Genomic DNA, 230,686 nt, shown 5'->3' on the forward strand with positions numbered 1-230,686 from the left:
GAATTACACAGAGTATGTCGAGAAAGGGCAACTGCCTGGATAATGCCATAATGGAAAACTTTTTTGGTACGCTAAAGTCTGAAATGTTCTACCGCAAAAAATACCTGTCGGTGGAGGAACTGAAGGGCGATGTTGATGAGTATATTAATTATTATAACAATAAAAGGATAAGATTGAACTTAAATGGAATGAGCCCGGTTGAATACCGGGCACAAGTCTTAAATAATTAATAAGTTTGTCCAACTTTTTGGGGGCAGTCCACGCAGCGAGGACTATTAGCGAAAGCAGGACTGCATACCGCCAAGAACCACAAACCGCTCATTTCCTAATTCTATTCTGGCGAGAAACTTACAGATAGAATAAAAGGTTTTATGACCCGTGCAGACACAAACCACGGCGACAGGGTTTTATAGAAAATAAAGGTTTGTAGTACGGGGGACTCGAACCATGCCGCCAGGAATAAATTCTATAAGATTGCACGGCCAACCTTTAGTCGCTTAGCCTTAAGTAAATTAAACACTTTACGCAATACGCAGAACGCAAAACAGAACTTGTACCCTAACAGGCCTCTCTTTAAATTGCATATCAAAACTAATTTATATAAGTTTGCTAAAATTTATTAAACAATAATGGAAAGAAGAACCTTTAAAACCTTTGGTTTACTTGCAACAGCAACTTTGATAACTGCTTTCTCTGCATGCCAGAACAAAGACACTAAAACTACTGAAACTAAAAAAACAGAGGGTACTACTGCAGCGGTTTCTCCAACTGAGAAAATTGTATTTGTAAACTCCGACTCTTTACTTACAAAATATGAATACTTCAAAGATCTTAAAGTGAAATTTGAAGGAAAAACCAAAAATGCACAGGCAGATATGCAGGCTAAAGGTCAGGCTTTTCAAAGAGAAGTTGCTCAATACCAGCAATCGGCCTCTACTTTATCTGCCGATCAGCGCAAAAGTACTGAAGAGCGTTTAGCACGTAAACAACAAGAACTGCAAACCTACCAGCAAAATGCAGGTGGTGCTTTACAGAATGAGCAAGCTGCTGAAAACGAAAAGTTATATGATAAAGTAGCCGATTATTTAAAAGGTTATGCCAAACAAAAAGGATATAAAATGGTATTGACCTATTCGAAAGGCAACAGCGCCATTTTATTTGCCGATGAGAGTTTAGATGTAACTTCAGAGGTAATTAAGGGCTTAAATGCTGAATACAGCAAAAAATAAACGATAAAATATTTAAATCAGGATGCCCCGCTCAAAACGGGGCATTTTTTTTGTGCCGATTTTTTCGGATATTAGAAACTATGGAAAAACAGCATCAGGAATTTATGCAGATGGCCATCGATCTATCTGTACAGAATGTAAGCGAAAGCATTGGCGGGCCTTTTGGCGCTGTAGTGGTAAAAGACGGCAAGGTGATTGCCAAATCGGCTAATAAGGTCACTTCTACCAATGATCCGACTGCACATGCAGAGGTTTCGGCCATCAGGCTGGCCTGTACAGAATTGAATACTTTCGATTTAAGCGGCTGCGTAATTTACACCAGCTGTGAACCCTGCCCTATGTGTTTAGGAGCTATTTATTGGGCAAGGATCGATACCATTTACTATGCAAATACCAAGGCTGATGCTGAGAATATAGGTTTTAGTGATAAATTTATATATGAAGAATTAGATAAACCAATGGAAAAAAGGAGTCTTCAGGTTATCCAGCTGATGCGTGATGAAGCTTTATTGGCCTTTTCGCTATGGGAAACTTCTGCCATGCGGATCAACTACTAGTATACGGCCATAAAACAAATACTGGTTGTTAAGTGTCTGTTTTATGAAAACAAGGATGAATTACGAGGAAAAAATAAACAGCGAACTGGAATTCTGGAAGTTTAAGACCTTACAGAAACCCTCGCTCCTGAGCAAAGTAACTGGTAAAGTTCAGAAGAAAATAAATAGTTACATTCCGGATAAAGTACATAGTGCCATTACCACCGCAATAAAGCAGATGGTTAAGGCTGTTCTTTTTGGTTCTACATTTACAACATCGAAACCCATCACCGATTTAACTTTAATGCACCGTGAAGCATTGGTGAAACAAAAAATTGATAATTACAAAAAAACCGGAGCTGCGGAGGGTGGAATTACAGGTGCCGGTGGCTTTTTAATGAGCCTGGCGGATTTCCCCTTACTGCTGGGTATTAAAATGAAGATGCTTTTTGATATCGCTGCGGTTTACGGATACGATGTTAAAGATTATCGTGAGCGTTTATACATTTTACATATTTTTCAACTGGCCTTTTCGAGCAAGGAAGAAAGCCAGAATGTATTTTTTAAAATGCAGAACTGGGACGATAAAGCACACCAGTTACCCACCAACATTGATGAGTTTGATTGGCTCACTTTTCAGCAACAATACCGCGATTATATCGATTTAGCTAAACTGGCTCAACTACTTCCTTTTGTAGGCGCAGCAGTTGGTGCTGTAGCCAATTATAAATTGATTGAAAAACTGGGTAAAACAGCCATGATGAGTTATAGAATGAGGTATTTTAGTCTTCAGTCCATAGTCTTGAGTCATGAGTCAAGCAATGATTTCAGACTTGAAAAAGGAGATTAATGTTTATTCCAAAGTCTGTTGCTAAGAGTTAAACAGACTGTAGACTTCGGACTCAAGACTGAGGACTAACTAATCTTCTTCCTCAAACATCCCACCCAATAAATCATCGGTTTCACGCCGGTCTTTTTTAGTCGGACGGCCAGTTCCCCTATCGCGTTTCAGGCTTGGTGCATGGAACATCGATTTAAAGGCATGCGTTTCTTCAACAGGGGTTAAATCTTTATATTTAGTTAAGGCAGTTGGCGAATCTGTTCTGTTATATGAAAGTTCTACCACCTCAATAATTTTCCTCTCGATGCCTTTCGATACATGATAAACATCGCCAACTTTTACAATGGCCGAAGGTTTGATATTCTGTCCTTTCAACTTTACTCTTCCGGCTTTACAGGCATCTGTTGCAAGGCTCCTGGTTTTAAATAACCTGATCGCCCATAAATATTTATCTATCCTAAGTTTTTCTGTTTCTGTCATAAAGGTTCAAAAATACGCAATTCGGGTTAATTGTTTGAACTGACTAATCGGTTAAATGACATGTGTATTAGTTATATGAAGCATATTCCGGTAATTAACCCAATTTAAATACTTTATCAACCAGCCTTTATCCCTGCAGTTAATCAATTTAAACAATTAACGTGTTAACCAAAAGAACAAACAATTTAAACAATTAACCATTTAATAAGCAAAAATTGATTTATTTTGCGTAAAATTTAAAAACATCATGTATTCAGATTTAAAGAAATTAATTGAAGCCGCTTGGGAAGACAGAACCCTATTACAATATAGCAACTATTGCGAAGCCATCGAAACTGTAATTCAGGGTTTAGATAAAGGCGAAATCCGTGTTGCAGAACCAGTTTTAAACTCTTGGGGCATTAATGAATGGGTAAAAAAGGCGGTAATTTTATATTTCCCGATCCGTGAGATGAAAGAAATTAAAAATGGCCCTTTTGTTTACCATGATAAAATGGAATTAAAAACCGATTACAAGGCAACAGGTGTTCGCGTTGTACCTATGGCAAGTGCGCGTTACGGTTCGTTTTTGGCAAAAGGTGTAATCATGATGCCATCATATGTTAATATTGGCGCTTATGTTGATGAAGGTACCATGGTTGATACCTGGGCTACCGTTGGCTCTTGTGCACAGATTGGTAAACGTGTGCACTTAAGTGGTGGTGTAGGCATTGGCGGTGTTTTAGAACCTGTACAGGCTGCTCCGGTAATTATCGAAGATGATGCTTTCTTAGGTTCAAGGGCTATTGTGGTAGAAGGTGTTAAAGTAGAAAGAGAAGCAGTGCTTGGAGCCAATGTTGTATTAACTGCATCGACCAAAATTATTGATGTTACCGGCCCAACACCTGTTGAATATAAAGGCATTGTTCCAGCACGTTCAGTTGTAATTCCTGGAAGTTATACCAAAAAATTCCCTGCGGGCGAATTTCAGGTACCTTGTGCTTTAATTATCGGAAAACGTAAAGAAAGTACAGATAAGAAAACTTCACTTAATGATGCGTTAAGGGAAAATAATGTAGCAGTATAAATGGTTTAAGGTATAGGGCTTAAGGTGTAAGGCAACACCCAAAGCCTTAAACCTTTTACCTCAAACCTTACACCTCTAATGAAGATTGGATTCGATGGCAAACGTGCTGCCAACAATTTAACCGGATTGGGCAATTATAGCCGGTCTTTAATTGAGCATTTGGCATACCAGTTTCCGGAACACGAGTACATGGTTTATTCGCCAAAAGTAAAACAATCTAAACAGATCGATGCTTTTTTTAAAAAGGATAACATCGAACTTAAACTCCCTAAAAATGGTCCGTTTTTATGGAGAACCTTAAATATCCTTAAAGATTTAAATCAGGATGGTTGCCAGATTTTTCACGGCCTTAGTCACGAAATTCCAATGGCCATACAACATACCAGGATTAAATCAATTGTTACTATTCACGATCTGATTTTTCTTCGTTTCCCTCAGTACTATAAATTTATTGACCGGAAATTATACGAATGGAAAAGTAAATCGGCCTGTAAAAATGCCAATAAAATTATCGCCATCAGCGAAAAAACAAAAAAGGATATTATTGATTTATACGGAATCGATCCTGAAAAGATACAAGTGATTTATCAAAGCTGTGATGACAGCTTTAAAACCCCTTTTCCAAAAGAAACCCTAAGCCGCATCAAGGTAACCTATAAACTACCCGAAAAATATATCCTGAACGTTGGCACCATTGAGGAACGTAAAAATCTGAAATTGGCGGTACAGGCATTAAAAAATGTTGATGAGGAGTATAAACTTGTGGTGATAGGTAAACAAACGGGTTATTTTAAAACTGTAGAAAAGGAAATTGAAAAACTTGACTTAAAAGATCGCATCATATTCTTAAAAAACATTCCCTTTGCCGATCTGCCAGGCATTTACCAAATGGCCGGCGTTTTTGTTTATCCTTCATTTTATGAGGGTTTTGGCATCCCCATTATTGAGGCTTTGTATTCAGGCATTCCGGTGGTTGCAGCCACAGGCTCGTGCCTGGAAGAAGCCGGTGGACCAAACAGCTTATATGTTTCGCCAAACGATGCCGACGGACTGGCAAAATCCATCAATCAAATTCTGGAAAATCCTGAGCTCCAAAAAAAAATGAAGGAAAAAGGATTCGAATTTGTTCAAAAGTTTAACAGTTCTGTTGTTACAAAGCAGTTAATGGATTGTTATCTATCCCTTTGATAAGTAGCTTTTTCGTTAAGATTTTTTCAAGTTTATATAAGTCTAGCTTTTATAGCTGAAAAGCAAGGCCAATGCCCTATTAAATGTTAGTATTACCATTGCTGCAGGTCTTCGCGCATGCTTCATTACAGGCTTTACGCGAATTTCAGGTTTAAATTATGGCAACCTGTACTTAAAACATAAAAGAGGCCTGAATTTATTTAAAATTCAAGCCTCTTTGGTTCCTTTAATTAATTTTATATTTATTTAGCAGCAGTAACAGTTGGAGGATATTGCGCCAATATTTCTTTTACTCCAGTGTACAAACGTTGTTCTCTTTTATTAAAATTATCGAGGTTAAAACCTGATCCCTGTCCGTGCCAGAATAAAATCTTTTTAGCCGGATCGAGGAAATCGATGATAATGGTACCATCAATATATTGGTTTACATAGGTTCCGCCGCCCCAGAAAGGATTTCCCCAGCCGCCACGCCAGCCCCAACCCCAGCCACCATAGTAAGCCGGACCATAAACATCAGTTTTTTCTCTGGCTACCACAACCAGGTTAACCAATAGATCTGGTCGGTCTGATTTCGTAAATCCCTTTGCGTTCATTTCAGATTCAACTGCAGCCATTAACCTCCGCTTGTCTAAATTGTTAAGCTTAACCCTGGCTATGCCTTTATCGTAAAAATTGTAAGTTCTGTAACCGCTTAAATCAACATTTTTATCATAATCAGATGCGGTACGGAGTGTTGTACATCCTGCTAATGCCAATACCACTGTAAAAAGCATTAATAATTTTTGTGCTGTTTTCATTTTTTGTGCGCTCTTGTATAAATAACCTGACATAAATATAACGATATTGCAAATCAAATATTGAATCATTTAAATTTTTTACAATTAGATTGTTATTCGAAAAAGCAATCAATAGATATAAAATAATAACTCCCGGATGCCTGTGGCATCCGGGAGTTATCAATACTTCATTTAAGAATTAACTTAATTTACATCCCAGAAAATTTTGGTAGTAATTAAATCACCGCCAATGGCAGATGCAGCTGCCGAACGGTTGGCACCGTTTAAGGTTTGCTCATTAATCGGATAAATTAAACGTAACGGGATTTGTAATCCTGAAGGAACACTTTGTCCGGGAGGAGCAGTTTGTGCACTTGGCGGGCTTAATTTAGGAAAATCAAGACGCTTCCATTCAATCCACGCATCATACCCCCTGTTATAGAGCGCAATCCATTTTTGATTCCCAATAATTTCCTTATAATTATTAGTTGTTGATGCCGTTAAATAGGCAACATCAGGCCTCGCTAAATAGGTCGCAGCATCGGCATCGGTACCTCCCCAGTAAATAATAGAAGCCGTAATGCCTTTATTATAGTGATCTGCAGGGCTGCCAGTTACTGCAAACCCACGGGCGCCAGCTTCAGCAAGGGCAAACTCAACCTCAGAATAATCAAGCAATAATGCTTCAAAATCCAGTGCAATAACTTTATCGCTTATATTGGAAAAATTGGAAGCCGAATTTGTAAAGCCATAATCGCCACCAATATATACATTACCAACAGGTTTAAAGAAACCTGGTCTTCTTGGATCTGACAGTGTATTTAGCCGATCTACAAATGCTTTCGCTCCAACATAATCTTTCCTTTTTGTTCTGGCGGCGTTTATATTTTCAGAAACAGGATTGTTATTTGGCGTGCTGCTTAAATATTTAAACTTGGCATTATCGGCATTACTGGTAAAAACATTTGGCGCAGCAGCCTCAATAATTGTTTTTGCTTTTGCAGCGTCTTTATCAGCCAGAATTAATCCTAAACGAAGTTTTAAGGAGTTACCAAATTTCTTCCACAATACCATATTACCATCGTAAATAACATCTGCCCCGCCAGTGAAACCCGTACCTGTTGTATTAATTGCTGCCAGTGCCGCATCTAAACGAACAAGCAAATCAGCATAAATGGTGGCTGCATCGTCATATTGAGGCTGGGTGTTTGCTATATTTAATGCTTGTTTATATGGAACATTACCAAACGTATTTACCAGGGATGACCAGGCCATAATTTCCATAATCTCGATCTGGGCAGTTTCGTTTGCCTTTAATACCGGGGTAATAAATAGATCCTCGGCAACTAAACGTTTAGATTCTTTTAAATCCATTAATACATCCCGGTATATAGCTTGCCAAAAAGCCTGAGGCAAGGGCCTTGCAAGTAAATTATAGCGGGGTTCATCAAGATATTCGGTAGAGGTCCAGTATTGAACATAGAAGCGAAAAACATTTGTATTTACACTTGGTGAGGTTAATACATCCGAATAACTTTTTAATGCTGCGGTAAACAGGGTTGGGGCAGTTGCTGTTGGCGAGTTTTTCTGGTCGGTATTATAATCGCCCAAATTCTTTGCGCAGGAGCTAAAAAAAGCTACTGCAATCAAAATAATATATATTCTTTTCATGATTATGCTTAAATTAAAGTTTAAATTTGACATTAAAACCGATCGTTCTAACTGCTGGATATGATCCACTCTGATAACCAAGAAGATTACCTGAACTCAAACCGTCTTCAGGATCTGCATATGGTACATTTTTGTGAATAATCCATAAGTTACGCCCAAGAAGAGAAACATCAATCCCTTTAAACGGATGAATTTTCCGAATCCATTTTTCAGGCAGTGAGTAGGTTAAAGAAACTTCTCTTAATTTCACATAACTGGCATCATAAACTGTAGAGGCCCTGGGAGGGTTGTTAGGATAACCATAAGCAGAACCGCCCGAGGTTGAAACATCAATGCGTTTATCATTTGGAGTACCATCTTCCTTAACTCCAGGCAAAATAATTCCACCTCCATTTGCCAAAGTATTTCTTTTGGGATTACCCAAATCATTTAAGCCGGCCGTCTCCGGATACATACCGGTTCCTAAACCATACCATTGATCGAGTGAGAAAAGACTCCCGCCCTTACGGATATCAACTAAAAAGTTTAAGGCAACGTTTTTATAATGGAATGTGTTTCCAATACCGGCTAAAAAGTCGGGGTTCGGATCTCCGATAATCTCGGCCGAACTTGAGGTTGCTTTATAGTATCCGTTTGCTCCAACAACTGGCTGACCATTAATATAAATATAATTTGTACCCCTTATTACACCATAAGGCTGCCCTAGTGCTGCATTTAAGGTTACTCCGCCTGATAACGAAGCCAATTCGATATTACCTCCTGCCCCTTCATACAGAGACAGTACCTTATTCCGGTTAACGGTGAAGTTAACATTCATTCTCCATGAAAAATCTTTAGTCCTTATCGGAACGCCAAATAAAGATGCTTCAATACCTTTATTCTCAACTTCTCCTGCATTAACAAACAATTGGCTATACCCTGACGATGAACTAACAGTTACAGGAGTAATCTGATCTACCGTTCTTGTTTTGTATAAAGTAAGTTCAAAACCTAAACGTTCTTTAAAAAATGCGGCATCTAAACCTGCCTCTACACTTTTAGTACGCTCAGGCTTTAAATTTTGATTATTCTTAACATTATTTACAGAAAACAATGGAATAGATCCAAATGCAGTAGGTTTGGTATAGGTATCGTAAACACTTAAGGGAGGTGCATCCGCTCCTACTTCAGCATAATTTAACCTTACTTTACCATAAGATAACCAGGTTTGTTCTTTTAAAAGATTAGAAAAGGCAAAGCTACCGGCAACAGATGGATACCAAAAAACATTATTACCAACTGGCAATGTAGTTGACTGATCCCTGCGGATTGTTGCATCTAAAAACAAATAGTCTTTATACCCAAAGGTTGCACTTGCAAAATGACCATCAACAGCGCGTCGTGTGTATAATTCTTGGGGCGCTTCAATAGGGCTTACTGAATTAGATAGTGCGTAAAATTCAGGAACAACAAGACCGCCATTAGTTTGGGCACGGATAGAGGTTAATTTATCACGACGTAGGTTTGCCCCTAATAAACCTTTAAAGGATATATCTTCGGTAATGTTTTTATTAAAATTTAACAATAAATCATAGTTTGTTTCACCGTATGTACGATTGGTACGTGCATAAGAAGGTACAGCGGTACTTCCAACGGCAATCCGTTCCTGTTGCAGATCGTAAGTTCCATCATAAGAAATACGTCCTACCACATCAAACCAACTATTCACTTTGTAACTTAAACTAATGTTTCCAAAGTAATGATCGCGGGTATCATTTACATAATTTTTATACCTGTTAAAGTAAGGGTTATCTGCGTATATTGGATTGGTTGCTTTGGTATCAGACCAGTTCCAGCTTACATTTTTTCCATTTCTGAAGTATGCTTCTTTAAGTTCTGCAATGTCGACATTGGTTTGCCACCACTGGCGGAAGCCCTGATTAGGATTTAAACCGCTATAACCTGTACCATAACGCCCCATTCCATCTATTTTAGAATAGTTTGCAGAAGCACTGGCAACCAGATCTTTTGCGATTTCATACCCTGCTCCAAAATTAAACAGGTTTTTTGTAATCTTACTATTGGGTAAAACACCATTTTCATCATTACGTGTATATCCCATTTTGAAGGTTCCTCTTCCTCCTCCCCCATCTACACTAATGCTTTGATTGGAAACAACAGCGGTTTCGTAAAAAGTTTCCGGGCTATTTTCTCTGGCTACCCATGGTGTTTTCTTTTTATAGTTGGGAGAAAACGGATCTAATGAAGACCACTGATAAACCAATAAATTTGGATCAAATTTTGGTCCATAAGATGCATCCGCACTGAATTGAGGCGTCATCTCTTTACTTCCTGTTCCAAAAATATCACGGTACCAGAAACCAGGAACTGGAACCGGGTTGCCTACTCCATCAGTGGCAGGGCTACCATAACCAGCGCCATACTCCTTTTGATATTTAACAAAAGTACTTTTATCAATTTTGCCAAAACTTACCCCACTGTTGACGGTAATATTGGTCGAACCTTTTGCGCCCTTTTTGTAGTGATAATGATTACACCGTTGGCAGCCCTCGATCCGTACAATGCAGTAGCTGCAGAACCTTTTAATACAGTCATTGAAGCCACGTCATCCGGGTTAATATCAGCAGCAGCATTTCCGAAGTCGTAGCCAGCTCTGCCTGTTTGCTGGTTGGTTGTATTTGTATTTGCGTTACTTACAGGCACTCCATCAACAATAAATAGCGCCTGGTTATTACCACTAATGGATTTGAAACCACGGATAACCACATTTGTTGATCCCCCCATGGCATTACTGCGTTTAATATCGAGTCCTGCAACTTTTCCCCCTAATGAATTGACGAGATTATTGTCTCTGGTCCTGGTAATATCCTCAGCTTTTACTTCCTGGGCAGAATACGGTAGTTCGTTTTTCTTTCTTGTAATACCCAAGGCGGTTACCACTACCTGTGCTAATTCCTGTGCATCAGCAGCTAACGAAACACTTACCACATTTGATGAAGAAATCGGAACACTTTGACCCTTATATCCAATGAAGGTAAATTCAAGCGTCGTCGAGCTTGTGGGAACCCGGAGTGTAAACTTTCCATCTGCGTTTGTTACGGTACCGATTTTGCTTCCTTTAGCCATTACGCTTACACCCGGGAGGGGCAGTCCGTCTTCTTTTGAGACAACCGTGCCTGTTACTGTTTTGTCCTGAGCAAATGCCGAGACAGCAAAAAACAGCACAAAGCACAGGCTTTGCAATAGTTTTTTCATAAATATTTTGTTTAAGGTTAAATGATTAGTGCGGCTAATATAGAAAAATATCTACTTTTAAATAAATTTAGCATTACAAACGATGTACATATTCTAATACATACCGAATCTGTCATTATCAACTACCTTTGCATATGCTTAAAGAAGAAATAAATAAGGCTTTAGAAGTATTAAAATCAGGAGGGGTAATTTTATATCCTACTGATACCATTTGGGGGCTAGGCTGTGATGCAACAAACGAAGAGGCTGTTGATAAACTACTGAAAATTAAAAACAGGCCAGCCGAAAAAAGCTTAATTGTGTTACTGGATGTAGACAGCAAACTGCAGAGCTATGTTACTGAAATACCTGATGTGGCTTACGATCTGATCGAATATGCTGAAAGTCCACTGACGATCATTTTTTCAGGTGCCAAAAACCTGGCTCAAAATGTAATCAATGCGGATGGCAGCGTAGGCATCAGGATTGTTAAGCACGATTTTTGCACCCCTTTAATTCAGCGTTTCCGGAAGCCCATCGTATCAACCTCTGCAAACCTGAGCGGACAGCCTTCTCCAAAATTCTTCGATGATATTGATCCTGCTATTCTTGATGCAGTTGATTATGTAGTAGATTTTGAGCAGGAAAACCGGAGCAGCAGAAAACCGTCTACAATTATGAAACTTTCTCCAGGTGGACAGTTCGAATTTATCAGGAAGTAAGCCTCAATAGTTTTTACTAATTTCGCATCATTAAGTCATTCGTCACCTGGTTTATTTTTTGGGTCTTATATTAATAATAGGTACTTAAATAAATTCAGCATGATGAAACAATTTTTATGCAACAACACCTACAAAACCCCATATTTAAAACCTTATCAGCCATAGCAGATAAGAACAATACCGAAGCCTATGTAATAGGCGGTTTTGTGCGCGATTTATTTTTAAACCGCCCGTCAAAAGATATTGATGTGGTAGTGGTAGGTAGCGGAATCGAATATGCCGAAGCCGTAGGGCGGAAATTAAACACCAAAGTAGCTGTATTTAAGAATTTTGGAACTGCAAACATTAAATATCAGGATTTAGAGGTCGAGTTTGTAGGAGCCAGAAAAGAATCTTATCGGTCAGATTCGCGCAAACCCATTGTTGAAGACGGCACTTTAGAAGATGATCAGCTCCGCAGGGATTTTACCATCAATGCGTTGGCAATAAATTTAAATGCAGAGCATTTTGGCGAGCTTTTAGATCCTTTTGATGGCGTTAAAGATCTGGAAAATAAACTGATCCGTACCCCGCTCGATCCGGAAATTACTTTTTCTGACGACCCCCTGCGCATGATGCGGGCCATTCGTTTCGCTTCACAACTCAATTTCGATATCGATCCGGCTGCACTTCAAGCCATTAAAACACAGAAACAGCGTATTGGCATTGTATCTAAAGAACGGATTACTGATGAACTGAATAAAATCATATTATCTAAAAAACCGTCAGTAGGCTTTAAATACCTTTTCGATACGGGATTATTACATTTAATTTTCCCTCAAATGGCACAGCTTTATGGCGTGGAAATTATTAAGGGTAAGGGCCATAAAGATAATTTCTACCATACTTTAGAGGTACTGGATAATATTTGCGAAAATACTGATGATTTATGGTTGCGCTGGGCAGCTATTTTACACGACATTGCCAAACCGGCAACCAAACGTTTTGAAGAGGGCCATGGCTGGACTTTCCACGGGCATGAAGACCGCGGTGCGCGTATGGTACCGAAAATTTTTGCGCAATTAAAACTTCCCTTAAATGAAAAAATGAAGTATGTGCAAAAACTGGTACAGCTTCATTTGCGTCCGATTGTTTTGGCACAGGAAACCGTAACCGATTCAGCAGTTAGGCGATTGCTTTTTGATGCCGGCGAAGAAATAGAAAGCCTTATGTTACTCTGCAACGCCGATGTAACCACTAAAAATGAGTACAAAAAAACAAAATACAGAAACAATTTTGAGCTTGTAAAACAAAAGCTCAAAGATGTGGAAGAACGCGATAAAATCAGGAACTGGCAGCCACCAATTACAGGTAACGATATTATGGAGACTTTCGGCCTCGAAGCAGGAAAAGAAGTTGGTATGATTAAAAATGCCATTCGTGAAGCCATATTGGAGGGCGAAATCAAAAATGATTACCAGGAAGCATTCGATTTTATGCTCAATCAGGCAAAACAAATGGGATTAAATCCTGTTAATAAATAATTTAATTGCCCGAATTACGAACTTAGGATGCCTTTTATGGCATTTGATGTTTGTGGTAATTATAAATTAACTTTATTTTTACGGTTCCAAAATACAATAATGGCTATTTATAAATTTAGAATTACTTTCGAAGATTTTGATGATGTTGTAAGAGAGATCGACATTAAATCAAACCAAACATTTGAAGACCTGCACAAGGCTATCCACCGGTCTACAGGTTATAACGCCGAAAAATCTTCGTCTTTTTATGTAAGCACCGATAACTGGTTAAAAGGTGATGAAATTGCTTATTTACCTAGCGAGCGTAAAAAAGACCGTGTAGTTTTAATGGAAAATTCTAAATTGAGCGGTTTTATAGAAGATCCGCACCAAAAATTTTATTACACTTATAATTTCGACCGTCCTTACGATTTTCACGTTGAACTGGTAAAAATCATTTTGGATGCCGATCCTAATATCGAATACCCGTTTTTGGCCAAAAGCAGTGGCGACGCGCCAAAAATTATGGAGCAAAATAGTCCGCAGGCAGTTGATCCAAGGGGAGCTGCGGCGGCGGCAAGTGAATTTGATTTCCTTAACGAAATGGATTTTGTACCTGAAGATACCGACGAGCTTGAAGCAATGGGCGAAATGGGCATTAACGAAGAAGAAAGGGACGAAGAGGAAGAAAACGAAGAAGACGAATTTGGCGATGAGTTTTCAGACAATGATCACTACGATGAGGATGGTCATAAAGATGACTATTAATTCGTTTCTATTGTTAGGCTGACTGAAAGCTGTACAATAAAACGAACTTACTGAAAGTGATTTATTGCGGCCCCTGCTGAAGAAGTTATGATCAATATTGAGTCAGATGTACCTTACATCTGACTTTTTCTTTTAAAGTATCATATCAATGATAAAAAAACCATTTAAAAAAACCTTAATCTCTATTGTTGGTCCTACGGCAATAGGTAAAACAGTCCTGGCCATTCAGATTGCCAAGCATTTCGGCACAGAAATTATTTCTGCAGATTCGCGCCAGTTTTTTAAGGAAATGGCAATTGGCACGGCCAAACCCAACGCGGAAGAATTGGCTGCAGCAAAACATCATTTTATTGATTCACATGCCGTAACGCAACTGTTCAGTACAGGCGATTTTGAGGTAGAAGGCTTAAAAAAACTCGAAGAAATTTTCCGGGAGCACGATGTAGCCATTATGGTTGGCGGATCAGGCCTGTATGTAAATGCTTTAATTAACGGCTTGGATGAAATGCCAGATATCGATCTATCCATCAGGGAAAAACTGAACAGGCAATTTGAAGAAGAAGGCTTAGCCGTTATACAAAATCAACTGGCACATTTAGATCCCGAATATTTTGCAAAAGTAGATCAGCAGAACCCGCAAAGAATGATCAGGGGTCTGGAGGTTTTCCTCTCAACTGGGAAAAAGCTTTCCTCAATGCTATCGGCCACCAAAAAGGAAAGACCGTTTAATATCATCAAGATTGGCCTGAATACCGACAGGGCTGTTTTATACGACAGGATCAACAGAAGGGTTGATCAAATGATTGCAGAAGGCCTTCTGGATGAAGTGAAAGTACTTACCCCATTTAAACAGTATAATGCACTTAATACCGTTGGTTACAGCGAGCTTTTCGATTACCTGGACGGGAAATTATCATTGGAAGATGCCATTGCTGCTATTAAGCAAAATACCCGCCGTTTTGCAAAACGCCAGCTTACCTGGTTTAGGAGAGATTCGGAAATTAACTGGTTTGAGCCAGATGAAAAGGAGAAAATAATTCAGTTGATAAACGAAAAGCTGGAGTAATAAAAAAGCTATCTCATTTTAGTTTGTCATCCTGAGCCTGTCGAAGAACTCGTCAAAATGCTCATCTACGCATTTCGACAAGCTCAACAAGACATTCTCCGAAGTTGAATTTATGAGATAGCTTTTTTTTGAAGTAACTTCCTAATTAATTGGGAAATTTCACTCCTCTATATTGAGTAATATCAACCGTTGGAATAGTAGACCCGTATTTAGCATTAATCGCATCGATAAATACATTCGCTATTACTGCATTTCCACGTGGGGTTAAGTGAATCCCATCTAAAGAGAATGCGCCACCGCTAATAAATGCAGCATTAATACCTACCCCCTGAATATTCAAGCCCGTTTTAACCTGATTAAAATAAGCATAGGTATCTGCAATTGCCAAACCTTTGCTTGTGGCTAAAGATTTAATACTGCTGTTGTAGCTGTTTACATAGTCTTTCACTTTGATTACCTCATCTTTGTCCAATACCCACTTACTTTCTATTGGGTTTAGTGGATGTAAGCCATAAGGAATGGTGCCCTGACCAAACAAACCAGCAGACTGGAAAGGCAAACGGATGAGGTCCTCATCTGTAGCTACCCTTACTGCACCTGTTCCGGTTTGAATAAATACGGCCTGGGCAGCAGGGTTCGCTGCCTTAGCTGCTGCAAGTAATAAAGATGGCTTAACGGTATTAAAGTATGGAATGGCTGTTACATCAGGAATGGTAGCTACAATCCCTTTTTGTCCGCCAGCCGTTAAGGCATTTAATAAATTAGAGTATAAAGAAGCAAAGGTTACCTTATCGGTTAATACAGTGGTTGGATCACCGGTAACCGTAACTGCACCATTGGTTGCATAGCCTAAAACATCATTATTTCCTAACCAAAGTGAGAAAAACGTATGATTTCTACCTTGTATAAACTGAAAGTAATTGGTTTTACCCACTTGGGCATCAGCTAATAAACGCTCAAAATATGGATTGGCAGCACTAAAAGTAAGTGTTGGATCAAAAGATAAATCAACACGCATGCCTGGTATACCTAAATTTTGGATTTCGCCGTTGTATTTATCTAAATGCCTGGCTGCATCTCTATAGGCCAGTTTATCAGTTACCTGTGTCAAGGTTGGCGTGCCATTAACCAGTGCAGTTAAAGCAATATATCCTGAACCGTTTGAATGTTCATCTGTGAAAAACGGAGAAGTAAAAGTACCTCCGCCAACGCTGGCCATTTTAGCCGCAATTAAATTCGGATAGGCTACTTTTTGCCCTTCTAAATACAATCCACCATCAGCAAAGCCTGAGGTTAATGAATTACCCACAGCAATGTATTTGCTAAAATTAGCTTGCCCTGCGGTTGTACCTGCAGGTGTTTCAATTTCTGGTTTGCAGGCAGCCGTAAAAAGGATGGCAGCAGCTACGAAACTATTTAATATATATTTCTTCATTGTAATTTCTCCTACCATTTATAAGTTAACGAAATACCTGGTGCATACACCAAAGTTTTAAAAGTACCATCCAGGCCTGTTTCTATATTCTTTTGCTTGCGCGATCTTACATCTTCGAAAAAGAACGATGCATTAACTTCGAAATGACTTGTTGGTGTATAACCTAAACCCGCACTTAAAATATAACGGTCGGCGTCTGGTGCTTCAGGCGTTACATAACCATCCTGAACAGGAGAAAAAGCATAACCTACACCTGCCCTTAATGCTAACTTCTCTGAAGCCTGGTGGTTAATACCCAATTTAAATGAAGAACCATCATGATAATTACGCGCCGATTTGGTTTGCGAAGATCCATTAACAGGCTGAGCGTAATTGAATGTTAAATCCTGATAAACATGCCATTGTACCCAACTTGCATCAAATGCCAGGGCTGTACTTTTTGACAATGGGATTCCTACTCCCAAGCTTGTAGTGGCTGGCAAAGGCAATTCAGCGTTAAAAGTATTACCCGCAGGAAAAGATGATCTTAGTGAGCTTGGCACATCAAATTCGGCAGTACCGCCATCTAATTTGGTTACCACTTTCGATTTATGTACCAAAGCAAACGAGATATTGCTCAGGGTTTTTATATATAAACCGGCATTCCATCCGTAGCCCTTACCTGTACCATCCAATGTAACATGGCCTGAACGACCGTCAGGATAATTTACAGGAAGTGCGCGTTGAAGGTTTACATCGCCATGGTTATATACAAAACCAGCACCGATACCAATACGATCTGTTATTTTAATACTTAAAGTTGGCTGAAAATAAATGGCTTTCAGGTTTAATGAAGTGAGGGAATATTTACCAGACCAATCATTCCCCCAATCTACCAAACCACCAAAAGGTGTGTAAACACCTAAACCCAATTTCCATTTATTAGATTTTGGTCCCCAAACGGCATAAAACTCGAAAGGTGGTGCAATTTTATTTTTTACATTTTCTGTGATGTTCGATCCGCTTTGCTGAAAAGCTGATTTAAACAATAATGGGTTTACTCCTGCTGAAACTGAGTTTTTCTCTAAGAAAGTTACTGCACCAGGGTTGAAAAATACAGAAGCTTCATCTAAAGCCAATGCAGACCCTGCACCAGCCATACCAATTTGTTTCTGACCTTGTAAATTAACCTGGAAACCCTGCCCCAAAACCCAAAGTGGAGCAGAAAGTAATACGCTCAATAAAATTTTTTTCATTTATAAATGGTTATATAACAAATATATGTTATGCTAACATAGTAAACAAATATTTGTTTGTAAGAATTTTGATTGTCTTACGCTTGAGCGGTTGGTCCACCGAAGCCCATAGGAAAAGGTGGCTCTTCCTGCGTCTTGATGCGTCCATTTACATTTTCAAATTTTTGAATATTATCTTCTAAGGCTGATAATAAGCGCTTTGCATGTTCAGGAGTTAAAATAATTCTCGATTTTACCTTAGCCTTCGGAATGCCAGGCATTACACGGATAAAATCCAATACAAACTCTGTATTGGAGTGGGTAATGATTGCCAGATTAGAAAAAATCCCTTCAGCAATTTCTTCTGATAACTCTATATTTAACTGATTTTCGTTTTGTTGTTCTTCCATAATAGTTCAAAAATAAAAAATTCCGCTTTTTAATGACGGAATTTAAGACATAATGTTTGAAATAAAATAAAAAGCCCCGACAAATGCCGGGGCTTAAAGTTATTATTGGTTAAAAACCTAAGCTTCTACTTCTTCTTGTTTTGAAGCCAGTAATTTATCGTATTCTTCCTGAGAACCAACGATGATACGCTCGTAACCACGTACACCAGTACCTGAAGGGATTAAGTGACCAACGATCACGTTTTCTTTCAAGCCTAACATATTATCGCGTTTACCTGCAATCGCTGCCTCATTTAATACTTTCGTAGTTTCCTGGAACGAAGCCGCAGAAATGAACGATTTAGTACCTAATGATGCACGTGTAATACCTTGTAAGATAGAACTTGCAGTTGCTGGTCTTGCATCTCTAACCGTGATCTGTTTTAAATCTTTACGTTTCAATTGTGAATTTTCATCCCTTAATCTACGTAATGAAACAATCTGACCTGGTTTGAAATCGGTCGAGTCACCTGCGTCTTCAACAACTTTCTTGTCGTACATCGCATCGTTCTCTTCTGCAAAATCCCAACGGTCTACAGCATTATTCTCTAAGAAAATAGTATCACCCGGATCTTCAATGTGAACTTTCTGCATCATCTGGTGAACAATTACCTCAAAGTGCTTATCGTTAATTTTCACACCTTGCAAACGGTAAACCTCTTGAATACCATTTACCAGGTATTCCTGAACCGCTGCAGGACCTTTAATTGATAAGATATCTGCTGGTGAGATTGAACCATCTGATAAAGGCATACCTGCTTTTACAAAGTCGTTATCCTGTACAAGAATGTGTTTAGACAATGGAACCAGGTATTTTTTAACTTCACCATCTTTCGATTCGATTGTAATCTCACGGTTACCACGTTTAACACCACCTAAAGTTACCACACCATCAATCTCTGTTACTACAGCCGGGTTAGATGGATTACGTGCCTCGAATAACTCGGTTACACGAGGTAAACCACCTGTAATATCCCGGGTTTTACCAGTAGCACGAGGGATTTTAGCGATAATCTGACCAGTTTGGATAGTTTCACCTTCATCAACCGAAACGTGAGCACCTACCGGAATGTTATATCCTTTGATAAATTCACCTTTCTTATCAACAATCTGAACAGAAGGGTTTTTAGTTTTATCACGGGTATCGATAATCACTTTCTCACGGTGACCTGTTTGCTCATCAGATTCTTCACGGTAAGTTACACCTTCGATAATAGCATCGAATTGTGCTTTACCTGCAAATTCAGAGATGATAACAGCGTTATATGGATCCCATGAACAGATTTTATCACCTTTGGTAACTTTATCGCCTTCCTTAACAAATAAGAAAGCACCATAAGGAACGTTGTTGGTAACAATTACCCTACCGCTTCCTGGCTCAACGATTCTGAACTCACCTGAACGGCCTAATACAACCTGTACTTTTCCCTCTTCAGTTTCTGTATCTACAGTACGGATATTTTCGAACTCGATAACACCATCAAATTTAGCTACAATGTTAGATTCTGCTGCAATGTTTGATGCAGTACCACCCACGTGGAAAGTACGAAGTGTTAACTGTGTACCTGGCTCACCGATTGATTGTGCTGCAATTACACCAACTGCCTCACCTCTTTGAACACGTTTACCAGATGCCAGGTTACGGCCATAACACAATGCACAAACACCACGTTTAGACTCGCAGGTTAATACCGAACGGATCTCGATACCTTCAAGAGGTGATTCTTCAATGATTTTAGCTAAATCTTCATCGATATCCTGACCGGCAGAAACTAAAAGCTCGCCATTTAACGGATTGTAAACATCGTGTAACGAAGTACGACCTAAAATACGCTCATATAATGGTTCAACAATATCCTCATTATCTTTCAATGCGGTAGTGTACATACCTCTTAAAGTACCACAATCCTCATCGTTAACAATCATATCTTGCGCAACATCATGTAAACGACGGGTTAAGTAACCCGCATCCGCCGTTTTTAACGCCGTATCCGCCAAACCTTTACGGGCACCGTGGGTAGAGATAAAGTACTCTAATACCGATAATCCTTCTTTAAAGTTTGATAAGATCGGGTTTTCAATGATATCACCACCTGAACCAGATTTCTGAGGTTTCGCCATCAAACCACGCATACCGCAAAGCTGACGAATCTGCTCTTTAGATCCACGTGCTCCAGAATCAAGCATCATATACACGGAGTTGAAACCCTGGTTATCGCTCGATAACTGGTTCATTACGAATGTAGTTAACCTGTTATTGATACGGGTCCAGATATCGATAATCTGATTATAACGTTCGTTATTGGTAATGAAACCCATGTTATAGTTGTTTCTTACCTCTTCAACTTCGTTAGCAGCCTGCTCTAATAAAGTATGTTTTTCTACCGGAATATTTACGTCCTGTAAGTTGAACGATAAACCTCCCTGGAAAGCCATTTTGAAACCGAGTTCCTTGATATCATCCAGGAACTGAGAAGCACGGGCCATACCTGTCATTTTAACTACTTCACCGATAATATCCCTTAACGATTTCTTAGTTAATAATTCGTTGATATAACCAACTTCTTCCGGAACCAATTGGTTGAATAATACCCTTCCAACTGTAGTTTCAGTTAATTTATTGGCAATTGTGCCATCAGCTTGTTTTACATTTACCCTTACTTTGATAAATGCATGCAAGTCTAATTCTTTCTCGTTGTAAGCAATAATTACTTCTTCAGGAGAATAGAAAGCAGAATCCTGTCCTTTAACTACCCTTGTTTCATCTGTTCTGCGGCCTTTAGTAATGTAATAAAGACCCAAAACCATATCCTGAGATGGTACTGTAATAGGTGTACCGTTCGCAGGGTTTAAGATGTTGTGTGCAGCCAGCATTAATACCTGGGCTTCCAAAATTGCTGCGTTACCCAAAGGTAAGTGAACAGCCATCTGGTCACCGTCAAAATCGGCGTTGAATGCGGTACAAACTAATGGGTGTAACTGGATCGCTTTTCCTTCAATTAGTTTTGGCTGGAAAGCCTGAATACCCAATCTGTGAAGCGTAGGTGCACGGTTTAATAATACCGGGTGACCTTTTAATACGTTCTCCAGGATATCCCAAACTAAAGGATCTTTTCTATCTACAATTTTCTTAGCGGATTTAACTGTTTTTACCACACCACGCTCAATCATCTTACGGATGATGAATGGTTTGTAAAGCTCAGCAGCCATATCTTTAGGAATACCGCACTCGTGTAACTTAAGGCTTGGGCCTACAACAATTACCGAACGTGCCGAGTAATCCACACGTTTACCCAATAAGTTCTGACGGAAACGACCTTGTTTACCTTTCAAAATATCTGAAAGTGATTTTAAGGCACGGTTACCTTCAGTTTTTACCGCATTAACTTTACGTGAGTTATCGAATAACGAATCTACAGCTTCCTGTAACATACGTTTCTCGTTACGTAAAATTACCTCTGGTGCTTTAATCTCGATCAAACGTTTTAAACGGTTGTTACGGATAATTACGCGACGGTAAAGATCATTTAAATCTGAAGTAGCGAAACGGCCACCTTCTAATGGCACCAACGGACGCAATTCTGGTGGAATAACCGGAACAATTTTAACGATCATCCACTCAGGGCGATTCTCGATACGTGTATTTGCACTACGGAAAGCTTCAACAACCTGAAGACGTTTTAAAGCCTCATTTTTACGTTGCTGAGAAGTTTCGTTAGCAGCCTGGTGACGTAAGTCGTAAGATAAAGTATCTAAATCAATACGTTTTAATAAATCTTCTAATGCTTCAGCACCCATTTTGGCGATGAATTTATTAGGGTCTTTATCGTCTAAGTATTGGTTTTCTTTAGGTAATTTATCTAAGATATCTAAATATTCTTCCTCAGTTAAGAAGTCCATATAGTTGATACCTTCCTCGGCCATTAAACCCGACTGGATAACTACGTAACGCTCGTAATAAATAATTAAATCTAGTTTTTTAGTAGGTAAACCTAATAAATAACCGATTTTGTTTGGTAAAGACCGGAAATACCAGATATGTGCAACAGGAACCACCAAAGCGATGTGTCCCATACGCTCACGACGTACTTTCTTTTCTGTTACTTCAACACCACAACGATCACAAACTATACCTTTATAACGGATACGTTTGTATTTACCGCAATGACATTCGTAATCTTTTACCGGACCAAAAATACGCTCACAGAACAAACCATCACGTTCAGGTTTGTAAGTACGGTAGTTAATGGTTTCTGGTTTCAACACCTCACCGCTTGAACGCTCCAGAATAGTTTCCGGAGACGATAAGCTAATCGTGATTGATGTGAAATTGCTTTTTAATTTATTATCCTTTTTGTAAGACATACTTATGTAAGGTTAAAGGTTTAGGGTTTAGGGTTTAAGGCATAGGGTTCGAAAACCTTCCGCCTTATACCTTATGCCTTACGCCTTAATTAATCTAATGTAATATCTAAACCTAAACCGCGTAACTCATGTACCAATACGTTAAACGATTCTGGTACACCAGGTGTTGGTAGGTTTTCACCTTTAACAATGGCTTCGTAAGTTTTGGCCCTTCCGATTACATCATCCGATTTAACGGTTAAGATCTCCTGAAGAATATTAGCAGCACCAAATGCTTCCAATGCCCAAACCTCCATCTCACCAAAACGCTGACCACCGAACTGAGCTTTACCACCCAATGGTTGCTGTGTAATTAATGAGTATGGTCCGATTGAACGGGCGTGCATCTTATCATCAACCATGTGACCTAGTTTCAACATATAGATAATACCTACAGTTGTGGTCTGATCGAAACGCTCACCTGTTAAACCATTGTATAAGTAGGTTTTTCCTGAAGCCGGAACACCAGCTTTAGCAATCCATTCTTCAACCTCATCGTGCGAAGCACCATCAAAAATCGGGGTAGCAAATTTAATGCCCAATTCTTTACCGGCCCACGCCAATACGGTTTCGTAGATCTGACCAAGGTTCATACGTGAAGGTACACCCAGTGGGTTCAACACGATATCAACAGGGCTACCATCAGCTAAGAAAGGCATATCTTCATCACGTACAATACGTGCAACGATACCTTTGTTACCGTGGCGACCAGCCATTTTATCACCTACTTTTAACTTACGTTTTTTAGCAACATAAACTTTTGCCATCTGTACAATTCCCGATGGAAGCTCGTCACCTACACTAATCGCAAATTTATCGCGTTTGTAAGCACCAAGTTCTTCGTTAACGCGGATACCGTAGTTGTGAAGCAACATTTTAATCAGCTCGTTTTTATCATCATCAGTAGTCCATTTGTTAGGGCTAATGTGGTTATAATCAAGCTCTGCTAAAATTTTCTGAGTAAATTTAGCGCCTTTAGCTACCAATAATTCTTTGTAAATGTTATATACACCCTGCGATGTTTTTCCGTTTACAATGGCGAATAATTTGTCAACCAATTCGTTCTTTAACTTCTCAGTTGCAGTATTATAGCTCTTATCTAACTTCTCAATTGCCGATTTTTCTTCAGCTTTAGTCGTTTTCTTAGCGCGGCTGAATAATTTAGTATCAATTACAACACCCTGGATTGAAGGAGGAGTTTTTAAAGATGCATCTTTAACATCACCTGCTTTATCACCAAAGATTGCACGTAGTAATTTCTCTTCCGGTGAAGGATCAGATTCTCCTTTAGGAGTAATCTTACCGATTAAAATATCACCTTCTTTTACTTCAGCACCGATACGGATAATACCGTTTTCATCAAGGTCTTTAGTAGCCTCTTCAGAAACGTTAGGGATATCTGGTGTTAATTCCTCTTCTCCACGTTTTGTATCACGTACTTCTAATTCAAACTCTTCAATATGCAATGAAGTGAAAACGTCATCACGAACAATACGTTCGTTAATTACAATCGCATCCTCAAAGTTAAAACCTTGCCAAGGCATGAATGCCACTTTCAAGTTTCTACCTAAGGCCAATTCACCGTTTTCTGTTGCATAACCTTCGCAAAGTACCTGACCTTTGCTCACACGCTGGCCTTTCTTAACGATTGGCTTTAAGTTGATACAGGTATTCTGGTTGGTTTTTTTGAATTTAATTAAACGGTATGTTTTGCTATCACCTTCAAATGAAACTAAACGATCATCTTCGTTACGCTCGTATTTAATGGTAATTTCGTTTGCATCTACATATTCAACAACACCATCACCTTCTGCATTGATCAGTGTTCTTGAGTCGCGGGCAACGCGACCTTCTAAACCTGTACCAACAATTGGTGCTTCAGGACGTAACAATGGTACGGCCTGACGTTGCATGTTAGATCCCATCAACGCCCTGTTCGCATCATCATGTTCCAAGAAAGGAATTAACGAAGCAGCAATTGAAGTAATCTGGTTAGGAGCAACGTCCATCAAGTCTAATTTCTCAGGCTCAATAATCGGGAAGTCACCCTCGTAACGTGCTTTAACACGTGGCGTAGAGAACACCCCTTTGTCATCGTACTCAGCATTAGCCTGGGCAATGGTTTTACCATCCTCATCTTCTGCCGATAAATAGATAACGTCTGAATCTACTACTACTTTACCATCTTCAACGCGTTTGTATGGTGTTTCAATGAAACCTAAATTGTTGATTTTTGCATGCACACAAAGTGATGAAATCAAACCGATATTTGGTCCCTCTGGAGTTTCAATTGTACATAAACGACCGTAGTGCGTGTAGTGAACGTCACGTACCTCGAAACCAGCACGCTCGCGGGATAAACCACCCGGACCTAAAGCTGATAAACGGCGTTTGTGTGTAATCTCTGCTAATGGATTGGTTTGATCCATGAACTGAGATAACTGGTTTGTACCAAAGAAAGAGTTGATTACTGATGATAACGTACGTGCGTTGATCAGATCAGTTGGGGTAAACACCTCATTATCGCGGATGTTCATGCGTTCGCGGATGGTTCTGGCCATACGGGCTAAACCTACACCGAACTGTGCATACAACTGCTCACCTACTGTACGTACACGACGGTTAGATAAGTGATCGATATCATCTACCTCTTCTTTTGAGTTGATCAATTTGATCAGGTATTTCACAATTGCAATAATATCTGCTTTTGTTAATACTTTAACCTCATCAGGGGTATTCATCTTTAATTTACGGTTGATGCGGTAACGACCAACATCACCTAAATCATAACGTTTATCCGAGAAGAACAAACGGTCGATGATACCACGTGCAGTTTCCTCATCAGGTGGTTCTGCATTACGCAAAGCACGGTAGATGTTTTCAACTGCTTCTTTTTCTGAGTTTGATGTATCTTTTTGTAATGTATTATATATAATGGTATAATCAGCCTGACTTGCGCCATCTTCTTTTGATAGAATGATGCTTTTTACGCCAGCCTCAATAACCATATCAATGTGTTCGTCTTCTAAAACGGTTTCTCTTTCAAGAATCACTTCATTACGGTCGATAGAAACTACCTCACCAGTATCTTCATCAACAAAATCTTCCACCCATTTTTTCAATACCCTTGCAGCCAGTTTACGACCGATGTATTTCTTTAAACCCGATTTGCTAACTTTTACTTCGTCGGCCAGATCAAAAAGTTCTAAGATATCTTTATCAGAATCGTAACCGATAGCACGTAATAAAGTGGTAACCGGGAATTTTTTCTTACGATCGATATAAGCATACATTACGTTGTTAACGTCTGTAGCAAACTCGATCCATGAACCTTTGAAAGGAATAACACGCGCTGAATACAATTTGGTTCCGTTAGTGTGACGGCTCTGGCCGAAGAACACACCTGGAGAACGGTGTAGCTGAGAAACGATAACGCGCTCTGCACCGTTGATAACAAATGTACCTTTTGGTGTCATATACGGGATAGTACCTAAATACACATCCTGGATAATGGTTTCAAAATCTTCATGTTCTACATCATTACAAGAAAGCTTAAGCTTTGCTTTTAATGGAACATTGTAGGTTAATCCACGTTCAATACACTCGTGTATATCGTAACGTGGCGGATCAACAAAATAATCAAGGAACTCTAATACGAAGATGTTTCTTGAATCTGTTATTGGAAAGTTTTCAGCAAACACTTTGAACAAACCTTCGCTTGAGCGATCGTCTGATGTGGTATCTATCTGGAAAAATTCTCTGAATGATTGCAATTGCACATCCAGAAAATCCGGATAGTCTATAATGTGCTTACTTGTTGCAAAATTTACTCTTTGTTCGACTGTCTTTGCCAATGGACTAAAAGATTTTAGTTTAAGAATAAACTATTTGTTTGGTTTCGTTCTAACCATGCTCATTAACCAAACAAAATGAGATGTTTATAAACAGGTAAAGACACCGACATTTTCAGTCGGTGTCTACTACATTTTTAGCTTAGCTAAGTTAAGTGATTACTTAATCTCAACTACTGCTCCAGCTTCTTCTAATTGTTTTTTAAGAGCTTCTGCTTCGTCTTTAGCAACACCAGCTTTTAATTCTTTTGGTGCACCGTCAACTAAGTCTTTAGCTTCTTTCAAACCTAAACCAGTTAAGTCTTTAACAAGTTTTACAACTGCTAATTTCTGACCACCAGCTTCTTTTAAGATTACATCAAAAGATGTTTTTTCTGCAGCAGCAGCAGGTGCATCACCACCAGCAGCAGGACCAGCAACTACAGCAGCAGCTGCAGGCTCAATACCATACTCATCTTTTAAGATTTGAGCTAATTCATTAACTTCTTTAACTGTTAAGTTTACTAATTGCTCAGCAAACGCTTTTAAATCTGCCATTTTATTAAGATTTTAAAAATTTACGTAAAAATAATTTTGTTTAATTTGCGAACTTAAGGTGTCCGTTAACCTTCTCTTTCCTGAAGAGTTTTAACAATTCCTGCAATTTTGCTACCGCCTGATTGAAGCGCAGATAGAACATTTTTAGCTGGTGATTGTAATAATCCGATGATATCGCCAATAAGCTCTTCTCTTGATTTTAAGCTTACTAAACTATTCAACTGATCATCGCCAACATAAATTGATGAATCTATGAATGCTGCTTTAAGCACAGGTTTATCTCCGGTTTTTCTCAAAGTTTTGATCAACTTAGCCGGAGCATTAGCTGTTTTTGAGAATAATAATGATGATGAACCTTTTAAGCTTGCATATATCTCAGAAGCATCGCCTTCTAAACCTTCAATCGCTTTGCGGATTAAAGTGTTTTTTGCAACCTTCATTACGATATCGCTCTCAAAACATTTGCGACGGATGTTATTGATCTGCTCAACAGAAAGGCTTGAAGTATCAGCAATGTAAAAATTGCCATACTCTTGCATTTGTCCTTGTAGTTCTAAAACTACTTCGTTTTTTTCTTCTCTGTTCATGATTAGATCCCCGCTACTGATTTGGTTTCAATTGCAATCCCAGGACTCATTGTAGAAGACACGTGAATGCTCTTAAAATAAGTTCCTTTTGCAGCAGATGGTTTTAGTTTTGAAATCACCTGAATAATTTCAAGTGCGTTCTCATAAATTTTATCTGCCGGGAATGATACTTTTCCTATCGAGGCGTGTATGATACCCGTTTTGTCTACTTTAAAATCGATCTTACCTGCTTTAACCTCTGCTACAGCTTTACCAACTTCGTTGGTTACTGTACCAGATTTTGGGTTAGGCATTAAGTTCCTTGGACCTAAAACACGGCCCAATTTACCTACCTTAGCCATACAAGCTGGTGTAGTGATAATAATGTCTACATCGGTCCAACCACCTTCAATTTTAGCTACATACTCGTCTAAACCTACGAAGTCTGCGCCAGCTGCTTTTGCTTCTTCTTCCTTATCAGGAGTTACCAAAGCTAAAACTCGTACAGTTTTACCTGTTCCGTGTGGTAAAGTAGCAATACCACGTACCATTTGATTGGCTTTACGCGGATCTACTCCTAAAGATACATCAATATCAACTGAAGCATCGAATTTAGTAGTAGTGATTTCTTTTACCAAAGCAGCAGCATCCTTCAAAGTATAAGCTTTGCCAGCTTCTATTTTAGCATGCGCCTTTTTTTGATTTTTAGTTAATTTCGCCACTGTTGTAAACTGTTTTTTAATTAATTTTTCCAGGGTGCATCACCAGAAACGGTGATTCCCATACTACGTGCTGTACCAGCAACCATACTCATTGCCGACTCGATTGTAAATGCGTTTAAATCCGGCATTTTATCTTCAGCAATAACTTTGATTTGGTCCCAAGTCACTGAACCTACTTTTTTACGGTTAGGCTCAGCAGAACCACTCTGTAATTTAGTCGCGTCTTTCAACTGAATAGCTACAGGAGGGGTTTTGATGATGAAATCAAATGACTTATCAGCATAAACAGTAATTACAACCGGCAATACTTTACCTGCTTTATCTTGGGTACGAGCATTGTATTGTTTGCAAAACTCCATAATGTTCACCCCTTTAGCACCTAAGGCAGGTCCTACCGGTGGCGATGGATTTGCAGCTCCGCCTTTGATCTGTAATTTGATCATCGCACTGATTTCTTTTGCCATTTTGTGTTTTTTATTTATTTAAAACTCAATGTTAAATAGTGGAAGCATGTAACATTTTATTTCCTTAGGGCTCCTATAAAGCTTAAAGGACTGCAAAGATATGGATTAACTTACAGTAAAACAATAGTATTGACAAAAATTAATTATTATTATTTTTTATCGATCTGGTAAACTGCAATTATTGATGAAAGATAAGTTAAGGGCTTCTTTATATTAACGGGTATAGAGGGAGATATATTGTTTGAATAACATGGTCAAGACGAAAAAAAGCCCCAAAATAAATTCGGGGCTTGACATTATCTTAAAAAATAATTTCTTATTCCTTTTCTACTTGCATGTAGTTCAGCTCAAGCGGAGTTTTACGGCCAAAGATTTTAACCATTACTTTCAGTTTTTTCTTCTCTTCGTTTACCTCTTCGATAATACCCGAGAAACCGTTGAAAGGTCCGTCCATTACTTTGATGTTTTCGCCAACATAGTAAGGTACATTCATCGTTTCACCTTGCTCGCTCATTTCATCAACCACACCTAAAATACGGTTAACTTCTGCCTGGCGCATTGGGATCGGGTTACCTTCTTTATCTCCCAGGAAACCGATAACGCTATTAATCCCTTTGATAATATGCTCTAACTCTCCATCCAGTGTAGCTTCGATTAAAACATATCCCGGGTAAAAGTTACGCTCTTTGGCAATTTTTTTACCATCTTTCATTTGGTAATATTTTTCCATAGGGATTAACACCTGAGGAACCAAATGAGAGAAACCCAAACGGCTGATCTCAGCATCTATGTACTGCTTTACCTTCTTCTCTTTACCGCTAACAGCCCTTACAACGTACCACTTTAGATCGCTCATTCGTAAATATTAATTAGAAAGTGATTTATAAAAAGTATCTAACACAAATGTAGAACCTTTATCCATTGCAAAAATTACCAATGCAATAATTAAAGAAGCTACCAATACCAGAATAGCAGAGCTTTGCAGCTCGCCCCAGGTAGGCCAGGTAACCTTCTGGGTCATTTCATCGTACGATTCTTTTATAAACTCAACTACTTTAGCCATATTAAAATTATTGAATGACAGAATGAGTAAATGAGTGAATGATACTATCTGAAAGCAATCTTTCAAATTCAATCATTCACTCATTCAAATACTCAATCATTATATTAAGCACGGGAACAAGGATTCGAACCCTGATCAAAGGTTTTGGAGACCTCTATTCTACCGTTGAACTATTCCCGTGTATTTAAAAAAGAGCTAGCCTGAACCAGCTCTTTTTGTATTGTTGCAGCTTAAAAATTAAGCTAAGATTTCAGTTACCTGACCAGCACCTACTGTTCTACCACCTTCACGGATAGCGAAACGTAGACCTTTTTCCATTGCAATCGCGTTAATTAATTTAACAGTGATTGTAACGTTATCACCTGGCATAACCATTTCAGTTCCTTCAGCTAGTGAGATCTCACCAGTTACGTCTGTAGTACGGAAATAGAATTGAGGACGATATTTGTTGAAGAATGGAGTGTGACGACCACCTTCTGCTTTTGATAATACATAGATCTCAGCTTTGAAATCAGTGTGAGGAGTTACTGAACCTGGTTTACAGATTACCATACCACGACGGATATCAGTTTTCTCAATACCACGTAACAATAAACCTACGTTATCACCAGCTTCACCGTAATCTAAGATTTTACGGAACATCTCAACACCAGTTACTGTAGATTTCAAGTTCTCAGCACCCATACCTAAGATCTCAACTGGATCTCCAGAGTTGATTACACCACGCTCAATACGACCAGTAGCAACAGTACCACGACCAGTGATTGAGAATACGTCTTCAACAGGCATTAAGAATGGAAGATCAGTTAAACGTGGAGGAATTGGAATGTAGCTATCTACAGCATCCATTAATTCCATGATTTTACCAACCCATTTAGCATCACCGTTTAGTCCACCTAATGCTGAACCTTGGATTACTGGAATATCATCACCTGGGAATTCGTAGAAAGATAATAATTCACGAACTTCCATTTCAACTAGTTCTAATAATTCTGGATCATCAACCATATCCACTTTGTTCATGAATACAACCAATGAAGGTACACCAACCTGACGAGCTAACAAGATGTGCTCACGGGTTTGTGGCATTGGACCATCAGTAGCAGCAACAACGATAATTGCACCGTCCATTTGAGCAGCACCAGTAACCATGTTTTTCACGTAATCTGCGTGACCTGGACAGTCAACGTGTGCATAGTGACGGTTAGCTGTTGAATACTCAACGTGAGCTGTATTGATAGTGATACCTCTTTCTTTTTCCTCTGGAGCAGAGTCAATAGAATCGAATGAACGTGCCTCAGTTAAACCAGCATCAGCTAAAACTTTTGTAATAGCCGCTGTTAAAGTTGTTTTACCGTGATCCACGTGACCAATTGTACCGATGTTTAAGTGCGGTTTACTGCGGTCAAATTTTTCTTTTGCCATTTTATTTATAACTAATTAGTAGGTTAACTTTTTTATTATTTTTTATTTATTGTTTTGATGCAATGCAACACAAAAAACCTTGTCTACCCTGTATATTAAACAGATTTAACAAAGCTTTATTATTCTTGAGCCAAAGATGGGACTTGAACCCACGACCTCTTCCTTACCAAGGAAGTGCTCTACCGCTGAGCTACTTCGGCTTTTTAGTTTTCAGCTTTCAGCAAAACCACTAAACTGACAACCGTTAACTGCTCACTTTATTTTGGAGCGGAAGACGAGGTTCGAACTCGCGACCTATAGCTTGGAAGGCTATCGCTCTACCAACTGAGCTACTTCCGCTTTTAAAATTAGTGATTGATTGAATGAAGAATGAGAGATTTATTCCATCATTAAAACATTTGGTCATTCATTTAAAGTGTGGGGAGAGAAGGATTCGAACCTTCGAAGTCTTACGACAACAGAGTTACAGTCTGTCCCATTTGGCCGCTCTGGTATCTCCCCGTTTTTTACTTTAAAATGCTAACACTTTAACATAAAAAGAGCCTCCTATCGGAATCGAACCAATGACCTACTGATTACAAGTCAGTTGCTCTACCAGCTGAGCTAAGGAGGCTTTAAATTTTCTGCAATGATACGAAAAATCTTCATTTTTCATACTATTAACGTGTTTTTTTAAAACTTTTATCTTTTCACAGAACTAACCTTTTCTTCTAGGCTTAACACCGTTTCCGAAAGGGAATGCAAATATACACACTTATATTTCACTTCAAAATTATTTTGAAAAAAAATAATGAAGTTATTTTAGTCAACACGCAATATCCCCATGAAGGAGCTTAATAATCAATCGCTTAAAATCGAACATTTTTTTTCCTTTTTTTTCATCTATTACCCTGGTATACGTGATAACTATACGGAATCACAATAATCAATAGCAGATAATAAATGAATTAATTTCGTTAAAAGTTAAAATTTATGCGGCGAGGCCAGTTTTTTCCATGGAGATCTAATTAAAATATTCTCCCTGCAAGCCTCCCGACTACGTTTTACTCCGCTCGAGATGATGATACAAAAGGGATTTACGATCAAAACAAAAAAAGAGCGGTACATTACCTGTACCGCTCTGTTATCTTATAATGAATTGCTTTTATTAATAGTCAGCAGCTTCGCTTTCGCTTAAAATTGCCTTATGCTCACTTAATTTTGCACGCGTTTTATCTTTATGTTTAGTAATCTGTTTCCTTAACGACTCAATGGCCAGGTCTGTGGCTTCTTCAAATGATTTACATTGTTCTTTAGCAAAGAGGGTACCTCCCGGCACAATGAGTTTAATCTCACTGATCTTATTGGCCTCGTCCTCTACGTTCTCCAGCTTTAAATATACTTCGCCGCTAATAATCTGGTCAAAAAACTGATCAAGCTTATTTGCTTTCTTTTGTATAAAATCTAACAACTTACTGTCTGCACTGAAGTGGATTGATTGAACTCCGATTTTCATTTTTCCTCCTTTTTTTACGCCTTTGGATGGGCTTGTTTATAAATTGTTTTTAATCTTTCGATCGAGTTGTGCGTATAAACCTGGGTAGCCGCCAAGCTGGCATGGCCCAAAAGTTCTTTTATTGCATTTAAATCTGCTCCTGCATTTAACAGGCTCGTTGCGTAACTATGCCGCAGCACATGTGGACTTTTCTTTTCATTGGTTGATATATAGTTTAAGTATGAGGTAACAATACGGTATATCAGTTTAGGATATCCCGCTGCTCCCGTATTGGTAACGATTAATATAAGTAAATTGTTATTAAAATTTTGCATTTTTTTTAGCTCGATATAGGTATTTACCTGATTAATAAGCTGTTTATTTATGGGGATAATGCGCTCCTTATTTCTTTTGCCCAGCACTTTTATTGTTCCTGCATAAACATCGATATCACTATCCTTTAATTGCAACAGCTCTGTTAAACGCATTCCGGTTCCAAAAAGCAGCTCAATTACCAGGTGATCGCGCACAGAAGGAAAACTTTCATCGAAATAATGTTCAGAATCCAATAAATGATCCATTTTCTGTGCTTCCACAAAAACTGGTAGTCTTTTAGGTATTTTGGGTGCTTTGATCAAGGCGCTGGGGTTTTGATCAATTTTCCCCGAGCGGTGCAAAAACTTATAAAAACTTCTTAAAGTCGAGATTTTTCTGTTAATGGTATTCGCTGAATGCCCTTCTTCCATTAACTCTACCAGGTAATTACGCAGGTGGGTATGTTTAACTTCGGTAAAGCCCAGCGCTGACTTCTCGATAAATTTCTCAAACTGATCTAAATCGGTCTGATAAGAAGTAACGGTGTGCTGAGAATAGCGCTTCTCGTGAGTTAAATAGGTGATAAAACTTTTTAGCAACATTCAATATTTTTTGAGGGGCATTGGTATGAAGTTACAAATTGTTTTGATATAAAGAAATCATTAATTAATTGTTTATTGTAAAGTTTTCTGTAGCCCAAAAACAAAAAATCCCTTCCGATTTTTACATCGAAAGGGATTTAATGTTATATATCTTAAACAACTATGCAGTTGTATCTTGATTCATGTTCTGAATGTACACAGCATGTTTAATTTCAGTACGACGTGTTACCGATTTTTTCTCGTATGCCTGGCGGCTACGTAGCTCTCTCAATACACCAGTTTTTTCAAACTTTTTCTTGAAACGTTTAAGGGCTTTATCTAATGATTCGCCGTCTTTAATGTTGATAATGATCATAACGCTGAAATACCTCCTCTCGTGCTTTTTAAATTTTCCCGTGTTAGCGGGCTGCAAATGTAAGTAAAATATTGAAAACTAGAAAGATTTTATAAAAGAATTTTTATTTAAATCATTAGTTGAACTTATGTGTTGTTTAATTACATTTATATATACATTATAATATATGACAACAGGCAAAAAAATAGGCGCAATTATCGTGGTTATAGTCGTTATTTTACTGGTAGCAGTTTGCTATTACCGGTATTTCTTTGTTTTTGGCGAAGGTGTTAAGGCAGGAGAGCTAAACTATGTAGTGAAAAAAGGGTATATATTTAAAACCTACGAAGGCAAATTAATCCAGAGTGGAATAAAATCGCGGCAAACAGGTACGCTGCAGAACAACGAATTCGAATTTTCTATCGCTAACCGGGCAATCGCCGAAAAAATGATGGCCAACAGTGGTAAGTTTTTCGAATTACACTACAAAGAATATAAACACGCTCTACCATGGCGCGGATTTAGCGTTTATGTGGTAGATAGCATTTTAACTTCAAAAGATTTACCACAATAAACTGAAAGTCCAAAGACTAAAGCAAAAAGCAGCATATCACTCATCAAGAGTTGTACTAATCAAATTCAAATTAGCTTTGGCCTTTTAGCTTTAGTCTTTAAGCTTTTAATCTTTCTTAGGTACCTTAGCGCCTTCTTTTCTCGCTTCCGATAATCCGATGGCTACTGCCTGCTTTTGGGAAGTTACTTTTTTACCAGAGCCGCTCTTAAGCTTGCCCTCTTTCATTTCGTGCATGGTTTTTTCTACTTTTTCACCAGATTTTTTTGAATACTTGGCCATATTTTTAGTTCATTAGTGCAATGGTTCATTGGTCATTTGTAACTGTCAATTGCCAACTGAAAACTGTTTATTACTTTACTCATTAGTAAAAACATGGTATCAAGACGGGAAGTTTTAAAATTTTAAATAAAAAAATCCGGAGGTGGTTAAACCATCCGGATTACTCATAATATATTTGGTTTTTAATAAGATGTAAGGCGCAGGGTATAAAGTATAGGGTGATTGATATTTGCCTCAATATCTCCTAACCTTATGCCCTTTACCCCTGCAATATTTCTCTGGCAATTACAATTTTCTGGATTTCGGAAGTGCCCTCTCCTATTGTACATAATTTACTGTCGCGATAAAATTTCTCCACCGGAAAATCCTTGGTATAACCGTAACCACCAAATATCTGAACGGCATCTGTTGCTACCTTTACCGAAACCTCCGAAGCAAAATATTTTGCCATTGCTGCTTCCTTAGTCATAGGTAAATGCCTGTTCTTTAAATCTGCCGCCTGACGGATCAAAAGCTCTGCTGCTTCAATCTCTGTAGCCATATCAGCCAGTTTAAAACTAATGGCCTGATAATTAGAAATAGGCTGCCCAAATTGCTGCCTTTGTTTCGAGTAGGCTACTGCTGCATCAAAAGCACCTTTTGCAATTCCTAAGGCCAATGCGGCAATAGAAATTCTTCCGCCATCCAAAACCTTCATGGCCTGTTTAAAACCTTCGCCAACATTACCCAGTAAATTCGCTTTTGGTACGCGGCAATTATCAAAAATCATTTCTGTTGTTTCTGATGCCCGCATTCCTAATTTATTTTCTTTTTTACCTGCAGTAAAACCAGGCGTACCGCGCTCCACCACAATCGCCGAAATTCCTTTCGAGCTTCCCTGCTCTCCTGTCCTTACCATAACAACAGCAATATCGCCGCTTTTGCCATGTGTAATCCAGTTCTTTGAACCGTTTATAATATAATCGTCGCCGTCTTCAACCGCGGTTGTCATCATTCTTAAAGCATCCGAGCCAGTATTGGCCTCGGTTAAACCCCAGGCACCGATCCACTCTGCAGTTGCCAGTTTAGGTAACCATTTTTTCTTTTGCACTTCGTTGGCAAAAGTTAGGATATGGCCTGTACATAAAGAATTGTGAGCAGCTAATGATAAACCTACTGAACCACAAACACGGGCTACTTCTACAATGATATCAACATACTCTTGATAACCTAAACCCGAACCGCCATACTCTTCAGGCACCAATACACCCATTAAGCCTAATTCTCCGAACTGTTTAAACAATTCGACAGGAAAATGCTGTGCCTCATCCCATTCCATTATATACGGACGAATGTTCTTCTCTGCAAAATCGCGAACCATAGCCCTCACACTTTGCTGAGTTTCTGTTTCTGAAAAATCAAAGCTTACGCTCATTAATCTTATATTTTTAGTTAGTTAAAGGCAATTATAAACAATTATTTTATAGTTAGTTATGATTAAATATTTGCCTGATTACAGAATGAAATGGTATTTGGTTCAATAAGCTTATCGGTTACTTTTAAACCTTGAAAATTAAGTAAGAATTTTTTTTTGATTTTTTACAACTATACCGAATATTTTTAAAAATAGGTTTCAATTGAATAAGGATAAAATATTAACAGCTCAAATCTTTAAATATGATTTGTTTTTTTTAGGAAAGCAGGTTGGATGTGTTTAGGACAATACAATCCCACTGTCCGCTTTACTTCGTGCCCGCTTCCATTGGGTTTAGGTGGCGCGGCCAGTAGTCAGATTTGGGGCTTCAGGGTACAGAAACAACATACCTTTCGTTATGTGCAAGGATTGCAGCACTATCCTGCGTACCTAAACCTGATCGCAGCGAACACGGAGTGAAACGGAGTAAAGCGAAGAGCAGGGAGAAACTTTACTATGAAACACAGGTTCTGCTTTCCAAAACCAAAAATAAATATTCTTCTAAAAAGAAATATAAGGCGCAATTTTATCGATTACCTGTTGGTTTAGGATGATTACCTTTTTCAGATCGGATATATTTGAATAATTACCATGCTGTTTCCGGTATTGAATAATGGCATTGATCTGCTTATATGAAAGATAAGGATTCTTTCTTAAATCATCAAAAACCGCCGTATTGATATTGATTGTTTTTAAAGAAACATTACTGATCGAAATCTGGTCTTCAATTTCAGCATACCTGGCAGAGTCTAAGCCATAAACTTCCATTAACTGTTCTTTTTTGTAAAAACCGCCTAAACGCTCGCGGTATTTGACGATCCTTTTCGCAAAAACAGCACCAATTCCTTTTATTTCATCTAGTTCGGCAGAGTCTGCCTGGTTAATATCTACAATTATAGGGGCACTTTTAACATACACTTTCTTTTCGAAAGGGGTATATTTTCTTGAGGCATTTATACTCTCATCTGTTATTTTAACATAAGGTAAAATCCTTTTATACATCTCGGGAGAAATGGTGTACATCTTCTGAAGGTCCTCAGGTTTATAAAATTTACCTCCTTTAGTGGTATAATTAATAATGGCTTTTGCCTGTTTTGGTGATAAACCCAGCGCCTGCCAGCCATCGGCACCTAAGGTATTGGGATCAAAATTGAAAAGCCTGGCTGTTTTTTCGGGAGAAGAATTTTCAATCCGCTCGCGGAGATTATTCGCATATTTTTCATCTGCTACGGTTATTTTCTGGATCTGCACCAAAAGATCTGGAGCGTCTTTTTCTATGGGGCGGGCATAACCATATATAATGGGTATTGCCTTAAGTAATAATATAATCAATATCAGCAGCAACAATCCGTTGAACTCACCTTTACTAAAACCAAAATATTTATTCAGCCAAATTCTCATTGATACGATATGACATGTGTATTATAAATATAAATCTTATTTTTGGGATTGCAAAACTGAGCAGGTTTTGCCTATCAACAACCTAAGAATTTTATATGAAGATCATAACGACATCTGAATTTGCGAAAGCAACTAAGATAGATAAGCTAGGTGTACCAGGTTTGGCAGGTTTGCTGATGGAGATCATGAAGCTGAATGACATCAACGATGTATTCGCTCAAAACCAACACTTTAAGGGTTTAGAGTTTGTAGATAAAATATTGGAAACCATTGGTGTTTCTATAGAATTTGATGAAGACGATTTAAATAGCATCCCTAAAACAGGTCCCTTTATTGCTATTGCAAACCATCCTTATGGTGGTGTAGAAGGTCTGGCTTTAGTTAAACTCTTGTGTACAGTTAGGCCGGATGCCAAGGTGATGGTAAACTTTATTTTGAAAAAAATCCCTAACCTTGACGAATTTTTTGTTGCTGTAAATCCTTTCGAGAATGTACAGCATTCTTCAAGTATAAGCGGACTAAAAACTACTTTCGACTTACTTAGAAACGGAACACCAATAGGTATTTTCCCTGCCGGAGAGGTTTCTACCTTTAAATTAGATGCTCAACAGGTAACCGACCGGATGTGGCACCCGGTAGTTGGAAAACTTATTGCAAAGGCAAAAGTTCCGGTTGTACCTATTTATTTCCACGGCAATAACGGTGTTTTCTTTAATATTTTAAGTTTTATACACCCTACTCTCCGCACAGCAAAATTACCTTCCGAGTTTTTAAACAAACACGGCCGCACCATTAAGGTACGGATTGGTAAGCCAATTGCCGTTTCAGAAATTTCGCACATGAACAGCAGCAATAAGCTTATGGACTTCTTAAGGGCCCGTACTTATGCGCTCGGTATAGGTTTGGATACTGAAAAAAAACTGTTTAACCCGCTTAATCTGTTCAAAATTAAAAAGAAAGCTGCCGAAGTGATTGAAGAAACATCGCGCGTGCTGATTAAAGGGGAAGTAGAACGCCTGGAAGACTTTAAGGTATGGACGGAGAAAAACTATAAGGTGTATATTGTTCCTACGTTAAAAATCCCGAATATTTTAAGAGAAATTGGCCGTTTACGCGAAATCACTTTCCGTGAGGTAGGTGAAGGTACCAACAAAAAAATCGATCTCGACAACTACGATATTTACTATAACCACTTATTTATATGGGATAAAGATCTGGAAAACATTGTAGGTGCTTACCGTATTGGTAAAGGTGATGAGATTTTAGAAAGCATGGGCCGCCGTGGTTTCTACCTGTCTGAGCTCTTTAAAATGAAAGATCAGTTTTACCCCATGTTAAGGCAAGGGATTGAGCTGGGCAGGTCGTGGATCAGGAAAGAATACCAGGGCAAACCGCTTCCTCTATTCCTGCTTTGGAAAGGTATTTTAAAATACCTGATTGATAACCCACAATACCGTTACATGTTTGGTCCGGTAAGTATCAGCAACAATTTCTCAAAATTCAGTAAGGCTTTAATTGTTGATTACATTACGAAAAACCACTTCGATTATGAGATGGCGAAATATGTTAAGCCGAGAAATAAATTTAAAGCCGATTTATTACCTATAGCTACCGATACACTGGTTGACAGCAGTGAATCTTTTAAAGATTTAGACAGTATTATCGGGGATATTGAAAACTCACACATTAAAATTCCGGTGTTGTTAAGACAGTATATGAACCTGAATGCAAAGATTATCTCTTTCAATATAGACCCTAAATTTTCAGACTGTCTGGATGGTTTCTTAGTGGTAGATACACACAATATCCCACCTGAAATGTTGGAAAAACTTGGAAAAAACTTATAATTTAAGGCAATAAAAAACCCAGACATCCATCTGGGTTTTTATTATCAACTAACCTAAACTTTATAAATACTAACCAAATATTTATACCACAAAAATAGACTCGCCGTGTTAAATCGATATTAATGAAATGTTATTTATAGAATTTGTTAATACAAATGGAAAGGTGCCTCTAAGTCCTATTTTTTATTTAAAAAATTTCAAACTACCTGAATTCGCTTCGAATTAACACAATGTTAAGCTTGCCGAAATTGTTCACATAAACAAATTGTTGCTTTTACGTTAATTATAGGTAAATTTAATGTAATCAAATATCTTGTGGTTTGAAAAGAAAGATTTATACATATTGCTGGTGTTTATTTTTGCCGGCCTGTATAATGATGAATGTCGTTACAGCAAAGGCACAGAATTACTCATTTGATTTTTATGACGGCACTTTCAATTTCAGTATCGATTCTTCTATTGTTTTTCAAACCTCACAAAAAGCAACAGCATCCGAAACTGCAAAGTTTTATAGCTATGTATCGGCCGGTCATTATGCACCGTTAATTGCTGCATTAAAAAAATACCAGGAAAAGTACAGCCTCAACGATTGGATTTATTACCAGCTGATACGTAGAACGGCAGAAGAGATTAGTCCTAAAGCCAATAATTATTTCCTGTATACTTTGTACAAGTGGTTTTTACTGAGCAAGTGTGGTTACGATGCCCGATTGGCTGTAGGTAATGACCAGGTTATTTTTTATGTGAGGAATGACGAGGATATCAGCGATATTCCTTTTTTCATGATCGAAGATAAAAAGTTTGTTTGCTTAAATTATCACGATTATGGCAAACTGTTTAAACAGGCCAATACTTACAAACCAGTTAAAATTTTAATTCCGGAAGCTAAAAATTCATTCTCTTATAAGGTTACCCGGATGCCTGATTTTAAGCCCGAAAATTACCAGGAAAAAGATATCCAATTCAGTTACCACCAAAAAGTCCATCATTTTAAACTTAAAGTTAATGAAGATGTACAAACCATTTTCAAAAACTATCCTATAGTAGATTTCGAAAGTTATTTCAATATTCCTTTGAGCAGGGAAACATACAGCTCTCTTATTCCTACGCTAAAAGAAAACCTGAAACACATGGATCAGAAAAAAGGTGTTGATTACCTCATGAGGTTTACCCGTTATGGCTTTTTATATGAAGATGACAGTGAAAACTTCGGCAAGGAAAAACGCTTTTCGCCCGAGCAAACATTATTGAGTACCTATAGCGATTGCGATGACCGTGCAGCACTATTTTTTTACCTCGTAAAGGAAATATATAATCTGCCGATGGTTGCCTTGTTATACCCTAAACATTTAACCATTGCTGTACAATTCGACAAACCCATTGGTGAAGCAGTTACTTACAAAGGCAAGAAATATTCTTATTGTGAACCTACACCCCAGGCACAAAACTTAAAGATAGGACAAATTGCCACCAACCTTAAACACCTCAAGTACGAGGTGGTGTACGCTTACGAGCCTATTAAAAGATAAAAGACCTGCAAAATTAAATTAAAATTAAGATAGTGTTAATTATATATTATCTTATCAATAAAAAACACATTAACAGCTTATTTGCAGTATTTTTATCGCTAAAGAATAATCACATGGCCGCTATCATATATACCGTTATCAAAGAATTCTTTGTTGAAATTCATGGCCATCCGGTTAAGGCCCGCATCCTATCGCCAATTAACGACGATAAGACCTTTACCTTTCAGGTAAGCTCACATTTCAAAAATACCAGCGAACAGGAAGCCAATATACCAGCATCAACATTTACTTCCTATGCCAACGCCGAACGTCATTTGCTAGGCTATCTGGAAGCGTTTCAGAATACGCTGGATTTAGGCGGGGATGTTGCACCTGGAATTCATTTCTAGACATTTTATCTATCATCTTTTTCTAAATAAGTTCGAACTGAATAACCTCTTCTTGAATTTATCCCTCATCCTTTTGGCGTCTTTTAACAGGGCAGCCGGTTAAAACCATAGCTCCGATCAACATCAGACAATTCATATCGACTTTTTAAAACATACTTAACTGATTTAAAATAAGTTATTAAATATTCTATATGTTAACGAGACTCAAAATTGTTAACATAATGATAATATTAATTTAACTTTATGATTCTATATCTTTGAAAATACCCATTAATTTTAGATGAAAAAGAATAAATCCAAGTCGAAAAATCATTCGACAAGCAAAAAGTTACGTAAAGAATTAGAGTCAAAATTAACAACCGCCTTCAGTGAAGTGGCTGCTTCTTATGGAAAAGTAAAAAAGGCAGATAAAACGATCGAGAAATTTGCCAAACAGTTGGTTAAAAAGATAACATTCCCGGTGATAAATGATTCTATTGAACCGTTTATCAAGGAAGAGGAAAAAACCTCGCCCGCGTTAAAAGAAAAGGTTGCAAAACCCACTTTAGCTAAAACAGCTGTAAAGAAAGTGAAAGCGCCTGTAAAGGAAGAAGTTGAATAACACATAAAAAAGGTCCGGATGTAACATCCGGACCTTTTTTATTTTTTTAACTCAAGTGCTTATTTAACAGCGCCTGGAGTAGTGTATGGTAATGATTGAGGGTCGAAATGAGCCCAACCAGCAGCCCAGTTATCAGCACCAAAAGCACCTCTGTAAGCTACTGCTGTAAAACCAGATGTTAATTTAGCATTGGTAAATGAAGCACCGGTTGCTGCAGCAGAATTTGCTACTACTGTAAAGTTTGGTGTTCCAACTCTTGCACTTGAAACTAAATCAGCAGAATATTTGTAAGGATCAGATAAGATGCTTGAGGCTAAAGCCGCAGGATCAAAAGTATTAAATGCAGTAGCAGCTTGCAATAATGGACTGATTACTCCTAGAGCTGTTGCGTTAGAAGCTTTAATCTGATTTCCCTTGCCATTACTGTTGTAAATCAAATTGTTTGCAAATAATGATTTTCCGCTTGAAAGGTTGCTTGATGCATTTGCACCAGCAGAACCGGCTCCATCATCATAATACACTCCTTCAGTATAACCAACAATGATAGAATTAACTAAGCTCATTGCAGAATTACGACGGATTTGAGCGCCATGCTGGAAGTTAGCATTGATGCTGCTACCACCAGAACCTACAGGACCTAAGATAGTCATGTTAGAGAAAATAGCAGAAGTTTGAGGCGCTGCATTATCGCCGGCTGCGTTGTTATCTGATTCGAAACCATTTGATCCGGAAACGTCAGCAGTTACAGCCAAACGTTGTGCCAGACCAAATTGAACTTTACCTGAAAAACCATTATCAGTATCAAAGTCATCGTCCCAGCTATCGATAGCCAATAAGTGTGAACAGTTAACTGTTCCACCAAACCATTCAAAAGCATCGTCGCCTGAACGGTAAACCTCGATATAATCAATCTGCGTACCTGAACCAACTGAACCAAAAGTTAAACCGTTAATTTCGTTATCAGGACTTAAAGCAATACCAGCGTACTCGATTCGTACATATTTCATAACACCTGAGTTATCAGCATTATCAGTACCACCATGTTTACCTTTGTCAGTTGCATCAGAAATACCTTCAATTGGCACAGAAGTACCTAAGTTATTTTGTGCTTTACCCAACAGGATAACTCCACCCCAATCACCTTCTTTACGCGCACCAGCCGCAACGCTAGAGGTAAATACAATAGGTTTATCAACAGTGCCTGTTGCATTAATTTTAGCACCTCTTGTAATAACCAAAGCACCTTTGGTTGCTTTATCACCTTTGATAATTGTACCAGGCTGAATGGTTAAAGTAGCATTGTTGGTTACAAAAACATTACCTTTTAATAGGTAAATCTTATCTGAGCTCCATGTTGTGTTTGCTGTTACATCACCTGAAACTTCGACTGTGTTAGCAGCTACTGGCGGGTTAATATCTTCATCGACAGTGTTTTTTGAACAACTTGCCAAGAAAATCAATACGCTCATTGCGCAAAGTAATAATTGTTTTTTCATCTTTCCTTTTATCTTAACTTTTTATAAAATTATTATCCTATTGTAATTTGTAGATTAATCCAACTTTAAAATATCATTAACATCTTCCTATTTACTAAACATTACCCTAACATTAGAAAGTATAAGAGAACGATAGTGAATAGTTACTTCCAGGTTTATAGCTACTGATTGTTTCATCACCTTTTGAGCGGTCGTATTTTTTATCAAGGTCGTTATCATAGTATTGCGTAATGCGATTATTTAAGATATCTCCCGCATTAAATTTGATTTCGCCTCTGTTTTTAATCACTTTTAAGGCTAGCTGCAAATCGATAACATCCCTGGGTGCTTCCCATATTGCAGGGAAAAGCACTCCACCAGCAACATTAAGCCTTCGTCCAACCCTGTTATAGAGAACATTAAAGTTTAACTTATTGTCCAGGAAACTATGCTGTAAACCTGCATTGATAATATAGGGTGCCTGGCCAACCATTGGTCTTTTTACATCTTTTAGGTTTAAGCCAGTGTTATTCGTTTCTACCTTTGATTTGATAAGCGAAAGGTTGGTATAAAAGGTAGTATTCTTTAAGAAATCATTTTTAGCAATGAAATCGAGTGATTTACGAAATTCCAATTCCAGTCCATAAACATTAACCTGATCAGAATTGATATAGGTTATAATTCTTGAAGAACCACCATCACTATTGAAAGATTCGATGGCATTGTGGAATTTTTTATAGAATGCAGAAACTGAAATGATCTGTCCTGCCTGAGGATAAAATTCGAAACGGATATCGGCATTGTCGATTTTTGCCTCTTTTAAGCCTGGGTTACCTTGTTGTAAAGCCAAAAGTTCGTAATCATAAACCGATGCTGAAGCCAACTCCCTAAATTCTGGTCTGGCAAGTGTACGATAATAAGAAGCCCTTAGATTTATTTTTGGTGTTAGGCTATACGTATAATTTGCAGATGGTAAAAAGTCAACATAGTCATCATTAACAGAAGTTTGCGGTGTAGGCACTTTAGCATCTAAAACCACGTTGAATTGTTCAACCCTAAGTCCCCATACCAATCTCGATTTTTCACCCAATTTGTTATCCAGCATTAAATAACCGGCATTGGTCATCGAGTGCGCGTTGTAGCTATCGGCATCCAACGAAATATCATTTAAATAATAGGCACCACCATTGATTGCGTCTTTACCATACAAAGTGGAAAGTGATCTTCTCTGTACTTCATCTTTTAGCGAAGAGCTTTGGTTGGCCTGTAATCCGATAAACCTTGCATCAAAACTACGTTTGCGGTAAATAGAACTTAAACCGGCTTTGAAAGTTGAAGTTTGGCTAAACATTTTTACCGGTAAGGTATAGTTTAAACCTCCGCTAAAGTTATCTTCGTTCAATTTTGAAAATAACCTCGAATTTTCCTTATTAATATTGTCTGTTTGAGCAACATATACATACCCTTCTTTGCCTGCAAGGCTTGGATCTCTCTGATAAGAGATTTTCTTCTGATCTGGTTGATCATTCAAAATATTGGCATAACTTAACGACCAGTTGATTTTTGAATTATTCTCACCAAGTGGATGGGTACCCTCCAGGGTAGACTTGAATAGAGATTTTTGCATTAAATCAAATGCATAAAACTTGATATCTCTTCCCCTATCCTTATTATAACCTTGTCTGTCTAAATACTGGTCGTCATAAGTTCTGTTATAGATATTCTTTAAGGTAATCTTACTTTTACCGAAAGTATAAGCAAAATTGGCAATTGCGCCTAAATTGGTCGAGAATTTATAAGCATTATCATGATAATCGTAATTTACATAGTCACGGATAACATCGTTATAAATGGTTTGTGAATTCCTATAAGTTACTGAAAATAATGCACCAAACCTGTTATTGCTCTCCGTAAAGTCTTTAACCCTGCCTAGTGTAAACTGATAGTTTTGGGTAGGAAGAGCAGTGTTATTATAGGTTCTCCAGTTCGATGAGAGACTGTTCATTGCTGCAATATCATGTGCAGGCGTTAAGCCGGCAAGGATTTTATTACGCGATGGGAAATTAGCCGGTAATGCTTTATCCCCATTATCAAAACCAAAATAATCGCTGGCATTTCTTACACCGCTTTTAAAATCCTTAAAAGTTGAAGCCGTGTTATAACCAGCGCCAATACCAAAACTGATGAAATTGTTATCCGGAATATCTTTTGTCAAAATCTGGATGGCCCCACCGGTAAAATCGGCAGGTAAATCTGGTGTAGCCGTTTTACTTACAATCAGGTTATCAACCAGGTTAGAAGGAACAATATCAAATGAAAATGCTTTACGGTTGGGCTCGGTACTCGGTAAGGATGCACCATCTAGGGTTGCATTGTTATACCTATCGCTCAATCCCCTCACTACAACAAATTTGTTATCCTGAACAGTGGCACCACTTACCCTTTTTAGGATATCGGAAGTGTTTCTATCTGGCGATTTTTTAATCTGATCGCTGGAGATACCATCAGAAATTAAAGCACTGTTTTTTTGTTGCGCATATAAAGAGTTAACCGATTCTTGTTTAAAGTTTGCTTTTACTACTACTTCCTGCAAGTTTTGCCCGCCCGCTTCGTTAAGCACAATATTTAGACTGGTAACTGATGGTCCTTTTACCTCTACATCCGATACTTCTTTGGTTTGATATCCTACATAAGAAAATTCAAGCGTATATTTACCATTAGCCATGGCTTGTAAAATATACTTACCATCAACATCTGTTGACACACCTTTGGTGGTTCCTTTAATTTTAACTGTAACGCCAATTAAAGTTTCACCTGTTTTTTTATCAGTGATAGTTCCCGAAATTTTTCCGGTTTGCGCATACGAAAGTATGCTCAAAGTAAGAGCGAGCACAGTAAGTGCGGCTCTTCTAAAAGAGTTTAGTAATTCCAATTTGCCTTTATTTGATAAGGGCAAAACTATTACGACAATGTTAACAGCAGGTTAGGTGTTAATTAACATTCCTTTACCTTAAGGTTAACACAAGATTAACTGCTTTTTGAATTAATACCGGATACCTGCTTTTTTACAGATGAAGTGCAATAACCAGATTGGGCCGATTAACAGGAATTTAACATCATCTAAAAATGATGGTTTTTTGCCCTCTATTTTATGACCGATAAACTGACCGATCCAGGCTGCTATAAATATAGCTGCATAAATAAGGTAGGCCGTACTGCTGCCCAAACCAACCCCCTGTTCGATCTTTACGATTGCATAACTCATAATGGCTACTACCCAAATCATGAGAAAAAACAGAACGGGCGACAAGGTGAAATAATAGTATAAGCTAAAAGCCAAAAGGAACGACGCCCAGTTAAAGAACCCATTATAACTGCCCAAAAAACCAAGATGTGGAAAAGGGATCTGCCAGATGAGGCCTAACAAACTGAATACGATTAAAGGTACACAGATCCAGTGTACCAGTTTATTAGTTGGATTTTGGTGACTTTCGGCATACTTATCAAAAAGTACATCAACCGGTCGTTTTGGTTCGATCTGAATGGTCTGCTTGCTCATAAATGTAAAAATACAAAAAAAGCGATGGAATATCCATCGCTTTAGATTTTGTTTATTAAACCGTTCGTCATGCTGAATTTATTTCAGCATCCTTTCTATTACTAAGATCCTGAAACAAGTTCAGGATGACGATTCTGCGAATTGAATTCTCTATTTCGCAAAGGCTACAGAACGGGTTTCCCTGATTACAGTAACCTTAATCTGTCCCGGATAAGTCATTTCTGTCTGGATACGGGTCGAAATATCAGCAGCTAAAAGTTCTGCCTGTGCATCGGTAATGCGTTCGCTTTCTACAATTACACGTAGCTCTCTACCCGCCTGAATGGCAAAGGTTTTCTCTACCCCAGGATAAGAAAGTGCAAGTTCTTCAAGGTCTTTTAAACGTTTAATATAACTTTCAACTACTTCGCGGCGTGCACCCGGACGTGCGCCAGAAATGGCATCGCAAGCCTGTACAATCGGCGAAATCATCGAGGTCATCTCGATCTCGTCGTGGTGGGCACCAATTGCGTTGCAGATATCCGGATGTTCCTTATATTTTTCGGCAAGCTGCATCCCTAAAATTGCGTGTGGTAATTCAGGATTATCATCAGGCACCTTACCAATATCGTGTAGTAAACCTGCACGTTTCGCCATCTTAGCATTTAAGCCAAGTTCGGCGGCCATAGTAGCACAGAAATTAGCCACCTCACGCGAGTGATGCAATAAGTTCTGACCGTAAGATGAACGGTAACGCATACGGCCAACCATACGGATCAGTTCAGGATGTAAGCCATGGATACCTAAATCGATCACGGTTCGCTCACCGATCTCCACGATCTCATCTTCGATCTGTTTTTTGGTTTTGGCTACAATCTCCTCTATACGTGCCGGGTGGATACGTCCGTCGGTTACCAAACGGTGTAAGGCCAGACGGGCGATTTCCCTCCTTACCGGATCAAAGCCCGATAAAATGATTGCCTCCGGGGTATCATCTACAATAATCTCAATACCGGTAGCGGCTTCAAGCGCACGGATATTCCTACCCTCCCTACCAATTACACGACCTTTAATTTCGTCGCTTTCAATATGAAAAATAGAAACGGAGTTTTCGATGGCAGCCTCTGTAGCAGTACGCTGAATCGTCTGAATAACCACTTTTTTTGCTTCTTTACTGGCTGTTAATTTTGCTTCATCAACAATATCTTTAACCTGCATCATGGCCTGGGTACGGGCTTCCTGTTTCAGGTTTTCTACCAGTTGTTCTTTTGCTTCTTCAGCAGAAAGACCCGCAATGGTTTCCAATTGTTTCAGGTGCTGATTTTTTAATACTTCAACTTCTTCCTGTTTTTTAAGGGCAAGGTCAGTTTGCTTTTCAAGGTTCTGTTTCTGCCTGTCCAGTTCCTGTTCTTTTTTATTGAAGTTTTCCATGCGCTGATTCACCGATTGCTCTTTCTGTTTAATGGTATTTTCACGCTGGTTAATGGTGTTGTTTCTGGCACTAACTTCTTGTTCGTGCTCGGCCTTTAATTGCAAAAACTTCTCTTTTGCTTCTAAAAGTTTATTCTTTTTTAAAATTTCTGCATTATTTTCTGCATCCTTTAAAATCTTCTTAACCTTGTTCTGTGCAGCTATTTCCTGCTGCTTAAGCAAGTTGCGCAGGAGGAATCTTCCTACCACTACTCCAATAGCGATACCTGCTATTACGGCAAACACGTATCCTAATATTTCAACTATTTCCATTTTGTTTTTTAAGTAAAAAAAAACCGCAACTAATTTTTTAAAGTCTCATACATTTTAAACCTCAACTAAGCATAATTAGGGTTTAAGCCATTTTCAGGTGCAAAGCAAATGAAATACGCCCTCTTAACCCTATAGATATTGAAGTGTTAAGTTTTATAAAATTTGAAACTCAAAAACTAGCTGCGGCTATATTTTTGTGCTAATATATACAACTCCCGTCATCCTGAATTTATTTCAGGTTCTAAATTAAAACCCCTGAAACGGGTTCAGTGCGACGAAATGTTTAAAGAACGAACCTTTATTTTGAAAAGAAATTATTGAGTAAAATATCCAATTCTTCAACTTTATCGGCAACAGCAGTATCCTGGCTCTGTACTTTATTTTCAGTTCTCAATACAGCGGTTGCATAGTGCAATACTGCCATTGAGAGGAGATCCTGCTTATCTCTAACCGCATAATTATCCTGATAATCTTTTATGCGCTCATTGATCATTTTTGCCGCCCGTCTCACAATTTCTTCCTCTTCCATATTCACCTTTAGCGGATAGATACGGTCGGAAATGGTTATTTTAATCGAGATTTCTCCCATTTGTTTAGCTTAGTTTCTGATTTCCTGCATCATTATTTCTTTAATAATGCGATACTTTTATCAATCTCCCGCACAAAATCGTTAATTTTTTGCTTAATGTCAAGCGATTTTTCGCTTGCCCCCTCTATACTTTTGGCCAGTTTTGTAACCCTGAGTTTTTCATCAAGTTCTACATTTCTGCCCTTTGCAGTATCGAGTGCAACTTTTAACGATTGATTCTCAAGCTTTAATAAATCATTTTCTTCCTGTAGCGCATTACATAGCTCAATCACCTGAGCCGTTTTTTGTAATACCTTATCTAATTGATCTGCAACGGAAGTCATGAATTTATTTCTAAAAATACGAATTTATATTTTATTTCCTAATTTCTGCACCGGCCTGCGCTGTTAAATTCGCAATCAGCTTTTGCATGGTGTGGTCAATCTGCTTATCGGTAAGGGTCTGCTCTTCGTCCTGTAAAATAAAATTCAGTGCATAAGATTTCTTGCCTTCAGGTAATTTATCGCCAACGTATACATCGAATACCCCAACTTCTTTAATCAGTTTTTTATCGGTTTTGAATGCAATTCCTTTTAAGGTATCGAAACTAACTGACTGATCAATCAATAAGGAAAGATCGCGGCGTACTGCCGGGTATTTAGCAATTTCTTTGTTAACGATCTTGTTTTTCTTAACGATATCCAATAAAGTAGCCCAATCAAAATCAGCATAAAATACTTCAGCATTCACATCCGCCACTTTACGGTCGGCCTTAGAAACTGCCCCAAAGCTTACCAAAGTTTTATCTCCACGGAAATATTTAATCCCATAGGCAAAGTTTTCGTCAGTTAAAGTATCCGATTGATAACTTTCGATCCCCAAACGTGAAATAATGGCATCAACGGCCGATTTTAAGTTGTAAAAAGTAACCGCTTTAGCGTTATGGTTCCATTGCTCACTTTGTTTAGCACCAGAAATTAACAATAACAACCTGGGGCGTTCTACATATTTTTCGTTAATTAAGTGGTAGGTTTTACCAAATTCGTAAAATTTCACATCTGAATTCTTCCGGTTTTGGTTATAAGCAACGCTTTCTAAAGCTGGCATCAACAAACTCTGGCGCATTACATTCAGGTCACTGCTTAGCGGGTTTAAAATAAATACCGCCTCATCCAAATTTTTCGAATAAGCTGATTTGGTTAACGAATTACACATAATTTCTGCATAGCCGTTTGAAGTCAGCATATCTGCAATTACGTTATGCGTGTTTTCTTTCTCTGGTTTAATGCTGTAAGAAAGTGACGCATTTACTTTTGAAGGGATTTCGATGTTGTTATATCCATAAATACGCAGCACCTCTTCAGTAATGTCGCATTCTCGGGTAACATCAACTTTAAATGAAGGGACCCTTAAAGCCAGCGTATCATCAGAAGTGTTGGTTGCCGAAATACCTAAAGCGGTAATGATATGTTTGATTTCGGCCGAAGGGATATTCGCCCCTATTAGTTTGTTAATATTGGTATAACTTACCTCAAATTCGAAAGGTTTGATATGATTTGGGTAAATATCGGAGACAGAAGAAGAAATTTCTCCACCTGCCAATTCTTTAATCAGTAAGGCGGCATATTTTAAAGCTGTAACCGTAATTTCAGGATCGGTACCGCGCTCAAAACGGAAAGAAGCATCTGTTTTCAACCCATGTCTTTTCGACGTTTTACGGATAGAAACGGAATTAAAATAAGCACTTTCGAGGAAAATATTTTTAGTGGCACTATCTACACCTGATGATTTTCCACCAAAAACACCCGCAATACACATCGGTGCTTCGGCATTGCAAATCATCAAATCTTCAGCACTTAATTTACGTTCCACGTCATCCAGCGTTACAAAAGATGTACCCTCGGCAACTTTCTTAACAATTACTTTTCCGCCAGTAATTTTATCGGCATCAAAAGCATGTAACGGCTGACCTAAGCCATGAAGTACATAATTGGTAATGTCGACCACATTATTAATGGGACGTAAACCGATTACTTTTAATTTATCTTTTAACCACTCTGGCGATTCCTGTACGGTAACACCCGAAATGGTTAGGCTGCTGTAACGTGGGCAAGCAGTCAGATCTTCTACCTCTACCGGAATAACCAGGTTCTCGTTATCGGTTTTGAAAGCAGTAAGATCAGGCATTTCATATTCAGTTCTGAAATAAGCAGCCAAATCTCTGGCCACACCTAAATGTGAAGCTGCATCGGCACGGTTTGGTGTTAATCCGATTTCGAAAACAAAATCATCGTCCATTTTAAAATGGTCTTTTGCACGGATCCCCACTTCGGTATCGTCAGCTAAAACCATAATTCCATCATGCGATTTACCCAACCCGATTTCATCTTCGGCACAGATCATGCCCTGCGAAAGTTCTCCTCTGATTTTAGATTCTTTGATTTTAAAGGGCTCACCTTCTAAAGGATAAACGGTTGTACCCACTGTAGCCACAACCACTTTTTGTCCGGCAGCTACATTAGGCGCACCGCAAACAATCTGAAGATTTTCACTTCCGCCTACATTTACGGTAGTTACCCGCAAACGATCAGCATTGGGATGCTGCACACAGGTTAATACCTCGCCAATTACCAAACCCTCTAAGCCACCCACAACAGGCTGTACTTTTTCTACACTTTCTACCTCCAAACCTACATTGGTAAGGATTAAAGAAAGTTCCTGAGGTGTTTTGTCTATTTGTACAAATTGTTTTAACCAGTTATATGATATTTTCATCTATTAAGATTTGAGACTCCAGACAAGAGATTTGAGACTTATTAGCACAAAAAACCGATCTAAGAATTATAAAATGCAAAGATATTATTTAAAGGTCAAAGGAGAAAGCTAAACGCGTAATCTTGATACAATAAAATGACTAGTGGCCAATATTTAAATTAGAAAGAATTACTGCACAGGCACCAGCCCCTATTACCAACATAATAACAGAGGCAATAACCAATTTAAGGCCTGGTTTAACCGATTCATCTTTAGTTGCCTTTACGATGATCTGGATAATGCCAATTACAAATAACAATACGACAATTACCCAGTATATAATGAAAATTCCCATTGATTTATTATTGAAATTAACTGTTGACAAGCAATACGGCACAAGCTCCGAAACCGATTACCACCATAATTACTGAAATAATGAGCAGTTTTAACCCAGGTTTTACCGGCTCGTTCCTTGATGATTTAATGATAATCTGAATGATCCCTACCACAAAAAGCACGACAGCGGTAAGGCAATAAACAATCAATAATACGAATAAACCACCCATATCAGTTCATATTTAATTTTTCCCTGATCAGATCTATTTTATTATCGCGGTAAAAAATATTCATGGTTTCAAAAGGTACCATTTTATATTTATCACTCACAATGTGCACACATGATTTCTTAACTGCTCGCACGTCAAAATCAAGCGGATCCATAAAATTCATAATAATGATCCGAAATAAATTATCGTAGCTTAAACTATCCGATTTCACCCTAGGCAAACAGCACATCAGTTCGCCAAAGGTATCTTCAGCGCAATCTACCGAAACACCGGTACTAAACAAATTGAGCATGTGTTCTTTTAGTTTTTCATCATGTTCAAAAACAATGGTATTTTTTGAATTATTCAGCAAATCCTCCGGGTTGATCAAATGTGTCATCGGGATCACCTCATCGCCTATTTTTAAAGCATAAGCCATACAAAGTGCGTCGGGATTACAGGGAACAGGAATTAAATCCTGTGGAGTAAAGATTGGGTATTGCTCATAAATTTTTCTGCGCACTTCGGTCAGGGTAATCCTGCCCTGCTGATCGTTATAGTTATCATTTCTTCCGGCAACCTGGGTAGGCTGAAAGGTTACCCCACGCACGCATTTCTGCTTAAGTGCATAATCCAAAATATCGCCAATTTCATGGTCATTTAAGCCATTTTGTAATGTGACAACCAAAGTAGTAGATACATTAAATTGGTTTAAATGATCGATGGCTTTTCTCCTCACCTCGCTAAGGTCTTCCCCCCTAAGCCTGGTTAATACTTCCGGGCTGAAACTATCAAACTGCAGGTAAATTTCAAAATCGGGCATATAACTGGCCAGTTTCTCCACAAATTTAATGTCTTTTGCAATCCTGATCCCATTCGTATTTACCATTAAGTGTTTTATGGGTTTTGTTTTGGCGAGGTCTAAAATTTTAAAGAATTCGGGATGTACCGTTGGCTCCCCGCCAGAAAGCTGTACCACATCCGGCTCTCCCTCATTTGCCACTACAACATCCATCATCCGTTCTATTTCTGCCAGGGTTCTATGCCTACCATAACTTGGCGATGACATGGCATAACAGGTTGGACAGGCGAGATTACAACGATCAGTAACCTCTATCACTGTTAAACAGGAATGCTGCTCATGATCAGTACACAAACCACAATCGTAAGGGCAACCATAATGCACTTTGGTATTGAACTTAAGCGGCATTTCCGATTGCTTATTGTAATTTCTGATCTGTTTGTAATATTCTACATCATCGGCGATCATCACTTTACTGTCTCCGTGCGTTCTACAGTTTTTCAGCATAAACACTTTAGCATCCTGAAAAACAATTTTCGCATCGCAAAGCTGTAAACATTCGGGGCAAAGACTTTTGGTATAATCGTAATATATATAATCTCTTGTATTGGCCATAATGCTTACTCTTTAGCAGTTAACTTTTTTGAAATCCGGATGATGAATCGATAATAATAGATAAAAATAAACAATGCAGACCAATGAATGCTGCTTAAATTTAAAAATAATGAATGGTAAGGCTTAATAAATTCAATCAGGAAGCGGAATAGGAAATATAATACCATAAATAATTTAAAGCGATCGCCATTGATCAGTTCTTGATGCTTGATGCTGTTAAAAAGAACAATCAAAAGGATGAGGTAAATTATTTCATAAAGCATGATGGGATGCCGGAGTATACCATCACCTAAATCCATTCCTGTAAAAAGGCTGGTAGGAATACCATAGGTCGGCTCATCAACCCCCATAGAAAAACAACCAATACGACCAATGATAAGGGCTACCAAAATCGGGATAACGTAGATATCTCCAGAAGCGATATTCACACCAATTATCTTTTTAATTAATTCGACCCCGAATAAACCACCTAGCAAACCGCCCACAATGGTTTTGCTCTGGTAAAGAACCGAAAAACTAAGATGGCTGAGTACCTCAGGTGTTTCTAGCACAGCAATTACGCGCGAACCAATTAAAGCGCCAAGCATGGCGCCCAACATAATCCAAAGTCTGTTCTCGTCAGATATCGGATCTGCAATTCCCTTTTTATAATAATAATACAACCTTACACCAACTATAAATGCCAGGGTTTCGAAAATATAGTGGTAATGGTATTGGTTACCAAAAAGTTCGAATTGGAAAGGAAATGGAGATACAGATTTTAACGGCATCTCTTAAAAGAATAAACGGCAAAAAACAGGTAAATGATCTGAATAATATCTTTTATCCTTACTATCTGTTAGTACAGCAAATTTCTGCACCTTAAATCCTTTGTTTACAAAAATATAGTCGATCCTGTTTTTCAGGTCGCTGTTAAAATCAAAACCATTAAAAGTACCTGTGGGGCCGTATGGAGGCTCTGCAGAAATATCTTTTGCATCGATAAGAAAAGATTTGATTGTTGCGATTGCCTCGGTTTCAGGTGTTACGTTCAGATCGCCTGTAAATACAACAGGTAATGCCGGGGCAATCTGCTGGATTTTCTGTTTTAGCAGTTTAGCAGATTCAATTCTTGCTTTTACCCCAACATGATCGTAATGGGTATTAAAAACGATAAATTCTTTGTTGTTCAGCTTATCGTATAATTTTACCCAACTGCATACCCGGTTAAGCGCAGCATCCCATCCCTTTGACGGAACATCAGGAGTTTCCGACAACCAAAAGGTACCGCCATCTTTTTTTTCAAATCGATCTTTATCAAAATAAACGGCTGAAAATTCCCCTTTTCTTTTACCATCATCACGACCCACCCCTACCACATCGAAATTAGAATTTTCGAGCAAGGCATCGAATTGTTCAGGTAAGGCCTCCTGTACACAGAGAATATCGGCATCATGGAATTTGACCAAAGCTTTTACATTATCTTTTCGGTTAGGCCAGGCATTAACACCATCTGATGCTACATTTAATCGGATGTTATAGGTAATGATATTGACAGGGACAGCCTTTTTCTGAGCGAAAGCCATCATGGTTAATAAAAGAAAAACAGGGATAATTTTTAAAGTATTCATAAATATAATTCATCATTTAGTTAAATTGATGTGCTGATTGATCGGCTACATCTAAATTTGAGCTGCGATGATACTGTTTCAACGTTAATTGTACTTTAACATTCGAACATTTTTTAAATCAAATCTTCGTCTCTATAACTATAATAACGGTTATTGGCGAAGATAACATGATCTACTACGTAAAGGCTCAACAAATTTCCTGAGGCCACCATATCCCTGGTCAATTTATCGTCGCTCTCACTAGGCTTTAAACTTCCTGAAGGATGGTTATGTGCCAGCACAATATTTGCAGCATTGTTTTCCAAAGCTGTTTTAAAAATAATTTTCGGATCTGCTACTGTACCTGCCTGTCCGCCTTTACTGATTAAAAATTTACCGATTACCCGATTAGACCTGTTTAAGAGCAATATCCAGAATTCTTCGTGGTTGAGATTAGCGAAAGTTTGATGTAAATACCTGTAAACATCTTTAGAGGTATTTACATGAGTAATGGTCTCTTCGGCAGTTTCCTTTCTTCGCAATCCAAGCTCTAGAGCGGCAATAATGGTTATTGCTTTGGCCTCTCCGATACCTCTAAATCTTGAGAGCTCCAGAATAGAAGCTTTTCCCAGTTTTGTTAAATTGTTATCATAAAACGACAAAATCCTTTTACTTAAATCTACGGCGGTTTCACTTTTATTTCCCGAACCAATTAAAATAGCAATCAGTTCTGCATCTGTTAAATGCCTCCGGCCATGCAATAAAAGTTTTTCGCGTGGACGGTCTTCTTCCGCCCATAATTTTATACCCAGTTTCTGTTCGTAGCTTTCCATTTTTTTAACAAAAAAAAGGCATCTCAACCAAAAGTCGAGATGCCTTTACTAATATCGTAAAAAAATTGGCTTATTTTAAACCGTTAACGAATTTCGTTAATTTTGATTTGTTGTTTGCCGCTTTGTTTTTATGGATAACGTTCTTTTTAGCTAAACGATCTAACATAGAGATTACTTTAGGCAATAAATCAGATGCAGTTTTTTTATCTTCTGCAGCACGCAATCTTTTAATGAAAGTACGTGTAGTTTTTGCCTGATATCTGTTACGTAAACGTTTTGTTGCGTTTGCTCTAATTCTTTTTAATGAAGATTTATGATTTGCCATTTCTATTTAGCCTTTTATTTTTCTTTATTCGTTTCCTTTAATTCGGGTTGCAAATATAGGATTAATATTTTTAAAGTACAAAACACTTTTAACTTTTTTTCAATTAAATTCCAAGCCCATTTCCTAACTGCAAAAATACGTTAAAATTATTCATTAATAATACGTTAGCTCAACAGAATAAAATTGCTTTCCGGTTAAGGGGACTTTTTAATTTCTACCCATTATGATCTTTAAAATACTTTTTCGACAAGCCCGCCTGTCGAAATTGCTTTCTTTGTATTAAAAACACGAGGCTTCAGCAGACGCTGACCGGCATAATAATTATTTTTTATTGAATTTTGGACAGGCTTTAAGAAAACAGCCTTAAAAATACTATTTTTGGACAAAACGATTTTTGAGTGAAAAAACGAATAGCCATCTTTGCATCAGGTTCTGGTTCAAATGCCCAAAAACTGATGGAGCATTTTAAAAGGAGTAACGAAATTGAAATTTCTTTGGTGTTAACCAATAACGCTGAAGCCTATGTGTTACAAAGAGCTGATAATTTTGAAATCCCTACCCATATTTTCGATAAAAACGAATTTTATAAAACCGATGAGGTAGTGGACCTGCTTAAAAATCTCGACATTGATTTTATTGTACTGGCTGGCTTCCTTTGGCTGATCCCTAAAAACCTGATCCATGCCTATCCGGGAAGGATCGTCAATATCCATCCTGCAATCCTTCCTAAATTTGGAGGGAAAGGCATGTATGGCGACCATGTGCACAATGCGGTGATGGCCGCCGGCGAAACCGAGGGCGGAATCACAATCCATTATGTAAATGAAAATTACGATGAAGGGGAGTACATTTACCAGGCGCGCTACAGGATCGATAAGAGCGACAACCTGGAAATGGTAAAATTTAAAGGCCAACAGCTTGAACACCAGCACTACCCCCGCATTGTAGAAACGATTGTAAAAAAACTAAAAAAATAATCCGAAATTATAGCTTCTTCGTTTTTGGCACCAGCAGTAACAATACACTAACAATCACAAGAAATCCAATATTGAGTAAAGTTGCCCATTGATATGCAATAGGAAACTGCGAAGCCACAACCGGATGATGCAGTTTACCGAAAAAAACACCACCTACAATAGCAACTCCTATCGCCACTGAAACCTGCTGTAACGTTAAGTAAATACCCGACGAAGTTCCCATCTCATCTTCGGAAATGCCTTTTAATGAGATCGTCATCAATGAAGGTAAAATCGTACCGCAGCCTATCCCGTAAACAAACAATACCATGCCGATATATAACGGTGCTGGAACATTTAAATTAAAGAGGAATAAGTGAAAAACAAGTGCTATGATCATAATAATCGATCCTGTAAGCGAAATAAATTTACCATAACGGGCTACGAGCGGCGTAAAAAACACTGATGCCATTACATAACCTAATCCCTGGCAAACAAAGTACATCCCGGTGCGTGCAGAACTTATTCCCATCCCACTTTGCAAATTAACGGTGTTAATCAAAAAGTAAGAATCCTGAACAAGATAATAAAACAGGGAAATTAAAAGTCCCATCCTGAATTCGAAGTTTTTAAAAAGAGTTGTAACTATCAAAGGGCGATTTCCAGCCTTTTTCGTCAGGCGCTGGTAATTAATAAAAATAACCAAAAACACTAAATGAAAGGAACAGCATAGAAAGGCTCCAGATTGGCCAGCCCCACTCCCGGCCCTGTATCAGTGGGTAAATCAACGAGGTTAGCGTTAACATCAATAAAAGACTACCGACAAAATCGAATTTCCCGCCTGCTTTAACAGGCAGTTCCTTAAAGTATTTTAAACCCATTACAACAGCGGTCAGTCCGACAGGTACATTGATCAGAAAGATCAAACGCCAACTTTGCTGTATAATGCCCAGGTCAGGAATCAATCCACCCAAAAACTGACCAATAACAGAAGCGGTACCCGCAATACTACCATAAATCCCCAGCATCCTTATCCGTTCCTTTTGATCAGGAAATAAACCAGGGATAAAAGCAATCCCCTGCGGAACCATAAAAGCACCACTTATTCCCTGTACAAAACGTGCTGCATTTAATTGGATTGCCGACTGTGATAGACCACAGGATAAAGAAGCGATGGTAAAAATCAGCATTCCGGTCAAAAACACTTTTTTCCTTCCAAAATATTCGCCTGCACGCCCCCCTGTAATCAAAAATGAAGCATAACCTATAATATACATCACGATTACCAACTGCATATCGGCATTAGTGCCTTTTAAGCCGGTTTTTATGGACGGGAGCGATACATTAACGATAAACAGATCCAGAACGGATAAAAATATGGCCGAACAGGCGATCAGGAATGGGAGCCAATTGCTGTATTTTTTCATGCTTTTCTTATATTTAAGATCCAAAGAAAAAAAAGGCTTTATTGGCAATCAAGTAGTCATTTAAACAGTACCAGGTATGCAAAACAATACTAATAATGAACGTAAAGCAGTTAGAAATGAAGATTTATTTTTAAATGACTCTCCGTTGACTGGCGTATTTAAAATAATAGGCGGTAAATGGAAAATTATGCTCATTAAAGCCATTGCGGCCAAATGCCCAAAAAGATTTGGCGAACTTAAACGCGAAACGAATTTCTTAAGTCAGGGTACATTAACCACACAGCTGAAAGAAATGGAACGCGACAGACTTATTGAAAGACAGGCTTTTGCAGAATCCCCACCACGGGTCGAATATAAACTCACCGATTTAGGCAAAACCCTTCTTCCGGTAATAGATGTTTTGGAAGATTGGTATGCTAATTTCCAAATTAGCGGCAAGCATTAAAAAACACTAGTAAAACAATGATATACAACTACCTAGCATAAATTCAAGGTGTAGCTTCACGACCTGAAAATACTTATTTAGGATAAAAAATACCCGATAAATAAAATTATACAAATATTTTCATTTTTATTGGTTTCATCACCTAAATAAATCCCTCTGTTTTACTACCTTTGCGGCTCAAAATTTTCAGTAGAATGAGTCAACCCATTAAAATCAAAAACGCTTTAATCTCAGTATATTATAAAGATGGCTTGGAACCATTGGTAAAATTGTTGGCCGCGCAAGGTGTACAGTTATTTTCTACCGGTGGAACAGAACAATTTATTAAAGATTTGAATCTTCCGGTTACGGCAGTTGAAGATTTAACCGGTTATCCTTCTATTTTAGGCGGACGTGTTAAAACCTTACACCCTAAAGTATTTGGGGGGATTTTAAACCGTAGAGCCTTGGCCGGCGACCAGGCGCAGATTGCTGAATATGATATCCCCGAAATTGATTTGGTGATTGTTGATTTATATCCTTTTGAGGAAACCGTAAAAGCAGGCGGAACGCCAGAAGAGATTATCGAAAAAATCGATATCGGCGGTATTTCCCTGATCCGTGCTGCCGCTAAAAACTTTAACGATGTAGTGATTATTGCATCTAAAAATGATTATCCTACTTTACAGGCACAATTAGAAGCGCAAAATGGCGAAACTACTTTAGCGCAGCGTAAATCCTTCGCTAAAAAAGCCTTCCATACTTCTTCGCACTACGATACCGCAATTTTCAACTATTTCAACCAGGAAGAGCCGCTTGATGTTTTTAAACAAAGCGTAACTGAAGCCAAAACTTTACGTTACGGCGAGAATCCTCATCAGGGCGCTGTATTTTATGGTGATTTAGATGCCATGTTTACAAAATTGAACGGTAAAGAGCTTTCTTATAACAATTTGGTTGATGTAGATGCTGCTGTTGCTTTGATAGATGAATTTAACGATCCAACTTTCGCGATCTTAAAACACACCAATGCTTGTGGTATTGCTTCGCGCCCTACTGTTAAACAAGCCTGGATTGATGCTTTAGCATGCGATCCGGTTTCGGCTTTCGGTGGTGTATTGATTACCAACGTGGAGGTTGACCTGGAGACCGCAGAAGAAATTAACAACTTGTTTTTTGAAGTATTAATTGCACCTTCTTACCAACCAGAAGCAGTAGAATTGTTCAGCAAAAAGAAAAATCGCGTTATTTTACAGCGTAACGAGGTAGAACTGAGCAAAAAACAATTTAAAACCTTATTAAATGGTGTAATTGAGCAGGACAAAGATTTAATTATTGAAGGTCCGGAGCAAATGACAACCGTTACCGATAAAGCGCCAACTGCGCAAGAGCTGAAAGATTTGTTCTTCGCCAATAAAATCGTAAAACACACCAAATCGAACACCATTGTATTGGTTAAAGACGATGTATTGATTGCAAGTGGTGTTGGGCAAACTTCGCGCGTTGACGCCTTAAGGCAAGCGATTGAAAAAGCGGCTTCTTTTGGCTTCAGTGTAAAGGGTGCTGCCATGGCTTCTGACGCTTTCTTTCCTTTCCCAGACTGTGTAGAAATTGCTGCCGATGCCGGAATTACTGCAGTGCTGCAACCTGGTGGATCAATTAAAGATGCAGATTCTATTGCTAAAGCAAATGAAAAAGGCATTGCCATGGTAACTACCGGAGTAAGACATTTTAAACACTAGTTTTTTGAGCTGAAAGCTGAAAGACCAAAGCTTAAAGCTTATTACAGCAGCTTTAGTCTTTCAGCTTTCTCCTTTTAGCTTTTTTTCAAAATTTAATTGTCTTAAAAACAGTTTAATAACTGAAGAAAATAAAACTTAAAACAATAAAAAAGCTATTTTTACATTAGGAATAGTATAAATTTGATAAAATAAAGAAAACATACCTTACATGGGATTATTTAACTGGTTTACGCAAGAAGTTGCCATCGATTTAGGTACTGCGAATACCCTGATTATACATAACGACAAAGTAGTTGTAGATGAACCATCTATTGTTGCTTTCGATCGTACTACAAACAAAGTTATTGCTATTGGCCGTCAGGCCATGCAAATGGAGGGTAAAACCCACGATAATATTAAAACCGTTCGTCCGCTGAAAGATGGTGTAATTGCCGATTTCAATGCTGCAGAAGCCATGATTAAAGGAATGATCCGCATGCTTAACGGCGGTAAAGGATGGATGTTCCCTTCTTTACGTATGGTAATCTGTATCCCTTCTGGTATTACAGAGGTAGAAAAACGTGCCGTGCGCGACTCAGCTGAGATTGCAGGGGCTAAAGAAGTATACCTGATACACGAGCCCATGGCAGCTGCTGTAGGTATCGGTATCGATGTGGAGGAGCCGATGGGCAATATGATTATCGATATTGGTGGCGGTACCACCGAAATTGCAGTTATTGCCTTATCGGGTATTGTTTGCGATCAATCGATCCGCGTGGCAGGCGATAACTTCGATTCTGATATTGTAAACTACATCCGCCGTCAGCATAACATCATGATCGGCGACCGTACTGCAGAGAAAATAAAAATCGAAGTTGGTGCCGCTTTACCTGAATTACAGGATGCCCCGGCTGATTTCGCAGTTCAGGGCCGCGATTTAATGACGGGTGTGCCAAAACAGATCACCGTTTCTTATACTGAAATTGCACACTGTTTAGATAAATCGATTTCTAAAATTGAAGAGGCAATTTTAAAAGCATTAGAGATTACCCCTCCGGAGCTCTCTGCAGATATTTACCAAACCGGTATTTATTTAACTGGTGGTGGTGCGTTATTAAGAGGCTTAGATAAACGTGTGGCTGCTAAAACTAAATTGCCTGTCCACGTTGCAGAAGATCCACTTCGTGCGGTAGTACGCGGAACCGGAATTGCCCTTAAAAATATTGGCGGATATAAATTCTTAATGCAATAACATTCAGTTTGGAGTTTGGGGTTGTGAGCTTGGGGTTTCCACTCATACGCCAAACTGTTAACTCCCAACTCCGAACTTTTAACTCCAAACTCAAATGCGTAACCTTTGGATTTTCATCAGCAGATACAACGCATTTTTCCTTTTTATTATCTTTTTTACCGTTGGTATCTACCTAACAGTGAAGAATAATTCCTATCAGCGTAGCGTAACCTTAAACTCTACAAACCAAATTGTAGGCACGGCTTACGAGAGGTTAAATGTTTTTAAGCGCTATTTAAACCTTGGGATGGTTAACGATAGCCTTGCTGCCGAAAATGCCAAACTTAAAAGCCAGCTGCTAAGTTTAACCACAGTTGATACCGCTAAAGATGTTAAAGTTATTGATACGGTAACCAATCAGGATTATACCTATCTTGCAGCCAAAGTGATCAAAAATTCCATCACTTTGCGTAATAACGTCATGACAATTAACAAGGGCAGTATTGATGGCATTAAAAGTGGAATGGCCGTTATTGCTCCTCAAAAAGGTGTTGTAGGCTTTATCCGCGATGTTTCAGAACATTTAGCAACGATCCAATCGTTATTGCATAAAGACACAAAAATTAGTGTTACACTTAAAAAGAATAATGCTTTAGGATCGTTGGTTTGGGGCGACGGCAATTTTGATATCAAAAAAGCACTTATCAAAGAAGTACCCAACCACATTAAAATGTACGTTGGCGATACTGTAGTTACTTCGGGCTTTGCTTCATTTCCGAAGGGGATTTTAGTAGGAAGAATCAGCAAGCCAAACGTAGCCACCAATGATAATTTCTTATCGGGAGAAGTTAATTTATTTACTGATTTTAGCACATTACAATACGTATATGTAGTTAAATATAAAAAAGCTGAAGAGCAAAAAGCTTTAGAAAACGTCATTAAACCAAATGAATAGTAGAATCATAATCGTAAATGTAATCAGGTGGTTTTTGCTACTTTTTGTGCAGATATTCCTGCTCAAGAACATGGGCTTTTACGATCTTTCTACGCCATTTATCTACGTATTGTTTTTACTTCTTCTTCCATTCGGCATACCCAATATTTTATTATACCTATTGGCATTCGGAACAGGGTTAACCCTCGATGCCTTTTATGATACCATGGGCGTACATGCTACAGCCTGCGTGGTGCTCGCTTTTGTAAGAATATCTTTTATATCGATTAGTTTAAACCGCGACGCAATTGACGACCCAGAACCATCGTTAAGTTATATGGGCTTCCAATGGTTTTCACTATATGCTTTTCTCTGCGTTATTGCACATCATCTGGTGCTGTTCTTTTTAGAAACATTTAGGTTAACCGAAGTAGGTTATACCTTAATGAGATGCGGCTTAAGTTGTATCTTTACACTGCTTATTATTTTATTGGTAGAGTTTATATTCTATAGAAGAACATCTCGTTAATGGATCAGTTATTTAACCGGAAATATATCGTTCAGGGATTATTTATTGTAATCGCGCTGATTTTGCTGGGTAAGTTGTTTTATATCCAGATTATCAGCGATAAAGCCTTTATTTCAGCTGAAAGTAACGTATTAAAAAAGAAATACAAGTTCCCTGCCCGTGGGGCCATTCTCGATCGTAACATGAAAGTAATTGTGCAAAATGAACCCGTTTACGATTTAATGGTTATCCCAAACGAGGTTAAACCGTTTGATACCCTCGGATTGGCCAAGGCTCTGGAAATTACGGTTGAAGATGTACGTAAAAAGTTGAAAAAAGCAAGAGTACAATCTCCTTATCAATCTACATTTTTTGAAAGACAAATCTCAGTTCAATCCTATGCCCGCTTACAGGAAATCATGTATCGCTTCCCAGGTTTTTCGACGCAGGACAGAACGGTCAGACATTATCCTGATAGTATTGCTGGCCAGCTTTTCGGCTATGTTAAGGAAGTAAGCCCCGATGATATTGAAAAATCGGAAGGTTATTATAAACCAGGCGATTTTATTGGGAAGAGTGGTCTGGAGAGATCATATGAAGATTTTCTTCGCGGCAAAAAAGGTGTAGTAAATACGCTTTACGATGTGCATAATGTAGCACAAGGCAGTTATGCCAATGGAAAATATGACGTAAACGCCGTATCAGGAGAACGTTTAATTTCTTCTCTGGACATCAGGATTCAACGCCTTGGCGAAGAACTGATGAAAAATAAGGTAGGGGCAATTGTAGCTATCGAACCTGCAACAGGAGAAATCCTGGCTTTCGTGAGCAGTCCGGGATACGATCCAAACCAATTGGTAGGTAAAGATTGGGGGAAAAACTACATGAATTTAATTGCAAACCCCTACCGTCCGCAGCTTATACGGCCTATTGCCGGGCAGTATTCGCCGGGATCGTCGTTTAAGCCGGTTGATGCACTCGTTGCCTTGCAAGATGGAGCAATTGATCCAAATACCACATTTTTCTGTCCCGGTTATTACATGGCCGGAAACCATAAAGTAAAATGCGAACACGTAGATGGCACCATTAATATGCAACGGGGTATTGCCCGCTCCTGCAACACCTATTTTTGCCATGTTTTTCAGAGCATCATCACTAAAAACGGCATGAAAAACCAACGCCAAACCTACGCAAACTGGCATGCACAGATTGCTAAGTGGGGTTTTGGCGAAAAACTGGGCATCGATATGCCTTTCGAAAAAAAGGGTATATTTTATCCGGCCGAACATTATGATAAAATTTATGGTAAACGCTGGGGATACACCACTGTAATTTCGCAGGCTATCGGCCAGGGTGAAATTACCTCTACCCCATTGCAAATGGCCAATGTAATGGCTGCCATTGCCAACCGTGGTTATTATTTAAAACCACATTTAATTAAAGGGATCGGCGATAAAAATGTGGTGAAGAAAGAGTATGTGGTTAAAAATTATGTAGGTGTTGATGAGCAATATTTCCCTATTGTAATTAACGGGATGAGGGATGCGGTTAACAGCCCATGGGGAACGGCAAAAGAATCGCAAATACCCAATATTACCATGTGTGGCAAAACCGGAACGGTACAAAATCCACATGGCAAAAACCACTCGGTTTTTATCGGCTTTGCACCAATTGACAAACCTAAAATTGCCATTGCGGTGATTGTAGAAAATGGTGGCTATGGTGGATCTTACGCTGCACCGATATCGAGTTTTATCGTAGAAAAATATTTGACCGACAGCATTAAGCCACGTTCGAATGGCTATACGGTAAAAGCGTTCTCCGAAACCAATCTTTTACCTGCTTTGATTGATAAGACAAAAAAAGTTAAATTAACAAAATCAGACAGTTTAAACCTAAAAAAGGCAGATTCTCTTAAAAGGGTTAAAGACAGCTTAAAAATAAAACCGGCAATACTAAAGCAAACTCTTTCCAAAAAGCCCAAAGTAAGCCAACCTATTGTAAACCATAAACCTGTAACCAATAAATAAAGATGCAACAGCAGGGAAACCGTTTCTTTTTTAATGTAGACTGGATTACCGTTTTAATCTACATTGCTTTATGCGCAATTGGTTTTATCAATGTTTATGCATCTATCTACAACCCTGATAAAGCAACAGGTTTCGATTTTTCGAGCAGCTATGGCAAACAGTTAATTTACGTAATTACCGGGCTGATATTAGGCTTATCGATCTTATTGTTCGACGGAAGGTTATTTAACGTATTTGCACCTTTTATTTATGGCGCTACCTTATTTTTACTCGTTGTGGTATTGTTTGTAGGCCGAAATGTAGGTGGAAACCAGGCCTGGATCCCTATTGGTTCTTTTAGGCTGCAACCCTCAGAATTTGCCAAATTTGGTACCGCACTGCTTTTAGCGAGGTATGTGAGCACGTTTAATCCCAAATTCAGGGATTTTAAATCGATCGTCATTGCCGGACTTATTGTACTGGCCCCACTTTTACTCATCATGTTACAGCCCGATACAGGTTCGGCATTGGTGTTTCTTGCTTTTATGTTCCCTTTATACCGAGAGGGCTTATCGGGTTATTTTCTCTTAATTTTCTTAGGAATGATTGTATTGTTTGTTGCCGATTTCCTGGTGCCAACTTATGTATTAGTCCTTATTCTTACGACCATCGGCGGACTTTTCATTTATAATAACAGGAGAAAACAAAAAATCATTATTTCTACGGTACTCGTAACCATCATTGCGATTGCATACCTTTTTGTGGTTAAAATTGCTTACGAAAAAGTTTTAGCCCCCCATCAGCGCAGCCGTATCGAATTGATGCTGGGTCTTAAAGCCGATAACAAAGGGGCGGGTTATAATGTAATCCAATCGCAGATAGCCATTGGTTCGGGACAGGCAACCGGCCGGGGCTTTTTACAGGGCACGCAAACAAAATATGGTTATGTACCTGCGCAAAGCACCGATTTTATCTTCTCTACCATTGGCGAAGAATGGGGCTTTATGGGCTGCTCGATCGTAATCGGCTTATACCTATTCTTATTACTCAGGCTGATCAACCTGGCTGAAAGGCAACGATCTACTTTCTCCAGGGTTTATGGTTATAGTGTGGCCTGTATCCTGTTTTTCCACGTGTTTATCAATATCGGGATGACCATCGGGATCATTCCCGTAATCGGTATTCCATTACCATTTATCAGCTACGGTGGATCGTCATTATGGAGTTTCACCATTCTGTTGTTTATCTTTTTAAAACTGGATTCTAACCGGATGGGATTTATTTAGTCCTAAGTCAGGAGTCCTTAGCCTGGAGTCAATACCTCAACCGAGATGCGTCATCCTGAATAAATTTTAACCGGCATTACAAATGCCAATTTCATTCATCCTCGTTATAAAACGATGACGATCTCGTTAAACGCTTTAATCGTGTTCGCTTTTACCGGGTTGAGGTGGGCAATTCTGTGCTACTGCCCCGGGTTAATAAACCCGACAAAAACGGAAATACTTTTTGTAGCCAATGTGTTCGTCTTATTAACCTCTTTCCAAAAAGATTGTAGTGGCGGCGGGACTACAGTACCCATGAAAAACTGAACGTTCATTTCCCGATCAAGAAATGCTAATCTCATGCATCCTTATTACAAACAAACTATACATGACAGGATACTGAAACCTTCAGTATGACGAAAGCGAAGTAATACCCTTCGTAAAACCGCTAAGCATCTGTCGTTTACTGCTCCTTCACCCTACTTACTAAACCTTCTGTTCAGCAGCTCATAAAACTGATCAACGGTAGCCTGTTTATTGGCCCAGTTATTTTTCGCTGCATAATTGTGCTGCAGGTAACTATCTGCGGCCTCGAAACTGCTCATTTTATTAATAATATCAATGACTTCTGAATAGGCCAGATTATAACCGCCAAACAGGTCTTTAATGAAAAGTAATTTTTCATTCAGACTGATGGCCTGCTTCAGATCAGTAATTGGCGCTTTAACAGGCTCCTCGCCTTTTCCATTTGTTTTGGCGAGCAAATCGTTTAAACTTGGTGCAGGTTTAACCGCTGCAGGCTGCGGAGCTGGTTTTACTGGCACAGCTTCAGGTCTAAATAAAGGGCGCTCTTCTTCAACAGGTGGTGAAATAACAGGATCATCCAGTTTAATATCTTTCAGGGCTTCAATTGGTTGGCCTGGAGCTGAAACCGGTTCTTCATGTTCTACAACAGGTTCTTTAGTTATTATTTGTGATTCCTCTTCTTTATGTGGAATTAAAAAAGGTTCAGGCCCAATTTCGTCATCTTGCGCAGATAAATGCTCCGGTTGCACTGCTAAAGCTTCTTCTTTTTCATGTATTTTCTTTTTCCTGGCTAAAATCTCCTCCTCTTCTTTACTTAAAGGACGATCGAAAATTTCTTCTACAGATTTAGCTTCATAATCAAACTGGTCGTTTTCATCATGTGTATTCAATACAAATTCGAAAGTATGGTCATCCTGATCAGGTTTGAAAAAATCTTTCTTTAAAAGCGTCTCTGCTTTTTCTTCTTTAATAACTTCATCATCCAGCACTTCCTGTTCCGGTTTCACATCTACGCGTTCTTCCTCTTCTTGGGCCGTTACCACTTCTTCCAGTTCCTGCGGATCGAAACACTCTTCATCTTCTACATAATTTTTTTCAGCTTCTGGCAATATAATGGTATTCTGTTCGGCCAACAAGGCATGGTTTCCAGGTTCAGCCGGTTTATTTTCTATTGTAGCATTTAATTTTCTTACGATATTAACATGATCAGAAAGGAAATGGGCATTGGCCAGAAAGAGCTCAAGTTCCAAATCGTTTAATTGCTGAGGATTTTGGGCTAAGAACTGGTATTGCTCATTTAACTCTGTTAAAATACTGCCGATCTTTCTGAAAATATCTTGTTGGTTCATCATAAAATTAAAACGAATTTTTAGTCGATTTATGTTGATAACTATGTGTTCAAAAATAACACATAATTCTCATATATATTTTTATTCTGTAATATTAAAAAAGCCCAATTAAACAATTCTGCCTATTACAACAGAAATTTTATAAAGAATGTTTAAGTACTTAGCTAATCACTCAATATCTGATCGAATCGTTACCTTAGTGAAATGAAACTTAAATATGTCCTCGCTATTTCAAGCTTGATTTTAATCATCTCCTGTTCACATACCAAACAAAAAACTTTGCCAACCTTTACTATTCTATATGAAGCATTAAAATTAAAGGCAAACGAAAAAACCTCGTATTTTGAAAAGTTTGGCTATGGTTTTAGAACAGGCGATTCTGTTAGTCTAACCTACAAACATATTGGTCAAAACGACACCAGCTCATACCAAATAGTCGATTTGCCTACCTCTAAGGCATGTATATATGCAACAAATAATAGAAATGAGTTAAAATCAATCGTTAATGAAGCAAAATCGAAAGGTTTTGTACAAGAGATAAAGGATAAAGGCATAACAGGCTACAGGAATAACAGTCAAATTCTGTTTGTTACCGACACCGTTAAGCAAGGAAAAAAGATTTTTAGTTTGAATTTGATGCAATTAGGAATTAAAAAACTGTAAAATGAATTGGGAACTATTTAAGGAATGTGTGCGGTAACTGGATTGGATATGCTACAAAATAAATGATACAGATCTGAATAAGATATGATAGCCTCAATATCGAATTCTTTACATGATCAGATGCACAGCTTTAATAAAGCTATAGCCTATTTTCAAACTAAATTCAAGTATAAATAAAAACATCCTTAAAGATTCCTTCACTAAAACATTAGCGATATTCATTCGATCATGATTAAATCGTTAATTAATCATGTTGGTAACTAAGTAGTCAAAAATCATGCATAATTCTCATATTTGTTCGGTTTAAAATTATAGAACAGACATAGGGAATAAAAAAACAGGCATGTTATTTAGCGAACAAAATTTTAGAAGAAGGGGCGAATTTTCAGGAAGTATAGAAGTGGTATGCGGCTCTATGTTTTCGGGCAAAACCGAAGAACTGATCAGAAGGTTAAAAAGAGCCCAGATTGCTAAACTGAATGTCGAAATTTTTAAACCCCGTACCGATACACGCTACCACGAAAGCGCAGTGGTGTCTCACGATTTAAACTCAATTAACTCTACCCCTGTTGACAGTGCGTCGGCCATTTTATTACTGGGTACCACTACCCAGGTTGTAGGGATAGATGAGGCCCAGTTTTTTGATGATGAACTGCCAGATGTTTGCAATAAGCTTGCCCTTAAAGGCATACGCGTTATTGTAGCTGGCCTTGATATGGATTTTACGGGCAAACCCTTTGGCCCGATGCCAGCCTTAATGGCCATTGCCGAACACGTTACCAAAGTAAATGCCGTTTGCGTTTGCTGCGGAAACCCAGCCTTGTACAGTTACCGAACCGTTGCTGATGAAGCTACAGTTTTATTGGGCGAAAAAGAAAGTTACGAGCCACGTTGCAGGGCATGCTATAATCTGGATAAAAGATAACACCCATTCTTGATTAAACTGTATCTTTAAATATGATTTATTATTGATATGGATAAACAATGTAAAATCAATGCTTTTAGAGCTGGTTTAACCCAATTTGTCACCTTTGAAGAAGATGAATGGGAAATCTTAAGTCAACACCTGAGTTTTTTAACTTTAAAGAAAAAAGATCATTTTATAGTTGAAGGAAAAGTATGTGATTATATTGCTTTTATTGTCCATGGCTCGGCAAGGCATTATCATGTTAAAGACGGGCAGGAAATTACCGGTTACTTTTATTTTGAAAACGAGCTTGTAAGTGCTTATAAAAGCTTCTTAAAAAGGGTACCCAGTACCAATTTTATTCAGGCCCTGGAGAAAACCGAACTTGTGCTGATTGCTTATACCGATCTTCAGAAAATGTTAAACCATCCAATATTGGCGCTGAAAATGGAGCGGTTTGGGCGGCTCGTAGCAGAACATTACATTTGTTGTTATGAAGACAGGGTTACTGCCTTTATTACCCAAAGCCCCGAAGAGCGTTACACCATGCTTGAAAAAACGGCTAAAGACATTTTCCAGCGTGTTCCGCAACATTTTATTGCCAATTTTTTAGGTATTACCCCCGTTTCGCTTTCGCGCATCCGTAAACGCACACTCATTTTAAAGGATTAAATTTAAACCTTATCTTTTGTTAACGTTTTCATGGTTCTATGTAGCATAACTTTGAACCAATCAAAAAGACAAAAGATATGCATACTATACTTGGCGCCGGCGGACCAACAGCAAACGCACTGACCAGAGAATTAATCAATGCTAACGAAACCATTAGATTGGTTAGCCGCAAACCGATTTCTACAGATAAACCCAATGTAAGCTGGGTTAAGGCCGATTTATTAAATGAAGCTGAACTTTTGGCAGCAGCCGAGGGTTCAAAAGTGATATACCTGTGTGCCGGCTTGGTTTACGATGCCAAAATTTGGCAACAACAATGGCCTGTTATCATTCAAAATGTAATTAACTTAACCAAACGTACCGGTGCCAGACTAATTTTTTTCGATAATGTTTATATGTATGGCCTGGTAAAGGGTCCCATGACTGAAGATACACCTTACCAACCCTGTAGCCTGAAAGGCAAAGTAAGGGCAAAAGTAGCTCAGCAATTAATGGATGAGAGCAAAGCAGGCCACATTAACGTAACCATTGCCCGTGCGGCCGATTTTTATGGAACAGACTCCATGAACAGCTTTCTTGACATGATGGTTCTTGATAAATTTGCTAAAAAAGACAAAGCTCAATGGATAGGAGATCCGAATACACTACATAGTTTTACCTACATTGAAGATGCCGGAAAAGCTTTATTTCTGTTGGGACAAACACCCGATTCCGGGAATCAGATATGGCACCTGCCAACTGCTGCTCCTTTAAACGGGAAAGCTTTTATTGAAACGGCTGCAAAGATTTATGAAACCAAGCCTCAATATTTAACCATTAATAAACTGATGCTACGTTTAGTGGGCTTATTTAAAAAGGTAGTTGCCGGTACCGTAGAAATGTATTATCAGTATGATCATGATTATCATTTCGATTCTACCAAATTTGAAAATGCCTTCAACTTTAAACCAACCTCTTATTACGACGGTATTTTAAAATTATCTAAAACAATGTATAAAAAACAGAATTGACATGAATCAGCGTAAATTATAGTGCTAAGTATTTATCTTTAGCACGAATGATTCAAGATAATACCACGTATAAAAACAGTGTTAAAACCATATCGATTTTAGGTTGTGGTTGGTTTGGATTGGCTTTGGCCAAAAAACTGATAGGGTTAAATTATGTAGTTAAAGGTTCCACCACAAGTCAGGATAAGTTAGCGATACTTCAAGCTGAAAATATACAACCATTTTTAGTCAACTTTACAGCAGAAGCGATTGAAGCAGACCCGGCTTTTTTTGAGACCGATACCTTGTTTATCTGTATCCCTCCAAAGCGCAATTCTATTGAGCTTATTGATTATCCAAGTAAGATAAGTTCAATTTTGACCTCGGCAAAAGATAAATCGAAACATGTGGTATTAATCAGTTCGACGAGTGTTTATGCTGATGAAAACAAAACGGTAAATGAAGCCAGCAACCCCAATCCTGATACGGATTCAGGAAGGGTCGTTTTAGCTGCCGAAGTACTATTCAAGGAATTATTTCCAGAAAACTGCACAGTGATTCGCTTTGCGGGCTTAATTGGTCCTGATCGTAACCCTGGAAGGTTCTTTGCCGGAAAAAACAATATACCAAATGGTTTAGCGCCGGTAAACCTGATTCACCAAACAGATGCTGTAGGTGTTGCGGTAAAACTTTTAGAAAAACAGGCATTTGGCAGAACGTATAATGCCTGTTCGCCTAACCACCCTGCAAAAATGGAATTTTACACCAATGCAGCCAAAACCACAGGGCTTGCAGAGCCTGATTTTATTGCAGAAAAGAAGGATTGGAAAATTGTAGAGAGCTTAAATGTTCCAGAATTTCTGGGTTATGAGTTTGAGGTGGTGATTTAGAAATCTCTTCTCGCGTTCGTCACCCTGAATTTATTTCAGGGTCTATTTTGCAAGAAAGATGCTGACCACGAAGTAGCTACAAGGCAATAGAAAACACTATTTTTACTTGTAAAATAAATTCAGCATGACGATCGCATAAGTCAAAGAGGCTAAAAATCATCACCACGAATAAATAGTAATCGAATTAAGTTCAATAGATCTCTCGACTACGTTGTACTTCGCTCGAAATGACGAAAATCATTGTGAGGCCATTTAAATTATCTCAATAAACCAATAGCAAAACCATTTAACTCAACAAGCCTAACAGTTCTTTCTTTGTTAAATTCCGGAACAAACTCCCATCTGTTTGGATCAGATCTTTTACCAGGTCTTTTTTAGTTGCCTGTAGCTTCATAATTTTTTCTTCAATTGTTCCAGGGCAGATCAACCGTACAGCCATCACATTTTTATGCTGACCGATCCTATAGGCTCTATCTATAGCCTGGTTTTCAACAGCAGGGTTCCACCATGGGTCGACCAAATAAACATAATCGGCTTCGGTTAAATTTAATCCGGTACCGCCAGCTTTTAAACTGATCAGAAAAACCGGGATATCAGCATTTTGTTGGAAAGAGCTAACCACTTCTGCTCTTTTACGGGTTTGCCCGGTAAGGTATTCATATTTAATGCCATGTTTTTCCAATTGTTTTTTAATCAGATCGAGCATGGTTACAAATTGAGAAAAAACAAGAATTTTATGTTTTCCGGCCTTATTCACGATCTGCTCCATCAGCACATCAATTTTTGAAGAAGCCTGTAAATAAGATTTCCCATCAGCCAACAACTCGGCCGAGTTACAGATCTGCCTTAAGGTAGTAATACTTTTCAGTACGTGCATCGAGCTTTTAGGCAGTTCATCCTCCTGTTTGCCCAAAATAAAATCCTGAATTTCCTTTTTGTTCGCCTCGTACACTTCGCGTTGTTCTGCTCCCATTTCGCAATACAGTATTATTTCTGTTTTATCGGGGAGTTCTTTCGCCACCTGTTCCTTTGTTCTTCGGAGAATAAATGGTCTTATTTTTTTCTGAAGTTCTTCTGCCCTTCTACTGTCTTTAAACTGATCGATCGGGGTTGAATATAAATCGGCAAACTGCTGTTTACTGCCAAATAAACCTGGACAAGCAAATGACAGCTGCCCGTATAAATCAAAGGTATTATTCTCGATCGGTGTACCCGTTATTGCTACTTTATTTCTCGATTGCAGCATCCGAACCGCTTTATAACGCTGCGATTCGGGATTTTTGATCAATTGCGATTCATCTAAAAATATATAGTTAAAGCGATAATCTTTTAAGAAACGGATATCAGAAAGCAGCGTTCCGTAAGAGGTTAAAATGATCTCGTAATCATCGAAAGTATCGGTGGTTTTTGTCCTTTCGCCTGCATAAATCGTTTTCACCTTAATAGATGGGGCAAACTTCTCTACTTCAGCTTTCCAGTTAAAGATCAGCGATGCAGGAACCACCACCAGGTTGGTATTGTGCTTCACTTTTTCGCGTTGCGATAAAATAAAGGCTAAAATCTGTATGGTTTTACCCAAGCCCATATCATCAGCCAGGCATGCGCCGAAGTTAAAATCATCTAAAAAGTTAAGCCAGTTTAAACCGTCTTTCTGGTAATGGCGCAGGGTTGCCGTTAAATCTTTTGGCAATTCCACTTCATTAATGAAGCCAGTTCCTTCAAACTTCTGCTTATACAGTTTTAATTCGTTTTTTACATCGCCATCCAGTAAAGCGTCTTCATAAAGCTCGTTTATAGAAGCAAACTTAATTTTTGGTGTAAGGATGGCATCTTCGGTTACCTCGCCGGCACCGAAATAAGCTGCAAATTTCTCTATCCACTCTTGGGGCAGGATACCTTGGGTCCCATCATCTAGTGTTACAAACCTGCTTTTGTTCCTGATCGATTTATGGAGATGTTTTAGTGCAACCTGTTGCTTGCCAAACTTTACCTTTACTTTGGTTTCGAACCAATCGGTTCCACTTAATACCTCGATGTTAATTTTCGCCTGGAATTCACTCAATTTATTGTTTTTGAGCCTGTTGAAGCCTAAAATATGAATCCCTTTATTTCGCCATGTCTCAAAAGCATCTAGAAACCAGGCTTCTTCCAGGAACCGCTTGCGATGCAGGTAAAAAGAATCATTAGTTTCCTGATCATAAAAATAAGGATGCTGTTTCAAAACGTTCCCAATAAACTGCAGTTCGGCTTTTTCATCGCGGTGCAGGGTAAAGAGATTGCCCAGCTTATCCTGTGCCTGGATCTGCTTTTTAGACAGCACAGGGATTTCGAGGTTCCCATAGCGCATTACGGGCGTGATATGAATGTAATCTTCAGATTCTGAAAGATAAATCAGCTGCTCGTTTTCGAGATCAAAACCTTTTTCTTCAATTTGGCTTTTGGTGGCAGGTTTTAGATAAGAATAATCAACATGAATACTTCCTTCTAAAGGCACCAGGATAACTTTCTGAAAATCAGAATATTTGGTTTTGTGCAGAATTAACCTGTTGCTCTGTTTTTTAAAAAAACCAATTACACGAAGAAAATCGAGTCTGCCGATTAGATATAGTTGATTGTTAAGTTTAACGAAGTACTGATGCACCAATACCAGGTTATCCAATTCGTATGATTTTCCTTCAATAATCAATCGGCCGGTAATTTCATAATAATCATCGCGTTGGTTTACAGAAAGGCGCAGGTCTACGTCCAGCAGATGTACATCAACAGCCGTAATGGTTGTGGCTTGAATGACGCCCGATTGCTTACTATCCTGCAGATAAAATGGAATCTTTTGCGGATTTTTCACAATCGCTTTTAAAGCTTCGATTTCGCCTTCGCTTTGATCATGATTATAATTCTGTTGAAAAGTGGTAATTCCGCTAAAAAATTTCAGCAGTTGGTTATCTTCTGTTTTAAATATTAAATCGGCCGGATTAATTCCCTTTAAAGGATTTTTAACCTTACCACTTTTAGTGGTTTCGGCTTCGAATAATTCTACCGTTAAATTGTTGTAATAGCGGTGTTGACCAAAAACCAGGATCATTTTACCCCGGTCGTTTTTTACCCGAACTTTTGTTCTGGGTTTGCTTACCGGCAGCAAAAGTTCCTGCAGATCTTGCTGGATTTCTTTGTTAAATGGCTGAAGGGCATCCATCTTAGGCCGGATCGCTACCTGGCCGTCTTCATACCTAAGGTTAAACAAAAGGTCGAAATCCTCTTCTTTTTCCAGTCCGTAATCAACCGCAATTTTAGCAAGCTTTTGTTTCCGCAGGTTACTATCAAAAAAAATGAGCAGGTCCTGGCGCTGGAGGATATTGTATAAAACCCTGGCCTGGTGTTCGCATAACTTATGTTTTGGCGTAGCGCAACGGCAGGAAAGTTTTACCGAGTTTTCATTTTGCTGAACCTGGACAATTGGGAAAGGTAATCCGGAGGCCTCATCGCTAAAGGCGGCAAAATCAAGCTCAATCTGCTCAGGGAAAAGCTGATAAAAGCCCTTAACATCTGTATGGATCAATCCGCTTAAATGTTTGAGGATAACAATCTCACTCAGGTTTTTCAGATTAAAATCCTTTAAAATATAATCGTAAGGATTTTGCTCTGGTACTGGATGCACGGTTACCTGTTCACTCATTTAAACTAAAATAGCTAGGTGATAAAAGTAATCATTAATACGTTTTTGCTAAAACCTCTTTTTAGGTTTTTATACACAAAGGATAATTTATGCTCAGAAAATCGTCATGCTGAATTTATTTCAGCATCTATCAAGTCACTAAGACCCTGAAATAAATTCAGGGTGACGGATCGCGTTTATAAAAATTTTCTTACTACAGCGAATTACGCAGGTTCAGATAAAAAGGTACTTCTACTTTCTCAGTTTTGCCGTTAAGGATAAATTCTGCTGCTTGTGCGCCAAGTTTGCTAAAATCAGTTGATATGGTGGTTATCCCATCCAAAATGATCCTTTTTAAAGGTGTTTCGTTATAGGAAATTACACCAACATCTTTCCCGATCTTAAGTTTCTGGGCAATCAAGCGTTCAATCAGTATCACCAGGTCGTCTTCCATCAGGTTGATGTATACTTCACCCGGATTAATTTCTTCGTCTTTGATGTTATGGATTACCTTATGATCAAAAGCATACTGCTGGCAGAACCGGTAAAAGCCTGTGAGTATTTCGTGCGGAAAATAACTGTTTTTTGGAAAGATAATTTTCAGGGTGCGATAATGTGAAAGCCTGTCTAGAGCCTGTTCCAAAGCCGCGTAAATATCCTGAGCAAAATTCTCATAGGCCGCCGCATAATTGCCGGTTACCCCAGGTAAAAGTTTATCAACGATAACCAGTTTTTCTTTTGGGATGGTATTGATAATTTCATGTGCATTTTCGCCTCCTTCTAAAAAATGCGGGATGATTACAAAGTGTGAATAATCATCGCGCTTGGCAACAATCATTTTTTTAAACAGTGCGAAATCGTTGTTATAGATATAAAAATCAATAGCAGCACGCTCACCCAGGGTTTTGGTAAAAGAATCGTAAATAATCTTTTTGTGCGTACTGAGCTTATTAAAAAGCAGGCAAACCTTTAATTTGCGTGAAAAATCGGTATTGATAATGAAATAACCTTTGCCTGGTACGGAATCAACCACACCAAGTTTCCTCAGGTTGCGGTAACCTTTTTCGGCAGTATCTCTTGACATTTCCAGGCTGAAACTCAACTCATTAATAGATGGCAACAGACTATTCTTCAGAAGTTTACCACTTTCAATTGCGGCCAAAATGGCATTTGTTAATTGCTTGTATTTTGGTGTCGACGAATATTCGTCTACATTAATATAGGGGATTAAATCTTCTGGTTTCAAAACGGTTATATTGATATCGCAAATTCTAATATAAGGAAATTCCTAAAAATCTATTGTACGCTGTATGGCAGAATAGTATTTTAACTGGATCATATCTGTTGGGGCAGAGTTTTCGTTCCAGGCATCGTTTATAGCAAGTGCAGTACCAATGGCTGTGGCCTGCGAAACCGAAGAGGCATAAACCTCGATATCCGGAATAGCAATAGCCAACAGGTGCATATAAATTGCATTTTTACCGAAGCCGCCATCTACAAAAATTCGTTTCACACCCGGGTTCAAAATCAGCTTTAACGAATAAACCTGCTGTTTGATCAGGTCAAAAATTAATTGATGATAGGCTTCCTCTGCCGTTTGAAAGAGGTTAAGGTCGCGCGATGGAAATGCCGAACTCGTCGAAAACACCTGTTGCTCGAGCAAGTTTTCAGGAATTTTATTGGACAGCCTCAAAATGATAGAAGGATTAAACTTCAAATGTTTAAACAGATAAGCTGCACGATCGAAATGTTCGGCAATGCGTTTAAGCTGTACCTCGTGTTCATAACCTGCAAAAATACGCGAAGCCTTAACCGCTTTCCCCTTAAAGTGCATGTAACACAGGCAATCCTGCTTAAGTTCTTCGGCAGTTAAAGGTTCCTGGTTAAATGGGTTTAAACTGATGCACCAGGTGCCGGTTGAGATCAGTACAAATGGTGTATTAAAATTGGCCAGATAAGGAATCAGCGCTGCTGAACTATCGTGCAGGCCTACTCCAACCATCATGCTTTTACCTTCGAAATCGGTTTTGAGGCTCGAATCGGCAGGTGTAAAGGTTCCGAGCTTATTATCGATTTTTTCTGCTGACACCCAGCTGTGGTACTGGTTTTTATTAAAATCCCAAAGCTGGGTATGACAGCCAATGCTGGTAATATCGGCCATAGCCTTACCCGTAATCAGGTAGCTCAAATACTGAGGCAAATGCAGTGCCCACTTCACTTTTTTAAATATTTCGGGCTTTTCATTTTTCAATCGATACAATTGCATCCCCGAATTTAAACTACCCAAAATTGGTGAGGCTGTTTCTAACGAAATTTTCTCTTCTCCTCCATACTTTGCATAAAAAGCTTTTTTAAGTGCTTCAGGGTACTCTTTTAAGTAGTTATAAAGTGGTGTTAACGGATTACCGTTTTCATCCAGGTAAACAAAACTGGCGCCATAAGTAGAAAAATTTATGGCCTTAATATCGAACTCTTTCAGGTGCAAAACCTGATGTAGCGAATCATAAACGGATAAACGCAGACTTTCGAGGTTTTCGCAGGGTTCGCCATCCTCATCAACAGTTTCTACAAAACGTGCAGACCGCTCATAAACGATACCGTAGTTTTCGTCGATCAGGAACAGTTTTTTATTCGTTTTCCCAACATCGAATATGGCAATTACAGGTTTAAGCATTTCAATTCTCCTCTTTACAAACCTGTAGCAACGGTTTTTCCCCGGTAATTCACCAATTTATTGCGTACATCCAAATTGCGGTATAAACCGATTGGGGATAATGCAGCTCCGGCTCTTAAACGCGCTTCGGCAACCAGCGGCCTTAAATCGCTACGAAAAGTATGTTGCAAAATTTCCTGTGCCTTTACCACATCATTGTTGTTCTGGGCTTCGTTTAATGCTTTTCTATCAACCAATAGTGCTTGCGCATAAGCAATCATAATGGCTTCGACAGATTGCAGGAGGTCTTCAAGCGGATCTTTTACATTGTGCGAAGCATCTATCATCCATCCTAAATCTTTTGCATGGTTCATGCCCTTTGCATCCATACCTTCTACCAGCTCGTTAAAAATCAAAAACAATTGGTAAGGTTTAATACTTCCGGCAGTTAAATCATCGTCGCCATATTTAGAATCGTTAAAATGGAATCCACCTAATTTTCCTTCCATTAACAATAGCGCTACAATCTGTTCGATATTTGCATTAGGTAAATGGTGGCCCAAATCGACCAAAGTATAGGCTTTTTTACCCAATTTGCTGGCATACAATAATGATTGCCCCCAGTCGCCCACCGTTGTTGAATAAAAGTTAGGCTCGAAGGCTTTATACTCTACAAACATTTTCCAATCATCCGGCAAGGCAGCATAGATCTCCTGAAGGCTTTCTAAAGTATTTTCGAAGGCCTTACGGAAATTAAGCTGACCAGGGAAACAAGAACCATCAGCTAGCCAAACGGTTAAGGCATCAGATCCCAGTGCAATGCCATGTTTAATAACCTCAATATTATGCTCAATTGCCTGTTTACGAATGTCTTTATTTACATGCTGCAATGAGCCAAATTTATAGCTGTATGCAGAACCCGCCTGATCTTGAAAGGTATTGGAGTTCATGGCATCGAATTTTAAGCCGTAGCCAGATGCTAAAGTTTTTAAAGCCTCAGCATTTTGAGGAATATCCCAGGGGATGTGAAGTGAAATGGCTCCGCTTGCACCATTTAGCGCATGGAGCAAACCAACATCTTCAATTTTTTCTTCAATAGTTCGTGGCTCACCTCCGGTGATGGCAAAACGGCCAAAACGTGTTCCGCCTGTACCTAAGGCCCAGCTTGGAATGGCAATCTGAAAATCAACCAGTTTCTGAATTATGTTTTCTATATCAACATGTGCCCAATCTTCTTTTAAGAAAGAAAGCTTGCGCTGATGCGGAGTTAAAAGGGAGTCGTTGTGTTTTTCTATTTGGTTCTGCTCAATATTCATGAGGATATTTGGTTTATTAGGTTAATCGTTTTGGCGATACAATCGCCAAAACGATTAACCTCGTTATAAGCGAGGACGATTATCTTAATGTTTTAAAGTCATTATCGGTCTACGGTTGAACGCAGACCGATTAAACAACTTACTAAAACTGAATTTAAAACTATTTTGCCATGGTCTGTGTCCTCACAGACCATTTATCTTATCTTCTTTTCTATCTGTGGGGACATAGACCGAGGATTATAGACCATTTGCGCTATCTTACAAATGCCATGGCTACTCCGCCATCAACATTTAAAACATTTCCTGTTGATTTGTTCAGCAAACCACCCACAAAGGCAAAACAGGCATTGGCAATATCATCTGGTAATATAATCTGGTTTAACAAAGTACGTTTTGCATAATAAGCGGGCAGCTCTGCAACGGTAATACCATAGGCTTTTGCACGGCCTTCAGCCCAACCGCCTGCCCAGATATTGCTATCGCTGATTACAGCATCAGGGTTAACTACATTTACACGAATATTATCTGCCCCCAGTTCAGCAGCGTTTAACCTGCTCAAATGTAATTGTGCAGCTTTTGCACTGCCATAGCCGGCATTATTGGGTCCGCTTACCAAAGCATTCTTACTTACAATATTAATAATATCGCCGCCAATGTTTTGCTTTTGCATCGTATTTGTTGCAGCCTGCGTAATAAAGAACTGGCCTTTTACCAAAACATCATATAATAAATCCCAATCCTTTTCGGTATGATCGGCAATGGTTTTAGAAATGGATAATCCTGCATTGTTTACAATGATATCTACCCCTCCAAAAGCCAAAGCGGCCGAATTGAAAGCAGCTTTAATATCTTCTTCGCTGGTAACATTTAAAATTACGGTGCTGTAAGCATCTTTGCCGTAAAGTCCTTCAAATTCTTTCCCTGCTTCCTCCAATCGCCCGGCATTCATATCGTTTAGGATGACTACAGCACCTTCTGCTACAAACTTTTTAGCAATTGCTTTGCCTATCCCACCTGCACTACCTGTAATAAGGGCAATTTTACCGGTTAAAGGTTTTGGCTTAGGCATACGCTGTAATTTTGCCTCTTCCAGCAACCAATATTCGATATCAAAAGCTTCCTGGTGTGGTAATGACGTATATTCTGAAACGGCCTCAGCCCCCTTCATCACGTTAATGGCATTGATGTAGAATTCTGCAGCCACCCTGGCCGTTTGCTTATCTTTAGAAAAAGTAAACATTCCGATACCTGGATACAGGATAACCACCGGGTTGGTATCGCGTATGGCCGGGCTATTCGGATGCTTACAGGCTTCATAATACTCGGTATACATTGCCCTATACGCTTCGAAAGCAGGTTCTAATGCTTCTTTTAGTGCTTTAACATCAGATAAATCGGCATCGCTTGCCAATGATAAAACCAGGGGACTGATTTTAGTGCGTAAAAAGTGATCGGGACAGCTCGTTCCCATTGGCGCAAGGCGATCCAAATCATTAGAATTGATAAATTCCAGCACGCGGCTATCGTCAGTAAAATGACCGATCATATGTTGTCTGGAAGAGCACAAGCCACGTAAAACAGGTGCTATTGCAGCTGCTTGCTTTTTACGCTGATCTGCAGCTGCGCTTTCTATTTTCTGTCCGCCAAAAACCGGGCCTTTTTTACCATAATTCTGGTTCAGGTAACCTGAACAGATCTCGATCACTTCTAAGGTATTCAGGTAACTTTCGTAAGCGGTATTGCCCCAGGTAAACAAACCATGCGAGCCGAGCATAATACCACGGATACCCGGATTTTCATCCAGGCATTGTTTTAATTGTAAGCCCAGTTCGAAGCCCGGTTTTTTCCATTCCACCCATCCAATGCTACCCCCAAATAACTCTTCGGTAATTTTTTTACCATCTTTAGCTGCTGCAATGGCAATAGCGGCATCCGGATGCAGGTGATCGATATGCGCAAACGGCAGGAAACCGTGTAAAGGTGTATCGATTGATGGTGCTTTAGAACCTAAATCGAATATGCAATGGTTAAACAATTCGACCATTTCATCTTCATGCTCTGCCCCGCGGTAAATATTTTTCAGGCTGCGCAAACGATCAACATATAATGCTGCCAGGCCACTTTTCTTTAAGGTTCCTAAATCGCCACCTGATCCTTTCACCCACATTACTTCGGTTTCCAAACCGGTTAGGGGATCTTTTTCCAGTACTTTACATGAGGTATTTCCACCGCCATAATTGGTTAAGCGTAAATCGGCCCCCAACAAATTAGAGCGATAAATTAAGAGGGCAACTTCATCTCCAGCCAGTTTTGCGGCTTCCTCATCATCCCACAGATAGCTTACGTACTTATAACTTTTCGTATCGATTGACATTCTTATATTCTATTTAAATTTTTATTTGTTAAGCTTTTATTGAATTACCATAACCAACAATGAGTACCGAAACGATGATGGTTAAAATACCCGCCAAAACGGTAATCAAAGTTTTTCTTGATACACCTTTCCATTCTTTTAACACCAGGCCCCATACATTGGCAATTAATATGATAAAGGCCATGTGCAGAATCCACGAACTCGCACCATTGCCCATTTTGCTTTCGCCCATACCGTAAAAGAAGAATTGCAGGAACCAGGTTGTACCGGCCAGTGCAGAAAAAATATAGTTTTTTAAAAGGGGTGTTTTTGCATTGGTATAATCGTTAAATGTTTTGTTTCTTACATTCAACAGCATACACCAGATTAAGTTGGTGGTTAAACCTCCCCAAAGTACAATTACATAAGTAATATTGTTCTGAAACAAGAAATTACCCGTTTCTGCAGGATTTGCTGCTTTCCAGATAGCGTTCGCTGCATCGGCCATTGGTTTTCCGGCTTCGATACCAAAGTTGAAACAGGCGCTTAAAACACCTGACACAATTCCTACGAACAAACCTAGACCAAATTTGTATTCGGTTTTCACCTCCATGCCATGAGGATCGGTTACACCCGATTTCATCTCCTTCTCCTTCATCATACCCGCTTTACCACAGATGATAATACCAACTACACATACCAAAAGCCCCAGTAATACCATACGGCCCCAATCTGTTTGCAAAAACAGGGTAAAAGTATCTTTACCAGGCTGTGGGAAAAAATCAAAATAAATGGATGGTAAAATTGAACCCAAAACCATACAAAGCCCTAAAATAATACTGCTTCCTAATGATACACCCAGATAACGTACGCCCAAACCATAGGTTAAACCTCCGATACCCCACAGTACCCCAAAAAAATAGGTGAGCCATAAAATATTACCGTTGGTGCCCGAAATAATTGCCGTAAAATTTGGAATGGTTAAAAAAGCAGCAAGTGGCGGGACGATTAACCAAGAGAAGATGCCCCCTACTATCCAGTAACTTTCCCAGGCCCAGCCTTTAACTTTTTTGTATGGAATATAAAAACTGCCGGAGGCGAACCCACCGAAGAAATGAAAAATTACACCTAAGATTGCTTGCATGCGCTATTAATATATTTGGTTGCTCTAAAATAAAATATATGGCAACTTTAACTGTTATGCACTGTTATGGATGTTAAATAATCGGCCACCTGGAAGACAGAAGCAGATGGTACGGAGACGCGAGACAGGGGTCGGAAGTTATGAAGCAGAGAGCAAATTCCTGTCGTTTTTTACACCGTGTTTTCCCTTTCTCTCGTTATTTGGTTCTGTACTGATAGATTACTATCTGACACACATTCATGCACTCCAGCATACCAAATCACATAAAAACCTAAATATTTACCCTTATTTCAGATTAACAGACCTGAACCACTTCGATGCCAAGCAAGCTCGCCAGTTTGGTTAGTTTTGTCCCGATATGTCCAATGCCTACTGCACAATGGTGTGCAGGCCCCTGGGTATTCCAATCTTCAACAAATTTTCTTGCCCCGATAGGAAATCTGTACCTGCTGTTGGTATTTCCAATTTCGAGAATCGGTCCAGCTACAGATTCCCCTTCGGCAATCAGGAAAAAGATTTTTCCCTTGTTTTCGACAACAGAAAGCAAGGTTACCGCACCATGTTTTACCGACATTTCTACCGATAAGCCACTACCCACCTTACCATGGTATACCTGCAATGGCTTTACTTTTATTTTCCCTTCAGCAATGGCCAAATGCCCTGGCCCATCATGTCCCATTAATACTATATCATCTTTAAAATCTATGGCATAATACTCTGTAAATGAACCCCCGGTATCAAAACTATCCATAATTTTCATGGCCTGTGCATTTTTCACTTCGTATTCTCCTGCCACAGGGATTCCTCTTGCAGTAAGTAAAGAGTTGCCCAGAATAATGGAACTGATGGTATCGCCATTGGCATTACCTGTCCCTTTATGATAATAAGCCATCGATCCTAAATGGTAACGTGCTACCAATTTATCTAATGCCACTGCGGTTTTTGCTGCGCGGTTTAATTCGTAGGCCTCGCATGAGGGATCAATTTCAAAAACCGATTTAAATTCCTCGATTTTTGCCTTAATCTCATCTTCAGAAAGTTCGTCCCTCAGGGTTGTAAGCTCATCAGGCTCGATAATTTCGATATGGCTGCCAAAAACGGAGCATTGCAAGGTGATATCAGAATAAATGTCAAGCATGCCACTATAGTAGCTACCCATCAAACCGAGCGTATTGTGGCTCATGATGTGTGCAACCTTAGCCGCCTCTACCCATTCGCCAATTTCTTTCCAGGTTTCCGCGTCGTTCAATACGCCTGTAATCTGATGAAACTGAATTCCTGAACGTTTAAATACATTCGCAATTTCCGGAACCGGGCAGGCAGAACAATAAGCCAGCCACTCTCCGGTCATTTTGGTGCGATCATTCAGCTGGTTAAAACCGGTATAATCAATGGCTTCACTTGGCGAAAGATTTAAAATAATTACGGGAACCTTTGCTCTTCTTACCACGGGGAGAACTGTTGAGGACAAAGCATAGGTTGTTACATATAAGAAAATCACATCTACATCGCCTTTTTTAAAATCGTGTCCGGCATCAAAAGCTTTCTCAGCATTGTCTACCAAACCTACGTTTAAAACCGCTGCCCCATAGGTTTTCAGTTTATGCTCTACCTGTGTTAAATAGCCGGTCAGTCGCTGCTCTAAGCCGTCAAATTGTGGCCAGTATGTATCTAAACCTATGCCGAACAGCCCTATTCTAAATGGGTGATTAGTCATGATGATTATGAATGGTTTCTGTATTTAGATGGCGATAACAGCATTTTGCTCTTGAAAATTCTCGAAAAATAATACTCAGACTCAAATCCGTTCTGAAAAGCCACTTCGGCAATGCTCAGATCTGTTTCTTTTAACATTTTGCCTGCTTTCTGGATTTTAAGGTTCAACTGGTACTGCCCCGGAGACTTCCCGGTGATTTCTTTAAATGCTTTTCTAAACCAGGCATAACTTACGTTGTGTTTTGCGGCCAGTTCTTCCGGCGATATATTGGTATTCAGATTTTCGTGGATACTGTATTTGATGTTGTTGATCAGCTGTGTTTTCCTGCTGTTTGATTGTGCTTTAAGTAGCGCCGAAGCATAAACCAGCCCCAACAACTGTATGGTTAAACAAGCTGCCAGCTGGTTACTGCCCGCACCGCCAAACCTTATGGTATCAATGAGCTGGATAAAGATGTTGATAAATTCGGCATTAAAACCCATCTGGATCAGCGGACGCTCCGGATTAAAACATTCCTGTTTCATCAGGTGGCTGGCATAGCTACCCTCAAAACCTACCCAATATTCTGTCCAACCGATATTTGTGTCGGGCTTAAAGCGATGCCAAATCCCGGGGTAAAGGAAAAATAGTGTTCCAGGCTGGATATCGACCTTGCCTAATTTTTCAGCTTCGAATACACCTGTACCCGAAGCAATATAAACCAGCTGATATTCAGCAAGTACCCTACCCTTGTCCCATTCGAAAAAATAACCTTCGGGATGTTTTGAATCAGGATAAACTGTATTTACAGGATGAACGTAATGGCCAACATCAAGCACTTTTATGCCCCAATCTGGCTGCTCCTTCTGATCTGAGTGATCTGCATGAATATACTTGCGAAAAGTATCCATAATTTGGTTAGCGTTTTAAAACGACAACCTAAATTAATTAAAGCACCTTACAATTTAGACGGTTATGCTAAATAATATCAGAAAGTACATTTAAAATAACAGAATATACAACTTTGTTTTTAGTGTAACGATTGGATTCTCTGCACAATATCTTCAATTACGTCGGCAGACTTAAGGATTTTATAGTGTCCTACATCTTCAAAAGATTTTGCACTGATTGCAGGATATTTATCCAAAAATTCCTTAAGAAATGGATAAGGTGAAATGTGATCAGCAGGATCATAAGCCAAAAAATGATCTGCATCCGGACTTAACTCATACAGTTCAGTAAGGTTAAAGTGGCTAACCGGCACAGGAAATTCTTTGGCAAAGTTGCTAAAAAATATATCCTGGTCTTTAGCTCCGATGTTTACCGAATTTAGGCTCTGCTCAAAGTTCTCTTTCAGTCTGATTAACGGTGCAATGCTAATGAGCAGATGGGGAGTTAAACCAAGTGCCTGCAATGCAATTACATTGGCCATACCGCCGAGCGAATGTCCGATCAGGACATCAGGTTTTGCATAGTTTAAGGCAATAGATTTTACTGAATCGGCATATAACATCAGGTTGGAAAATTCGGAGACTGAACTTCCGTTTCCAGGTGCGTCAAAAGCAATGATCTCTAAGTCTTCTATTTTTTGAAGCTCAATAATCAGCTCATAAAAATCCAAGGCTTTTGAAGCCCAGCCATGCGTAAGTAACACTTTCCGGTTTCCATTTCCCCAGCTAAAACAGTTAATGGTTACATTGGCTTTGGTAAAATAGGTATCAAACACCTGCAGGCTAAACTGTTTTGATGCGGCAATAAGCTGCTCCTGATGAAGGCGCAATGGCATTTTAGGCGAATAAAAAATAAACTCACGCAATAAAGCTGCCTCAGGTGCTGCCTGTGTTAATTTAAGCTCGTTTACAATTTGCTTTAGCCTTTTCAATTCAAGCTAATTTGTGAATTAAACCAAATGTGATCTTAAATCAGCTGGCGAATAGTTAATCGATTTTAAAGTCTTGTCGTCTGATTTTCTGAATACCAAAAACAGTCCGTCGATTTCTTTATAATAAGATTCAGTCTGGTCTTTATCCAGGTAAAACTGAATGGTTTGTTCTGCTTCTTCTATGGTTTTACAGGCTTTACTCATATTAGAGCGGTGCACCTCGTCGAACAAAGTTTTAAATTTTCCGCCCAAACCAAACTCGTGGATAGCACCAGCCAAAACATATTGTAAATCACAAAGGGCATCTGCAACTTCTACCAGATCATTATTGTCTACTGCTTCCTGCAATTCTTTCAATTCTTCAGCTAAAAGCGAAATACGTAAATTGGCCCTTTGTTTGGAAGGAATAACCGGACTTTCTAAAATAGGATGTTTAAAAGTAGTATGAAATTCTGCAACCTGGCTTAGCGAATTAGTTTCTTGCATGGTGATTTTGATTTAATCTTTGGCAAACTTAAAAAAATCGGAAGAAATTCTGGGGAGAATTTATGAACATGATAAAAGGGTTAATTGGTTAACTGTTTAAATTGGTTAACTGCAAATTGCCAACTGGATTGCTAAATTGCGGCATTGCTAAATTGTTAACTTCAAATTGCCAACTAGAAACTGTTTAAAATGGTTAATCGGTTAACTGTTGAAACTGGTTAATTGAAAGACGAATCCCAACAATTGAACAATCTAACAATTCAACAATATTTAACTATTCCTCAATTACCCGGTTAACCGTTTTTCTTCCCTTCCCTCACCACTTTAAAAAACTCTTCTTTATAGGTTTCGCCAATAGGAATGGCCTGATCGTTAATATAAACGGTATTTCCATCTATCATTTTGATTTTTTCGATGGAGATAATATACGATTTGTGGATCCGGTAAAAAGGCGGCTGAGGCAGTTCAGTTTCCAGCTCCCGCAGTGCCTGGTAAGTCACAATTCTTTGGTGAGCGGTATACACCGAAACATAATTCTTCAATCCCTCTATGTAGAGAATATCGTTGTAATTCACCTTGATAAACTTGTTCTTGGTATCGCCTTTAATAAAAATAAAATCGTTTCCCTGGGTTTGGGGCTGCATAGCAACTTCCTGCGGTATGGGTGCCACAGGCATTAAAATTTGTTGCGCTTTGGTAGCTGCTTTATAAAAACGCTCATACGAGACCGGTTTTAACAAATAATCTACCACATCAAGATCAAAACCTTCCAAAGCATATTCGGGATAAGCAGTGGTTAAGATGACCTTACATTTGCCACCACAGATTTTTAAAAACTGGATCCCGGTTAATTCTGGCATCTGTATATCTAAAAAAACAAGGTCTACTTTTCCTTCCTGCACCAGGTTAAGTGCTTCAAAAGCATTGGTAGTGGTTCCAATCAAGGTTAAAAAAGGAGTTTTATTGATAAAGGCAGCAATAATATCTGAAGCATAAGATTCATCATCAACAGCAAGGCAACGGATCATAGGTAACGGTTATGGGTTAGCGTTTAGGAATAAGCATAATAAAGTATTTCAGCAATGCAAATTATCCATTAGAGATTTAAGATCAAAGTGCTTTTATAGGTATTACCATTATTAGAAATCAACAATTCATGTTTTTCGGGGTAAATTAAATCTAACCTGCGGTGTATATTAACCATACCTACACCGCTGGAGTGGTCTTTCTGTGCGTGACTGATTTTATTGCTTACCTCGAAACTTAACCGTTTGTTATGCACTTTAAGCTTAATACGCACTGGTTGGGCTTCATCATTCACCACACCATGTTTAAAAGCATTTTCAACAAATGGGATCAATATCAGCGAAGCTATTTTCTGGTCAGTAATCCCCTCTGTTATAAAATCGACATAAAACTTTGGTTCAAAACGCATTTTAAAAAGTGCTATATAACTCTCTAAATATTCTACTTCCTTGCTTAAACTTACTTTACCATCCGGACTGTCGTTCAAGGTATAACGCATCAGATCCGATAAACGCAAAACAGCATTGGCCAGCTGGTCGGAAACAGGAATGGCCAGGGAGTAAACATAATTTAAGGTATTGTACAGAAAGTGCGGATTGATCTGCGATTTCAAAAATGAAAGTTCTGCCTTAACCACTTCTTCCTTAAGTTTACGGTTCACCTGCTCCGATTTAAAACTCTGTTCAATACCATAAACCGCAGCGGGCACCACAATAAAAGCAATAGTCCAATAAATGTTATCTGATATATATTCCCAGGCGGTAACTCTACTGTCATAATTATGAAAACCAAACCATTTTAAATAAAGCACCTCCTCTATTAAATAACGGAGAGATATAAATACTGCCATTGTAAACAGAATACCACCGATTAGCTGTGGTATTTTATTTTTCTTTAAAAACCGCGGATACACCCATAGGTAACAGATATAAAATTCTATCAACTGGATAAAATTCATGGATACATTAAAGGCAATCTTGTTAAATGTAGTTCCTGATATTAAGACACCTCCATAGAAATAACCCAATATAAGTAACCAGCACACAATGTGAATAGAAATAATTTTAACTGTTTTCATGGCCTAAAACTATAGAAAGCTTTTTTAATCGCCTATTTTCTTATTCCAAACATGCAAATAATTATCCCAACCCCTGGCATTAGAGGATGAACACCTTTTATTACCTCAAAAAGCATTGGGATAATATTTTAAAGGGTTGGGATTATATAATTTTTAGCCTCATACAGCCTCTTCATCTTTGAAACGTCAATATAAAACAAACGATGATGAAGCTATTATTTAAATCTGCTCTTTTTGCCCTACTTATTTTTAACCTCCAAACTGCTTTTGCTCAAAACATTAAGGTATCAGGAACCATTACCGACAAAAGTAAAAAAGCACTCGATTATGCATCTGTAGCATTAATCCACTTACCCGATTCCGCTTCAGTTGCTTTACAAGTTACCAACCAACAAGGTTTATACGAGTTCAGCAACGTTAAATCAGGGAGGTATCTGATCAAAGCCTTAATGATGGGTTATGGAAAAAACCAATCTGAACCATTCGAGGTAAAAGATAGGGCTCTTAAGGTTCCGGTAATTATGCTGGCAGACCAAGCTCAAAACCTGAAAGAGGTAAACATTATATCTAAAATGCCGGTAATTGATCAAAAAGCAGACCGGGTAATCGTAAACGTAGAACAGATGAATACTGCAGGTGATAATGCCTTGGAAGTAATCAGCAGATCGCCAGGGGTAAAACTGGATAAGGACGACAACATCGTACTGAAAGGTAAGAATGGAATCAATGTAATGATCGATGGTAAGATGAGTTATATGACGGGCCTGGAATTAACCACTTACCTAAAATCATTGCCCGGATCAGTGTTGAGCAAAATAGAACTGATTTCCAACCCTCCATCTGCTTTCGATGCGGCGGGCACGGCTGGGATCATCAACATCAAACTCAAAAGAAATAAAATGCAGGGCTTTAACGGGAACATGAACCTGGGTGGAGGTTACGGTCGTTATGAAAAAGTTTATGCCGGAACCAACCTCAATTATAATATCGGAAAGCTTAGCACTTATATACGGTTAGATGCCGGACATTATAACTCATACAACAGGTTAACGTTAAACAGGACCATTGGCGCTGAACAATATAACCAGCTTAACTTCTGGCATCCGGTAACCAACAGCCTAAATTACGCTACCGGTGCCGATTATTTTATAAATGACAAACATACCTTGGGATTAATGGTGAAAGGATTTACCGCTCCTGAAGAAACAAAAGTAAACAGCAATTCGGTAAATTATAATGCGGCCGGCATAAAAATGGGGGCAACATCAATGTTCAATCCTCAAAGTAATACCGAAAAAAACCATGCCCTTAATCTAAACTACCGTTTTAAAACAGATACCTTGGGTGGAGAATTGGGTGTTGATGCAGATTATGTTCAATACGATAACAGCAAAGACGAAACCTTTACCAATACTTATCTCGATGCGGGCGATCACTTGATCGGCAATCCAATCGATTTACGCAACAAAGGCATGGGCAAGGTTTCTATCTATTCGATCAAGACCGATTATAGCATCAATTTTTCAAAAACATTAAAAATGGAAACCGGCTGGAAAAGCAGTTGGGTAAAATCGCAGAGCGATGTGCGTTTCGATTCGTTAAAAACGGAAGGCTGGGTTAATGATCCCCGCAGGACAAACGCCTTCCTATACAATGAAAATATCAATGCAGGCTATCTTTCCCTTGATAAAAGTTTTAAAACGATCCAGATTAAAGCGGGCTTACGAGCAGAACAAACCTTAGGTAATGGCAGTTCATCGGGCACAAATACCTTGATTGACCGAAAATACTGGAAGCTTTTCCCAACGCTTTTTGTTTCCTTAAAGCTCGACTCCAACAACCTTATAACAGCGGCATACCGGAAGAGCATTAACAGGCCATCATACAGTAGCTTAAACCCCTTTACCTTTTATTCTGACCCATATACAGCTTTACAGGGCAACCCGTTACTACAACCATCTTACGCCAATAGCTTTGAATTTAATTACTCCATCAAAAACTTCAGGGTACTTACCTTAAGTTATTCGGTAAGCGACGGTTCGATATGGGAAGTGGTTTATCAGAACAATAACACAAAAGAGAGTATCTCGAAACCAGAAAACCTGAACAGAACCACAAACTTTTACATGGCTACAGGCAACCCTTTCGATATAACCAAATGGTGGAACAACAGCACCGAAGTTTCGGTTGGTTATAACCGCACCGAATCAGCAGTACAGGGAAATGGTTATAATGCATTCTCATGGAATTGGTCGGTCATGATGGATAATACGATCACCCTGCCTAAAAACTATAGCCTGTCAACCTATGCTTATTACGATTCTCCTTCAGTTTCCGGTCTTTTCCACAGCTTGGGGAGTTATCAGCTAAATATTGGTGCTAAAAAATCATTCTGGAATAAAAATGCAACACTGGCCCTAAAAGTAAATGATATTTTTAATACGAGTAAATTTAGAGCCAACCTGGAATACAACAACATTAAAACCTACTGGCAGAACGAATGGGAAAGCCGTAGAATTAATTTAAGTTTCACCTATAAATTCGGGAATATGAAAATTAAAACCGCCCGCAGGAGGCAAACCGGAACAAGCGATGAGGAAAACAGGGTAGGCAAAAATTAAGATTAAAGGGAAAATGCAACCGGTTAATTGAGCTGGATTTATCACAAAAATTAACCGGTTAACCGTTTTTTATGGTTAATCCAGTTATAACACCAACAGCATCCAAACATTGCAGGCAAAATGCCCCGAATTACCCAATGGTGCAGCGAGTTTTTTAAAACCTGCCTTTTCGTACATGGCAATTGCGGTGGTAAGCTCCGGAAACGATTCTAAATAAACCTCATTATAACCAAAATGCTGTGCCGATTCTATACTTTTCTCCATAAGCATCTTGCCAATCCCCTTTCCTCGAGAGGATGCGGAAGTGTATAGCTTAACCAGCTCTACACAACCATCTGGCAAGCCTTCTGTTGGATAGATGCCACAGCCCCCAATAATAACCCCATCCTCTTCAGCCAGCCAATAAGCGGATTGGGGATGTTCAAAAACTTTAGAGAGCTCATCAGTCGTAGGATCGGTGTAAACAGTTCCAGGCCTGTCTATTTTAAATTCTCTTAAGACCGTCCTGATCATTAAAGCAGTAGCTGCATTATCTTGTGGAGTGATGTTCCGGATGGTAATAGCCATATCTTTTATTTTTTGTAAAGTTAATAACTTGAATCAATTGTTTAATCCGGTTAATAGTTATTGCTCTACAGTTGCCCAATTTTAAAGCAGCTTCTTCTAAAATAGATTTAGTATTTTGGCGTTATGAATAACATGAAAGAAAAACTATTGCTTTTACTCTTTACCATAAGCATTTTTGGCTGTGGAATAAACAGGCAGGCACAGCAGATAAAAGCCCTTGAAAACTGCACCTATAAAATTACCAGTGTACAACAGGTATCGATTGCAGGCACCGATGTTAAAAAGCTAATGGATCAGCAAAGCTTTAGCTTAACTAATTTACCAGGGATTGCCTTGGGCTTGTTAAGAAAAGATATACCTTTAAAAGCCAATCTGAATTTAGAAATAACCAACCCTTCCGGTAATCTAGCGGCAATAAACCAGTTCGAATACAAAATACTGGTTAACAATACCGACCTGGCTGAAGGCACGGTTAATCAAAATGTAAGCATTGGCCAAAATCAAACGGTTACTGTTCCGGTACAATTGGTCAGCAACATTTATGGATTGGTATCCAATGGAAATATTTTTAATGATATTATCAAGGCTGCTCAGAAGGGATCATCTTCAAAAGACGAAAAACTGGGGTTATTAACCATAAAAATAAAACCAACTTTTATGTTGGGCAATACACCGGTTAAATATCCAGGCTACATTACCATAAATAAAGATATCAGCAGTAAAATATTATTATAAATACCAGTCTAATAATAATTAGACTGTCTCATTAACAAAGAATGTCATCCTGAGCCTGTCGAAAGACCTTCGATAACACCATCAAGGGCGTTCCGACAGGCTTAACATTACAGTTTTTCATAGAAACTTATTTACAATACTCTCTTAATATCATTAGAAAGCTTCATTAAAATTTCTTGTGAGGCGTCATTACCATTCCTTTAAATCCGTTTGGATCCAACTTTTCATCCAATGCCCTTAGTTCTGTTACAGATAGTTTTGTCGGCATTACTGTTGTACTGGTACTCAAGCTGGCTGTTTTTGTTGCTGTAGTTACAAAACTTCCCGTTTTGGCATACAATAATGCATAAGATAATAAAGTCTCTGTTTCATCCCCCCATGCTTTGGTTAAATCTTCTGCTGATTCTTTATCAACCGTAAGGCCAGAGTAATAGCCACCAACGCCTAATTTGTTTTTGGTTTCAAATTCAGGGATATACATATCTACCTTGTCTATCCTGATCGGAAAGAAACCTACAGGTTTGCCGTAGGTTGTTCTCCCTATTAGCTTTACGTCCATTACCGGTTTTAAGCTATTAATGGTTAACTCACTGGCAGATGCAGTAGATCCTGTTACTATAAAATAAACCCTGTTTAAAGTTAAGCTACCTGATTTTGCAAATTTCTCTATATTATCGGCAGCTGTGGGCGAATAATTTAAATCAGCATAGGTGGCATATTTTCCATTTACACCTGTGGTAAAAGTCTGCAATTTACCCCCATCGTCTAACAACGGTTGGTGCGCCAAAACAGAAGCTTTACGCTGGGCCGTAGTGATCGTCTGTAAATAATTATTGTAATAAGAAGTAAACATGGTATTACCGGTTTCTCCTGCCGGTGCCATTAAATTAATCATATCGGTAGCAGTGGTTACATAACCGCCACCATTATAGCGTAAATCAACAATGAGTTCACTTACTCCCTGTGTAGCAAAGCCAGAAAAAACCGAACTAATTGCTGCAGAGGCATTATCAGTAAAACTATTAAATACGATGTAACCAACTTTCTTTGCACCAACAGTATAAACATTCGTAAACAATATTGGGTTAATGGTATAGAGGCTGCTGGTTATAACAGCTGTTTTTGCATTACCTGCAATATCATTAAAGGCTAAAGTAACCGCCGGATTTGTGCCAAAAATAGCGCTATTTAAAAAGTTAACAGCACCAGGATAGGTCAGATCTGTTCTTCCGTTCACACCGGTTATCCTGCAGCCACGTGTTAAGCCCTGCTGGGCAGCCGGCGAATTTGGATATACATATTTTACCCTTAGGTCTGTCTCGTTGTTATATTGGACAGAAAAACCGTAATCGTTGGCTGAACCATTCACACTGGCCTTTAGCATTCCGGTTTTACCTGTAGTAGCCGCTGTATAGTCGAAGAATGAATATTTAGGATCGCCGGGAGTACTCGTATATTCATATGGTTTTCCTGTTGACGGATTCAAGGAGTATTGCGTCATGGCATATAACTCAGCTTCATTCGAACTAAATCCACGTGGGTTAAACACGTCATAAGTTGGCAGCGAAGTATTCCAATAGTAAAGCTCCTTGCCATATAAAAAGATAGAATCTTTAGTCAGTTCATCCCGCGTTCCGCTAGGTGTCACAACTGGCGGGGTTTCAGGTCCCTCAGGCGTAGCATTGCTCTTTTTACAGCCAGTAATGGTCCCAAAGCTTAAAAAACCTAGTGCTACCAGGTAAATGAATTTCTTATTTCTCATAGAAATCAGGATAACGTTAGTGTATATACGTATTGAGCAATAGTTAAGTTGTTTGGAAATAAAACTTTTACCTACCAACAACTCAATTTAATTCAAAATATTGTGCTCTTAAGCGCATCAATTCATGAATTACGTAAATCTACCGATTAAATTACTTTCTGCTGAAATATTTATTAAATTTTAAAAAATAGGCTAAACCTATGCCAGGCTATTAGCCTTTTCACCCCCATAAATTGTCTCCTTTGCACCGCCTAAGTCAATCAATTCATCCCCAAATTTGTTATTATAAATGAACAAACAGGAACATTAAATATAAATGTACACCTAACGGTAAAGGAAATGGATTACACTAAAACTACAGGTTATGGAAAAAATAAAATTTAAAACCACCATTAACGCTACAAAAGAGAAAGTTTGGGATGTGCTTTTCGGTGTAAAAAGTTACCCGGAATGGACTGCTGTGTTTGCTGAAGGCTCCAGTGTAGAAACCGATTGGAAAAAAGGAAGCAAAGCGCTGTTTCACGATGGCAAGGGAGACGGAATGCTAGCCATTATCGAAGAAAATATCCCGAACCAATACTTGTCTATCAAGCACATTGGTGAAATAAAAGATGGTAAAGAAACACTCCATAACTGGGGCGAATCATTCGAGAATTATACGTTAACTGAAAAAGATGGCAAAACGGAACTTATAATCGACATGGAAATTATTGAAGAATGGCTTGATTATTTTGAAAAGACCTGGCCAAAAGCCCTCGATAAAGTAAAAGAAATGGCCGAAAAACGAACCGAATATCATGTTGAAACATAAATGAATACTACCCCAAACGTAAAAAGCCTTGCATTTCTGCAAGGCTTTTGTTTTTTAAGTGGTGCCACCTGGATTCGAACCAGGGACACAAGGATTTTCAGTCCTTTGCTCTACCGACTGAGCTATGGCACCCCCTTTTGGGATTGCAAATGTAGTGTTCTTTTTCTCAATTCCAAAAAGGATTTCGGTTTTTTTTCTTTCAAATACAACAATACAAAGCCATCTTTTTGAACAACAGAAAGATACGATAAAAAACGTTTGACGCAAGTATATAGATTCAGACTCAGATTAATTTTGTTTGGTAGAATTAGCACATTAAAAAGATGAAATGATCTTAAAATATATTTAACAACAGCGTTCATTTTTCTAGACTCTCTTTCAAAAATCTATCAAAAAGTTCTTTAATAGGTTTTTCATTTGAAATTTTCATTAATTTAAATTCTTCTATTATATCAGTTCTTTCAACAAAGGTTAGATTTTTATCATGTTTTTTATGATGAAATTGAACAAATCTTGTTTTATAAAGTTTACTACCCTTTTCCTTGTCTAAGGATGGCGCAAAGGAAAATTGTATTTCAGCTAAATTTTTATCAAAATAGCGGTAAACAGTATCTGTAGAATATTCGGATTTATCTAAAAAAACCTCTAATTCTTGTTTCTCTTTAATTGTGGTTTTATAGGGATGGCCTAGATTTAAGCTAAAAATCTTTAAATTATTGCTATCTAGATTCATAGCGATCATAAGGGAATCTCTTTCAAACTTAATTCCTTGAACCGAGGTCAAAGATTTATAACAAATCCCTGTTTTAGCCAAATTTTTAATTAAATAATAAGTATAAGATGTGTCTTTTGCGAGCAAAAGTTCATTTATAACCGTATCTCTTTTAGTATAATGTTTTTTTAGAATATAGGAAATTGATGGAATAGAGTATAATGTGCAATCTTTATAGTAGACAATATCATTAAATATAACACTGTTATTAACTGATCCATCAGATATATAATCCCTAAAGGTAGAACTGTATCTAATGAATTTGGGCTGTTCATAAAGTTTTACTTTTTCTGAACAACCAAAAATAAAGAGTATTATAATTACTAATAGTAAAAGTTTATTCATAAAGTTAATCACCTAAAAGATCATGTGTTCCCCAAGCTCTCGACGCCTTAAAATCTTCTGAAAAACGTGTTCGTAGAACCCCTTTATATGTGTATTCACGTTTATCTTTAAATGACAATTGCATTTTTCCATAAGCACCTTGTTCAATTACTGTTCCTTCAGCCCAATTTAGAATACAGCTTACCGATTGCCTCTCAATAGTCCCCTCTAACGATTGGCTAATATGCTTAATGGAACTCACTACCCAAGGAAGTCCTATGGGTTCGGGCGTCAACTTAATTTTTTCAAAACTCTTAAATTTTAAACTTTCCCCATTCACTTTATAGAAATACCAGGAAACCATATAATTCTTTTCTACAGCTGTAGAACTTTCTAAGGTAACCGATAATTCTGTAGCATCAGGTTCACCAAAAGAAACATTAGGCTCAGGTAGTTCATCTATATCAGGAGGAGTTGGTCCATCTCCTCCTGGTTGGTTTGGACATGTCTGATATAAAAAAGTTTCTGATATTACATAAAGAGGATTTCCATCACTATCGTACGCATAAACTGTCCAATACCAGTCAATACATCCATCCCCACTTCCGGGATTTGTTAACATTAATTTAGTATTTCTTGAAACTTGCGACGTAAATATTTTTTTAACGTGTGAGTTTACTATTCTTTTGGAGTTATCATAAAATTTCAGCAGTTCAACTCCAGTAATATCATTCTTTTGAAATTCTCTATCTTTGTCATAAATTAGTATTTGATTAAATTCATTTTTAGACATTCTAATTAATAAAAAGAGTCTATCATTTAAATCACCAAAATTATTATTTAGTTTAACCGGTGCTACAACTAAATATTCTTTTGCACCCAAGAAATAATCCTTCGCAACATCCCACTGTACAGAAAATTCCACTTTTTTGCTTTGACCATTTGTTCCTGTAAGCTCCGTGATCGAATTTTTATTAATCTTCAGATACCATTCCTTTGAAAGTTTGATAGCATTTTCTGAGTCAGAGTCCGAAACGGAATTTTTGCTACAAGAAAATATCAAACATATAAGTAGGCTTAAGGCGGTAACTAAACTTGAGAGGTTTATTTTTTTTCATAATTGTTTTTATATGAATGCAATATATAAAATTTGCTTAGCATCTATTATGCAAAAATTGGCTTGATTATACAATCAAACAATGCGTTAGTCTAAATTATTCTAAGAGATTATGAAAAGGGGAAACAAAAACACCATAAAACCAAAAAAGCCTCTCATTTCTGAAAGGCTTTTGGCAGTGGTGCCACCTGGATTCGAACCAGGGACACAAGGATTTTCAGTCCTTTGCTCTACCGACTGAGCTATGGCACCATCCGTTTGGGATTGCAAATGTAGCGTTCTTTTTTCAAAAGCAAAACTTTTTTTCGATTATTTCATTGTTAAGCTGATTATCAATTAATTAATTTTTTACACTTCCTTAATGAGGCCTTAATCCTTGCTTAGAATGAGTACAAACAAACAATTTTATTATTTTTTTTATGCATGCATAGTAATTTATTTGGATTAATATCCTATTTTAGCATTACAATCTAATATTGCATGGTAGCACAGATCCTTTTTCTAGTACTTACACTTGCAGCAATTGCGCTGTTTACAGTTAATCTGCGTAAAATAATTCGCAATATCCGCTTAGGCAAACCGGTAGATCGACGGGATCAGCCACAAAAAAGATTAATGACCATGCTCCGCGTGGCCTTCGGACAATCTAAAATGGTGGTGCGCCCTATCCCCGCCTTTCTGCACTTTTTTGTCTATATCGGTTTCATCATTATCAATATCGAGGTATTGGAAATCATGATTGATGGGTTATTCGGTACCCACCGTATTCTTAATGGTTTGGGCAGTTTATATAACTTTCTGATCGGATCTTTTGAAATTCTGGCTTTTACCGTTTGGATTTCCTGTGCCATTTTTCTTATCCGCAGGAACATTCTTAAGCTCAAACGCTTTAGTGGTGTAGAGATGAAAAGCTGGCCAAAATCAGATGCCAATTATATCCTGATTACCGAAATTTTATTAATGAGTGCTTTTCTGCTTATGAATGCAGCTGATGCAAAACTGCAGCTTTTAGGCGCAAGCCATTATGTTAATGCAGGTGCTTTTCCGGTAAGCCAGTATTTAATGAATATGCTTCCTTCAACAGAAAGTGCACTGGTAATTATAGAGCGGAGCTGCTGGTGGTTCCACATTATCGGAATCTTGGCCTTCTTAAATTACCTGCCATATTCAAAACATTTTCACATTCTTTTTGCCTTTCCAAATACTTATTTCTCCAATTTGGAGCCTAAAGGCGAATTTACCAATATGGCTTCTGTTACCAATGAAGTAAAAGCAATGCTCGATCCTTCGTATGTTCCGGCTGAAACTGAACCGGGTAAATTTGGGGCAAAAGATGTGACCGATTTAAGCTGGGTAAACCTGATGAATGCCTATACCTGTACCGAATGCGGGCGCTGCACTTCGGTATGTCCGGCAAATATTACAGGGAAACTGCTGTCTCCACGAAAAATTATGATGGATACCCGCGACCGCATTACAGAAGTAGGACAAAATATTGACAAACACGGTGCAGAACATCAGGACGGAAAAGCCTTGTTGGACGATTATATTACAAGGGAAGAAATTTGGGCGTGCACCAGTTGTAACGCTTGCACAGAGGCCTGCCCGGTTAATATCGATCCCTTACAGATCATTGTGGAACTACGCCGTTATGCAGTGATGGAAGAATCGCAGGCTCCGGGAAGCATTAATGCAATGCTGGGCAATATCGAAAACAACCAGGCTCCCTGGAAATATTCACCAGCTGACCGGTTTAATTGGGCACAAGAAGGTTAGCAATTGACAATTTTCAGTTAACATTGAATTAAATAATAATTACCAGGTCTCGATACTTGTTAATCGATACTTGATATTAAATAATAGACAAATGGAATTTAAAGTCCCTACAATGGCCGAATTAATGGCCGCAGGCGAAGAACCAGAAATATTATTTTGGGTTGGATGTGCAGGAAGCTACGATGAACGCGCACAGAAAATTACCCGCGACATTTGCAAAATCTTACATCATGTAGGTATAAAATATGCAGTACTGGGGACTGAAGAAAGTTGCACGGGCGACCCGGCTAAAAGAGCAGGGAACGAGTTTCTTTTCCAGATGCAGGCCATGACCAATATTGAAGTTTTGAATGCTTATAACATTAAAAAAATTGTAACCGGCTGCCCGCATTGTTTCAATACTATTAAGAATGAGTATCCTGGCTTAGGTGGTACTTACGAGGTCATCCACCATACACAACTCATTCAGGATTTAATTAATGAAGGCAAACTAAAAGCTGAAGGGGGCGAAAGCTTTAAAGGCAAGAAAATCACCTATCACGATCCTTGTTATTTAGGCCGTGGAAACGGAATTTATGAAGCACCAAGAAAAGCATTGGAAGTTTTAGATGCTCAACTGGTAGAAATGAAACGTTGCAAAAGCAATGGTTTATGCTGTGGTGCGGGCGGTGCACAGATGTTTAAAGAACCCGAAAAAGGAAATAAAGACATTAATGTAGAGCGTGTTGATGAAGCGCTGGAAACCAGCCCTCAATTTATTGCAGCGGGTTGCCCATTCTGCATGACGATGCTGAGCGATGGCATTAAACTAAAAGATAAAGAACAGGAAGTAAAAGTGCTGGATATTGCAGAAATTACGGCAAGAGCCAACGGACTCTAAACAACTTCTATAAGAAAGGCCTGGGTATATCTGATACTCAGGCCTTTCTATTTCATTCATATGCTATACCGCATCAGATAAAGAAGTAAAGGTAAAATCCCTTATCCTCAGCGGTGGTAAAAGATAATTCGCTTCAGATTCGGCACTTACTGTACGCTCTGCTATCCCGATTTCATCTAAATTATTCAGCATAATGATCGGACTTTCGTTGAAACGAAAATTTTTCACCGGAAATTTAATTTCGCCATTTTCGATATAAAAAGTACCGTCCCTGGTTAATCCGGTTAATAACAGTGTTTGTGGATCAACCGTACGGATATACCACAAACGGGTTACCAGAATTCCCTTTTCTGTTCCTTTAATTAATTCTTCCAGGCTTTTGGTTCCGCCCTGCATAATGGCACCACCCGGGAAGGGGATCGCTTTAATTCCGGTTTTTTGCGCCCAGTACCTAGAACTGTAAAGGTTTTTAACCACGCCTTTTTCTATCCAGTTTACTTTCTGTTGTGGCCGTCCATCTCCAGACCATGTTGATGTTGGGAGCTCCGGGTTCCAGGGGTCTGAATAAATATTTACCCTTTCGTCTACCAGCTGTTCTCCCAATTTTGTCTTACCTCCCGGTTTGCTCATAAAACTCCGCCCTTCATCGGCCTGCCTGGCATCCATCGAGAAGAATAAGTTCTCCAGCATCACCGCTACCGCAGTTGGCTCTAAAATAACGGTATATTTTCCTGGCTCAATGGCCTTTGCCGTTACCGACGACATTGCTTTTTTGGCGGCAATAGCCGTATCGGCTTTTGCATTTAGCTTGCTAAAATCAGTATATCCCCTGGTGGCATAACCAGAACCTTTACCATCATCGGTTCTTACGGTAATGTTAAAAGCAACATCGGTTGAGGTATTGTAGGCAAATAAACCCTTACTATTCATCATTGCAGCGCAGCCCACGCTGTTCGATAAAAACCCGGCAGCATTCAGTTTATTATCCATAGCCTCTTTTAAACTGGCCTGTACCGCATCTGCCCTATCTTTTGGCGGAACGGCCGCCGTGGCCGGAGAAAATGTAGGCGAATCGGCACCATATTCCTGTGGACCGAGAAAAGGCATAAATTCAGGATTTTCCGGTGCAAGCTGCGCAAGTTCTTCCGCCCTGCGAACCACTTTTTCCAAAGAAGCATCGTCAAATTCGTTTATGGTAGCGGTGCCCAGTTTTTTCCCAAAGGCCGAACTCACCACCAAACTGTTGGAACTGATTCCGCCACTGGTAGAAACCGAGTTTCTGGCATACCTTAAATTTCCGCTATCCGAGCAATTTAAGTTAACTTCACATTGTTCTGCTTTAGAGTAAGAAAGTACTTTGGTTAAAAGTGCCTTTGCTTCTGCTTTTGTTAAGATTGGCATAATTTCTATCAGATTTTTCTTGCGGTATTGATCACATTAACTTTATTGAAACGTGCAGTTGCCGATCCATGCGACACAGCACTTACCTGGCCCGGTTGCCCCTTGCCATCAAAAAACGAACCACCTAAACGGTAGTCGCTTTCATCGCAGATCGCTACACACGAATTCCAGAATTCCTGGGTATTGGCCTGATAGGCAACATCTTTAAGCATACCTATAATTTTCCCATCTTTTATTTCATAAAAAAGCTGCCCTCCGAACTGAAAATTATAACGTTGCTGGTCTATGGAGAATGAGCCATCACCCACGATATAAATCCCTTTCTCCACATTTTTAATCTGATCGGCAATACTGAGTTTAGCTTTACCCGGTTGCAAAGAAATGTTGGCCATGCGCTGAAACTGAACACTGCTCCAGTTATCGGCATAACAACAGCCCTGCGAACTTTTCAGTCCCAAAATATGCGCCTGGTCCCTGATGGCCTGATAGTTCACCAGTATCCCATCTTTAATGATATCCCATTTTCCACATTTAACACCTTCATCATCATAACCCACAGCCCCTAACGAACCTATTTCTGTTTTATCAGCGGTAATATTTACTTCCTTGCTGCCATAATTGAATTTCTTAGATTCCCACTTATCCAAAGTAAGAAAACTTGTACCTGCATAGTTCGCTTCATAACCCAATACCCGGTCAAGTTCAGTTGGGTGTCCGCAAGATTCGTGTATGGTAAGCCAAAGATGCGAAGGATCTAAAACCAGGTCGTATTTTCCAGGCTCTACTGTTTTGGCCTTCATTTTTTCGCCTACCTGCCTTGCGCCCTGTTTGGCATCCTCAAGCATATCGTACCGGCCTTTATAAAGCGTACCCGATGCGGTTTGTATTTTGTCCTGTGGCCTAGCATTGAGGTATTCGTAGCCCTTGCCTGTAGGTGCACTTAATGCACTTCTGGTTTCGAACTTGCCTGTCTCCTTGTTGATTTTGGTAATTAAAAAAGTAGGCCATATACGATGAATATCCTGATCGATATAAGAGCCATCGGTTGAGGCAAAATATTTTTGCTCATTAACGGCAAAAAGAACAGAGTTGATGTAATCTGCACCACCTTTCATTGCCGCATCATTAACCGACAGTAAAAGATCTACTTTTTCCTTTACGGGTACTTCGAATGCATTTTTTTCGATAGGAGCCTTCCAGCTTACTTCTCCATACCCCTTTTGTGGGGCCAGCTGTACAGGTTCGCGTAATAAACGGGCATTTTCTTTAGCAATGGTTACTGCCAGTTCTGCGGCCTTTGCAATGCTGTCTTTATCCATCTTATCCGTTGCAGCGAAACCCCAGCTTCCATTTGCAATTACCCTGATACCAATACCATACGATTCGGTATTCACAATATTCTGTACCTTATCTTCGCGGGTAACCACGTATTGGTTAAGGTACCGGCCTACACGTACATCGGTGTAGGTTGCCCCTTTTGACCGTGCTGCATTCAGGGCCACATCAGACATAATTTTCTTAGCTGCAGGATCTACATAAGTTAGCGCCTCTTCGGGAGAAATCTCTTTCCCGAAAACTGGAATTGCAGGAAGCATGGCCGCAGCAGCACCTACACCAGTTAAATAAATAAAGTTTCTACGTTTCAAGATGAGATGGTTTAAAATACGTCTTAAGATAGTAGTTTTAACCCAATCTCCAAAATTTTAGTCCATTATCACATTGAATCTGAAACACATACCTGCATAAAAAAATGCTGTTATTACGGCACCTTAACAAGCTGGGGCTGGGCACATATTTTTTCGAGGTTATCCCGGATCTGATTTAAATCTTCGGCCTCCATATTTTTTACTGGGATAATAATCTGCGTAGCCATAGAATCTACATCACCACCCCTATCCTTATAGGTCTGCACAATTACATCGTCGCCTTTGGTATGGATGTACAATTTACCCGAATTGGTAGTTCCATAATAATCCATATCTTTAAATTTAGCTAACTTAAACGCAAAATACTCTGTTTTACCGTTATTAAAATAACGCTTATAACGGCAAAAACCATTGTTGGTAACATTTAGTTCGTAGCGCTTTATCTGACCATTTTCCTGACTCGAATCGTAATGATCGGTAAATGTTTTATGAAGATAGCTGACATATTGTTCGATGGATTCGGGCTCCGAAAAAGCGCATAAAAACATACAAAAAGCCGAAAGAAGGGATATTTTCAAGCAAAGTGTAAACTTTTTCATCGGGTTAGCGTTTTTAATACAGCAAATTAATTAAAATCATAAATTTGTATATGAGTTTTTCTCCACAATCAAGAGTTTGGATATACCAAAGCAACCGCAAATTTACTTCTAACGAAGAAGATGAGATCCTGAACAAGTTAACGGCTTTTACCAATCAGTGGAAAGCGCATGGGAACGAATTGCTGGCAAAAGCAGAAATCCGTTATGGCTTTTTCATTATCCTTACCGTTGATGAAAATCAGGCCGGAGTAACCGGTTGCTCTATCGATAGTTCTGTAAGATTGATCAAAGAAATCGAACAGGAATATCATGTCGATCTTTTCAACCGCTTCAACATGGCCTATAAAGTAAATGACGAAGTTGTAGTAAACAGTAAAGAAGATTTCGAGACCCTGGTAAACATTAAACAGGTAACCCCCGAAACGATTGTATTCAACAACATGGTTCAAAATTTGGCTGAACTGGAAACCAAATGGGAAGTTCCGTTTCAAAATAGCTGGCATTCTACTGTTTTTGCCCATTTACTATAGGCATACTGTTTATTTCAGATCTTAAGTATTCTATTCGACCTGAGGGGCACATATACCCAACGTTCGGTGCCCTAAAAGAGATGGCAGAGATTTAGTCATTAAGTTTCTTCCCGGACGATGTCATTCGCAGCCTGAACTACTTCTCAAATAAGCCTTTTTTAGATCATTAAGGCGCCAGTACCGATATTTTTCATTACTAATCAAACAATTAGCGTCTAAAAAGCATTATATTGGTTAAATCAAATAATGTGTATGAAGCGCTGGCTCAAAATCTCTTTAAAAATTGTATCGGTTTTAGTTGTCCTGATTATATTAACCTGGCTGGCAGGTGCATTTTACATTAGCAAAAACAAGAAAGAAGTACTGGCTTCTATTCTTGCGCAACTGAATAAAAATTTAAATGGACAAATTACAGCCACCAGCATGGAACCTACGCTTCTAAAGAGCTTTCCAGGTGTTTCAGTATCGTTAAATGGTGTTTTATTGAGAGATAGTTTATGGGCGCAACACAAACACGACCTGTTAAAAGCACAGGATATCGATGTATCTCTAAATGTACTTTCGCTTATTGTAGGCAATATCAATATCAAACAGATTGCCATTAACAATGCAGCCATATACATCTATACCGATTCTACCGGATACAGCAATACCAGCATTTTTAAGAGCAAACCTAAAACCGAGAAAAAATCGTCTCCAAAATCGTCCGCGCTGGAAGTAGGCAAGATAGATTTCAACAAAGTGAGTTTAATACTCGACAACAAAAAGAGGTTTAAACTTTTCAACTTCGATATCGACCAGATCCAGGGCAGAATGGAATATCCGGATAGTGGATGGGTAGGAAAAATAAAATTAAAAACCCAGGTAAACAGTTTCGCGTTTAATACCCGTAAGGGTAGTTTTTTAAAAGACAAATCGCTTGAAGGGACCTTAAGGGCACATTACAGTCGTGACCTGGATGCCGTAATTTTATACCCTGAAATATTAAACATCGGTGGTCATCCTTTTAAAATTGGTGCAAAAATAGATCTTGCTAAATCTGCTTTTGCCATTAACATTGCTGTTGACAATGTTTTATTCAGGGATGTAGCCTTGCTCTTATCACCTAATATTTCGTCTAAACTGTTAAAATTTGGCATCGAAAAACCTATCGATATCCGTGGGAATATCATAGATGACGGATCAGGTAAATACGGAGATCCGCTGATAAAAGTTGGCATTAAGGTACGCGATAATATCGTATCCATTCCGGCAGGTAAATTAACAGCCTGTAATTTTGATGGGTCGTTTACTAACCGCGATACCGCCGGTGGCGTTATTGGCGATGAGAACTCTTCCATTAAATTCCATAAACTGACAGCTAAGTATTTCAATGCACCCCTTAAAATTGATACTTTTACAGTAAACAACCTATCGCGGCCAATCGCAACAGGATTGGTTACCTCGCAATTCCCTTTATCTAACCTAAACAATTCATTGGGTACGAACGATTTCGAATTTAAAAACGGAACCGCCAACCTCAGATTGTATTGTAAGGCCGATATCGATAATTTCAGGTTTACCAAGCCAGTAGTTTCGGGTAAAATACAGGTTGCTGATGCCGATATCCTTTACATTCCAAGAAAACTTCACCTGGTAAAAAGTGCTTTAAACATCAATTTTAACCAAAATGATTTATCTATTCAGAACGGACATTTCCAATTGGGAAAAAGTGAACTGAATGTAAACTGTAGCATTGCAAACTTTGCCAATTTGTATTATACCGCACCGGATAAAATATTGGTGAATTTAAGAATGTCGAGCCCACAGCTTTATTTAAAGGAATTTTTACCCTTTTTAGGACCAAGGTCGAGCAATAAACCTAAATCAAACGGGAATAAAAGGGTAGTTTCTAAAGAGCTGAGTAATGTGCTGGAACTTTCTAAAATGAACATCCGTTTAACAGTAGATAAAGCCATTTATAATAATTTTACCGCGAAAAACCTCGACGCAGATATTTCGTTGCGTGGTGGTGGTATATTCTTCAATAAAATCAGTGTAGCACATGCTGGCGGACAATTATCGTTAGACGGCAATATTATGCAGGAAGCGGCCTCTAACAGCTTTAAAATCAATTCGAAAATTAGCCATGTAAGCGTTAAAGATTTCTTTTATTCCTTTGATAATTTCGGACAGAATACCATTACCAACAGGAATTTAAAAGGCTATCTGTCTTCGCTGGTCAATATTTCGGGCAGGATATCACATACCGGAAAAATCCTTCCGCGATCCATAAACGGCAAAGTAGTATTTAACCTGAAAAATGCAGCTCTTGTTAATTTCGAACCCATGGTTAAAGTTGGAAAATTTGCCTTTGCAAACCGGAACTTATCCAATGTAGAGATCAAAAACCTGGATGGAACCCTCAACATCAGGGGCGATAAAGTCGAAATCAGTCCAATGCAGATTAATTCCAGTGCTTTAAACTTTAATGTTAAAGGCATCTATGCTTTGGGCAGTGGAACTAATGTAGCCATGGATATCCCCTTAAGAAATCCCAAAGGAGATGAAAACCTAACCAAAGAAGAGAAAAAACAAGCCAGAATGCGTGGCATCGTACTGCATTTAAAAGCTATTGACGATGAAAAAGGGGGCATTAAGATCAGGTGGAACAAAGATCATGATTAGTTTAGTCGGGAGTCTTGAGTCCCTAGTCATTAGTCGATAAATAGACTGGGGACTTTGAACTTAACACTAAAAATCTAACGGACCCAACCTGTTCATATTTCTTAAAATCAGGTATTGACGGTGCCTGATGTAAGGTGTGGCATTTTTTGGAGTCCATCTTAACGGATTTGGGAAGCAGGAAGCAATTAGGGCAGCCTGTTTTTTGGTTAATTTAGCACACGATATTCCGTAATACTCTTGTGAGGCTGCTTCGGCACCATAAATGCCATCGCCCATTTCGATTACGTTCAGATAAACCTCCAATATCCTTTCTTTGCTCCAGAAAAGTTCAATCAACAATGTAAAATAAGCTTCAAAACCTTTTCTCAACCACGATCTGCCAGGCCATAAAAAAACATTTTTTGCCGTTTGTTGTGAAATGGTACTTCCACCTTTTACTTTCTTTCCTTTGGCATTACTGGCAAAAGCCTTTTCAATAGCTTTCATATCAAAGCCGATATGCTTTAAGAAGAGCTGATCTTCAGCCGATACCGCCGCCCTTTTCATGTTATCAGAAATATCATCAAACTTTACCCATTTTTTTTCTGTTTTAAAGGGTTTTCCATCGGCCTTACGCTCAATGTTCCGTAAAATCATTAAAAGTGTAATTGGCGGATTAATGAAACGCAACGCAATTACCCAAAATACCGAAACCAGCAAAAAATATAAAAATACTTTGGTGGCGATATCGGTGACTTTTTTTAATAACGGACGTTTTACTTTACTTTTTGTTCTGGTTGTACGGGTTTTCGCCATGCGCCAAAGTTAATTAAAGTGATGGAAGATGGGAAATGCTAGAAGTGAGATTCTTGCTAAAATATTTTTTTAAGGATCAAAAATTAAATGAAATAACAACAAATAGTATAAAAATACCATTGTTTTGTATTTTAGGGTTTAATTATAACCAAATGAAAAAATTGCTTTATCTATTTTTAGCCCTCAGTTTATGGGGATGTAGTACAACCCGAAACATCAATAACCAACCCGAAAAATGGGTTAAACTTTTCAATGGGAAAGATATTAAAGACTGGAATGTTAAAATACACCATCATGATTACAATGTAAATTTCGGGAATACCTTCCGTGTAGAAGATGGCATTATCAAGGTACGTTACGATCAATATGGCGATTTTAACGATCAGTTTGGCCACCTCTATTATAAAACACCTTTTTCTTATTACCATCTCAAACTGAAATACCGCTTTGTTGGCGAGTTGCAAAAGGGTGCGCCAAGTTATACCCTGCGTAACAGCGGGCTAATGTTCCACTCGCAGGATCCCAAAACAATGCCCAAAGAACAAGACTGGCCAATTTCAGTTGAGATGCAGTTCTTAGGAGGTTTAAGCGATGGCAAACCGAGGCCAACAGGCAACATGTGTTCGCCGGGTACCGATATTTTTTATAAGGGCAAACTATATGATGGTCATTGTTTAGACTCTAAATCAAAAACATACGATGGCGACCAATGGGTATCGGCAGAACTGATTGTTCTGGGTGATTCGCTCGTTACGCATATTATCAACGGCGATACGGTTTTACAGTATAGTAAACCACAAATAGGTAATGGCGTAGCCAACCGCTACGACCCTAAAATTAAAATTGATGGTAAATTGCTTACAGAAGGGTTTGTTGCTTTGCAAAGCGAAGGCCAGCCGGTAGATTTTAAGGATATCGAGATCATGGAATTACCCCATCACACCAAGAAAAAATCAAAATAAACATTTTTCGATATCATACGTTACAAGATCATGAAAGTTGCATTAATTACGGGAGGAAGTAAAGGAATCGGCTTTGGTATTGCCGAGGCCCTTTTAAAAGATGGTTATAAAGTAGCCATTACCAGCAGAACCATTGCGAGCGCAAACCAGGCAGCTGCCGATCTGGTTGCTTTTGGTGATGTACTGGCCATTGAAGCCAATGTGGCAGATTTTAATTCTCAACAGGAAGCCATCAACCTGATTATCGGAAAATGGGGACAATTGGATGTACTGATCGCCAATGCGGGTGTTGGGCATTTCGCTCCGATCGACGAATTGAGTGTTGATTTATGGAAGGAAACCATCGATACCAATTTAACGGGTGTTTTTTATAGCATTAAGGCATCGGTTAACGAAATTAAAAAAAGCAAAGGACATATTTTTACGATCTCGAGTTTAGCAGGCACCAACTTTTTTGCAGGAGGCTCGGCCTATAATGCAAGTAAATTTGGATTAACAGGGTTTACCCAATCGGTAATGCTCGATTTGAGAAAATACGGCGTAAAAGTGAGTACCATTATGCCTGGCTCGGTAGCGAGCCATTTTAACGATCATCAGCCTGATAGTGAAACCGATGCCTGGAAAATCCAACCTGAAGATATGGGCAAACTCATCGTTGATTTATTGGCCATGCCAGCAAGAACATTACCAAGCAAGGTAGAAATCAGGCCAACCACGCCTAAGGGATAGGAAAGATCTGAGATTTGAGATAAAAAAAATAGCACGCGTTGCCAGGTCTCAAATCTCAGATCTAATTTCTCAGATCTAAATCATAAAAAAAGTCCTTTCAGAAAAACCGAAAGGACTTTTTTATGATTCTTTAAAGAATGCTTATTCAGCAACTACTTCGAAAGGAACCTGAACTTTAACTTCTTTGTGTAAGTTTAAGTTAGCCACATATTCGCCAACAAATTTAGGTTCAGTTTCGAAAGTGATACGACGGCGGTCTACATCAAAGCCTTGAGCTTTTAATGCCTCAGCAATCTGGATGGTGTTAACCGCTCCGAAGATTTTTCCGCTTTCGCCTGCTTTAGCACCGATTGAAAGTTTAACATCAGTTAAACGCTCAGCAACACCTTCAGCATCTTTCTTAATTTTATCTTGTTTAAAAGCAGCTTGCTTTAAATTTTCAGCCAAAACTTTTTTAGCTGAAGAAGTAGCCAATGCAGCAAATCCTTGAGGGATTAAATAGTTACGGCCAAAACCTGGCTTTACTGTAACTACATCATCTTTCTCACCAAGGCCTTTAATATCTTGTTTTAAAATAATTTCCATATCTCTAGCCTCCTATTTTAATTGATCAGCAACGAAAGGTAACAAACCGATATGACGGGCACGTTTAACGGCCTGAGCCACTTTACGTTGGAATTTCAACGAAGTACCAGTTAAACGGCGTGGTAATAATTTACCTTGATCGTTGATAAATTTCAACAAGAAGTTTGCATCCTTGTAATCGATGTATTTAATTCCGTTTTTCTTGAAACGGCAGTATTTTTTACGATTATCCTCTACTTTAGGGGCAGTTACGTATTGAATTTGTTCTCTTGCCATTACGCTGCAACCTCCTTAGTTTTTTTGTTAAAAGCACCACTACGCTTTTTCTCATTGTAAGCAATAGCGTGTTTGTCTAAACGGATAGTTAAGAAACGTAACACACGCTCATCGCGTTTTAATTCAAGCTCTAATTTTGCGATCAAATCTCCTGAAGCTTTGTATTCAGTTAAGTTGAAGAATCCGTTTGATTTTTTGTCAATTGGATACGCTAATTTTCTCAAACCCCAATTATCTTCTTGGATAATTTCGGCATTGTTATCAGTAAGAACTGCTTTAAATTTAGCTAATGCTTCTTTCGCAGCGTCTTCAGATAACAACGGGGTTAGAACGATAACAGTTTCGTACTGATTCATTGTTATTAATTAAGTTTTTATTTTTTTAATCCCGAGGTATATTACGGGGATGCAAAAGTAACAATATTTTTCTTAAAATCAAATGATTAGTAAGAAATAATAATAGAATATGGCATGATGCAAAATAGACAATGGAAGGGATGGTATTAGTCCATCCATCTTACCTCTTCCATCTTGCATAAAAAAAGGGAATTATCTTTTAAGATAATCCCCCTGTATCAATTAGCTGTTGTTGTTATTAATAAGTTTGTATCGTTTTAACATAAGACTCATCTTTAAATTTAACCATGAAGGTTAATTCTTTTGAGTCTGTTTTGCTAATGTTGAATTTTTTGGTTAATTGAGTTTTATCTTTAAAAACCTCATAATAAACCTCATCATTATATTCGTTGTAAACTTTCACTTCGATTGGGCTTTTATCTAAATTTTCGAGATTAAGCGTAACAATCTCATCTTTTAGCGTATAAACCGGTTTAAATACGTTAGAGATTTTAGGCTCAGAAACAGTAGTCTTACCATTTTTAATGGTCACAGTATATTTAGCCAGTTTTACATCAGACTCTATTTTAAGCACATATTTTCCGTCAGGAAGCGCGTTTAAATCATAAACTTTGCTTGAAGCAGCTGAAGCATGAATGTTTTCTTCGAACAATACTTCCTCATCTGATCCCACAAAAGATAAATTAACATCTTCTGCCTTACCTATAGAAAAACGGATAAATTTATTTTTTTCACTTTTTACATTTAGTGTAAAATTGTCATCGTTAGCGTGAACACCCGTAGCAGTAAAAAATAACGCTGCTATTAAACCGATTTTTAAGAACTTTTTCATAACCAAATATTTTATAAGAGTCAATCATTATATGATGATACTAAGGTAAGGAGCTATTTTGGATGTAGTGAGTTGCATATTTTCCACTTTCTATGCTATATTACCCCAACAATACCTGCTTTTGACAAAAAGCTATAATAAAGCATATTTTTTATGTATTTTGGTAAAATAATTTAGCATATATGAAACCAAGTTTCGAGGTTGTTGAACCTTCTTTTGGAAGTTCGTTCTATTATTCAAAGTATGTAGAAAATGCAAACAACATGGCACATCTATGGCATTACCATCCTGAAATTGAGATGGTGTTTGTTAATGGCGGGTCGGGGAAAAGGCAAATTGGAAGTCACGTTTCTTATTACACCGAAGGCGACCTGATCCTGATTGGCAGCAACCTCCCGCACTGCGGCTTTACCGATACCAACACCGGGAATAAAAACGAAACAGTGGTCCAGATGAAGCCCGATTTCCTGGGCAGCGTATTTCTGGGCCTGCAGGAGATAAGGGGCATACAGGAACTGTTTGATAAATCGAAGGCAGGAATCGCCTTTGGCAGCGAAACCATGCATGCAGTTGGCGACAGGATCGAGATGATGGACGACCAGCCACCTTTTGAAAGGCTTTTAACTTTACTCAGCGTATTAAAGGAACTTGAACATGCTAAAGATTACAACATCTTAAACGCCGATGGTTTTTCGATGGAAATGCAGGTACAGGATAATGACCGTATTAATATGATCTTTAACTACGTAAAAGACCATTTCCAGGAGCAGATCAGTTTGCAGCATGTGGCAGAAATGTCGAGCATGACGGTCCCTTCATTTTGCCGTTATTTTAAAAAAATCACCAAAAAAACCTTTACCTATTTTGTAAACGAATACCGTGTAGTACATGCCTCAAAACTCCTGGCCGAAAAACCCACCAGCATTGCCAATATTTCTTACGAAAGCGGTTTTAACAATTTCAGCCACTTTAATAAATTATTTAAGGAATTTACGGGCAAAAGTGCTTCTGAGTATAGAAATGAGTTAAAATCAGTGATTAAGTAACAGCTTATTTTTTCAGATAGTGAGTAAACTCTACATAATCAGATTGCTCTCTCCTTGGCCCCTCAACAATAAAAATAAAAGATTTTTTATCAATACTTATCAATCTGCAAGGATTTAAGAGTCCAGTATTAATCTCAAACCGGCTTTCTGAAATGATTTTATATGTATTATTTGAAATTTGATCAAAATATTGAATTGCAGCACCGTCTTTGTTAAAATGATAATACTCTCCCTTTGTAGTCGAGTAAGTTCTTTCATTTAATAACTTGCCTTTATAATCATAATTTTTTTCAACTAGCCTTTCATATTTCCAATCGCCAATAATTTTACTTTTGAAATCATCTATTGGCTCTTTTTTACAAGAAGATATGATTACTAATAAATATAAAAGGTAGTGAATGAGCGTTTGGCGTTTCATAAAAATATTTTCGCGAAGATAAATTTTAGCCAGATATAAATAGAAACATTCTAAAATTTAATTAAAAAATGTAGATGAATTAAATCGGTATTAATAATACATTAGAATAAGTTTTTAAAACATGAATAAGGTCCTCATATTAGTATTTTTAATATTTCCTAATCTGATCAGTTTTTCACTATATGCCCAATATGTAGAGATCAACCTGGTTAATTGCAAAATAAACGACAACGAGCAAAAGAAAATAGAGAAACTGATTGCTTATGAGCGCATGTTCTGTAATGAAATTTTTGAAACAAGGGAGAACATTACTGTTCCTGTTAAAATCAATCTCTATGGAAAATCAAAAGATTACCGCCTAGAGAAAAACAAGTATAATGCGCCATCATCAACCGGATTCTACATACCAGCAATAAACCAGGCTTTTATCATGAAAAGCGGCGATTTTATTCCTGTGGCACTGCACGAGGCCAGTCATAGTATTTTCCAGTTCAATTATCAAAAAGCACCAAAATGGTTAAATGAAGGGCTTGCTGAATTTTTCGAAACCTTAGATTTTGACAGTGAAGGCAACTTATACTCCTACCCACAGAGCAACAGGATTAAAAGCATAAAAGCAGGTTTATCTACTATGGATGCCGAGAGGTTAAAAACATTTTTCAAGATCTACGACGGCACTTTTTACCGCCATGGCATCGACGATAATTATAATACCGCCTATAGCATGATCTATTATTTCGTTAAAAACAAAAGAACAGCTGCATTAAAAAACATCATTAAACTCACTGCGCAGGGTTATGATACCGAAAAAGCGATAGAACTTACTTACGGCAGTTTTGATGCGTTTGAAGCCAGTTATAAACAGTTTTATAACCTGCACAATTAATCTGGTCAAAATTGCTTCACTTTTATACGATAATTACCTTTGTAATATTCTTTCATTTTAATCACTTCTTTTGATTTATCGGTCAGCCAGAAAATGGCATAACTGTCCTGGCTATAATTGATTTTAAGCAGCCAGCATTTAGCGGTTATATCTGCATTCAATTTCAAATTATCTTTGCCAACCACTTCATAACGGTGGTAAGTTGCAGATTTTTCGTTCGGATCAAAAAATGAAATATCAAACTGCTGGCCAACCTTTTTAATTGGCAATAATGGGTAGGTTTCTAAATCCAGCTCCCACGAAATGACCGGAATATCCAGTTTAACCGCACCTTTTTTGATTGCAGCATTATTTTTCACGGTATCAGATGGCTGCATTAAACCATTTTTATAATCGTAGGCAAAAACACCTCTGCGTTTATAATTGGCATAATGATAAATTGGAGTCATTGTTTTTCGGTCGCAGATATTCGTAATGGCAGCAAAAAGAGAATCGTTGTGAAACCATTTCCAGCCAAAATCTACCACTTCATTTTGATCTCTTTTTTTAAAAGTAATTGTTCTCTCCCATATATCTCCGATAGTCCGCTTCGTTTCAAGAGAATCGGTTATATAAACCAAATAACTGTTTTTTCCCTCTTTCAGGTTGCTCATCACCAGTTTATGGTTTTGTGCATTTATAGTATCAACCTGCGCCATCGAAGTACCTGCAGAAGACAACAATATCGCACCAATAAAAAATAATACCCTCATTTATAAATCTTTACAATTAGATTAATCTTATCATTAAATGTTACGCATTCTTTTTCGAATCATTTCAGTATTTCAACTTTTCCACATTCCAACTTTTCAATCTTACAACACCTAAATTTTTCCTATTTTCGTGCCGATGGAAAATTTTATTGTTTCTGCCCGTAAATACCGCCCAGCCACCTTCGAAACCGTAGTTGGCCAACAGCATATTACCGGTACGCTAAAAAATGCCATCAAAAATAACCAGCTTGCCCAGGCATTTCTATTTTGCGGACCGCGTGGAGTGGGTAAAACTACCTGTGCACGTATCCTGGCCAAAACCATTAACTGTACCAACCCTACAGCCGATATGGAAGCCTGTGGCCAATGCGACAATTGCCTTTCTTTCCAGAACGGACATTCTTTTAATGTACACGAATTGGATGCGGCCTCGAACAACTCTGTTGATGATATCCGTAGTTTAATTGAGCAGGTACGTATACCGCCTCAAGCCGGTAAATACAAGATTTACATTATTGATGAGGTTCACATGTTATCGCAAAGTGCATTTAATGCCTTTCTGAAAACCCTGGAAGAACCACCACCCTATGCCATTTTTATCCTGGCCACTACCGAGAAGCATAAAATCCTGCCCACTATTTTATCACGTTGTCAGATTTTTGATTTCAACCGTATCCAGGTAGAAGATATTGCCAGCCACTTATCAACCATCGCACAACGCGAAAATATTGCTTTCGAAAGTGATGGTTTACACATTATTGCTCAAAAGGCAGATGGAGGATTGCGTGATGCGCTTTCGATGTTCGATCAGATTGCCAGTTATGCCAATAAGAACATTACTTATAAAGCGGTAATCGATAACCTGAATATTTTAGATTACGATTACTTTTTTAAACTTACTTCTTACCTAACTGCTGCTGAAGTTAGCCAGACCTTGCTTTTGTTCGATGAAATTTTGAACAATGGTTTTGATGGCAACAACTTTATTAATGGTTTGGCCAGTCACTTCCGTAACCTATTGGTAGGTAAAGATGCGGCTACCATTAAATTATTAGAGGTGAGTGAAAACATCAAACAAAAGTATTTAGATCAATGCAGGCAAACAGAATTATCATTCCTGTTAACCGCACTCAATTTAGCCAATACCTGCGATTTAAACTACAAAAACTCTAAAAACCAGCGTTTACAGGTAGAATTGGCACTGATTAAAATGTGCCATATCCGGTCGGTCGTCAATTTAGCACAACAACCCTTAAGCCCTAATAACACAGCAACTGACGCAGATCAGGATAAAAAAAAAACTAATGTCGTAACTGAAGCAGTTGAAAGCCCAAAGCTCAATGTTGAAGTAGAAAACACTATGCAGGCTGCACCACCTGTTATTAATGCACCCGTTTCGCCTGGTATAACCGCAGAAGAAAAGCCAAAAGAGGCTCCAAAACTTAATAGTTCACAACCATCCGCTACTTCAATCAGCATCAATATTCCAAAAGCCAAGGCAGCAAGTATGCTGATCCCATCGCTGAATGATTTTGATCGCATTGCACAGGAAGAAGAAGATAATGGTCCGAAAAAAGCAACCGGCGAAGCCCGTGAAGTTTTTAGTTATGACCGGCTATTGGAAGTCTGGAACATATACACACAAAGACTTAAAGCAGCCGATAAAATCAATCTTTTTACCATTTTAAACAATTTTGCCCCCACCCTTCTACACCCTGAATTGATTGAGATTTCGGTTGAAAGTAAAACACAGGAGCATCTTATACAACAGGAATCTGTTGAGCTTTTAAACTTTTTACGAAACGAACTCCGCAACTTTGGCGTAGAGGTTACCTATAAACTGGTAGAACGTAAAGTAGAGAACAGATTATATGGCAACCGTGAAAAGTATGACTACCTGGTAAATAAAAACCCAAAACTGGACGAATTGAGAAGAAGGTTTAACTTGGATATTAATCCGTAAAAAATGAATTACGAAAAAAAACCTGGCACCAAAGTATTTTTAAAGGTAGGCTTATTGGCTGGCCTATTTTTTTGTCTTTTTTTTGGCATTGCGCTAACTTTTCTTTACGATTTACAAAAAGCATTAATTATGGGGCCAATTAGTGGGTTGGTATTCGGATTATTCATGGCCCTCATGTTGTATTTCTTTTCAAAGTCTAAAAAAGTAAGCGATCAGACAAAATTAGAAGGGGTTAATGAATCTGAGATTATGTATGCCGGCGCAGCCAATCACTTCGTAAAAAGAGAGGCTGTAGGTGGAAAATTATACCTGTTAAACGATCGTCTAATATTCAAGTCCCACAATTTAAATATCCAAAACCATACCCTTTCAATTAAGATTGACAATATAAATGAGCTAATATTTTTTAGCCCTTTAGGAATAGTTAAAAATGGTTTACAGATTAACTTAAAGGATGGCGCAATTGAAAAATTTGTAGTCAACAACAGAGATATCTGGAAACAGTATATTGAGCAATTGATAAAATAGGTTCCTGAACAATACAAAAAGCGGGATTACACTTTGTGTAATCCCACTTTTCCATTTATGATTGTTTCGTCAAATAACGACCTCTAATATAGAGATCTCCTGACTATTTTTGGGGCATATCGTTAATCGGATAACCTTCTTCGTCTAAATCATCGCGGTAATCTTCCTCAGTACGTGAAAGAATTTCATCCTCGGGATTAAGCAGTACACTTTCTCCATTGTCTACATGCATCCCCAGCTCCTCCAAATTATCTTCAGCAATTTCCTCATTGCGGGCATATTCGTCACCAACGTAAGGATTAGCCTCATCATAGGTAGAATCATCATCTCTTGCACCTGCCGCTACAGTTTCATAACCCATCGGATGGTCATATTCGCTGTCTGTTCCCCTTACATCAAGCTCATAGCTTTCCTTATTTTTATCATACGATAAATTTTCCTTATTAATTTCGCTATTTTCTGTGGTACTATGTATTTTATCTTTCGATCCTTTATTTTCGTTAATTGCCATGGTATAGGTCTCCTATAATTTATAATGTTATAACAAAGCAGTATAGATAAGGTTTTTCTATAGCAAAAGAATTCTCTTGCCATTTGGGTCTGCCCCAGGCTGCGCTAGGGTGAGGCTTTACACTACAAGTCCACGCCCGGTGTAAGAACCGGGCTGTAGGTTTGCTATCCCTCAAGGGGATAGTTTATTCACAGTAACTTCTCCATTTCAGGAGTTCGGGTTAGAAGCAAAACAGAGAAGTTTAAATTTTCCAGTGATTAGGTTTATCTATCCTTATTTATATATTAGCAGAAACCAAATCAATAATTATTAAAAACAAATGGGATTTTTTAACTTTTTAAAGAAGAAAAACGCAGGAATTGATAAAAAGAGTTTTCATTCAAAACAATTGCAGGACGAACTTTGCGCACTGGCTTTGTGGAAACTCGAGGAGAATAACCATAACCCTGAACATGCCCGAAATGAGCTCGAGAAGAAAGGGTTAAGTGACGAACAGATCTCCATAATTATGGAAAAAGCAGATTATTTTTTAAAAAATAAAAAAGCTGTTTATTCAGAAGGTATCAACGAAAAGGAATTTAACAGCGAAAGTTATCAAACTGAAATTTTGGATTTTGCTGAAGAAATATATTTTAATAATCAACACAACTATAAAACGGTATATGATCATTTATTAAAAAAGAAATTAAATGATCATCAGGCCAGTCAAACGATAACCAGATTAAAAAACCAGATAGAGTTAAGGGTTAACGATTTTCAGGAGCAACTTGATACAGGTGTCATTTCAGAGATAAAAATAGTGCCTAATTCTGAACACGTCAAAGGGAAAGTGAATGCAGATCAGATCGATCGGTATATTGCTTATGGAGCCTATCAGATGGAAAGAGGTGATCTTGAAAATGCATTGGAGCTTTTTAACAAAGCCCTTGAGCTCGATGAGAACGCAACCTTGGCTTATGCAAATAAAGGCACACTTTATTATAAAAAAGAAGAGTATGAAAAAGCGCAAGAGTTTTATAATAAGGCGCTTAGCATAGAGCCCAATCATGTAAAAATTTTAGAAAGCAAAATGGATCTGCTTTATGATATCATGAATGAAACCAATGAAGCTGATTTCATCGATACTGTAAAATTAATCTTGAAAAATGACCCTAAAAATCCAAATGCCTTAATATACATTGTTCAAATCTATTTAAAAGGAAACGATTTAGATAATGCTTTAAAGTCCCTGACAATATTATTTGAAGATTATTTTAGGGAAAATATCGTAATCCGATTGCTTTTGGATGTTTTTGCACGGTTACCAAAGGATAGAACTTTGACAGAATTTGAAAACATGAAACTACAGATACGTGTTAATGCCCATTATCAGTTAGAATACTGTAAAGGCCTACATTTAAAAGGTATCTATGCTTATGATGAGGCAATTAATGTGTTTGAAGAATTAAACAAACTACATGAATTTTCATGGAATTATTATCAAATAGGTATCATAAAGAACTTACAGGGAAAAACTGAAGAGTGCTTATCATTTTTAAAAAATACATTAAGGCTAGAACCTGATTTAAAAGATGACATGAAGCAATATCCTGAGCTTCAAAACCTGTGGACAGATCCTCAATTTGTGATGATAACAAAATAAACTCTAATCTTTATCTGTTTCTTTCCTATAGAAAAAAGAGTTGTCAACTTTCGTGCAAGGCGCCTATTAAAGTTGACAACTCATAAAAAAGCGTCCTGATTTTTACACCAGGACGCTAATATTTAAAATTTACAACTTAAATTCGCCTACAAAGAAGCCAAAGATGTATTTAATGTTTCACTTGGGCGCATGGCTTTGCTAGCCAGTTCATCATCAGGGTTATAGTAACCGCCAATGTTTTGTGGTTTGCCTTGCGCACCGATCAGTTCTTCGTTAATTTTGGTTTCATTTTCCAATAAGGTTTTAGCCAATGGTGCAAACCTGGCTTTCAGATCAGCATCCTTTGTTTGGGCTGCTAATGCCTCAGCCCAGTATAGGGCTAAATAGAAATGAGAACCCCGGTTATCGATTGTTCCCAGCTTTCTTCCTGGTGATTTATCTGTCGCTAAAAACTTAGCATTGGCTTCATCTAAAGCATCGGCTAATACCTGCGCTTTTGCATTGTTTTGAGTTTGAGCTAAATGCTCTAAAGAAGCCTGAAGTGCTAAAAATTCACCAAGCGAATCCCAGCGCAAATAACCTTCCTCGATAAACTGCTCAATATGTTTTGGCGCAGAACCACCGGCACCGGTTTCGAATAAACCACCACCGTTCATTAATGGAACAATAGAAAGCATTTTCGCTGAAGTTCCCAATTCTAAAATCGGGAATAAATCAGTTAAATAATCACGCAGTACGTTACCGGTAACCGAAATGGTGTCTAAACCTTTACGAATACGTTCCAAAGTAAATTTAGTCGCTTCAACCGGGGCTAAAATGCGGATATCTAAGCCTGTAGTATCGTAATCTTTTAAATAAGTATTTACTTTTGCAATGATTTCTCTATCATGTGCCCTTTTCTCATCTAACCAAAAAACCGCCGGGGTTTCTGATAAGCGCGCCCGGTTTACGGCTAGTTTTACCCAATCCTGAATCGGTGCATCTTTTGTCTGGCACATGCGGAAAATATCACCTTTTTCTACTTTTTGATCGAAAAACACTTTTCCATCAGCATCCGTAACCCGGATAACCCCTGTTCCGGTAGCCTGGAAAGTTTTATCGTGCGAACCATATTCTTCGGCTTTTTGTGCCATTAAGCCTACGTTAGGTACGGAACCTATTGTGGTTACATCAAAAGCACCATGCGCTTTACAATCGTCAATAGTAGCAGTATAAACACCGGCATAAGAACGGTCTGGAATTAAAGCAATGGTATCCTGAAGTTTACCTTCTTTGTTCCACATCTGGCCCGAAGTACGGATCATGGCTGGCATAGAAGCATCAACAATTACATCCGAAGGGACATGCAGGTTGGTAATGCCTTTATCAGAATTTACCATGGCCAAAGCAGGTCCATTTTCAATAGCCTGTGCCAAAGCAGCTTCAATTTCTGCCTGTTTAGGATTACCTGCAATTTTTGCATATACATCTCCCAAGCCATTTCTGGTATCAATGTTAAGCTCCTTGAAAAGATCAGCATATTTGGCAAAAACATCTGCGAAATAAACTTCAACAATGGCACCGAAAATAATGGGATCAGAAACTTTCATCATGGTTGCTTTTAAGTGTGCTGATAATAATACACCAGCTGCTTTAGCTTCAGCAATCTCTTTAGCTACGAAAGTTTTCAATGCCGACAAGCTCAATGCTGAACTATCAATAACCTCTCCGGCTTTTAACGGCGATAAACCTTTTAATTCGGTTACTGTACCATCCGCAGCTACAAATTCAATTTTAAACTGGCTGGCTTCAGCAACGGTGGTAGACTTTTCTGATCCATAAAAATCGCCTTCAGTCATGCTGGCCACTTTAGTTTTTGAATCTGCCGACCATTTACCCATTGAGTGCGGGTTTTGTTTTGCGTAATTTTTAACGGCCTTAGGTGCTCTGCGGTCGGAGTTACCTTCACGTAAAACCGGGTTAACAGCCGAACCTAAAACTTTTGCATATTTAGCTTTAATTGCTTTTTCTTCATCGCTCTGTGCATTCTCCGGATAATTGGGAATGGCATAACCCTGAGCCTGTAACTCGGTAATTGCACCTACCAACTGTGGGATAGAAGCAGAGATATTGGGTAATTTGATGATGTTTGCCTCTGGAGTAGTAGCCAATGCACCAAGCTCTGCCAAAGCATCACCAATTTTTTGGTCGTCTTTTAAATACTCAGGAAAGTTTGCCAAAATTCTTCCTGCTAAAGAAATATCTCTGGTTTCTACATCAATACCCGCTGATGCGGTAAAAGCTTGTACGATAGGTAAAAGTGAATAAGTAGCCAACATTGGCGCCTCATCGGTTTTGGTGTAGATAATTTTTGATGTATTTGACATGTTATATTGATTTTGCTTATTTATTTAATTACCCGATCGGTTCATGGCTTTGTAAACCAATCTTTTTAAAATCGGCTAAAGATAAAATAATCGAATGAATTAAGGAACATCGTAATGTTATTTATGGTTTGGATTGACAATTCATTTATTAAAAACTCATCATCTCCATTGTAATAAAAAGAGATAATGGAACATACTATTGTTTTTGGAGCGCAGGGCTATACGCTATATTTTAAGTTAGTCCTGCTCTCCGCTTTATCCCGATAAAATCGGGGATGCCCGCTCCGATCAAGGCTATATACTCAGGCCTCTGGCACGGAAAACTAACCTAGTAGCAGAAAAATACCCCAACTAAACCTGATCGAACGGATGCCATTTTTCATGGCAGGAAGAAAATAACCAATGAAATACTGTACCCTGCTTTCCAAAAAAATAATCGATTAACAATACATTCATTATCATTCTGATCCATTGCAACATTCCCGATAATTTTTGATTAGGCAGCTTCTTTGGCTAAACTTTTGTAGCGGGAAATGTATATATCTATCTTAAATATTTTAATTGAAATGACCGAAACTACCTTAGATCAACAGTTAAATGCACGTAAATTTGATGAAGCAAAAAGCTCGATGCAAAAAGGCGAAAAACTCTCCAAAAACTTACAAGATTATCAAAAATCATCCATTTTCGATAGCCTCATCCGCGAAAAACAGTATGAGATACTGAATATGATGGTAAAGGATAAAACCATCGAAACCGATATTTATGAATTCGATAATTTTGATAAAAGCATTTTCCAAAGCATTGTGCGCAACCTCGGTAATGATGAGGAAGACATCGCTTTCTTCGAAGAATTTATTGGCTATTTCGATAACCTGAACGATGAGGTAAATGCAAAAACCTTATTGGGTTACCTTTTCGAAAATGGTGTCAGTTTAGGCATCATCAAAGCTTGTATCGATGCCGGATGTACCACAAATTTCAAAAATAATGCAGAAGAAAATTACCTCCATCATGTAGTAAAAAGTAATTTTCGCCGATATAACCTTAATGATGAACAGACTGCCGATCTGCTTAAAGGTTATATCGATATCCTCATTAATGAAGGTATTGACGTAAATGAAGGCAATATTGTACAAGAAACACCTTTAATCATCGCTGTAAAGCTTAACAAGAAAAACTTAATTACACACCTGCTCGAAAATGGAGCAGATCCTAACCAGACCGACCGAGAGGATAACTCAGCCTTCTTTTATGCTGTAGCGCATTCGCAAAATGAAAACATTTATGATATGTTGCGCAATGCTGCCTCCCCCGAGTTTAACCAGCTGAATAAAAAAGGAGGAACACTATTGTTCGAATATGTACGCATGATGCCTAACAGTGAAAGTGGCATTAACTTTCTTAAAAAACTGCTCAACGATGGTGCCGATTTATACCAGCCCGCTACCTGGTACGGCGCAGATAAGACCCCATTGGATGTAATTGTTGAAAAACAAGCCAATATTTTAGAAGCAGTATTGGAAAGCGGACTGGTAGATATCAACAGAACGGATAACGGGGGGAATACCCTGTTGCACAAGGTTTGCGCCTATAATGTAAATTATGAACCAGAAAAGGCCAAGGAAAACTACCGTAAAGTAAAGCTCCTGATTGAAAACGGAGCCGATATTGCGATAAGCAACGATAAAGACCAAACAGCTTTAATGCTGGCATCGGATGATAACCTGAAAATAAAAACTGTTGAACTGCTAATGAAACAATCTTAAAATATGTCAATGTCATTTATAATTGCCTGCGAAAGCGGCAAGCGCAAAATAGCCGAACTTTTATTGGCCAATAACGAAGTAGAAGTAGGTTATACCGACGAGAAAGGAAGAACAGCTTTACATTATGCCGCGCATCATGGTTATTTGGATCTTGTAAAAATTTTAATCGGGCGTGGTGCAGATCTAAATTATGAGGATCATGATGGCGAGACACCTTTTTATTTCGCCTGCCTGCAAAAACAAAAGCAAACTGCACTTTACCTTTTAGACAAAGGTGCCAGGATAGACATTAAAGATCTGAAAGGAAATAGCCTGTTACATTTAACTGCACGGAACGGACAGATTGAAATATTGGAAAAATTGCTTGATGGCGGGCTCGATGTTAACAATGAAAATAACGAAGCAGAAACACCCTTGCTTGTTGCATCGGCCTGGAGAAACAAGGAGATTGTTCAAAAATTACTGGAATTTGGCGCCAATATTAGCACTACGAATAAACATGGCGATTCGCCATTAATTTTTGCGGTTAAAGCTAAAAATTTGCAACTGGTTGAGCTGCTCATTGATAAAGGTGCCGACATCAACCATGTTAACCACAATGGAGAATCTGCACTGTTGCTTGCCTGTTATGATGCCAACCGTATGCTCATCAAAACATTGGTAGAAAAAGGTGCGGATGTATTTGTATCTTCAAAAAATGGCCTATCTCCAATATGGTATGCCTGCGCCAATAACCAAAAAGAAATTGTCGATTTGTTTTTGGCCAATGGTGTTGATGTAAATTATGCCAAACCACTTTCGGGCAATGATGATTCCATGTATTCGTACCTCGAATGGGTAGAAACAGCCAATAACATTTCTATATCTGCCAGTTTCTCTTTCGATAATAATTACAGCTATGGCGGCGAAAGTATGTTGCATGTAGCGGCCAAAAGCGGTCATTTAAGCATGTTAAAGTTATTGCTGGAAAAAGGTGCCAATGTTGATATCCAGGATGAAAGCGGGAATACTGCTTTACACTATGCCGCTGCAAACGGAAAAAAAGATGTGGTTAAATTTTTACTCGAAAAATCTGCCGATCCCTCCATCGTAAACGTGAAAGAACAAAAGGCAATTGATTATTCAAATATTAAGGGCTTTAATGAAATTACCGAACTCTTGCTGAAATACGGCCCTGCGGCCAATTCGAATCCACAAACTACAAGCACTGTACCAAAAGAAAACACTGCGGAAGCTTCAAAAAATGATATGGCTAAAAAAAAACAGGCATTATTAGACTTAAAAGAGTTATTAGATGCCGGGATTTTATCGCAGGAAGAATTCGATGCAGAAAAAGCGAAGGTTTTGAAAGGCTGAGAATAATCCCGCAGTTGATCGTCATGAATAAGCAACTTGCAACGATTATTATATTGAAAAATATTGTCAAATAAATTTTTGTTATAAATTTACATCAACAGATTTTCCTGATCACAAAATATAAAACGGATCAGGAAAATCCGGCATTAACGCTCACACAAATGAAACGCAGTCCTAAAATCAGCCTCCTAATAAGTTCCATTCTCTTCCTTTCTATTGTTATATATGCCTGTTCTCCTAAATTGTATGTTGACGAAAATAAGCGTTATGAGGCCGGTACATTAACCGGTAAACAAATCGATTCGCTACATTTTTTCTTAAAACAAAACGAAAGGCTAGCTTTAAAAGACACCATCATTATTAAATACGATTTCAATAAAGATGACTGCTGGAAAGAGCTTAGCTACCAGAATGCAGAATTTCTGAACAATGTAAGATGGACCTTTCAAAAAAACATTCTCGAAAAAGCCGAAGCCAGGCCAAAAGTTGCCATTTACCAATACCGGGAAGAAGGTAAAAGTTTCAGCCCAATTAAATCAAAGGGCTTAGAAATAGAAACCGATCCGGGATTTCTTAAAAAATTATTATTCAAAGAGGTTACTTCTTGCGGAACCTCAGCAATTATTCTGCCTAACGGGAAGTTTCTGTTGGTAAAATCAGATCCGCAATTTTCTGCACTGATATTAAACGCTAATGATATCGAAAAGAAATTACAGGAAAACCTGGTTAAATAAATGCCAGGAAAAAATCAGGTTGCGTTAAAAACGATTTAACAAAATTTAACTAAAAAGTTAGGTGTAATATTGTAATTTAGTTTCGTTAACCGTTTCAAAATCAGCAATTGTAAATGTACGCTCAAAATCTTCTACCACACTATCGTGATCTTAAAAGCATCATCTTTCAATGGTCGGGCTTCGTTAACAATCCATAACTTAATTTTAAAAGAATAAGATACTTTCCTGTTAACCAAAGTATTGAACCAGGAAAAATGATATGCGCTCTCAAGGGAAGGTACTCCAGGGTACTTTCCTTTATTATTTTAGCCTTGTCACAATTATACGCGCACTAAAACTTATCCCAGTTTTTCAATGTTACGCTTTTAAAGACAAATTATTGATTAAAAACCAGTTAACATGAAAAACAAGATTTTTTATACATCAATGCTTTTTACTGCAATACTTTTTGGATGCCAATCCAATTCTAAATCACAAAAACAGGGAGAAGATACGACTATAAAAACTAAAACCGGGGCAGTAGATTTGCCTGCCCCTGACACCAATGCTTCTAAAAGTAAATTCAGCAAGGTAATTGGCTGGCCCGATGGAAAAACACCTATTGCCCCGGAAGGCTTTGTAGTAATCAAATTTGCCTCCAACATTAAAAGTCCGCGAAATATCTATATTACGCCTAATGGCGATGTACTCGTAGCACTTTCCAACTCAGAAAGAAGTACAGCAGAAAAAATTGCGAATACTGTAACGGGCAAGGCAAAATCAGAAGTACCTGGAAAAAGTGCCAATACTATTCTCCTTTACCGCGATGAGGATAAAGATGGCAAACCGGAAATGGTGACCACCTTTTTAAATGGGCTGAACCAGCCATTCGGCATGCTGATTATCGGTAATTCATTTTATGTAGCCAATACTGACGGCCTATGGCAATACCCTTATAAAACGGGCGACACCAAAATAACTGCAGCAGGTAAAAAGATCCTGGGTCTTCCGGCTGGTGGGTACAACAATCACTGGACAAGAAACCTGATCGCCAATACCGATAAAAGCAAAATTTACATAACTGTTGGATCTGGCAGTAATGTAGGTGAAAATGGAATGGAAAACGAGGTAAGAAGGGCCTGTATATTGGAAGTGAACCCGGATGGAAGCGGCGAAAAAATTTATGCCAGTGGTTTGCGAAATCCCGTTGGGATAGCTTGGGCTCCCTCAACCAATATGCTTTGGACAGCCGTTAACGAGCGCGATGGCCTTGGTGATGACCTGGTTCCAGATTATATTACCAGCGTTAAACAAGGTGCTTTTTACGGTTGGCCTTACTCCTATTACGGCCAAAATGAAGATCCTCGCTTAAAAGGTCAAAACCCCAAAATGGTTAAAGAAGCCATTGCTCCTGATGTGGCAGTTGGTGCACATACCGCATCTTTAGGGTTAGCTTTCTATAAAAGCAACAAGTTTCCACAAAAATACCAGGGAGGTGCATTTATTGGTCAACATGGCTCATGGAACCGGTCGGCGATTTCTGGCTATAAAGTAGCTTTTGTCCCCTTTAAAGATGGCAAACCAACAGGAAAACCTGAAGATTTTTTAACTGGTTTTATAGCCAATCAGGATAAGGCAGAAGTTTATGGTCGCCCGGTTGGGGTTACCCTTACACCAGATGGTGCCCTATTGGTTGCAGACGATGTTAGCGGTGTGATCTGGAAAGTAATAGCAAAATAATTTATAATTAGCCACAGATTAGCAGAATATGCAGTAAATTTATTCGCCGGTTTGTGGCTATATTACTAATCCCTTTTCTACCTTGAAATCGAACTTTACTATACTGTTTACCTTATTTTTTTTCACTGGCTTAGCGCAGACCCTTAAACCCGATTCTATCAAAAAACTCGAAGAAGTTACCATAAAAGGCTATTATAATCACCAAAGCTTACTTAGGTCAGTATCGGCTGTAAACCTGGTAGATAGTAGCTTAATAAAAAACCAACCCAGCAGTTCACTGGTGAGCATGTTAAATACCGTAACAGGGGTACGTATGGAAGAGCGTTCGCCAGGCAGCTATCGTTTATCGCTCCGTGGCAGTCTGCTTCGATCTCCTTTTGGCATTCGAAATATTAAAATTTACATTGATGATTTCCCCTTAACCGATGCAGGTGGAAATACTTACCTAAATGCTTTAGATGCTGCTTCGGTAGGTACAATGGAAATTTATAAGGGACCAGAAGCCAGCATTTTTGGTGCAAGTACAGGTGGTGCTATTTTGATTAATACACCTGGTATAAACCAAAATGAAATTAATATTTCAGCTATTGGGGGCTCCTACGGTCTCTTTCATCAAACTGCATCAATTAAACGGCTATATAAAAAGTATAGTTTCAGCTTTAGCGAAGGATACCAGAGAAGTGATGGATATCGACAAAACAGTGCTATGGATAGAAAATATTTTCAAACGTTACAACAATGGAATTATAATAATGCCGGTAGTTTAAAGGCTTTTATTTTTTACAGCGATTTAGGCTACCAAACACCAGGGGGATTAACAGCAGCACAATTAGATCAAAACCCTAAACTGGCCCGCCCGGCAACAGCAACATTACCCGGTGCCATTTCGCAGCAGGCAGCCATTTACAATAAAACTATTTTTGGGGGAATATCCAATTCCTACCAGATCAGCCAGGGGCTAAAGCACGTTATTGCTTTATTCACTTCTTATACCGATTTCAAGAACCCTTTTATTACCAATTACGAACAGCGATATGAAAGTACACTTGGATTAAGAACATTTTTGGAATATGCCCGGACAAAAAAAGACTTTAAATTTAATGCTCAGATTGGATTGGAACACTCTGCGACCAAAAGTCAGATTAAAAATTTTAATAACAAAGGTGGTGAAGCTACTGCAATGCAGGCTTCAGACCGCTTAAGAGCTGGCCAGGATTTTGCCTACTTAAGATTAAACTTCGATATCAACAATAAATTCCTGATCGAACTTGCTTCAAGTTTAAATTTCTACGGGTACAACTACGAAAGTTATTTCCCTATTGTTATTGCTTCAAAACAAAGAAAATTCGATACCCAGTTTATGCCAAAGGCAGCTGTATCTTATCTGATCACCTCTGATTTTTCGGCAAGGGCTTCGATCAGCAAAGGTTATTCGCCACCAACCATTGCCGAGGTAAGGTCGTCTGACAACAACATCAACAATAACCTACAGGCAGAATTGAGCTGGAACTATGAAGCCGGCTTGCGTTACAAAACCAAAAACAACCGTTTTTATACTAATGTAAATCTATTCAGTTACCATTTGAAGGATGCCATTGTGAGAAGATTAAATCAAAACGACACGGAGTATTTCACCAATGCTGGTGGAACCAAGCAGCGGGGAATTGAGTTGGAAACTGCCATCTGGGTCATCAGTAACAGCACGTCATTTTTAACAGGCTTACAATGGAAAAGCAGTTATACCTACAGTCATTTCAGGTTTGACGATTTTGTAAGCGGCTCATCTACTTACAGCGGGAATAAACTCACTGGCGTTCCAGAAAGTATTTTAGTAAATAGTTTGGAATTCAATTTCCCCAAAACCGTCTACTTTTTTATTCAACATAATTATACTTCAGCCATTCCCTTAAACGACGCCAATACTGTCTTTGCAAAGAGATACCACCTCGTTGAAAGCAAATTGGGGATGAGAAATTTAAGCATCAGCAAAACCCGTTTAGATGTATTTGCAGGCGTGAATAATCTTCTTAATGTGAACTACAGTTTGGGTAACGATTTAAATGCGGCAAATGGCAGGTATTTTAACCCCGCTGCCAAAATCAATTTTTACACTGGCCTATCTGTTAAATTATAATTTTAAACCACATCATATCAACTAGAGCCGTACATGATGTGGTTTATTTTTATTTAATAAGCTCTTTGCTTTTCGTTCCCCCTGATGATGAGGTCGCTAACTGCAATATCTACCGAATAACGCTTTTTCCCATCCTTACCATCGTACCTGTTTGCCTGTAACCTGCCTTCTACCGTTAAGCCAGTGCCCTTTTTAATCTGCGCCTCGGCAATTTCGGCTTTAGCATTCCAAAAAGTTAAATTAAACCATTGTACTCTTTTTACTTCCTCGCCTGCATCATTTCTATAGGTTTCGTTTATGGCCAGGTTAACTCTTGCTAATTTTTGACTTCCAAAAGTTTTAACCTCTGCGTCTGCTCCTGCAAATCCACTCAATACGACTTTGTTAATTGCACTTTCCATGATCTTTAAATTTTAAGTTTCTAAATGTTTAACGAACAGTCATCACCTCGACAACCGACAGAACAAAATTGCAAACCAGACCAAAAATTAGTCGGATTGTAAACATTTATAGTCGTTTATAAACGTTTATACACGGATAATATGCTTTTAAAGCTTCACTATGATGTTTTATATTTTTTTTATTCCACAGTTTATTTTATAAATTAGACCATCATCCCATAATAAAAAAGAAATTATTATGGAACGTTTATGTTTAGACTGCGGAGCCCTGATCAGAGGAAGGGCCGATAAAAAATATTGTGACGATTCTTGCCGTAACAATTACAACAACCGATTAAAGAGTAACGATAATCTCGTGATTAAAAGGGTAAATAATATACTAAAAAAGAATCGTGCCATCCTTGCTGCCCTTAATCCAAATGGTAAAACCAAAGTTACCAGTAAAAAGCTAATTTCGGCAGGGTTTAATTTTGAATACCATACCTATAGTTATGAAACCCAAAATGGGAATACCTATATTTTCTGTTATGAATACGGTTATCTGATTTTAAATGAAGACAGTTATCTGCTTGTAAAAAAAGAGGATAAGCTTTGGTTGGCCTAGTTCAAAATCCTTGGTGTGCATGATTAACATCTAAAATTTGATGAGGCTGGCATATGACTTTTTTATTCAAGAGGAGATGGTTAATTTTATCAACAAATGATAAACTATAACAACAAACTTTTTAAACCCGTAAAAAATACAGAAAACGGCGAAACATCAGATGAAACCATTTTTAGGTATCGGCAAACAGGAAATATCCTAACTGCTGAATACAAGGGCGGAAAAATTATTTTTGGCCACTTGATCGGCCTGGTTGATGAAAACGGCAACATCGAAATGCGTTATCACCAGGTAAATAATCAAGGTGAACTAATGACGGGAATCTGCAATTCAAAGCCAGAACAATTAGCCAATGGCAAAATTAGACTTCACGAAACCTGGCAGTGGACATCAGGAGATCAATCGAAAGGACAATCGATCATTGAAGAGCAATAAGCTTAATTACAAATAGATTTCCATCCCAATTTGCAAGCCCAATATGCCTCTAGAAGAAACTCTTATAAATCGAATATCATCTATATTACTGACCGCATCCAATTCAGTTTACGACCCGCTTAATTATCAAATAAATAACCTACAAATCGAAAATGAAAGTCAGGAATATGCGGCCTGTACATTTGAGCTAAATAGCCTAAAAATCAAACACCGCCTTTCTAAAATCACCCCAACCAAGACCGGGCAATTTGTAACCATATGGAAACGGAATGAAGCAGGAATTACTTCTCCGTTTACTGATCAGGATGAATTTGATCTATTGATTATATCTGTTAATAGTGCCCATAGATCTGGCCAGTTCATTTTTCCAAAAGTCATATTGGCACAACATAAAATTATTACGGCAAAAGGAATAGAAGGTAAAAGAGGTATTAGGGTTTATCCGCCCTGGGATACAGTAACAAATAAACAGGCAGAGAAAACCCAACAGTGGCAAGCACCTTATTTTCTTAATATAGACATCAACGGAAATACCGATCTTGCAAAAGCAAAGGAATTAATTGGCAACGGAATTAAATCAACCGGGTTTTAAAATTCGATTAAACTGAGCAAGTTTCGGGTGGTTTGCCGTCCCCTTCCAAACTACTTTTGGATCTACATTATTCAAGACCATGAAAGCACAAGAAGAAATCAATTTCAACCGGATAGCAAAGGCTATAAGTTATATTAAGGCTAATTTTAAAACACAGCCTGGTTTAGAAGAAATTGCAGAGAAAGTAAACTTAAGCCCCTTTCATTTCCAAAGATTATTTAGCGAATGGGCAGGCACTACCCCTAAACGTTTTTTGCAATACATTAGCATCGGCTATGCCAAAGAAATGTTGAAAGAAAACCAAAGTTTATTCGATACCGCATTGGAAACCGGATTATCAGGAACCAGCAGGTTACACGATCTTTTTGTAAACATTGAAGGCATGACACCTGGCGAATATAAAAATGGTGGCGAAAACCTTTACATCAACTATAGCTTTGCCGAAAGCCCGTTTGGAAACATTATTGTAGCCAGCACCTCTAAAGGAATCTGCCACATCGCCTTCTACGACGACGAAAACAGCGCTTTAGCCAATCTGCAACGCCAATTCCCGGCAGCCCGGTACCAGCAGATACTGGATAAAGAGCAACAAAATGCTTTATATATTTTCAGTCACGATTGGAGCAAATTACACCAGATTAAACTGCACTTAAAAGGGACTGATTTCCAGTTGAAGGTTTGGGAAGCCCTGTTAAAAATTCCTATGGGCAGATTAGCAACTTATGGTAGCATTGCAAAACAATTACAAAATCCAAATGCATCAAGGGCGGTAGGCACTGCAATTGGCGATAATCCAGTGGCCTTTCTTATTCCTTGCCACCGGGTAATACAATCAAGTGGTGCTTTGGGTGGCTATCATTGGGGAGTAAACAGAAAAACGGCCATGATTGGCTGGGAAGCAGCAAAAACCAACGTTTAAGCCTGCATGATCAAACACATCGATATTTCAACAGAAGAATTAAAAAAGCATTTTAAAAACAAAGATATTTGCTTTGGCGGAAATGCGAGATTGAAGATTTACGGACGACTTAAATGCAGATCGGGAAAGCGCATGAAGAAAGAAAACCGCGTATTTTTTCCTTCTGCAGAGGAAGCGCTTCAACACGGCTATCGTCCGTGTGGACATTGCTTAAAAACAGCATATCAACAATGGATTTATTCAACACCAAGATAGATATTAACCAAAATCTGCTCCCACATGGCGGAACAGTGAATTATTATGGCAAATTATTTCAGGTATCAGAAGCCGATCATTATTTTAATATGCTGATGAACACCATTGAATGGAAAAACGACGAAGCTTTTATTATGGGCAAACACATCGTCACCAAAAGAAAAGTTGCCTGGTATGGGGATGAAGCCTATTCTTACACCTACTCTAACAAATCTAAAATGGCCTTACCATGGACAAAGGAATTATTGGAGCTAAAAAAGATCTCGGAAGAGCAAACCGGCACTACATTTAATTCCTGTTTACTTAATTTATACCACAATGGTGATGAAGGCATGGCTTACCATAGCGACGACGAAAAAGCTTTAGCTAAAAATTCTGCCATCGCCTCGTTAAGTTTTGGAGCAGAGAGGAGGTTTCTTTTCAAACACAAAAAAACCAAAGAAACAGTTACCTTGTTTTTGGAGAACGGAAGTTTACTGGTGATGAAGGATGAAACACAAACGAACTGGTTGCACCGGTTGCCCCCTACCAAAAAGGTAAGTAAGCCACGTATAAACCTTACCTTTAGAACAATGGTGGTTTAGGTTATAGGACCGTCATTTCGAGCGGGGTATAAATACAGCCGAGAACCACATAGTACTCAGCGAAACTAAATCTACTTAGACAGATCTCTCCATTCCGTTCTCTCCAGTCGAGATGACGATCTTTGTCTTGGAATCTGTTAACAATAATGCTTTTTGCTCCGGAATGATAAAAGGCCTTCGACAAGCTCAGGCTGACAGTAATTTTAATTTGAGTTATTGGCCACTATAGTTCTGGCCAATAACTTCTTCAAAAAATCTTAATGCTTAAACTCCTTGATATCTACAATGCGGTCATCATCAGCATTTTTCTTCAAAAAAGAAGTCCCATGCTCATTTGGTACCCAGGTATAGTCTCTTTGGACATTTCCTACCAGGGTTTCAGGCTGACTGGTTAATGATGCTGGCAAAGGCAGGTTAAAGGTTTCTCCGGTTTTGGTATTTACCTGGTATAAGCCGTTAGCCGTTAGAAATGCCAATGTAGTTTTATCGCCCGAATACATAAAGAATTTCCCCTGGATCCGTTCCTCTTCTTTCTGGCGCTTAATCGGGTAAACCCTTGAGTTAATTGTAGTGATAAAAAAATCGTTGTTTACCAACAGATTGCTCCTGGTTAACTCTTCTAACCCGTTTGTATACTTTTTATCTTCGGCACCTTTTGATGGTTTGTTCAAACTCACCACTTCCGTATTTCCGCCATTAACATAAATAATATAAAATGGATCCATTTTATCTTTCCCATTAGCGCTCTGTACCAACACCGCTGTTTTTTGTGTATTGATAAAAGAAGCAAGCTTAAATTTCTTGGTTTCAGTATTCGGTGCATCATCAATCGTAATGGTTGTATCCTTAAAATTAATGGCAAAACGATCGGCAGAAGCTATTTTTCCGGAATCAGTTTTTACAATGGTTAATATGTCTTTTGTTGATTTTGGAAACACATTAAAATCATCACTCACCGCAAATGCGCGTGCTTTAAAAGTTTTCTCTGAAGGGCCTCCACAGCCAAATAAAACAACGGAAAGAAAAAGTGCATAAAGCGTAATTTTCATAGGTATAGCTATTTATTTTTTGCTAATTTATAATCTTTCTGGCTTTTCTGTTGTTAAAGTCACCAGAAAATTACCGCTTTTTGTTAAAAACTTAATCAGCACCAGTTCTAGCATATTTTAAAGGTACAGAGATCGCAGGGCAGGCCTTTCCATTAACCATTCCAATTCTTATCAATTGCGCATTTCTCCTTAAAATCTGTAGGAATAAAAGCTCATGGCCTACTAGCAACCCCTATGACTTCAAAGGGTCAGCCAAAACTAAGTTCTTCCATAAATTATCTTATTTTTGACCAACCCCACCATAATTGATTATGAAAGTTTTTGCAGAAACGGAGCGATTAATTTTACGCGAATTACTGCCACAAGATGCTGCAGGTATGTTTGAGATGGATGGTGATCCTGAAGTACACCTTTTTTTAGGTAATAAACCTGTTCAATCCATAGAACAAAGCAAAGCAGATATTGAGTTTATAAGAAATCAATATATCGAAAACGGAATCGGCAGATGGGCCGTGATGGAGAAATCGACCGGTAATTTTATGGGTTGGGCGGGGTTGAAACTGATTAAAGAACCGATCAATAATCATTATAACTATTACGATCTGGGGTACCGGTTCAGCAAGCGTTTTTGGGGCAAGGGCTATGCCACAGAAGCAGCCATAGCGGCAAGGGATTATGGATTTAATGAACTAAAATTGGATGAGATTATTGGTATTGCAGATACGAATAACCTGGGCTCTATTCATGTTCTGGAAAAAGTAGGCTTAAAACGGATCTCTATTTTCAATTACGGTGGCATAAAACATTATTGGATGAAGATTGAAAAATCAGTTTAGCTTTATCAAAAGCCGATTTCAGCTTTATTGGTTTAGTTTTTGATGTTAATAAGAAAATCACTAAATCTTATTGTCATGAAACACCTTATCTACTGTGGAATATTGATCTTGTTATTGAGTTCTTGTAAAGAGAAATTAGACCCGGCAAACTTTACCAATACCAGGTGGGAGCTAACAGAACTACCGGGTTTAACCTTGCCTGCATCAGCAAAAGCAACACTAAACTTTGCCGACAGTTTAAAAATAAGTGGAAAATCTTTTTGTAACGGCTATGGTGGCCGTGCAGAAATTGCAGATAATAAGATCACGGTTAAAAATGTTTTCGGAACAAAAATGTTCTGTCAGGAAACCGATGCAGCAGAACGCTCATTCCTGCATGCCTTAAACCAGGTAAATAGCGCTAAATTGGCCGACAATAAGCTTTACCTCCTTAATGGCGATAAAACATTACTGGTTTTCACAAAAACAAACTAGAATCTCACAATCAAAAAGGCTGAATAAAGTATTTTTGCTATTTTCGGCCCTTTGAGTTTAACGCAGGAATAATGCCATCGATAACAAAAGATCTGAAGTTCTTTTTCTCAACCATAAAGAATGCATTTAATTTATTTCAACAGAATGATCCTTTACGCCTGGCTGGAGCAACTGCCTTTTTCACCAATTTTGCCTTACCACCTATCCTCATTATCCTGATCAGACTTTTCGGTTTGTTTACCGATAGAAGATTATTGGCTACGCACCTATTCGAACGTTTGGCCAATATACTCGACAATGAAAGTATTTTACAGATCAGAACTACGTTAAGAAATATCAGGGGCATCGACCAGGCCTGGTACGTTACGCTGTTCAGTTTTATATTTTTTCTCTTTGTGGCCACCACTTTGTTCAACGTCATCAAAAACTCTTTGGAACAGATCTGGAATATTGGTCAGAAAGATAAAAAAGGCATTATCAGTACACTCAAATCAAGGGCAATATCGGTTACCATTATCCTGTTGGCTGGAATATTGTTTTTTATCGGGTTGTTAGCCGATAGTGTACAGGCTTATATTGGCGCTTACCTAAAAAATGGGGCACCCTCTATTGGTTTAATTTTAACCTCCGTAATCAATCAGCTGGTATTCGTGCTGATTGTAACCACCTGGTTTACTATCTTATTCAGGTACTTAACCAACGGCAGACCAACCTGGAGGGCAGCCATCTCTGGCGGATTGCTAACCGGATGCCTGTTTACTGCCGGTAAATATATTTTAAGGATTTTGTTACCTTTGAGCAATATCAGTAATATTTACGGATCAGCAGGATCAATTATCGTAATTATGCTGTTTGTATTCTACTCTTCGCTGATATTTTACTTCGGTGCATCTTTTATTAAAGCACTCAGCATTGGCAGATCCACTCCCATTATACCGAAAAACGGATCGTTTGCTTACGAGCTTACTGAAGTTGAACTGGAAAAGGAGGATTAAAAAGATAGGCAGATAAATTGAATTTATCTGCCTATTACGTAATTAACTTTACTAAACCAGAATCGTCATGCTGAACTTGTTTCAGCATCCTTCTTAATCAAAGACCCTGAAATAAATTCAGGGTGATGTAGTTTGAGTAAAATCGACTAATTACAAAATCCTGTAACCTAAGCCAATTGTAAATAAATTTAACTTAGTACCTGGATAACCAGCTTTATTGATTTTAGATAAACCCAGTTCGTAACGGGCATCAAAACTCAGCTTTTTAATGTCAAGTCCGGCACCAAACTGCCAGGCCAGCGCCTGATTTTTAAAATCGGCACGGAATACACTTCCTGCAGCCTGGCTGAAACTCTGGTTTTCGTCTAAAATCAATGAAAACATGGGGCCTGTGTTTAAGCGCACGCCAATACCCGCAGCACCGAATTTAGTTCCCACCAATAAAGGTACATCTAAACTTGTAAAACGCACTTTATTTACCTCACCTGTTGCATCGCTCACCAGATTTGCTTTTTTGCCCGAAATATACAGCTCCGGTTGGAAGTAAATGCCTGCAGCACCTACCCTCGCCCAAAGGCCACCATAAAAACCCGTCCGGTTTTCACTGCTAAACGTGTTATCACTATCAAATTTCGAAAAATTTGCACCAGCTTTAATCCCCAATTGGAAAGAAGGCAGCACCTGTGCACTTGCAAATAGGCCTACCATTAAAAATGCAACGGTTAAAGATAAAAATTTCATATACAGTTAATTTAGTTTGTGGCATTGTTAATGGCTTCCTGTTCTTTTAAAGCCTCAACATTGTTTTTATCGCCAAAGTTTTGTGTTTTACCTGCAAAGTAATCTAAAATTCCTGAAATAGTATCTAAGTTATCAGCTAAATTTTGATGTACATCAGGTAAATCTTTTTCAAGGCGCTTATCGCCCAGCTCGATATTATCTACTTCAATTTTTCCGATTTTCTGAATAAGTGCCTGCTGAGAGTTTTGCAGATCTTCCAATTCACGCACTATTTTTTCCATTAATTCAAACTTCTTTAAAGTATTCATAGGTTCTTATTTTTAAGTTCAACTATTCTGTATAAACCGTTTAGCACTTATTTTGTTTGATTTCACCTATTTTTTTAATGAGCTGATTTGGAAACCTCATAAATAACTAATAAATTAGTTTAAAATTATCCATTATGAAAATCCTGTTTGTATTCTTCGCATTCTTTGGTTTAAACCTTACACTTTTCGCCCAAAATGTGCCAGCGGTAGATAAGGAAAAGCTTTTCGATTTCTACCAATCGCAGCGTTATGCAGAGGCCGCCCAATACCTGAAAAGTGTTTATGCCAACAGTCAGGATGATTTTAAAACCCTAAGCCAGATCGGTTATTGTTTTTTAATGGCGGGTAACAACCTGGAAGCAGAAAATTCTTACAGCAAAGCCTATGTCCTGCAGCCCAAAAACCTCTCCATTCTTTTTAGTTTGGGCAGCATCAATACCAAAAGGGGAAATACCGAAAAAGCCAAAAAATATTATGGGGAAATTGTACAGATAGACAGTACCAATTTTAATGTGTACAAACTGTTAGCCAATCTTTATCCATTGCCAACAGATTCAATGAAACTCGTTTACCTCCTTAAAGCAAACCGGATTAATCCCTCGGAGGGTGATGTTGCTGCAGACCTGGCAGAAGTTCATGCTACATATCAGCAATATGAAAAGGCTTATGATGTACTCGACATAGCCATTAAGGCAGATAGCGACAACCTGATACTCCAAAGGGCGAAACTCCCGATCGCCAATCAGCTTAAAAAATATGCAGAGGTAATTGCCTCCGGCGAAAAGCTATTAAAAGACGGTGCTGATGCAGGGGTAATAAAAGATGTGGCTAAAGCCAACTATTATACCAAAAAATACCAAAAAGCCATCGATCTTTTTAAACTGCTTGAAGCGGCAGCGATGCAAAATGAAGCCACCCTGTATTATACCTCTCTCTGTTACCGGGCATTGAAAAATTATGCACAAGCTGCTGCTTACACCCAAAAAACGATCGATGAGGCCATTTCGCCAAATACTTCGAGTTATTATTCCTTATTAGGACTGATTTATGAAGAAAATAATCAATTGAGCCTGGCGAATGCCGCCTATAAAAAAGGGTTTCAATTTAAAGTCGTTCCGGCCTTGTACTATCGTATGGCCGTATTTTATGATACACGCTTAAAACAGGGGAAAAATGCACTTAAATATTATAACCTGTATTTAAAAAGCAAACCAAGCCCGACAGCGGATAAACAGGAAATCAAATTTACAAAAGACAGGATTGCACAGCTTAATCTGACGGATTAAACAAGGTCTTCGAAAACAGGCTTTACATTGTCCCAAAATTCATCGAGTGCCATTATCCTGGGTTTAAAAAAGGAAATCAGTTCTGGCCAATGCTGTTGGTTAAATATGCTTACTCCGCTAATGCTGGTGGAAATTAAAGAAACCGTTTTCCCGAAATCATCCGTTGAATCTTTGATCCAGTCCCAATCTTCGTTTAAGGTATTGGTAAACATAAGTTTAAATTCCTCAAACTGTTCAAATATGAGGTGCCTGATACCAGTATCAGGATGTGAAAGCTGGATGCTGATAAAAGCCTTTTTACCATCAACATCCATTTTAAAGAAGATATTCTTCACCCCGGTTTTATAATTGGTCCAGTTTACGGTAGAACCACTGGCTGAGGGAACGGGTTTCATGTATTGCCCGAAACTGATCCAAAACTGTTGACGTAACCTTGCCGATTCTTCTTTACTGTACATTTAATTTTAGCATTGAGCAGGATAAAAGGATCGTCATCTCGACTGGAGCAAAACGAAATGGAGAGATCTTTAAAGATAGATTTCTCGACTGCGTTGCACTCCGCTCGAAAAGACGAGCTCCATGCCCTTTTTACAAAGCTGCAATTATAAGCGATTAATATTTATATTCAAAATGATAGCTTCCGGAACCAATTTCTTCTTTTTTGCCGGTTTTGGGCAAAATAACAGTAGCGGTAGCATTGGCCGGAACGCTTACATCGAGCTTAAACACCCCATCAGCAATTGTCCACGATGATTTAACCATACCGTAAACGGTTTCCAGTTCTGCAGAGGCATTGGTCAGCTTCCCGCCCGGCCTTGGTGCAATTAAAATGGTTTTGTAGCCCGGTTCTGCGATTACTGGATTAATGCCTGCAATATTTTTATACATCCAGTCGCCAATTGCTCCATAGGCATAATGGTTAAAAGAGTTCATATCGGGTGTCTGGAAAGATCCATCCTGTTTAATTCCATCCCAACGTTCCCAAATAGTTGTCGCGCCCATTTTTACCGGATAAAGCCATGAAGGATAACTTTCCTGCATCAGCAGATCGTAGGCCACATCTTCATGTCCGAACCGGCTTAGTACATGGCAAAGGTAAGGGGTACCCAAAAAGCCTGTAGTAAGGTGGTTTCTGTAATCCCTGATGTTATCTACCAAACGTTGTGCAGCCTGTGCGCGCAGGTTTTCAGGCAGCATATCAAATTGTAAAGCTAAAACATAAGCTGTTTGGGTATTGGAAATCAATTTACCGTTCGCGGTCATATTTTCGGCCAGGTAAGCTGCCTTTATTTTGTTCAGCAAATCGCTGTATTGAGTCACATCATCTGTTTTACCTAAAACTTTCGCTGCATTAATAAGCAACTGGGTAGAATGTGCATAAAATGTTTGTGCAATCATGTACTTATCAGTCACCGCAGCACGGCCGTCGTTATCATCATTGGGGCGGTAAAACAGCCAATCGCCAAAATGGAAACCGGTATTCCAAAGGTTGTTTTTAGCCCTTGAAGATATGTAATCGACCCATTTTTTCATGCTGGCATACTGGTTTTCCAACAGGCCTTTATCACCATAAACCACATACATATCCCATGGAATAATGGTAGCTACATCGGCCCAACCTGCCGAACCTGAATCATTTTCAGTCAGTACATTCGGTATTACAAAAGGAACACTGCCGTTCGGAAGCTGATCTGCAGCAACGTCTTTTAACCATTTTGTAAAAAAACCCGCCACATCCATATTGTAGGCTGCTGTTGAAGCAAAAGCCTGGGCATCACCTGTCCAGCCCAAACGTTCATCCCGTTGAGGGCAATCGGTAGGTACATCAACAAAATTCCCTTTTTGCCCCCACGAAATGTTATGCTGCAATTGATTTAATAAAGGATTCGAAGTGTTAAATTTGCCACTTGTCTTCATGTCCGAATAAACTGCTACAGCAGTAAGATTTTCCAGTTTAAGCTCGCCAGGATAACCATCTACCTTTACATACCTGAAACCCTGAAAAGAAAAATGAGGCTCAAATACCTGCTCCGTTTCTCCTTTTAAGATATAGGTATTCTGTTGCCTTGCTGAGCGGAGGTTTGTAATATAAAAATTTCCTTCTTTGGTTAGCACTTCAGCATGGCTTATGGTAATTTTTGTACCAGCCGGGCCTTTTGCTTTCAGCATTACCCAACCTACCAGGTTCTGCCCAAAATCGACCACAGTTTCGCCCAAAGGTGTTTTAAATATTTTTAAGGCCTTAAATTCTTCGTGTTTACTTACCTGCGGACCACTCATGCCAACCAGTTTTTCTGGTCCGTTTGGCAATTCCTGTACAGCTTTCCAATTTGTGTTTTCTTTAAAGTTGGCATTATTCCAGCCACTTTGTTCCAACCTTGCATCATAAGTCTCGCCGTCATAGATATTGGAAGATCTTATCGCACCGTAACTGGTTTTCCAGCTGTTATCACTTACAATGGTTTCTTTGCTTCCATCGGTATATTCTATCTCGAACTGGAGTAATAAAGCTCTTGTATTGCCATAAAATTCTTTTTGGGAGTTGAAACCGATCCTTCCTTTATACCAACCATCGCCCAGTGAAACACCGATTACATTGGCCCCTTTTTTCAATGCGTTTTTCAGATCATAAACCTGGTATTGAAGGTGGTTTTTGTAACTGGTCCAACCCGGTGCGAAATAAGCATCACCTATGCGGCTGCCATTGATGCTGGCCTCGTACAAACCTTTTGCGGTAATATACATGGTTGCAGAACGGACTTCTTTTTTTAAGTTAAATTCTTTTCTGAATAACGGACTGGCGAGTGACGTGTCTTTTCCTTCTACCGCTATCCATTTCGCTTGCCAATCTTCAGGTTTTAAACCTGTTTGAAAATATTGTACCGGCGACCAGGCCGAGGTGTTACCGTGGTTATCTTTTATCCTTACCTGCCAGTAATACCTGGTTTTGGATGATAATTGGGGACCATCATAAGCCACCAGAACCGATTGGTCGTTGTTTACAGCACTTTTCCATAAAACTTTGTTAATTTTTGGCGAAGTACCCAACCTGATTTCGTAATTGCTTTGTTTGGTATTTTTTGCAGCTGAAATAATTTTCCAGCTAAACCTGGGTTTAGGATTATCAATACTAAAAGGATTAACCAAATGCTCAACAGTTAAATCTTTTATAAAGATTTTTTGAGCTGAAGCATTTATGGTAAATGAAAATAGTAACACAGCCGCAAATATTGCGCTAAATATGCCGGAGATTCTGTTCATAAATGGTTAGTATTAATTTTTTGAATATGCCGGAGATTCTGTTCATAAATGGTTAGTATTAATTTTTTGAATCTTAACACTACTATATTCCGCAATAAAATTGAACCAACCGTCCTGCACTGTTATGAAAATTAAACGTTGTCACAACGCCAATTAACACATAAAAAACTACAAAACAGAGCATTACACAAAAAAAGAGAAATAAAGTTATCGGTTCATTAATCGGGCCACGTACTTCCCGATAATATCGAATTCTAAATTTACGGTATCGCCAACATTAACCTCCTGTAAATTGGTGTGTTCGAAGGTGTAAGGAATGATAAATACAGAAAACTCATCAGTTGCAGAATTCACCACAGTTAAGCTGATCCCATTTACACAGGCCGAGCCTTTTTCTACAGTTACATTTCCGGCATTTGCATCGTATTTAAAGCGATATTCCCAGCTGCCATCCAGTTCTTCGCGTTTAATACAAACTGCGGTCTGGTCTACATGCCCCTGCACAATATGGCCATCTAAACGGGCATTCATCTGCATACAGCGTTCGAGGTTAATTTTACTGCCCACTTTTAAACCTCCTAAATTGGTTTTGTTTAGTGTTTCATCTATAGCGATAACGGTATGCGTTCCATCATTTAAAGCCACAACCGTTAAACATACACCATTATGGGCTACACTCTGGTCAATTTTGAGCTCATGGCTAATTGCCGAAGATATGGTAAAGTGAATATTGGTATGATCGTTTTTAATGGCAGTAACTTCGCCAAGTGTTTCTATAATTCCTGTGAACATTTTTTTCTTTGTTTTTGTTGGGGTATCATTCCTGCACAAAAGCCGTCATCTTGAATGCGTTGCATTTCGCTACCATTGATAGTTTTTAGTAAAACAAGTCGTCATCTCGACTGAAACGCAGTGAAATGGAGAGATCTGGCCAGACAGATTTAGCTTCGCTGAGCACTACGTCGTTCTCGGCTTCGCCTCACACAGCTCGAAATGACACACTTCATTATTATTTTAGCAAGAAAGATGCTTAAACAAGTTCAGCATGACGATCACAATCAGGATTCCCCTATTCTATTTTGTTAATATTTCAATCTATTTTTTCTCCAGCCCGAAGTATTTTTAAAGGCCTCATCGCTCAACCTTACATCCTTTTTTTGAAACAGTTTTGCAGCAATTACCGCGGCAACCAATGCTTCTGTTTCATCCTGAACCTTTAAGCTTTCTGCTTTAAAATATTTGCCTACAAAATGGGTATCAAAACTGCCACTTTTAAAGGCTTCGTGCTGCATTACAAATTTACCAAAACCCAGCGTAGTTTCTATCCCTGTAATATCATATTCTTCTATTGCCCTTACCATGCGTTCAATGGCTTCTTCCCTATCTTTACCATAAGTAATGAGCTTGGCAATCATAGGATCATAATAAATAGGGATTTCCATCCCCTGTTCAAAGCCATCGTCAACCCTTACACCATTCCCTTTGGGGGTATTGTAAGTTTGTAAAGTACCGATATCGGGCAGGAAATTATTGGCCGGATCTTCCGCATAAACCCTAAGTTCGATGGCATGCCCATTAATTTTTAAATCTTCCTGTTTAAAGCTCAATTTTTCTCCCGAAGCAATCTTAATCTGTTCTTTTACCAGGTCGACCCCGGTAATCAACTCGGTAACAGGATGTTCCACTTGTAAACGGGTATTCATTTCGAGAAAAAAGAAATCGAGGTTTTCATCGAGTATAAACTCTACAGTACCGGCTCCGGTGTAATTTACCGAACGGGCCACATCTACTGCACACTTACCCATGCGCTGCCTGATTTCTTCCGTTAAAACCGATGAAGGAGCCTCTTCCACTACTTTTTGGTGGCGCCGCTGTACAGAACACTCCCGTTCAAAAAGATGAACAATATTGCCATGCGTATCGCCCAAAACCTGTATTTCAATGTGCCTTGGCGAGGTAACATAACGTTCAATAAAAACAGCTCCGTCGCCAAAGGCCGATGTAGCCTCACTTACGGCAAGCTGCATCTGTTCTTCAAAATCTTCAACCCGCTCTACAATACGCATCCCCTTACCTCCTCCACCGGCGGCAGCTTTAATCAATATTGGAAAACCGACTTCGATAGCCCGCTGCCTGGCCTCATTTACGTTCTGAATCGCTTCTTCTGTGCCCGGCACCATGGGGATGTTATATTTTAACGCTGCTGCCTTTGCCGATAGTTTATTACCCATCGTTTCCATGGCTTGTGGCGAGGGGCCCACCAAAATTAACCCTGCATCGGCAACCAGTTGCGCAAAACCCGCATTTTCAGATAAGAAACCATAACCCGGATGGATGGCTTCGGCTCCTGTTAATTTACAGGCATCAATTATTTTCTCTCCTACCAGATAACTCTGGTTAGAAGGTGCCGGACCGATAAAAACAGCTTCATCGGCATAACGTACATGTAATGCATTGCGGTCTGCTTCAGAAAAAACCGCTACAGTTTTTATTCCCATTTCCCTTGCCGAGCGCATAATGCGTAAGGCAATTTCACCACGGTTAGCGATTAAAAGTTTGGAGATTGGAATTTGGAGTTTGGAGTTTTCGGGCATTTTGGTTAGATTTTATGTATATGCAGGTTGTACGTATAAAACTACTGATATCGGCATCCCGTCCCCGGACCTCCGACTATCTCTACAAATGTAATATTATTTCAATAGCCTGATCAATCATAGCAGGAGTTAGATCTAAATGGGTAACCAAACGCACGGTACTGGCACTGGTGGTGTTACAATGCAAGCCTTTTTCTTTTAGCTGGCGCACAATATTTTCGGCTGTCCCTTTTTCAACCTCAAATATTACAATATTGGTTTCGACAGGCATAATTGATTTTACATAAGCTGTGCGTGCAAGTGCAATGGCAATTGCTTTGGCATGTGCATGGTCGTCTTTTAACCGCTCTACATGATTATCGAGCGCATAAATACCTGCAGCAGCCAAAAATCCTGCCTGGCGCATACCTCCACCAAAAGCTTTCCTAATTTTCCGTGCCTTATGGATCATCTGTTTGGAACCTAATAACACCGAACCAACCGGCGCCCCCAAACCTTTAGATAAGCATACCGAAATACCATCAAAGTATTTGCCATACTCATTTGCATGATCGCCCGTTGCTACCAGTGCATTAAAAATACGTGCGCCATCCAGATGCAGTTTTAACCCCTTTATATTGCATAAGTGGTGAATCGGAGCAATCTGCGCTAAAGTATAACAGCTACCACCACCTTTATTAACGGTATTTTCTAAAACTACTAAACTCGAATTGGGATAGTGAACATTATCTTCATTGATTTCAGGCTCGATCAGCTCAGTGGTTAATATACCACGTTCGCCGTTCAATAATCTTACTGACGCGGCAGAATGGTAGGCAATGCCGCCGATTTCATAGCGATAAACATGTGCAGTCTGATCGCAGATCACCTCATCCATCGGCTGGGTAAAACACTTGATCGCAATTTGGTTGGTCATCGTTCCGGATGGACAAAATAATCCGGCTTCCATATTAAAAGTCGAAGCCAGTTTTGTCTCCAGTGCATGTACTGTTTCGTCTTCACCAAAAACATCATCGCCTACCTTTGCAGTCATCATGGCGTCCAACATCCCGGCGGTTGGTTTGGTTACGGTATCACTTCTGAAATCTAAAAATCTGCTGTTCATTTCGCTGTCGGATTGTAAAATATTCTTGATGTTTAAAAAAAAGACCAATGCCTTTTCGGGTATAATTTTAAGGTTTTTCGTCGATTTAACGCTCTATATAGTGTATTTTTTACACACTTAATTTTCGGTAACAACAAATTGTTAAAAAATTATTAAAAAAAAGGATACAAAATATAAGAGTTTTTATACTTTTATCGTGCTAAAACCAAAAATAAATAAAATGATAGTAATTGCAGACGGCGGATCTACCAAAACAAATTGGTGTTTGATTAACGAGGCCGGCAGAAAAATTTACTTTAACACCGAAGGTTACAATCCATATTTTTCCAAGGGAGAGTACATTGTAAAGTCTTTGAATGAGACTCTTCCAGACCACTTGGAAAGAGAAAAATTAACAGCAGTTTATTACTACGGTGCCGGCTGCTCTACCCCTGCAAATGTAAAAATTGTAGCTGATGCCATGCAACAGATTTTTACCAATGCAAAAATTTTTGTGGGTCATGATTTACTTGCCTCTTGCAGGGCACTTCTTGGAAACGAGCCAGGATTTGCTGCTATTTTAGGTACAGGTACCAACTCATGCCTTTATGATGGAAACGAAATTACCATGAATATAGATTCTTTGGGTTATTTCTTAGGTGATGAAGGCAGTGGTTCGTACATTGGCAAACGTATTTTAAGCGATTACATGAAAGGTTACATGCCAAAAGGCTTACGCGAAGCTTTTTACGATAACTACGCATTAACCAACGAAGATATTTTCGATAACATTTACAATAAGCCATTGCCAAACCGTTTCTGCGCAAGCTTCAGTAAATTTTTATACGATTTTAAAGATAATTACGAGGATTATGCTTTTGCAACCATCGATTATGCATTTACCGCATTTTTCGAAGCTCTAGTCATCCATTATCCTAATTACAAGGACCACAAATTAAACTGTGTGGGTTCTGTTGGTTACAGTTTCCGCGATATTTTAAGCATTGTAGCTGATCGTTATGAAATGGGGGTAGGCAAAATTATCCGCTCTCCTATAGATGACCTTGTACATTACCATTTAGAGTTAGCACCGAAGGTTTAGTCTTCAGTCCTAAGTTTCGAATCACTAGTCAATGATCCGGAATACAACAATACAAAAATCCCCGATTTGAATTTCAAACCGGGGATTTTTCTTTTTATAAATGACCATGTTGTTTTGGCCTTTCCGCTTTAATCTTAGTCTCAACCCGCTAAAACGAAATCTCCTTACCAAAAAGTTTTGCGTATTTACGCTTATCAAAACGGTACAAAGTAGCTGCCCGGTACGAAACACCTTTTTGTTTTTCGTCGAGTTCTTTTAACACACCAAAGCTTACAATCTTTTTTCTAAAGTTGCGCTTATCCAGTTTTTTACCCAAAACCAGTTCGTACACGTGCTGCAACTGTGTTAAGGTAAATTTCTCTGGCAAAAGTTCGAAAGCAATTGGCTGGTGTTTAATCCGCCGTTTTATTTTTTCTAAACCTTTATCGTATATTTTTTGGTGGTCGAAAGCAAGTTTAGGCAGATCGGTAATGGGCAACCAGTTGGCGCGCTTGGCGTAAGTACTGATGGGGCGCAGTTCTTTATCGCCACCTAAGCGGATCAAAGCATAATATGCCAAAGTAATTACCCTGCCCTGCGGGTGCCTGTGCGGATCGCCAAAAGCATAATACTGCTCCATATAAATACCGCGCAAACCCGTAAGTTCGTACAAAATGCGAGAGGCTGATTGATCTAAACTCTCATCAGGACCAACAATGTTACCGGGCAATGCCCACCAATCCTTAAACGGTTCTTCATTCCTTTCAATGAGCAGGATTTTGAGTTCCTTACCATCAAATCCAAACAAAACGCAATCTATCGAGAATACAGAATCTAAATGAGGTAAAATTTGTTCCAAAGTAAAATTTAGTTATTTTAAGCAGATAAAGGTATGACTTTCAATATTAAGTAAAAAAAATAAAATAAATTACTTAGTGTAAAAAATACACACTATATTCGTGTTATAAAGATGGAACCAAATATAAAAAATATAGCTGTACTAACTTCCGGAGGCGATGCCCCTGGAATGAATGCTGCAATCAGAGCTGTTGTCCGTACCGGAATTTACCATGGCATTAACATGTTTGGTGTAATGCAAGGTTACCAGGGTTTAATTACCGACAACATAAAACCAATGGACGCCCGTTCTGTAAGTAATATTTTACACTTGGGTGGTACCGTATTAAAAACTGCACGTTGTTTAGAGTTTAAAACAGACGAAGGTCAGCAGATTGCCTACAACAATTTAAAAAAGAATAATATTGATGGCCTGGTGGTAATCGGGGGTGACGGAACATTCACCGGGGCGAAACGCTTTTCAGAAACATTTGGTGTTAAGGTAATCGGTATACCGGGTACTATTGATAACGATTTGGCAGGATCTGATTTTACTTTGGGTTACGATACAGCCATTAACACCGTAATTGAGGCGATCGATAAAATCAGGGATACTGCCGATGCACACGATCGCTTGTTTTTTATCGAAGTAATGGGGCGCGATTCAGGCTGTATTGCTTTAAGAAGTTCGATTGCAAGTGGTGCTGAAGCAGTGCTTTTACCTGAAAAGGAAACCAGCGTAACCGAATTGATCGATAAGCTGGCTTTAGGCGCTGCCACCAAAAAAACATCGAGTATTGTGATCGTTGCCGAAGGGCATAAACAGGGTGGCGCTTATGATATCGCCAAAAAAGTAAAAGAAACTTTTGATCATTACGACACCAAAGTAACCATTCTTGGCCACCTGCAACGTGGAGGTAGTCCAAACAGTTTCGACAGAATTTTAGGCAGTCGCTTAGGTTTTGCGGCAGTAAATGCGTTAATTGCAGGCGAAACAGAGAAAATGGTAGGTTTAAAAGGAAATGAAATAAAATTGACCAGTATAAGAGAGGCTTTAACCGCTCATTCTTTTAAACTCGAACCCGATTTAATGGAAATGACAGAGGTACTTTCAATATAATATGATAGCAGTTGTTTATAGCGGATCGAAAACAGCATTCTGGAAATTAACCCAAAATGGACAGGTGGTATCACATTGTAACACTACCGGCTTAAACCCTTGCTTTGTCGATCCGAAAACGATTTTACAGATTTTAAATAAAAAGGTTGCCCTGGTTAACAACGCCGAAAACATCAAAAAGATTTACTTCTTTGCAGCCGGGGCATCATCGGCAGACAGAAAAGAGGAATTAGCCAAAACCCTTTCGTCATTTTTCAGATACAGCAAAATTGTTGTAGAAAATGATCTGTTTGGAGCAGCTAAAGCCGCCTGTTACAATAAACCCGGTATTGTTGGTATGTTGGGCAGTGGTGCACATTGCGCCTACTTCGACGGGAAAAAACCGTTAAACAACAACTTTGGATTAGGTTATATCCTCGGAGACGAAGGTTCTTCAAATTACTTTGGAAAAATACTCCTTAAAGAATTTTTAAGCCTTAAAATGCCAAAGGATATCGAAGCCAAATTTACATTAGCACACAATCTAGACCGCCCTCAGATATTAGAACGCATCTACAATAAACCGCAGGCAAATATATTTTTAACTTCATTTTTCGACTTCATTACCCATAACAGCAAACACGAATATATCCTTAAGCTGATTGATGAGGGTTTTGAAAAATACTTTGAAACCTATATTTTACCAACCGTTGAAAAACATAAAACACGTGAAGTGCATATTGTAGGCAAGGTAGCAGCCGAACTGGAAGACCGGTTAAGGTTTATAGCAGGTAAATATGACCTGGAAATAAAAAGCATCATTAAAGAACCAATACAAAATTTATTAAAACATTACACTAATTAACAAAAACAATGAGCAAAATTGGAATAAACGGCTTTGGCCGTATTGGCCGACTGGTTTTCAGAGCCGCATTAAAAAGAGGATTAGATATTGTAGCCATTAACGACTTAATTGATCCGGATTACATGGCATACATGTTAAAATATGATACTACACACGGTAAATTTGATGGTACTATTGAAGTTGTTGACGGTAACCTTGTGGTTAACGGCAAAACCATCCGTGTAACTTCAGAAAGAAACCCTGCTGATTTAAAGTGGGATGCTGTAGGTGTTGAAGTGGTAATCGAATCAACCGGCTTATTTTTAACCCGCGTTGATGCAGAGAAACACATCGCTGCCGGCGCTAAAAAAGTAGTTTTCTCTGCTCCTGCTAAAGATGGCGATATCCCAACTTACGTAATGGGTGTTAACCATCATAAATTAACAGCAGATCAAACTATCGTTTCAAACGCATCATGTACTACAAACTGTTTAGCACCAATTGCTAAAGTATTAAACGATAACTTCGGTATTGTTGAAGGTTTAATGAGCACCATCCATGCGGTAACTGCCACTCAAAAAACTGTTGATAGCCCATCGGCTAAAGACTGGAGAGGTGGCCGTGGTGGTTTCTCTAACATTATCCCTTCATCAACCGGTGCTGCCAAAGCTGTAGGTTTAGTTCTTCCTGAGTTAAAAGGAAAATTAACCGGTATGTCTTTCCGTGTTCCTGTTGCCGACGTTTCTGTTGTTGACTTAACTGCACGTTTAGAAAAACCAGCTACTTACGAGCAAGTTAAAGCCGCAATGAAAGCTGCTTCTGAAGGCGAATTAAAAGGTGTACTTGGTTACACTGAAGACGAAGTTGTTTCTTCTGACTTTATCGGCGATGACCACGCCTCTATTTTTGATGCCAAAGCAGGTATCTCACTGAACGATAATTTCGTTAAAGTGGTATCTTGGTACGATAATGAGTGGGGATATTCTACCGCATTAGCTAAATTCGTAGAATATTACGCAAGTTTATAATAAAAAAGCGCATAGAGCGCTTTTGACACGCATATATAAGGCAACATTATTCATTTAATGTTGCTTTTTTGTTTTAAACATATTTTTCGAGTATAAATCAGATTTTAATTTTAAGCCAAAAATTACTTTTTATTAAAATACCTACCCATAAAATACTTTTATATTCACAAACACAACAAAAACAAGGCTAAAAATCTCACCAACGTGATTTTATATCAAAAAATTAACAAGTTTTAACTATATCGTATTATAAATTGATAATATTTAACAATTATTTAACAAATTTTTGAGTTATCTTTGCAACATAGTCGTTTTAAACTCCTAAATCTTCCAGAAAAAGATCAGTAAATAAAAAATGACAAAAAAAATACTTAAATTTTTCTTAGTGTATTTTTTACACTATCAAATTTTTTACTATATTTGTAGTGTAATAAACGGAACGATGTTTTTTACGATTAAAAAAGATAAATCATTTTCTTGAAAAACCCCGGTTTAGATAGAAGATTAAAGACAAAGCCTGGCTCATAACAGGTTTATATTTGGTTAGAAAAAAGAGATACGTCTGGATGGAGTATCTCTTTTCTTGTTTTAAGGCAGATCCATATCCAACAATTAATTAGGTAAGCAACCAGCCCACCATTGATCTGCATCCCAGCCATGAAGCCTTTGGCAGCAAGATTAATAATTTTGATACATTAACAATCAGGTCGAGCTAAATTCGGCAAATAAAACTTCTTTGCTTTATATTTGTAAAAGGCCTTAGTTATTGTGAATTTTTAAACAGCAACAGTACATGAGTAAGTTTAGCAAGCCCTCAAATACCACATCTGATTATGAATTTCAGCGTCTCAATAAGCTCAGGCGTTACCACATTATTGATACGCCCCCCGAACTTCTTTTCGATCTGATTGCGGAAATTGCAAAGATTACTTTTAAAGCATCAGGATCATTTGTTTCATTTATTGATGATACGCAGGTATACCTTAAGGCCAACACCAGTCCCATACAGGCTTCCATAATCAAAAAAGAAGACAGCTTATGCACCGTTGCTGCCCAAACAGCGGAGATTACCCTGATTGAAGATGCCAGAACCTGCACTGAGGTTAAAGATAATCCTTATGTTAAAATGGATAATGGGATCAGATTTTATGCTTCAGCACCTATTACCACTATGGAGGGCTTTGTAATTGGAGCGGTTAGCGTAATGGATGATAAACCCAGGTTCGATATTGAAGAAGATCAATTAATGGTACTGAAATGGCTGGCCCGGATTACACTCGAAAAACTCGAATCGCGGCTGATTAACCGTATTTCGGTACGTGCTTATGATGACCGTTTGCACCGCCTCGCCCACGATATGAAAAACCCTGCAACATCATTGGTTGCGTACGGACAGCTTTTAGGCAAAGGCTTGCTTACCCAGGAAAAACTTGCTTCATTGGGCAGTAAAATTGAGCAAACCGGCAGGAACATTGAGCGCACGATGAATAATCTGCTAAATGAAGCCAAGAATGAAAATGCCTCCATAGATCTTAAATTTGAAACCACTAAAGTAAGGGACCTGCTAAATGCCGTTGCCGCAACATTTGATTTTGCCTTAAAACAAAAGAAACAAACACTTAAAATAAATTGCCAAACAGATGGGTATATCCAGGTAGATCAGGAACGCATTACCGATGTTTTAACAAACCTGTTGAGCAATGCTGTTAAATATTCGCAAATCGGGGCAGAAATAGAAATAAATTGCAGCACCGGAATAAACGATATTATTTTCGAATTTAAAGACAACGGTGTAGGCATGACCAACGAAGATATCAGTAAGCTATTTACCAAGTTTGCCAAACTATCATCAGTACCTACCGCAAAAGAACGCTCGAACGGTATTGGCCTTTATATTGTTAAAACATTGGTACAGTTGCATGGCGGCAAGGTTTGGGCCAGCAGCGCAGGTAAGGATTTAGGTAGTTCGTTTTTCGTTCTGTTACCCAAATTACAAAGTTTACCGGTAACTGATTAGAATGAAATACGACAATCGTCTTCTGCTTTTTATACGGTAAAATTTCTGCAAGACTACACTAATATCTTTTAATCTCCATACAACCTGTCATATCGTGAAATATTAAAAGCTCAATGTAAGAAGAAACGACGACATAGCTTTGGTATCTGTCAAGGGTAGCAGAACACAACTCAGTTATGTACTACAAGATTATGATTTAATGCACCTTATCAAATTTCTATTATTAATTCTTTATCATAACCATTATACTTTTCACTGATGTATCCGTGCGGATTACAGATTACTTCAGTTTCTCCAATTCTATACCTTGCCGGCGTATGGATATGCCCGTGTATCCAATAAGATGGCTGGTATTTTATAATGAGATCTTCAATATCTGAAGCGTACGCAGAAGATATGGGATCATTCTTATATAAAGAAGGAAGCGAACGTACACTTGGCGCATGATGTGTGACCACCACATTTTTAAACGCAATTGATCCTTCCAGGCTTTTCTGCAACCAGTTTTTAGAAATCTTATGAATTTTATAGGTATCAATTGTTCTTAACTTCGAATAGGTAGGATAACGCCTGATCAGCTTGTAATCGTTCATTTTACTTTGACAAATGATGCCGTATTCTACAGGATTGCCAAACAAGGAAAAATCTGTCCATAAAGTTGCCCCATGAAATCTTACTCCTCCAAATTCTACAAAATCATTCTCCAGCACATAAATATTTGAATCTTTAGCCTTGGCAACTATTTTATTGAGCGTCTTCGGATAAGTACCTTTATAATATTCGTGATTGCCTAATACATAAATGACGGGCTTATCAGAAATATTTTGCGTAAGCCAATCAATGCCTTTCGTACCCAGGTTAATATCGCCAGCTAAAATAATCAGGTCGGCATTTTGGAAACTGAGTTCAGAAATACCAAATTCCTGATGCAGATCACTTATTATCTGTATTTTCATTACCCTGTTTACTCTTTAAAGCTTTGTCTTTAGTGATTTAAAGACTTACATTCAATGTTAATTCTCTTCTGCGCATCTGTATCACCAAGCGATTTGGCTTTGCCCCAATCCATACAAGCACCACTTTTATCTCCAAGATTAAATTTTGTATTTCCCCTATTATAATATGCGAGGCCATTATCAGGTTCAATCTCTATAACACGGTTATAATCTTTTAATGCTTCCTCGTATTCTCCTGCATCATCTTTATTCGTTGCCCTGCTTAATAATGCATCAGTATAGTCAGAATCTATTTCTAAAGCCTCATCATAATCTCTTCTTCCAGCTTTGTAACTATGAAGCATCTCTTTACAGTACCCCCTGGCTTGCCAAGCCTCTTTCATTTTAGGTACTAATTTTATTGCTATTGAAAAATAGATTATTGCTTTACCAAAGTTTCTTTTATTAATCTCATCGAGGCCTTCTTCATAAAAATCAGCCGGAATTTTGGATTCAACATCAAGATAGTTTAAATCGCCTGGATCCGATAATGTACCATAACCGTTTAGCTTACAATCAAACTCATAACCTTTACAATATAAATCTATTGCCCAAAAAATGAGACCTTCTTCAGTGTAGGGCAAAGCCGTAGCTGTGCCCTTTAAAATCCAATGATCATCTTCTTGAACTGGGTTTTCGAATATAAAATCGTAATTATCAGCTAAAAAGATGCTTAACAAATTTAGTTTTCCGGGCTTATCGGAAATAAAATCCAAATCAAATTTTGCCAGGGCGTTATCTTTAAAACCATCGCTGAGCATTCTTTTGTAAACATTACTGGCAGCATACTTTTCTTCGGAATAGCCATTATTAAATTCTTTCCTATTAAAAAATCTTTCAACCATTTTCCCTTTCCTCCTAAATATAGTTTATTCTAAAGCCAGCTAAAGCACTTCAATCCCTAGTTGTTTATAAGGCGCTAAACCAGCATTATCGGGATCCGTTTCAGTAATGATTACATCTACATCGGTAACCGGGCAAACATAATAAGGCTCTACTGTATTTATTTTTTCGAGTGCCGAAAGTGCAATGGTTTTCTGCGCCTGACTGATCATAATATTGTTCAGCTGTGCATCTTCATATATAATGGAGGTAATGCCCATATTGTGGTGCAGGCTGCAGATTCCTAATATACAGATATCGGCGCGTACTTTTCTAAAAGTATCGATGGTTTCTTGCCCGATGGTGATGAATGCGGTTTTATGCAATCTTCCACCGGCAAATATGACTTCTGCACTGGGATGGTCTTCCAGAATATTGGCGACAGGAAAGCTATTGGTAATAATGGTAATCTTTAAATCTTTTGGCAATACTGCGGCGAGTGCAACTACCGAAGTACCACCATCAAAAAATACCACCTGTCCGTCTTTCAGAAACTGCAAAGCTTTTTTCGCAATGGCTTGTTTGTGCTGCTGGTTGTATTTTTCCCTGTCCCTGTAATGCTGTGGTATAGGGGAACGGGAAATTGCCCCGCCTCGAACTGCACGCAACAACCCCTGCGAATCGAGTTCTTTAATATCACGGCGCACTGTATCTTCTGATACATTCAACAATGTACTTAACTCATCAAGCCGTACTTTACTGTCTTTATCGAGGGTATTTATAATAACCTGAAGTCGCTCTTCTTTTACCATATTACTGCAATATACTGCAAATATAAGAATTTAATTTAGGTAAAATTTGCAACATATTGCAATATTAAATATTTTTGTTGCAAAAAAATAGCAAACAATGAAAAAGACAATTGGCATTGATATGGACGGCGTACTAGCCGATATTGAAGATCATATATTAAAGACTTATTATGCTGAAACCGGTATTTCGCTTACACGGGAAGACATTAAAGGCAAATCGGAAGACGAACTTTTTCCTGATCGGGCCATGATTATGAAAATCTGCAACAGGGAGGGATTTTTCAGGAACCTGCCTGTTATGGAAGGTGCTGTTGAAACCGTAAAACAACTTATGGATGATTACGAAATCTACATTGTTTCAGCTGCTATGGAATTTCCGCTATCGCTTTTCGAGAAACGAGAATGGCTGTCAGAGCATTTCCCTTTTATCAGCTGGAAGAACATTATCTTATGTGGCGACAAAAGTATTATAGATACAGATTATTTGATTGATGATCATTGCAAAAACCTCGATTCATGTAAGGGCAAGCCTTTAATGTTTACAGCTTTCCATAATGTAGAAAAAGATCATCACCAGCGGATCAACCATTGGAAAGAGGTACCGGCTTTACTGAAGGAGCTGGAGAAGGCAAAACTCACATTGGCACAATAGATATTACCAAAATAAAAAGGGTGCAGCCACTGGCTACACCCTCTATCTAAATTAACGCTCTCAACTAGAAGTTGATATAAGGCTCTCACCCCTTATGCCTACAATATTACGGCAGAAAAATTAAGATTTGATGAAGATTTTAATTTATTGAAGATTTTTGTTAATTTTTTTTGATCAATCACCACCACACCCGCCACAACTTCCACAAGAGCTCCCGCCTGACGAACCACATGAACTGTCACCACCCCCACCATCGCCACTGGCATAAGTAGCGTCACTTCGTTTGTAATTTACCAAAGGGATCAGACTTGAAGATAATACAGCCGAACCATATAAAAAATAATCCCAGCGCCAATCCTGTTCCTCTTTTATTATAGGCAAAATAATTTCTTTATATAGACCAGGTATTGTGCGACTAAAAAACTGCCGATTCAGTTTATACAAATAATTAATAGCAAAAAGAATTAGAAGCGTTAATAAAAGTGCCACCTGAAAAACAGGTTTATCCCTTAAAACGCCAGTTACCAACCGGATCAGAGGAAAAATTACCAGTACAGCAAAAACGATAAAATTCACGTAAAACAGTTTTGCAAATTCTCGGGATTGATTAAAGCATGATCTAAACTGATCCATACTTTTGGCTGTGTTTCTAAAAACTGGCTTTGTTCGTAATTGCCTTAGCAATTGGGTGTAAAAAAGATCGCCCTTTTCCTTTAAGGTAGAAATTACCTGGAGCTGTTCTCCAGAAAGATCCTGCATTTTGTCTGAAATACAAATTCTTTGATCTAAATCAACTCTTATCATGCCTACATGAATAAGTTCGCTAATACTTCCATTTATGACGTCATCCAATTTATGGTTTTTTAGATAAATGACTTCGAATGGTTTAAGATGATATACAAACGATTGACTATCAAAGCTGGCGGCAATTTCCTTAAACCTGCTCATTGTATAGAAATATAGAATTATACAAACTGGTAGAGTTAACCCCAACAAGCCCCAAATAAAATAAGGGTTATTAATATGGATATAGATTGGTCTTAGCAGATAATAAAATGGAAAGGAAAGTATTATAGTTCCAAGTACGCCAAACAATGTAAATAAACCAATCTTAAGTTTTGCTGGCTTAAGCTTCAAACCATCCAACATCGTATCATAAAGCCAGATGCTTTCTGGCTGTTTGCCAAAATGATCGGCATACAGTTTTTCTGTTCTTTCAGCAGCTTTTTTAAATTCATCAAATCGTGCTTTATCATGGGTAGATGGAATATGCTGAATATTTTTCCCTAATAAAACACAAAAATCAAAATAGGATTGGCTAAAAATAAGATGTTGGTGCCAAACTATATCAACAATGGCTGAAGGCGAAACCATTAACTCAGACTTAGCTGCCAGGAACATAAACTTTTTATACTCCACAATAGCTTTTTCGGTAAAATCCTTTGTCCAGCGATTTTCACTGGCCAACCTAACCGAAAAAGAATATCCACCTGCTGGATCATCGAGATTAAATTGCAAGACCTTATTCCACAACGTTTCGTTCATATCCAGTTTTCGTTATTTTCCAAACTTCGGCCTCTTTCCTATTTTTCTATTGGGAAGGAAGTAGCATAAAAAATAATCCTATCATTACTTCTATATCCTAAATATACCAGAAATAAGAATTTTATCAATGTACTAAGCCAAATCCTTTACCAACTTACTACGGATCCTGCTCAAAGTTTCGAGACGCATACCTAAATAACTGGCAATACAGCGTAATGGAACCTTAGATACGTCGAAGGAATTCAATTCCATAAATTTTTCATAGCGCCTTTCAGCTGAAGGGATACGGGCAAGGATAGACCGTTCTGAAGCAGCATAGTATTGGAGGCCAAGGATTTTCCGACCGATCACATTGGTTTCCTGATAGCTTGCATACAATCTGTTTATAAACAGACGTGACATGGGTACCAATTCAGAGTTTTCGAGGGCCTGCAAATATTCAATTGAAGGCCTGAAATTTTCACGGGGATGCTGGATTGCACCGATAAATTCATTTCCAAAACTGATCCAGGTGGTAATTTCCTTACCGCCATCCTTTATAAACCCTCTTACCAATCCATTTACCACAAAAAAAACGTCATCATTATTATCAATCGGTGAGAGAACGTATTTATTCTTTTTAACCAGGATGGGCTGGAGATTTTTTTCAATTTCCTGAATAAAACCCGGCGTTATCGGGCATAAACTGCTGAAATAATTTAATACAGCGTTAACTAAAAATACCTTGCGGGATTCGAGCATACACAAATAGGGATAGACTTTAGACCCTTAATTATAGCGCTTTTTAAGATAATATAAAAATAAAGTAGATTAATTAAGACAATTATGACATATAATGCCCTTTATGGCGTGTATTTTTTAATGTTTTGAACTGCAAATTGATTTATCCAGGTAAAAATTCTCAATTTGCCCTCATCAAATTGAGAAAAATACTGCCAGGCTTCATAAAATGTTTTTTCCAAAATTAATTTAGCTTTTTCTTCCTCTTCAACTGACCTAATGATATTACCATAAATAGCTGGCGCATACCGTTTATACAGTGCTTTAAATGCAGCAAAATCATGCGGTGTCTTTAATGCAGTAAAAAAGACTTCCTCGCCGGATAACCCAGCATCATGGCCAATATTTTGTTTTTGAAGGATAACCTTTTGGTATAACGGTTGCATGAGCGATTTGATATTATTGCTATAACACAGCAATTTTTCCTTTGTTTATGCAATGCCAGAAAATCAAACAACCGAACGGAGTATGAATAGCTATCTGTTAATATCAAAAAAAATGCAAGGATAAGGCGGGAGCTTTTTAGAACATTCATTCCGTTCATTTTTCTCCACAGGAAAGTAAACCCTGGCAATCCAGATTCTAAAATTAACTCTCAGTAAAAAAACAGAAATAAAAATGCAGGAATAGATGCAACCTGTTGATTAGAAGTAACACTTTGGTCTTCTGCTTTTTGCGGTCTGCAAGTAATAACCAATAGATATTTCATGCGAGCCATAATCATAGCTGCCTAATTTGTTCAAACTGTAATCATAGCCATAGCCTATCCTGAGATTTTCGCGTATGAAGAATTCAGTAATCAATCCAATGGCGCTCCTTGCCCTTAAATTGCTTTGTAATGCCGGCTTAGGATAAAATTTTATGGAAGTTCTATAGGCCGCGCCCAGCCAAAGCTTTTCTTTAATCATTAAAAAGGCATTAAGATCCAATGAGGTTGGCCCATTTAAATCATCTTTGATCAAAAAAGTAGGCTTGAGCATGAAATCATTGTTCATTGGGAATAACATCCCGGCCGTTAAATAGAAATGAGGCTCAGCAGTAATATTCAATAGATTATTGGTCCTAAAAGCAGGAAGGTATTGTGTAAGCAGGTTATTGGCCGAGAAACCAATAAAGAATTTTTCGTTCGAATAATGCACACCTGCCCTGATATCAGGTACGATACGGCTTTCGTACCCCATAGGAATTCTGTTATCGTTTGTTTCATTGGGATCTAAAAGGCTACCGTCTAATCCCATCTGCATTACCCCGAGTCCGATCCCAAAGGCGAGCACATTGGTTTCGGTACGATCGAGTTTAATGCGGTAAGCAAAATTACCCGATAAATTAAGTGAAGTTTGCGCACCGATTTTGTCTTTCGAAACCAAAAGGCCTAAACCGAGGCTTTCTTCCTTAACTGCTTCATCAACAGCTATGGAAAGCGTTTGCGGTGCCCCCTGTATGCCAGTCCACTGCGCCCTTACAAAAGCCTGCATATATAATTCTTCCTTATAACCTGCATAGGCCGGATTGATGAAAAGACCATTAAATACATATTGCCCAAACTGTGCATTTTGCTGGGCAAACAAACACAAGCAGATTAAATTAAATAATGTCGTTAAAATTATCTTTTTCATATCCTCACCTTTTAACTTTCATTTATCTGATCACAGTAACATAGCCTTTAAATTCCTGCCACTGCCCATTTGTAGCTTTTACCTTAAGTATATAGAAATACGTTCCGCCCACCAGCCCATTAGCTGCCCAGTCACTCAGATAGCCTTTTTTCTCATACACGGTACTTCCCCAGCGGTTAATAATGGTAAGCTGGTTTTCAATATAACGGTCAAGGTGTTCTATAGAAAAGGTCTCATTTTTTCCGTCACCATTTGGTGTAAATACATTCGGGATTTTAAGTCCGGTAATTTCCTTAGTATCAATAGAGGTATTGTTTGATGGGTCAGGATCGGGTTCATCGTGCGTAACGGTGGCACCATTTACCACACTTCCAGGTTTCGTAGCCCTTACGTTAATAATAAGTTCAACAAAACTGCCATTGGCCAGCGAAGGTATAACCCACGAAACCGTCCGGGTTTGCTCGTTATAACTCGCAGCCCCCACAACGTTAGGATCAACACTTACAAATGTGAGGTTCTCAGGAAGGTCATCTTTTACCTGTACATTGGTAGCCGTGCCCGTACCGTTGTTGCGTACCAATAAATTATACTTAAAAACTTCCATATTGATTACCTGCCTGCTCTCCGATCTTTTAAGAATAGAAATATCTGCTGAAACCACCTGCTCCATAACTACTTCCATCTCTTCTGAAAGTTCTGAACTACATCCCCCCAGGCTAAAAGTAATAACAGTATATTTTCCTGCGGTGCTTACTACATAATCCTGTTCGGTAGCGTCTAAAATGGCATTTCCATTTCTAAACCACTGATAAGAGGTTGCACCTGTACCATTAGCCCTGAGTTTAACAGTTATACCCGGTTTAAGGTTAAGCACATTGGGATTATTAGATTGCGCAAAGCATGCCGCCACTAGAAACAGCAGCATGCCAAACACAATTATCCCTAACCTGCTAAACATCATAAATGGTCAAATCTTAATATTTATGGTGCTACAGAAATAACTGCTTTGCCTGGTTTAACTGTAACAGTAATGTTTTTAGATGCTGTTGCAGTACAGCTTGTAGAGGGTACAATAGGTGTAGAACCAACCGCATATTTACCTTCAGCAGTAAACACATAAGCTTCTGGTGCAACACCAGCTTTTAGGGTAAATAATTCATTATTGGTACCCGAAACCGTTCCCAAGGTAGTAGGGTCACTTACTGCTACCCCACCTTTGGTTGCAGTCCATGTGTAAACCAAAGAAACGCCTGCTGGTAAGGTAAGTGCCGCATCTTTAGCTGCTGTAATTACTGTTGAAGCGGTTTGATCTGTACAGTAAACACTTCCGGGCGCATTTACTGTAATGGCCGGTGGCGGAAGTTTTTCAACAACAGTATTATCTGATGCATCACTCGGACAAAGATTTGCATCGGCCGGTATTACCTGAACCGAGTAAGTATGTGTTCCTGCTGTTAATGTTGCAGGTACGTTAAAAATGGCATCTGCAGCTGCAGCATAAGTTACCGGGCTTTGAGCAGTACCATCAACAGTCCAAATAATTTTATCGCCCGCTACGGGAGTATACCCGGTAAATGCCGGTGTAAGTTTTACGGTACCTGTACCACATAAATATACATTTGGCGTTTGTGCAATTGCACTGATCGGCAATAAGAACAGCAGGAATGCAAAGATCCTTAAATGGTTTTTTGTAGTTTTTTTTGTCATGACTTTAATTTGTTAGGGGTGAATGATTATTTCTTTTTTTAATTAATAGATACTGTTGGTTTGTGCGGCACAAGCTTTACCCTAAAACTGAAAGGAATGGTACGCTCGCAGCCATTTGCGTTTTTAATGGTTAAATTTCCCTGGTACACGGCAACCGGCGTATTAGAGGGTATATTGATGTTAATTTCGTTTGCGGGTAATGTTTGGTCTGTAACCGCCGGAAGCAGGTTCCCAGCCCATGAAATGCTGTAGCTAACAGGATTGAAAACAGGGTTAGTATAGGTGAGTTTTGTAGAACTTAAGCCTTCGCAGATTCCCGGATCAGGCCCAAGGATTAGGTTTGGCTGTGGATTTACAGCTAAATTAAAATCAACTTTTTTCCCACAGTAAGTAGCATCATCGGCAATAGTATAACTGATCACTACATTGCCTGCCCCAATTGCTGTAACCAAACCCGCAGCATCTACAGTTGCAATGCCCGCATCGCTGCTGCTCCAAGTTCCATTAGGGTAGGCATTGGTAAAGGTCGCGGTTGTTCCTCCGCACATGGTTGCAATACCAGCAATTGCAGGTACGGGTGCATATTGTTTTACCTTAACCTCTACAGCCTTTAAACCACCTGCATTTTTACAACCTGTTAGTGTGTTTACCGCTTCAACATAATAAGTTGTAGCGGCGGTAAGCCCAGGGGTGACATAATTTGTACCAACGGTAAATGGTGTACCACCAGAAGACGATGTGAACCAGTTATAAGTAAAGCCCGCATCGGGATTGGTAACCGCAAGTGTTGTTGAAGAACCACTACAGACCGTTGCGCCCGGAACAATAAGTGTTGGCAAAGGATTGACTTTTAACTTTACCCTCAAGCGTTCGGATGTAGCGGCGATACAGTAAGTTCTGCTTGCCTGAACATAATAATTATATTCGCCGGCAGCAAGGGTTGATGGTGGTGTATAGCTTAATCCTGTATTTAACAACGTACCGCCAGTTTCGGCATCATACCATTTATATTCGGTACAATCCTGAGGATTATTTACAGCAAAAGTGGTAGTTGTACCTTCGCAAACTGTCCTTATATCTTCCGCAGCAGGATCTACAAGTGTACGCGGATTTGCCAGTTTTCTTCTGATATCATAAATCCTTATCGAACCGAGCACACCAGCCAAGCCTCCTGTAGTAATTTCCAAGCGGTCGTAAACCTCAGTGATCGGAAAGGTTAATACATATTTATCTGTTGAGCCAGGGAAAAGCCTGAGATTTAGAAAAGTCCCGACATTATTAAATGGATCGCCTGCTTTTGCTCCATTCAGATAGGGCTGTATGGTAAATCCAGTAAGCAGGCTCAGATCAAGTAACCCACCCCCAGGCTTGCTTAATATAATACTCACAGAATCTTTAGGCTGAGAGGGCTTGTTAAATATTGCCGTAAGGAAAATTTTATTTAAAACAGATAATCCCACATCCATTAAAGCGTAACTGTCTTTATCATTGTCGATTGAATTAAAGGGATCTGTTACCTTTCCCGTAACATTTAATACCCCCCCAACAATGCTGGGCTGTACGCCCGATAATACATCAATTACCTCATCGCAATCTATTTTCTCGGTAGTTGCCTCCATGATATAGGCATGAAAAACCTTAGCTGACAATGCTACGGAGAGTAAATTGCCCGAAACCTTAACATAAATACCGTTATATACCTGATTGGGAGTAACTGTAATCTCCACCTCACCCGAACCGCTGATTACACCGGCGATATTGGTAGAGTTATAAATAGGATTCATGGTTGCAGTATACCCTGCATCGTGCCCAGGCCCAAGCAGGCCCAGCAATGGCCAATCGGCACCAATTGACTGCAAGTTTGTAAAACTTCCAATTTCTACCCCACTCAATACACTCAAAACCTCGGTAGGCAACGAGATTTTAACGGTAACGGGTGTATTGGCAGGAATTGATCTTGGGCCGGTGCCGCTACTATTGGTAAATTGTAGAAATTGGGTAGATGATGCCAAACCCGCCAAACCAAGTCCAACACCTAAGGTTGATGCATCTCTAACCTGTCCGTTAACCGCATTCGGCGCATCAGCGATAGTCCCCATAATTAGAGAACCACCCAATATTTTAAACCCATATTGGATCGAACCCTGAAAATCAGCGTAGGTACGTTTAGTATTTTCGCATTGTGCCGTAACCTGCGCATATAAATATGCAGGCATGCAGCAAAACACAAACACCAGGAAGGACAGACAAGAGCGCCTTTTCAATTCTTTTGGGATGTGACTTAAAACAGTTTGTTCGTTGACACAAAAGTATGCCGGACGATGGCCAAATTAGCCGTTCACTTTATTCATTAAACATATAAAGAATATGCAACAGCCTGTTTTATTGACATTTATCAACAAAACACAAATTTTAAGTTGTAAAATCAAATGCTTGGGTAGGTTGTACTATCTTTTGATTTTTGACAGAGAAAAATAATTTAGTAATACTGATTAGGGAATGATGTAACAACCAAAATGGTTATACATTTATTTAACAGAAAATACTTGCAGGGGAAAAGAGTTATCGTATCTTTGCACCCTCCCTGGAAGCTTCCACTCCAGGGTTTAAGAAAGCTTTCCAGCAATGGGAGGCTTTTCTTATTTAAAATCAGGCAAACAGTATATCCATAGCAAGCTCTTTTTGTACCAAACCTGGATAGTTTGTACCATTCTTTACCCCATAGGTGGTGATCATGGTTAAAAATAATGCCTTTCTTGTTCCGGTTTGCGATTGGAATACCTTGAGTTTGTTATCCAGCTCTTTTTGATACGACTTGCTGATTTCAAAAGGAGCAACCGAAAATTTCATTTCACAGATATTGATACAGGAATCGTTCCGGTCGATCAGTAGATCGATCTGTGCCCCCTGCTCTTCTTTGTTTTTAGGCAGATAACGCCACACCGAAATTTCAGCGTAAACATTTTCTATCCCTATTGCCTTTTTAATCTGCAAAATGTGTTTCATGCAGATGCTTTCGAAAGCATACCCACCCCAGCTTTTCCATGAGGTACCCGAATAAAATTTTAGCCAGGTACCGGCTCCTGTTGCTTTATTGCCATCGATAAATTTCAGGTAAAAAATAGAATACTCATCGGTAAGCTTATACAATGCATCTTTGGTGTTTTTACCGAAAGGAACATATGGTGTAATGAAACCCGACTCGGCCAGTTCTGCGAGCAGTTGCGTAGCATAGCCCCCGCTGCTTAACTTACAGGCATTAATAATTTCTGTACGGGTTAAGCCTTTACTTTTTTTGGCCAGGGCCCTCACAATATCGATGTGGTTTTCGGCTTTATCGAACAGGGAATAATACAGGTTCTTAAATTCTTCGAGCAGTAGGCCATCCTTGGTAAAAAACAACCGGTCTGTCACTTGTGCAACACTTTCGCCTGGCTCTATTTCTTTCAGGTATTGGGGAATGCCGCCCATGGCCATATAAACCTGTAGAAGCTGGTATTTATCGAGCTTTATTTTCCTCTGCTTAAGATAGGCTGCTGTTTCGCCAACGGTAAAGGGCAACAACCTGATCCTCCTGGTTACACGGTTATGCAGACCGCCGCGGTTATTGATTACTTTATTGATCATCCAGGAAGCTGCCGAACCGCAAATCACCACAACCAGTTTCTTTTCTTTGGAAGCCCAACTGTTCCAGAAGTTTTCGAAAGCAGGCAAAAACCCTGAACGCGGAGTATTGATCCACGGAAATTCATCAATAAAAATGATTGTTCTTTCCTTTTTCACCAAAGGCACAAGGTATTGACGAAGCACCTGAAAAGCGGCTATCCAACTTTTTGGTATGGCAAGTGGAAGTCCGCCTGCGGCCTGGGTAAGTGCCAAGGCAAAGTTTTCCAGCTGTTGGGTTAAAGTTGCATGATGGATGCCTGAAAATTCGAATGCCAGATCTTTACTAAAACCATTTCTGATCAGATAAGTTTTTCCAACCCGTCTGCGCCCATATACTGCAATGAGTTCAGGCTCGCCCGATTTTTCAATCTTCTCCAACAACAATCTTTCTTCTACTCTACCTACAACCTTTTCCATAAACCATTAATTTATAGCAATAAAGGTAATAAATTTATTATTTTTGGCGAAATATAAATACATATATCACGCCAAAACTATATCTTTTTAAGTATTTTTGGCGAAATATAAAAAACTATATCATGCCAAAACTATATTTTATAGCGAATTCTGGCGTGATATACGCCCGAAAATTATTTACTTTTGAAAACAACCATGGCTAAAGGTGGCAGATTAACCTCAATTGAATATACCTGGCCGTTATAACCTTCCAAGGCAGGTACAATATCGCCACGGTTATTGATACCGCCGCCATAATATACAATATCGTCGGTATTGAAAATTTCAGTCCACTTCGTTTTAAAAGGCACACCAATTCTATAGTGCTCGCGTACCACCGGCGTGAGGTTGATGGCAATTACCAACGTATCTTTTGCCTTTGGTCCTTTACGCATATACACAAAGACCGATTCGTTTGCATTATCAGCATCTATCCACTGGAAACCCTCGTAACTAAAATTGAAATGATACAGGGCAGGTTCTTTACGGTAAAGAAAATTTAAGGCTTTAACGGTTTCCTGCATGCCTTTATGCGGAGCGTACTGCAATAAATGCCAATCAAGCGATTGGGTAAAGTTCCACTCATTGGTTTGGCCAAATTCGTTCCCCATAAACAGCAGTTTTGCGCCGGGGTGGGTAAACATATAACCATAAAGTGCCCTTAAGTTCGCAAATTTCTGCCAATCATCGCCCGGCATTTTGTATAACATGGGCGATTTTCCATGCACCACTTCATCATGCGAAAAAGGCAGCATGAAATTTTCAGTAAAAGCATAAGTCATACTAAAACTTAATTGATGGTGATGGTGTTTGCGTCCGAGGGTATCTACTTTAAAATATTTCAGCGTATCGTTCATCCAGCCCATCATCCACTTCATGCCGAAACCGAGGCCACCATTATGCACCGGACGGGTTACGCCCGGGTAAGTGCTGCTTTCTTCGGCAATGGTCTGTACGCCTTCAAAATTACCATAAACCGCTACATTGAGGTCCTGAAGAAACTGGATGGCACCAATATTTTCACTTCCCCCATATTCGTTGGTTGCAGCATCAGCATCTTCCCTTGAAAAATTAAAATATAACATCGAGGCGACGGCATCAACCCTTAAACCATCAGCATGGTATTGATCCAGCCAAAATATGGCATTGCTGATAAGAAAAGAACGTACCTCGTTACGGTCATAGTTAAATATATACGATTTCCAATCAGGATGGAAACCTTTCCGCATATCGGCATGTTCGTACAGGTGGGTTCCGTCAAACTCATATAAACCATGCCTATCGCCCGGAAAATGGGAAGGTACCCAATCTAGTATCACTGCAATATTGGCCTTATGCAATTCATTGATCAGGTACATTAGGTCCTGCGGGGAGCCATAGCGCGAGCTTGCCCCAAAGTACCCTGTAATCTGGTATCCCCAGCTCGGGAAAAATGGAAATTCCATTACAGGCATCAGCTCTACATGTGTAAAACCCATTTCTTTAACATAAGGCACAAGCCTGCCGGCTACTTCCCTGCAGTTTAAAACACGCTCTGGATTATCCGGATCGCGTTCCCAGGAGCCCAAATGTATTTCGTAAACCGAAATCGGCTGATCTAAGGCATTTAATTTTGCCCTCTTATTGAGCCAGGCTTTATCTTTCCAGGTAAAATCAGTATCCCAAACAATACAGGCCGTTTGCGGTGGATGTTCCCATCTGCGTGCATAGGGATCGCCTTTCAGGTGTTCCGATCCGTCGAAACCCTGTACAAAATATTTATATACTTCGCCTTTGGCAATACCGGGAATAAAACCTTCCCAGATACCCGATTTATCCCAACGTTTGTACAACTGATGCGAACTGTTATCCCAGCTGTTAAAATTGCCCACTACACTTACCTTCGTAGCATTGGGTGCCCAAACAGAAAAATAAGCGCCGGCGGTGGCCTCAACAGTAATTAAATGGGAACCCATTTTTTCATACAGCCTAAAATGTTTTCCAACAAGAAAAAGATCAATGTCGTAATCGGTAAATAAACTGTGCACCCAAACGGATTTATTCTTATCGATTTTAGGTAGCGCTGCTTTTTTTGCAGGAACTTTTTTTGCTGACATAGGTATTTTTGGCTAGATAAATGAAGCCCCAAATACTAAACAGCATTTGGGGCTAATTGTTACAGACTCAGGATCTGAATTTCAGAGAAATTTTTATTGCACTTGAAATGCAGGATGTTTTGATCGTCAGTATAAAAATCTTTCACCTCTTTGTTATCGATGATGATTTTTTTAACCTGGAATTTTACGCCGATAATATTGCAAACATAAAACTCATAGTTAGGCGTATATAACCCCTCGTTACGCTGGTTTACCTTAATGGCCTGGTTATCGCCTTTAACGGTAAATTTCTTTTCGAGGTAAATATCCTGTTCATAGGCAAAGGTATCGCCATGATCTTCGTACATATACGAGTTCACCTCATAATCGCTATGATAAATGTTCAGGATTACTTCGGTAATGGATTTTTCATCAACATATTGCATCACCGGATACTCTGGCAAAACGGAACCTGCACGCACAAATATTGGCATGCTGTCTATCTTGGCATCAACGGTATATTCGTTACCCCCATTTAAAATTTCGTTGGTCCAGAAATTATACCAGGCACCTTTTGGCAGGTATACCCTTCTCGATATTGCACCCTGTTCCAAAACAGGGCAGATCAATAACTTATCGCCATAGCAAAATTCATCCTGACGGAAACTATTGCTGATATTTTCCTGTTCGAGCATAACCAATGGCCTTAAAATTGGAAAACCATAACGATGGTGCTCCCAAAAAACAGAATACAGGTAAGGCATTAAACGGTACCTTAATTCGATAAACTTGCGGTTAATATCTTCAAAAAACTGGCCAAAGCTCCAGGGTTCGCGCTCAGCTGTATCGCCTGCAGAGTGTGCCCTCATAAATGGTGAAAAAGTACCCAACTGGATCCAGCGGGCAAACAGTTCTCCGTCAGGCTCTCCACTAAACCCGCCAATATCGGTACCGCAGAACGGCACACCTGAAACGGATAAACGCTGGCACTGGATATTACCGATTTTCAAATGTTCCCAGGTTGCAATGTTATCGCCTGTCCATACGCTCGCATAACGCTGCATGCCCGAATATCCGGCCCTTGTAATGGTAAACGGACGTTTGTTACGCATCAGTTTTTTAAGCCCTTCATAAGTAGAACGCACCATCTGCATACCGTAAACATTGTGTGCTTTACGGTGTGAACCGCGGTAACCATCGTAATTATGGCGTACATCGTTAGGGAAAGTGCCCGAACCAAATACCGCAGGCTCATTCATATCATTCCAGAAACCTGCCACACCCATATCTACCAGCTCTTTGTACAGGTTCCCCCACCATGCACGTACTTTAGGGTTGGTAAAATCAGGAAACTGGCAACGGCCCGGCCAAACATGGCCTTCCATATAGTAATCGTCGCTCCGGCGACAGAAAAATCTTTTCTCTTTACCTTCTTTAAAAACCCAGTAATCGTCATCAACTTTAATTCCCGGGTCGATCATTACAACAGTCTTAAAACCATCATCAGAAAGCTCCTTGATCATCTTACGGGGATCAGGGAAATATTTTTTGTTCCAGGTAAAACAGCGATAACCATCCATATAATCGATATCGAGGTAAATGGCATCACAAGGAATTTTCCTTTCCCTGAACTGTTTTGCGATTTCCTTAACCTTCGATTCTGGATAATAGCTCCAACGGCATTGTTGATAACCTAAAGTCCATTTTGGAGGCATCGGGTGTGTTCCGGTTAATGTTGCATAACGTTTTACCACATCCATAATATGTGGTCCGTGGATATAGTAGTACTGCAGTTCGCCTCCATCGGCCCAGAAACTGGTTTTATTTACATCTTCTGCACCAAAATCAAAATATGATTTAAAGGTATTATCGAAAAATATACCGTAAGCAGCCTGGTTATGCAACCCCATGTAAAAAGGTATGGTACGGTAAAGCGGGTCCTGGTTCCAACCATATGAGTAGGCATCCGTGTTCCAGTTTTCGAAACGCCGGCCGCGAAGGTTAAAATTACCTGATTTATCACCTAAACCAAAGAAATTTTCTTCAGGGTGGCATTTTTTAGTGGCATAAATATAATAGCCCCCAAAATCTACGTTCTCTTCCCAGTGCATAGGGTTGGCTTCATCAACCATCATCATATTGGTGATGTTGTCATAAAAAGAGATATGGAAATTGGATTTTTCTATTTTGCAGGTTACGGCATGTGTAGAAACGGTATAATGATCGTCGTGTTCCTGCATCTTAAATACCGAAACTTTGTGGTCTACTTCAGGTACGGCATAAGAAAAATCATCCAGGAAAACACCATGCGGTGCCAAGCGTACCCTGATAATATCGTCGCTTACTACCCTTACTTCTACCCTTGCATCTCCATCAGAAAAATAAAAACGGTTGCCTTCCTTTTTTACTTTTTTTACTGCCCCAAGGTACTGTTTAACAATTGGTTTTACCGATATATCAACTGGATTGTTTAAATGCTGTATTTCCTGTTCCTTTTCGATCAGATCACCTGCCTCGTTAGGTTTGTCGTTTTGCGCTTCCATCCTTATTTATTCAAATTTTAATTCATGGCTCTTAAACAGGGATGTGCTTAAGAAAGTACTATAATACAAATATTTTATTAAAAGGGATCAAGCTTTTTTTCAAGGCCTGTTGATTAAAGTGTATTATTTACACTAAGAGCCTTAAATCAGAAATTTAATTAAAGAAGATTTAACAGTAGTGTTTGATAGCTGCAACCACAAACCAGGCATTTGAATAGCAAAAAAAGCCCCCTGTACATGATGTATACAGAGGGCTACTCAAAACTCAATATTTTGCTATGGATTAAAGGCTAATCCAACGTAATAAATTGCACCTGCTGATGGGTTTCCGTAAGAAGTGAAATAATATTTATTGAGCACATTAGAACCACCCAGTTTAATTACCGATTGTACCGAAGGTATCCTCAGGCTCATCTGCGCATCCAAAGAGCTGTATGCCGGCACCTGACCCGATGCAAAAGAAGAATTCCAGTAGAATTGATCCTGCCAGCGGTAAGCCAGGTTGAAACCGAAGTTTTTAATAATTTCTTTATTACCCAGGCCCAGGTTGTAGCGGATTTTAGGAGTATTGAAATCATTAATATAATTAGCTGGCAAATCACCAATCTGGTTGTAAGAAACGTTACCACTTACATTCCATTTGCCTACAAGGTAGTCAAGGCCTAAAGCTGCACCATAAGAAGTTACCTTGCCTGCAGCATTTACCGGAACACCAAATTTCACAAAGCTTCCATTAACATTCTGATAAACATCAACAGCGGTGATAAAATCTTTATAGATATTGTAATAGCCGTAAGCATCAACCAATAAATTAGGAAGCAGCAAGCCTTTATAACCCAACTCGTAAGATTGAACACTCTCCGGACGTACACCTCTCGAATCGAAATTATACTGTTGTAAAAGTGCCGGATTAGGTGTGCCGGTAGCGGCTGCCGAAGCCAAAAAGGCACGGTAACTTACATCAGTATAGGGTTTATTGGTATCAAGATGGTATTTATTGAACATAATTTCTGGTAAACCACCAATCAGCCTTTGCGAACCGCCACCTACTGAAAGATCAATATACTGGTTCTGTGTAGTTGGATTACGGTACCCGGTTTGGTAAGAAACCCTGATATTGTTGTTTTTTGCCACCGTGAATACCCCTGTTATCCTTGGGGTAAACCTGCCTTCAAAATTCTGACTTTTATCGTAACGGCCGGCAAAAGTAAACTTAACCTTATCATTAAAAAGTTTTTTACCAATCTGTGCGAACGCGCCATATTCTTTAATATCGATTGATTCGTTTAAATCATTGAATATGGTACCTGCCGAATTTAAGTCATATAAACGATAAGATGCGCCCACCTGAAATTCTACTACTTTATCGAAAAGATTGGTAAAATTGTACATTCCTTCGTAATGGTAGAGATTGGATTTATCATCGAATTTCGCACCATAAATACCTTTACTCGGATCAGAAGCACTGATGGTCGTGTTCATGATATTATTTTTTGCCATTTCGTACTGTGGACTTCCAGGTGCATAGCGGCCTTGATCAGCTGCACCTCTTGCTAAAGCGTGGGCTTGGGCATCGGTTTGTCCGGCAGCTCTTGCACCTACATAATTACCAATATACTGCGGGAACCAGGTTGTTGATGGTTTTGATAATTCATTAATATAACTACCCAGTATAGAAGAAATATAAGAATCGCCTGAACGCTCCTGCGTGGTATAGGCTTTTAGGAAAAAATCTTCGCCTTTTAATTCCAATTTGTATTGGCCGATATTAAAATTACGCAGCGAATAGCGATCAGACCCGGTATATACCGAAGTTCCTGTACCCCAATTGGCCTGTCCAACCAGCTGCACTGTATTGCTGATGTTATAATACAATGCTCCTGAAGCTTTTAGCGATTTAGTACTATAGTCTACCAGGTTTTCTTCATTATAACCTGTTCTTGAAACATTTTGATCAGGAATTAGTCCTGCTTTTAAACCGACATAAAATGGAAAATAGTTCTGAACCGCCGGACGTAAAGCTGCAGGTAAACTGGCCAAAAAGCCAGCCTGTTGTGCTGCATTTGGAATAGCTGCACCAAAAGCACCGTCCATCGTAGATTTAATGTTGGGAATTAAACCGCCCGAACCTGCATTTATACCCGAAATGGTTGCATTTTGAACACTCAGGGCCACATTACGCATATTCTGGCTTACCTCATCACCATAAACATTAATACCATCGTAATTTGGATCGCTGTTCCTATCACCAGATTTTGCCGTTCTTGCCACCCTATCAAAATTCGAATAGTTATTTCCATACCAGTCTTTGGCCTGTACAAAAGAAAATGCCGCTTTTACACCAAACTTATTGTTCCATGATTTTGCCATACGTACATCCAATTGGTTAAAAGGTTGCACGGTACTGTTATCGTCGTTAACATGGTTTACCCCTGTTTTATACTGAAAACTTGCGCCTGGGTACTTAAAAGGATCTTTTGATGTCATTAGCAAAGTACCGCTAATACCACCAGCACCATAAAGCGCTGATGAAGCACCTGGCAACAACTCTACATTATCAACATCAAGTTCGGTAATCCCCACAATGTTACCTACCGAGAAATTCAATCCAGGGGCCTGGTTATCCATTCCATCGATGTACTGATTAAAACGGGTATTACCATTTGAATTGAAACCACGTGTATTGATCGATTTGAAGGTTAAACTCTGCATACTGCTTTCCACACCTTTCATATTGTTAAGCGCATCATAAAATGATGGTGCAGCAATTTCCCTTATGGTAGCAGCGCTCATACGCTCAATGGATACAGGCGATTCCAGGATACGCTCCGGCGTACGTGAGGCCGAAACCACCACATCGCCACCCAGCACCACAGCTGTTTCCAACTCCAGGTTAATACCTGTTGTGCTACCTGTTACCTGCTGTTCTACCGTACCATACCCCACATAAGAAGCTACCAAAGTAAAAGGCACTTTTGCCGTTGTACTAAAACTGAAACTACCATTGGCTGTAGATGCTGTACCGCCCGGTTGACCTTTGATGGTTAAACTTACGCCTGCAAGGCCTTCTTTTGATTGCTTATCTTTTACGGTACCACTCACCGTAATGCCCTGTGCCTGTGCCACAATATTAACTGTACACATCAATAATAACACATAGAAGATCTGTGTAAAAATTCTGCTCATAAAGATTGTTAATTTGGTTACCTAACTAGTTAGTTATACTGTTTATTTGTATGATTAGTTACATAAACTTAAACTCTTTTTTTGAATTAAGCAAATTATGTTAGCATAATAATATCAATTCAAATTATAATTTTGATTGATATACAGTTTGTTGTATTTTGCATTAAACATAAACCGTCATTTTGCGCTATCTTAGCAAAAGACTTTGTTAACTAACCATTATGAATAAAATTAAGGCCTTATTTTGCGTCATCATACCGATAGCATTAGCTTTTTTATTTAATACCAAACTGGGAAATACACCACCACTGTTAAAATTTCTAAATCCTTTTATGGGTTTTTGGCAGAATGCCGAGAACAATCACTTTATATTCAACCATAAAGCAAAGATCAAAGGTGCGATAGATAAAATTGAAATTGTTTTCGACGACCGCATGATCCCTCATATTTTTGCACAGAACGATCACGATCTATATTTGGCTCAAGGTTATGTTACCGCCATGCACCGCCTTTGGCAAATGGATTTCCAGACCCGGTTTGCCGCCGGAAGAATTAGTGAAGTAGTGGGCCAAAAAGCCATTGAAGTTGACCGTTACCAGCGCCGCATGGGCATGGTTTATGGCGCAGAAAACTCATTAAAAGGCATGATGGCCGATCCAAAGGCTAAAGAAATGATTCTGGCCTATACCGAAGGAATTAACGCTTACATTAAAACACTTTCTAAAGCCAACTATCCATTAGAATATAAAATACTCGATTTCAAACCCGAAAACTGGACACCTATAAAATGTGCCTTACTCCTTAAACAGATGTCGGCCGTATTGGCTATGGGTTCTGACGAGTTTTATATGACCAATATCCTTAAAAAATTTGGCCCTGATATTACCAAAGATCTTTTTCCTGATTATCCTTTCCGTGAAGATCCGATTATCCCCGTGGGCACCAAATGGAACTTCACACCACTATCCGTACCTAAAACACCAGCAAGCTTTACTGAAGCCTTAACCGGTGAGGTAAAAACAAAAGAGAAAGTAGAAGGTATCGGCAGCAATAACTGGGCATTATCTGGTGCTAAAACAGCATCTGGATACCCCATTTTAGCAAACGACCCTCATTTGGATTTAACCCTCCCCTCTATTTGGTACCAGATCCAGTTACATGCACCCGGTGTTAATACATATGGTGTTTCTTTACCTGGTGCACCCGGTGTAATTATCGGTTTTAACCAGAAAATTGCCTGGGGAGTAACCAATGTTGCCGCTGATGTGCTGGATTTTTATCAGATCAGGTTTAAGGATTCGTCCCATAATCAATATTGGTACAACAACCAGTGGAAAGCAACTTCAAAGCGTTTAGAAACCATCAAAATCCGTGGAGGAAAAGACGAAGTGGATACGGTTTATTATACCCATCACGGCCCCGTGGTTTATTTCCAGAAGCCGAAATATGGCAGAGCAGATAATGTGCCTGTTGGCGATGCATTAAGGTGGATTGCACATGAACGATCAAATGAGCTCATGACTTTTTATTACCTTAACCGTGGTAAAAACTATAATGATTACCGCAAGGCTTTAACTTTTTATACCGCACCGGCACAGAACTTTGTTTTTGCCAGCGTAGATAATGATATCGCCATTACACCGAATGGTAAATTCCCTTTAAAATGGAAAGATCAGGGCAAGTTTATCCTGGATGGCACCGATCCGGCTTACGATTGGCATGGATGGATCCCAAATGCGCAGAACCCAACGGTTAAAAATCCACCACGCGGTTTTGTAAGCTCGGCCAACCAGTCTTCAACCGATCCGTCTTACCCTTATTATATCAATTGGGAGTTTGCACCATACGAACGCGGTAAACGCATCAATGACCGTTTAACCACAATGAAAAAGGCCACTTTAGACAGTATCCGTTTAATGCAGACCGATAATTACAGTATCCTTGCACAAAATCTCCTGCCTGCACTATTGCCCCAGTTAAATAATGAACAACTTAACGCCACCCAAAAGGAAGCATTATCTTACGTAAATAAATGGAACAAACGCTATGATGCCAATGAAATTGCAGCCAGTGTGTTCGAGATATGGGCAAACCGTTTAATTTATGATATATGGGGCGACGAATTTGAAGTAAAAGGAATTCCTATGCGTTTCCCATCACGCGACCGCACGGTCGAAATGATCCTGAAAGAACCGAATGCCCCATGGTATGATAATATTCATACAGCTAAAAAAGAAACACTTGCCGACCTCGTGAACGAATCTTTTAAATTTAGCTGTGATAGTCTGGAGAGACGTTTTGGCCCGATCAATAAAGATTGGAACTGGTCAAATGTAAAACAAAGCAATGTACCCCACCTGGCCAAAATACCAGGGCTTGGTTCCAAGATATTACAGATTGGAGGTGCAAAATCGACCATTAATGCCCTGGGCGAAAGTAACGGACCTTCTTGGAGAATGGTAATCGAACTGGGTAAAACTCCAAAAGGACATGGTGTTTATCCTGGCGGACAATCCGGTAATCCCGGAAGCAAGTTTTATGATAATATGATCGATACCTGGGCCAATGGCAAATTATACGATCTGTTTTATATGCAAAATCCCGACGATAAATCGGGCACAGTTATCTCCCGTTTAAAAATTTCTAAATAGGCTAAAATGGTTTTCATCGTTATATTAATAATCTGTTTTTTCTTACAAATGATTGCACCTTGGTGGGTAATCATCGTCATTTCATTTGCTACCTGTGGCATCATCGGTAAAACCGGAAAAATCGCCTTTTGGCAATCGTTCCTTGCCATTTTCTTATTGTGGATCGGTTATGCGCTGTTTAAAAGTTTACCGAATGATAACCTGCTTGCCGGCCGTGTAGCAGTAATGACCGGGATAAAACTTTGGTGGGTACTGCTTATCGTTACCGGATTTTTAAGCGGTTTGGTTGCCGGCATAAGCGGGTATTGCGGCTATCAGTTCAGAATGGCCATGCTAGCAAAAAAACTGACGGGAAAATAGCATAACGCTTCGTACTTTTGCAGCGTGAATTTAACAGCTGAGGATATATTTTATATAAAAAGTGCGGGTGAGTTTAACTCAATTGCCTTACCTATTTTTAAGTTACAGGCCCAAAACTGTAATGTATACCGCGAGTATATTTTCCATTTGGGTATTGATACCGATAAAATAACCGAAGTGGAGCAGATCCCGTTTCTACCAATCGGCTTTTTTAAAAGCCATCAGGTTTTAAGCAGCAACGATCCTGTTGAGGTAACTTTTAGCAGTTCGGGTACAACAGGCATGGTACAGAGCAGTCACCATGTAACTCATGCAAAACTTTATGAACAAAGTTATCTACAGGCATTTACCGAATTTTATGGCGCAGTTACCGATTATTGCTTTTTGGCCTTGTTACCTTCTTACCAACAGCGCTCGGGTTCATCGTTGATTTACATGGTTAACGACCTGATCGAAAAAAGCAAACATCCACAGAGCGGTTATTTTTTATATAATCATGACGAGTTATTGCAAACCTTGCTCGATTTAAAATCAAAAAAACAAAAAACTGTTTTGATTGGCGTTACTTATGCCCTGCTCGATTTTATAGAAAATTTCGATATCCATTTTCCTGAGCTTATTGTAATGGAAACCGGTGGTATGAAGGGGAAACGAAAAGAAATGGTCCGCGAAGAGCTTCATGAACAGCTAACGAAAGGTTTTGGTGTAAAAACCATCCATAGTGAATATGGGATGACAGAATTGCTTTCTCAGGCATATTCTTTGGGCGAAGGCATCTTCAATTGCCCCAACTGGATGAAAGTGGTGATCCGCGATACCAACGATCCGCTCAGTTTAATGCCAAACGGCAGAACCGGGGGCATTAATGTAATCGACCTGGCCAACATCAATTCTTGTTCGTTTATTGCTACGCAAGACCTGGGGAGAATCAATCCAGATCAGAGTTTTGAAGTATTGGGCAGGTTTGATAATGCCGATATCAGGGGTTGCAACCTTTTGGTTCAATAATCAGTTAACCTTATCCGAGCAGTTTGCGCAAAGGCCCGTAGCAATAAGGTTTAAATGCTCTACCTTAAAACCAGCAGGTACTTTTAATGCCGGGATTTTAACGGTATCCAGACAGTAGATCTTGTGACAGTTATCGCAGTTAAAATGCACATGCTCATCGTGATGCTCGTGCGCACTGCATCCATCTGAACAGATGGCATAATTGGCCGTTCCCTGCTGATCTAAAACTTTATGAATAATTCCTTTTTCTTCAAAAGCCTGCAATACACGGTATAAAGTAACACGATCGGCATCTTTACCCATCACCTGTTCTAAATATGGCTGTGAAGTTGCAGAATCACGCCCACTCAAAATCTCCAGCACCTGTAAACGCGGTGCGGTCCTTTTCAACCCGTTCTTAACCAAAAGTTTTTCGAAACGCTCTGTTTTATTTTCCATAGCAATACAAAAATAAGCAATTAATTAATGAGTTTGGCATTTTTGATGGTGATTGGTGGCGCATAGCTTGCATCTTTCTGTTCCAGTTTCAAAATGCCCTTTACATGTATCGGTTTTTCACTGTAAGCTGTAGGGCTTTCCATTTCGATCATAATCATTACCGGAACGCCATTCTGTCCACAAAAGTAACATTGATTAATCGGCAGTGTAGCCAACAGGAATTTTTGCTGTTTCTGTCCGCTTTTTATAGGGATCAGATAACCTGTAAGATCAAATTCACGGTTATCAAAACGTTTAATCAATTCAGAAAACATTGGGAAAAGTTCATTTTTTTCGGTTAGTTCGAATTTTACCGAACCAATTACATCCCAGTTTAGCGAACGCAGCTGATCGTTTGGATTATGCTTTTGTGTTTGCGCAAAAGCAACATTTCCAAAAAACAACAGCAAAATAAAATATAGTTTTTTCATTTTTTCACGGCATCTAATAGAAAAAAGACAGACCGGCTATCGCCCGAATCGTTGATTACAAATTTTCCCTTCATCGTAATCGGCTCTTCCGTCCAGGTAACCGGCTTCAGTGTTTTAACCTCGATCATTGAGGGGATGTCTCCCGTACCACAATAAGGACAGGAAGCAACAGGCACGATGGAAAACATAAACTCGGTAAAACTGTTGCCTACCTTGGTTGGGATAATAAAGCCGGGCAGCTCGATCACTTTGTTATTGATTGCTTTTAATTCAGGTGGAAAAATCGCTTTCCAAACCAGCGGTTTAACCTGTTTATCATACTTCAGGCCAATCAGGTTCCAGGTGGGGGTACGCATATCAGTATGGACATTTAACTGCGCAAATGACGAAAAAGCACTCATAACCAACAGTATAAACATATATTTTTTCATTACAGCTGTTTTGCATTTAAAAGAAAAAACTCGCTCCTGTCATCCCCAGAATCGTTGATGATAAAGATTCCTTTAAGTTTGATGGGTTTTTCAGTAATGGGAATAGCGGTTAACATTTTCACCTGTACCATTGAGGGTATATCTCCGGTACCACAGTATGGACAGGAGGCAATGGGCACAATAGAGAACATAAATTCGCTGAATTTCGAACCAACTTTTGTAGGGATAATATAACCGGGCAGTTCGATTACTTTATTGTTTAAAGCTTTTAATCCCGGTGGAAAAACACTTCCCCATTTGCCCGGTGCAAGCTCTGCATCGTACCTCAGGCCAATTATATTCCAGGTCGGCGTGCGCATGTCGGTATGTACCCGAACCTGCGCTGCCAATACCTGGACACCTAAACATAAAACAATCCAAAAAACTATTTTTTTCATTGCATTAACGGTCTTTCGTTAAAGTTGCTGCAATATCTACCTTATAAATCTGCATAGCCGGAATAAGCGAAGCCAAAGCTCCGATAAACAGGCCGGTACATATTAAATAAATTTCCTGCGGAACCGTAGTCAGGCCTGTTAATTTTGCCTGCGACGCTTCCTGGTAGGCCCCAATTAGCTCCAGTGCTGCATGTCCGATTAATAAACCGAAACAGGCCCCGATCAGCGTAACCGTTATGCCTTCCAGCATTACCAGAAAAAAGAGTTTCGATTTGGACGCACCTAGGCAGCGCATAATGGCAAGGTCGTATTTACGCTCTTTCATGGCATTATAGAGGCTGATGAAGATGCTTAAAGCGGCAATAGCCATAATAAACACCGCAAACCACTGTAAAGTATCAATCCCAACTCCGATCAATGAAAATAACCTTGCGCTTTCCATCGCCGGCGAAGCGGCCTGCATATTGGTACTCTGGTTTACCATCCTTGGAAAAAGAATGACCGACATGGGCGATTTATACTGGATCAATAATGCAGTAATCTGTTTATCATTAATTTCTTTGGCTTCAGTTGCCGGTGTATGGTGCGCTGCATGTTCAGGCTTTTCTTCGTGCATTTTGTAAACACTGCCAATATTGGTGAGGATCAGGTTATCCGTGATGTTTCCCTGGGGCTTTAAAATCCCTCTCACCGTATAAGCATGCTGTTTATGGATGTCGCCATTGCCTGTTAAGCCATGTGTTCCAAAAAAAGAGTCGCCGATTTTCAATTTAGATTCGGAAGCGACTGTGCTGCCAATGGTTACTTCTAAATCTTTCTGCCAGAAATTACCTTTGAGGATCGATAATGAATAAAGCTTCCTGAAAGAAGTATCTGTTCCCACAATGCGGTAGCCATTATAATTATCGCCCAGCGCCAACGGAACAGCCCGTTTAACCATTGGATTATGGGCCAGTTTGTAGGCATCATTGGCCGGTATATTCCCTGTTGGGTAATCGATATGATAAATGCTGCTCAATATCAGCTGTAGCGGACTTCCCTTGGCTCCCACCACCAGATCGATATCCCTGGCATTTTTTTCGAGCTTATTGCCGATCTGGTTATCGGCCAGCAGTAGAATAGACAAGATGCCCACGCCAAAGGCCACCAAAATAATGTTCAGTATAGTTGTCAGTTTGTTTCTGACGAGGTTTTTGCTGCTGATTTTAAATGTATTCATTAGAGTAGATAGGTTTTAGCAATGTGTTCGCGAACCCTTTGATCATGCGTGGCAATAATCAGTGCAGCACCATTGTCTTTAGCCTGGGTAGTGAGCATCTGGATGACCTGATTGGCATTTTCATCATCCAGGCTGGAGGTAGGTTCATCAGCAATCAGCAGATCGGGTTTGTTTACCAAAGCACGCGCTACCGAAACCCTTTGCAACTGCCCCTGGCTTAATTCATCGGGGTAATTTTTAGCCAGCCCGGCAATACCCAGGCCAGCTAAAAGCGAAAGGTTTCGTTCATGATCTACAGGCAAACCTGCCATTACCGCAGCAAGCTCCAGGTTATCGAGTACATCAAGGGAACGGATAAGATGCGGCCTTTGAAAAATGATGCCCACATGCCTCCCCCTAAACCTATCCAATTTCCGTGCAGGTAAAGTATATAAATCGGTTCCGTTGATTAAAACTTCACCTTCAGTTGGCTTTAAAAGGCCCGAAATAATGTTCAGAAGTGTACTCTTTCCACAGCCTGAAGCACCCAGCAAAAGCCATTGCTCCATATCGGCGATTTCCCAATACGGAAATTTCAACCTCCTCCCCTTATCGTAAACATGCGCTAACGAGCTGATCTTAATCATGATGTGCTGCTTTTTGCATTTTTTTAACAACTAGATTTTTTATAGCATAGCGCCTGTAAATTTCCATGCCGTCGTTTGTACCGTGCTTACAGGCTGGGTTTAGCATGGTGATAAACAACAGGGCTGGAATAAAAAGGATCTTATTATTTTTTAGCATAAGGCTATTTTTAGTGTTGATGGTTTACCGGCCAAGATTTAAGCATCTGCAGGTTTATGAAATGTGCAACGGCAATGATAAAGCCTCCCAATGGGATCAAAATAGGCTCCAGCAGCTCAATCCCGGAAAAGTGCCCTGTTGCAATAAAGGCAAAGCCTGCAATAAGCACTAAAATTGGTAAAATCCGGCGGTGCTGTTTCCGGTAAGCCGAACTAAGGCTCCATACACCGATAATCAATGAAATAACGATCATGGTAATTTCAACCGCTTCATTGGCCAGGAAACCCATTCCCCACATGGGCAGTACAGTAATTAAAAATGGCAATGCGGCACAATGTATGGCACAAAGCGTTGAGGCAGTAATTCCCAGCCGGTCGAGGTTGATTTTGTAGCTCCGTAATTTCATTGAAATAAATTTAGTGCCCAAATATAAAAGCAATTTAGTTGCATTTAAAATAATCAACGCTATATTTGCAACATAATTGCATTAAAATGATAAAGAAATTACCGGTAACCGTATTAAGCGGTTTTTTAGGCAGCGGCAAAACCACCTTGCTTAATGCCATATTGAGGAATAAACAAGACTTAAAAGTAGCGGTTATTGTAAACGACATGAGTGAGGTAAACATCGATGCTGCTTTGGTTAAAAACCAGCATGTTTTATCTAAAACCGATGAAAAACTGGTAGAAATGAGCAATGGATGCATCTGTTGTACCCTACGCGAAGACCTGATGGTTGAAGTAGAAAAGTTGGCTAGAGAAAACCGGTTCGACTACCTGCTGATTGAAAGCACCGGAATATCTGAACCCATCCCGGTAGCCCAAACTTTTTCTTTTACGGATGAAGCCTCGGGGATTGACCTGGGCAAGTTTAGCCAACTAGATACCATGGTTACTGTTGTAGATGCCTATAATTTTTACAGGGATTTTGGCTCGGCAGATAAGCTTGCAGACCGTAATATGGTTGATGATATAGCGGATAAACGCACTATTGTAAACCTCCTTACCGACCAGATCGAATTTGCCAACGTAATTTTATTGAACAAAACAGATCTGGTAAGTGATACCGATCTTAAAGTGCTAAGGGCTTTAATTGCAAAACTTAACCCGACGGCAAAAATTTATCAGACACTTTTTGGAGAAATAAATCCAGCTTTAATTTTAAATACGGGCCTATTCGATTTTGAATCGGCATCAGGTGGTGCCGGGTGGAAAAGGGAGCTGGAAGAAGTCCACCAGCCAGAAACCGAAGAATACGGCATAAGTTCAACTGTATTCTATTCAAAAAAACCTTTTCACCCTGAAAGATTATGGCATTACATCAATAAGGAATTTCCACAGAACATTATCCGTTCGAAGGGTATCTTCTATTTAGCTGCCATGCCGGAACAGGCCATTAATTTTTCGCAAGCTGGGGGTTCTTTACGCATCGACCTGGCAGGAATCTGGTGGGCAAGCATGCCCCAGCACGAACGTGAACAATACTTGGACTACCAGGAAAACCGTGCCGAAATTGAAGCCGGTTGGGATAAAGATTTTGGTGACCGTAAAAATGAGCTCGTTTTTATTGGACAGGAAATGAGCAGCGATGAATTAAAAAAATCACTTGAATATTGTCTGCTAACTGATACAGAAATAAAAAATTACAAAGTAAAAACCCACTTTAGCAATCCTTTTGAGCATGTTTTGCCTTAAAACAAAATAATAGTCGATGAAATGAACAAAATGGTAGTTTTTTGATGATACGCTTGGGTTTTATTTTGCTTAAATTTGATTTAACCAACAAACTCTAGCTTATCATGAATCCCTCAGAAGAATTAACTTTAGTTAAAACCCGCTTATATTGCCCGAAGTGTAAAAATTTCGAAACTTACAGGGTACCAAGAGGTTTTATTTTTAAAACACTTATGCCCTGGATTTCAGTTAAGAGATACAAGTGTTATAAGTGCTTTAATAAGTTTTACGTATTTAATTAAAAATCTATTAATTAACTGCTCATTTAAGGAGCTGTATCATAAAACAAGGCTGGCATCAATAACTGCTTCCGGCCCTGTTGTAAGTACGATACAGCTTTTTTTGTTTAAGAACTAAATACTCTATTAAAACTGTTAACATTATTTAAGTTCACTTAACTGCAGCCGCTTAAACACATATTCCTTATAACTCGCCCCTATTGGTAATATTTTTGTACCAATTTCAACATCATATGCTGTAAAAGCGGTTACCTTATTCAGGTTGACGATAAAGGAGCGGTGAATGCGCAAAAAAGTACTGTTCTGAAGTTCAGACTCCAGTTCGCCAATTTTGTATTTTGCTGTTACTTTCCTATCGTTACAGTGAATTACAATGTAATCTTTTAAACTCTCTATAAACCATACTTCATCCTTATTCAGGTTGTGAAACTTACCTCCTGTTTTAATATGGATAAACTGATGATTAACAGCGGGTATTGCTTCAGGTTTAAGTACGGGGCTTCTCAATCTTAAATAACGGTCGACAGCTTTAAAAAAACGGTCAAAAGTGATGGGTTTAAGTAGATAATCGATCAGATCGAGATCATAACCTTCAATTGCATATTCGCGGTAAGCCGTGGTAATAATCACGGCAGGTGGATTTTTTAAGGTTTTAAGAAAATCGATCCCGGTAATCTGTGGCATTTTTATGTCAAGGAACAAAAGGTCTACAGGTTTGGTTCTGAGCACCTCCAACGCTTTAATTGCATTGGAACAGGTGCCCACCACCTCAAAAGTATCAAGCTGCCTAATATGATTCTCTATCAATTGGATAGCCAGCGGCTCGTCGTCAACTAAAAGACACCTTACTTTCATAGCGCTTATCCTTTAAATATGTACTGTTATTTAGGTTTATATGCAGTAAAACTACAAAGATATTATCGTACGTAGTAGTGCTTAAATCATGTTCTTCAGGATAAAGCAACCGGAGCTGCCTGGTTATATTATTAATCCCGATCCTATTTTCTTCTTTCTCCCTTCCCGGCATAAAGCTATTTGAAACCGTAAAACGGAAGTGATTGTTTACCAGCTTTAAATCTATATTAATTACAGGTTGGCCGATATCTTCGCCGGCACCGTGTTTAAAGGCATTTTCGACCAGTGAAAGTAAAATTAACGGAGCAATAACCGTGTCGCGATCTATAGTGTGCCTAAAATTGACCACTAAACGCTCTCCATATCTTAATTTTTCGAGTTCTATGTAATTTTTTATCAGTGTAATTTCGGCGGATAGCGAAACATACCTCCCATTACACCGGTACAATACATGGTCGAGTATTTCAGATAACCGGGCAATAGATTTTGAGGTAACAGGCGAATTCATCAAAGAAAGCGAATAAATATTATTTAGTGTATTAAAAAGAAAATGCGGATTTAATTGTGCTTTCAAAGCCTTTAATTCTGTTTCGGCCCTCTCCTTTTCTAATGAGAATTTATGTTGCTGCGCAGCATACTGCTCTTTAATCAATTTTATAAAGGCAAAAATCCATGCTGCCGAAAAAGTTAAGGGAAAATAATGGGTAATGAGTTTTGGCACGTCCATGGCAATTTCCAGAACTGTTTCCTGGCCAAATGGTGCTGTTCTTAAAAAAGGTTCCAGCACATGCACCACCACTATTCTCGAACAGACACAGATGATATAACTTCCGATCAGGAAGTAAAACGTAACCAGGTAATAGGTTTTAGCGGTAATCAGTTTCGGAATGATTAAATAGGTTAGAAAATAAGAGGAAACAATGGTGAAGGATATATAGTAGGCATGCCGGATCAGAATTTTATGAAAATCGTGGTATTCATCAATATCGTAACGATTGAGAAACACAATTGAGGTAACAAGCCAAAAAATAATGTGGCTAAGAAACCGGTGTGCGGAACTGAACTTGGCTATCCTCTCAATTAATGGCATCAACGCAAATATACAATTCTTCGCTATCCGAAATTACAGTGTCGACCAAGACCCTAAAAACGCAGATGAATATAGCTTAAATGGCTACTAAAAGGCCCAGACACCAAAACAACCCTCTTTAGCTGTTAAGTTCATGTATATAACTACTATTCAATTTTGGCATCCCTGTACTCTTCATATTCGCAAGAAATTTAAATCCATTATGAATCAGATGAAGCAATTGTACCTTTTAATCCTGTTATTTTTAGCTATGCCCGGTTTTGCACAACAAACTGAGGTAATTATTACCGGAAGGGTTATAGATGATAAAACTTTAAAACCACTAGAAAATGCAGGGATTAAGCTTTTATCAGCAACAGATCAGAAACTTTTAAAAGCTACCCTCACCAATAATAAAGGTGAATTTGCATTATCTGCTCTGCCTGGAAGGTTTGACATTAAAATTGAGTTTATTGCTTACAAAACACAGCATTTAACCAATAAAGAAATAAAACAGAGCATTAAACTTGAAGATATCATACTTAAAGAAGATGTACAGCTGTTAAAGTCGGTTGATGTAACAGCAGAAAAAACCACTGTCGAATTAAGTTTAGATAAGAAAATATTTAATGTAGGTAAAGACCTGATTTCAAAAGGCGGCTCTGCCAACGACATTTTAAATAATGTACCTTCTGTAAATGTAGATGCCAATGGCGCCATAAGCCTGCGCGGAAATGGAAGCGTGCAAGTATTGATTAATGGAAAGCCATCTATGTTAACCAATAATAATGGTTTAGAACAGATACCAGCCAGCAATATTGAGAAAGTGGAGGTAATTACCAATCCATCATCAAGGTATGAGGCCCAGGGCGGTGGCGGAATTATTAATATTATATTAAAAAAGAACATGTTAAGTGGCTTTAATGGCTCGGCCCAGATCGGGGTTGGCGATCCGGCTAACTATAACAGTAATTTAAACCTGAGCTATAAAACCGAAAAAATCAACCTTTTCAGCAACATCGGTTATCGTTACAGGAACCTTTACGGATCGGAACAACGGTACCAAAGTGTTTTTAATAATGGGATACAAACCATATTAAGACAAAACAACAAGCAGGGAAGAAACGATGATCTTTATACTGTTTACCTGGGGATGGATTATTACCTCAATGCCAAAAACACCTTAACTGGAAGTTTTTATCATGATCTGCTGGTAAATAAAGATACCACCAATTACCATTACAATTACTACGATAAAAACAATATGCTGGACAGTACAATTAACCGCTCTGAGCATTACAGGGAACCACAAAAATTCAATCAGCTCGAACTGAATTATTCAAAAACCTTTGATAAAAAGGATCAAAAGTGGAATACGAATTTACAATATGTGTTCTGGAATGACGATGAAAATCAGGACATCAACCAACAAAAAACTTTTCCAACTTTAAATAGTGCTAGCCGCTTAACCTCAAGAGATATAGAAAGCAGTGATGCGCTATTTATCCAAAGCGACTTTACAGGCGCTTTCTCCGGCGATTCGAAATTCGAAGCCGGGATAAGGGCAAATATCAGGTCTATCAGAAGTGATTATTGGGCTAAGGCAGATGGTATACTACTTCCGGCCTACGATAATAAGCTCAAGTACAACGAGAATATTTACGGTGCCTATTTTCAATACGAAAACAAATTCAATAAATTCAATTACCTGCTAGGGCTCAGGGCCGAGCTTTCCGATATCGGCATTTCAGACCGTAAGGGTGATTTTGCAGCTTCAAAAAATTATATAGACCTATTCCCTACCGCAAACATTACCTACAAGTTGCAGAACAATACTGATTTGAGGCTAAGTTATAGCAGAAGAATAAACCGGCCACAGTTTTGGCAGTTAAATCCATTTTCAGGCTTATCAGATACCAGAAACTTAACGGTGGGCAACCCCGATCTGAATCCGATGTATACCAACTCATTCGAATTGGGCATACTGCAAAGATGGGGAAAACTCACCTTCAACCCGTCACTTTATTATAAACATGCCACCAATTATTTCGAGTTTATACTCAAGCAAGCCGTTAATGGTTTTGTGAACACCCCCGTTAATCTCGATTATGAAGACCGTTACGGACTGGAAGTTTCCACCACCTACAATCCACTATCGTGGTGGCGCATATCATGGGATTTTAATTATTACGCGTTTAAGCAGCAAGGGATCTTTGAAAATAAAACATATAGATCTGAAGACCATACCTGGTTTACCCGTATCAATTCCCGGATGAAGTTTCCTAAGAGTTTTTCAATCGAATACAGTTTTAACTACAGAGCTAAAAACACCGATATCCAATCGGTTAATAAAGCGCAGTACCGTGCCAATATTGCGCTCAGTAAAGATCTGTTTAAAGATAAGGTTTCAGTGACCTTAGCCGTAAATAATATTTTCGATTCGTTTATTGATAAGCAGGTCATCACAACAGATACGTATTATCTGGAATCGAATTTTAAAGGGATTGGAAGATTAACAACCGCAACGCTGGTTTACCGCTTTAACCGTAAAAAAGATGAAAAAGACAGGTTACCGAACCAGGAATAGTGTTAAAAGGTTTTTGTGAGCATACCGAAATACCTTATTTAACGTTTCGGTATCCCTGTTTTAAACTCAGACCCAATGATTAATTCTTTTTGCATTTTTCATTGGGCCTGAAAATATTATTCGGCAGTTAAAAGGAAATAGTTTTTCTTTCCTTTTTGCACAACAATAAATTTATCATTGATCAGGTTTGTGGTATTAAAAACCTGCGTAGCGTCAGCTACTTTTTCTTTATTAACCGAAACGCCACCACCCTGGATCAGTTTTTTGGTTTCACCTTTAGAAGAAAAAACAGCTGTTTTTTCTGCCAGCAAGGTAGCTGCATCGATACCTTCGGCCAGTTCAGATTTAGAAATGTTAAACTGCGGAATCCCCTCAAACATTTCCAATACCTGGCTTTCAGATAAAGTTTTTAAAAACTCCAACGATCCGTTGCCAAATAAAAATTCTGATGTTTTAATAGCGGTTTCCAAAGCTTCTACCGAATGGGTTTTGATGGTAATATCTTCAGCTAAAGCTTTTTGAAGGATACGCAGATGCGGTGCGGCATCGTGTTCCTTTTCCAAGGCTTCTATTTCTTCTTTATTTTTAAGGGTAAAAATGCGGATCCATTTTTTAACATCATCATCTGATGCATTTAACCAAAACTGGTAGAATTTATATGGAGAAGTTTTCTCCGGATCTAACCAAACTGCACCACTTTCGGTTTTACCAAATTTGGTTCCGTCTGCTTTTTTAATTAATTGTGTGGTAATGGCATAAGCTGTTCCGGCATCCTTTCTTCTGATCAGCTCCGTACCGGTAACAATATTACCCCATTGATCGGAACCACCCATCTGCACCAGGCAGTTTTCGTTTTTCCATAAATGATAGAAATCGTAGCCCTGGATTAACTGGTAACAGAATTCGGTAAAAGATAAGCCGGAATCGCCTTCTAAACGCCTTTTAACACTATCTTTTGCCATCATGTAGTTCACGGTAATGTGCTTACCCACATCCCTGATAAAGGTAAACAGGTTCATATCCTTAAACCAGTCGGCATTGTTAACCATTACAGCACCATTACCACCTTCTTCAAATTTTAAGAATTTGGCTAATTGCTTTTTCATCCCTTTCAGGTTATGCTCAATCATTTCAGGGGTCTGGAGATTACGCTCATCAGATTTTCCAGATGGATCGCCCACCATACCTGTAGCACCACCCACCAAAGCATAGGGCTTATGGCCGGCATTTTGAAAATGAATCAGTGTCATGATCTGGGTTAAGTGACCAACATGCAACGAATCAGCAGTAGGATCGAAACCGATATAACCAGAAGTCATACCCTCGTTTAACTTTTCCTCAGTATTCGGCATAATATCGTGCAGCATGCCACGCCATCTTAACTCTTCAACAAAATTCGTCATTGTACAAACACTTTAATAATGTGCGTGCAAAGATAAAATTTTAGCTTAGTTTAATGCAAATTAGTTGGTTTTGTAAATCAGTTACGGCAAATTGCACTTTGCACTGTCCTACCCTGGTTAATATTTTATCATTGGCTCTTTACAAGCCTATAAGAAAACATTACCTTGCGAGATGAACTTTTTATCCCATTATTATTTCGACCGGACAACTAATGATGCCAATGTGGTAATGGGAACGGTTTTGCCGGATCTGATTAAGAATGCCGTAAAAGAAGCCAATTTATATCCACAGAAGAATGAATTCCTGTTTAAAGGAAATCCAGACGAGGAAAACCTGCTTCTGGGTTGGAAAAGACATTTGGCTGTCGACCTGTTTTTTCATTCTTCTGATTTCTTCCTGGAAAAAACCACTGAACTTAAACAGCTCATTAAACCTATTGTAGAAAACACAGCCGTTCGCCCGTCATTTCTTGCCCATATCAGCCTGGAGCTTTTGTTAGACCATTTATTGGTTGAGCATAACTTAATCAGGGTTAATCATTTTTACGATAAGCTGAATACGGTAAAAAAAGAGTCGTTAAGTGATTTCCTTGAGCACTGTAAGCTCAAAAATCCTGAGGTATTCTTTAATTTTTTGGAGAGGTTTATCAGCAGTAAATACCTCTTGAGTTATCAGAAACTCGAAAACATCAGCTATGCCCTTAACAGGATCTGCATGCGTTTGTGGCCCGAGACATTAAGCGAGAGGCAATTAAATCTGCTTACATTAGAGCTGGCTATTTTCAAAGCTGTTTTGGAGAAAGATTACCTGGAGATTTTCAGAGAAATTGAGAAAAAACTGGTTTAATTATTTGATATTTGGCGAAAAACCAAACAACTAAATGAAAATTAAACTAATGTTCTCCTTACTGCTAGTCTTTTTGCAGTTCAATGCCTTTACCCAACAGCAGATTAACGTTATTAAAAAACCAACATGGAATATCAGAGCTTCTTACGATAGCAAATATGGTTCGAAGGTAGATTTATCGGGTAATGCCATTGCCATGATTGTGGATGTTCCCAATGCTGATTTCGCTGTAGTTACCATTGATGATAAATTAAGTCAGAAGTGGATAACCGAACTTTCGGGCTTTCCGATGGCAATAGGAAAATTCAAAAACAACATTATGGTTATTGCCGCTACAGATCACAGTTATTTCAAAAGTTTTTCCAACCAGTTCAAAGCATACCTTTTAGAAGAAAAAACAGGCAAACTGATCTCTGATAAGATCATCTATGATGGAAGCAAAGATTTTGTGGAGATGCCAGAATTCTTTTTTTCTGAAGATGGCACTTATTTTAAAATGGCAACAAGACTAACGTCGTTAAAGCGTAAGGTTCATATAGGCTTACCGATAGTGGGCTTTTTCACTGCACTTAAAATGGACAAAGACTTTAACGAATCTCAAAGTTATACCGTAATCGATTTTAATGATAGGCTAGAACAAATTCAAAAGATGGAACCTGATATGCCAGATGGAGATACCTGGAAGGCATCTTGTGGTGATGACGGAAGCTTTATTATCAGCACTGTGGATGCTTCGAAAGGAAAATGTAATGTGGCCATCTATTTAAGCAGCAGCCCAAGTCCGCTCAAAACTGTGAGCATTCCTGTTGATGCTTTTAATCAGGAGGATATTTCTTCCATTACTTTTGCAAGCAGTAAAAAACCATTAATCAACTACATTGGTATATTCTACAAAAATGCGAATAAAGAACGCTCTACTTTGATTGCAAGAATAGATTTTAATAGCGGGACCTTTACTTCTATTAAGGAAGTATTTGATAAGGCCCATCTTAAAGAGCTACAGAAATCTTTTGTGCCAGCCAATAAGAAATTCGACGATCTCGATTTTTCTGAAATTAAATACCTGAACATCAGACATATTTCAGAATACAACAATACCCTTATTGTTACTATTTCTCCAAAATACAGCGTTTCAAGCAGCCATGGTTCGTTTACATCAGAAGGCTCAGTACTGATGAATGGATATGATGCCCAGATGAAACCCCTTTATCACCAATTTCTACCCCGTACTTACTTAAGCCGTAATATGGGAGAAGGCTCTGACGTATCATTTAACCAAACAGAGAATACGCTTCGCATCTTGGCCAACCAATCAGATGGTGGTTCTATTGCTACCGTGTATGCTGAAATGGATCTAGGATCGGGTACAATAAACAAAATCAATATGATTCCAAAAGATGATATTAAAAGTTCTTATTATGCCAATACAGGGTCGATCAGCTGGCTAAATAATAGCTTTATTATTCCATTCGTAGAGCGTATGGGCATTTTTAGTAAGAAAGTAGATTTACAGCTTTTACAACTAAAATATTAATCACTCTCCTCCTTTTTCTATATTTGTCTTATGTCGCTAACTGCAATAAAAGAAGAAATGGATGCCCTGGTGGCCGAATTAAACCAACACAATTACAATTATTATGTGCTGGCCATGCCTACCATTGGTGATTATGAGTTTGATAAAAAGTTAAAGCACCTTGCCGAGCTCGAAAAGGCAAATCCTGATTTCGCCGATCCGAATTCGCCTACACAGCGTGTTGGTGGCGATATCACTAAAAATTTTGTTACTGTAAACCATAAATATCCCATGCTATCGTTGGGGAATACTTACAGTGAACAGGACCTCCGCGATTTTGACGAACGTATCCGTAAAGCCATTGGCGATAATTTCGAATATGTTTGCGAACTGAAATTTGATGGATTATCCATTAGTCTTACCTACGAAAACGGTAAACTTTTGCGTGCTGTTACCCGTGGTGATGGCACTAAAGGGGATGATGTAACCAATAATGTGAAAACCATTCATACCATCCCACACCAAATCAGATCGACTGTGGCACCGGAGCATTTTGAAATCCGTGGGGAAATTTTTATGCATAAAGCTGCTTTTTTACGATTAAACGCAGCCCGTGAAGAACTTGGTGAAATTCCTTATGCAAATCCCCGCAACTTTGCATCGGGCACCATAAAAATGCAGGACAGTAAAGAAGTGGCCAAAAGGCCCTTGGATGGGTTTATTTACTTTCTGTATACTGATAGAAATGAATTTAAAACCCATTGGGATAGCTTAAATGCGGTAAAAGAGTGGGGATTCCACGTTTGCGAGCATACCAAATTGGTTTCTGGCATAGATGCCGTTCTAGAATTTATCCACTACTGGGAAAGCGAACGTTTTAAATTAAGCTACGATATAGATGGTATCGTAATTAAAGTAAACAGTTATGCACAACAACAGGAATTGGGTTTTACTTCTAAATCACCACGCTGGGCCATCTCGTATAAATATAAAGCGGCCGAGGTAGAAACCGTTTTGGAAAAAGTAACGTACCAGGTAGGAAGAACCGGGGCAGTTACGCCAGTTGCCAATTTAAAACCCGTTTTATTGGCGGGTACCACCGTTAAACGTGCTACTTTACATAACGCAAATGAGATAGATCGTTTAGATTTACATGAAGGCGATACCGTTTATGTTGAAAAAGGTGGTGAAATTATCCCGAAAATCATTAAGGTAAACCTTGAGAAAAGGCTACCGGGATCAAACAAAGTGCATTACCTTCACCATTGCCCTGAATGCGGGACTGAACTGATCAGAAAAGAGGGTGAAGCTGTACACTATTGCCCTAATGATGAAGGTTGTCCGCCGCAGATTGTAGGTAAGATCCAACACTTTATTTCGCGCAAGGCCATGAATATCGATGGTCTTGGAGACGAAACGATCGAAACCTTTTACAAACATGGCCTTGTACGGCATATAAGCGATCTGTATACACTATATCAAAAATCGGATCAGCTCAAAACCTTAGATCGTTTTGGAGAGCGCTCGATCGAAAACATGCTCGCCGGAATTGAAAAATCGAAAGAAATGCCTTTCGAAAAAGTGCTATTTGGGCTAGGCATTCGTTATGTTGGCGAAACAGTTGCAAAAAAAACAGCTGCCGGCGTAAAAAATATCGACAATCTTTCGAGGGCTACCGTAGAGGAATTAATAGCAATTGATGAGATCGGGCAGCGCATTGCGGAAAGTATTGTTGAGTATTTTGGAAAATCTGAGCACTTAAAACAGATAGAATTATTAAAATTAGCAGGATTACAGTTTGAAATTGAAGAAAAAGTAATTACACTGGCGAGTGATAGACTTATTGGAAAAACATTCGTAATTTCGGGCGTTTTTGAAAACTTTAGTCGCGATGAGCTCAAAGATATAATTGAGGCCAATGGAGGTAAGATGCTGAGCGGTATTTCGGGCAAGTTGAATTACCTGGTAGCAGGCGATAATATGGGCCCATCGAAACTGGAAAAAGCGAATAAGCTAAACGTTCCGATCATCAGCGATGCAGAGCTTTTAGAAATGATAAAATAGGTAATTTACCACAAAGGCACTAAGAACACAAAGTGAATTGATTAAAAGCATCCCTATTGCTTAATAAATAAGAAACATTTTAAAGCATTAAGGGATGACGGAAGATGAAATTTCTAAATTAATTGTTAATGCTGCGTATCAAGTTCATGTTGAGCTGGGTCCAGGATTATTAGAATCAGCCTATGAGGCTTGCCTAGTTTATGAATTGGTTAATGCAGGTTGCAGCTTTCCAATCAAATAGATCTTCCTGTTTATTACAAGAGTATAAAACTTAATTGTAATTACAGAATAGATATTTTAGTTGAAAGAAAAGTTATTATTGAAGTGAAAGCAGTAAATATCCTTAAAGATGTTCACTTAGCGCAAACAATAACCTACTTAAAGCTCTCTAACTGTAAGTTAGGATTACTCATTAACTTTAATGAGGCAAAAATAAAAGATGGAATTAAGCGGGTTATAAACAGCTATTTATAACCCAAAATAAGAAAAAAACTTCGTGCCTTTGTGGCTTCGTGGTTGGAGAATAATAATTAAATATATAATGAACAAATTTCAGGGTACTGGTGTAGCATTGGTTACACCTTTCAACACAGATGGATCAGTTGATTATAACGGCTTAAAAAACCTGATTAATCATTTGGTAGATGGAGGGATAGATTACCTCGTTTCTTTAGGTACAACCGGCGAAACCGCTACAATGACCAAGGACGAGAAGAAGAAGGTGTGGGCCTATACTGCTGAAATTAATAACAATAGATTACCATTGGTTGCCGGCATAGGTGGCAATAATACTATAGCCGTAGCCGAAGAGATTAAATCTTTTGATGCTGCCGGTTACAGTGCAATTTTATCTGTCAGTCCTTATTACAACAAACCTACCCAGGAAGGAATTTACCAGCATTATAAGTATTTGGCTGAAATTTCTCCTTTAGATTTGATTTTATACAACGTACCAGGCCGTACAGGAAGCAATATGAGTCCGGAAACAACCTGCAGATTGGCCCATGATTTTAAAAACATCATTGCTACTAAAGAAGCATCAGGAAGTTTCGACCAGTTTAATCAGATTATGAGAGATAAACCTGCAGATTTTCTCTTAATATCCGGAGATGATCCGGTTACTTTGCCTATGATTGCTTTAGGCGCTGCAGGTATTATTTCAGTAATCGGAAACGCCTTACCTAAGCAGTTTTCAGATATGGTAAAACTTTGTTTAGCTGGCGATTATAAAGCGGCCCTGCCTGCTCATTTAAGCTTAATAGAGTTTACCCGTTTGGCTTTTGCCGAGGGTAATCCGGCAGGGATAAAAGCTGCATTAAAACATTTAGGTGTTTGTGGCGATACCGTAAGGTTGCCACTGGTTAAAGCTTCTTCGGCATTGGAACAATTAATTATTGCAGAAGTAGATAAATTAAGTGTAGTGGCTTAAATAGCCATCAACAATAACATTTCGGAACAGACTGTTTGATTTTGCTGCAAAATGCAAAAGAGAGAGCAGTCTGTTTTTTGTTTTTAATTGGCCTAGCACTAACCATAATGGGCTTTAAGGCAAAAAAGAGCTTCGAAAAATGGTTCGAGGCTCTTTTTATCTCATCAGGCAATCAACTTATTTCTTCTTTCCAGTAGCAGGTTATCCTGCCAGACGCCTTTTGCTTTACCAATTTTTTCCCGGTAGCCTACTACCCTGAAGCCAGCTTTTTCATGAATTTTTAATGAGGCCGAATTCTGAAGGAAAATTCCTGCCTGAAGCATCCAAATTCCTTTTTTTTCACTTTCAGCAATTAAAGCATTTAATAAGGAGGAGCCGATACCTTGCCCTTTGTAGCCTTGTTTAACGTACACTTCAATTTCTCCAACACCACCAACATCATAATTGGCTACTACCGGCAAAAGTGCACACCACCCAACAATTTCATTACCGCGGCGAACTACAAACCTGCAGGCTTTAAGATGCGATGAATCCCAATCTTTCCATGACATTTCTGGTGTTCTGAAACTTGCAGTTCCAGTAGCGATTCCTTCTTGATAGATAGCTTTAACTTCTTCCCAATCTGTTGAACGCATTATTTTCATCATAGTCTAAATCAATTTAGCTAGTATTACCCTTAAATTTTATGTTTTACTACTCTAAATTAACTAAACATGCACCATCTGGTAAATAATACAGAAACAAGTTTGTCCTGTATTATAAATCAACACAATAATGCAATAAAAAGGACCATTAGAATGCTTTTTTTGTAACAGGAACGTTAATTTCAGGCACTATTTATTCAGATTTTTTGAATATTCAATAGGACTCATGCCCACCCGCTTTTTAAAGGCATTGTAAAAGGCACTACGGGAAGAAAAACCTGCGCTGTAAGCCAGTGCTTCTAAAGTGAAATTTTGTATAATATCAGGATGACGGATCCTTTCTTTGATCCAGTTTATACGGTACTGATTAATATAATCGATAAAACTATTGTTGAAATAACTGTTTAAAACAATAGAAAGCTTATGGCTGCTCAAACCAACTTCTTTAGCAAGAGATTGGAGCCTGATATCTTTATGCCTGAATGATTGATTTTTATGAATATGAATTTCTATTTTTTTGCCCCACTCTTCTAACTCTTTATGGCGGTCTGCAAGTCCCAAAAAACTTTTCTTGATGGATAATAATGTTGAAGCCTTAACATTTAACAATGAAGCAACCAGGTTTAAAGGCAGACGGTCCAAATAACCAGGGTTGGTTTTAGCAAAATACAGATACCGCTCTTTTGCATTGCCTACACGGATAATATAGGCCCTTTGCTGTGCATCCCTATAATATTTCTCCAAAATCACCCTAAATATATAATTGAGGTTGAAATGATACTCAAAAAGGCGGTTGAGTTCATTGTTGTGTACGGCCAACAGTTCAGTATCCTCAACAGCAACAACATATTCCTGAGAATATCCCGATCCGTGAAGACCGGATATAGAGCTTACAAAATCATTCTCAACTGAAATATAAGTGGTTATCTTCTGTTTATTGTGTGTGGTACACCCCATTAAGGCGCCTTTAACAATGAGATAGATGTATTCGCATACCTCGTTCTCATTAAACAGTACCTGGTCTTTTTTTATCCGGAGCTTTAAGAGATGTTTCTCAAATTCTTCTTTTAATTTGGCGTCTACTGTATGCACCCTGTGAAGCAGATGCAGTAAATATTCCACATCCTTAGGTTCTGCTTTATGGTATTGAAAATATTCCGGCACCTTATACTTCTAATAATATTATCACTTAACACCAAATGATTGGCGCAATTAAGTATTCTGCTTACCTTGCCTTAACGCAAAGTTTGTAATGTATTATAAAATCAAAATTTTTGCTTAGTTTTTGAATCTAAGACTGATTCGAGCAAATAAAAAGAAAGCTAAGAAAACTTATACAATGAAGGCAATTTGTCTTATATATTTTACAGTAAAAAAGATATTATAAACAAATAATGAGAAGGAAAATTATTGGCACAAAAAAACCCCAGAATATATCCTGAGGCTATTTAATTATAATTATTTTGGTCGCTTATGCTTTATTTTTAGTTTCCTGAACTTCTAAACGGATGGCCTGAGCTAAATTTTTCAAATCCTGCATACCTTTACGTATACGGGTTCCAGCTGCGCTGTTACCTTTGTTATAAAATTTGTCTACATCAGCTTCTAAAGCTGCCACTAAACTTTTTACTTCTTCGAATTTTTTCATTTTTAATTACTCCTATGGTTCTTTAAGGTTTTAGTTTTAATTATCTACTCTAATTTAAAGGGTTTGATGAAATAAAAAAATTTTTATATCAATAAAAAACGGCCTCCTATGCCGTTTTTTTCCACATTATATGCTTTTATAAACATATTAGCTTAAAAAAAAACCACACCAAGTAGCTGAAATACAGATTTTTACAAAAACAACTGCAACAAAAAGCCCTTTAAACTGATTTAAAGGGCTTTATACTATTTTAATTGATCTTAAACAGTAGCAAAAAGATTCTCTTTGTAATATCCGTTTTCTAATTTTTCGGCTACTTCACTAAAAGCATCCAAAGTGCGCTGTACGTCTTCTAAAGTATGTACAGCAGTTGGAATTAACCTTAACTCGATCATTCCTTTCGGAATTACAGGGTATACTACTATAGAACAAAAAATACCATAGTTTTCGCGGAGATCGAAAGTTAATGCCGTTGCATCAGAAAGTTCTCCTTTTAAGAAAACAGGTGTAACTACCGAATCAGTAACACCTAAATCGAAACCGCGTTCGCGTAGACCTTTTTGTAAGGTCATGGCAATTTCCCAAAGCTTATCTTTTAATTCAGGTCGGCTTTTCAACAGTTCCAAACGCTTTAACAAACCGATTACCATTGGCATCGGTAAAGCTTTGGCAAAAGTTTGCGAACGCATGTTATATCTTAAGAAATTGGTAATTTCTTCAGTTGAAGCTACAAAAGCACCGATACCGGCCATTGATTTAGCGAATGTGCCAAAGTAAACATCGATACCATCTATACAATCCTGTGCCTCGTGGGTTCCTGCACCTGTTTTACCCATGGTACCAAAACCATGTGCGTCATCAACCAAAATCCTGAATTCGAATTCTTTCTTAAGGTCAACAAGTTCTTTTAATTTACCTTGCGCACCACTCATTCCGAAAACACCTTCGGTAATCAATAAAATACCACCGCCTGATTCCTGCGTTAATTTTGTGGCCCGTTCAAGCTGTTTGCGTGCGCTTTCGATATCGTTGTGTTTGTATACGAAACGTTTACCCATGTGCAGACGCAGGCCATCGATAATGCATGCATGTGATTCTGCATCATAAACAATTACATCGTTACGATCAACAAGTGTATCAATAATTGACACCATGCCCTGATAACCATAGTTTAATAAAAATGCATCGGGCTTACCAACAAAAGCAGCAAGTTCCTGCTCCAGTTGCTCATGGTATTTAGAGTTACCGCTCATCATACGCGCACCCATTGGGTAAGCCATACCATATTGAGCTGCAGCTTCTTCATCAGCTTTTCTAACTTCTGGATGATTGGCTAAGCCCAAATAGTTGTTTAAACTCCAAACCAAGTGCTCTTTTCCTTTAAATTGCATGTGTGGTGCAATTTCTCCCTCTAATTTTGGAAATGAGAAATACCCATGAGACCATTTTTGGTGTTGACCGATCGGCCCCATGTGTTTTGCTATTTTATCAAATATATCCAATGTATTACCTGTTTTTTTATTATAAAAATTTTGCGAATTTAAGCTTTATTCGTCTTAAAATCAACCTGCTTGAATATTTTAGGTCTCTATTAAACCTTTTAACACGCTAATTTTATGCCAAAAAAGCCCCGGGGCTAAACCGGGGCTTTAAATTTATTTTAGTCTGTTCTAATCAACGTTATCGTGAAGGAAAGAATTGTTCGGTCTGATCTCGGTACCACCATCCTGATCGTTGCTTAAAGTAAATCTGCTCACCTGCGATTCGGACGAATGCTGAACTTGCTGCAACTGCATTTGTTTACGTTTATAAGCAGGTTCATTTTCCAATTCCTGCAAGCCGTTAGTGGTGCGCAATTTCATGCTCAGATCTTTTAAACGTAAGATACGTTCTTTAGATTTTTTCAATTGCTCTTCCATCGATTCGTCACTTTTATTGTCGTCTAAACCCACAACCGGCATTTCGATTTCTGGTTGAGGTTCAGGCATTGGCTGCGCTTGTGCAACGGGTGTTTCGAATACAAAATTAGTTTCAGCCAATTTTACTTCGAATTCAAATCCAGTCTCCTTGGCTTCTTCTACCTGAGGCTCTTCCTCCATCAAAGTATGGCGAACCACATTATTTTCAGGCTCCTGAACTTTTTGAGGTTCAGATTTATTGAACATGCCGCCAAAAAGATCTGCTTGCGAAACCTCTTCTTTTGTTTTTAAAACGGGCTCGTAAGATGGCGCCGCTTTAGGTTTAATAAAAGAGTTTACCGGCTCTACAGGACGAACCAACGGAGCTTCTTCAGGTGTTAAAAGCGATATTTTCTTTTTATTTTTTTCTTCGTTTACGCGTTCTTCAGAGGTTTGGAAACCTGTAGCGATAATCGTTACAGAAAGTTTATCGCTTAAAGATTCGTCGGTACAGTTACCCCAGATCAAATCGGCTGATAAACCTGCCTTTTCCTGAATGTAATCGGTAATGATTGAAACCTCATCCATGGTTACTTCCCGCAAGCCAGAGCTAATGTTCAGCAGGATATAGCGGGCACCTTCAATTTCGTTATCTTTTAATAATGGCGAAGCTAAAGCGCCTTCCACAGCCTGAAGTGCACGATCATCGCCTTCGGCAGCAAAGCTACCCATAATGGCTACGCCGCTATCTTTCATTACGGTGCGTACATCTTTAAAATCGACGTTGATATAACCTGGAACAGTTATGATCTCTGCGATACCTTTTGCAGCCGTTGTTAAAATATCGTCGGCCTGACCAAATGCAGAACCCAGGGTTAGGTTTCCGAAAATTTCGCGCAGGCGATCGTTGGAGATCACCAGGTAAGAATCTACATATTTTTTTAACTCTTCCATTCCTTCGTCGGCCTGCAGCCTACGTCTTTTTCCTTCGAAAGAAAAAGGTGTAGTAATGATAGCCACCGTTAAAATATCAAGTTCTTTTGCAGCTTTTGCAATAATTGGCGAAGCACCTGTTCCGGTACCACCACCCATTCCTGCCGTAATAAAAAGCATTTTAGTGGTACTACCCAACATTGCCTTAATATCATCTATATTTTCTATTGCAGAGTTTTTACCAACTTCAGGAATAGAACCAGCTCCCATTCCTTCTGTTAAACTAGCGCCTAACTGTACCTTGTTAGGGATAGGGCTAGATTCCAAAGCCTGGGCATCTGTATTACAAATAATAAAATCCACACCAGTAATACCAGACAGGTACATATGGTTCACTGCGTTGCCGCCACCGCCTCCAACACCAATTACCTTGATGATTGAAGACTTATCTTTTAACATTTCGAACTGCATATCTTTATGAATCAGTTGTTTAAAAATTTTTAAATTCTGTTCATTACTCCATGTAATATTAACACTTTTTCAACAGACGTTTTCCACAACTGTTAATAATGTGGAAAACTCATCTTTTGTGGAAAAATAATTAACTTTTTAAGTAATCTTCATCGCTTACATTCATATCATCCTGAATGAAAGTTCTTGTTTTTGCCAGTAATTTATCGAACAGACCTGGTCCGCGTTTTTCTTTTTCTTTAGCTGCTTTTGGTTTCTCAACAAAAACACCAGGTTGTTTCATTTCTTCAATCAGCTCTTCTGCTTTCTGGATTCCTTTGATCAGCAAACCTACACTGGTTGCATACATCGGGCTTTTCAAATCGTCGTAAATGGCCTTAGGCATATCTTCGTATTTAGATAAATGCTCGTTAGGATAACCAATGCGGCAATCTAAACCGGTGACATATTCAACCGCCTGAGATAAGTGTTTTAATAAGGCACCACCACCGGTAATCACAATTCCACCGATCAGTTTTTTCTCATATCCGGAAGATTTGATCTCATAGTAAACATGCTCTATAATTTCTTCCATACGGGCCTGAATCACATAGGCCAGATTTTTAACCGAAATTTCTTTCGGTTCGCGACCCCGTAAGCCAGGAACGCAAATAATTTCATTTTCTTTATTCTCTTCAGCCAACGCCGAACCGAAACGCGTTTTCAATAACTCAGCCTGGTTGCGCATTACAGAACAACCTTCCCTGATATCTTCGGTAACACTATTGCCGCCAAACGGAATTACTGCGGTATGACGGATAATACCTTCGTGGAAAATGGCAATATCTGTAGTACCACCACCAATATCAACCAATGCAATACCAGCTTCCTTTTCTTCCTCGCTCAACACCGATTCAGATGAAGCCAATGGCTCAAGGATTAAATCCTGAGTCTGTAAACCTGCATTATTTACACATTTGATAATATTTTTTACTGCGGTAACCTGACCAGAAATAATATGGAAGTTGGCTTCAAGGCGAACCCCTGCCATACCAATCGGATCTTTGATTCCCGGCTCGTTATCGATGGTAAATTCTTGAGGTAATACATGGATAATTTCCTCACCCGGTGGCATTACCAGTTTAAACATATCATCGATCAGTTTATCGATGTCTTTTTTACCGATTTCGTTATTTAATTCTCTTCTTGTTAAAATTCCTCTGTGCTGTAAGCTCTTAATGTGCTGACCAGCAATACCCACATTTACCACCTGTATTTCTACGTTGGATTGTCCGCTTGCTACTTCAACTGCTTGAGCAATGCCCTGTACGGTTTTTTGAATGTTAGAAACCACTCCACGTGTTACACCTGCCGATTCTGCTTTGCCTATTCCTAAGATCTCTATCTTACCGTGCTGTGTTCTACGACCAACGATAACACAAATTTTTGTAGTACCGATATCCAATCCTACTACAATGGGCGACTGACTGGTAAATTTTGCCTTGTCCATATTCGTTAATTTTGCTGAGTTTTATACAATTTCTCCAGGGCTTTGATTTCTTTCTCTCTTGCCTCTCTCTGTTTTTTTAAATCTGCCTCAGATTTTGCCGGCTTTGGCTGTGTTGTTACCGTTTGCTTCGGTTTTTCTTTTTTGTCTGCCGGCTTTACTTCCTTAGGCTTGGTAACCTGTGTTGTTGCCGGCTTTTTTTCTTCTTTCTTAGCTGGTTCTGCTTTTTTAGGAGTTGCCTTTTTTACTTCGGTTTTATTTAACTCCTCTTTCTTAGCCTCTATCTTTTTAGGCTCGACCCTTTTAGGCGCTTCTTCTGGCTGATCGGCTTCGGGGCGATCGTCTATTATTGTACCGATGGTATTTCTGATCAGTGAATCGGTTACGTTCCGCTGTATCCTCAAACTATCAGCTGCCGAAAATGTTTTCGATTTTTTCCCTAAATCTGTCGAATCTCTTTTTTCGCAAACAATCTGGTTGGTATACTTAATATTGATGGTTTTATAAGTATCCCAGCCTACCTGCGGCATTGCTTTTTTATAGAACAGCAACAGGTTCTTCATTTTCTTTTCCAGCGAATCGGCATTACCCAAAATAATACGCTGGTTACCCACCCTGGGGATCAATGTGATGTCGTTTTTCTGATCAACCACAATCTGTTCGATCTGTGAATCCCAAAGTGTATCTTTTTTAATGTACTGTGCTGTTTTATACAGGTCTCTTGCCAATTGTGTATGTAAAGTATCAACACGGCTACCAAAAACTTCACCGATGTGACCGGTTGCCACCAGTACATTGGCTGTAAAATTTGATGATATCGGCATTTTCAGGCCATCATTATCAATATAAAAATCCTGTCCGTTCTCATTCAGGATACGAAGGATAGGTTGTCTTTGTTTTACCTCGATGTGCAATACACCATCCATATCTACATACACTTTGGCAAAGCCGATGTAAGGGTTCGATTGCAATTTTTGCTCAATTTTATGAATATTGATATTTTCGAGGTTGCGGCCCAAAAGCATTCCCTGATCTTCTTTTAAAATGGCGTCAACCTCTTCGCGTTCAATAAAATTATCTGCTCCGGGGATCAGTATTTTAACATCCGTACATTTAACTGTCTGCTTTTTCACATTAATAAAACTCAAAAGCACAACCACCCCTGCCAGGCTGATTAGCCAGGCAAAGCCAGTAAAAATTGCGCTCCAGTTTATTCGTTTAAGCATTATTTAATGTATTTTTTAATGGGTCAATAATGGTATCAATATCACCTGCACCTACCGTTAAAATTAATTCAGGTTTTGTGTCTTTAACATACTGAACCACAAAATCTTTTCCACATATTCTCTTATTACTCAAAGTGATTTTATCCAGCAAAAACTGTGAATTTATGCCTGTTAAAGGCAATTCTCTGGCCGGATAAATTTCGAGCAGTAACAGTTCATCGGCCGTGCTTAAAACTTTTGCAAATTCATCTGCAAAATCTCTTGTACGGGTAAACAGGTGCGGCTGAAAAATCACCGTTAACTTTTTATTAGGATACAATTGTCTTACGGCATCAAAGCAGGCTTTCAGCTCTTCAGGATGATGTGCATAATCATCGATATAGATCTGATCGCCATTATTTACAATATATTCGAAACGGCGCTTAACCCCTTTGAAGTTTGCAACGGCTTGTTTCACCTTATCTGCATCAATACCCAAAGTCAGGGCTATTGCAATGGCTACAGTGGTATTCTCTACATTATGCTTTCCTGGCAGTTGTAAACTGATATCTTTTATACTATGCGAGGCATCGGCATAATCGAACACAAACCTGGATCCTTCAACCCTCAGGTTCTGAGCTTTTGCTGTTGCCGTGAGGCTGGCCGCATAACTGATGCTGTTTTCCAAAGGCAATCCTTCATGTGCATACAATATGCCTTCTGCTTTTAGCTGCCCGGCGAATAGCCTGAATGATTCTTCGAGGTGGCTTTTATCACCATAAATATCCAGATGATCAGCATCCATCGATGTTACCACGGCAATATCCGGATGCAAAGTCAGGAAGGAACGGTCATATTCATCAGCCTCTACCACAACCACATTGTTATCGCCAAAAAGCACATTACTATTGTAATTAGTGGTTATACCACCTAAAAACGCCGTACAATCGTAACCGGTATCTTTTAAAATATGTGCTATAATTGACGAAGTGGTGGTTTTACCATGTGTACCGGCAACGGCAATACAAAACATACCCTTACTGATAATTCCCAATACCTCCGAACGCTTCTTAACACTAAAACCTTTATCAATGAAGTGATTTAAAACTTTAGAGTCTTTTGGTATAGCAGGGGTGTAAACCACTAAGGTATCATCTTCATTCTCTAAAAATGCGGATGGCAATGAATCAGCTTCATCCACATAGGTAATTAAAATACCTTCCTGTTCCAGTTTTTCGGTCAGCTTGGTCCTGGTCTTATCATAACCGCAAACCACCTGCCCACGTTTAGTAAAATAACGGGCAAGCGCGCTCATACCGATACCACCGATACCTACAAAGAAAACCCTGTTTATTTTACTTAATTCCATTTTTTTTAGCTAATAGTAGAAAGAATAAAGCCTAAAGCTGCCTTTCAACTGTTTTATTTTTTATTTCCTATTGCCTTAAGACTGCTTCGTAACTCGCAATGACGATCTGTCTTTGCTTTGGTCTTTCTGCTTTAGTCTTTAAGCTTATTTAATCAACTTCAATACTTCGCCTGCAATAATTTCATCGGCTTCAGGCAAAGCCATTTTACCTATGTTTTCAGAAAGCTTTTCGCTCTGTTCTTTGTTATTTAAAAGTTCAAGGGCTGCTTTTACCAAAGTATCTTCAGCAGAACGGTCATTAATTAACAATGCTGCTCCGTTTTTTACCAATGCCATTGCATTTTTGGTTTGATGATCTTCTGCTACATTTGGCGAAGGCACCAAAATCACCGGCTTCCTGATTAAACAGAGTTCGGCAATGGTTCCTGCTCCCGCTCTACTGATAATAACATCTGCAGCAGCATAAGCCAGGTCCATCTTATTCAAAAACTCAAGGATGCGAACGTTTGGATGATAATCAAGTCCCAATCTTTCGACAATACCCTGGTAGTAATATTTTCCTGTTTGCCAGATCACCTGCACATCTTGCGCAAGGATATCAGGCAAATGTTTTTCAATTGCTTTATTCAGCGTTCCGGCGCCTAAACTCCCCCCTGTAACCATAATGGTCTTTTTCAATGGATCGAGTTTTAGCAGCTCAGCCCCCTGAAAGTGTTTCCCCTGGATATCTACTACTTCCTTCCGAACAGGGTTTCCGGTTTTCAAAATCCTATCTGTAGGAAAAAACTGATCCATCCCGTCAAAAGCAACGCAAATTTTTGATGCTTTTTTACCCAACCATTTATTGGTTACGCCGGCATAAGAATTCTGCTCCTGGATGAGGTAAGGAATTCCTTTCAAAGAAGCCGCATACAACAAAGGCCCGGAGGCATAGCCACCTACTCCTACAACCGCATCGGGCTTAAACTCTTTAATAATCTGTATCGCCCTATTTACGCTACCGATAACCTTAAATGGAAGTGCTAAATTTTTTACAATCGAGCCGCGTTGCATTCCACTAATGTTTAAGCCAATAATCTTATATCCGGCCGCAGGAACCTTTTCCATTTCCATCCGGCCTGTTGCGCCCACAAATAAAATATCACAGGAAGGAACCAAGCGTTTGAGCGCATTGGCTATGGCTACGGCGGGAAAAATGTGCCCGCCGGTGCCACCACCTGATATGATAATTTTTGGGGAATTATTCATTTACTGTTTAATTAATTTTTTTAACCGCAAAGCGCGCAAGGTTTTCGCAAAGCGCACTAAGTTTATTTTAACATCTTTTCTTTAATCAGATTGCTTCGTCATACTTCCTCGCAATCACGATCTATCTATTTAAGCCATCGCCGGAATCTCTCCAACAATGATTTTATTATTTGTTTTTTCTTCTTTTGAAGTCAGTTTTGCATTTTCTTCCACATCACGGCTTACACTTAAAATAATGCCAAAAGCCACACTGGTAAAAATCATGGAAGTACCTCCCATACTCACCAGCGGAAGCGGAACCCCGGTAACCGGACCTAAACCAACTGCTACCGCCATATTGGCAAATGCCTGAATGGTAAGACTGAAACTTAGTCCTGCTGCAAGCAGTGCCCCAAAGGCCTTGGGCGCCCGCGTGACAATCTTAATACACCGGTATAAAAGTACCAGGTATAGTATCATGATTACAATTCCTCCCACAGTTCCCCATTCTTCAATAATAATGGCGAAAATAAAATCCGAATACGGGTGTGGCAGGAAATTGCGTTGTGTACTATTACCTGGTCCTTTACCAAAAACACCACCAGTAGCCAAAGCAATTTTTGCCTGGTCTGCCTGGAAAGTTTTATCTGAATGCTGCATTTCGGGATGCATAAACGAGTTTATACGCGACATGTAGGTTTTCCTTCTTGGACCTAAAAAGAAAACAAACATTAACAGGATAAAGCCCCCTGCACAAACTATGGCAATCTGCTTTATACTGATCCGTCCGATAATTAACAGCAAAATACTTACACCAAACAACATTAATGCTGTAGAGAGGTTGGCCAGCGCAATTAACACAAACACTACACAAACCGACCCCATAATTGGTATAAATGATTCTTTTACATCTTTAATATTCTCTTGTTTTTTGGTGAGCATCCGTGCCAAAAATGTAATCAACGCAAGCTTGGCCAAATCGGATGTTTGGAATGTCAGCCCGATTACCGGGATTTTAACCCAGCGTGATGCATCGTTTAAGTTGGTTCCGAAGATCAGCGTATAAAACAACAAAGGAATGGTTACAATCATGAGCACCTTCGAAATACCGGCATAATAGCGGTAATCGAGCAAGTGGGCAATATAAATCATACCTATACCCAGCAGTACAAAAATGAGGTGTTTGGTTAGCAAAAGCTTTTCAACAGCTTCGCCTTTTTTATATGCCAAAGTTCCAGTTGCACTATACACTGCCATTACTGATATAAGCGAAAGCAGGATGATGATCAACCAGATCCACCTGTCGCCTTTTGTTTTATTAAGTAGTGCCTGCAACATAATTGAGCCTCCTATTATAATTCTCTAACTGCCGCTTTAAACTGGTTACCGCGGTCTTCGTAATTTTTAAATAAATCAAAACTTGCGCAGGCTGGAGAGAGCAAAACTGTATCACCGCGCTTAGCCAGGTGAAATGCAATTTGAGCAGCCTCATCAGCCGAAAAAGTATTCACAATCACGTCTACATCATCTTCAAAAGCATCGTGAATACGCTTATTGTCCTTACCCAAACAAACGATAGCCTTAACCTTGCTTTTTACCAGGTCTTTAAGCATGCTGTAGTCGTTGCCTTTGTCAACACCGCCCATAATGAGCACAACATCACTGGTCATACTTTCCAGGGCATACCACGTGGAGTTAACATTGGTAGCTTTACTATCGTTGATAAAATCAATTCCAGAAATTTTGGCTACGTGCTCCAGGCGATGTTCAATGTTTTTGAAATTACCCATGCTTTCGCGGATAGAATCATTTCTTAATTCCAGAACTTTGGCTACAATGCCAGAAGCCATAGAATTATAAACGTTGTGCTTGCCCTGTAAGGCTAAATCTGAAATAGACATGGTTAGTTGATTAGTTGGTTCAGTAAGGATATGTATAGTTGTTTCTTCTAAATAAGCACCTGTTTCAACCGGCTTTACAATCGAAAAAGGATAGGTTTTGGCGAGGGGCTTAGTGATGGCCATAGCCTTTAGGCTTTCCTCATCATCTGCACAGTAAATGAAAACATCATCAGCTGTCTGGTTTTGGATAATGCGCATTTTTGATGCTGCATAGTTCTCCAGTTTATAATCGTACCGGTCTAAATGATCGGGTGTGATATTCAATAAAACCGCAATGTCTGCCTTAAATTCAAACATATCATCGAGCATGAAACTCGAAATTTCAAGCACATAATAATCATAGTGATCAGTAGCCACCTGAGCTGCAAAACTCTGCCCGATATTACCAGCCAAGCCTACATTTAAACCTGCATTTTTTAGAATGTGGTAGGTTAACAGGCTTGTTGTCGATTTTCCGTTAGAACCTGTAATGCAAATGGTTTTAGCCGTAGTATAACGTTTGGCAAACTCAATTTCCGAAATTACTGGAATGCCCTTTGCCACCAGTTTTTTTACAATTGGAGCGGTAGGCGGGATACCCGGACTCTTAATCACTTCAGTGGCATTTAGAATCAGCTCTTCTGTGTGTTTTTCGGATTCGAAAGGCACACCTAGTTTTTCAAGGGCAGCTTTATACTTATCTGCAATTACACCATAATCAGAAACAAATACTTCGAAACCTTTGGCCTGTGCCAGCTTTGCAGCTCCTACACCGCTTTCGCCGGCACCAAGAATAACCACACGGCCGTGCCCGGTCATTGCTGACTTAGTATTGCCTGATGTGATATTACTTGTGCTCATTGTTATTTTAGTATTAAGTAGTGAGTTTCAAGTTTCCTGACTGAAACATCACTTTTTATTTTTTACACTATTTATTATTTTCTTTTTTCTTCACTATTTCGGCATTTGGCCTCTTAAACCCTAACCCTCTACCTCAATTTCAATGTTACAATGGTCATAATCGCTAGCATGATTCCGATAATCCAGAAACGTGTTACAATTTTGGCTTCGTGATATCCCTTTTTCTGGTAATGGTGATGTAAAGGCGACATCAGGAAAATCCGGCGCCCCTCTCCAAACTTCTTTTTGGTGTATTTGAAGTAAGAAACCTGCATAATTACCGATACCAGTTCAACAAGGAATATTCCGCATAAAATCGGGATCAAAAGTTCTTTACGGATCATCAGTGCAAAAGCTGCAATAATCCCTCCTATGGCCAGACTTCCGGTATCGCCCATAAAAATCTGAGCGGGGTAAGAATTGTACCAAAGGAAACCAACGCATGCCCCAACAAATGCTCCGGCAAAAATCATTAGCTCTGCCGAGTTGGGGATGTACATAATGTTCAGATAATCGGCCATGATTGTGTTACCGGAAACATAGGCCAAAATACCCAGTGTAATACCAATTACGGCAGAAGTTCCTGTTGCAAGCCCATCAATACCATCGGTAATATTTGCCCCGTTTGAAACCGCAGTGATGATAAATACCGTAAAAGCCAAAAAGATAATAAAAGCATATTTCTGGTAATCGCCGCCTAAAAACTTCAGCACCTTGGCATAATCGAACTCATTGTTCTTATAAAAAGGCATATTGGTTTTCGTCGATTTTACATCCTGGGTATAATAAAAAGTTTCCCCTTTCTGACGCAATACCATTGGTACAGAAGACGTATTTTTCACATTATCCTGAACCGTTTCTCTTACTACAATATTTGGATGGAAATACATCGTAGTGCCAACAATGAGGCCTAATCCTACCTGACCAACCACTTTGAAACGACCGGCCAGACCTTCTTTATTTTTCTTGAAAACTTTGATATAATCATCCAGAAAGCCAATTGCTCCCATCCAGATCGTCGTAATCACCATCAGAATGACATAGATATTGGTAATATTGGCAAAAAGTAATGTGGGGATTAAAATGCCCAGCAAAATGATGATACCCCCCATAGTTGGTGTACCTTGTTTCTGCATCTGGCCTTCTAAGCCTAAATTTCTTACCGTTTCTCCCACCTGTTTTTTATGCAAAAAATCGATCAGCCTCCGGCCATATACCGTGGTAATGATCAGCGATAAAATGATAGAAACTGAAGCACGGAAGGTGATGTATTGAAACAACCTCAATCCGGGAATGTCGTAGTGCTTATGCAGGTATTCGAATAATAAATATAACATTAGCTGATTGGGTTTAATTGTTCAAGTAAAATCTCTTTATCATCAAAATGATTCTTAACGCCGTTTATTTCCTGGTATTTTTCGTGTCCTTTGCCTGCTATTAAAATAATATCGCCTGGCTGAGCCAGATGGCAGGCTGTTTTAATGGCTTCTTTCCTGTCTAAAATGGATAAGGTTTTACGCTTGTTGCTTGGCGATACGCCGGCTTCCATTTCGTTGATAATTGTTTGCGGATCTTCAGTACGCGGATTATCAGAAGTCAGAATTACTTTATCGCTCCAATCGCAGGCTACCTGCGCCATTACCGGACGTTTGGTTTTATCGCGGTCGCCACCACAGCCAATTACCGTAATTACCTGTTCGGTACCTTTGCGGATATTGGCAATGGTACTGAGCACATTCTGCACAGCATCGGGCGTATGCGCATAATCTACAATACCAATAATTTTATCGGGCGAGGTGATATAATCAAAACGGCCTTCAGCTCCCGATAAACTGCTTAAAAGTGTCAATACTTTTAATTTATCCTGCTCAAGCAAAACAGCTGTACCGTATACTGCAAGCAAATTATAGGCATTAAATGAACCAACCAGTTTAAAATATACATCCTCACCATCGATATCCAGGTGCAACCCACTGAACTGGTTTTCGATAATTTTAGCTTTAAAATCGGCCAATTGCTTAAGTGCATAGGTTTTTTTATATGCTTTGGTGTTCTGAAGCATCACCATGCCGTTTTTATCGTCAGTATTGGTCAATGCAAAGGCCGACTTAGGCAAACCATCAAAAAATGCCTTTTTAGCCTTCAGGTAATTGTCAAAAGTTTTATGAAAGTCTAAATGATCGTGTGTAATGTTCGAGAATACACCGCCTGCAAAAGTCAAACCTTCAATCCGATGTTGAGCTACCGCATGCGAACTCACCTCCATAAAGCAATAATCGCAACCGGCAATTACCATATCTCTTAAAAGCTGGTTAAGCGCAATTGGGTTCGGTGTGGTATGCGTAGCAGGTACAACGGTATCGTTAATGTAATTTTCGACCGTTGATATTAGTCCGGTTTTATAACCTAAGGCTTTAAACAACTTAAATAAAATGGTAGCAATGGTGGTTTTTCCGTTTGTACCGGTAATGCCAACCAGCTTTAACCCGGCAGAAGGATTGCCAAAATAATTGCCGGCCATAATACCCAAAGCCACCGATGTATTATCTACTTTAATGTAGCTTACTTCTGCATTTGGATTTTCAGGAAGGTTTTCGCAAACAATCACGGTAGCCCCTTGCGTAATGGTCTGATCGATAAACTGATGCCCATCGGCCAATGTACCCACTATTGCAAAGAAAACATCATCTTTACCTACCTTACGTGAATCGAAATTCAGCGCATTGATTTCCCTATCGGTTTTACCAACCAATTCTTTAATCGTTACACCGTAAAGTAAATCCTGTAATTGCATTTTTTATTCTTTTTAGTATTAAGTAATGAGTACCTAGTATCAAGATTTTAAATCTTTTACCTTACACCCTACACCTTAAACCTTTTTACCTTAATTCAATTCAATCTGTACACCTAATCCTTTGCCCACTTTTGTACCAGCAGCTATTGACTGACTGATTACTTTACCAGATCCCAAGACTTTCGTTTTTAATCCGGCATTTCCCAACAGGTAGAGTGCATCTTTTAGTCCCATTCCTGATACATTCGGCATCACACCTTTACGTTCGCTATTTTCCTGAAAAATAGTTCCTGCACTGGTATCTATTATATTGTAGTATTCAGATTTCGACGCAAAAAGTGGCTTAAATCCAAATGCTTTATATACTTTTTGTGTAGCCTTACTCTGCCCTGCTTTCGTTGGCGGAGTACCGGTATTCCCCACTAAACGTGTCGGCACATCGTTATACATCTGCATATCGCTGGCATAAATGCGATCGGCAATTTCCCTAAACACCGGACCTGAAACCAAAGCACCGTAATAAGCACCTTTAGGATCGTTAATTACTACGATTAGAGAATACTTAGGCTTATCGGCCGGAAAATACCCTACAAAAGAAGCCTGGTACTGTTTATTGGCTTTATAGCCTTTGTTCGCGTCGGCCACCTGGGCGGTACCGGTTTTACCTGCTATCGGGTATAAGGGATTATAAACAATCTGCTTTCCGCTCCCCTCGGTTACTACTCCTTCAAGCATTTTCTTAATCTTGCTTAACGTCACATCCGAACAGATTTTTTCGTTGATTACCCTGGCTTTAAATTGTTCAATCGGGTTACCCAGCCTTCTGATCTCTTTCACAAAAATTGGCGCTATCATTTTACCATTGTTGGCCACTGCATTATAAAGCGACAACATTTTCAATGGCGTTAACTGCATTTCATAACCATAAGCCATTTGCGGCAAAGTCATGTTCTTGTTCCAACTTTTATTTGTTTTTGGATTCTTTACTGCCGGCGTGGCCTCACCTGGGATTTGCAGTCTCATTTTTTCATTCAAATGCCAATCGTACAAATGATCGGTAAACTTCTTAGGATCTGCACCATATTTACTGTTAATCAGGTATGCAATTGCCGCGTTTGATGATTGTTCGAAGGCTTTTTTAACTGTTACCACACCAATGCTTCCGTGAGAATCTTTAATGGTATGCCCCGGAATTTTATAAGTACCCGTTCCAACCATGGTATTGGTATCAACCAATTTATCTTCCAGTAAAGCCATATATGAGGCCAATTTGAACGTCGAACCTGGATCCTGGTTACCCGCAATGGCGTAGTTAAATTTTTCTTTGTAAACACCTTCTTCTACTTTAGAGAAATTGGCTACTGCACGGATCTCGCCGGTTGCAACTTCCATTAAAATCACCGTACCATGATCGGCCTGCGATTTGATCAACTGTTTTTCCAGTGCACTTTGTGCCAAATCCTGCATATTCACATCAATGGTCGAAATAATATCAGCCCCGTCTTTTGGAGCCACTTCAGCCTCCTCATTCACCGGAATATATACTCCACCGGCAATGCGCTGCATCAGCCTTTTCCCGGTTTCACCATTAATGTATTCTTTATATGCACCTTCTAAGCCTACCCCATTAGCCACATTTTCGTTTTTATAACCAATTGTACGGGCAGCCAAAGCCTGAAAAGGAAGAATGCGTTTATTATGCTGTGTAATCACCAAACAACTCAAACCTTTTGCTGAAATCAAAGGAAAAGTCTTAACCACCTTTAAGTCCTGATATGAAACCCTCCTCTTAAGCAGCAAACTACGCACACTATCTTGTCTGGCTTTTCGCAAATAACGAGAATAATCTTTAGCACTCTTATCGCCAAAAGTCTGTGCCAGTTTCATGGCCAACGAATCGACTTTTGAATTGAAAAAATCATTATCCTGAATACTACCAGCAATCATATCCATACGCAATTCATATTCAGGTATCGAAGTCGCCAGCAAACTACCATCATTAGAATAAATATTCCCACGGGCAGCTTCCACATTTACATAGCGTGTAGAAAGGCTATCAGCCATAGCTTTCCATTTTTTTCCCTGTACAAACTGCACCTGACCGAGGCGTAAAAACACCGCAAAAGCAAAAAGCACAATTAAGCCAAATGCCAGATATACACGAAGCAAGATGTTTGCTCTAATATTCATCGCTTTTAACAATTATTTTTTTTGGTGGTTCAATCAGTTCTTTTATTCCCAGGGTATCAACCTTTTTAGCAACCTCCGTCAGTTTGCTTTTAAACATCAGTTCGGCTTTTAGCGATTTATACTCCCATCGTAATTCTTTTACTTCTTTATTCAATTTATCAATGCGGCGTACATTATTTACCGCAAAGTGGCTATTGGCAATGTAAACCATCCCCAGAAAAGCCAAAAAACACAGATAAGGCAAAGCATCGGTTGCCGCTTCCTTGCTTACTAACCCATCATTAAAAAGCTTGCTGATAAAGGAGTTACTATCCATCTTTTCTTCAGCAGTTTTCGGCTTTTTGGGCGCAGCTTTTAATTCCGGCTCAGGTCCAACTTCCTCTTCTTCTATCTCTTCTCTAAACCTGTTCATATTTTTTCTGCAATTCTTAGTTTCGCACTGCGGGCCCGATTGTTTTGCGCAATCTCCTCATCAGTGGCAATAATCGCTTTACGTGTAATTACATTAAATGGCTTCTGCTGGTTCCCGAAAAAATCTTTCTCCACCTCTCCCTGAAACTTTCCTTTTGCCATGAAGTTTTTAACCGGCCTGTCTTCCAAAGAATGATAAGACATCACCACCAAATGGCCGCCAGGCTTTAAAACTTCAGCCGCTTGCTGTAAAAAATCTTCGAGCACCTGAATTTCTGCATTCACTTCTATCCTAAGCGCCTGAAAAACCTGCGCCAGGTATTTATTTTCTTTACCTTTAGGAATATAGGCCGATATAGCCGATTTAAGGCTGTTAATATCAGTAAAAGGCTTTTCTAAACGCGCAGTAACAATGGCACGGGCCAAAGACTTCGCATTTTTTACCTCACCATAAATACCAAAAATTTTATGCAGCTTATCTTCAGTATAAGTATTCAGGATTTCAGCAGCAGTCAAATTGCGGTGCTGATCCATACGCATATCCAAATCGGCGTTATGACGGATTGAAAAACCACGTTCAGGCACATCAAACTGATGAGAAGAAACCCCCAGATCAGCCAGAATACCATCTACCTGCCTGAAACCTTTTAAACGCAGGTTGTTTTTCAAAAACCCGAAGTTCTGATCAATAAACACAAAACGATCATCAGCAGGAATATTAGCCTGCGCATCCGGATCCTGATCAAAAGCAATTAAGGTTCCTTTCGGCCCCAAATGCTTTAAAATCTCTCTCGAATGACCTCCGCCACCAAAAGTAACATCTACATAAACCCCGTCAGGCTTAATATTCAAGCCATCAATACAAGGCTGCAGCATTACAGGCACATGATAATTATTCGCCATCTGCACCTCCTTTCTTACCACCCATTACTTTTTGAGCCAGGTTAGCAAAATTGGCCGGTACATCATCAAAAATATCTTCGTAAGATTTTTTATCCCAAACTTCAATACGATCTAACTGACAGGCCAAAACCAGATCACTACCAATACCCGCATATTCAACCAATGATTTTGGCAACAATACACGGCCGGCAGCATCAAGCGAAAGCTCAGTTGCCCCACGCGTAAAAGCCCTTACAAAAGCCCTGTTTTCCTGATCGTAAATATTGAGTTTGGCAAGGTCGGCCACAACAGCGTCCCATACATTTTTAGGATAGATAACCAGATTTTTCTCAAAACCACGGTTAATTATGAGCCCATCATTCTCGGCATTAGGCAATTGTTTCTTAAGCGCAGCAGGCACCATAAGGCGACCTTTTGCGTCAAGTTTACAATCAAATTCTCCTAAAAGTTGGGTCATAGTGGTATCTACACTTTTTATCTAGTGTAAAAGTAAAGAGTTCTACCACTTTTTACCACTTTTTACCACAAAAAAGTTTTCCACATCTTTTTTGTTACGATAATGGCACTACAATATTATTAGAATAAGGCAATTAAAACAACCTAAAAAAGCTTTAACATTGATAATAAGGCGGTTAAAAGCAAATCACAACAAAGTGTCACGCTGGCCCATTTTTATTCCTAAATTTTAAGGTTTTAACTAAAAACCCTCATTTATTGGTATTAAAATACAATGGCGCCTCCCACTTTCAGCCTTTTTTATCCCTCGTTTAAAAGCCGGATTACACCTGTAATAAAATTCTTATACCGCAACATCACTTTTCAACCAGAGCTGACACACTATTCCTTTTATCCAAATAAATACTTTTCTAATCCAGGAAATTACACGACCCTACTCAACTTATTTAGACTCATTAAAAATAATTTGGATAAGCGGGATTAAAACTATTTCTTTGTAGCAAACAAATTCTGAAATACGTTCCCGGTTAAGGGGTATATCCGCTAAATGAAATCAGCAGACAATTCTAAAAAAATCAGTTGGGCAAAACATCAAAAGAGATGGTTCGGTAAATGGCACCTTTACCTTGGTATTATTGCAGGTGCGGTAGTGGCCTTTATAGGTTTAACAGGTAGCATTCTTGTTTTCCAGGATGAGATTGACCGCGCTTTAAACCCAAAGCTTTTCGAGGTAATTGCGCAAAAGCAAAAAATGCCCGTGGAAGAGATTGTACCGCTCATTAAAAAGAACTATCCGAAACTTAAAATCGACTACCTGATGCTGAACAACTTCAAAAATCCCAATGAAGCTTACAGCATTTTGGATTTAAAAAGCAATGAAGAAACTTTTATTAATCCGTATACAGGAAAAATAGGCGGCAAAAGAATACATACCAGTTCTTTTATCCATGTGGTTACCGAACTGCACCGTACATTACTGATCCCCGTTGTGGGGCGTTACATCTGTGGTTTGGCCTCCCTCTGTCTTTTGATCTTAACCATTTCAGGCCTGCGTTTATGGATCCCAAAGAAATGGAAACAGTTAAAATCAGCGCTTACGGTAAGGTTTAGCGGCTCTTTTAAAAGACAAAATTACGACTGGCATAATTCACTTGGTTTTTATTCCTCTCCCATTGTAGCAATACTAAGCCTTACCGGTTTTTCCATTACTTTTTCTACGCTTGTTATACCCCTGTTATTTGTACTTAGCGGAAAATCGCCACAAGGAGTTGCCCAGCTCTTAGGCGCAAAATCTGCATGGCATGCACAGGCTGTGCCTCTTCCGCTTAAACAGGTTGTTGCCGCGGTTAAAGAAAAAATGCCAGATGCCCATATTGGTGGAATAGCGTTTCCGGCAGACAAAACAGGAACATACCGGTTAGATGTTTTGAGCGGAAGCTTACCTAAACAAGGGAAACGGGAAATGTTAGTGGTTGATCAATACACCGGCAAAGTATTGCTGAACAGTCGCAAGGATTTCCCAAATGTTGGTAATGCCTACCTTAGCTGGTTAACCCCTATCCATTACGGTAGTTTCGGGGGCAGACCTACGCAGTTTATTGCCATTGTTGCAGGTTTAATGCCACTGGCACTTTTTATTACCGGATTTGCCATCTGGTGGCCTCGCTATAAAAAACAGAAAAGGGGTAAAAAGCAAAAAACAAATGAAGAAGCTTTGGATGGGATATCGGCAACTGTGATAGATGAAAAGGAATCAAAACCAACGAAAATTAAAACCGCGCTCCCTAAACCGGGCAGATATTTTGTTATTAATTTTATATCGGGATTAAAATATGCTTTAATCATCCTTCCCATCAGTTTTATTATGGGTGCACTTTATGGCCTGCCTTCAGGAATCATAATCCAGCCAGCCATTTTTGTAGTGGCTTTCAGTTGTGTAATGGTTTGCTTAAATTTCACCTGTGCCCTGCTGTCTGAAGTCTTCAATGTCCTGTTTTTAATTCCATTTAAAAAAGGCAGTTATAAAGTAACACGATATTTTGCACTCTCAACCGCATTTTTGGTATGTTACCTGGCCGTTTATATGGTATTGCTAAATACGGGATGGCAGGTTTTTTAGGTAATCCACAACATCAAAACGATTTATGTTGATATGTGAAAGTATCATAAAAAGGACCTGTTTCATAAAGTGAAGTACTATGTCAGTTTTGAGCGTAATCGAAGACACTATTTTTAGTACAAAGAAAGCACTTGGACAGGCTCAGTGTGCAATAGCATTAAATTTAAACCACTCGAACAGGTAAAAATAATTAACCACAGATAAAAAGGATACACACAGATATAAAAATCCGTGTTTATCCCCGCCTGAACGGCAGGCCAGGTGTGTATATCTGTGGTTAAAAACTTCAACTTAGAATATAGTTAAACAGGTTCTTAAAATTTGAAAGAAAAATTGGCCACAAAGTTCCTGGTAAATTGTGGGTTTCCTACCAAATCCCAATATTCTACATTGGTGATGTTGTTTAGTTTAAAGCCAAATTTCCATTTTTCTTTTTGGTAAGAAACAGCTGCATTAATAATGTGATAGGCCGGGATAATGTAAGTATTGCTGGAATTTAAATAAGAATCGCCAACATAGTTTCCTCCAAAACCCAGCCCGATGCCTTTAATATTCTGCAATGGTAACTGGTAATTTAACCAATAATTAACGACGTGCTTGGGGGCCTGAGTGGCGTATTTACCTTCATAAACATCGGCTTTAATAAACTTATTTTGATTAAATCCGTATCCTGCCACAACATTAAGACCAGTAAAAGGATTTCCAGTAAGTTCTACTTCAACACCCCTGCTCACCTGCTTACCATCCTGAAAACTAAACAGGGCATTATCTGTACGCAAAGCATTGTCAATATCAATATAATAGTAACTGATATTTCCGCCGAGTTTACCTCCTGGCAGTTCAGCTTTTACCCCACCTTCCAATTGGTTGGCAAAAACCGGTTTTGGTTTAAAAAGAGTCCCATCCGGCTGTTCAAGCGGTCCCTGATTTTGAAAACCATTCATAAAGTTTCCAAATAAAGATACCTGGTCTTTAACCACTTGATAAACAACTCCGAATTTAGGAGAGAGAGATGGCTGAACAAAACCGCCTTCATAGGTTTGCTTAAAACGATCAAAACGCAAGCTTAACATCGTCGACAAACGGTCTGTCCAGTTGATTACATCAGATGCATATAAACCAAAGGCATTTCCTCCATAGGCATCATTTGATGCAGGTATTGAATTATCGGCCAAAAGGCTGGTTACCCTGCTCAATCCTGATTTTTCAAAAGGTTGGTTAATATTTATTTTATCAAGCGAAAGAGCTTTGTAGGTAAGTGTTTCATCATTATATTCGAAACTAGCACCAATCAACAGGTTATGCTGAAACTTGCCCGTACTGAACTTACCATTGAAATTTTGCTGAATATTGGCATAAGTTCTTTCTCTCGGACCAAAATGCCTAATGCTTGTTGAAGCCGTGTCAGCATCGATCCATTCCACATAAGGTTGATAGCTATGGTTTAAAAATTCATTTACGTGGGATATACCAGTTGTTGATGTCCAGTTTTTACTGATCTGATATTTAGCCTGTCCAAAATATTTTGTGGCTTCAGCATCGCTTAGCAGATCATTTTGAAAGAAAGACTTCTTAAAGCCTAATGGAATATCTTTGGCTGACTTGAAAGGTACTTCATCCCCAAAAAGCAAGGTGTAGGCTAAACGGGTTGCATTACTGTTAAAATATTCAAAATCGAACAAGAACGAAAGACGTTCGCTGGCTTGATAGGAAAGGCTGGGACTAATTACATACCTTTTATTTTTACCATATTCGCTTGAACTGTTCTGCTGGTGCTTTACTGCATTGAACCTTAACAATACTGTTTTCTCTTTATTTAGCGGTGTATTGAGATCAATAGTAGCTCGGCTTAAATCAAAGCTTCCCATGCTATAATCTACTTCACCACCAAAACCCGCATAAGGTTTCTTGGTCACCAGATTTATAGCACCACCAAAAGTAGCTACCTGAGCGCCAAAAAGCGTACCTGATGGTCCTTTAATCAACTCTACCCGTTCAAGATTCACTATTTCCGTTCCTGTCCTGTAAACTGAGGTAGCCATTCCATTTCTGGCATAATCAAAATTGGTAAAGCCCCTAAATAATACTGCAAAGCTTCCCGTTACATATTCTGTGGGTACTACTCCAGGCGCAGCCCTAAACACCTCCTTAACATCAGTCATCAACTGTTCTTTAATTAACGCCTTTCCCACAACATTATATACTTGTGGATTTTCGAGGTTTTTTAAAGGCATACGGGCAACATAGTCGGTTTCTTTAGTTTGCCGGCCATTGCTATTTACAACAACCTCCTGCAACTGTTGTTTGCCTTCAACCAGCGTAAAATTAATAATGGTGGTTTCACCTGCTTTTACCGTTATCGTGCTTTTTTGTGTTAGAAGTCCGGTGAAACTAGCGGTTAAGGTATAAGTTCCTACAGCAACTCTGTTTATTGTATAATGACCTGCCTCGTTTACCACCGCTGCCCTATTTGTTCCTGCTAGAAAAACATTTACAAATTCTGCTGGTTTACCATCTGAAGTAGTTACTGTGCCCTTAATCGTACCTGTTTGGGCAAAAGCCTGTACCGATAAGACCGTTAAAAATAAAGTTAGGATTTTAAACATGTGAAATTGATTTTATTTAGACTTAATATAAATAGCTTCAAATATAGAAATATTAACTCCATTATTGGAATAATTTTAATTCTGTTAAAAATGTATTTATTGATTTATCAACAGATAAATTGCTGGCAAATGGCTTCAGAAAATAATAAGATACAGTGGAGGGAATATGATAAATACAATAAAGAAGAAAAAATTGAAATTTAACAGGAGCAGAATACAGTGATCATAAGTAGATCTAAAACTGTAAATCATTATAAAAACAAAAAGGCCTTGCAAATATCATCTGCAAGGCCCTTTCATATTTATTGGTATTTCTTACCCATTAATGGCTTTAACGCCTGGTAGTTCTTTACCTTCCATGTATTCGAGTAAAGCACCGCCACCGGTGGAAACATAACTTACTTCATCTTCCAAACCGAATTTGGCAATCGCTGCAGCAGAATCGCCACCACCGATTAATGAAAATGCGCCATTATCTTTTGTAGCCGCTACAACTGCATCGGCAACTGCTTTAGTACCTACCTGAAAGCTTTCCATCTCGAAAACACCCATTGGGCCATTCCATAATAAAGTTTTAGAGTTTTTGATCACCTCTTGGAACAATTTGGCTGTTTTCGGGCCGATATCAAGTCCCATCCAACCTTCAGGAATCTCACCTGAAGTGACATCTTTTTTATCTGCATCGTTGGCAAAACGATCGGCAATTACCGTGTCAACAGGTAAAATCAGGTTTACACCCTTTGCTTTTGCTTTTTCAATCAGTTCTAAAGAAAGTTCCTGTTTATCTGCTTCTAATAAAGAAGTACCTATTTCGCCACCCTGTGCTTTGGCAAAAGTATAAGCCATACCCCCACCAATGATGAGGTTATCCACTTTTTCCAATAATTTCTCAATCAAAAGGATTTTATCAGATACTTTAGCTCCCCCCATGATGGCAGTGAAAGGACGTTCTGCGTGGTTTAAAATTTTCTCCGCATTTTCTACTTCCGCAGCCATTAAATAACCGAAGTATTTTGCTTCAGGGAAAAACTGCGCTATAATCGAAGTAGAAGCATGTGCGCGGTGTGCCGTTCCAAAGGCATCGTTTACGTAAACATCGCCTAGTTTTGATAATTTTTCAGCAAAAGAAACATCACCTTTTTCTTCTTCTTTGTAGAAACGGAGGTTCTCCAGCAATAAAATCTCACCAGGTTTTAAATCGGCAGCCTGTTTTACCGCACTTTCGCCGATACAATCATCAGCAAATTTTACATCAACACCTGTCAAAGCAGATAAATCGCTTAAAATGTGTTTTAAAGAATATTTATCGGTTGGTCCATCTTTCGGACGGCCCAGGTGCGACATTAAAATAACAGCACCGCCATCTTTTAAGATTTTAGAAATGGTAGGTAAGGCAGCCCTGATCCTTTTATCATCAGTAATTTTAAATTCGTCGTCTAAAGGAACGTTAAAATCTACCCTGATCAGGGCTTTTTTATCTTTAAAGTCGAACTGGTCAATTGTGTTCATGTTTAATTATTTTGATTTTAAGTTTAATTTCATTTCGTAGTGGAAGCCGATTCCGGGGATATCAAATTCGGGCGACTCGGTGGTAAAACCGATTTTTTTATAAAATGCTGCAGCAGTTGAGCGGGCATTGCACCATAAATAATCGGTATTATATTCTTTTAAGTATTCGATGGCAAAGGTAACCAGTGCAGCACCATATCCATTTCCAACTGCCCCGGGATGCGTAGCCATGCCACGGAGCTGATACCCTTCGCCCTCTTCCGGAAAAAAATCATTGCGCATGAAAGTGGCAATAGATTTTATTTCTCCATCTGTTAAAAAACCAAGGTGAAAAGTATCATAGGCAAGATCGCCTTCAAAAACACAGGCTTCTAATGGCTTGTTATTGCGTAAAACCAGGCTTCTTAAAGGCAGTACTTCTTCCGGAAGAATAAATTTGACCATATTTTTATCGTTAGCTTATATCTGAAGACATTGCTATAGGATGCACCGCAAACGTTTGCAAAGTTAATAAAGCAATTGAAACCCGATAATAATATCAGTCACAATTTTCAACATGTTGAAAACTGCAAGCGGGATCAAACTCAAAAGAATAATCTGCCATTTTCAGCAAGGAAGTGCAGGATCTATCAGTCACTGCCATCATGAGTGGCATATTTCATGTTTGATTGCTTACCTGGACCATTTTTCTCGTCAATGCGCTTTATAATAAAAGAAAGCACTTTTGCATAAACCACATAAGCTACAAATACGAAAAAACCGAGTTGCAACGCCGAATTGTTGGCAGTAACAGTGGTTAGTGTATCGTTTTTAATGTTCAGGCCGGAGAGCTGGCTCTTAAGTATTCCGTTTAATCCAATATAAGTCATTGTGGTGCCTACCACCATTACATCAGCCATATCCCATTTACCAAGATCGAACGCCATAAAGCGCAGCACTTTCTGGCTGCTGAAAAAATCGCTGCATGATATATATATCCCTCTTGCCACAATACGGAAAAGCGGCAATACCACCACAAATACGAGCAACAGGACACCAACAAGTACGGCATCGGGTTTGGGCTGTTCTATTAATGTTCCTATAATTCCCAATATACTTTTGCTCTGAAAAAAAAGCACCTGATTGGCAAAGACGATTTTATCGCCCAATAATGCAAACTCCAGCGTTTTTATACGCGCATCAACCTCGATAATCGGTGAGGTCACTCCCACTGTAAGCAGGATAACAGCAAAAAGCAAGGACATGACGAATAATGGCACATGCAATTGTACCTGTTTTCTTAAAAAGAGCCATAGTGTTAATGCAATGGCTACACAGCCCAACATGCCCCAAAAACAATAAAGTGTATCGTGTTTAATTTGCAGAAGTTTAGTTTCTACCAGACGATCGTAAGCTGTAGCTCCCGCAACGTGGTACTTTTTGTAGATATTATGTTCTACAGCGGTAATGGTGGTATCGGTACTATCGTAGGTCTGCTCTTCGAGCTCGTCTACTTTACTCGCAGCAACATTTTTAAGTCGTTTTAAGCTGGTTGGACTGGTGATTTTCGTTACAATGGTTTTTGCAAAAGATGGTACTTGTGCATGAAGCTCATCCACATCTACAATACTGTTAAAGGCCAACTTTTTGAGCTTTCCGCCCAATGTTTTCTGCGGTTTCGTTACTTCTGAAACAGCCTTATTAACCAATCCGTGCAGTTCCTTCTCGATCCCTTTCCGCATCTCAATTTTCTGTTTTGCGGTTAACCTGAAGCCTTTTACGCGCTGATCAACAACAGCCGAAATCTTCTCTCCCCACCTATCTACGGAGAAAATACCGAAAGTAATGTTGTTCGATAAACTGTAATCTTCCTTGATCCGTTTCTGCTCGTAAGAAAGCTGGTGGAAACGGTAACCAAAATAGGCAGCACCGATGACGAGCAGACTAAGTGCTGTAATCAGTGCAAAAGGGATCAACCTGTTCTTCTTTGCCGGGGTATTTTTAGGATTATATGTCGTTGTTGCCATAAAATTTAATCTAACAGCTGCAATAAACCGAATTAACGGGCATCATGCGGTGTGATGAACTTTAATATCGTAGAGAGAATGAGGCCGTATAGTACAAAGCTGATGAATATGATGTATCCGGGCTGCAATGCTGTGTTATTGGTTGTTAGAATGGTTAAAGAATCATTTTTGATATTGAGTGCCCGGAGCTGACTTTCGAGTAGGCCATTTAACCCGATATAGGCCATTAAGATGGCGATTACAATGACATCGGCCATGCTCCACTTACCCGACTGGAAAGCGAAGTATTTAATCACTTTATTTTCGGCCAGCTTTTTATTCCCCAGGAGGTGGATCCCTGTTGAACTCAGTTTCACTATAGGAAAAAGGATGCTAAACACCAATATCAGCACTCCGACCAGAATTGAATCGATACCGGGCTGGCTGATGAGGACATGTACCACATCCATGATACTTTTGCTCTGAAAAAACAATACCTGATCTTTAAAAACCACATGCTCACCAAGCAGCACAAAATCAAGCGAACGGATGCGGGCGTCTACCTCTATCATTGAAGCGGTAAGGCCAACGGCAAGGAGTATAAATGCAAACAGCAAAGACATTATGAAAAGGGCAACATGCAGGTTACGGCGTTTACGAAGCCCCCACCAAAATCCCAAAACAATAATTACACAAGCGAGCATGCCAAATGAATAAGCATACGTTTGGCTACGGATACTTGACAGCGACTGAACAAGTTTTTTATTCAGTGCATCGGTAGAAGCCACATGGTACTCTTTGTACAATGCTTTTACTGAAGCACCATTGGAAACAAAGGCACTATCGAGTTTTTCTTCATTGGCAAGTTCGTTAAACTCGCCCATGGCCATTTTGCTCAGTTGTTGTTTGTTTGCCGGGTTATCGACCTCGGCAATAATCTTTTTCGCAAAATCTGGTACCTGCGCCCTGATACTATCGGAGTTTACAAAATTGCGTATCACAAATTTCTGTATCTTACCGCTAATTGTTTTTTTGGGTTTATTTACCAGGGCTTCAGCTTTATCTATAAGTGCAAGCAATACGTTTTGTACTTCCGTTTGCAGTATTTTCTTTTGTTTTTTAGTCATTTTCAGGCTGCGTACCTGATGGTGCACAATCTTTGAAACATTATCTTTCCATTGCTGCACAGAGAAGAGTCCGTAGGTAATGTTATTGATATCGGAATAATCTTTCTTGATGCGTTCCTGCTGATCGGAAAGTTGGTGCAACCGCAGCCCAAAATACCCTTCTGCTGCTAGAAGTGCCGTAAGTGAGAGGATAAGCCATAATTTGGGAAGAAAAGACTTCCTTTTTGTCATGTTTGTATTTTGTGTTTCCAAGCCTGTTCAGTTTACACGTTATTTTCTTTTTTCTGTTGAGATTATAGAAAGTCATTGGGCTTATTAGGATGCCAATAGTTGGTGCCAGGTACCGGCAGATTAAACCAATAAAACGCAAAAAGGTTTAGCAAAAGCCAAACCTTTTTATTTTTTTAGATATTTTAACCACAAAGACTAACAAACAGCACCCTATCCAGTCCTTATTGCCTTAATAATGGTTAGTACAGAGATATGCTTTAAGTCAGGGTGCAACTCGTACAGGTAGGTAAATAAACCATCCTAAAGATATCAGCCTTTTTGTAACGACTCAATTTTTTTCACCACATCGATTAAACGGCTGCTGTAACCAAATTCATTATCATACCAACCTACTACTTTAACCAGGTCGCCAACGATAGAAGTTAATAATGAATCGAATATGCACGAATGGGGATTATCAATAATATCGATAGATACTATCGGATCTTCGGTATATTCAATAAGATCTTTCAATTCATTTTCGGCAGCTTTTTTAAACGCTGCGTTAATTTCTTCGATAGTTGTTTTTTGCTTTAACAGGCAGGTAAAATCGGTTAACGATCCGTTTAAAACCGGAACCCTGATTCCTGCTCCGCCCAAACGGCCTTCCAGTTCTGGAAAAATATGTGTAATCGCTTTGGCAGCCCCCGTTGTAGTGGGAATAATGGAAGATGAAGCAGCCCTGGCCCTGCGCAGATCTTTATGGTTTGCATCATGTAGATTCTGATCGCCCGTCATCGAGTGGATGGTTGTAATATAGCCTTCTTCAACGCCCCAGTTATCATTCAAAATTTTGATCATCGGGGCAATGTTATTCGTTGTACAACTAGCATTTGACAATACAGGGCTCCTCAAATCGATCTGATGGTCGTTTACCCCTAATACTACCATCGGGATATCGTCTGCAGCCGGGGCCGAGATTAACACCTGCTTTGCTCCCGCGATGATGTGTTTTTCGGCTGCCTGCCTGCTTAGGTTTTTACCTGTACAATCAACCACGATATCAACCCTTAACGCAGACCACGGTAATTCATCAGCTTCCTTAATGGAAAATACAGGAATAGAAACCTGATCGATAACCAATGCATCGGGCTCGGCCGAAACCTGACCGCAATAAACACCATGTACGGTATCGTATTTAAATAAATGGGCCATCGTTTTGGCATCTGCCAGATCGTTAATTGCTACCACTTCAAATCCTTCAGCCAATGCTAAACGTAAAAATGTTCTTCCTATTCTACCAAAACCATTTATTGCCAGCCTCATTGTATATAAAAATTAGAGCGCAAAATTAGTGTTTATTTATGAATTGAATGCGCGATAAATGATTTGGGTTAAAGGGTTAGTCGAGGCTTTAGAAATTAAGGCTCATAATCAGGAATATGACCAGATGGAAGCGAAATGATTAAAGATGTTTTTTTGATCTTTGCAAAGCAGTAATTAAGCTTTCCGTTTTCTAAACAAGCTTAGCGATAGCAATCCGTTAAAGATAACACAGATTCCTATAATAAGGAAAATGAGCACAAAATTTCCCAGCCGCTGCAGCGCAATAGTAGCCATTAAAATAAGAATATTAATGGCCAGTGAGGCAAGTACAATCCAGTTTGGTTTAAAACCAAGTCTTTCCAAACGGTGGTGGATGTGGTTACGGTCTCCCTTAAATGGAGAACCCCCTTTTAAAATACGAATGGTAAAAACCCTTAATGAGTCGAAAATGGGTACGATAAGTATAGCTACGGCTATTGCGGGTGCCGAATAAAAGGCCGGTTTACTTCCGGCAGTAAATTTATTGAGCTCGATGAACTTAATGGCCAGCGCAGCAGAAATAAGCCCAATAATCAATGCTCCCGTATCGCCCATAAATATTTTAGCAGGAAACCAATTGTATTTTAAAAAACCGGCTATAGCACCTGCAAGAGCAAAAGCAATACATGCATAGGGCACCTGTCCCATCAAGGCAAACAAAACCCCGAATACCAGGCTCGTTAAAATACCTATCCCACCTGCCAATCCGTCTATACCATCTATTAAATTGAATGCATTATTGAGGAAAATAATTAATGCAATGGAAAAAAAACTCCCCCATATAGGTACCATGTCTCCTATTCCCAATACACCGTATAAACTTGTTAAACGGAAGGCACCAAAAAAAACAAGTATAAAGGCTACAACGATTTGCAGAATAAATTTTGTACTGGTATTGGTGCCATAAACATCATCTTTTAGGCCAAGTGCCGCAAGGATGATGCATGATGCAATTAAAAAATTAGCTTCTTTAAAATTAATAATGGCCGAAAAAAGCAAGATACATACAGTAAAACTACCTACAATGGCCAAACCACCTAAACGTGAAATATTGCGTTTATGGTTTTTACGATACAGGTCGTTCTTATCAAAAAGACCATATTTTAAAGAAGTATAAATTACGCTTGGAATACTAATGATCACAGCTGAAAAGGCCAAAATAAATATGGCTATATAGAAATAGTTTGGGCTGGTATTCAGAATATCTTTTAGCAAAACTTAATAGCGACTGGTTAGCAAATATAACTATCCTCAAATGAATTCATTCTTTTTCTACGAATGACCCCCACAAAAACCACTGAACTCATGATAAAAGGTATACAATCATCTAAAGGAAGCGCCATGCAGCTGTTATCAGACGGATTGTAATCCACCAACACTCCCTGATCTCCCAGGTTAGCATCATAAGCGCATTTAGAATTCGTATTACTCGTAGATCCTGCGGATATTGAATATGTATCGGATATACTCCTTAAAATGCCACATTGAGTATCGGTAGGACCGTTTCGAATATGAATTGCACTAGACGAATAGTAAATTGGGATGAATTGCGATCCTTCCAGAACGAAAATACCAGGCCGTTGTATAGCATAAATATTATTTCCGGTTTTACAACCTACATCTCCAAACGAATAGAAAAAAAATAAAACTGCTGACAAGACAGTTAAGGATAGACACTTTAACATGATTGTTAGGGATTAAGGGAAGTATTTACTGCCCCATATTTTCGATAAACTACTTTTTTAGACAACTATTATTTTGATCAATCTCAAAACCATACACAACAATCGAAAAACCATAAGATTAATACTACAAAAATAACAAAAACCAAACAAAAAAGAAGAGTAAATAAAAGGAAATTACACTTATAATCGAGAAGTTCTTTTGTTTTCAAAACAAGCATAATTCGGGAAGAAACCACCTCTTTATTTGTTTTATTGACATTATTTACCCGGTTGTGCGGATAAAATTAAAACTGACTGAGTTTACTTAGCTTTTTCTTCATCACCACAAATAGCGGATATGGTACGCTATTTCTTTTTAGGGCTTTATAATCATTAACAAAGGCAGCAATCCTGCTCATAAAAGATTGGTTACTTAGGCCACCTGTACGCATGTTCACCATTAAGACGGGAAGGTAAACCGCTTTTATTTTATGTGTATAAAAGTAACGCAGTATTAATTCGTAATCGGCAGCGGTACCTAAATCTAAGGCGTAGTCTCCGTGTTTTTCAAACAACGATCTTTTTAGATACAGCGTGGGGTGTGCGGGCATCCAGCCATTTTTAAGGTCTGCATGCGTGTTCTGCCATGATTTCCACGTTCTGATAACCCGGTGTGCTGTGGAGTGAATATAATTGAGATCACCATAAAGACCATCTATTTCCGGTTGATCGATAAAAGCTTTGGCTACCGTTGTGAGCACATGAGTATCTGCAAACAGATCGTCGGCATTTAAAATCCCGATTACCTCTCCTGTTGCTTTTTTAATCCCTTTATTAATGGCATCGTATAAACCATTATCTTTTTCTGAAACAAAATAATCGATGTTAGATCGGTTTTCTTGAATAATCTCCAGCGTCCTGTCTGTCGATGCACCATCAATTACAATGTACTCTATATCAGCATAAGTTTGGCCCCTTACAGAATCAAAGCATTCCTGTAAAAATGTTTCACCGTTGTAAACGACTGTAATAAGGGATATTTTCATGATTAACCAGGCAGTTTGCAGCTCTC

The 230,686-nt window shown here is 38.9% G+C and carries 201 protein-coding genes, 7 tRNA genes and 1 pseudogene; 74 read left to right on the forward strand and 135 right to left on the reverse strand.

What is annotated here, in order from left to right:
* From ACFSR6_RS05935 to ACFSR6_RS05950, 4 genes are all read left to right on the forward strand, one after another.
* The coding region (locus ACFSR6_RS05935) for a transposase (RefSeq protein ID WP_379076283.1) at positions 1 to 230 on the forward strand (230 nt) is incomplete at its 5' end.
* Between the two features lie 399 nt (positions 231 to 629).
* Positions 630 to 1,229: an OmpH family outer membrane protein gene (locus ACFSR6_RS05940; protein ID WP_379076285.1), complete on the forward strand. Its 600-nt coding sequence runs from the start codon at positions 630 to 632 to the stop codon at positions 1,227 to 1,229.
* Between the two features lie 80 nt (positions 1,230 to 1,309).
* Positions 1,310 to 1,786, forward strand: coding sequence for a nucleoside deaminase (locus ACFSR6_RS05945; protein ID WP_379076288.1), 477 nt, complete (start codon positions 1,310 to 1,312; stop codon positions 1,784 to 1,786).
* A 43-nt stretch (positions 1,787 to 1,829) separates the two neighbouring features.
* A complete protein-coding gene (locus tag ACFSR6_RS05950; protein ID WP_379076291.1) occupies positions 1,830 to 2,615 on the forward strand; it encodes an EcsC family protein in 786 nt (261 codons plus the stop codon).
* Between the two features lie 69 nt (positions 2,616 to 2,684).
* On the opposite strand, the gene ACFSR6_RS05955 is transcribed toward ACFSR6_RS05950, so the two are convergent.
* A complete protein-coding gene (locus tag ACFSR6_RS05955; protein WP_379076294.1) occupies positions 2,685 to 3,086 on the reverse strand; it encodes an RNA-binding S4 domain-containing protein in 402 nt (133 codons plus the stop codon).
* Positions 3,087 to 3,333: 247 nt separating this feature from the next.
* Here ACFSR6_RS05955 and ACFSR6_RS05960 point away from each other — a divergent pair, with 247 nt between their 5' ends.
* Positions 3,334 to 4,152 (forward strand): 2,3,4,5-tetrahydropyridine-2,6-dicarboxylate N-succinyltransferase, encoded by an 819-nt coding sequence (locus ACFSR6_RS05960; protein WP_343523665.1) that lies wholly within the window; start codon positions 3,334 to 3,336, stop codon positions 4,150 to 4,152.
* A 78-nt stretch (positions 4,153 to 4,230) separates the two neighbouring features.
* Positions 4,231 to 5,340: a glycosyltransferase family 4 protein gene (locus ACFSR6_RS05965; RefSeq protein WP_379076296.1), complete on the forward strand. Its 1,110-nt coding sequence runs from the start codon at positions 4,231 to 4,233 to the stop codon at positions 5,338 to 5,340.
* A gap of 242 nt (positions 5,341 to 5,582) precedes the next feature.
* Here the strand turns inward: ACFSR6_RS05965 and ACFSR6_RS05970 are convergent, their stop codons facing one another.
* The 4 genes from ACFSR6_RS05970 to ACFSR6_RS05985 form a co-directional block, all read right to left on the reverse strand.
* A complete protein-coding gene (locus ACFSR6_RS05970) occupies positions 5,583 to 6,137 on the reverse strand; it encodes a DUF4136 domain-containing protein (protein ID WP_379076299.1) in 555 nt (184 codons plus the stop codon).
* Between the two features lie 183 nt (positions 6,138 to 6,320).
* Positions 6,321 to 7,787: a SusD/RagB family nutrient-binding outer membrane lipoprotein gene (locus ACFSR6_RS05975; protein ID WP_379076301.1), complete on the reverse strand. Its 1,467-nt coding sequence runs from the start codon at positions 7,785 to 7,787 to the stop codon at positions 6,321 to 6,323.
* A gap of 13 nt (positions 7,788 to 7,800) precedes the next feature.
* Positions 7,801 to 10,107, reverse strand: coding sequence for a TonB-dependent receptor domain-containing protein (locus ACFSR6_RS05980; RefSeq protein WP_379076304.1), 2,307 nt, complete (start codon positions 10,105 to 10,107; stop codon positions 7,801 to 7,803).
* Between the two features lie 149 nt (positions 10,108 to 10,256).
* On the reverse strand, positions 10,257 to 11,042 hold the full coding sequence (locus tag ACFSR6_RS05985) for a TonB-dependent receptor plug domain-containing protein (RefSeq protein ID WP_379076307.1): 786 nt from the start codon (positions 11,040 to 11,042) through the stop codon (positions 10,257 to 10,259).
* Positions 11,043 to 11,176: 134 nt separating this feature from the next.
* Between ACFSR6_RS05985 and ACFSR6_RS05990 the strand changes: the two genes are divergently transcribed.
* The 4 genes from ACFSR6_RS05990 (at position 11,177) to miaA (ending at position 15,079) form a co-directional block, all read left to right on the forward strand.
* On the forward strand, positions 11,177 to 11,743 hold the full coding sequence (locus ACFSR6_RS05990; RefSeq protein ID WP_379076310.1) for an L-threonylcarbamoyladenylate synthase: 567 nt from the start codon (positions 11,177 to 11,179) through the stop codon (positions 11,741 to 11,743).
* A gap of 116 nt (positions 11,744 to 11,859) precedes the next feature.
* On the forward strand, positions 11,860 to 13,266 hold the full coding sequence (locus tag ACFSR6_RS05995; protein ID WP_379076314.1) for a CCA tRNA nucleotidyltransferase: 1,407 nt from the start codon (positions 11,860 to 11,862) through the stop codon (positions 13,264 to 13,266).
* 99 nt (positions 13,267 to 13,365) lie between these two features.
* The gene (locus tag ACFSR6_RS06000; protein ID WP_379076317.1) at positions 13,366 to 14,013 is read left to right on the forward strand and encodes an IS1096 element passenger TnpR family protein; all 648 of its coding nucleotides are present in this window, start codon (positions 13,366 to 13,368) and stop codon (positions 14,011 to 14,013) included.
* 148 nt (positions 14,014 to 14,161) lie between these two features.
* Positions 14,162 to 15,079 (forward strand): tRNA (adenosine(37)-N6)-dimethylallyltransferase MiaA, encoded by a 918-nt coding sequence (gene miaA / locus ACFSR6_RS06005; protein WP_379076320.1) that lies wholly within the window; start codon positions 14,162 to 14,164, stop codon positions 15,077 to 15,079.
* Positions 15,080 to 15,224: 145 nt separating this feature from the next.
* On the opposite strand, the gene ACFSR6_RS06010 is transcribed toward miaA, so the two are convergent.
* The 20 genes from ACFSR6_RS06010 to rpsU all read right to left on the reverse strand — a co-directional run bounded on the left by ACFSR6_RS06010 (position 15,225) and on the right by rpsU (position 33,955).
* On the reverse strand, positions 15,225 to 16,514 hold the full coding sequence (locus ACFSR6_RS06010) for an SGNH/GDSL hydrolase family protein (protein WP_379076323.1): 1,290 nt from the start codon (positions 16,512 to 16,514) through the stop codon (positions 15,225 to 15,227).
* An 11-nt stretch (positions 16,515 to 16,525) separates the two neighbouring features.
* Complete coding sequence (locus tag ACFSR6_RS06015; RefSeq protein WP_379076326.1) at positions 16,526 to 17,749, reverse strand: OmpP1/FadL family transporter; 1,224 nt, start codon at positions 17,747 to 17,749, stop codon at positions 16,526 to 16,528.
* A 77-nt stretch (positions 17,750 to 17,826) separates the two neighbouring features.
* Positions 17,827 to 18,138 (reverse strand): DUF3467 domain-containing protein, encoded by a 312-nt coding sequence (locus ACFSR6_RS06020; RefSeq protein WP_183762877.1) that lies wholly within the window; start codon positions 18,136 to 18,138, stop codon positions 17,827 to 17,829.
* 117 nt (positions 18,139 to 18,255) lie between these two features.
* Positions 18,256 to 22,542: a DNA-directed RNA polymerase subunit beta' gene (gene rpoC / locus ACFSR6_RS06025; protein WP_379076331.1), complete on the reverse strand. Its 4,287-nt coding sequence runs from the start codon at positions 22,540 to 22,542 to the stop codon at positions 18,256 to 18,258.
* Between the two features lie 89 nt (positions 22,543 to 22,631).
* Positions 22,632 to 26,435 carry a DNA-directed RNA polymerase subunit beta gene (gene rpoB / locus ACFSR6_RS06030; RefSeq protein WP_379076334.1) on the reverse strand — a complete coding sequence of 1,268 codons (3,804 nt, stop codon included), beginning with the start codon at positions 26,433 to 26,435 and terminating at the stop codon, positions 22,632 to 22,634.
* 156 nt (positions 26,436 to 26,591) lie between these two features.
* On the reverse strand, positions 26,592 to 26,969 hold the full coding sequence (gene rplL / locus ACFSR6_RS06035) for a 50S ribosomal protein L7/L12 (protein ID WP_010601097.1): 378 nt from the start codon (positions 26,967 to 26,969) through the stop codon (positions 26,592 to 26,594).
* A 65-nt stretch (positions 26,970 to 27,034) separates the two neighbouring features.
* Complete coding sequence (gene rplJ / locus ACFSR6_RS06040) at positions 27,035 to 27,556, reverse strand: 50S ribosomal protein L10 (RefSeq protein WP_183762868.1); 522 nt, start codon at positions 27,554 to 27,556, stop codon at positions 27,035 to 27,037.
* Between the two features lie 2 nt (positions 27,557 to 27,558).
* The gene (rplA, locus tag ACFSR6_RS06045) at positions 27,559 to 28,257 is read right to left on the reverse strand and encodes a 50S ribosomal protein L1 (protein ID WP_183762865.1); all 699 of its coding nucleotides are present in this window, start codon (positions 28,255 to 28,257) and stop codon (positions 27,559 to 27,561) included.
* A 20-nt stretch (positions 28,258 to 28,277) separates the two neighbouring features.
* The gene (gene rplK, locus ACFSR6_RS06050) at positions 28,278 to 28,721 is read right to left on the reverse strand and encodes a 50S ribosomal protein L11 (RefSeq protein ID WP_090773375.1); all 444 of its coding nucleotides are present in this window, start codon (positions 28,719 to 28,721) and stop codon (positions 28,278 to 28,280) included.
* 316 nt (positions 28,722 to 29,037) lie between these two features.
* Positions 29,038 to 29,577 carry a transcription termination/antitermination protein NusG gene (gene nusG, locus ACFSR6_RS06055; RefSeq protein ID WP_183762862.1) on the reverse strand — a complete coding sequence of 180 codons (540 nt, stop codon included), beginning with the start codon at positions 29,575 to 29,577 and terminating at the stop codon, positions 29,038 to 29,040.
* Positions 29,578 to 29,586: 9 nt separating this feature from the next.
* Positions 29,587 to 29,784, reverse strand: a complete 198-nt coding sequence (gene secE, locus ACFSR6_RS06060; RefSeq protein WP_029279332.1) for a preprotein translocase subunit SecE — start codon at positions 29,782 to 29,784, stop codon at positions 29,587 to 29,589.
* 109 nt (positions 29,785 to 29,893) lie between these two features.
* Positions 29,894 to 29,964: transfer RNA gene (locus ACFSR6_RS06065), tRNA-Trp, on the reverse strand.
* Between the two features lie 57 nt (positions 29,965 to 30,021).
* Positions 30,022 to 31,209, reverse strand: coding sequence for an elongation factor Tu (gene tuf / locus ACFSR6_RS06070; RefSeq protein ID WP_010601091.1), 1,188 nt, complete (start codon positions 31,207 to 31,209; stop codon positions 30,022 to 30,024).
* A 128-nt stretch (positions 31,210 to 31,337) separates the two neighbouring features.
* A tRNA-Thr gene (locus ACFSR6_RS06075) sits at positions 31,338 to 31,409 on the reverse strand.
* 63 nt (positions 31,410 to 31,472) lie between these two features.
* Positions 31,473 to 31,548, reverse strand: a tRNA-Gly gene (locus ACFSR6_RS06080).
* A 79-nt stretch (positions 31,549 to 31,627) separates the two neighbouring features.
* Positions 31,628 to 31,710 (reverse strand) — tRNA-Tyr (locus ACFSR6_RS06085).
* 39 nt (positions 31,711 to 31,749) lie between these two features.
* Positions 31,750 to 31,822 (reverse strand) — tRNA-Thr (locus ACFSR6_RS06090).
* 534 nt (positions 31,823 to 32,356) lie between these two features.
* Positions 32,357 to 32,704 carry a ribosome hibernation-promoting factor, HPF/YfiA family gene (hpf, locus tag ACFSR6_RS06095; RefSeq protein ID WP_025143266.1) on the reverse strand — a complete coding sequence of 116 codons (348 nt, stop codon included), beginning with the start codon at positions 32,702 to 32,704 and terminating at the stop codon, positions 32,357 to 32,359.
* A gap of 14 nt (positions 32,705 to 32,718) precedes the next feature.
* The gene (locus tag ACFSR6_RS06100; protein ID WP_379076341.1) at positions 32,719 to 33,600 is read right to left on the reverse strand and encodes a tyrosine-type recombinase/integrase; all 882 of its coding nucleotides are present in this window, start codon (positions 33,598 to 33,600) and stop codon (positions 32,719 to 32,721) included.
* Between the two features lie 160 nt (positions 33,601 to 33,760).
* Positions 33,761 to 33,955, reverse strand: coding sequence for a 30S ribosomal protein S21 (rpsU, locus tag ACFSR6_RS06105; protein WP_090773371.1), 195 nt, complete (start codon positions 33,953 to 33,955; stop codon positions 33,761 to 33,763).
* A 166-nt stretch (positions 33,956 to 34,121) separates the two neighbouring features.
* Between rpsU and ACFSR6_RS06110 the strand changes: the two genes are divergently transcribed.
* A complete protein-coding gene (locus ACFSR6_RS06110) occupies positions 34,122 to 34,508 on the forward strand; it encodes a hypothetical protein (RefSeq protein WP_379076344.1) in 387 nt (128 codons plus the stop codon).
* A 105-nt stretch (positions 34,509 to 34,613) separates the two neighbouring features.
* On the opposite strand, the gene ACFSR6_RS06115 is transcribed toward ACFSR6_RS06110, so the two are convergent.
* The 3 genes from ACFSR6_RS06115 to ACFSR6_RS06125 all read right to left on the reverse strand — a co-directional run bounded on the left by ACFSR6_RS06115 (position 34,614) and on the right by ACFSR6_RS06125 (position 37,641).
* Positions 34,614 to 34,787, reverse strand: a complete 174-nt coding sequence (locus ACFSR6_RS06115) for a DUF6496 domain-containing protein (protein ID WP_379076348.1) — start codon at positions 34,785 to 34,787, stop codon at positions 34,614 to 34,616.
* Between the two features lie 259 nt (positions 34,788 to 35,046).
* The gene (locus ACFSR6_RS06120) at positions 35,047 to 36,201 is read right to left on the reverse strand and encodes an acyl-CoA dehydrogenase family protein (protein ID WP_379076351.1); all 1,155 of its coding nucleotides are present in this window, start codon (positions 36,199 to 36,201) and stop codon (positions 35,047 to 35,049) included.
* 540 nt (positions 36,202 to 36,741) lie between these two features.
* Positions 36,742 to 37,641: a ComEA family DNA-binding protein gene (locus ACFSR6_RS06125; protein ID WP_379076354.1), complete on the reverse strand. Its 900-nt coding sequence runs from the start codon at positions 37,639 to 37,641 to the stop codon at positions 36,742 to 36,744.
* Between the two features lie 95 nt (positions 37,642 to 37,736).
* On the opposite strand from ACFSR6_RS06125, the gene ACFSR6_RS06130 reads away from it, so the two are divergent.
* From ACFSR6_RS06130 to ACFSR6_RS06145, 4 genes are all read left to right on the forward strand, one after another.
* Complete coding sequence (locus ACFSR6_RS06130) at positions 37,737 to 39,488, forward strand: lysophospholipid acyltransferase family protein (protein ID WP_379076357.1); 1,752 nt, start codon at positions 37,737 to 37,739, stop codon at positions 39,486 to 39,488.
* Between the two features lie 374 nt (positions 39,489 to 39,862).
* Positions 39,863 to 41,017, forward strand: coding sequence for a hypothetical protein (locus tag ACFSR6_RS06135; protein ID WP_379076360.1), 1,155 nt, complete (start codon positions 39,863 to 39,865; stop codon positions 41,015 to 41,017).
* Between the two features lie 113 nt (positions 41,018 to 41,130).
* Positions 41,131 to 41,406 (forward strand): hypothetical protein, encoded by a 276-nt coding sequence (locus ACFSR6_RS06140; protein WP_379076363.1) that lies wholly within the window; start codon positions 41,131 to 41,133, stop codon positions 41,404 to 41,406.
* Between the two features lie 280 nt (positions 41,407 to 41,686).
* Positions 41,687 to 42,007 carry a hypothetical protein gene (locus ACFSR6_RS06145; RefSeq protein ID WP_379076366.1) on the forward strand — a complete coding sequence of 107 codons (321 nt, stop codon included), beginning with the start codon at positions 41,687 to 41,689 and terminating at the stop codon, positions 42,005 to 42,007.
* A 59-nt stretch (positions 42,008 to 42,066) separates the two neighbouring features.
* Here the strand turns inward: ACFSR6_RS06145 and ACFSR6_RS06150 are convergent, their stop codons facing one another.
* From ACFSR6_RS06150 to rpsT, 14 genes are all read right to left on the reverse strand, one after another.
* A complete protein-coding gene (locus ACFSR6_RS06150; RefSeq protein WP_379076369.1) occupies positions 42,067 to 43,503 on the reverse strand; it encodes a hypothetical protein in 1,437 nt (478 codons plus the stop codon).
* A 112-nt stretch (positions 43,504 to 43,615) separates the two neighbouring features.
* Positions 43,616 to 46,414, reverse strand: a complete 2,799-nt coding sequence (locus tag ACFSR6_RS06155) for a TonB-dependent receptor (RefSeq protein WP_379076371.1) — start codon at positions 46,412 to 46,414, stop codon at positions 43,616 to 43,618.
* Positions 46,415 to 46,525: 111 nt separating this feature from the next.
* A complete protein-coding gene (locus ACFSR6_RS06160; protein WP_379076374.1) occupies positions 46,526 to 47,041 on the reverse strand; it encodes an Mpo1 family 2-hydroxy fatty acid dioxygenase in 516 nt (171 codons plus the stop codon).
* A gap of 150 nt (positions 47,042 to 47,191) precedes the next feature.
* Entirely contained in the window at positions 47,192 to 48,763 is a 1,572-nt protein-coding gene (gene rny / locus ACFSR6_RS06165; protein ID WP_183762820.1) for a ribonuclease Y, read from the reverse strand.
* Between the two features lie 298 nt (positions 48,764 to 49,061).
* Entirely contained in the window at positions 49,062 to 49,352 is a 291-nt protein-coding gene (locus ACFSR6_RS06170; protein ID WP_379076377.1) for a cell division protein ZapA, read from the reverse strand.
* A 32-nt stretch (positions 49,353 to 49,384) separates the two neighbouring features.
* Positions 49,385 to 49,675: a hypothetical protein gene (locus ACFSR6_RS06175; protein WP_379076380.1), complete on the reverse strand. Its 291-nt coding sequence runs from the start codon at positions 49,673 to 49,675 to the stop codon at positions 49,385 to 49,387.
* A 31-nt stretch (positions 49,676 to 49,706) separates the two neighbouring features.
* Positions 49,707 to 52,106 (reverse strand): phenylalanine--tRNA ligase subunit beta, encoded by a 2,400-nt coding sequence (gene pheT, locus ACFSR6_RS06180; protein WP_379076383.1) that lies wholly within the window; start codon positions 52,104 to 52,106, stop codon positions 49,707 to 49,709.
* A 139-nt stretch (positions 52,107 to 52,245) separates the two neighbouring features.
* A complete protein-coding gene (locus tag ACFSR6_RS06185; RefSeq protein ID WP_379076386.1) occupies positions 52,246 to 52,440 on the reverse strand; it encodes a hypothetical protein in 195 nt (64 codons plus the stop codon).
* Positions 52,441 to 52,456: 16 nt separating this feature from the next.
* The gene (locus ACFSR6_RS06190) at positions 52,457 to 52,651 is read right to left on the reverse strand and encodes a hypothetical protein (protein ID WP_343523682.1); all 195 of its coding nucleotides are present in this window, start codon (positions 52,649 to 52,651) and stop codon (positions 52,457 to 52,459) included.
* Position 52,652: 1 nt separating this feature from the next.
* Positions 52,653 to 54,047: a radical SAM protein gene (locus tag ACFSR6_RS06195; RefSeq protein WP_379076389.1), complete on the reverse strand. Its 1,395-nt coding sequence runs from the start codon at positions 54,045 to 54,047 to the stop codon at positions 52,653 to 52,655.
* Positions 54,048 to 54,052: 5 nt separating this feature from the next.
* Complete coding sequence (locus tag ACFSR6_RS06200; protein ID WP_379076392.1) at positions 54,053 to 54,817, reverse strand: prolipoprotein diacylglyceryl transferase; 765 nt, start codon at positions 54,815 to 54,817, stop codon at positions 54,053 to 54,055.
* A 3-nt stretch (positions 54,818 to 54,820) separates the two neighbouring features.
* The gene (locus ACFSR6_RS06205; RefSeq protein WP_379076395.1) at positions 54,821 to 55,657 is read right to left on the reverse strand and encodes an endonuclease/exonuclease/phosphatase family protein; all 837 of its coding nucleotides are present in this window, start codon (positions 55,655 to 55,657) and stop codon (positions 54,821 to 54,823) included.
* A 113-nt stretch (positions 55,658 to 55,770) separates the two neighbouring features.
* Positions 55,771 to 56,469 carry a RadC family protein gene (gene radC / locus ACFSR6_RS06210; RefSeq protein WP_379076397.1) on the reverse strand — a complete coding sequence of 233 codons (699 nt, stop codon included), beginning with the start codon at positions 56,467 to 56,469 and terminating at the stop codon, positions 55,771 to 55,773.
* Between the two features lie 70 nt (positions 56,470 to 56,539).
* Positions 56,540 to 56,794 carry a 30S ribosomal protein S20 gene (gene rpsT, locus ACFSR6_RS06215; RefSeq protein ID WP_056871313.1) on the reverse strand — a complete coding sequence of 85 codons (255 nt, stop codon included), beginning with the start codon at positions 56,792 to 56,794 and terminating at the stop codon, positions 56,540 to 56,542.
* A gap of 398 nt (positions 56,795 to 57,192) precedes the next feature.
* On the opposite strand from rpsT, the gene purN reads away from it, so the two are divergent.
* The gene (purN, locus tag ACFSR6_RS06220) at positions 57,193 to 57,771 is read left to right on the forward strand and encodes a phosphoribosylglycinamide formyltransferase (protein ID WP_379076400.1); all 579 of its coding nucleotides are present in this window, start codon (positions 57,193 to 57,195) and stop codon (positions 57,769 to 57,771) included.
* A gap of 7 nt (positions 57,772 to 57,778) precedes the next feature.
* Here the strand turns inward: purN and ACFSR6_RS06225 are convergent, their stop codons facing one another.
* The gene (locus ACFSR6_RS06225) at positions 57,779 to 58,282 is read right to left on the reverse strand and encodes an MFS transporter (protein ID WP_379076403.1); all 504 of its coding nucleotides are present in this window, start codon (positions 58,280 to 58,282) and stop codon (positions 57,779 to 57,781) included.
* A gap of 157 nt (positions 58,283 to 58,439) precedes the next feature.
* Positions 58,440 to 59,177 (reverse strand): MFS transporter, encoded by a 738-nt coding sequence (locus ACFSR6_RS06230; protein WP_379076406.1) that lies wholly within the window; start codon positions 59,175 to 59,177, stop codon positions 58,440 to 58,442.
* Positions 59,178 to 59,253: 76 nt separating this feature from the next.
* Here ACFSR6_RS06230 and ACFSR6_RS06235 point away from each other — a divergent pair, with 76 nt between their 5' ends.
* The 7 genes from ACFSR6_RS06235 (at position 59,254) to rodA (ending at position 67,290) form a co-directional block, all read left to right on the forward strand.
* On the forward strand, positions 59,254 to 59,622 hold the full coding sequence (locus ACFSR6_RS06235) for a winged helix-turn-helix transcriptional regulator (RefSeq protein WP_379076409.1): 369 nt from the start codon (positions 59,254 to 59,256) through the stop codon (positions 59,620 to 59,622).
* Between the two features lie 194 nt (positions 59,623 to 59,816).
* Entirely contained in the window at positions 59,817 to 61,343 is a 1,527-nt protein-coding gene (purH, locus tag ACFSR6_RS06240) for a bifunctional phosphoribosylaminoimidazolecarboxamide formyltransferase/IMP cyclohydrolase (protein ID WP_379076412.1), read from the forward strand.
* 208 nt (positions 61,344 to 61,551) lie between these two features.
* Complete coding sequence (locus ACFSR6_RS06245) at positions 61,552 to 62,574, forward strand: rod shape-determining protein (RefSeq protein WP_010601761.1); 1,023 nt, start codon at positions 61,552 to 61,554, stop codon at positions 62,572 to 62,574.
* A gap of 94 nt (positions 62,575 to 62,668) precedes the next feature.
* On the forward strand, positions 62,669 to 63,508 hold the full coding sequence (gene mreC / locus ACFSR6_RS06250) for a rod shape-determining protein MreC (RefSeq protein WP_379076415.1): 840 nt from the start codon (positions 62,669 to 62,671) through the stop codon (positions 63,506 to 63,508).
* On the forward strand, positions 63,501 to 64,016 hold the full coding sequence (locus ACFSR6_RS06255; RefSeq protein WP_379076418.1) for a rod shape-determining protein MreD: 516 nt from the start codon (positions 63,501 to 63,503) through the stop codon (positions 64,014 to 64,016). The genes mreC and ACFSR6_RS06255 overlap by 8 nt, the downstream gene beginning before the upstream one ends.
* On the forward strand, positions 64,016 to 66,025 hold the full coding sequence (gene mrdA, locus ACFSR6_RS06260; protein WP_379076421.1) for a penicillin-binding protein 2: 2,010 nt from the start codon (positions 64,016 to 64,018) through the stop codon (positions 66,023 to 66,025). The genes ACFSR6_RS06255 and mrdA overlap by 1 nt, the downstream gene beginning before the upstream one ends.
* A gap of 2 nt (positions 66,026 to 66,027) precedes the next feature.
* Positions 66,028 to 67,290 carry a rod shape-determining protein RodA gene (gene rodA, locus ACFSR6_RS06265; RefSeq protein ID WP_379076424.1) on the forward strand — a complete coding sequence of 421 codons (1,263 nt, stop codon included), beginning with the start codon at positions 66,028 to 66,030 and terminating at the stop codon, positions 67,288 to 67,290.
* Between the two features lie 458 nt (positions 67,291 to 67,748).
* Here rodA and ACFSR6_RS06270 read toward each other — a convergent pair whose 3' ends face one another.
* Positions 67,749 to 68,927, reverse strand: a complete 1,179-nt coding sequence (locus tag ACFSR6_RS06270) for a hypothetical protein (protein ID WP_379076427.1) — start codon at positions 68,925 to 68,927, stop codon at positions 67,749 to 67,751.
* A 201-nt stretch (positions 68,928 to 69,128) separates the two neighbouring features.
* Between ACFSR6_RS06270 and ACFSR6_RS06275 the strand changes: the two genes are divergently transcribed.
* The 5 genes from ACFSR6_RS06275 (at position 69,129) to ACFSR6_RS06295 (ending at position 73,045) form a co-directional block, all read left to right on the forward strand.
* Entirely contained in the window at positions 69,129 to 69,587 is a 459-nt protein-coding gene (locus tag ACFSR6_RS06275) for a hypothetical protein (protein WP_379076430.1), read from the forward strand.
* A gap of 343 nt (positions 69,588 to 69,930) precedes the next feature.
* Complete coding sequence (locus ACFSR6_RS06280; protein ID WP_379076433.1) at positions 69,931 to 70,512, forward strand: thymidine kinase; 582 nt, start codon at positions 69,931 to 69,933, stop codon at positions 70,510 to 70,512.
* A gap of 48 nt (positions 70,513 to 70,560) precedes the next feature.
* On the forward strand, positions 70,561 to 71,166 hold the full coding sequence (locus tag ACFSR6_RS06285; RefSeq protein WP_379076436.1) for a Crp/Fnr family transcriptional regulator: 606 nt from the start codon (positions 70,561 to 70,563) through the stop codon (positions 71,164 to 71,166).
* Positions 71,167 to 71,243: 77 nt separating this feature from the next.
* Positions 71,244 to 72,176: an NAD-dependent epimerase/dehydratase family protein gene (locus ACFSR6_RS06290; RefSeq protein WP_379076439.1), complete on the forward strand. Its 933-nt coding sequence runs from the start codon at positions 71,244 to 71,246 to the stop codon at positions 72,174 to 72,176.
* Between the two features lie 47 nt (positions 72,177 to 72,223).
* Positions 72,224 to 73,045, forward strand: coding sequence for an SDR family oxidoreductase (locus ACFSR6_RS06295; RefSeq protein ID WP_379076442.1), 822 nt, complete (start codon positions 72,224 to 72,226; stop codon positions 73,043 to 73,045).
* A 286-nt stretch (positions 73,046 to 73,331) separates the two neighbouring features.
* Here ACFSR6_RS06295 and ACFSR6_RS06300 read toward each other — a convergent pair whose 3' ends face one another.
* From ACFSR6_RS06300 to ACFSR6_RS06355, 12 genes are all read right to left on the reverse strand, one after another.
* Entirely contained in the window at positions 73,332 to 76,718 is a 3,387-nt protein-coding gene (locus ACFSR6_RS06300; RefSeq protein WP_379076444.1) for a DEAD/DEAH box helicase, read from the reverse strand.
* A gap of 193 nt (positions 76,719 to 76,911) precedes the next feature.
* The gene (locus tag ACFSR6_RS06305) at positions 76,912 to 77,943 is read right to left on the reverse strand and encodes a GntR family transcriptional regulator (protein ID WP_379076447.1); all 1,032 of its coding nucleotides are present in this window, start codon (positions 77,941 to 77,943) and stop codon (positions 76,912 to 76,914) included.
* Positions 77,944 to 77,985: 42 nt separating this feature from the next.
* A complete protein-coding gene (locus ACFSR6_RS06310) occupies positions 77,986 to 79,371 on the reverse strand; it encodes an FGGY-family carbohydrate kinase (RefSeq protein WP_379076450.1) in 1,386 nt (461 codons plus the stop codon).
* A gap of 14 nt (positions 79,372 to 79,385) precedes the next feature.
* Entirely contained in the window at positions 79,386 to 80,666 is a 1,281-nt protein-coding gene (locus ACFSR6_RS06315) for a sugar isomerase (RefSeq protein ID WP_379076453.1), read from the reverse strand.
* A gap of 253 nt (positions 80,667 to 80,919) precedes the next feature.
* Positions 80,920 to 83,040: a bifunctional aldolase/short-chain dehydrogenase gene (locus ACFSR6_RS06320; protein ID WP_379076455.1), complete on the reverse strand. Its 2,121-nt coding sequence runs from the start codon at positions 83,038 to 83,040 to the stop codon at positions 80,920 to 80,922.
* A gap of 28 nt (positions 83,041 to 83,068) precedes the next feature.
* The gene (gene rhaT, locus ACFSR6_RS06325) at positions 83,069 to 84,163 is read right to left on the reverse strand and encodes an L-rhamnose/proton symporter RhaT (protein ID WP_379076458.1); all 1,095 of its coding nucleotides are present in this window, start codon (positions 84,161 to 84,163) and stop codon (positions 83,069 to 83,071) included.
* A gap of 295 nt (positions 84,164 to 84,458) precedes the next feature.
* Positions 84,459 to 85,880, reverse strand: coding sequence for an arabinose isomerase (locus ACFSR6_RS06330; protein ID WP_379076461.1), 1,422 nt, complete (start codon positions 85,878 to 85,880; stop codon positions 84,459 to 84,461).
* 5 nt (positions 85,881 to 85,885) lie between these two features.
* Positions 85,886 to 86,770: a helix-turn-helix domain-containing protein gene (locus ACFSR6_RS06335; RefSeq protein WP_379076464.1), complete on the reverse strand. Its 885-nt coding sequence runs from the start codon at positions 86,768 to 86,770 to the stop codon at positions 85,886 to 85,888.
* A gap of 119 nt (positions 86,771 to 86,889) precedes the next feature.
* A complete protein-coding gene (locus tag ACFSR6_RS06340) occupies positions 86,890 to 87,741 on the reverse strand; it encodes an alpha/beta fold hydrolase (RefSeq protein ID WP_379076467.1) in 852 nt (283 codons plus the stop codon).
* Positions 87,742 to 87,759: 18 nt separating this feature from the next.
* Positions 87,760 to 88,227: a pyrophosphohydrolase domain-containing protein gene (locus ACFSR6_RS06345; protein ID WP_379076470.1), complete on the reverse strand. Its 468-nt coding sequence runs from the start codon at positions 88,225 to 88,227 to the stop codon at positions 87,760 to 87,762.
* Positions 88,228 to 88,520: 293 nt separating this feature from the next.
* The gene (locus tag ACFSR6_RS06350; RefSeq protein WP_379076473.1) at positions 88,521 to 89,255 is read right to left on the reverse strand and encodes a LytR/AlgR family response regulator transcription factor; all 735 of its coding nucleotides are present in this window, start codon (positions 89,253 to 89,255) and stop codon (positions 88,521 to 88,523) included.
* A 68-nt stretch (positions 89,256 to 89,323) separates the two neighbouring features.
* Positions 89,324 to 90,331 carry a sensor histidine kinase gene (locus ACFSR6_RS06355; RefSeq protein WP_379076476.1) on the reverse strand — a complete coding sequence of 336 codons (1,008 nt, stop codon included), beginning with the start codon at positions 90,329 to 90,331 and terminating at the stop codon, positions 89,324 to 89,326.
* A gap of 203 nt (positions 90,332 to 90,534) precedes the next feature.
* Between ACFSR6_RS06355 and ACFSR6_RS06360 the strand changes: the two genes are divergently transcribed.
* Positions 90,535 to 92,952 (forward strand): outer membrane beta-barrel family protein, encoded by a 2,418-nt coding sequence (locus tag ACFSR6_RS06360; RefSeq protein ID WP_379076478.1) that lies wholly within the window; start codon positions 90,535 to 90,537, stop codon positions 92,950 to 92,952.
* 84 nt (positions 92,953 to 93,036) lie between these two features.
* Here ACFSR6_RS06360 and ACFSR6_RS06365 read toward each other — a convergent pair whose 3' ends face one another.
* Entirely contained in the window at positions 93,037 to 93,519 is a 483-nt protein-coding gene (locus tag ACFSR6_RS06365; RefSeq protein ID WP_379076481.1) for a GNAT family N-acetyltransferase, read from the reverse strand.
* 132 nt (positions 93,520 to 93,651) lie between these two features.
* Here ACFSR6_RS06365 and ACFSR6_RS06370 point away from each other — a divergent pair, with 132 nt between their 5' ends.
* Positions 93,652 to 94,254 carry a hypothetical protein gene (locus ACFSR6_RS06370; RefSeq protein ID WP_379076483.1) on the forward strand — a complete coding sequence of 201 codons (603 nt, stop codon included), beginning with the start codon at positions 93,652 to 93,654 and terminating at the stop codon, positions 94,252 to 94,254.
* A gap of 166 nt (positions 94,255 to 94,420) precedes the next feature.
* On the opposite strand, the gene ACFSR6_RS06375 is transcribed toward ACFSR6_RS06370, so the two are convergent.
* The gene (locus ACFSR6_RS06375) at positions 94,421 to 96,016 is read right to left on the reverse strand and encodes a S41 family peptidase (protein WP_379076486.1); all 1,596 of its coding nucleotides are present in this window, start codon (positions 96,014 to 96,016) and stop codon (positions 94,421 to 94,423) included.
* A gap of 364 nt (positions 96,017 to 96,380) precedes the next feature.
* Between ACFSR6_RS06375 and ACFSR6_RS06380 the strand changes: the two genes are divergently transcribed.
* A complete protein-coding gene (locus ACFSR6_RS06380) occupies positions 96,381 to 96,827 on the forward strand; it encodes an SRPBCC family protein (protein WP_379076488.1) in 447 nt (148 codons plus the stop codon).
* Positions 96,828 to 96,886: 59 nt separating this feature from the next.
* On the opposite strand, the gene ACFSR6_RS06385 is transcribed toward ACFSR6_RS06380, so the two are convergent.
* The 4 genes from ACFSR6_RS06385 to ACFSR6_RS06400 all read right to left on the reverse strand — a co-directional run bounded on the left by ACFSR6_RS06385 (position 96,887) and on the right by ACFSR6_RS06400 (position 99,292).
* Positions 96,887 to 96,959, reverse strand: a tRNA-Phe gene (locus tag ACFSR6_RS06385).
* A 226-nt stretch (positions 96,960 to 97,185) separates the two neighbouring features.
* Positions 97,186 to 97,944 (reverse strand): hypothetical protein, encoded by a 759-nt coding sequence (locus tag ACFSR6_RS06390; protein WP_379076491.1) that lies wholly within the window; start codon positions 97,942 to 97,944, stop codon positions 97,186 to 97,188.
* Between the two features lie 4 nt (positions 97,945 to 97,948).
* Positions 97,949 to 98,986 (reverse strand): hypothetical protein, encoded by a 1,038-nt coding sequence (locus tag ACFSR6_RS06395; protein ID WP_379076494.1) that lies wholly within the window; start codon positions 98,984 to 98,986, stop codon positions 97,949 to 97,951.
* A gap of 233 nt (positions 98,987 to 99,219) precedes the next feature.
* Positions 99,220 to 99,292 (reverse strand) — tRNA-Phe (locus ACFSR6_RS06400).
* A gap of 228 nt (positions 99,293 to 99,520) precedes the next feature.
* Here ACFSR6_RS06400 and ACFSR6_RS06405 point away from each other — a divergent pair.
* Positions 99,521 to 100,816 carry a 4Fe-4S dicluster domain-containing protein gene (locus ACFSR6_RS06405; RefSeq protein WP_379076497.1) on the forward strand — a complete coding sequence of 432 codons (1,296 nt, stop codon included), beginning with the start codon at positions 99,521 to 99,523 and terminating at the stop codon, positions 100,814 to 100,816.
* A 91-nt stretch (positions 100,817 to 100,907) separates the two neighbouring features.
* Positions 100,908 to 101,696 (forward strand): (Fe-S)-binding protein, encoded by a 789-nt coding sequence (locus ACFSR6_RS06410; RefSeq protein WP_379076500.1) that lies wholly within the window; start codon positions 100,908 to 100,910, stop codon positions 101,694 to 101,696.
* Between the two features lie 63 nt (positions 101,697 to 101,759).
* On the opposite strand, the gene ACFSR6_RS06415 is transcribed toward ACFSR6_RS06410, so the two are convergent.
* The 3 genes from ACFSR6_RS06415 to ACFSR6_RS06425 all read right to left on the reverse strand — a co-directional run bounded on the left by ACFSR6_RS06415 (position 101,760) and on the right by ACFSR6_RS06425 (position 105,342).
* Entirely contained in the window at positions 101,760 to 103,097 is a 1,338-nt protein-coding gene (locus tag ACFSR6_RS06415) for a TldD/PmbA family protein (RefSeq protein ID WP_379076502.1), read from the reverse strand.
* An 8-nt stretch (positions 103,098 to 103,105) separates the two neighbouring features.
* Positions 103,106 to 104,743 carry a TldD/PmbA family protein gene (locus ACFSR6_RS06420; RefSeq protein ID WP_379076505.1) on the reverse strand — a complete coding sequence of 546 codons (1,638 nt, stop codon included), beginning with the start codon at positions 104,741 to 104,743 and terminating at the stop codon, positions 103,106 to 103,108.
* A 113-nt stretch (positions 104,744 to 104,856) separates the two neighbouring features.
* Positions 104,857 to 105,342, reverse strand: coding sequence for a hypothetical protein (locus tag ACFSR6_RS06425; protein WP_379076508.1), 486 nt, complete (start codon positions 105,340 to 105,342; stop codon positions 104,857 to 104,859).
* A gap of 50 nt (positions 105,343 to 105,392) precedes the next feature.
* Between ACFSR6_RS06425 and ACFSR6_RS06430 the strand changes: the two genes are divergently transcribed.
* Positions 105,393 to 105,872 carry an ABC transporter ATPase gene (locus ACFSR6_RS06430; protein WP_379076511.1) on the forward strand — a complete coding sequence of 160 codons (480 nt, stop codon included), beginning with the start codon at positions 105,393 to 105,395 and terminating at the stop codon, positions 105,870 to 105,872.
* A 252-nt stretch (positions 105,873 to 106,124) separates the two neighbouring features.
* On the forward strand, positions 106,125 to 108,539 hold the full coding sequence (locus ACFSR6_RS06435; protein WP_379076513.1) for an AsmA family protein: 2,415 nt from the start codon (positions 106,125 to 106,127) through the stop codon (positions 108,537 to 108,539).
* Positions 108,540 to 108,605: 66 nt separating this feature from the next.
* On the opposite strand, the gene mtgA is transcribed toward ACFSR6_RS06435, so the two are convergent.
* Entirely contained in the window at positions 108,606 to 109,334 is a 729-nt protein-coding gene (gene mtgA, locus ACFSR6_RS06440) for a monofunctional biosynthetic peptidoglycan transglycosylase (protein WP_379076516.1), read from the reverse strand.
* Positions 109,335 to 109,486: 152 nt separating this feature from the next.
* Between mtgA and ACFSR6_RS06445 the strand changes: the two genes are divergently transcribed.
* Both ACFSR6_RS06445 and ACFSR6_RS06450 read left to right on the forward strand, forming a co-directional pair.
* Positions 109,487 to 110,296: a 3-keto-disaccharide hydrolase gene (locus ACFSR6_RS06445; protein WP_379076518.1), complete on the forward strand. Its 810-nt coding sequence runs from the start codon at positions 109,487 to 109,489 to the stop codon at positions 110,294 to 110,296.
* Between the two features lie 30 nt (positions 110,297 to 110,326).
* A complete protein-coding gene (locus ACFSR6_RS06450) occupies positions 110,327 to 111,025 on the forward strand; it encodes an SDR family oxidoreductase (RefSeq protein WP_379076519.1) in 699 nt (232 codons plus the stop codon).
* 141 nt (positions 111,026 to 111,166) lie between these two features.
* Here ACFSR6_RS06450 and rplI read toward each other — a convergent pair whose 3' ends face one another.
* From rplI to ACFSR6_RS06470, 4 genes are all read right to left on the reverse strand, one after another.
* The gene (rplI, locus tag ACFSR6_RS06455; RefSeq protein WP_167293211.1) at positions 111,167 to 111,610 is read right to left on the reverse strand and encodes a 50S ribosomal protein L9; all 444 of its coding nucleotides are present in this window, start codon (positions 111,608 to 111,610) and stop codon (positions 111,167 to 111,169) included.
* 12 nt (positions 111,611 to 111,622) lie between these two features.
* Positions 111,623 to 111,886: a 30S ribosomal protein S18 gene (rpsR, locus tag ACFSR6_RS06460; protein WP_010599582.1), complete on the reverse strand. Its 264-nt coding sequence runs from the start codon at positions 111,884 to 111,886 to the stop codon at positions 111,623 to 111,625.
* On the reverse strand, positions 111,886 to 112,242 hold the full coding sequence (rpsF, locus tag ACFSR6_RS06465; protein WP_379076522.1) for a 30S ribosomal protein S6: 357 nt from the start codon (positions 112,240 to 112,242) through the stop codon (positions 111,886 to 111,888). Before rpsF ends, rpsR begins: the two co-directional genes overlap by 1 nt.
* Positions 112,243 to 112,480: 238 nt before the next feature.
* Positions 112,481 to 113,074, reverse strand: coding sequence for a hypothetical protein (locus ACFSR6_RS06470; RefSeq protein WP_379076525.1), 594 nt, complete (start codon positions 113,072 to 113,074; stop codon positions 112,481 to 112,483).
* A 182-nt stretch (positions 113,075 to 113,256) separates the two neighbouring features.
* Here ACFSR6_RS06470 and ACFSR6_RS06475 point away from each other — a divergent pair, with 182 nt between their 5' ends.
* Positions 113,257 to 114,120 (forward strand): AraC family transcriptional regulator, encoded by an 864-nt coding sequence (locus tag ACFSR6_RS06475; RefSeq protein WP_379076528.1) that lies wholly within the window; start codon positions 113,257 to 113,259, stop codon positions 114,118 to 114,120.
* Positions 114,121 to 114,124: 4 nt separating this feature from the next.
* Here the strand turns inward: ACFSR6_RS06475 and ACFSR6_RS06480 are convergent, their stop codons facing one another.
* Positions 114,125 to 114,538, reverse strand: coding sequence for a hypothetical protein (locus ACFSR6_RS06480; RefSeq protein ID WP_379076530.1), 414 nt, complete (start codon positions 114,536 to 114,538; stop codon positions 114,125 to 114,127).
* Positions 114,539 to 114,659: 121 nt separating this feature from the next.
* Between ACFSR6_RS06480 and ACFSR6_RS06485 the strand changes: the two genes are divergently transcribed.
* Positions 114,660 to 115,424 (forward strand): DUF1570 domain-containing protein, encoded by a 765-nt coding sequence (locus tag ACFSR6_RS06485; RefSeq protein WP_379076533.1) that lies wholly within the window; start codon positions 114,660 to 114,662, stop codon positions 115,422 to 115,424.
* Positions 115,425 to 115,429: 5 nt separating this feature from the next.
* On the opposite strand, the gene ACFSR6_RS06490 is transcribed toward ACFSR6_RS06485, so the two are convergent.
* Positions 115,430 to 116,176, reverse strand: a complete 747-nt coding sequence (locus tag ACFSR6_RS06490; RefSeq protein ID WP_379076536.1) for a DUF3108 domain-containing protein — start codon at positions 116,174 to 116,176, stop codon at positions 115,430 to 115,432.
* Between the two features lie 136 nt (positions 116,177 to 116,312).
* On the opposite strand from ACFSR6_RS06490, the gene ACFSR6_RS06495 reads away from it, so the two are divergent.
* The gene (locus ACFSR6_RS06495; protein WP_379076539.1) at positions 116,313 to 118,139 is read left to right on the forward strand and encodes a DNA polymerase III subunit gamma/tau; all 1,827 of its coding nucleotides are present in this window, start codon (positions 116,313 to 116,315) and stop codon (positions 118,137 to 118,139) included.
* 3 nt (positions 118,140 to 118,142) lie between these two features.
* Positions 118,143 to 118,667 (forward strand): hypothetical protein, encoded by a 525-nt coding sequence (locus tag ACFSR6_RS06500; protein ID WP_379076542.1) that lies wholly within the window; start codon positions 118,143 to 118,145, stop codon positions 118,665 to 118,667.
* Positions 118,668 to 118,770: 103 nt separating this feature from the next.
* On the opposite strand, the gene ACFSR6_RS06505 is transcribed toward ACFSR6_RS06500, so the two are convergent.
* The gene (locus ACFSR6_RS06505) at positions 118,771 to 119,178 is read right to left on the reverse strand and encodes a hypothetical protein (RefSeq protein ID WP_379076544.1); all 408 of its coding nucleotides are present in this window, start codon (positions 119,176 to 119,178) and stop codon (positions 118,771 to 118,773) included.
* 508 nt (positions 119,179 to 119,686) lie between these two features.
* Between ACFSR6_RS06505 and ACFSR6_RS06510 the strand changes: the two genes are divergently transcribed.
* Positions 119,687 to 120,820: a tetratricopeptide repeat protein gene (locus ACFSR6_RS06510; protein ID WP_379076547.1), complete on the forward strand. Its 1,134-nt coding sequence runs from the start codon at positions 119,687 to 119,689 to the stop codon at positions 120,818 to 120,820.
* A 146-nt stretch (positions 120,821 to 120,966) separates the two neighbouring features.
* Here the strand turns inward: ACFSR6_RS06510 and ACFSR6_RS06515 are convergent, their stop codons facing one another.
* The gene (locus tag ACFSR6_RS06515) at positions 120,967 to 123,186 is read right to left on the reverse strand and encodes an NADP-dependent isocitrate dehydrogenase (protein WP_379076549.1); all 2,220 of its coding nucleotides are present in this window, start codon (positions 123,184 to 123,186) and stop codon (positions 120,967 to 120,969) included.
* A gap of 533 nt (positions 123,187 to 123,719) precedes the next feature.
* Here ACFSR6_RS06515 and ACFSR6_RS06520 point away from each other — a divergent pair.
* From ACFSR6_RS06520 to ACFSR6_RS06540, 5 genes are all read left to right on the forward strand, one after another.
* On the forward strand, positions 123,720 to 124,955 hold the full coding sequence (locus tag ACFSR6_RS06520; protein ID WP_379076552.1) for an ankyrin repeat domain-containing protein: 1,236 nt from the start codon (positions 123,720 to 123,722) through the stop codon (positions 124,953 to 124,955).
* 9 nt (positions 124,956 to 124,964) lie between these two features.
* Positions 124,965 to 126,311 (forward strand): ankyrin repeat domain-containing protein, encoded by a 1,347-nt coding sequence (locus ACFSR6_RS06525; protein ID WP_379076555.1) that lies wholly within the window; start codon positions 124,965 to 124,967, stop codon positions 126,309 to 126,311.
* A gap of 161 nt (positions 126,312 to 126,472) precedes the next feature.
* The gene (locus ACFSR6_RS06530; RefSeq protein ID WP_379076557.1) at positions 126,473 to 127,045 is read left to right on the forward strand and encodes a hypothetical protein; all 573 of its coding nucleotides are present in this window, start codon (positions 126,473 to 126,475) and stop codon (positions 127,043 to 127,045) included.
* Between the two features lie 399 nt (positions 127,046 to 127,444).
* The gene (locus ACFSR6_RS06535; protein ID WP_379076560.1) at positions 127,445 to 128,764 is read left to right on the forward strand and encodes a PQQ-dependent sugar dehydrogenase; all 1,320 of its coding nucleotides are present in this window, start codon (positions 127,445 to 127,447) and stop codon (positions 128,762 to 128,764) included.
* 82 nt (positions 128,765 to 128,846) lie between these two features.
* Complete coding sequence (locus ACFSR6_RS06540; protein ID WP_379076563.1) at positions 128,847 to 130,898, forward strand: TonB-dependent receptor; 2,052 nt, start codon at positions 128,847 to 128,849, stop codon at positions 130,896 to 130,898.
* A 53-nt stretch (positions 130,899 to 130,951) separates the two neighbouring features.
* On the opposite strand, the gene ACFSR6_RS06545 is transcribed toward ACFSR6_RS06540, so the two are convergent.
* Positions 130,952 to 131,299: a single-stranded DNA-binding protein gene (locus ACFSR6_RS06545; protein ID WP_379076566.1), complete on the reverse strand. Its 348-nt coding sequence runs from the start codon at positions 131,297 to 131,299 to the stop codon at positions 130,952 to 130,954.
* A 238-nt stretch (positions 131,300 to 131,537) separates the two neighbouring features.
* On the opposite strand from ACFSR6_RS06545, the gene ACFSR6_RS06550 reads away from it, so the two are divergent.
* The 6 genes from ACFSR6_RS06550 (at position 131,538) to ACFSR6_RS06575 (ending at position 134,688) form a co-directional block, all read left to right on the forward strand.
* On the forward strand, positions 131,538 to 131,903 hold the full coding sequence (locus ACFSR6_RS06550; RefSeq protein ID WP_379076567.1) for a hypothetical protein: 366 nt from the start codon (positions 131,538 to 131,540) through the stop codon (positions 131,901 to 131,903).
* A gap of 96 nt (positions 131,904 to 131,999) precedes the next feature.
* Complete coding sequence (locus tag ACFSR6_RS06555; protein ID WP_379076570.1) at positions 132,000 to 132,338, forward strand: n-acetylglutamate synthase; 339 nt, start codon at positions 132,000 to 132,002, stop codon at positions 132,336 to 132,338.
* 43 nt (positions 132,339 to 132,381) lie between these two features.
* A complete protein-coding gene (locus ACFSR6_RS06560; RefSeq protein WP_379076573.1) occupies positions 132,382 to 132,930 on the forward strand; it encodes a MepB family protein in 549 nt (182 codons plus the stop codon).
* Positions 132,931 to 133,009: 79 nt separating this feature from the next.
* Entirely contained in the window at positions 133,010 to 133,849 is an 840-nt protein-coding gene (locus tag ACFSR6_RS06565) for a methylated-DNA--[protein]-cysteine S-methyltransferase (RefSeq protein ID WP_379076576.1), read from the forward strand.
* A gap of 6 nt (positions 133,850 to 133,855) precedes the next feature.
* A complete protein-coding gene (locus tag ACFSR6_RS06570) occupies positions 133,856 to 134,104 on the forward strand; it encodes an Ada metal-binding domain-containing protein (protein WP_379076579.1) in 249 nt (82 codons plus the stop codon).
* On the forward strand, positions 134,080 to 134,688 hold the full coding sequence (locus ACFSR6_RS06575) for an alpha-ketoglutarate-dependent dioxygenase AlkB family protein (RefSeq protein WP_379076582.1): 609 nt from the start codon (positions 134,080 to 134,082) through the stop codon (positions 134,686 to 134,688). The genes ACFSR6_RS06570 and ACFSR6_RS06575 overlap by 25 nt, the downstream gene beginning before the upstream one ends.
* A 257-nt stretch (positions 134,689 to 134,945) precedes the next feature.
* Here ACFSR6_RS06575 and ACFSR6_RS06580 read toward each other — a convergent pair whose 3' ends face one another.
* Complete coding sequence (locus ACFSR6_RS06580) at positions 134,946 to 135,737, reverse strand: hypothetical protein (protein ID WP_379076584.1); 792 nt, start codon at positions 135,735 to 135,737, stop codon at positions 134,946 to 134,948.
* 311 nt (positions 135,738 to 136,048) lie between these two features.
* On the opposite strand from ACFSR6_RS06580, the gene ACFSR6_RS06585 reads away from it, so the two are divergent.
* The 3 genes from ACFSR6_RS06585 to ACFSR6_RS06595 all read left to right on the forward strand — a co-directional run bounded on the left by ACFSR6_RS06585 (position 136,049) and on the right by ACFSR6_RS06595 (position 138,042).
* The gene (locus tag ACFSR6_RS06585; RefSeq protein ID WP_379076587.1) at positions 136,049 to 136,573 is read left to right on the forward strand and encodes a GNAT family N-acetyltransferase; all 525 of its coding nucleotides are present in this window, start codon (positions 136,049 to 136,051) and stop codon (positions 136,571 to 136,573) included.
* A gap of 75 nt (positions 136,574 to 136,648) precedes the next feature.
* Positions 136,649 to 137,047 (forward strand): META domain-containing protein, encoded by a 399-nt coding sequence (locus tag ACFSR6_RS06590; protein WP_379076590.1) that lies wholly within the window; start codon positions 136,649 to 136,651, stop codon positions 137,045 to 137,047.
* Positions 137,048 to 137,118: 71 nt separating this feature from the next.
* Complete coding sequence (locus tag ACFSR6_RS06595) at positions 137,119 to 138,042, forward strand: YihY/virulence factor BrkB family protein (protein WP_379076593.1); 924 nt, start codon at positions 137,119 to 137,121, stop codon at positions 138,040 to 138,042.
* 150 nt (positions 138,043 to 138,192) lie between these two features.
* Here the strand turns inward: ACFSR6_RS06595 and ACFSR6_RS06600 are convergent, their stop codons facing one another.
* Positions 138,193 to 138,783 carry a porin family protein gene (locus tag ACFSR6_RS06600; RefSeq protein WP_379076596.1) on the reverse strand — a complete coding sequence of 197 codons (591 nt, stop codon included), beginning with the start codon at positions 138,781 to 138,783 and terminating at the stop codon, positions 138,193 to 138,195.
* 11 nt (positions 138,784 to 138,794) lie between these two features.
* Positions 138,795 to 139,091, reverse strand: a complete 297-nt coding sequence (locus ACFSR6_RS06605; protein WP_379076599.1) for a hypothetical protein — start codon at positions 139,089 to 139,091, stop codon at positions 138,795 to 138,797.
* Positions 139,092 to 139,225: 134 nt separating this feature from the next.
* On the opposite strand from ACFSR6_RS06605, the gene ACFSR6_RS06610 reads away from it, so the two are divergent.
* Positions 139,226 to 140,377 carry a tetratricopeptide repeat protein gene (locus ACFSR6_RS06610; RefSeq protein ID WP_379076602.1) on the forward strand — a complete coding sequence of 384 codons (1,152 nt, stop codon included), beginning with the start codon at positions 139,226 to 139,228 and terminating at the stop codon, positions 140,375 to 140,377.
* Here the strand turns inward: ACFSR6_RS06610 and ACFSR6_RS06615 are convergent.
* From ACFSR6_RS06615 to ACFSR6_RS06635, 5 genes are all read right to left on the reverse strand, one after another.
* Positions 140,374 to 140,835 carry a DUF4268 domain-containing protein gene (locus ACFSR6_RS06615; RefSeq protein ID WP_379076605.1) on the reverse strand — a complete coding sequence of 154 codons (462 nt, stop codon included), beginning with the start codon at positions 140,833 to 140,835 and terminating at the stop codon, positions 140,374 to 140,376. The two genes, ACFSR6_RS06610 and ACFSR6_RS06615, sit on opposite strands and share 4 nt — an antisense overlap.
* A gap of 154 nt (positions 140,836 to 140,989) precedes the next feature.
* Positions 140,990 to 143,638: a family 78 glycoside hydrolase catalytic domain gene (locus ACFSR6_RS06620; RefSeq protein WP_379076608.1), complete on the reverse strand. Its 2,649-nt coding sequence runs from the start codon at positions 143,636 to 143,638 to the stop codon at positions 140,990 to 140,992.
* A 207-nt stretch (positions 143,639 to 143,845) separates the two neighbouring features.
* Positions 143,846 to 144,430 (reverse strand): riboflavin synthase, encoded by a 585-nt coding sequence (locus ACFSR6_RS06625; protein WP_379076611.1) that lies wholly within the window; start codon positions 144,428 to 144,430, stop codon positions 143,846 to 143,848.
* Positions 144,431 to 144,720: 290 nt separating this feature from the next.
* The gene (gene accC / locus ACFSR6_RS06630) at positions 144,721 to 146,232 is read right to left on the reverse strand and encodes an acetyl-CoA carboxylase biotin carboxylase subunit (protein WP_379076614.1); all 1,512 of its coding nucleotides are present in this window, start codon (positions 146,230 to 146,232) and stop codon (positions 144,721 to 144,723) included.
* 82 nt (positions 146,233 to 146,314) lie between these two features.
* Complete coding sequence (locus ACFSR6_RS06635) at positions 146,315 to 147,337, reverse strand: threonine aldolase family protein (RefSeq protein ID WP_379076616.1); 1,023 nt, start codon at positions 147,335 to 147,337, stop codon at positions 146,315 to 146,317.
* 220 nt (positions 147,338 to 147,557) lie between these two features.
* Here ACFSR6_RS06635 and ACFSR6_RS06640 point away from each other — a divergent pair, with 220 nt between their 5' ends.
* A complete protein-coding gene (locus ACFSR6_RS06640; RefSeq protein ID WP_379076619.1) occupies positions 147,558 to 148,418 on the forward strand; it encodes an N-acetylglucosamine kinase in 861 nt (286 codons plus the stop codon).
* Positions 148,419 to 148,566: 148 nt separating this feature from the next.
* Here ACFSR6_RS06640 and ACFSR6_RS06645 read toward each other — a convergent pair whose 3' ends face one another.
* Positions 148,567 to 149,256, reverse strand: a complete 690-nt coding sequence (locus ACFSR6_RS06645) for an NUDIX hydrolase (protein ID WP_051692040.1) — start codon at positions 149,254 to 149,256, stop codon at positions 148,567 to 148,569.
* Between the two features lie 111 nt (positions 149,257 to 149,367).
* Here ACFSR6_RS06645 and pfkA point away from each other — a divergent pair, with 111 nt between their 5' ends.
* The 4 genes from pfkA to ACFSR6_RS06665 all read left to right on the forward strand — a co-directional run bounded on the left by pfkA (position 149,368) and on the right by ACFSR6_RS06665 (position 154,222).
* Positions 149,368 to 150,354: a 6-phosphofructokinase gene (pfkA, locus tag ACFSR6_RS06650; protein ID WP_379076622.1), complete on the forward strand. Its 987-nt coding sequence runs from the start codon at positions 149,368 to 149,370 to the stop codon at positions 150,352 to 150,354.
* Position 150,355: 1 nt separating this feature from the next.
* Positions 150,356 to 151,198 (forward strand): hypothetical protein, encoded by an 843-nt coding sequence (locus ACFSR6_RS06655; RefSeq protein ID WP_379076625.1) that lies wholly within the window; start codon positions 150,356 to 150,358, stop codon positions 151,196 to 151,198.
* Between the two features lie 8 nt (positions 151,199 to 151,206).
* A complete protein-coding gene (gene gap / locus ACFSR6_RS06660; RefSeq protein ID WP_379076628.1) occupies positions 151,207 to 152,205 on the forward strand; it encodes a type I glyceraldehyde-3-phosphate dehydrogenase in 999 nt (332 codons plus the stop codon).
* Between the two features lie 793 nt (positions 152,206 to 152,998).
* A complete protein-coding gene (locus tag ACFSR6_RS06665; RefSeq protein ID WP_379076631.1) occupies positions 152,999 to 154,222 on the forward strand; it encodes a GAF domain-containing sensor histidine kinase in 1,224 nt (407 codons plus the stop codon).
* Between the two features lie 209 nt (positions 154,223 to 154,431).
* On the opposite strand, the gene ACFSR6_RS06670 is transcribed toward ACFSR6_RS06665, so the two are convergent.
* From ACFSR6_RS06670 to ACFSR6_RS06680, 3 genes are read right to left on the reverse strand one after another with little or no spacing between them, the layout of a single operon-like run.
* Entirely contained in the window at positions 154,432 to 155,178 is a 747-nt protein-coding gene (locus ACFSR6_RS06670; RefSeq protein WP_379076634.1) for a metallophosphoesterase, read from the reverse strand.
* A 29-nt stretch (positions 155,179 to 155,207) separates the two neighbouring features.
* Positions 155,208 to 156,062 carry a tetratricopeptide repeat protein gene (locus ACFSR6_RS06675; RefSeq protein WP_379076637.1) on the reverse strand — a complete coding sequence of 285 codons (855 nt, stop codon included), beginning with the start codon at positions 156,060 to 156,062 and terminating at the stop codon, positions 155,208 to 155,210.
* Positions 156,063 to 156,101: 39 nt separating this feature from the next.
* Positions 156,102 to 156,851: a DeoR/GlpR family DNA-binding transcription regulator gene (locus ACFSR6_RS06680; RefSeq protein ID WP_379076640.1), complete on the reverse strand. Its 750-nt coding sequence runs from the start codon at positions 156,849 to 156,851 to the stop codon at positions 156,102 to 156,104.
* 97 nt (positions 156,852 to 156,948) lie between these two features.
* On the opposite strand from ACFSR6_RS06680, the gene ACFSR6_RS06685 reads away from it, so the two are divergent.
* Positions 156,949 to 157,503 carry a 5' nucleotidase, NT5C type gene (locus ACFSR6_RS06685; protein WP_379076643.1) on the forward strand — a complete coding sequence of 185 codons (555 nt, stop codon included), beginning with the start codon at positions 156,949 to 156,951 and terminating at the stop codon, positions 157,501 to 157,503.
* Between the two features lie 174 nt (positions 157,504 to 157,677).
* Here ACFSR6_RS06685 and ACFSR6_RS06690 read toward each other — a convergent pair whose 3' ends face one another.
* The 11 genes from ACFSR6_RS06690 to ACFSR6_RS06740 form a co-directional block, all read right to left on the reverse strand.
* On the reverse strand, positions 157,678 to 159,048 hold the full coding sequence (locus ACFSR6_RS06690; RefSeq protein WP_379076646.1) for a hypothetical protein: 1,371 nt from the start codon (positions 159,046 to 159,048) through the stop codon (positions 157,678 to 157,680).
* A gap of 132 nt (positions 159,049 to 159,180) precedes the next feature.
* A complete protein-coding gene (locus tag ACFSR6_RS06695) occupies positions 159,181 to 159,789 on the reverse strand; it encodes a Crp/Fnr family transcriptional regulator (RefSeq protein ID WP_379076649.1) in 609 nt (202 codons plus the stop codon).
* 101 nt (positions 159,790 to 159,890) lie between these two features.
* Complete coding sequence (locus ACFSR6_RS06700; RefSeq protein WP_379076652.1) at positions 159,891 to 160,214, reverse strand: hypothetical protein; 324 nt, start codon at positions 160,212 to 160,214, stop codon at positions 159,891 to 159,893.
* Between the two features lie 258 nt (positions 160,215 to 160,472).
* A complete protein-coding gene (locus ACFSR6_RS06705) occupies positions 160,473 to 161,444 on the reverse strand; it encodes a PorP/SprF family type IX secretion system membrane protein (RefSeq protein ID WP_379076655.1) in 972 nt (323 codons plus the stop codon).
* Positions 161,445 to 161,466: 22 nt separating this feature from the next.
* Positions 161,467 to 162,405, reverse strand: coding sequence for a T9SS type B sorting domain-containing protein (locus tag ACFSR6_RS06710; RefSeq protein WP_379076658.1), 939 nt, complete (start codon positions 162,403 to 162,405; stop codon positions 161,467 to 161,469).
* A 20-nt stretch (positions 162,406 to 162,425) separates the two neighbouring features.
* Positions 162,426 to 163,151: a hypothetical protein gene (locus tag ACFSR6_RS06715; protein WP_379076661.1), complete on the reverse strand. Its 726-nt coding sequence runs from the start codon at positions 163,149 to 163,151 to the stop codon at positions 162,426 to 162,428.
* A gap of 38 nt (positions 163,152 to 163,189) precedes the next feature.
* The gene (locus ACFSR6_RS06720; protein WP_379076663.1) at positions 163,190 to 165,367 is read right to left on the reverse strand and encodes an Ig-like domain-containing protein; all 2,178 of its coding nucleotides are present in this window, start codon (positions 165,365 to 165,367) and stop codon (positions 163,190 to 163,192) included.
* Positions 165,368 to 165,800: 433 nt separating this feature from the next.
* Positions 165,801 to 167,234 (reverse strand): AAA family ATPase, encoded by a 1,434-nt coding sequence (locus tag ACFSR6_RS06725; RefSeq protein ID WP_379076666.1) that lies wholly within the window; start codon positions 167,232 to 167,234, stop codon positions 165,801 to 165,803.
* Between the two features lie 173 nt (positions 167,235 to 167,407).
* A complete protein-coding gene (gene glgB / locus ACFSR6_RS06730) occupies positions 167,408 to 169,369 on the reverse strand; it encodes a 1,4-alpha-glucan branching protein GlgB (RefSeq protein WP_379076669.1) in 1,962 nt (653 codons plus the stop codon).
* A gap of 59 nt (positions 169,370 to 169,428) precedes the next feature.
* Positions 169,429 to 171,891: a glycoside hydrolase family 31 protein gene (locus ACFSR6_RS06735; protein WP_379076672.1), complete on the reverse strand. Its 2,463-nt coding sequence runs from the start codon at positions 171,889 to 171,891 to the stop codon at positions 169,429 to 169,431.
* A 276-nt stretch (positions 171,892 to 172,167) separates the two neighbouring features.
* Positions 172,168 to 175,077 (reverse strand): TonB-dependent receptor domain-containing protein, encoded by a 2,910-nt coding sequence (locus tag ACFSR6_RS06740; protein WP_379076675.1) that lies wholly within the window; start codon positions 175,075 to 175,077, stop codon positions 172,168 to 172,170.
* A gap of 221 nt (positions 175,078 to 175,298) precedes the next feature.
* Here ACFSR6_RS06740 and ACFSR6_RS06745 point away from each other — a divergent pair, with 221 nt between their 5' ends.
* Genes ACFSR6_RS06745 through ACFSR6_RS06755 form a run of 3 tightly spaced genes read left to right on the forward strand, consistent with a single transcriptional unit; the run spans position 175,299 to position 179,096 of the window.
* Positions 175,299 to 177,728, forward strand: coding sequence for a penicillin acylase family protein (locus tag ACFSR6_RS06745; RefSeq protein ID WP_379076678.1), 2,430 nt, complete (start codon positions 175,299 to 175,301; stop codon positions 177,726 to 177,728).
* A 48-nt stretch (positions 177,729 to 177,776) separates the two neighbouring features.
* Positions 177,777 to 178,088 carry a hypothetical protein gene (locus ACFSR6_RS06750; RefSeq protein WP_379076681.1) on the forward strand — a complete coding sequence of 104 codons (312 nt, stop codon included), beginning with the start codon at positions 177,777 to 177,779 and terminating at the stop codon, positions 178,086 to 178,088.
* A 24-nt stretch (positions 178,089 to 178,112) separates the two neighbouring features.
* Positions 178,113 to 179,096, forward strand: coding sequence for a LuxE/PaaK family acyltransferase (locus ACFSR6_RS06755; RefSeq protein WP_379076684.1), 984 nt, complete (start codon positions 178,113 to 178,115; stop codon positions 179,094 to 179,096).
* Here the strand turns inward: ACFSR6_RS06755 and ACFSR6_RS06760 are convergent, their stop codons facing one another.
* The 8 genes from ACFSR6_RS06760 to ACFSR6_RS06795 are packed head-to-tail and all read right to left on the reverse strand — an operon-like array spanning position 179,097 to position 183,280.
* Positions 179,097 to 179,534, reverse strand: a complete 438-nt coding sequence (locus ACFSR6_RS06760) for a Fur family transcriptional regulator (RefSeq protein WP_183762551.1) — start codon at positions 179,532 to 179,534, stop codon at positions 179,097 to 179,099. It lies immediately after the preceding gene.
* 20 nt (positions 179,535 to 179,554) lie between these two features.
* A complete protein-coding gene (locus ACFSR6_RS06765; RefSeq protein WP_379076688.1) occupies positions 179,555 to 180,004 on the reverse strand; it encodes a hypothetical protein in 450 nt (149 codons plus the stop codon).
* Positions 180,001 to 180,435 carry a hypothetical protein gene (locus ACFSR6_RS06770; protein ID WP_379076691.1) on the reverse strand — a complete coding sequence of 145 codons (435 nt, stop codon included), beginning with the start codon at positions 180,433 to 180,435 and terminating at the stop codon, positions 180,001 to 180,003. Before ACFSR6_RS06770 ends, ACFSR6_RS06765 begins: the two co-directional genes overlap by 4 nt.
* The gene (locus ACFSR6_RS06775) at positions 180,435 to 180,872 is read right to left on the reverse strand and encodes a hypothetical protein (RefSeq protein WP_379076694.1); all 438 of its coding nucleotides are present in this window, start codon (positions 180,870 to 180,872) and stop codon (positions 180,435 to 180,437) included. Before ACFSR6_RS06775 ends, ACFSR6_RS06770 begins: the two co-directional genes overlap by 1 nt.
* A gap of 4 nt (positions 180,873 to 180,876) precedes the next feature.
* On the reverse strand, positions 180,877 to 182,091 hold the full coding sequence (locus tag ACFSR6_RS06780; RefSeq protein WP_379076696.1) for an ABC transporter permease: 1,215 nt from the start codon (positions 182,089 to 182,091) through the stop codon (positions 180,877 to 180,879).
* Positions 182,091 to 182,717 (reverse strand): ABC transporter ATP-binding protein, encoded by a 627-nt coding sequence (locus tag ACFSR6_RS06785; RefSeq protein ID WP_379076699.1) that lies wholly within the window; start codon positions 182,715 to 182,717, stop codon positions 182,091 to 182,093. Before ACFSR6_RS06785 ends, ACFSR6_RS06780 begins: the two co-directional genes overlap by 1 nt.
* Complete coding sequence (locus ACFSR6_RS06790) at positions 182,710 to 182,874, reverse strand: hypothetical protein (protein ID WP_379076702.1); 165 nt, start codon at positions 182,872 to 182,874, stop codon at positions 182,710 to 182,712. Before ACFSR6_RS06790 ends, ACFSR6_RS06785 begins: the two co-directional genes overlap by 8 nt.
* A 10-nt stretch (positions 182,875 to 182,884) precedes the next feature.
* Positions 182,885 to 183,280, reverse strand: a complete 396-nt coding sequence (locus ACFSR6_RS06795; RefSeq protein ID WP_379076705.1) for a MerC domain-containing protein — start codon at positions 183,278 to 183,280, stop codon at positions 182,885 to 182,887.
* Positions 183,281 to 183,366: 86 nt separating this feature from the next.
* Between ACFSR6_RS06795 and ACFSR6_RS06800 the strand changes: the two genes are divergently transcribed.
* Positions 183,367 to 184,569, forward strand: a complete 1,203-nt coding sequence (locus tag ACFSR6_RS06800) for a GTP-binding protein (RefSeq protein WP_379076708.1) — start codon at positions 183,367 to 183,369, stop codon at positions 184,567 to 184,569.
* A 419-nt stretch (positions 184,570 to 184,988) separates the two neighbouring features.
* Here the strand turns inward: ACFSR6_RS06800 and ACFSR6_RS06805 are convergent, their stop codons facing one another.
* Together ACFSR6_RS06805 and ACFSR6_RS06810 are read right to left on the reverse strand one after the other, a co-directional pair.
* Positions 184,989 to 185,702, reverse strand: a complete 714-nt coding sequence (locus ACFSR6_RS06805) for a LytR/AlgR family response regulator transcription factor (RefSeq protein ID WP_379076711.1) — start codon at positions 185,700 to 185,702, stop codon at positions 184,989 to 184,991.
* Positions 185,677 to 186,708: a sensor histidine kinase gene (locus ACFSR6_RS06810; RefSeq protein ID WP_379076714.1), complete on the reverse strand. Its 1,032-nt coding sequence runs from the start codon at positions 186,706 to 186,708 to the stop codon at positions 185,677 to 185,679. The genes ACFSR6_RS06805 and ACFSR6_RS06810 overlap by 26 nt, the downstream gene beginning before the upstream one ends.
* 295 nt (positions 186,709 to 187,003) lie before the next feature.
* Between ACFSR6_RS06810 and ACFSR6_RS06815 the strand changes: the two genes are divergently transcribed.
* Positions 187,004 to 189,358 carry a TonB-dependent receptor domain-containing protein gene (locus ACFSR6_RS06815; RefSeq protein ID WP_379076716.1) on the forward strand — a complete coding sequence of 785 codons (2,355 nt, stop codon included), beginning with the start codon at positions 187,004 to 187,006 and terminating at the stop codon, positions 189,356 to 189,358.
* Between the two features lie 116 nt (positions 189,359 to 189,474).
* Here the strand turns inward: ACFSR6_RS06815 and tyrS are convergent, their stop codons facing one another.
* Complete coding sequence (tyrS, locus tag ACFSR6_RS06820; RefSeq protein WP_379076719.1) at positions 189,475 to 190,761, reverse strand: tyrosine--tRNA ligase; 1,287 nt, start codon at positions 190,759 to 190,761, stop codon at positions 189,475 to 189,477.
* Positions 190,762 to 190,933: 172 nt separating this feature from the next.
* Here tyrS and ACFSR6_RS06825 point away from each other — a divergent pair, with 172 nt between their 5' ends.
* The 5 genes and pseudogenes from ACFSR6_RS06825 (at position 190,934) to dapA (ending at position 196,614) form a co-directional block, all read left to right on the forward strand.
* Positions 190,934 to 191,608: an ACP phosphodiesterase gene (locus ACFSR6_RS06825; RefSeq protein ID WP_379076721.1), complete on the forward strand. Its 675-nt coding sequence runs from the start codon at positions 190,934 to 190,936 to the stop codon at positions 191,606 to 191,608.
* A gap of 34 nt (positions 191,609 to 191,642) precedes the next feature.
* Entirely contained in the window at positions 191,643 to 193,142 is a 1,500-nt protein-coding gene (locus ACFSR6_RS06830) for a hypothetical protein (protein WP_379076724.1), read from the forward strand.
* 30 nt (positions 193,143 to 193,172) lie between these two features.
* Positions 193,173 to 195,185 carry an NAD-dependent DNA ligase LigA gene (ligA, locus tag ACFSR6_RS06835; protein WP_379076726.1) on the forward strand — a complete coding sequence of 671 codons (2,013 nt, stop codon included), beginning with the start codon at positions 193,173 to 193,175 and terminating at the stop codon, positions 195,183 to 195,185.
* Between the two features lie 94 nt (positions 195,186 to 195,279).
* Positions 195,280 to 195,659 (forward strand): annotated as a pseudogene (locus tag ACFSR6_RS06840) (GxxExxY protein).
* 67 nt (positions 195,660 to 195,726) lie between these two features.
* Positions 195,727 to 196,614, forward strand: coding sequence for a 4-hydroxy-tetrahydrodipicolinate synthase (gene dapA / locus ACFSR6_RS06845; RefSeq protein WP_379076729.1), 888 nt, complete (start codon positions 195,727 to 195,729; stop codon positions 196,612 to 196,614).
* A 164-nt stretch (positions 196,615 to 196,778) separates the two neighbouring features.
* On the opposite strand, the gene ACFSR6_RS06850 is transcribed toward dapA, so the two are convergent.
* From ACFSR6_RS06850 to mraZ, 17 genes are all read right to left on the reverse strand, one after another.
* Positions 196,779 to 197,261, reverse strand: coding sequence for a GNAT family N-acetyltransferase (locus ACFSR6_RS06850; protein WP_379076732.1), 483 nt, complete (start codon positions 197,259 to 197,261; stop codon positions 196,779 to 196,781).
* A gap of 186 nt (positions 197,262 to 197,447) precedes the next feature.
* Positions 197,448 to 198,422 carry a helix-turn-helix domain-containing protein gene (locus ACFSR6_RS06855; protein WP_379076735.1) on the reverse strand — a complete coding sequence of 325 codons (975 nt, stop codon included), beginning with the start codon at positions 198,420 to 198,422 and terminating at the stop codon, positions 197,448 to 197,450.
* Positions 198,423 to 198,729: 307 nt separating this feature from the next.
* Complete coding sequence (locus ACFSR6_RS06860) at positions 198,730 to 198,906, reverse strand: histone H1 (RefSeq protein ID WP_183762498.1); 177 nt, start codon at positions 198,904 to 198,906, stop codon at positions 198,730 to 198,732.
* Between the two features lie 260 nt (positions 198,907 to 199,166).
* Entirely contained in the window at positions 199,167 to 200,408 is a 1,242-nt protein-coding gene (locus ACFSR6_RS06865) for an aminotransferase class I/II-fold pyridoxal phosphate-dependent enzyme (RefSeq protein ID WP_379076739.1), read from the reverse strand.
* Positions 200,409 to 200,576: 168 nt separating this feature from the next.
* Positions 200,577 to 202,208 carry a cell division protein FtsZ gene (ftsZ, locus tag ACFSR6_RS06870; protein ID WP_379076742.1) on the reverse strand — a complete coding sequence of 544 codons (1,632 nt, stop codon included), beginning with the start codon at positions 202,206 to 202,208 and terminating at the stop codon, positions 200,577 to 200,579.
* A 130-nt stretch (positions 202,209 to 202,338) separates the two neighbouring features.
* Entirely contained in the window at positions 202,339 to 203,697 is a 1,359-nt protein-coding gene (gene ftsA / locus ACFSR6_RS06875; RefSeq protein WP_039473398.1) for a cell division protein FtsA, read from the reverse strand.
* A 5-nt stretch (positions 203,698 to 203,702) separates the two neighbouring features.
* Positions 203,703 to 204,920, reverse strand: coding sequence for a cell division protein FtsQ (locus tag ACFSR6_RS06880; RefSeq protein WP_379076746.1), 1,218 nt, complete (start codon positions 204,918 to 204,920; stop codon positions 203,703 to 203,705).
* Positions 204,913 to 206,268, reverse strand: a complete 1,356-nt coding sequence (murC, locus tag ACFSR6_RS06885) for a UDP-N-acetylmuramate--L-alanine ligase (RefSeq protein WP_379076749.1) — start codon at positions 206,266 to 206,268, stop codon at positions 204,913 to 204,915. Before murC ends, ACFSR6_RS06880 begins: the two co-directional genes overlap by 8 nt.
* A gap of 144 nt (positions 206,269 to 206,412) precedes the next feature.
* Positions 206,413 to 207,516 carry an undecaprenyldiphospho-muramoylpentapeptide beta-N-acetylglucosaminyltransferase gene (gene murG / locus ACFSR6_RS06890; RefSeq protein ID WP_379076752.1) on the reverse strand — a complete coding sequence of 368 codons (1,104 nt, stop codon included), beginning with the start codon at positions 207,514 to 207,516 and terminating at the stop codon, positions 206,413 to 206,415.
* Between the two features lie 129 nt (positions 207,517 to 207,645).
* Entirely contained in the window at positions 207,646 to 208,833 is a 1,188-nt protein-coding gene (locus ACFSR6_RS06895; protein ID WP_379076754.1) for an FtsW/RodA/SpoVE family cell cycle protein, read from the reverse strand.
* A gap of 14 nt (positions 208,834 to 208,847) precedes the next feature.
* Positions 208,848 to 210,236: a UDP-N-acetylmuramoyl-L-alanine--D-glutamate ligase gene (gene murD / locus ACFSR6_RS06900; RefSeq protein WP_379076757.1), complete on the reverse strand. Its 1,389-nt coding sequence runs from the start codon at positions 210,234 to 210,236 to the stop codon at positions 208,848 to 208,850.
* A 128-nt stretch (positions 210,237 to 210,364) separates the two neighbouring features.
* Positions 210,365 to 211,612, reverse strand: a complete 1,248-nt coding sequence (gene mraY, locus ACFSR6_RS06905) for a phospho-N-acetylmuramoyl-pentapeptide-transferase (RefSeq protein WP_183762482.1) — start codon at positions 211,610 to 211,612, stop codon at positions 210,365 to 210,367.
* On the reverse strand, positions 211,612 to 213,069 hold the full coding sequence (locus ACFSR6_RS06910) for a UDP-N-acetylmuramoyl-L-alanyl-D-glutamate--2,6-diaminopimelate ligase (RefSeq protein ID WP_379076761.1): 1,458 nt from the start codon (positions 213,067 to 213,069) through the stop codon (positions 211,612 to 211,614). The genes mraY and ACFSR6_RS06910 overlap by 1 nt, the downstream gene beginning before the upstream one ends.
* A 90-nt stretch (positions 213,070 to 213,159) precedes the next feature.
* A complete protein-coding gene (locus tag ACFSR6_RS06915; RefSeq protein WP_379076763.1) occupies positions 213,160 to 215,259 on the reverse strand; it encodes a penicillin-binding protein in 2,100 nt (699 codons plus the stop codon).
* Positions 215,249 to 215,671: an FtsL-like putative cell division protein gene (locus tag ACFSR6_RS06920; protein ID WP_379076766.1), complete on the reverse strand. Its 423-nt coding sequence runs from the start codon at positions 215,669 to 215,671 to the stop codon at positions 215,249 to 215,251. Before ACFSR6_RS06920 ends, ACFSR6_RS06915 begins: the two co-directional genes overlap by 11 nt.
* Entirely contained in the window at positions 215,668 to 216,573 is a 906-nt protein-coding gene (gene rsmH / locus ACFSR6_RS06925) for a 16S rRNA (cytosine(1402)-N(4))-methyltransferase RsmH (RefSeq protein WP_379076768.1), read from the reverse strand. Before rsmH ends, ACFSR6_RS06920 begins: the two co-directional genes overlap by 4 nt.
* Complete coding sequence (gene mraZ / locus ACFSR6_RS06930; protein WP_379076771.1) at positions 216,563 to 217,030, reverse strand: division/cell wall cluster transcriptional repressor MraZ; 468 nt, start codon at positions 217,028 to 217,030, stop codon at positions 216,563 to 216,565. The genes rsmH and mraZ overlap by 11 nt, the downstream gene beginning before the upstream one ends.
* 546 nt (positions 217,031 to 217,576) lie before the next feature.
* Between mraZ and ACFSR6_RS06935 the strand changes: the two genes are divergently transcribed.
* Positions 217,577 to 219,148 (forward strand): PepSY-associated TM helix domain-containing protein, encoded by a 1,572-nt coding sequence (locus tag ACFSR6_RS06935; protein ID WP_379076774.1) that lies wholly within the window; start codon positions 217,577 to 217,579, stop codon positions 219,146 to 219,148.
* A 314-nt stretch (positions 219,149 to 219,462) separates the two neighbouring features.
* Here the strand turns inward: ACFSR6_RS06935 and ACFSR6_RS06940 are convergent, their stop codons facing one another.
* The 8 genes from ACFSR6_RS06940 to ACFSR6_RS06975 all read right to left on the reverse strand — a co-directional run bounded on the left by ACFSR6_RS06940 (position 219,463) and on the right by ACFSR6_RS06975 (position 230,660).
* Positions 219,463 to 221,754, reverse strand: a complete 2,292-nt coding sequence (locus ACFSR6_RS06940; protein ID WP_379076776.1) for a TonB-dependent siderophore receptor — start codon at positions 221,752 to 221,754, stop codon at positions 219,463 to 219,465.
* A 315-nt stretch (positions 221,755 to 222,069) separates the two neighbouring features.
* Entirely contained in the window at positions 222,070 to 223,263 is a 1,194-nt protein-coding gene (locus ACFSR6_RS06945) for a phosphoglycerate kinase (RefSeq protein ID WP_379076779.1), read from the reverse strand.
* A gap of 6 nt (positions 223,264 to 223,269) precedes the next feature.
* On the reverse strand, positions 223,270 to 223,707 hold the full coding sequence (locus tag ACFSR6_RS06950) for a GNAT family N-acetyltransferase (protein ID WP_379076782.1): 438 nt from the start codon (positions 223,705 to 223,707) through the stop codon (positions 223,270 to 223,272).
* Between the two features lie 185 nt (positions 223,708 to 223,892).
* Positions 223,893 to 225,269, reverse strand: a complete 1,377-nt coding sequence (locus ACFSR6_RS06955) for a paraquat-inducible protein A (protein WP_379076784.1) — start codon at positions 225,267 to 225,269, stop codon at positions 223,893 to 223,895.
* 32 nt (positions 225,270 to 225,301) lie between these two features.
* Positions 225,302 to 226,606, reverse strand: a complete 1,305-nt coding sequence (locus ACFSR6_RS06960; RefSeq protein WP_379076786.1) for a paraquat-inducible protein A — start codon at positions 226,604 to 226,606, stop codon at positions 225,302 to 225,304.
* Positions 226,607 to 226,915: 309 nt separating this feature from the next.
* Positions 226,916 to 227,911, reverse strand: a complete 996-nt coding sequence (gene gap, locus ACFSR6_RS06965; protein ID WP_379076789.1) for a type I glyceraldehyde-3-phosphate dehydrogenase — start codon at positions 227,909 to 227,911, stop codon at positions 226,916 to 226,918.
* 174 nt (positions 227,912 to 228,085) lie between these two features.
* Positions 228,086 to 229,165: an MraY family glycosyltransferase gene (locus ACFSR6_RS06970; protein WP_379076792.1), complete on the reverse strand. Its 1,080-nt coding sequence runs from the start codon at positions 229,163 to 229,165 to the stop codon at positions 228,086 to 228,088.
* A 754-nt stretch (positions 229,166 to 229,919) separates the two neighbouring features.
* Complete coding sequence (locus ACFSR6_RS06975; protein WP_379076795.1) at positions 229,920 to 230,660, reverse strand: glycosyltransferase family 2 protein; 741 nt, start codon at positions 230,658 to 230,660, stop codon at positions 229,920 to 229,922.
* Positions 230,661 to 230,686: the final 26 nt, after the last annotated feature.

The sequence above is a fragment of the Pedobacter vanadiisoli genome, assembly GCF_042684385.1.
GTDB classification, from domain to species: domain Bacteria; phylum Bacteroidota; class Bacteroidia; order Sphingobacteriales; family Sphingobacteriaceae; genus Pedobacter; species Pedobacter vanadiisoli.

Coding starts and splice junctions, on each gene's coding strand:
- ACFSR6_RS06150 (WP_379076369.1), bottom strand. CDS start 43,503: ATGAAAAAACAATTATTACTTTGCGCAATGAGCGTATTGATTTTCTTG.
- glgB (WP_379076669.1), bottom strand. CDS start 169,369: ATGTCAGCAAAAAAAGTTCCTGCAAAAAAAGCAGCGCTACCTAAAATC.
- ACFSR6_RS06940 (WP_379076776.1), bottom strand. CDS start 221,754: ATGTTTAAAATCCTAACTTTATTTTTAACGGTCTTATCGGTACAGGCT.
- ACFSR6_RS06665 (WP_379076631.1), top strand. CDS start 152,999: ATGAGTAAGTTTAGCAAGCCCTCAAATACCACATCTGATTATGAATTT.
- ACFSR6_RS06200 (WP_379076392.1), bottom strand. CDS start 54,817: ATGCCGTTAAAATCTGTATCTCCATTTCCTTTCCAATTCGAACTTTTT.
- ACFSR6_RS06365 (WP_379076481.1), bottom strand. CDS start 93,519: ATGGCTATTACCATCCGGAACATCACTCCACAAGATAATGCAGCTACT.
- ACFSR6_RS06590 (WP_379076590.1), top strand. CDS start 136,649: ATGAAACACCTTATCTACTGTGGAATATTGATCTTGTTATTGAGTTCT.
- ACFSR6_RS06015 (WP_379076326.1), bottom strand. CDS start 17,749: ATGAAAAAAATTTTATTGAGCGTATTACTTTCTGCTCCACTTTGGGTT.
- ACFSR6_RS06140 (WP_379076363.1), top strand. CDS start 41,131: ATGGCCGCTATCATATATACCGTTATCAAAGAATTCTTTGTTGAAATT.
- nusG (WP_183762862.1), bottom strand. CDS start 29,577: ATGAGCGATCTAAAGTGGTACGTTGTAAGGGCTGTTAGCGGTAAAGAG.
- ACFSR6_RS06880 (WP_379076746.1), bottom strand. CDS start 204,920: ATGCTTAAACGAATAAACTGGAGCGCAATTTTTACTGGCTTTGCCTGG.
- rpsT (WP_056871313.1), bottom strand. CDS start 56,794: ATGGCAAATCATAAATCTTCATTAAAAAGAATTAGAGCAAACGCAACA.
- ACFSR6_RS05975 (WP_379076301.1), bottom strand. CDS start 7,787: ATGAAAAGAATATATATTATTTTGATTGCAGTAGCTTTTTTTAGCTCC.
- ACFSR6_RS06410 (WP_379076500.1), top strand. CDS start 100,908: ATGGAATTTAAAGTCCCTACAATGGCCGAATTAATGGCCGCAGGCGAA.
- mreC (WP_379076415.1), top strand. CDS start 62,669: ATGCGTAACCTTTGGATTTTCATCAGCAGATACAACGCATTTTTCCTT.
- ACFSR6_RS06255 (WP_379076418.1), top strand. CDS start 63,501: ATGAATAGTAGAATCATAATCGTAAATGTAATCAGGTGGTTTTTGCTA.
- rhaT (WP_379076458.1), bottom strand. CDS start 84,163: ATGCAAGCAATCTTAGGTGTAATTTTTCATTTCTTCGGTGGGTTCGCC.
- ACFSR6_RS06950 (WP_379076782.1), bottom strand. CDS start 223,707: ATGGTCAAATTTATTCTTCCGGAAGAAGTACTGCCTTTAAGAAGCCTG.
- ACFSR6_RS05970 (WP_379076299.1), bottom strand. CDS start 6,137: ATGAAAACAGCACAAAAATTATTAATGCTTTTTACAGTGGTATTGGCA.
- ACFSR6_RS06195 (WP_379076389.1), bottom strand. CDS start 54,047: ATGGCCAATACAAGAGATTATATATATTACGATTATACCAAAAGTCTT.
- ACFSR6_RS06860 (WP_183762498.1), bottom strand. CDS start 198,906: ATGAAAAAATTCGAAGAAGTAAAAAGTTTAGTGGCAGCTTTAGAAGCT.
- ACFSR6_RS06430 (WP_379076511.1), top strand. CDS start 105,393: ATGAGTTTTTCTCCACAATCAAGAGTTTGGATATACCAAAGCAACCGC.
- rpsU (WP_090773371.1), bottom strand. CDS start 33,955: ATGATCATTATCAACATTAAAGACGGCGAATCATTAGATAAAGCCCTT.
- ACFSR6_RS06705 (WP_379076655.1), bottom strand. CDS start 161,444: ATGAAAAAGATAATTTTAACGACATTATTTAATTTAATCTGCTTGTGT.
- ACFSR6_RS06360 (WP_379076478.1), top strand. CDS start 90,535: ATGATGAAGCTATTATTTAAATCTGCTCTTTTTGCCCTACTTATTTTT.
- rplK (WP_090773375.1), bottom strand. CDS start 28,721: ATGGCAAAAGAAATCAGTGCGATGATCAAATTACAGATCAAAGGCGGA.
- ACFSR6_RS06485 (WP_379076533.1), top strand. CDS start 114,660: ATGAATAAGGTCCTCATATTAGTATTTTTAATATTTCCTAATCTGATC.
- ACFSR6_RS06405 (WP_379076497.1), top strand. CDS start 99,521: ATGGTAGCACAGATCCTTTTTCTAGTACTTACACTTGCAGCAATTGCG.
- murD (WP_379076757.1), bottom strand. CDS start 210,236: ATGAGCACAAGTAATATCACATCAGGCAATACTAAGTCAGCAATGACC.
- ACFSR6_RS06115 (WP_379076348.1), bottom strand. CDS start 34,787: ATGGCCAAGTATTCAAAAAAATCTGGTGAAAAAGTAGAAAAAACCATG.
- ACFSR6_RS06570 (WP_379076579.1), top strand. CDS start 133,856: ATGATCAAACACATCGATATTTCAACAGAAGAATTAAAAAAGCATTTT.
- ACFSR6_RS06740 (WP_379076675.1), bottom strand. CDS start 175,077: ATGAGCAGAATTTTTACACAGATCTTCTATGTGTTATTATTGATGTGT.
- ACFSR6_RS06160 (WP_379076374.1), bottom strand. CDS start 47,041: ATGAGCAAGCAGACCATTCAGATCGAACCAAAACGACCGGTTGATGTA.
- mrdA (WP_379076421.1), top strand. CDS start 64,016: ATGGATCAGTTATTTAACCGGAAATATATCGTTCAGGGATTATTTATT.
- ACFSR6_RS06715 (WP_379076661.1), bottom strand. CDS start 163,151: ATGACAAAAAAAACTACAAAAAACCATTTAAGGATCTTTGCATTCCTG.
- rplJ (WP_183762868.1), bottom strand. CDS start 27,556: ATGAACAGAGAAGAAAAAAACGAAGTAGTTTTAGAACTACAAGGACAA.
- ACFSR6_RS05965 (WP_379076296.1), top strand. CDS start 4,231: ATGAAGATTGGATTCGATGGCAAACGTGCTGCCAACAATTTAACCGGA.
- ACFSR6_RS05980 (WP_379076304.1), bottom strand. CDS start 10,107: ATGACGCCTCAATTCAGTGCGGATGCATCTTATGGACCAAAATTTGAT.
- ACFSR6_RS06175 (WP_379076380.1), bottom strand. CDS start 49,675: ATGACTTCCGTTGCAGATCAATTAGATAAGGTATTACAAAAAACGGCT.
- ACFSR6_RS06310 (WP_379076450.1), bottom strand. CDS start 79,371: ATGCTTAAACCTGTAATTGCCATATTCGATGTTGGGAAAACGAATAAA.
- mraY (WP_183762482.1), bottom strand. CDS start 211,612: ATGTTATATTTATTATTCGAATACCTGCATAAGCACTACGACATTCCC.
- rny (WP_183762820.1), bottom strand. CDS start 48,763: ATGGAAATAGTTGAAATATTAGGATACGTGTTTGCCGTAATAGCAGGT.
- ACFSR6_RS06100 (WP_379076341.1), bottom strand. CDS start 33,600: ATGTTGCTAAAAAGTTTTATCACCTATTTAACTCACGAGAAGCGCTAT.
- ACFSR6_RS06520 (WP_379076552.1), top strand. CDS start 123,720: ATGTATATATCTATCTTAAATATTTTAATTGAAATGACCGAAACTACC.
- ACFSR6_RS06135 (WP_379076360.1), top strand. CDS start 39,863: ATGATGAATGTCGTTACAGCAAAGGCACAGAATTACTCATTTGATTTT.
- ACFSR6_RS06435 (WP_379076513.1), top strand. CDS start 106,125: ATGAAGCGCTGGCTCAAAATCTCTTTAAAAATTGTATCGGTTTTAGTT.
- ACFSR6_RS06300 (WP_379076444.1), bottom strand. CDS start 76,718: ATGAGTGAACAGGTAACCGTGCATCCAGTACCAGAGCAAAATCCTTAC.
- ACFSR6_RS06720 (WP_379076663.1), bottom strand. CDS start 165,367: ATGCCTGCATATTTATATGCGCAGGTTACGGCACAATGCGAAAATACT.
- ACFSR6_RS06480 (WP_379076530.1), bottom strand. CDS start 114,538: ATGAAACGCCAAACGCTCATTCACTACCTTTTATATTTATTAGTAATC.
- ACFSR6_RS06685 (WP_379076643.1), top strand. CDS start 156,949: ATGAAAAAGACAATTGGCATTGATATGGACGGCGTACTAGCCGATATT.
- ACFSR6_RS06585 (WP_379076587.1), top strand. CDS start 136,049: ATGAAAGTTTTTGCAGAAACGGAGCGATTAATTTTACGCGAATTACTG.
- ACFSR6_RS06830 (WP_379076724.1), top strand. CDS start 191,643: ATGAAAATTAAACTAATGTTCTCCTTACTGCTAGTCTTTTTGCAGTTC.
- ACFSR6_RS06185 (WP_379076386.1), bottom strand. CDS start 52,440: ATGGGAATTTTCATTATATACTGGGTAATTGTCGTATTGTTATTTGTA.
- ACFSR6_RS06315 (WP_379076453.1), bottom strand. CDS start 80,666: ATGAATATTGAGCAGAACCAAATAGAAAAACACAACGACTCCCTTTTA.
- ACFSR6_RS06750 (WP_379076681.1), top strand. CDS start 177,777: ATGATTGCACCTTGGTGGGTAATCATCGTCATTTCATTTGCTACCTGT.
- ACFSR6_RS06935 (WP_379076774.1), top strand. CDS start 217,577: ATGAAATCAGCAGACAATTCTAAAAAAATCAGTTGGGCAAAACATCAA.
- ACFSR6_RS06370 (WP_379076483.1), top strand. CDS start 93,652: ATGAAAGAAAAACTATTGCTTTTACTCTTTACCATAAGCATTTTTGGC.
- tuf (WP_010601091.1), bottom strand. CDS start 31,209: ATGGCAAAAGAAAAATTTGACCGCAGTAAACCGCACTTAAACATCGGT.
- pfkA (WP_379076622.1), top strand. CDS start 149,368: ATGGAACCAAATATAAAAAATATAGCTGTACTAACTTCCGGAGGCGAT.
- rplL (WP_010601097.1), bottom strand. CDS start 26,969: ATGGCAGATTTAAAAGCGTTTGCTGAGCAATTAGTAAACTTAACAGTT.
- ACFSR6_RS06640 (WP_379076619.1), top strand. CDS start 147,558: ATGATAGTAATTGCAGACGGCGGATCTACCAAAACAAATTGGTGTTTG.
- ACFSR6_RS06275 (WP_379076430.1), top strand. CDS start 69,129: ATGAAACTTAAATATGTCCTCGCTATTTCAAGCTTGATTTTAATCATC.
- ACFSR6_RS06125 (WP_379076354.1), bottom strand. CDS start 37,641: ATGAGAATTTGGCTGAATAAATATTTTGGTTTTAGTAAAGGTGAGTTC.
- ACFSR6_RS06445 (WP_379076518.1), top strand. CDS start 109,487: ATGAAAAAATTGCTTTATCTATTTTTAGCCCTCAGTTTATGGGGATGT.
- ACFSR6_RS06825 (WP_379076721.1), top strand. CDS start 190,934: ATGAACTTTTTATCCCATTATTATTTCGACCGGACAACTAATGATGCC.
- ACFSR6_RS06800 (WP_379076708.1), top strand. CDS start 183,367: ATGATAAAGAAATTACCGGTAACCGTATTAAGCGGTTTTTTAGGCAGC.
- ACFSR6_RS06680 (WP_379076640.1), bottom strand. CDS start 156,851: ATGGTAAAAGAAGAGCGACTTCAGGTTATTATAAATACCCTCGATAAA.
- ACFSR6_RS06620 (WP_379076608.1), bottom strand. CDS start 143,638: ATGAACAGAATCTCCGGCATATTTAGCGCAATATTTGCGGCTGTGTTA.
- ACFSR6_RS06350 (WP_379076473.1), bottom strand. CDS start 89,255: ATGATCCGTTGCCTTGCTGTTGATGATGAATCTTATGCTTCAGATATT.
- ACFSR6_RS06735 (WP_379076672.1), bottom strand. CDS start 171,891: ATGGAAGCGCAAAACGACAAACCTAACGAGGCAGGTGATCTGATCGAA.
- ACFSR6_RS06450 (WP_379076519.1), top strand. CDS start 110,327: ATGAAAGTTGCATTAATTACGGGAGGAAGTAAAGGAATCGGCTTTGGT.
- dapA (WP_379076729.1), top strand. CDS start 195,727: ATGAACAAATTTCAGGGTACTGGTGTAGCATTGGTTACACCTTTCAAC.
- ACFSR6_RS06765 (WP_379076688.1), bottom strand. CDS start 180,004: ATGAAAAAACTATATTTTATTTTGCTGTTGTTTTTTGGAAATGTTGCT.
- ACFSR6_RS05945 (WP_379076288.1), top strand. CDS start 1,310: ATGGAAAAACAGCATCAGGAATTTATGCAGATGGCCATCGATCTATCT.
- ACFSR6_RS06580 (WP_379076584.1), bottom strand. CDS start 135,737: ATGAAAATTACGCTTTATGCACTTTTTCTTTCCGTTGTTTTATTTGGC.
- ACFSR6_RS06785 (WP_379076699.1), bottom strand. CDS start 182,717: ATGATTAAGATCAGCTCGTTAGCGCATGTTTACGATAAGGGGAGGAGG.
- ACFSR6_RS06625 (WP_379076611.1), bottom strand. CDS start 144,430: ATGTTCACAGGAATTATAGAAACACTTGGCGAAGTTACTGCCATTAAA.
- ACFSR6_RS06780 (WP_379076696.1), bottom strand. CDS start 182,091: ATGAATACATTTAAAATCAGCAGCAAAAACCTCGTCAGAAACAAACTG.
- ACFSR6_RS06565 (WP_379076576.1), top strand. CDS start 133,010: ATGAAAGCACAAGAAGAAATCAATTTCAACCGGATAGCAAAGGCTATA.
- ACFSR6_RS06380 (WP_379076488.1), top strand. CDS start 96,381: ATGGAAAAAATAAAATTTAAAACCACCATTAACGCTACAAAAGAGAAA.
- purH (WP_379076412.1), top strand. CDS start 59,817: ATGAGTCAACCCATTAAAATCAAAAACGCTTTAATCTCAGTATATTAT.
- ACFSR6_RS06270 (WP_379076427.1), bottom strand. CDS start 68,927: ATGATGAACCAACAAGATATTTTCAGAAAGATCGGCAGTATTTTAACA.
- ACFSR6_RS06945 (WP_379076779.1), bottom strand. CDS start 223,263: ATGAACACAATTGACCAGTTCGACTTTAAAGATAAAAAAGCCCTGATC.
- ACFSR6_RS06020 (WP_183762877.1), bottom strand. CDS start 18,138: ATGGAAGAACAACAAAACGAAAATCAGTTAAATATAGAGTTATCAGAA.
- ACFSR6_RS06960 (WP_379076786.1), bottom strand. CDS start 226,606: ATGACAAAAAGGAAGTCTTTTCTTCCCAAATTATGGCTTATCCTCTCA.
- ACFSR6_RS06330 (WP_379076461.1), bottom strand. CDS start 85,880: ATGACTAATCACCCATTTAGAATAGGGCTGTTCGGCATAGGTTTAGAT.
- ACFSR6_RS06555 (WP_379076570.1), top strand. CDS start 132,000: ATGATAAACTATAACAACAAACTTTTTAAACCCGTAAAAAATACAGAA.
- ftsZ (WP_379076742.1), bottom strand. CDS start 202,208: ATGCAGTTCGAAATGTTAAAAGATAAGTCTTCAATCATCAAGGTAATT.
- ACFSR6_RS06675 (WP_379076637.1), bottom strand. CDS start 156,062: ATGGTTGAAAGATTTTTTAATAGGAAAGAATTTAATAATGGCTATTCC.
- ACFSR6_RS06190 (WP_343523682.1), bottom strand. CDS start 52,651: ATGGGTGGTTTATTCGTATTATTGATTGTTTATTGCCTTACCGCTGTC.
- ACFSR6_RS06805 (WP_379076711.1), bottom strand. CDS start 185,702: ATGAAAGTAAGGTGTCTTTTAGTTGACGACGAGCCGCTGGCTATCCAA.
- rodA (WP_379076424.1), top strand. CDS start 66,028: ATGCAACAGCAGGGAAACCGTTTCTTTTTTAATGTAGACTGGATTACC.
- ftsA (WP_039473398.1), bottom strand. CDS start 203,697: ATGGACAAGGCAAAATTTACCAGTCAGTCGCCCATTGTAGTAGGATTG.
- ACFSR6_RS05955 (WP_379076294.1), bottom strand. CDS start 3,086: ATGACAGAAACAGAAAAACTTAGGATAGATAAATATTTATGGGCGATC.
- ACFSR6_RS06000 (WP_379076317.1), top strand. CDS start 13,366: ATGGCTATTTATAAATTTAGAATTACTTTCGAAGATTTTGATGATGTT.
- ACFSR6_RS06635 (WP_379076616.1), bottom strand. CDS start 147,337: ATGAACAGCAGATTTTTAGATTTCAGAAGTGATACCGTAACCAAACCA.
- ACFSR6_RS05990 (WP_379076310.1), top strand. CDS start 11,177: ATGCTTAAAGAAGAAATAAATAAGGCTTTAGAAGTATTAAAATCAGGA.
- ACFSR6_RS06130 (WP_379076357.1), top strand. CDS start 37,737: ATGAAGATCATAACGACATCTGAATTTGCGAAAGCAACTAAGATAGAT.
- ACFSR6_RS05960 (WP_343523665.1), top strand. CDS start 3,334: ATGTATTCAGATTTAAAGAAATTAATTGAAGCCGCTTGGGAAGACAGA.
- ACFSR6_RS06235 (WP_379076409.1), top strand. CDS start 59,254: ATGCAAAACAATACTAATAATGAACGTAAAGCAGTTAGAAATGAAGAT.
- radC (WP_379076397.1), bottom strand. CDS start 56,469: ATGGAAAGCTACGAACAGAAACTGGGTATAAAATTATGGGCGGAAGAA.
- murC (WP_379076749.1), bottom strand. CDS start 206,268: ATGGAATTAAGTAAAATAAACAGGGTTTTCTTTGTAGGTATCGGTGGT.
- ACFSR6_RS06575 (WP_379076582.1), top strand. CDS start 134,080: ATGGATTTATTCAACACCAAGATAGATATTAACCAAAATCTGCTCCCA.
- gap (WP_379076628.1), top strand. CDS start 151,207: ATGAGCAAAATTGGAATAAACGGCTTTGGCCGTATTGGCCGACTGGTT.
- ACFSR6_RS06245 (WP_010601761.1), top strand. CDS start 61,552: ATGGGATTATTTAACTGGTTTACGCAAGAAGTTGCCATCGATTTAGGT.
- ACFSR6_RS05950 (WP_379076291.1), top strand. CDS start 1,830: ATGAAAACAAGGATGAATTACGAGGAAAAAATAAACAGCGAACTGGAA.
- ACFSR6_RS06975 (WP_379076795.1), bottom strand. CDS start 230,660: ATGAAAATATCCCTTATTACAGTCGTTTACAACGGTGAAACATTTTTA.
- gap (WP_379076789.1), bottom strand. CDS start 227,911: ATGAGGCTGGCAATAAATGGTTTTGGTAGAATAGGAAGAACATTTTTA.
- ACFSR6_RS06145 (WP_379076366.1), top strand. CDS start 41,687: ATGAAAAAGAATAAATCCAAGTCGAAAAATCATTCGACAAGCAAAAAG.
- miaA (WP_379076320.1), top strand. CDS start 14,162: ATGATAAAAAAACCATTTAAAAAAACCTTAATCTCTATTGTTGGTCCT.
- ACFSR6_RS06695 (WP_379076649.1), bottom strand. CDS start 159,789: ATGCTCGAATCCCGCAAGGTATTTTTAGTTAACGCTGTATTAAATTAT.
- ACFSR6_RS06850 (WP_379076732.1), bottom strand. CDS start 197,261: ATGATGAAAATAATGCGTTCAACAGATTGGGAAGAAGTTAAAGCTATC.
- ACFSR6_RS06790 (WP_379076702.1), bottom strand. CDS start 182,874: ATGCTAAAAAATAATAAGATCCTTTTTATTCCAGCCCTGTTGTTTATC.
- ACFSR6_RS06120 (WP_379076351.1), bottom strand. CDS start 36,201: ATGAGCGTAAGCTTTGATTTTTCAGAAACAGAAACTCAGCAAAGTGTG.
- ACFSR6_RS05940 (WP_379076285.1), top strand. CDS start 630: ATGGAAAGAAGAACCTTTAAAACCTTTGGTTTACTTGCAACAGCAACT.
- ACFSR6_RS06910 (WP_379076761.1), bottom strand. CDS start 213,069: ATGCAATTACAGGATTTACTTTACGGTGTAACGATTAAAGAATTGGTT.
- ACFSR6_RS06655 (WP_379076625.1), top strand. CDS start 150,356: ATGATAGCAGTTGTTTATAGCGGATCGAAAACAGCATTCTGGAAATTA.
- ACFSR6_RS06230 (WP_379076406.1), bottom strand. CDS start 59,177: ATGAAAAAATACAGCAATTGGCTCCCATTCCTGATCGCCTGTTCGGCC.
- ACFSR6_RS06170 (WP_379076377.1), bottom strand. CDS start 49,352: ATGGGAGAAATCTCGATTAAAATAACCATTTCCGACCGTATCTATCCG.
- ACFSR6_RS06600 (WP_379076596.1), bottom strand. CDS start 138,783: ATGAAATTTTTATCTTTAACCGTTGCATTTTTAATGGTAGGCCTATTT.
- ACFSR6_RS06515 (WP_379076549.1), bottom strand. CDS start 123,186: ATGTCAAATACATCAAAAATTATCTACACCAAAACCGATGAGGCGCCA.
- ACFSR6_RS06500 (WP_379076542.1), top strand. CDS start 118,143: ATGAATTACGAAAAAAAACCTGGCACCAAAGTATTTTTAAAGGTAGGC.
- ACFSR6_RS06205 (WP_379076395.1), bottom strand. CDS start 55,657: ATGAATACTTTAAAAATTATCCCTGTTTTTCTTTTATTAACCATGATG.
- ACFSR6_RS06535 (WP_379076560.1), top strand. CDS start 127,445: ATGAAAAACAAGATTTTTTATACATCAATGCTTTTTACTGCAATACTT.
- rpsR (WP_010599582.1), bottom strand. CDS start 111,886: ATGGCAAGAGAACAAATTCAATACGTAACTGCCCCTAAAGTAGAGGAT.
- ACFSR6_RS06775 (WP_379076694.1), bottom strand. CDS start 180,872: ATGAAAAAAATAGTTTTTTGGATTGTTTTATGTTTAGGTGTCCAGGTA.
- ACFSR6_RS06605 (WP_379076599.1), bottom strand. CDS start 139,091: ATGAATACTTTAAAGAAGTTTGAATTAATGGAAAAAATAGTGCGTGAA.
- ACFSR6_RS06505 (WP_379076544.1), bottom strand. CDS start 119,178: ATGGCAATTAACGAAAATAAAGGATCGAAAGATAAAATACATAGTACC.
- ACFSR6_RS06690 (WP_379076646.1), bottom strand. CDS start 159,048: ATGAACGAAACGTTGTGGAATAAGGTCTTGCAATTTAATCTCGATGAT.
- rplI (WP_167293211.1), bottom strand. CDS start 111,610: ATGGAAATTATTTTAAAACAAGATATTAAAGGCCTTGGTGAGAAAGAT.
- ACFSR6_RS06545 (WP_379076566.1), bottom strand. CDS start 131,299: ATGGAAAGTGCAATTAACAAAGTCGTATTGAGTGGATTTGCAGGAGCA.
- ACFSR6_RS06550 (WP_379076567.1), top strand. CDS start 131,538: ATGGAACGTTTATGTTTAGACTGCGGAGCCCTGATCAGAGGAAGGGCC.
- rpoC (WP_379076331.1), bottom strand. CDS start 22,542: ATGTCTTACAAAAAGGATAATAAATTAAAAAGCAATTTCACATCAATC.
- ACFSR6_RS06290 (WP_379076439.1), top strand. CDS start 71,244: ATGCATACTATACTTGGCGCCGGCGGACCAACAGCAAACGCACTGACC.
- ACFSR6_RS06490 (WP_379076536.1), bottom strand. CDS start 116,176: ATGAGGGTATTATTTTTTATTGGTGCGATATTGTTGTCTTCTGCAGGT.
- ACFSR6_RS06285 (WP_379076436.1), top strand. CDS start 70,561: ATGGATAAACAATGTAAAATCAATGCTTTTAGAGCTGGTTTAACCCAA.
- ACFSR6_RS06295 (WP_379076442.1), top strand. CDS start 72,224: ATGATTCAAGATAATACCACGTATAAAAACAGTGTTAAAACCATATCG.
- ACFSR6_RS06760 (WP_183762551.1), bottom strand. CDS start 179,534: ATGGAAAATAAAACAGAGCGTTTCGAAAAACTTTTGGTTAAGAACGGG.
- ACFSR6_RS06470 (WP_379076525.1), bottom strand. CDS start 113,074: ATGAAAAAGTTCTTAAAAATCGGTTTAATAGCAGCGTTATTTTTTACT.
- ACFSR6_RS06345 (WP_379076470.1), bottom strand. CDS start 88,227: ATGCAAGAAACTAATTCGCTAAGCCAGGTTGCAGAATTTCATACTACT.
- ACFSR6_RS06280 (WP_379076433.1), top strand. CDS start 69,931: ATGTTATTTAGCGAACAAAATTTTAGAAGAAGGGGCGAATTTTCAGGA.
- ACFSR6_RS06510 (WP_379076547.1), top strand. CDS start 119,687: ATGGAAAAAGCAGATTATTTTTTAAAAAATAAAAAAGCTGTTTATTCA.
- ACFSR6_RS06425 (WP_379076508.1), bottom strand. CDS start 105,342: ATGAAAAAGTTTACACTTTGCTTGAAAATATCCCTTCTTTCGGCTTTT.
- tyrS (WP_379076719.1), bottom strand. CDS start 190,761: ATGACGAATTTTGTTGAAGAGTTAAGATGGCGTGGCATGCTGCACGAT.
- ACFSR6_RS06895 (WP_379076754.1), bottom strand. CDS start 208,833: ATGTTGCAGGCACTACTTAATAAAACAAAAGGCGACAGGTGGATCTGG.
- ACFSR6_RS06745 (WP_379076678.1), top strand. CDS start 175,299: ATGAATAAAATTAAGGCCTTATTTTGCGTCATCATACCGATAGCATTA.
- ACFSR6_RS06915 (WP_379076763.1), bottom strand. CDS start 215,259: ATGAATATTAGAGCAAACATCTTGCTTCGTGTATATCTGGCATTTGGC.
- ACFSR6_RS06010 (WP_379076323.1), bottom strand. CDS start 16,514: ATGAAGAAATATATATTAAATAGTTTCGTAGCTGCTGCCATCCTTTTT.
- ligA (WP_379076726.1), top strand. CDS start 193,173: ATGTCGCTAACTGCAATAAAAGAAGAAATGGATGCCCTGGTGGCCGAA.
- ACFSR6_RS06815 (WP_379076716.1), top strand. CDS start 187,004: ATGAAGCAATTGTACCTTTTAATCCTGTTATTTTTAGCTATGCCCGGT.
- ACFSR6_RS06795 (WP_379076705.1), bottom strand. CDS start 183,280: ATGAAATTACGGAGCTACAAAATCAACCTCGACCGGCTGGGAATTACT.
- ACFSR6_RS06710 (WP_379076658.1), bottom strand. CDS start 162,405: ATGATGTTTAGCAGGTTAGGGATAATTGTGTTTGGCATGCTGCTGTTT.
- mtgA (WP_379076516.1), bottom strand. CDS start 109,334: ATGGCGAAAACCCGTACAACCAGAACAAAAAGTAAAGTAAAACGTCCG.
- ACFSR6_RS06320 (WP_379076455.1), bottom strand. CDS start 83,040: ATGTCAATCGATACGAAAAGTTATAAGTACGTAAGCTATCTGTGGGAT.
- murG (WP_379076752.1), bottom strand. CDS start 207,516: ATGAATAATTCCCCAAAAATTATCATATCAGGTGGTGGCACCGGCGGG.
- secE (WP_029279332.1), bottom strand. CDS start 29,784: ATGGCTAAAGTAGTTGAGTTTATAAAAGAATCGTACGATGAAATGACC.
- ACFSR6_RS06955 (WP_379076784.1), bottom strand. CDS start 225,269: ATGGCAACAACGACATATAATCCTAAAAATACCCCGGCAAAGAAGAAC.
- rpsF (WP_379076522.1), bottom strand. CDS start 112,242: ATGAATCAGTACGAAACTGTTATCGTTCTAACCCCGTTGTTATCTGAA.
- ACFSR6_RS06610 (WP_379076602.1), top strand. CDS start 139,226: ATGAAAATCCTGTTTGTATTCTTCGCATTCTTTGGTTTAAACCTTACA.
- ACFSR6_RS06415 (WP_379076502.1), bottom strand. CDS start 103,097: ATGCCAATCTTAACAAAAGCAGAAGCAAAGGCACTTTTAACCAAAGTA.
- ACFSR6_RS06390 (WP_379076491.1), bottom strand. CDS start 97,944: ATGAATAAACTTTTACTATTAGTAATTATAATACTCTTTATTTTTGGT.
- accC (WP_379076614.1), bottom strand. CDS start 146,232: ATGCCCGAAAACTCCAAACTCCAAATTCCAATCTCCAAACTTTTAATC.
- ACFSR6_RS06475 (WP_379076528.1), top strand. CDS start 113,257: ATGAAACCAAGTTTCGAGGTTGTTGAACCTTCTTTTGGAAGTTCGTTC.
- ACFSR6_RS06670 (WP_379076634.1), bottom strand. CDS start 155,178: ATGAAAATACAGATAATAAGTGATCTGCATCAGGAATTTGGTATTTCT.
- ACFSR6_RS06725 (WP_379076666.1), bottom strand. CDS start 167,234: ATGGAAAAGGTTGTAGGTAGAGTAGAAGAAAGATTGTTGTTGGAGAAG.
- ACFSR6_RS06770 (WP_379076691.1), bottom strand. CDS start 180,435: ATGAAAAAATATATGTTTATACTGTTGGTTATGAGTGCTTTTTCGTCA.
- mraZ (WP_379076771.1), bottom strand. CDS start 217,030: ATGACCCAACTTTTAGGAGAATTTGATTGTAAACTTGACGCAAAAGGT.
- hpf (WP_025143266.1), bottom strand. CDS start 32,704: ATGAAAATCGGAGTTCAATCAATCCACTTCAGTGCAGACAGTAAGTTG.
- ACFSR6_RS06335 (WP_379076464.1), bottom strand. CDS start 86,770: ATGGATACTTTTCGCAAGTATATTCATGCAGATCACTCAGATCAGAAG.
- ACFSR6_RS06110 (WP_379076344.1), top strand. CDS start 34,122: ATGACAACAGGCAAAAAAATAGGCGCAATTATCGTGGTTATAGTCGTT.
- ACFSR6_RS06920 (WP_379076766.1), bottom strand. CDS start 215,671: ATGAACAGGTTTAGAGAAGAGATAGAAGAAGAGGAAGTTGGACCTGAG.
- ACFSR6_RS06560 (WP_379076573.1), top strand. CDS start 132,382: ATGCCTCTAGAAGAAACTCTTATAAATCGAATATCATCTATATTACTG.
- ACFSR6_RS06375 (WP_379076486.1), bottom strand. CDS start 96,016: ATGAGAAATAAGAAATTCATTTACCTGGTAGCACTAGGTTTTTTAAGC.
- ACFSR6_RS06225 (WP_379076403.1), bottom strand. CDS start 58,282: ATGGGAATAAGTTCTGCACGCACCGGGATGTACTTTGTTTGCCAGGGA.
- rsmH (WP_379076768.1), bottom strand. CDS start 216,573: ATGGCGAATAATTATCATGTGCCTGTAATGCTGCAGCCTTGTATTGAT.
- ACFSR6_RS06615 (WP_379076605.1), bottom strand. CDS start 140,835: ATGTACAGTAAAGAAGAATCGGCAAGGTTACGTCAACAGTTTTGGATC.
- ACFSR6_RS05985 (WP_379076307.1), bottom strand. CDS start 11,042: ATGAAAAAACTATTGCAAAGCCTGTGCTTTGTGCTGTTTTTTGCTGTC.
- pheT (WP_379076383.1), bottom strand. CDS start 52,106: ATGAAAATATCATATAACTGGTTAAAACAATTTGTACAAATAGACAAA.
- ACFSR6_RS05995 (WP_379076314.1), top strand. CDS start 11,860: ATGCAACAACACCTACAAAACCCCATATTTAAAACCTTATCAGCCATA.
- ACFSR6_RS06355 (WP_379076476.1), bottom strand. CDS start 90,331: ATGAAAACAGTTAAAATTATTTCTATTCACATTGTGTGCTGGTTACTT.
- ACFSR6_RS06700 (WP_379076652.1), bottom strand. CDS start 160,214: ATGCAACCGTTATACCAAAAGGTTATCCTTCAAAAACAAAATATTGGC.
- ACFSR6_RS06495 (WP_379076539.1), top strand. CDS start 116,313: ATGGAAAATTTTATTGTTTCTGCCCGTAAATACCGCCCAGCCACCTTC.
- ACFSR6_RS06525 (WP_379076555.1), top strand. CDS start 124,965: ATGTCATTTATAATTGCCTGCGAAAGCGGCAAGCGCAAAATAGCCGAA.
- ACFSR6_RS06595 (WP_379076593.1), top strand. CDS start 137,119: ATGCCATCGATAACAAAAGATCTGAAGTTCTTTTTCTCAACCATAAAG.
- ACFSR6_RS06530 (WP_379076557.1), top strand. CDS start 126,473: ATGAAACGCAGTCCTAAAATCAGCCTCCTAATAAGTTCCATTCTCTTC.